This is a genomic window from Mariniflexile aquimaris, from assembly GCF_042676825.1.
In the GTDB taxonomy this organism is placed as follows: Bacteria; Bacteroidota; Bacteroidia; order Flavobacteriales; family Flavobacteriaceae; genus Mariniflexile; species Mariniflexile aquimaris.
On sequence record NZ_JBHTIB010000002.1, the window covers coordinates 461,373 to 692,058 of the forward strand.

General features: G+C 34.1%; 208 protein-coding genes, 2 tRNA genes and 2 pseudogenes (2 of these 212 only partly in view). 75 read left to right on the forward strand and 137 right to left on the reverse strand.

The genetic code is table 11. The annotated features are described in order from the left end of the window. The 6 genes from ACFQ0I_RS02100 to uvrC all read right to left on the reverse strand — a co-directional run. Nucleotides 1-337, reverse strand: partial view of a tryptophan 2,3-dioxygenase family protein gene (locus ACFQ0I_RS02100; protein ID WP_379938914.1) — the start only. The gene continues 581 nt to the left of window position 1, outside the view; only the first 337 of its 918 coding nucleotides appear in the window; it begins with the start codon at nucleotides 335-337; the stop codon falls past the left edge of the window. A 7-nt stretch (nucleotides 338-344) separates the two neighbouring features. Next, complete coding sequence (locus ACFQ0I_RS02105) at nucleotides 345-1,127, reverse strand: DUF3108 domain-containing protein (RefSeq protein ID WP_379938915.1); 783 nt, start codon at nucleotides 1,125-1,127, stop codon at nucleotides 345-347. Between the two features lie 204 nt (nucleotides 1,128-1,331). Further along, on the reverse strand, nucleotides 1,332-2,489 hold the full coding sequence (gene hppD, locus ACFQ0I_RS02110; RefSeq protein ID WP_379938917.1) for a 4-hydroxyphenylpyruvate dioxygenase: 1,158 nt from the start codon (nucleotides 2,487-2,489) through the stop codon (nucleotides 1,332-1,334). Between the two features lie 122 nt (nucleotides 2,490-2,611). Further along, complete coding sequence (locus ACFQ0I_RS02115) at nucleotides 2,612-3,799, reverse strand: homogentisate 1,2-dioxygenase (protein WP_379938919.1); 1,188 nt, start codon at nucleotides 3,797-3,799, stop codon at nucleotides 2,612-2,614. A 229-nt stretch (nucleotides 3,800-4,028) separates the two neighbouring features. Continuing rightward, complete coding sequence (locus ACFQ0I_RS02120) at nucleotides 4,029-6,260, reverse strand: patatin-like phospholipase family protein (RefSeq protein ID WP_379938920.1); 2,232 nt, start codon at nucleotides 6,258-6,260, stop codon at nucleotides 4,029-4,031. Between the two features lie 85 nt (nucleotides 6,261-6,345). Continuing rightward, the gene (gene uvrC, locus ACFQ0I_RS02125; protein ID WP_379938922.1) at nucleotides 6,346-8,139 is read right to left on the reverse strand and encodes an excinuclease ABC subunit UvrC; all 1,794 of its coding nucleotides are present in this window, start codon (nucleotides 8,137-8,139) and stop codon (nucleotides 6,346-6,348) included. Nucleotides 8,140-8,255: 116 nt separating this feature from the next. Between uvrC and ACFQ0I_RS02130 the strand changes: the two genes are divergently transcribed. The 4 genes from ACFQ0I_RS02130 to ACFQ0I_RS02145 are packed head-to-tail and all read left to right on the forward strand — an operon-like array spanning nucleotide 8,256 to nucleotide 11,111. Next, nucleotides 8,256-8,681: an ATP-dependent zinc protease family protein gene (locus ACFQ0I_RS02130; RefSeq protein ID WP_379938924.1), complete on the forward strand. Its 426-nt coding sequence runs from the start codon at nucleotides 8,256-8,258 to the stop codon at nucleotides 8,679-8,681. Beyond that, nucleotides 8,678-9,571, forward strand: coding sequence for a 30S ribosomal protein S6--L-glutamate ligase (rimK, locus tag ACFQ0I_RS02135; protein ID WP_379938926.1), 894 nt, complete (start codon nucleotides 8,678-8,680; stop codon nucleotides 9,569-9,571). Before ACFQ0I_RS02130 ends, rimK begins: the two co-directional genes overlap by 4 nt. Then, nucleotides 9,568-10,542 carry a succinylglutamate desuccinylase/aspartoacylase family protein gene (locus tag ACFQ0I_RS02140; protein ID WP_379938927.1) on the forward strand — a complete coding sequence of 325 codons (975 nt, stop codon included), beginning with the start codon at nucleotides 9,568-9,570 and terminating at the stop codon, nucleotides 10,540-10,542. The genes rimK and ACFQ0I_RS02140 overlap by 4 nt, the downstream gene beginning before the upstream one ends. Nucleotides 10,543-10,547: 5 nt before the next feature. After that, nucleotides 10,548-11,111, forward strand: coding sequence for a 5-formyltetrahydrofolate cyclo-ligase (locus tag ACFQ0I_RS02145; RefSeq protein WP_379938929.1), 564 nt, complete (start codon nucleotides 10,548-10,550; stop codon nucleotides 11,109-11,111). Here ACFQ0I_RS02145 and ACFQ0I_RS02150 read toward each other — a convergent pair. The 11 genes from ACFQ0I_RS02150 to panC form a co-directional block, all read right to left on the reverse strand. After that, nucleotides 11,108-12,994, reverse strand: a complete 1,887-nt coding sequence (locus tag ACFQ0I_RS02150; RefSeq protein ID WP_379938931.1) for a hypothetical protein — start codon at nucleotides 12,992-12,994, stop codon at nucleotides 11,108-11,110. The two genes, ACFQ0I_RS02145 and ACFQ0I_RS02150, sit on opposite strands and share 4 nt — an antisense overlap. A 209-nt stretch (nucleotides 12,995-13,203) precedes the next feature. After that, the gene (locus tag ACFQ0I_RS02155) at nucleotides 13,204-15,171 is read right to left on the reverse strand and encodes a hypothetical protein (RefSeq protein ID WP_379938932.1); all 1,968 of its coding nucleotides are present in this window, start codon (nucleotides 15,169-15,171) and stop codon (nucleotides 13,204-13,206) included. 112 nt (nucleotides 15,172-15,283) lie between these two features. Then, on the reverse strand, nucleotides 15,284-15,904 hold the full coding sequence (locus ACFQ0I_RS02160; protein WP_379938934.1) for a lipoprotein signal peptidase: 621 nt from the start codon (nucleotides 15,902-15,904) through the stop codon (nucleotides 15,284-15,286). A gap of 120 nt (nucleotides 15,905-16,024) precedes the next feature. After that, nucleotides 16,025-16,405 (reverse strand): TraR/DksA family transcriptional regulator, encoded by a 381-nt coding sequence (locus tag ACFQ0I_RS02165; protein ID WP_379938936.1) that lies wholly within the window; start codon nucleotides 16,403-16,405, stop codon nucleotides 16,025-16,027. 4 nt (nucleotides 16,406-16,409) lie between these two features. Next, entirely contained in the window at nucleotides 16,410-19,808 is a 3,399-nt protein-coding gene (gene ileS, locus ACFQ0I_RS02170) for an isoleucine--tRNA ligase (protein WP_379938938.1), read from the reverse strand. 129 nt (nucleotides 19,809-19,937) lie between these two features. Next, the gene (locus ACFQ0I_RS02175) at nucleotides 19,938-24,221 is read right to left on the reverse strand and encodes a LamG-like jellyroll fold domain-containing protein (protein WP_379938940.1); all 4,284 of its coding nucleotides are present in this window, start codon (nucleotides 24,219-24,221) and stop codon (nucleotides 19,938-19,940) included. A gap of 460 nt (nucleotides 24,222-24,681) precedes the next feature. Next, a complete protein-coding gene (gene radA / locus ACFQ0I_RS02180) occupies nucleotides 24,682-26,040 on the reverse strand; it encodes a DNA repair protein RadA (protein ID WP_379938942.1) in 1,359 nt (452 codons plus the stop codon). After that, the gene (locus tag ACFQ0I_RS02185) at nucleotides 26,040-27,188 is read right to left on the reverse strand and encodes an alpha/beta hydrolase (protein ID WP_379938944.1); all 1,149 of its coding nucleotides are present in this window, start codon (nucleotides 27,186-27,188) and stop codon (nucleotides 26,040-26,042) included. Before ACFQ0I_RS02185 ends, radA begins: the two co-directional genes overlap by 1 nt. Nucleotides 27,189-27,262: 74 nt before the next feature. Beyond that, nucleotides 27,263-28,231 (reverse strand): lysylphosphatidylglycerol synthase transmembrane domain-containing protein, encoded by a 969-nt coding sequence (locus tag ACFQ0I_RS02190; protein ID WP_379938946.1) that lies wholly within the window; start codon nucleotides 28,229-28,231, stop codon nucleotides 27,263-27,265. A 4-nt stretch (nucleotides 28,232-28,235) separates the two neighbouring features. Then, on the reverse strand, nucleotides 28,236-28,586 hold the full coding sequence (gene panD / locus ACFQ0I_RS02195; protein WP_379938948.1) for an aspartate 1-decarboxylase: 351 nt from the start codon (nucleotides 28,584-28,586) through the stop codon (nucleotides 28,236-28,238). Nucleotides 28,587-28,599: 13 nt separating this feature from the next. Beyond that, a complete protein-coding gene (gene panC, locus ACFQ0I_RS02200) occupies nucleotides 28,600-29,451 on the reverse strand; it encodes a pantoate--beta-alanine ligase (RefSeq protein ID WP_379938949.1) in 852 nt (283 codons plus the stop codon). Nucleotides 29,452-29,645: 194 nt separating this feature from the next. On the opposite strand from panC, the gene ACFQ0I_RS02205 reads away from it, so the two are divergent. From ACFQ0I_RS02205 to ACFQ0I_RS02235, 7 genes are all read left to right on the forward strand, one after another. Then, on the forward strand, nucleotides 29,646-30,455 hold the full coding sequence (locus ACFQ0I_RS02205; protein WP_379938951.1) for a glycogen/starch synthase: 810 nt from the start codon (nucleotides 29,646-29,648) through the stop codon (nucleotides 30,453-30,455). A gap of 24 nt (nucleotides 30,456-30,479) precedes the next feature. Then, on the forward strand, nucleotides 30,480-32,177 hold the full coding sequence (locus ACFQ0I_RS02210; RefSeq protein WP_379938953.1) for a DUF4270 domain-containing protein: 1,698 nt from the start codon (nucleotides 30,480-30,482) through the stop codon (nucleotides 32,175-32,177). A gap of 170 nt (nucleotides 32,178-32,347) precedes the next feature. Continuing rightward, nucleotides 32,348-34,195 carry a glutamine--fructose-6-phosphate transaminase (isomerizing) gene (gene glmS, locus ACFQ0I_RS02215; protein ID WP_379938954.1) on the forward strand — a complete coding sequence of 616 codons (1,848 nt, stop codon included), beginning with the start codon at nucleotides 32,348-32,350 and terminating at the stop codon, nucleotides 34,193-34,195. Nucleotides 34,196-34,416: 221 nt separating this feature from the next. Further along, a complete protein-coding gene (locus ACFQ0I_RS02220) occupies nucleotides 34,417-37,167 on the forward strand; it encodes a TonB-dependent receptor (RefSeq protein ID WP_379938956.1) in 2,751 nt (916 codons plus the stop codon). A 1-nt stretch (nucleotide 37,168) separates the two neighbouring features. Beyond that, nucleotides 37,169-38,827: a G-D-S-L family lipolytic protein gene (locus ACFQ0I_RS02225; RefSeq protein WP_379938958.1), complete on the forward strand. Its 1,659-nt coding sequence runs from the start codon at nucleotides 37,169-37,171 to the stop codon at nucleotides 38,825-38,827. Between the two features lie 163 nt (nucleotides 38,828-38,990). After that, entirely contained in the window at nucleotides 38,991-40,499 is a 1,509-nt protein-coding gene (gene atpD, locus ACFQ0I_RS02230) for a F0F1 ATP synthase subunit beta (RefSeq protein ID WP_379938960.1), read from the forward strand. An 86-nt stretch (nucleotides 40,500-40,585) separates the two neighbouring features. Continuing rightward, nucleotides 40,586-40,864 carry a F0F1 ATP synthase subunit epsilon gene (locus ACFQ0I_RS02235; protein WP_379938961.1) on the forward strand — a complete coding sequence of 93 codons (279 nt, stop codon included), beginning with the start codon at nucleotides 40,586-40,588 and terminating at the stop codon, nucleotides 40,862-40,864. A 53-nt stretch (nucleotides 40,865-40,917) separates the two neighbouring features. Here ACFQ0I_RS02235 and ACFQ0I_RS02240 read toward each other — a convergent pair whose 3' ends face one another. Then, nucleotides 40,918-41,700: an XRE family transcriptional regulator gene (locus ACFQ0I_RS02240; RefSeq protein WP_379938963.1), complete on the reverse strand. Its 783-nt coding sequence runs from the start codon at nucleotides 41,698-41,700 to the stop codon at nucleotides 40,918-40,920. 66 nt (nucleotides 41,701-41,766) lie between these two features. On the opposite strand from ACFQ0I_RS02240, the gene ACFQ0I_RS02245 reads away from it, so the two are divergent. Continuing rightward, nucleotides 41,767-44,739 (forward strand): DNA polymerase III subunit alpha, encoded by a 2,973-nt coding sequence (locus tag ACFQ0I_RS02245; RefSeq protein ID WP_379939940.1) that lies wholly within the window; start codon nucleotides 41,767-41,769, stop codon nucleotides 44,737-44,739. Beyond that, nucleotides 44,739-45,956, forward strand: coding sequence for a DNA polymerase IV (gene dinB / locus ACFQ0I_RS02250; RefSeq protein ID WP_379938965.1), 1,218 nt, complete (start codon nucleotides 44,739-44,741; stop codon nucleotides 45,954-45,956). The genes ACFQ0I_RS02245 and dinB overlap by 1 nt, the downstream gene beginning before the upstream one ends. 32 nt (nucleotides 45,957-45,988) lie before the next feature. Here dinB and ACFQ0I_RS02255 read toward each other — a convergent pair whose 3' ends face one another. The 3 genes from ACFQ0I_RS02255 to ACFQ0I_RS02265 are packed head-to-tail and all read right to left on the reverse strand — an operon-like array spanning nucleotide 45,989 to nucleotide 48,232. After that, nucleotides 45,989-46,438 (reverse strand): DUF3157 family protein, encoded by a 450-nt coding sequence (locus tag ACFQ0I_RS02255; protein WP_379938967.1) that lies wholly within the window; start codon nucleotides 46,436-46,438, stop codon nucleotides 45,989-45,991. 48 nt (nucleotides 46,439-46,486) lie between these two features. Next, nucleotides 46,487-46,693 (reverse strand): helix-turn-helix domain-containing protein, encoded by a 207-nt coding sequence (locus ACFQ0I_RS02260; protein WP_379938969.1) that lies wholly within the window; start codon nucleotides 46,691-46,693, stop codon nucleotides 46,487-46,489. A 45-nt stretch (nucleotides 46,694-46,738) separates the two neighbouring features. Continuing rightward, nucleotides 46,739-48,232: an aminotransferase-like domain-containing protein gene (locus ACFQ0I_RS02265; protein WP_379938971.1), complete on the reverse strand. Its 1,494-nt coding sequence runs from the start codon at nucleotides 48,230-48,232 to the stop codon at nucleotides 46,739-46,741. 79 nt (nucleotides 48,233-48,311) lie between these two features. Here ACFQ0I_RS02265 and ACFQ0I_RS02270 point away from each other — a divergent pair, with 79 nt between their 5' ends. From ACFQ0I_RS02270 to ACFQ0I_RS02280, 3 genes are all read left to right on the forward strand, one after another. Then, nucleotides 48,312-50,129 carry a TonB-dependent receptor plug domain-containing protein gene (locus ACFQ0I_RS02270; protein WP_379938973.1) on the forward strand — a complete coding sequence of 606 codons (1,818 nt, stop codon included), beginning with the start codon at nucleotides 48,312-48,314 and terminating at the stop codon, nucleotides 50,127-50,129. A gap of 70 nt (nucleotides 50,130-50,199) precedes the next feature. Beyond that, entirely contained in the window at nucleotides 50,200-51,060 is an 861-nt protein-coding gene (locus ACFQ0I_RS02275) for a cupin-like domain-containing protein (RefSeq protein ID WP_379938975.1), read from the forward strand. Nucleotides 51,061-51,122: 62 nt separating this feature from the next. Next, on the forward strand, nucleotides 51,123-51,620 hold the full coding sequence (locus ACFQ0I_RS02280; protein WP_379938976.1) for a DUF6646 family protein: 498 nt from the start codon (nucleotides 51,123-51,125) through the stop codon (nucleotides 51,618-51,620). Nucleotides 51,621-54,098: 2,478 nt separating this feature from the next. On the opposite strand, the gene ACFQ0I_RS02285 is transcribed toward ACFQ0I_RS02280, so the two are convergent. After that, nucleotides 54,099-54,575 carry a regulatory protein RecX gene (locus ACFQ0I_RS02285; protein WP_379938978.1) on the reverse strand — a complete coding sequence of 159 codons (477 nt, stop codon included), beginning with the start codon at nucleotides 54,573-54,575 and terminating at the stop codon, nucleotides 54,099-54,101. A 107-nt stretch (nucleotides 54,576-54,682) separates the two neighbouring features. On the opposite strand from ACFQ0I_RS02285, the gene ACFQ0I_RS02290 reads away from it, so the two are divergent. Next, nucleotides 54,683-57,052: a hypothetical protein gene (locus tag ACFQ0I_RS02290; protein WP_379938980.1), complete on the forward strand. Its 2,370-nt coding sequence runs from the start codon at nucleotides 54,683-54,685 to the stop codon at nucleotides 57,050-57,052. Nucleotides 57,053-59,003: 1,951 nt separating this feature from the next. On the opposite strand, the gene ACFQ0I_RS02295 is transcribed toward ACFQ0I_RS02290, so the two are convergent. The 3 genes from ACFQ0I_RS02295 to porZ are packed head-to-tail and all read right to left on the reverse strand — an operon-like array spanning nucleotide 59,004 to nucleotide 64,471. Further along, nucleotides 59,004-61,415 carry a TonB-dependent receptor plug domain-containing protein gene (locus ACFQ0I_RS02295; RefSeq protein ID WP_379938981.1) on the reverse strand — a complete coding sequence of 804 codons (2,412 nt, stop codon included), beginning with the start codon at nucleotides 61,413-61,415 and terminating at the stop codon, nucleotides 59,004-59,006. A 3-nt stretch (nucleotides 61,416-61,418) separates the two neighbouring features. After that, the gene (recO, locus tag ACFQ0I_RS02300) at nucleotides 61,419-62,138 is read right to left on the reverse strand and encodes a DNA repair protein RecO (RefSeq protein WP_379938983.1); all 720 of its coding nucleotides are present in this window, start codon (nucleotides 62,136-62,138) and stop codon (nucleotides 61,419-61,421) included. Further along, on the reverse strand, nucleotides 62,138-64,471 hold the full coding sequence (porZ, locus tag ACFQ0I_RS02305; protein WP_379938984.1) for a type IX secretion system anionic LPS delivery protein PorZ: 2,334 nt from the start codon (nucleotides 64,469-64,471) through the stop codon (nucleotides 62,138-62,140). Before porZ ends, recO begins: the two co-directional genes overlap by 1 nt. Nucleotides 64,472-65,285: 814 nt before the next feature. Between porZ and ACFQ0I_RS02310 the strand changes: the two genes are divergently transcribed. The 5 genes from ACFQ0I_RS02310 to ACFQ0I_RS02330 all read left to right on the forward strand — a co-directional run bounded on the left by ACFQ0I_RS02310 (nucleotide 65,286) and on the right by ACFQ0I_RS02330 (nucleotide 68,633). Continuing rightward, nucleotides 65,286-65,966, forward strand: coding sequence for a hypothetical protein (locus ACFQ0I_RS02310; RefSeq protein ID WP_379938985.1), 681 nt, complete (start codon nucleotides 65,286-65,288; stop codon nucleotides 65,964-65,966). Beyond that, entirely contained in the window at nucleotides 65,923-67,344 is a 1,422-nt protein-coding gene (locus ACFQ0I_RS02315; protein ID WP_379938987.1) for an FAD-dependent oxidoreductase, read from the forward strand. Before ACFQ0I_RS02310 ends, ACFQ0I_RS02315 begins: the two co-directional genes overlap by 44 nt. 58 nt (nucleotides 67,345-67,402) lie before the next feature. Beyond that, a complete protein-coding gene (locus ACFQ0I_RS02320; protein WP_379938989.1) occupies nucleotides 67,403-67,789 on the forward strand; it encodes a transposase in 387 nt (128 codons plus the stop codon). 158 nt (nucleotides 67,790-67,947) lie between these two features. Further along, nucleotides 67,948-68,397, forward strand: coding sequence for a DDE-type integrase/transposase/recombinase (locus tag ACFQ0I_RS02325; protein ID WP_379938991.1), 450 nt, complete (start codon nucleotides 67,948-67,950; stop codon nucleotides 68,395-68,397). Further along, nucleotides 68,394-68,633: an integrase core domain-containing protein gene (locus ACFQ0I_RS02330; protein WP_379938992.1), complete on the forward strand. Its 240-nt coding sequence runs from the start codon at nucleotides 68,394-68,396 to the stop codon at nucleotides 68,631-68,633. Before ACFQ0I_RS02325 ends, ACFQ0I_RS02330 begins: the two co-directional genes overlap by 4 nt. Before the next feature lie 110 nt (nucleotides 68,634-68,743). Here ACFQ0I_RS02330 and gdhA (ACFQ0I_RS02335) read toward each other — a convergent pair whose 3' ends face one another. The 3 genes from gdhA (ACFQ0I_RS02335) to gdhA (ACFQ0I_RS02345) form a co-directional block, all read right to left on the reverse strand. Continuing rightward, complete coding sequence (gene gdhA, locus ACFQ0I_RS02335) at nucleotides 68,744-70,081, reverse strand: NADP-specific glutamate dehydrogenase (protein ID WP_379938993.1); 1,338 nt, start codon at nucleotides 70,079-70,081, stop codon at nucleotides 68,744-68,746. 178 nt (nucleotides 70,082-70,259) lie between these two features. Then, on the reverse strand, nucleotides 70,260-73,292 hold the full coding sequence (locus tag ACFQ0I_RS02340; protein WP_379938994.1) for a PEP/pyruvate-binding domain-containing protein: 3,033 nt from the start codon (nucleotides 73,290-73,292) through the stop codon (nucleotides 70,260-70,262). Between the two features lie 122 nt (nucleotides 73,293-73,414). Next, nucleotides 73,415-74,758 (reverse strand): NADP-specific glutamate dehydrogenase, encoded by a 1,344-nt coding sequence (gdhA, locus tag ACFQ0I_RS02345; RefSeq protein ID WP_379938995.1) that lies wholly within the window; start codon nucleotides 74,756-74,758, stop codon nucleotides 73,415-73,417. Between the two features lie 268 nt (nucleotides 74,759-75,026). On the opposite strand from gdhA (ACFQ0I_RS02345), the gene ACFQ0I_RS02350 reads away from it, so the two are divergent. Further along, complete coding sequence (locus tag ACFQ0I_RS02350; protein WP_379938996.1) at nucleotides 75,027-75,830, forward strand: THC0290_0291 family protein; 804 nt, start codon at nucleotides 75,027-75,029, stop codon at nucleotides 75,828-75,830. 78 nt (nucleotides 75,831-75,908) lie between these two features. Then, complete coding sequence (locus tag ACFQ0I_RS02355) at nucleotides 75,909-76,631, forward strand: DUF3298 and DUF4163 domain-containing protein (protein ID WP_379938998.1); 723 nt, start codon at nucleotides 75,909-75,911, stop codon at nucleotides 76,629-76,631. Here the strand turns inward: ACFQ0I_RS02355 and ACFQ0I_RS02360 are convergent. Further along, the gene (locus ACFQ0I_RS02360) at nucleotides 76,608-77,072 is read right to left on the reverse strand and encodes a DinB family protein (protein WP_379939000.1); all 465 of its coding nucleotides are present in this window, start codon (nucleotides 77,070-77,072) and stop codon (nucleotides 76,608-76,610) included. The two genes, ACFQ0I_RS02355 and ACFQ0I_RS02360, sit on opposite strands and share 24 nt — an antisense overlap. Before the next feature lie 105 nt (nucleotides 77,073-77,177). Here ACFQ0I_RS02360 and ACFQ0I_RS02365 point away from each other — a divergent pair, with 105 nt between their 5' ends. After that, nucleotides 77,178-77,531, forward strand: coding sequence for an arsenate reductase family protein (locus tag ACFQ0I_RS02365; RefSeq protein WP_379939002.1), 354 nt, complete (start codon nucleotides 77,178-77,180; stop codon nucleotides 77,529-77,531). Between the two features lie 109 nt (nucleotides 77,532-77,640). Here the strand turns inward: ACFQ0I_RS02365 and ACFQ0I_RS02370 are convergent. From ACFQ0I_RS02370 to ACFQ0I_RS02390, 5 genes are all read right to left on the reverse strand, one after another. Further along, nucleotides 77,641-77,712: transfer RNA gene (locus ACFQ0I_RS02370), tRNA-Arg, on the reverse strand. 52 nt (nucleotides 77,713-77,764) lie between these two features. Continuing rightward, a tRNA-Asn gene (locus ACFQ0I_RS02375) sits at nucleotides 77,765-77,838 on the reverse strand. Nucleotides 77,839-77,841: 3 nt separating this feature from the next. Continuing rightward, the gene (locus ACFQ0I_RS02380; RefSeq protein ID WP_379939004.1) at nucleotides 77,842-78,126 is read right to left on the reverse strand and encodes a GIY-YIG nuclease family protein; all 285 of its coding nucleotides are present in this window, start codon (nucleotides 78,124-78,126) and stop codon (nucleotides 77,842-77,844) included. Nucleotides 78,127-78,274: 148 nt separating this feature from the next. Then, the gene (rseP, locus tag ACFQ0I_RS02385) at nucleotides 78,275-79,606 is read right to left on the reverse strand and encodes an RIP metalloprotease RseP (RefSeq protein ID WP_379939006.1); all 1,332 of its coding nucleotides are present in this window, start codon (nucleotides 79,604-79,606) and stop codon (nucleotides 78,275-78,277) included. A 71-nt stretch (nucleotides 79,607-79,677) separates the two neighbouring features. Beyond that, nucleotides 79,678-81,615, reverse strand: a complete 1,938-nt coding sequence (locus ACFQ0I_RS02390) for a M1 family aminopeptidase (RefSeq protein ID WP_379939007.1) — start codon at nucleotides 81,613-81,615, stop codon at nucleotides 79,678-79,680. A gap of 119 nt (nucleotides 81,616-81,734) precedes the next feature. On the opposite strand from ACFQ0I_RS02390, the gene ACFQ0I_RS02395 reads away from it, so the two are divergent. The 4 genes from ACFQ0I_RS02395 to ACFQ0I_RS02410 all read left to right on the forward strand — a co-directional run bounded on the left by ACFQ0I_RS02395 (nucleotide 81,735) and on the right by ACFQ0I_RS02410 (nucleotide 85,142). Continuing rightward, entirely contained in the window at nucleotides 81,735-82,403 is a 669-nt protein-coding gene (locus tag ACFQ0I_RS02395) for an SCO family protein (RefSeq protein WP_379939009.1), read from the forward strand. A 212-nt stretch (nucleotides 82,404-82,615) separates the two neighbouring features. Beyond that, the gene (locus ACFQ0I_RS02400) at nucleotides 82,616-82,846 is read left to right on the forward strand and encodes a FeoA family protein (RefSeq protein ID WP_379939011.1); all 231 of its coding nucleotides are present in this window, start codon (nucleotides 82,616-82,618) and stop codon (nucleotides 82,844-82,846) included. Then, nucleotides 82,843-84,942 (forward strand): ferrous iron transport protein B, encoded by a 2,100-nt coding sequence (gene feoB, locus ACFQ0I_RS02405; RefSeq protein WP_379939013.1) that lies wholly within the window; start codon nucleotides 82,843-82,845, stop codon nucleotides 84,940-84,942. The genes ACFQ0I_RS02400 and feoB (ACFQ0I_RS02405) overlap by 4 nt, the downstream gene beginning before the upstream one ends. 62 nt (nucleotides 84,943-85,004) lie before the next feature. Continuing rightward, nucleotides 85,005-85,142 (forward strand): FeoB-associated Cys-rich membrane protein, encoded by a 138-nt coding sequence (locus ACFQ0I_RS02410; protein WP_379939016.1) that lies wholly within the window; start codon nucleotides 85,005-85,007, stop codon nucleotides 85,140-85,142. Here the strand turns inward: ACFQ0I_RS02410 and ACFQ0I_RS02415 are convergent. From ACFQ0I_RS02415 to ACFQ0I_RS02430, 4 genes and pseudogenes are all read right to left on the reverse strand, one after another. Beyond that, complete coding sequence (locus ACFQ0I_RS02415) at nucleotides 85,139-85,900, reverse strand: transporter (protein WP_379939017.1); 762 nt, start codon at nucleotides 85,898-85,900, stop codon at nucleotides 85,139-85,141. The two genes, ACFQ0I_RS02410 and ACFQ0I_RS02415, sit on opposite strands and share 4 nt — an antisense overlap. Nucleotides 85,901-85,904: 4 nt before the next feature. Further along, nucleotides 85,905-88,094 (reverse strand): annotated as a pseudogene (gene feoB / locus ACFQ0I_RS02420) (ferrous iron transport protein B). Nucleotides 88,095-88,097: 3 nt separating this feature from the next. Then, complete coding sequence (locus tag ACFQ0I_RS02425) at nucleotides 88,098-89,120, reverse strand: metal-dependent transcriptional regulator (RefSeq protein WP_379939018.1); 1,023 nt, start codon at nucleotides 89,118-89,120, stop codon at nucleotides 88,098-88,100. Nucleotides 89,121-89,122: 2 nt separating this feature from the next. Next, nucleotides 89,123-89,776, reverse strand: a complete 654-nt coding sequence (locus tag ACFQ0I_RS02430; RefSeq protein WP_379939020.1) for a metal-dependent transcriptional regulator — start codon at nucleotides 89,774-89,776, stop codon at nucleotides 89,123-89,125. A 157-nt stretch (nucleotides 89,777-89,933) separates the two neighbouring features. Here ACFQ0I_RS02430 and ACFQ0I_RS02435 point away from each other — a divergent pair, with 157 nt between their 5' ends. Further along, nucleotides 89,934-92,186, forward strand: a complete 2,253-nt coding sequence (locus ACFQ0I_RS02435; RefSeq protein WP_379939021.1) for a TonB-dependent receptor — start codon at nucleotides 89,934-89,936, stop codon at nucleotides 92,184-92,186. A gap of 53 nt (nucleotides 92,187-92,239) precedes the next feature. Next, nucleotides 92,240-92,599 (forward strand): YraN family protein, encoded by a 360-nt coding sequence (locus tag ACFQ0I_RS02440; RefSeq protein WP_379939022.1) that lies wholly within the window; start codon nucleotides 92,240-92,242, stop codon nucleotides 92,597-92,599. A 72-nt stretch (nucleotides 92,600-92,671) separates the two neighbouring features. Here ACFQ0I_RS02440 and ACFQ0I_RS02445 read toward each other — a convergent pair whose 3' ends face one another. Then, entirely contained in the window at nucleotides 92,672-94,003 is a 1,332-nt protein-coding gene (locus tag ACFQ0I_RS02445; protein ID WP_379939023.1) for a TlpA family protein disulfide reductase, read from the reverse strand. A 91-nt stretch (nucleotides 94,004-94,094) separates the two neighbouring features. Beyond that, nucleotides 94,095-97,484 carry a transcription-repair coupling factor gene (gene mfd / locus ACFQ0I_RS02450; protein WP_379939025.1) on the reverse strand — a complete coding sequence of 1,130 codons (3,390 nt, stop codon included), beginning with the start codon at nucleotides 97,482-97,484 and terminating at the stop codon, nucleotides 94,095-94,097. A gap of 286 nt (nucleotides 97,485-97,770) precedes the next feature. Here mfd and ACFQ0I_RS02455 point away from each other — a divergent pair, with 286 nt between their 5' ends. The 3 genes from ACFQ0I_RS02455 to ACFQ0I_RS02465 all read left to right on the forward strand — a co-directional run bounded on the left by ACFQ0I_RS02455 (nucleotide 97,771) and on the right by ACFQ0I_RS02465 (nucleotide 99,278). Next, entirely contained in the window at nucleotides 97,771-98,202 is a 432-nt protein-coding gene (locus ACFQ0I_RS02455) for a tellurite resistance TerB family protein (RefSeq protein ID WP_379939027.1), read from the forward strand. Between the two features lie 127 nt (nucleotides 98,203-98,329). Further along, complete coding sequence (locus ACFQ0I_RS02460) at nucleotides 98,330-98,674, forward strand: hypothetical protein (RefSeq protein WP_379939029.1); 345 nt, start codon at nucleotides 98,330-98,332, stop codon at nucleotides 98,672-98,674. A gap of 103 nt (nucleotides 98,675-98,777) precedes the next feature. Continuing rightward, a complete protein-coding gene (locus tag ACFQ0I_RS02465; protein WP_379939031.1) occupies nucleotides 98,778-99,278 on the forward strand; it encodes a hypothetical protein in 501 nt (166 codons plus the stop codon). Nucleotides 99,279-99,292: 14 nt separating this feature from the next. Here ACFQ0I_RS02465 and ACFQ0I_RS02470 read toward each other — a convergent pair whose 3' ends face one another. The 7 genes from ACFQ0I_RS02470 to metG all read right to left on the reverse strand — a co-directional run bounded on the left by ACFQ0I_RS02470 (nucleotide 99,293) and on the right by metG (nucleotide 106,901). Further along, on the reverse strand, nucleotides 99,293-100,204 hold the full coding sequence (locus tag ACFQ0I_RS02470) for a DMT family transporter (RefSeq protein WP_379939033.1): 912 nt from the start codon (nucleotides 100,202-100,204) through the stop codon (nucleotides 99,293-99,295). 33 nt (nucleotides 100,205-100,237) lie between these two features. Next, nucleotides 100,238-102,361, reverse strand: coding sequence for a Tex family protein (locus tag ACFQ0I_RS02475; protein ID WP_379939035.1), 2,124 nt, complete (start codon nucleotides 102,359-102,361; stop codon nucleotides 100,238-100,240). Between the two features lie 64 nt (nucleotides 102,362-102,425). Continuing rightward, nucleotides 102,426-102,587, reverse strand: a complete 162-nt coding sequence (locus ACFQ0I_RS02480) for a hypothetical protein (protein ID WP_379939037.1) — start codon at nucleotides 102,585-102,587, stop codon at nucleotides 102,426-102,428. A 74-nt stretch (nucleotides 102,588-102,661) separates the two neighbouring features. Further along, nucleotides 102,662-103,180, reverse strand: a complete 519-nt coding sequence (locus ACFQ0I_RS02485; protein WP_379939038.1) for a ferritin — start codon at nucleotides 103,178-103,180, stop codon at nucleotides 102,662-102,664. Between the two features lie 235 nt (nucleotides 103,181-103,415). Next, nucleotides 103,416-104,120 (reverse strand): OmpA family protein, encoded by a 705-nt coding sequence (locus tag ACFQ0I_RS02490; protein ID WP_379939039.1) that lies wholly within the window; start codon nucleotides 104,118-104,120, stop codon nucleotides 103,416-103,418. Between the two features lie 11 nt (nucleotides 104,121-104,131). Then, nucleotides 104,132-104,560: a lipocalin family protein gene (locus ACFQ0I_RS02495; RefSeq protein WP_379939942.1), complete on the reverse strand. Its 429-nt coding sequence runs from the start codon at nucleotides 104,558-104,560 to the stop codon at nucleotides 104,132-104,134. A gap of 274 nt (nucleotides 104,561-104,834) precedes the next feature. Next, nucleotides 104,835-106,901, reverse strand: a complete 2,067-nt coding sequence (gene metG, locus ACFQ0I_RS02500; RefSeq protein ID WP_379939041.1) for a methionine--tRNA ligase — start codon at nucleotides 106,899-106,901, stop codon at nucleotides 104,835-104,837. Nucleotides 106,902-107,044: 143 nt separating this feature from the next. On the opposite strand from metG, the gene ACFQ0I_RS02505 reads away from it, so the two are divergent. Both ACFQ0I_RS02505 and ACFQ0I_RS02510 read left to right on the forward strand, forming a co-directional pair. Further along, the gene (locus ACFQ0I_RS02505; RefSeq protein WP_379939042.1) at nucleotides 107,045-108,076 is read left to right on the forward strand and encodes a S66 peptidase family protein; all 1,032 of its coding nucleotides are present in this window, start codon (nucleotides 107,045-107,047) and stop codon (nucleotides 108,074-108,076) included. 3 nt (nucleotides 108,077-108,079) lie between these two features. After that, nucleotides 108,080-108,622 carry a hypothetical protein gene (locus ACFQ0I_RS02510; protein ID WP_379939044.1) on the forward strand — a complete coding sequence of 181 codons (543 nt, stop codon included), beginning with the start codon at nucleotides 108,080-108,082 and terminating at the stop codon, nucleotides 108,620-108,622. Nucleotides 108,623-108,646: 24 nt separating this feature from the next. Here the strand turns inward: ACFQ0I_RS02510 and ACFQ0I_RS02515 are convergent, their stop codons facing one another. After that, entirely contained in the window at nucleotides 108,647-110,053 is a 1,407-nt protein-coding gene (locus ACFQ0I_RS02515) for a DUF4403 family protein (protein WP_379939045.1), read from the reverse strand. A 255-nt stretch (nucleotides 110,054-110,308) separates the two neighbouring features. Here ACFQ0I_RS02515 and ACFQ0I_RS02520 point away from each other — a divergent pair, with 255 nt between their 5' ends. Further along, complete coding sequence (locus ACFQ0I_RS02520; RefSeq protein WP_379939046.1) at nucleotides 110,309-110,548, forward strand: hypothetical protein; 240 nt, start codon at nucleotides 110,309-110,311, stop codon at nucleotides 110,546-110,548. Between the two features lie 58 nt (nucleotides 110,549-110,606). Here ACFQ0I_RS02520 and ACFQ0I_RS02525 read toward each other — a convergent pair whose 3' ends face one another. Then, nucleotides 110,607-111,059 (reverse strand): DUF1569 domain-containing protein, encoded by a 453-nt coding sequence (locus tag ACFQ0I_RS02525; RefSeq protein ID WP_379939048.1) that lies wholly within the window; start codon nucleotides 111,057-111,059, stop codon nucleotides 110,607-110,609. A 35-nt stretch (nucleotides 111,060-111,094) separates the two neighbouring features. Then, complete coding sequence (locus tag ACFQ0I_RS02530; protein WP_379939050.1) at nucleotides 111,095-111,829, reverse strand: TerB family tellurite resistance protein; 735 nt, start codon at nucleotides 111,827-111,829, stop codon at nucleotides 111,095-111,097. A 202-nt stretch (nucleotides 111,830-112,031) separates the two neighbouring features. Here ACFQ0I_RS02530 and ACFQ0I_RS02535 point away from each other — a divergent pair, with 202 nt between their 5' ends. The 4 genes from ACFQ0I_RS02535 to ACFQ0I_RS02550 all read left to right on the forward strand — a co-directional run bounded on the left by ACFQ0I_RS02535 (nucleotide 112,032) and on the right by ACFQ0I_RS02550 (nucleotide 114,964). Then, entirely contained in the window at nucleotides 112,032-112,442 is a 411-nt protein-coding gene (locus ACFQ0I_RS02535; RefSeq protein ID WP_379939051.1) for a BrxA/BrxB family bacilliredoxin, read from the forward strand. Nucleotides 112,443-112,518: 76 nt separating this feature from the next. Further along, the gene (locus tag ACFQ0I_RS02540; RefSeq protein ID WP_379939052.1) at nucleotides 112,519-113,256 is read left to right on the forward strand and encodes a lysophospholipid acyltransferase family protein; all 738 of its coding nucleotides are present in this window, start codon (nucleotides 112,519-112,521) and stop codon (nucleotides 113,254-113,256) included. Between the two features lie 10 nt (nucleotides 113,257-113,266). Then, the gene (locus ACFQ0I_RS02545; RefSeq protein ID WP_379939053.1) at nucleotides 113,267-114,256 is read left to right on the forward strand and encodes an acyl-ACP desaturase; all 990 of its coding nucleotides are present in this window, start codon (nucleotides 113,267-113,269) and stop codon (nucleotides 114,254-114,256) included. A gap of 54 nt (nucleotides 114,257-114,310) precedes the next feature. Continuing rightward, the gene (locus tag ACFQ0I_RS02550; protein ID WP_379939055.1) at nucleotides 114,311-114,964 is read left to right on the forward strand and encodes an HD domain-containing protein; all 654 of its coding nucleotides are present in this window, start codon (nucleotides 114,311-114,313) and stop codon (nucleotides 114,962-114,964) included. A 74-nt stretch (nucleotides 114,965-115,038) separates the two neighbouring features. Here the strand turns inward: ACFQ0I_RS02550 and ACFQ0I_RS02555 are convergent, their stop codons facing one another. Next, nucleotides 115,039-115,911 carry an AraC family transcriptional regulator gene (locus ACFQ0I_RS02555; protein ID WP_379939057.1) on the reverse strand — a complete coding sequence of 291 codons (873 nt, stop codon included), beginning with the start codon at nucleotides 115,909-115,911 and terminating at the stop codon, nucleotides 115,039-115,041. A gap of 203 nt (nucleotides 115,912-116,114) precedes the next feature. Here ACFQ0I_RS02555 and ACFQ0I_RS02560 point away from each other — a divergent pair, with 203 nt between their 5' ends. The 4 genes from ACFQ0I_RS02560 to ACFQ0I_RS02575 all read left to right on the forward strand — a co-directional run bounded on the left by ACFQ0I_RS02560 (nucleotide 116,115) and on the right by ACFQ0I_RS02575 (nucleotide 119,775). Continuing rightward, nucleotides 116,115-116,711 carry a hypothetical protein gene (locus tag ACFQ0I_RS02560; protein ID WP_379939058.1) on the forward strand — a complete coding sequence of 199 codons (597 nt, stop codon included), beginning with the start codon at nucleotides 116,115-116,117 and terminating at the stop codon, nucleotides 116,709-116,711. A 486-nt stretch (nucleotides 116,712-117,197) separates the two neighbouring features. Next, nucleotides 117,198-117,812 (forward strand): hypothetical protein, encoded by a 615-nt coding sequence (locus tag ACFQ0I_RS02565; RefSeq protein ID WP_379939060.1) that lies wholly within the window; start codon nucleotides 117,198-117,200, stop codon nucleotides 117,810-117,812. 441 nt (nucleotides 117,813-118,253) lie between these two features. Beyond that, nucleotides 118,254-118,850 carry a hypothetical protein gene (locus tag ACFQ0I_RS02570; protein WP_379939061.1) on the forward strand — a complete coding sequence of 199 codons (597 nt, stop codon included), beginning with the start codon at nucleotides 118,254-118,256 and terminating at the stop codon, nucleotides 118,848-118,850. Nucleotides 118,851-119,166: 316 nt separating this feature from the next. After that, nucleotides 119,167-119,775, forward strand: coding sequence for a hypothetical protein (locus ACFQ0I_RS02575; RefSeq protein WP_379939064.1), 609 nt, complete (start codon nucleotides 119,167-119,169; stop codon nucleotides 119,773-119,775). 66 nt (nucleotides 119,776-119,841) lie between these two features. Here ACFQ0I_RS02575 and ACFQ0I_RS02580 read toward each other — a convergent pair whose 3' ends face one another. From ACFQ0I_RS02580 to ACFQ0I_RS02610, 7 genes are all read right to left on the reverse strand, one after another. Continuing rightward, entirely contained in the window at nucleotides 119,842-120,624 is a 783-nt protein-coding gene (locus ACFQ0I_RS02580) for an enoyl-CoA hydratase/isomerase family protein (RefSeq protein ID WP_379939944.1), read from the reverse strand. Nucleotides 120,625-120,659: 35 nt separating this feature from the next. Then, complete coding sequence (locus tag ACFQ0I_RS02585) at nucleotides 120,660-122,117, reverse strand: sensor histidine kinase (protein WP_379939066.1); 1,458 nt, start codon at nucleotides 122,115-122,117, stop codon at nucleotides 120,660-120,662. A 244-nt stretch (nucleotides 122,118-122,361) separates the two neighbouring features. Next, a complete protein-coding gene (locus tag ACFQ0I_RS02590) occupies nucleotides 122,362-122,910 on the reverse strand; it encodes a CopD family protein (RefSeq protein WP_379939068.1) in 549 nt (182 codons plus the stop codon). A 2-nt stretch (nucleotides 122,911-122,912) separates the two neighbouring features. Next, on the reverse strand, nucleotides 122,913-124,271 hold the full coding sequence (locus tag ACFQ0I_RS02595) for an MATE family efflux transporter (protein WP_379939070.1): 1,359 nt from the start codon (nucleotides 124,269-124,271) through the stop codon (nucleotides 122,913-122,915). Beyond that, the gene (gene hemH / locus ACFQ0I_RS02600) at nucleotides 124,271-125,305 is read right to left on the reverse strand and encodes a ferrochelatase (RefSeq protein WP_379939071.1); all 1,035 of its coding nucleotides are present in this window, start codon (nucleotides 125,303-125,305) and stop codon (nucleotides 124,271-124,273) included. The genes ACFQ0I_RS02595 and hemH overlap by 1 nt, the downstream gene beginning before the upstream one ends. A 91-nt stretch (nucleotides 125,306-125,396) precedes the next feature. Next, nucleotides 125,397-125,561, reverse strand: coding sequence for a hypothetical protein (locus ACFQ0I_RS02605; RefSeq protein WP_379939073.1), 165 nt, complete (start codon nucleotides 125,559-125,561; stop codon nucleotides 125,397-125,399). Nucleotides 125,562-125,596: 35 nt separating this feature from the next. Next, nucleotides 125,597-126,499, reverse strand: coding sequence for an AraC family transcriptional regulator (locus ACFQ0I_RS02610; RefSeq protein ID WP_379939075.1), 903 nt, complete (start codon nucleotides 126,497-126,499; stop codon nucleotides 125,597-125,599). 185 nt (nucleotides 126,500-126,684) lie between these two features. On the opposite strand from ACFQ0I_RS02610, the gene hemA reads away from it, so the two are divergent. From hemA to ACFQ0I_RS02680, 14 genes and pseudogenes are all read left to right on the forward strand, one after another. After that, on the forward strand, nucleotides 126,685-127,944 hold the full coding sequence (hemA, locus tag ACFQ0I_RS02615; RefSeq protein WP_379939077.1) for a glutamyl-tRNA reductase: 1,260 nt from the start codon (nucleotides 126,685-126,687) through the stop codon (nucleotides 127,942-127,944). After that, on the forward strand, nucleotides 127,937-129,514 hold the full coding sequence (hemC, locus tag ACFQ0I_RS02620) for a hydroxymethylbilane synthase (protein ID WP_379939079.1): 1,578 nt from the start codon (nucleotides 127,937-127,939) through the stop codon (nucleotides 129,512-129,514). The genes hemA and hemC overlap by 8 nt, the downstream gene beginning before the upstream one ends. A 112-nt stretch (nucleotides 129,515-129,626) precedes the next feature. Then, nucleotides 129,627-131,369, forward strand: coding sequence for a TrkH family potassium uptake protein (locus ACFQ0I_RS02625; protein WP_379939081.1), 1,743 nt, complete (start codon nucleotides 129,627-129,629; stop codon nucleotides 131,367-131,369). 105 nt (nucleotides 131,370-131,474) lie between these two features. Then, the gene (locus ACFQ0I_RS02630; protein ID WP_379939083.1) at nucleotides 131,475-132,191 is read left to right on the forward strand and encodes a potassium channel family protein; all 717 of its coding nucleotides are present in this window, start codon (nucleotides 131,475-131,477) and stop codon (nucleotides 132,189-132,191) included. Nucleotide 132,192: 1 nt separating this feature from the next. Then, nucleotides 132,193-133,221 (forward strand): uroporphyrinogen decarboxylase, encoded by a 1,029-nt coding sequence (gene hemE / locus ACFQ0I_RS02635; protein WP_379939085.1) that lies wholly within the window; start codon nucleotides 132,193-132,195, stop codon nucleotides 133,219-133,221. Between the two features lie 126 nt (nucleotides 133,222-133,347). Then, on the forward strand, nucleotides 133,348-134,097 hold the full coding sequence (locus ACFQ0I_RS02640; RefSeq protein ID WP_379939087.1) for an EI24 domain-containing protein: 750 nt from the start codon (nucleotides 133,348-133,350) through the stop codon (nucleotides 134,095-134,097). 143 nt (nucleotides 134,098-134,240) lie between these two features. Then, nucleotides 134,241-134,591, forward strand: a pseudogene (locus ACFQ0I_RS02645) (transposase); the annotation flags it as partial. A 333-nt stretch (nucleotides 134,592-134,924) separates the two neighbouring features. Beyond that, nucleotides 134,925-135,827, forward strand: coding sequence for an oxygen-dependent coproporphyrinogen oxidase (gene hemF, locus ACFQ0I_RS02650; protein ID WP_379939946.1), 903 nt, complete (start codon nucleotides 134,925-134,927; stop codon nucleotides 135,825-135,827). A gap of 45 nt (nucleotides 135,828-135,872) precedes the next feature. Next, entirely contained in the window at nucleotides 135,873-136,265 is a 393-nt protein-coding gene (locus ACFQ0I_RS02655; RefSeq protein WP_379939089.1) for a YchJ family protein, read from the forward strand. An 8-nt stretch (nucleotides 136,266-136,273) separates the two neighbouring features. After that, complete coding sequence (gene hemB, locus ACFQ0I_RS02660) at nucleotides 136,274-137,263, forward strand: porphobilinogen synthase (protein WP_379939091.1); 990 nt, start codon at nucleotides 136,274-136,276, stop codon at nucleotides 137,261-137,263. 25 nt (nucleotides 137,264-137,288) lie between these two features. After that, complete coding sequence (locus ACFQ0I_RS02665) at nucleotides 137,289-138,380, forward strand: CNNM domain-containing protein (protein ID WP_379939093.1); 1,092 nt, start codon at nucleotides 137,289-137,291, stop codon at nucleotides 138,378-138,380. Further along, nucleotides 138,381-138,911, forward strand: coding sequence for a methylated-DNA--[protein]-cysteine S-methyltransferase (locus ACFQ0I_RS02670; protein ID WP_379939095.1), 531 nt, complete (start codon nucleotides 138,381-138,383; stop codon nucleotides 138,909-138,911). It begins immediately after the preceding gene. A gap of 65 nt (nucleotides 138,912-138,976) precedes the next feature. Next, nucleotides 138,977-140,128: a serine hydrolase domain-containing protein gene (locus tag ACFQ0I_RS02675; RefSeq protein WP_379939097.1), complete on the forward strand. Its 1,152-nt coding sequence runs from the start codon at nucleotides 138,977-138,979 to the stop codon at nucleotides 140,126-140,128. Beyond that, a complete protein-coding gene (locus ACFQ0I_RS02680) occupies nucleotides 140,125-140,838 on the forward strand; it encodes a 3'-5' exonuclease (RefSeq protein WP_379939099.1) in 714 nt (237 codons plus the stop codon). Before ACFQ0I_RS02675 ends, ACFQ0I_RS02680 begins: the two co-directional genes overlap by 4 nt. 52 nt (nucleotides 140,839-140,890) lie before the next feature. Here the strand turns inward: ACFQ0I_RS02680 and ACFQ0I_RS02685 are convergent, their stop codons facing one another. The 4 genes from ACFQ0I_RS02685 to ACFQ0I_RS02700 are packed head-to-tail and all read right to left on the reverse strand — an operon-like array spanning nucleotide 140,891 to nucleotide 145,330. Beyond that, nucleotides 140,891-143,344, reverse strand: coding sequence for an outer membrane beta-barrel protein (locus ACFQ0I_RS02685; RefSeq protein WP_379939101.1), 2,454 nt, complete (start codon nucleotides 143,342-143,344; stop codon nucleotides 140,891-140,893). A 37-nt stretch (nucleotides 143,345-143,381) separates the two neighbouring features. Further along, nucleotides 143,382-143,735 carry a hypothetical protein gene (locus ACFQ0I_RS02690; RefSeq protein WP_379939103.1) on the reverse strand — a complete coding sequence of 118 codons (354 nt, stop codon included), beginning with the start codon at nucleotides 143,733-143,735 and terminating at the stop codon, nucleotides 143,382-143,384. 6 nt (nucleotides 143,736-143,741) lie between these two features. Next, on the reverse strand, nucleotides 143,742-144,332 hold the full coding sequence (locus ACFQ0I_RS02695) for a hypothetical protein (RefSeq protein WP_379939105.1): 591 nt from the start codon (nucleotides 144,330-144,332) through the stop codon (nucleotides 143,742-143,744). A 5-nt stretch (nucleotides 144,333-144,337) separates the two neighbouring features. Further along, nucleotides 144,338-145,330 carry a hypothetical protein gene (locus ACFQ0I_RS02700; RefSeq protein WP_379939107.1) on the reverse strand — a complete coding sequence of 331 codons (993 nt, stop codon included), beginning with the start codon at nucleotides 145,328-145,330 and terminating at the stop codon, nucleotides 144,338-144,340. Between the two features lie 146 nt (nucleotides 145,331-145,476). Here ACFQ0I_RS02700 and ACFQ0I_RS02705 point away from each other — a divergent pair, with 146 nt between their 5' ends. Together ACFQ0I_RS02705 and ACFQ0I_RS02710 are read left to right on the forward strand one after the other, a co-directional pair. Continuing rightward, nucleotides 145,477-146,466, forward strand: coding sequence for an OmpA family protein (locus ACFQ0I_RS02705; protein WP_379939109.1), 990 nt, complete (start codon nucleotides 145,477-145,479; stop codon nucleotides 146,464-146,466). A gap of 93 nt (nucleotides 146,467-146,559) precedes the next feature. After that, nucleotides 146,560-148,251, forward strand: a complete 1,692-nt coding sequence (locus tag ACFQ0I_RS02710; protein WP_379939111.1) for an ABC transporter ATP-binding protein — start codon at nucleotides 146,560-146,562, stop codon at nucleotides 148,249-148,251. A 303-nt stretch (nucleotides 148,252-148,554) separates the two neighbouring features. Here the strand turns inward: ACFQ0I_RS02710 and ACFQ0I_RS02715 are convergent, their stop codons facing one another. The 21 genes from ACFQ0I_RS02715 to trhO all read right to left on the reverse strand — a co-directional run bounded on the left by ACFQ0I_RS02715 (nucleotide 148,555) and on the right by trhO (nucleotide 166,332). Beyond that, nucleotides 148,555-149,208, reverse strand: coding sequence for a 3-oxoacid CoA-transferase subunit B (locus tag ACFQ0I_RS02715; RefSeq protein WP_379939113.1), 654 nt, complete (start codon nucleotides 149,206-149,208; stop codon nucleotides 148,555-148,557). A gap of 39 nt (nucleotides 149,209-149,247) precedes the next feature. Next, nucleotides 149,248-149,601: a four helix bundle protein gene (locus ACFQ0I_RS02720; RefSeq protein ID WP_379939115.1), complete on the reverse strand. Its 354-nt coding sequence runs from the start codon at nucleotides 149,599-149,601 to the stop codon at nucleotides 149,248-149,250. Between the two features lie 27 nt (nucleotides 149,602-149,628). Further along, the gene (locus tag ACFQ0I_RS02725; RefSeq protein ID WP_379939117.1) at nucleotides 149,629-150,330 is read right to left on the reverse strand and encodes a CoA transferase subunit A; all 702 of its coding nucleotides are present in this window, start codon (nucleotides 150,328-150,330) and stop codon (nucleotides 149,629-149,631) included. 230 nt (nucleotides 150,331-150,560) lie between these two features. Continuing rightward, nucleotides 150,561-150,752, reverse strand: coding sequence for a hypothetical protein (locus ACFQ0I_RS02730; RefSeq protein ID WP_379939119.1), 192 nt, complete (start codon nucleotides 150,750-150,752; stop codon nucleotides 150,561-150,563). Nucleotides 150,753-150,856: 104 nt separating this feature from the next. Next, nucleotides 150,857-151,417, reverse strand: a complete 561-nt coding sequence (locus ACFQ0I_RS02735) for a hypothetical protein (RefSeq protein ID WP_379939120.1) — start codon at nucleotides 151,415-151,417, stop codon at nucleotides 150,857-150,859. 521 nt (nucleotides 151,418-151,938) lie between these two features. Continuing rightward, nucleotides 151,939-152,148, reverse strand: coding sequence for a hypothetical protein (locus ACFQ0I_RS02740; protein WP_379939122.1), 210 nt, complete (start codon nucleotides 152,146-152,148; stop codon nucleotides 151,939-151,941). 75 nt (nucleotides 152,149-152,223) lie between these two features. Continuing rightward, nucleotides 152,224-152,727 (reverse strand): hypothetical protein, encoded by a 504-nt coding sequence (locus tag ACFQ0I_RS02745; RefSeq protein WP_379939124.1) that lies wholly within the window; start codon nucleotides 152,725-152,727, stop codon nucleotides 152,224-152,226. Further along, nucleotides 152,696-152,926 carry a hypothetical protein gene (locus ACFQ0I_RS02750; protein ID WP_379939126.1) on the reverse strand — a complete coding sequence of 77 codons (231 nt, stop codon included), beginning with the start codon at nucleotides 152,924-152,926 and terminating at the stop codon, nucleotides 152,696-152,698. Before ACFQ0I_RS02750 ends, ACFQ0I_RS02745 begins: the two co-directional genes overlap by 32 nt. Before the next feature lie 87 nt (nucleotides 152,927-153,013). Continuing rightward, entirely contained in the window at nucleotides 153,014-153,490 is a 477-nt protein-coding gene (locus ACFQ0I_RS02755) for a hypothetical protein (RefSeq protein ID WP_379939127.1), read from the reverse strand. A 71-nt stretch (nucleotides 153,491-153,561) separates the two neighbouring features. Then, nucleotides 153,562-154,251: a hypothetical protein gene (locus ACFQ0I_RS02760; protein ID WP_379939129.1), complete on the reverse strand. Its 690-nt coding sequence runs from the start codon at nucleotides 154,249-154,251 to the stop codon at nucleotides 153,562-153,564. Further along, on the reverse strand, nucleotides 154,226-155,110 hold the full coding sequence (locus tag ACFQ0I_RS02765) for a hypothetical protein (protein WP_379939131.1): 885 nt from the start codon (nucleotides 155,108-155,110) through the stop codon (nucleotides 154,226-154,228). Before ACFQ0I_RS02765 ends, ACFQ0I_RS02760 begins: the two co-directional genes overlap by 26 nt. Before the next feature lie 109 nt (nucleotides 155,111-155,219). Then, nucleotides 155,220-155,633 (reverse strand): hypothetical protein, encoded by a 414-nt coding sequence (locus ACFQ0I_RS02770; RefSeq protein WP_379939133.1) that lies wholly within the window; start codon nucleotides 155,631-155,633, stop codon nucleotides 155,220-155,222. After that, the gene (locus ACFQ0I_RS02775) at nucleotides 155,611-156,714 is read right to left on the reverse strand and encodes a hypothetical protein (RefSeq protein WP_379939134.1); all 1,104 of its coding nucleotides are present in this window, start codon (nucleotides 156,712-156,714) and stop codon (nucleotides 155,611-155,613) included. The genes ACFQ0I_RS02770 and ACFQ0I_RS02775 overlap by 23 nt, the downstream gene beginning before the upstream one ends. Nucleotides 156,715-156,838: 124 nt before the next feature. Beyond that, on the reverse strand, nucleotides 156,839-157,399 hold the full coding sequence (locus ACFQ0I_RS02780) for a hypothetical protein (protein ID WP_379939135.1): 561 nt from the start codon (nucleotides 157,397-157,399) through the stop codon (nucleotides 156,839-156,841). Then, nucleotides 157,400-158,932 carry a hypothetical protein gene (locus ACFQ0I_RS02785; protein ID WP_379939137.1) on the reverse strand — a complete coding sequence of 511 codons (1,533 nt, stop codon included), beginning with the start codon at nucleotides 158,930-158,932 and terminating at the stop codon, nucleotides 157,400-157,402. A 510-nt stretch (nucleotides 158,933-159,442) separates the two neighbouring features. After that, nucleotides 159,443-161,779, reverse strand: a complete 2,337-nt coding sequence (locus tag ACFQ0I_RS02790; RefSeq protein ID WP_379939139.1) for a penicillin-binding protein 1A — start codon at nucleotides 161,777-161,779, stop codon at nucleotides 159,443-159,445. A 32-nt stretch (nucleotides 161,780-161,811) separates the two neighbouring features. Then, nucleotides 161,812-162,306: a gliding motility lipoprotein GldH gene (locus tag ACFQ0I_RS02795; protein ID WP_379939140.1), complete on the reverse strand. Its 495-nt coding sequence runs from the start codon at nucleotides 162,304-162,306 to the stop codon at nucleotides 161,812-161,814. Then, entirely contained in the window at nucleotides 162,293-163,555 is a 1,263-nt protein-coding gene (locus ACFQ0I_RS02800) for a PSP1 domain-containing protein (RefSeq protein WP_379939141.1), read from the reverse strand. The genes ACFQ0I_RS02795 and ACFQ0I_RS02800 overlap by 14 nt, the downstream gene beginning before the upstream one ends. Nucleotides 163,556-163,779: 224 nt before the next feature. Beyond that, a complete protein-coding gene (locus tag ACFQ0I_RS02805) occupies nucleotides 163,780-164,010 on the reverse strand; it encodes a ferredoxin (RefSeq protein ID WP_379939142.1) in 231 nt (76 codons plus the stop codon). Beyond that, nucleotides 164,010-165,254 (reverse strand): peptidase U32 family protein, encoded by a 1,245-nt coding sequence (locus ACFQ0I_RS02810; protein WP_379939143.1) that lies wholly within the window; start codon nucleotides 165,252-165,254, stop codon nucleotides 164,010-164,012. The genes ACFQ0I_RS02805 and ACFQ0I_RS02810 overlap by 1 nt, the downstream gene beginning before the upstream one ends. A gap of 4 nt (nucleotides 165,255-165,258) precedes the next feature. Then, on the reverse strand, nucleotides 165,259-166,332 hold the full coding sequence (gene trhO / locus ACFQ0I_RS02815; RefSeq protein ID WP_379939145.1) for an oxygen-dependent tRNA uridine(34) hydroxylase TrhO: 1,074 nt from the start codon (nucleotides 166,330-166,332) through the stop codon (nucleotides 165,259-165,261). 354 nt (nucleotides 166,333-166,686) lie between these two features. Here trhO and recA point away from each other — a divergent pair, with 354 nt between their 5' ends. From recA to ACFQ0I_RS02835, 4 genes are all read left to right on the forward strand, one after another. Continuing rightward, complete coding sequence (gene recA / locus ACFQ0I_RS02820) at nucleotides 166,687-167,703, forward strand: recombinase RecA (protein WP_379939146.1); 1,017 nt, start codon at nucleotides 166,687-166,689, stop codon at nucleotides 167,701-167,703. A 110-nt stretch (nucleotides 167,704-167,813) separates the two neighbouring features. Continuing rightward, nucleotides 167,814-168,218, forward strand: a complete 405-nt coding sequence (locus tag ACFQ0I_RS02825; RefSeq protein ID WP_379939148.1) for a hypothetical protein — start codon at nucleotides 167,814-167,816, stop codon at nucleotides 168,216-168,218. Between the two features lie 29 nt (nucleotides 168,219-168,247). After that, nucleotides 168,248-168,790 carry an RNA polymerase sigma factor gene (locus ACFQ0I_RS02830; RefSeq protein ID WP_379939150.1) on the forward strand — a complete coding sequence of 181 codons (543 nt, stop codon included), beginning with the start codon at nucleotides 168,248-168,250 and terminating at the stop codon, nucleotides 168,788-168,790. Beyond that, nucleotides 168,790-170,271 carry a hypothetical protein gene (locus tag ACFQ0I_RS02835; protein ID WP_379939152.1) on the forward strand — a complete coding sequence of 494 codons (1,482 nt, stop codon included), beginning with the start codon at nucleotides 168,790-168,792 and terminating at the stop codon, nucleotides 170,269-170,271. Before ACFQ0I_RS02830 ends, ACFQ0I_RS02835 begins: the two co-directional genes overlap by 1 nt. Before the next feature lie 85 nt (nucleotides 170,272-170,356). Here ACFQ0I_RS02835 and ACFQ0I_RS02840 read toward each other — a convergent pair whose 3' ends face one another. Then, nucleotides 170,357-171,094: a lysophospholipid acyltransferase family protein gene (locus ACFQ0I_RS02840; protein ID WP_379939154.1), complete on the reverse strand. Its 738-nt coding sequence runs from the start codon at nucleotides 171,092-171,094 to the stop codon at nucleotides 170,357-170,359. A gap of 103 nt (nucleotides 171,095-171,197) precedes the next feature. Here ACFQ0I_RS02840 and trpS point away from each other — a divergent pair, with 103 nt between their 5' ends. Continuing rightward, nucleotides 171,198-172,166, forward strand: a complete 969-nt coding sequence (trpS, locus tag ACFQ0I_RS02845) for a tryptophan--tRNA ligase (RefSeq protein ID WP_379939156.1) — start codon at nucleotides 171,198-171,200, stop codon at nucleotides 172,164-172,166. A gap of 106 nt (nucleotides 172,167-172,272) precedes the next feature. Here the strand turns inward: trpS and dprA are convergent, their stop codons facing one another. Continuing rightward, a complete protein-coding gene (gene dprA / locus ACFQ0I_RS02850; protein ID WP_379939157.1) occupies nucleotides 172,273-173,376 on the reverse strand; it encodes a DNA-processing protein DprA in 1,104 nt (367 codons plus the stop codon). 104 nt (nucleotides 173,377-173,480) lie between these two features. On the opposite strand from dprA, the gene ACFQ0I_RS02855 reads away from it, so the two are divergent. Further along, complete coding sequence (locus ACFQ0I_RS02855; protein ID WP_379939158.1) at nucleotides 173,481-174,431, forward strand: HU domain-containing protein; 951 nt, start codon at nucleotides 173,481-173,483, stop codon at nucleotides 174,429-174,431. 93 nt (nucleotides 174,432-174,524) lie between these two features. On the opposite strand, the gene ACFQ0I_RS02860 is transcribed toward ACFQ0I_RS02855, so the two are convergent. Beyond that, the gene (locus ACFQ0I_RS02860; RefSeq protein WP_379939160.1) at nucleotides 174,525-175,361 is read right to left on the reverse strand and encodes a CPBP family intramembrane glutamic endopeptidase; all 837 of its coding nucleotides are present in this window, start codon (nucleotides 175,359-175,361) and stop codon (nucleotides 174,525-174,527) included. A gap of 232 nt (nucleotides 175,362-175,593) precedes the next feature. Here ACFQ0I_RS02860 and ACFQ0I_RS02865 point away from each other — a divergent pair, with 232 nt between their 5' ends. Then, complete coding sequence (locus tag ACFQ0I_RS02865) at nucleotides 175,594-176,103, forward strand: acyl-CoA thioesterase (protein ID WP_379939162.1); 510 nt, start codon at nucleotides 175,594-175,596, stop codon at nucleotides 176,101-176,103. Nucleotides 176,104-176,156: 53 nt separating this feature from the next. Beyond that, on the forward strand, nucleotides 176,157-176,369 hold the full coding sequence (locus ACFQ0I_RS02870; RefSeq protein WP_379939164.1) for a DUF6515 family protein: 213 nt from the start codon (nucleotides 176,157-176,159) through the stop codon (nucleotides 176,367-176,369). Between the two features lie 119 nt (nucleotides 176,370-176,488). On the opposite strand, the gene ACFQ0I_RS02875 is transcribed toward ACFQ0I_RS02870, so the two are convergent. The 24 genes from ACFQ0I_RS02875 to ACFQ0I_RS02990 all read right to left on the reverse strand — a co-directional run bounded on the left by ACFQ0I_RS02875 (nucleotide 176,489) and on the right by ACFQ0I_RS02990 (nucleotide 197,531). Next, nucleotides 176,489-177,724: a murein hydrolase activator EnvC family protein gene (locus ACFQ0I_RS02875; protein WP_379939165.1), complete on the reverse strand. Its 1,236-nt coding sequence runs from the start codon at nucleotides 177,722-177,724 to the stop codon at nucleotides 176,489-176,491. After that, the gene (locus ACFQ0I_RS02880) at nucleotides 177,724-178,491 is read right to left on the reverse strand and encodes a DUF4292 domain-containing protein (RefSeq protein WP_379939167.1); all 768 of its coding nucleotides are present in this window, start codon (nucleotides 178,489-178,491) and stop codon (nucleotides 177,724-177,726) included. Before ACFQ0I_RS02880 ends, ACFQ0I_RS02875 begins: the two co-directional genes overlap by 1 nt. Next, nucleotides 178,491-179,852, reverse strand: a complete 1,362-nt coding sequence (locus ACFQ0I_RS02885) for a tetratricopeptide repeat protein (protein WP_379939169.1) — start codon at nucleotides 179,850-179,852, stop codon at nucleotides 178,491-178,493. Before ACFQ0I_RS02885 ends, ACFQ0I_RS02880 begins: the two co-directional genes overlap by 1 nt. Before the next feature lie 229 nt (nucleotides 179,853-180,081). Further along, nucleotides 180,082-181,101, reverse strand: coding sequence for a sugar phosphate nucleotidyltransferase (locus ACFQ0I_RS02890; protein WP_379939170.1), 1,020 nt, complete (start codon nucleotides 181,099-181,101; stop codon nucleotides 180,082-180,084). A gap of 47 nt (nucleotides 181,102-181,148) precedes the next feature. Continuing rightward, nucleotides 181,149-181,463, reverse strand: a complete 315-nt coding sequence (locus ACFQ0I_RS02895) for a GIY-YIG nuclease family protein (RefSeq protein ID WP_379939172.1) — start codon at nucleotides 181,461-181,463, stop codon at nucleotides 181,149-181,151. A 37-nt stretch (nucleotides 181,464-181,500) separates the two neighbouring features. Beyond that, a complete protein-coding gene (gene dut / locus ACFQ0I_RS02900) occupies nucleotides 181,501-181,935 on the reverse strand; it encodes a dUTP diphosphatase (protein ID WP_379939173.1) in 435 nt (144 codons plus the stop codon). Between the two features lies 1 nt (nucleotide 181,936). Continuing rightward, nucleotides 181,937-183,397 (reverse strand): lipopolysaccharide biosynthesis protein, encoded by a 1,461-nt coding sequence (locus ACFQ0I_RS02905; protein WP_379939175.1) that lies wholly within the window; start codon nucleotides 183,395-183,397, stop codon nucleotides 181,937-181,939. Nucleotides 183,398-183,455: 58 nt separating this feature from the next. Next, nucleotides 183,456-183,962, reverse strand: coding sequence for a hypothetical protein (locus ACFQ0I_RS02910; RefSeq protein WP_379939176.1), 507 nt, complete (start codon nucleotides 183,960-183,962; stop codon nucleotides 183,456-183,458). Nucleotides 183,963-184,309: 347 nt separating this feature from the next. Next, nucleotides 184,310-185,170 carry an ATP synthase F1 subunit gamma gene (atpG, locus tag ACFQ0I_RS02915; protein ID WP_379939178.1) on the reverse strand — a complete coding sequence of 287 codons (861 nt, stop codon included), beginning with the start codon at nucleotides 185,168-185,170 and terminating at the stop codon, nucleotides 184,310-184,312. A gap of 29 nt (nucleotides 185,171-185,199) precedes the next feature. Next, nucleotides 185,200-185,544, reverse strand: a complete 345-nt coding sequence (locus ACFQ0I_RS02920) for a four helix bundle protein (RefSeq protein WP_379939180.1) — start codon at nucleotides 185,542-185,544, stop codon at nucleotides 185,200-185,202. Between the two features lie 52 nt (nucleotides 185,545-185,596). Continuing rightward, entirely contained in the window at nucleotides 185,597-187,177 is a 1,581-nt protein-coding gene (gene atpA / locus ACFQ0I_RS02925; protein WP_379939182.1) for a F0F1 ATP synthase subunit alpha, read from the reverse strand. A 42-nt stretch (nucleotides 187,178-187,219) separates the two neighbouring features. Then, complete coding sequence (gene atpH / locus ACFQ0I_RS02930) at nucleotides 187,220-187,756, reverse strand: ATP synthase F1 subunit delta (RefSeq protein WP_379939183.1); 537 nt, start codon at nucleotides 187,754-187,756, stop codon at nucleotides 187,220-187,222. Between the two features lie 6 nt (nucleotides 187,757-187,762). Then, nucleotides 187,763-188,263, reverse strand: a complete 501-nt coding sequence (locus ACFQ0I_RS02935; protein ID WP_379939185.1) for a F0F1 ATP synthase subunit B — start codon at nucleotides 188,261-188,263, stop codon at nucleotides 187,763-187,765. 76 nt (nucleotides 188,264-188,339) lie between these two features. Beyond that, complete coding sequence (gene atpE, locus ACFQ0I_RS02940; RefSeq protein ID WP_164974874.1) at nucleotides 188,340-188,531, reverse strand: ATP synthase F0 subunit C; 192 nt, start codon at nucleotides 188,529-188,531, stop codon at nucleotides 188,340-188,342. Between the two features lie 87 nt (nucleotides 188,532-188,618). Further along, nucleotides 188,619-189,737 carry a F0F1 ATP synthase subunit A gene (atpB, locus tag ACFQ0I_RS02945; protein ID WP_379939187.1) on the reverse strand — a complete coding sequence of 373 codons (1,119 nt, stop codon included), beginning with the start codon at nucleotides 189,735-189,737 and terminating at the stop codon, nucleotides 188,619-188,621. Nucleotides 189,738-189,938: 201 nt separating this feature from the next. Then, nucleotides 189,939-190,325, reverse strand: coding sequence for a hypothetical protein (locus tag ACFQ0I_RS02950; RefSeq protein WP_379939188.1), 387 nt, complete (start codon nucleotides 190,323-190,325; stop codon nucleotides 189,939-189,941). A gap of 2 nt (nucleotides 190,326-190,327) precedes the next feature. Beyond that, nucleotides 190,328-190,555 carry an AtpZ/AtpI family protein gene (locus tag ACFQ0I_RS02955; RefSeq protein WP_379939190.1) on the reverse strand — a complete coding sequence of 76 codons (228 nt, stop codon included), beginning with the start codon at nucleotides 190,553-190,555 and terminating at the stop codon, nucleotides 190,328-190,330. After that, complete coding sequence (locus ACFQ0I_RS02960) at nucleotides 190,515-190,937, reverse strand: bactofilin family protein (RefSeq protein WP_379939192.1); 423 nt, start codon at nucleotides 190,935-190,937, stop codon at nucleotides 190,515-190,517. Before ACFQ0I_RS02960 ends, ACFQ0I_RS02955 begins: the two co-directional genes overlap by 41 nt. 12 nt (nucleotides 190,938-190,949) lie before the next feature. Then, on the reverse strand, nucleotides 190,950-193,538 hold the full coding sequence (gene porW / locus ACFQ0I_RS02965) for a type IX secretion system periplasmic lipoprotein PorW/SprE (RefSeq protein ID WP_379939194.1): 2,589 nt from the start codon (nucleotides 193,536-193,538) through the stop codon (nucleotides 190,950-190,952). 284 nt (nucleotides 193,539-193,822) lie between these two features. After that, entirely contained in the window at nucleotides 193,823-194,530 is a 708-nt protein-coding gene (locus ACFQ0I_RS02970; protein WP_379939195.1) for an ABC transporter ATP-binding protein, read from the reverse strand. Between the two features lie 10 nt (nucleotides 194,531-194,540). Further along, complete coding sequence (locus tag ACFQ0I_RS02975; RefSeq protein ID WP_379939197.1) at nucleotides 194,541-196,019, reverse strand: DUF5687 family protein; 1,479 nt, start codon at nucleotides 196,017-196,019, stop codon at nucleotides 194,541-194,543. A 9-nt stretch (nucleotides 196,020-196,028) separates the two neighbouring features. After that, the gene (locus ACFQ0I_RS02980; RefSeq protein WP_379939199.1) at nucleotides 196,029-196,433 is read right to left on the reverse strand and encodes a DUF2059 domain-containing protein; all 405 of its coding nucleotides are present in this window, start codon (nucleotides 196,431-196,433) and stop codon (nucleotides 196,029-196,031) included. Between the two features lie 55 nt (nucleotides 196,434-196,488). After that, nucleotides 196,489-197,193 carry a hypothetical protein gene (locus tag ACFQ0I_RS02985; RefSeq protein WP_379939201.1) on the reverse strand — a complete coding sequence of 235 codons (705 nt, stop codon included), beginning with the start codon at nucleotides 197,191-197,193 and terminating at the stop codon, nucleotides 196,489-196,491. Then, nucleotides 197,193-197,531 (reverse strand): PadR family transcriptional regulator, encoded by a 339-nt coding sequence (locus tag ACFQ0I_RS02990; protein WP_379939203.1) that lies wholly within the window; start codon nucleotides 197,529-197,531, stop codon nucleotides 197,193-197,195. The genes ACFQ0I_RS02985 and ACFQ0I_RS02990 overlap by 1 nt, the downstream gene beginning before the upstream one ends. Before the next feature lie 113 nt (nucleotides 197,532-197,644). Here ACFQ0I_RS02990 and ACFQ0I_RS02995 point away from each other — a divergent pair, with 113 nt between their 5' ends. Then, a complete protein-coding gene (locus ACFQ0I_RS02995; RefSeq protein ID WP_379939205.1) occupies nucleotides 197,645-198,700 on the forward strand; it encodes a 2Fe-2S iron-sulfur cluster-binding protein in 1,056 nt (351 codons plus the stop codon). A 158-nt stretch (nucleotides 198,701-198,858) separates the two neighbouring features. Here the strand turns inward: ACFQ0I_RS02995 and ACFQ0I_RS03000 are convergent, their stop codons facing one another. Both ACFQ0I_RS03000 and ACFQ0I_RS03005 read right to left on the reverse strand, forming a co-directional pair. Continuing rightward, complete coding sequence (locus ACFQ0I_RS03000; RefSeq protein ID WP_379939206.1) at nucleotides 198,859-199,878, reverse strand: glycosyltransferase family 9 protein; 1,020 nt, start codon at nucleotides 199,876-199,878, stop codon at nucleotides 198,859-198,861. Between the two features lie 31 nt (nucleotides 199,879-199,909). Beyond that, entirely contained in the window at nucleotides 199,910-200,515 is a 606-nt protein-coding gene (locus tag ACFQ0I_RS03005; RefSeq protein ID WP_379939208.1) for a DUF4254 domain-containing protein, read from the reverse strand. A 125-nt stretch (nucleotides 200,516-200,640) separates the two neighbouring features. Between ACFQ0I_RS03005 and upp the strand changes: the two genes are divergently transcribed. Continuing rightward, nucleotides 200,641-201,300: a uracil phosphoribosyltransferase gene (upp, locus tag ACFQ0I_RS03010; RefSeq protein ID WP_379939209.1), complete on the forward strand. Its 660-nt coding sequence runs from the start codon at nucleotides 200,641-200,643 to the stop codon at nucleotides 201,298-201,300. Here upp and ACFQ0I_RS03015 read toward each other — a convergent pair. Next, the gene (locus ACFQ0I_RS03015) at nucleotides 201,289-202,212 is read right to left on the reverse strand and encodes a DUF6427 family protein (RefSeq protein WP_379939211.1); all 924 of its coding nucleotides are present in this window, start codon (nucleotides 202,210-202,212) and stop codon (nucleotides 201,289-201,291) included. The genes upp and ACFQ0I_RS03015 overlap by 12 nt on opposite strands. A gap of 115 nt (nucleotides 202,213-202,327) precedes the next feature. On the opposite strand from ACFQ0I_RS03015, the gene ACFQ0I_RS03020 reads away from it, so the two are divergent. After that, a complete protein-coding gene (locus tag ACFQ0I_RS03020) occupies nucleotides 202,328-202,555 on the forward strand; it encodes a DUF6341 family protein (protein WP_379939213.1) in 228 nt (75 codons plus the stop codon). Here ACFQ0I_RS03020 and purD read toward each other — a convergent pair. Next, nucleotides 202,550-203,821: a phosphoribosylamine--glycine ligase gene (gene purD / locus ACFQ0I_RS03025; protein ID WP_379939215.1), complete on the reverse strand. Its 1,272-nt coding sequence runs from the start codon at nucleotides 203,819-203,821 to the stop codon at nucleotides 202,550-202,552. The two genes, ACFQ0I_RS03020 and purD, sit on opposite strands and share 6 nt — an antisense overlap. A gap of 100 nt (nucleotides 203,822-203,921) precedes the next feature. Between purD and ACFQ0I_RS03030 the strand changes: the two genes are divergently transcribed. Next, entirely contained in the window at nucleotides 203,922-205,283 is a 1,362-nt protein-coding gene (locus ACFQ0I_RS03030) for a phenylacetate--CoA ligase family protein (RefSeq protein ID WP_379939216.1), read from the forward strand. Here the strand turns inward: ACFQ0I_RS03030 and ACFQ0I_RS03035 are convergent. The 7 genes from ACFQ0I_RS03035 to ACFQ0I_RS03065 are packed head-to-tail and all read right to left on the reverse strand — an operon-like array spanning nucleotide 205,276 to nucleotide 212,639. Beyond that, nucleotides 205,276-206,046 carry a glycosyltransferase family 2 protein gene (locus ACFQ0I_RS03035; RefSeq protein ID WP_379939217.1) on the reverse strand — a complete coding sequence of 257 codons (771 nt, stop codon included), beginning with the start codon at nucleotides 206,044-206,046 and terminating at the stop codon, nucleotides 205,276-205,278. The two genes, ACFQ0I_RS03030 and ACFQ0I_RS03035, sit on opposite strands and share 8 nt — an antisense overlap. Before the next feature lie 9 nt (nucleotides 206,047-206,055). Next, nucleotides 206,056-207,408, reverse strand: coding sequence for an undecaprenyl-phosphate glucose phosphotransferase (locus ACFQ0I_RS03040; RefSeq protein ID WP_379939218.1), 1,353 nt, complete (start codon nucleotides 207,406-207,408; stop codon nucleotides 206,056-206,058). 1 nt (nucleotide 207,409) lies between these two features. After that, complete coding sequence (locus ACFQ0I_RS03045) at nucleotides 207,410-208,396, reverse strand: UDP-glucuronic acid decarboxylase family protein (RefSeq protein ID WP_379939220.1); 987 nt, start codon at nucleotides 208,394-208,396, stop codon at nucleotides 207,410-207,412. Next, nucleotides 208,393-209,706, reverse strand: a complete 1,314-nt coding sequence (locus ACFQ0I_RS03050; protein ID WP_379939222.1) for a UDP-glucose dehydrogenase family protein — start codon at nucleotides 209,704-209,706, stop codon at nucleotides 208,393-208,395. The genes ACFQ0I_RS03045 and ACFQ0I_RS03050 overlap by 4 nt, the downstream gene beginning before the upstream one ends. A 3-nt stretch (nucleotides 209,707-209,709) precedes the next feature. Continuing rightward, complete coding sequence (locus tag ACFQ0I_RS03055; protein WP_379939224.1) at nucleotides 209,710-210,609, reverse strand: GDP-mannose 4,6-dehydratase; 900 nt, start codon at nucleotides 210,607-210,609, stop codon at nucleotides 209,710-209,712. Then, nucleotides 210,593-211,627, reverse strand: a complete 1,035-nt coding sequence (gmd, locus tag ACFQ0I_RS03060) for a GDP-mannose 4,6-dehydratase (protein WP_379939225.1) — start codon at nucleotides 211,625-211,627, stop codon at nucleotides 210,593-210,595. The genes ACFQ0I_RS03055 and gmd overlap by 17 nt, the downstream gene beginning before the upstream one ends. A 16-nt stretch (nucleotides 211,628-211,643) precedes the next feature. Beyond that, entirely contained in the window at nucleotides 211,644-212,639 is a 996-nt protein-coding gene (locus ACFQ0I_RS03065; RefSeq protein WP_379939226.1) for an NAD-dependent epimerase/dehydratase family protein, read from the reverse strand. 46 nt (nucleotides 212,640-212,685) lie between these two features. Here ACFQ0I_RS03065 and ACFQ0I_RS03070 point away from each other — a divergent pair, with 46 nt between their 5' ends. Beyond that, the gene (locus ACFQ0I_RS03070; protein WP_379939227.1) at nucleotides 212,686-213,762 is read left to right on the forward strand and encodes a glycosyltransferase; all 1,077 of its coding nucleotides are present in this window, start codon (nucleotides 212,686-212,688) and stop codon (nucleotides 213,760-213,762) included. Here the strand turns inward: ACFQ0I_RS03070 and ACFQ0I_RS03075 are convergent. From ACFQ0I_RS03075 to ACFQ0I_RS03135, 13 genes are all read right to left on the reverse strand, one after another. Beyond that, nucleotides 213,743-215,020: an O-antigen ligase family protein gene (locus ACFQ0I_RS03075; protein ID WP_379939229.1), complete on the reverse strand. Its 1,278-nt coding sequence runs from the start codon at nucleotides 215,018-215,020 to the stop codon at nucleotides 213,743-213,745. The genes ACFQ0I_RS03070 and ACFQ0I_RS03075 overlap by 20 nt on opposite strands. Then, nucleotides 214,995-216,056, reverse strand: coding sequence for a hypothetical protein (locus ACFQ0I_RS03080; RefSeq protein WP_379939230.1), 1,062 nt, complete (start codon nucleotides 216,054-216,056; stop codon nucleotides 214,995-214,997). The genes ACFQ0I_RS03075 and ACFQ0I_RS03080 overlap by 26 nt, the downstream gene beginning before the upstream one ends. Nucleotides 216,057-216,088: 32 nt before the next feature. After that, nucleotides 216,089-217,138 (reverse strand): glycosyltransferase family 4 protein, encoded by a 1,050-nt coding sequence (locus ACFQ0I_RS03085; protein WP_379939232.1) that lies wholly within the window; start codon nucleotides 217,136-217,138, stop codon nucleotides 216,089-216,091. 15 nt (nucleotides 217,139-217,153) lie between these two features. Continuing rightward, a complete protein-coding gene (locus ACFQ0I_RS03090; RefSeq protein WP_379939948.1) occupies nucleotides 217,154-218,359 on the reverse strand; it encodes an MATE family efflux transporter in 1,206 nt (401 codons plus the stop codon). Between the two features lie 103 nt (nucleotides 218,360-218,462). Beyond that, a complete protein-coding gene (gene rfbD / locus ACFQ0I_RS03095) occupies nucleotides 218,463-219,290 on the reverse strand; it encodes a dTDP-4-dehydrorhamnose reductase (protein WP_379939233.1) in 828 nt (275 codons plus the stop codon). Nucleotides 219,291-219,297: 7 nt separating this feature from the next. Next, entirely contained in the window at nucleotides 219,298-219,843 is a 546-nt protein-coding gene (rfbC, locus tag ACFQ0I_RS03100) for a dTDP-4-dehydrorhamnose 3,5-epimerase (protein ID WP_379939235.1), read from the reverse strand. A gap of 1 nt (nucleotide 219,844) precedes the next feature. Beyond that, nucleotides 219,845-220,702, reverse strand: a complete 858-nt coding sequence (gene rfbA, locus ACFQ0I_RS03105) for a glucose-1-phosphate thymidylyltransferase RfbA (protein ID WP_379939237.1) — start codon at nucleotides 220,700-220,702, stop codon at nucleotides 219,845-219,847. Nucleotides 220,703-220,748: 46 nt separating this feature from the next. Then, entirely contained in the window at nucleotides 220,749-221,102 is a 354-nt protein-coding gene (locus ACFQ0I_RS03110) for a four helix bundle protein (RefSeq protein WP_379939239.1), read from the reverse strand. A gap of 49 nt (nucleotides 221,103-221,151) precedes the next feature. After that, nucleotides 221,152-222,195 (reverse strand): dTDP-glucose 4,6-dehydratase, encoded by a 1,044-nt coding sequence (rfbB, locus tag ACFQ0I_RS03115; RefSeq protein WP_379939241.1) that lies wholly within the window; start codon nucleotides 222,193-222,195, stop codon nucleotides 221,152-221,154. After that, entirely contained in the window at nucleotides 222,192-223,244 is a 1,053-nt protein-coding gene (locus ACFQ0I_RS03120) for a hypothetical protein (protein ID WP_379939243.1), read from the reverse strand. The genes rfbB and ACFQ0I_RS03120 overlap by 4 nt, the downstream gene beginning before the upstream one ends. A gap of 13 nt (nucleotides 223,245-223,257) precedes the next feature. After that, nucleotides 223,258-224,946: a DUF6909 family protein gene (locus ACFQ0I_RS03125; protein ID WP_379939245.1), complete on the reverse strand. Its 1,689-nt coding sequence runs from the start codon at nucleotides 224,944-224,946 to the stop codon at nucleotides 223,258-223,260. Between the two features lie 46 nt (nucleotides 224,947-224,992). After that, entirely contained in the window at nucleotides 224,993-226,477 is a 1,485-nt protein-coding gene (locus tag ACFQ0I_RS03130; RefSeq protein ID WP_379939247.1) for a GH3 auxin-responsive promoter family protein, read from the reverse strand. After that, entirely contained in the window at nucleotides 226,477-227,346 is an 870-nt protein-coding gene (locus ACFQ0I_RS03135; protein ID WP_379939249.1) for a M23 family metallopeptidase, read from the reverse strand. Before ACFQ0I_RS03135 ends, ACFQ0I_RS03130 begins: the two co-directional genes overlap by 1 nt. Nucleotides 227,347-227,464: 118 nt before the next feature. Between ACFQ0I_RS03135 and tatA the strand changes: the two genes are divergently transcribed. After that, a complete protein-coding gene (gene tatA, locus ACFQ0I_RS03140; protein WP_379939251.1) occupies nucleotides 227,465-227,650 on the forward strand; it encodes a twin-arginine translocase TatA/TatE family subunit in 186 nt (61 codons plus the stop codon). 71 nt (nucleotides 227,651-227,721) lie between these two features. Here the strand turns inward: tatA and ACFQ0I_RS03145 are convergent, their stop codons facing one another. The 3 genes from ACFQ0I_RS03145 to ACFQ0I_RS03155 form a co-directional block, all read right to left on the reverse strand. After that, nucleotides 227,722-228,726: a DUF4837 family protein gene (locus ACFQ0I_RS03145; RefSeq protein WP_379939253.1), complete on the reverse strand. Its 1,005-nt coding sequence runs from the start codon at nucleotides 228,724-228,726 to the stop codon at nucleotides 227,722-227,724. 23 nt (nucleotides 228,727-228,749) lie between these two features. After that, entirely contained in the window at nucleotides 228,750-230,282 is a 1,533-nt protein-coding gene (locus ACFQ0I_RS03150) for a lytic transglycosylase domain-containing protein (RefSeq protein ID WP_379939255.1), read from the reverse strand. 231 nt (nucleotides 230,283-230,513) lie between these two features. Next, a protein-coding gene (locus tag ACFQ0I_RS03155) for a phosphoglycerate kinase (protein ID WP_379939257.1) crosses the window boundary here: on the reverse strand, nucleotides 230,514-230,686 show its final stretch. The gene runs 1,015 nt beyond the window's last position; the window shows 173 of its 1,188 coding nt (coding positions 1,016-1,188); its start codon lies off the right edge, out of view — the gene reads right to left on this strand; its stop codon occupies nucleotides 230,514-230,516.

The following is a 230,686-nucleotide window of genomic DNA, read 5'->3' on the forward strand; positions in this document are numbered from 1 at the left end:
TGATGCTAAATGACGAGGTTAACATATCGAAATACCTGCTAATACGCATTAATTTATTAGTAAATAATTCGGTTGTTAAGGCATCACTTTTTGCTACCTGTTCTATTTCAACAAGTATCATTTTAAACAACAATTCGTTAATTTGATGGTACATAATAAACACCATCTCGTCTGGAAACACCGTGCGTTGAATTTGAAGATTTAACAACGCGTCTGTTTGAATATAATCCCAATAATTTATGGGTTTGCTATGCAATAATCCTTCTAAATAATCCTCTACATCTTGGTTTATTGCCTCGTATTTTTCTTTAAGCTGATCGGATATTTTAGATTTCAATGTTTATTTAATTAGGAACAACGATACTAAAAGGATACTTTAACCCTTTAAAAGCCTCTAAATCGGCACGTAAAGAACCTACTCTTAAATCGGCTTTGATACGCAAAGGTACTTTATTTTTGTCTTTTGATACCCAAAGCGTTAAACTTTCTTCCTCTTTAAAAACACGTCCGGACATTACAGAAGGCCTGAATTTTAAAGCTTCAACATTGCCAAAATCGGTATCAATAGTTTCTACACCTATGTATTTTAATTTAAAACCATAGTTTTCTTCATCAAAAAACATATTGGTTTTAAATTCGTCGCCTATTTTAAGTTTATCAATATCTATAGAGTTTCTTAAATAGTAATACGTAGATACCATATCTTGAATATCTATTGGTACGCTAAACTCCTTTTTAACATTGTGCTTTTTGTCGTTTACAAAAGCTTTGTTGACCTTATGGTCGAAATTAATTTCGATATCTTTGGTGTAGCCGCCTTCATCTATTTTTCTAATAAATTTATAAGGAACCAAAGAATTTTTATCGAAATAACTTTCATATTGATCTTTTACTTTAAAAAACCATTTGATCATACCGGAGGTCCATCCTTTGCCAACTACGTGATATACTTCTTTATTATTCAATTTGGTTTCACTAACCGATAGTGTTGCATTTCCTGCTTTTAAGAAACCACTATAACTCATTTTGAATTTAATCCATTCACCACTATTAAAAGACGATTCGCTTTGCGCAAACGACCTTTGTATGCCAACTATTATGAGTGCTATAAGTAGTATTTTTTTCATTGCGTATTGGGTAAAAGAAACGTAATTTTTTTAAACTTACATTACTGTTATAAGTTTGATTTTACAATTACTGTTCCAAAAATATAAAAATAACTTTTACCGTTTGGTATAATACGAAGCGTGTAACGATTATTTGTTACATATTACAAATAATCCTTTTATAAAAAAAATTGATAGCACTTATGCAAAGCGTTAAGCATGTGCTTAAAGCGTGCCTCTATTGGCTTGTTCGCGCTCGATAGATTCGAATAGCGCTTTGAAATTTCCGGCTCCGAAACCTCGTGCTCCCATACGCTGAATAATTTCGAAAAACAAAGTAGGTCGGTCTTCTACTGGTTTTGTGAATATTTGCAACAAATAGCCTTCTTCGTCGGCATCAATCATGATACCCAAGCTTTTCAGTGTTTCAATATTTTCGCGTAATTCGTGATTATGCTGATGCAATCTTTCGGGAACTGCTTTATAATACGCTTCGGGTGGTGTCGATAAAAACTCGACGCCTCTTGATTTTAATTGACTTACCGCCGTAATAATATCATCTGTAGCCACGGCAATGTGTTGTACGCCTGCGCCTTCGTAAAAATCGAGATATTCTTCTATTTGAGATCGTTTTCTACCCTTTGCAGGTTCGTTTATAGGGAATTTGATGCGTCCGTTTCCATTGCTCATTACTTTACTCATTAATGCCGAATATTCGGTGTGGATTTGTTTATCGTCGAACGACAAAAAGTTTTCAAAACCCATAACATCTTCATACCATTTTACCCAGGTATTCATTTGTCCCCAGCCCACGTTACCTACCATATGGTCTATAAATTTTAAACCAACTGGTTTTGGATTATAATTGGATTCCCATTTTCGATAACCAGGTAAAAAGGTTCCTTTATAATTTTTACGTTCTACAAATATGTGAACGGTTTCGCCATAGGTGTAAATTCCTGAACGAACTACTTCGCCATGTTCGTCTTTTTCAACCACAGGTACCATGTATGATTTAGCACCTCTGCTGGTGGTTTCTTCATAGGCCTTTTTAGCGTCCTCTACCCAAAGCGCTATGACTTTTACACCATCGCCATGTTTTACCAAGTGCTCATTTATTATTGATTTGCTGTTTAGTGGCGTTGTTAATACTAAGCAGATTTTATCTTGCTTTAACACATAGCTAACCGAATCTTTCGAACCTGTTTCTAAGCCTTTATAAGCATGCGATTGAAATCCGAAAGCGGTTTTATAAAAATGTGCTGCTTGTTTGGCATTGCCCACATAAAATTCTACATAGTCTGTTCCTAAAAGTGGTAAAAAATCTTGAGCACCTTTAAATATTTTTTCTAAACCGTAGTTTACTGATTTTATGTCTTTCATAAAAAGCCCCTCTTAATCTCCCCAAGGGGAGAAACTCAAATCGGGTATTTGAGTATTTATTGATACTTTTTTTATTTAATTAAATTGCATTTATTATCTATCAAAACTTAAATTATGAGTAATCAGTTCCCCTCCTTTGGAGGGGTTAGGGGAGGCTTTAACCACGATTTATAATAATCTTCGTCTGCTATTTTCATGCCTTCTTCGGTAACCATTAATGGCTTAAAGGTATCGACCATGACTGCGAGTTCATCGGTTTTTGTTTTACCGATACTTCTTTCTGTTGCTCCTGGGTGTGGCCCATGCGGAATTCCTGCGGGATGTAAGGAAATATGACCTGCTTCTACATCGTTTCTACTCATAAAATCGCCATCTACGTAATACAAAACCTCATCGCTGTCTATATTGCTATGGTTGTATGGCGCAGGAATAGAAAGCGGATGGTAATCGTATAATCGAGGTACAAAACTACACACCACAAAGGCGTCGGTTTCGAAAGTTTGATGCACTGGTGGTGGTTGATGAATACGCCCTGTTATTGGTTCAAAATCGTGAATTGAAAATGCATACGGGTAGTTGTATCCATCGTAGCCCACCACATCAAACGGATGCGATGCATACACCATCTCTATAATATCGTCTTGTTTTTTTACTTTAATTAAAAAATCGCCACTTTGGTTAAAGGTTTCTAACTCCTGAGGTTTGCGAATATCGCGCTCGCAATAAGGTGCATGTTCTAAAAGTTGCCCGAACCAATTTCGGTAGCGTTTGGGTGTATAAATAGGTCGGCGCGATTCGACAATAAATAAGCGATTATCTTCGGTATCGAAGTCCATTTTATAAATAATACCCCGGGGAACTAATAAATAATCGCCATATTTAAACTCCAGATTCCCCAACATGGTGCGCAACTTTCCGGAGCCTTTATGAATAAAAATAAGCTCGTCGGCATCGGTGTTTTTATAAAAATAATCGTGCGTAGATTGCTGTGGTGCCGCCAAAATAATAGCACAATCTTTATTTATAAGTACTGTTTTCCTACTAGCCAAATAATCTTGTTCTGGTTTTATTTGAAAACCTCTTAAAAGATATGACTGAATATTATTAGCCTTGGCTATTTTAGGCGCGACGCTGTATTGTTTTTTTATTTCTTTAACTTGTGTTGGTCGCTGTTCGTGATAGCTATTGGTGTACATGCCATCGAACCCAATGGTGCCAAATAACTGTTCGGAATACAAACTGCCATCTGGTTTTCTAAACTGGGTATGACGTTTATTTGGAATATTTCCTAATGTGTGATAAAAAGGCATACTTTAAAGAATTTAAAAGTTAACCCTTAGACTGCGCTTAGGGTGACAATGAACTAAAAATCAATTATATAAAGATACAATAAAGTATTCTCATTCAGGATTTCTCTTGATGAGGAAGTGTAGAAATACTAATAAATCTTGCCAAAAATGTTGCATATGCTACCAAATATAGTGATTTAAAGTCAACTTTTATTATGATATCTAGCCGTATGAAATTCTGATAACGACATTAAAACCAGAAGCCTACATTAAAGTACCAAATGCCTTGCCTTTGCTCTGGTGAGTAACTATATTTTACTTGAATGGGACCAATAAAAGAATCTAAACCATACCCGATGGCATAACCTCTGTAATCTGGAAGTGTTAACCATTCGCCTGTTTCAAAAATATCGTCTTCTATATTAGCCCAATTACCTTCCAGTAGGATGTGCTGTTTTCTTAAAAACTCATAATCAACACTAGCAAAAGCTTTTACGTAACTATTTCCCGTAAGTGAGATGAAATCGTAGCCTAAAAAAGGAATGAAATTATTTATTAAATTATTACCAAATCCGCCAAGGGCAAAATCTAAGGGTCTCGTGTTTTTATCGCCTAATTTAAACCCTCCGCTTGTTTGTAGGTTAAACGCCAATTTATTTGATACGCTAAACGCATAGCCCATATCGGCCTTTGCTATTGAGAAATTTTTAAATTCGGCGTTAAAATCCGAAGCATATAAATACATGTGTAAATCGCCATTAAAATACACACCTCTTTTAGGAAAGTACTTATTATCGTAGGTGTCTAATTTTAAACCGCCAAAAACACTTAGATAATCGGTTTTTTCAAATACAAATTCATTGGATTGGTTATTTGATGCCAAAGTTTCTGTTTTTATTTCTAAACGTTTATGTTCTGCTCCCATACTAAAAGCAAAGTATTTTTTGATTAAGGTTTGCAAATAGATTTGATTGGTTTGATCTTCTAACTCGGCATCGACTTTGTTTAAACCAGTTCCCTCAATTTCTACATCATTTAAAATTAACTGTGCATTTATGTTTTTATTAAATTGATGGTATCGCGATTTTAATCCGATACTCCAATAAAACCCCTTATCTATATAATATTCAAAATTGTAACGCACATGATCTCCTAAAACGATATCTAACGAGGTAACATCATTATCAAACAACCAACTTTTTTTTGTTATGTTTAAAAGAGCCGCACTTTTGTATAAATCATCATAATGAATTCCAAGCTTTAAAAATGTGCTGATTGCTGTTTCTTTAACTTTTGTATTCAGTATAAAACCATCATTATCTTCATCTCTTTTTAATTCGTATTCAAAGGAATCAAAGTTATTGGTAGCTACTAAATTATTTATGCCTTTATTAAAAGCTTCATAACTAATTTTTTGTCCGTTTTTTATTTTGAGTTTTCCCAACACATATGCACGTGTATATTTTTCAATACCCGTTACAACAACGTTATTTATGGTTATGCTATCTCGCGTTGTTATTTTAAATTTTGGAGGTGTTTGAATCGTTTCTCTTTTAGGCAACTCTCTTAAAAAATCCATTTTAGAATATGCCGCTTGCCTGCCATTTTGGATAATTTTAGCGCCTTCGTTAAATGAAACAACATTATAATCTTTAATATCTGGTTTAATATAAATATCGGTTTTTTTAACCTTAAGTTTCATATCGTTAATTGTGCGGAAATTATTAATTTGAGACAAAACATCTAGTGCTGATGTTAAATCTTCGCGCAGCGACAACGGGTCTTGAACATCTACACCAATAATAACATCCATCCCCTTTGATCTTAACTCGTCTACCGGATAATTATTTACCACGCCACCATCAATTAAAATTTGGTCGTCTATAGTAACGGGCTGAAACAATGATGGCAGTGCGCCACTAGCTAAAATAGACTGGGTTAAATTACCCTTATCCAGTATCACTTGGGCACCTGTTTCAACATTTGTAGCAATGCAAAAAAACGGAACAGGCAATTTACTAAAGTCCTTAATTTCATTAACATGCAGCGTTAATCTTGAAAACAAACTAAAGGTATTCTGGCCTCTCGAAAGGGCCGATGGCAATTTTATTTTAAATTTTTCGAACGGTAAGGTTATGGCATATTTTTCAGAATTAGAGCGTTCATAAAATGCTTTGGAAGCTCTCGGCAGCTCGTCGTTAATAAGGTTATCAAAATCAATTTCATGGAAAATTGAGTCTAACTCTTTCCCTGAATAGCCAGAAGCATAAAGTGCTCCAATAATAGCACCCATACTAGTACCAGCTACATAATCGATTTTTACGTCTAAACTGTCTATAACTTTTAAAACCCCAATGTGGGCTAAACCTTTAGCGCCACCACCACTTAAAACCAGACCTACCTTAACATCTTGCTTTGTTGTTTCTTGAGAAAACATCTCGAAACAAACAATAAAAAGAATACATGTTAAAAAATATTTCATTTATTAATTCTAATCATTTTTATAGTCAAATAGAACATTTTAATCTTCATTCTCATTTTCAATTAAAATTCGAATTATGAATGTTTTATTTGTTATGGTAGTAATTATATATTTTTTCGGCTCTCGAAACTCCAACAATAGGCTCTAACTCGTCTAACTTCGCATTTGCAACGCGTTTAGCAGATTTAAAATGTTTTAAAAGTTCAACTACGGTTTTTTCTCCAATACCTGTAATGGTTTCCAATTCTGTATTTAAGGCGCTTTTACTTCGTTTGTTTCTGTGGTGTTCTATACCAAATCGGTGTGCTTCGTTTCGCAATTGCTGAATAACCTTAAGCGTTTCACTTTTTTTATCTAAATATAGTGGAATTGGGTCGTTTGGATAAAATAATTCTTCTAAACGCTTCGCAATTCCGATGATTGCTATTTTTCCTCTTAGCCCTAACGCATCGAGACTTTTTAGTGCCGACGATAATTGCCCCTTTCCACCATCAATAATAATGAGGTGCGGCAATGGTTGCTGTTCGTCTAACAGGCGTTTGTAACGTCGATACACTACTTCTTCCATCGATGCGAAATCATCTGGTCCTTCTACCGTTTTTATATTAAAATGGCGATAGTCTTTTTTACTGGGCTTTCCGTTTTTAAAAACCACACAAGCCGCCACGGGGTTGGTGCCCTGAATGTTCGAATTATCGAAACACTCTATATGCCGAGGTTCTTCATGCAAACGTAAATCGGCTTTCATCTGCGCCATAATTCTATTGGCATGACGATCGGGATCTACAATTTTATCTTGCTTGAAACGTTCCATGCGGTAATACTTTGCGTTTCTGAGTGATAAATCTAAAATATGTTTTTTGTCGCCCAATTGCGGAATCGTCACTTTAATATTTTCGCCTATTTCGACCTTAAAAGGTACATAAATTTCTTTTGATTTTGAATGGAAACGTTGACGAATTTCGGTAATAGCCAACTCTAATAACTCAACATCGGTTTCGTCTAATTTTTTCTTTATTTCTAAAGTGTGCGAACGTATTATTGAACCATAAGAAAGCTGTAAAAAATTGACATAACCATAGCTTTCATCGCTCATTATTGAAAACACATCTACATTGCTAATTTTAGGATTTACAATGGTAGATTTTGCCTGATAATTTTCAAGAACTTCTATTTTTTCCTTTATCTGTTGCGCTTCTTCAAAGTGCATGTCTTCCGCCAATTGTTTCATTTGGCTTTTAAACTGCGATAACGAATCTTTAAAATTTCCTTTTAAAATTTCTTTAATGGCCTTGATGCTTTCGTTGTATTCTGCTTCGGTTTCATAGCCTTCGCAAGCGCCTTTACAATTTCCTAAATGGTATTCTAAGCACACTTTATATTTCCCCGATTCAATTTTACTTTCAGATAAATCGTAATTGCAATTGCGCAACGAATACAAGCCTTTTATTAAATCTAGCAAGGTATGAACGGTTTTCATGCTGGTATAGGGTCCAAAATACTCAGAACCATCTTTAAAAACCCTGCGTGTAGAAAATACTCTTGGGAAGCGTTCGTTTTTCACACAAATCCATGGATACGATTTGTCGTCTTTAAGCATCACGTTATACTTAGGCTGATACTTTTTTATAAGATTGTTTTCTAATAATAGAGCATCTGTTTCTGTATCAACAACAATGTGCTTTATTGTTGCAATTTTTTTTACCAGCACACGTGTTTTTCCGTTATCGTGTGTTTTTGTAAAATACGAACTTACTCGTTTCTTTAAATTTTTTGCTTTTCCGACGTAAATTATGGTGCCTTCACTGTCGTAATACTGGTATACTCCTGGTTGGTTTGGTAAGGTTTGTAATTGTATTTCTAAAGCAGGTGTATTCATGTATTCAAAGGTAATTATTTTAATTTTTTAATAATTAGTTAGCGTTGTATAAATCTGTTAAACTTTTGAAGCTAAATAACTATTTGCTACCTTGCGCCACATTTTAAACCCATAAAATGAATAAAAGAGTAATTGGTAGAGTAGATAAAATAGATTTTCCTAAACTAGGATTATTTCATATCGATGTTAAAATTGATACGGGCGCTTATACCTCTACCATACATTATTCTGAAATTATTGAAGAAAATAATACCTTAAGATGTGTTTTTAACAGTGACGAACATCAAAATTTTGGGAAGACAGAGATTACCTTTAATGAGTATTCGCGAACCACAGTTAAAAGCAGCAACGGCCTAAAAGAAAACCGTTATAAAATAAAATCTGAAGTTATATTTTTTGGAAAAACTTATAAGATTAACCTAACTTTAAGCACAAGAGACGATATGAAATTCCCTGTTTTAATTGGCAGGCAGTTTTTAAAACGAAAATTTATAGTAGATGTAGATTTAGAAAATGTTTCTCATAATTCAAAATCCTTATGAACATAGTTATATTATCAAGAAACTCTAATCTATATTCAACCGACCGACTAGTTGAAGAAGGCGAAAAACGCGGTCATAAAGTAGAGGTTATAGATCCTTTAAAGTGCGACATCATTATCGAAAGAGAAAAACCTACTATTTACTATAAAGACAGGTATTTAGATTATGTAGATGCCGTGATTCCTAGAATTGGTGCCTCCATCACTTTTTATGGTTGTGCAGTGGTTCGTCAGTTCGAAATGATGAATGTATTTACCATTGCAACTTCCGATGCTATTCAACGTTCTAGAGATAAATTGAGAAGTTTACAACGCTTAAGTAAAGCAGGTATTGGTATGCCTAAAACGGTTTTTACCAATTATTCCCGCGATGTTGAAGAAGTGATAGAACATGTTGGTGGTGTACCCGTAATAATCAAATTATTGGAAGGCACTCAAGGATTAGGCGTCGTGTTAGCCGAAACAAAAAATGCCGCCGAATCGGTTTTAGAAGCATTTAACGGTTTAGAAGCTCGTGTAATAGTACAAGAATTTATTAAAGAAGCCAAAGGTGCCGATATTCGTGCTTTGGTGGTTGATGGGCAAGTTATTGGTGCTATGAAACGCCAAGGAAAAGAAGGTGAATTTCGTTCTAATTTACACCGTGGCGGATCTGCTAATATTATAAAGTTAACAGACTCCGAATTGCGATTGGCAACCAATGCAGCTCGTGTGCTTAAATTACCTGTTTGTGGTGTAGATATGTTGCAATCGGCCCGCGGACCTTTACTTTTAGAAGTGAATTCTACCCCAGGTTTAGAAGGTATTGAGGAAGCTACTGGTAAAAATATTGCTAAAAGCATTATCACCTATATAGAAAAAAGTAGACGCGGTTTAATTCCAACAAAATGACCTCAATCTCCAATAACATTTTAACCATTTTAAACACAAAAATATATCCTGGAGAATCTAAGGAGATAGATTTTGATGTGGCTAACCTACATACGTCCTCACCAATAAATGTTCCTATTATTATTGAACGTGCTAAAAAACCAGGGCCCATCGTTTTGTTTACTGCGGGTATTCATGGCGACGAAGTTAATGGCGTTGAAATAGTACGACAATTAATTGCCAGCGGCATTAACAAACCAAAAATTGGCACCGTTATTTGTATTCCGGTAATAAACATCTTTGGTTTTATCAATTTAAAACGCGAATTCCCCGATGGCAGAGATTTAAATCGTGTGTTTCCAGGAAGTGTTGATGGCTCTTTGGCAAGTAGAGTGGCTCATAAATTAATTCATGATATTGTACCTTGCGTAGACTGTGTGATCGATTTTCACACGGGTGGTTCGGGCAGATACAACGCGCCACAAATACGTATTTCTAAAGAAAACAGACACTTAAACGAGTTAGCCAAAGCATTCGCAGCACCTTTCGTATTGTACTCAAAAAACTTAAATAAATCGTTTAGAAATAGCTGCTATAAATTGGGCAAGCCCATGTTGCTTTTTGAAGGTGGCAAATCGTTTCATATAGACGAAAACATCACCAACCATGGCATAAATGGCGCCAAACGTATTTTGAAACATTTAGGAATGTTGAATGTGAAATTTACGGCTTCCAAACCAAAAAAAGACACCGTTTTTATAAATGAAAGTCGTTGGCAAAGGGCCAGCATTTCAGGTATGTTTAGAGCCACCATCGCCATAAGCAGTCACGTTAAAAAAGGAGAAGTTTTAGGCAATATTACCGACCCATACGGCAAATTAAACCATGAAGTAAAAGCATCCAATTCGGGCTATATAATTAATGTAAACGAATCGCCCATTGTGTATCAAGGCGACGCTTTATTTCACATTACGACAAAACTTAAACGCTAGATAAAATGCTTAAAGCCGAATTACGAAAAAAATACAAAGCACTTCGTAAAGCATTATCAACTAATCATATTGATGATTTAAGTATGTCCATCGCTAATCAGCTATTAAAATTGCCTATTTGGGACTTATCTTTTTACCATATTTTTTTAGCTATTGAAGAACAAAAAGAAGTTAATACCGATTATATTTTGAACATACTTTCTGGAAAAGACAAACACATTGTAATTTCGAAAAGTGATTTTGAGACGCGTAATATGATGCATTTTCTTCTAACGGATAGTACCATCATTAAAAAAAATGAATACAACATTCCGGAACCTATTGATGGTATAGAAATTTTAAATGATAAGATTGAAGTGGTTTTTATTCCCCTATTAGCTTTTGATAAAAAAGGACATCGGGTGGGTTATGGCAAAGGTTTTTACGATAAATTATTATCAGAATGCAAACCAGAAACTATTAAAATAGGATTGTCTTTTTTTGAAGCAGAAACTGAAATTACCAATGTTTTTGAAAGTGATGTTAGGTTGGATTATTGCGTGACGCCAAAATCAATTTATAGATTTTAATTTTCACAGTTTTCACAAAACGTATCACTCAAATAATCATCATCTAATAATTGAAAAGTTACACCTCCCTTTTCAATAGCATTGAACAACTTACAAAAACGTTCTTTATTAATATTAATCGCATTAAGCATAATAGTTCTGTAATTTTCATCTTGAGTTAAGTTCTTATCAACTAATGTTAAATTTAAATAATAGAACAATAAATCTTCATCAATATCAATACTCTTCGCTTTGTTTTCAAGCAGTTTTACCGATAAAGCTGTATTGGCATAATAACTGAAAAATTGTGCTAAACTTAAATAATCATAATCTGAAAGTGGGAAATTTTTATACTTGGAATTGATAAAATCTACCGATTCATCTTTGTTGGCATAATCTCTTTGTCTCATTAAATTTTCAGCTTTTATTATATGAAAATTAACCAACATTCTATCAATTAACGATGCATCAATTTTATAGTTTTTTAACGCATTAATTTGGTTTTTAAGCTTCGTTTCATCATCGTTAATTGCTTTATGCCTCCAAAGTTTTATTTTAACAGCTGCTAAATTATATTTTACTTCACCATCGTTAGGCACTAATTTTTCTAGTTCAAGTAATTCACTATAAACAATTAAAGACTGCCTAATATCTTGCATGTATCTAAATGCAGAATTTTTATTAAATACTTTTACAAATTTGGATTGCTTAGGTATTTCCATTTTTCTTAAAAATTCTGGTTCTATTTCTTTCCCTTTGATTTTTTCGAAAATGGAATTTTGAATTTCTAAAGCTTTCTTTATATTTTGCTGACTTATTGCCGAATTAAAAATAGTCACCAATTCATCTGGTAGCATGTTTTTATAATTATCTTTCTTTTCAAGTTCCAATTCTAAAATAGCTTTTCTGTGGTTTTTTAAAATTGGTTCTAGTTCGCTAGATAGTTCGGTATCTAATTTCGATTTAATTTCCTTTTTTGTTAAGATTTTTAAATTTTCGTAGGTTGTTCCTTTTATATCATTTAAAAATTCAACCCAATTTTCAGAAGAAGACACTTCGGTTATAATAGTTGGTTTTTGAAAACTTTGTAATGCCGCAACAATACTATTAGCGCGTTGTTTTTGTAGTTCGAGGTTTCTTTCAACACTTCCTTCAATAGAAGAATATGCTTTAATTTTAATAGTTTTTATATTAAAATCTGTTAATCGTAAAGAATCATAAATGGGCTTAATATCTTGTTGTGAATATTCCGATTTATTTTTTTTAAATGGAATTTTAAACTTCAATGTTTTGTACTTTACAACAAACCCTTCTTCGGCAATTGGTTTTACTTTTTTAGGGTTATAAGTTAAAGAGTCTAGATACATTCCCATGTCTAATAAATCCCATGGATAAGATTCTAAATGATATATACTATTATATCTGCATAAATTATTGTTTACTAAAAATAATATATTGAACTCTAGCTCTTTATTTGTTAATGCATTAGGAATTCTACCAACGTGTACACGAAACATATTTCCTCCAACAGGTTTCAACCCACTTTTTAAACTAGTTGTGAAAACAGGTTTAAGTAATTCGCCTTTTATTTGTGGATTACCAATACGTATTTCTAAACAACCATAAATGTCTTTTGAAACAATATCAATAGCAATTCCATCGGTTGGGTTCTTAAAAAGCTGGTTAAACCACGCTTTATCGTTTACCTGAAAATATAAGTTGTCATTTTCTCTAACAACCGAAAACCGCACTTCCTTAGGTTTTTGATTAAAAGTTTGGGTACATTGTTGGCAAACTATATCTCTATCGCTTTGCGGAAAAACAATGTTGTGTTTATTTTGACTTGTAAGTGTATTAAAACTGAATATTAAAAAAGCTACTAGCGTGAAGAAACTATATTTCATTTTCGGATATTTACTTATTTCCAATGTCCATATGCTATCGCCTTTATCTTGATTGGTGTGTACTTTTGTAAAAACCGATACTTAAAGGAGATTTCATCGAATGTATTTTATATTTACAAATTAAAATTTCAATTTATGAAAATAAACTTACAAAATATGTTTTAAATTAAAAATTAATTCTTAGGAAACGCCTTGACACTAAATACTATTTATTTAATAATCTCAACAAACAAATCGGCAACATCACTTATACGATAGCTATAATACCCAGTTCTAGGAAATCCTGAAGACAGACTTACAATATTTCCGGAATCATCTTCAGCTACATACAAAGGATAGCCATTTGTTGTAAGTTTAGTCAACCCTTGGTTGCTAACATCATAAACAATAAGCTCCTTTTTAAAATGATTATAATTGCCACTTGTGCCAACATCATTATTAGTTCCAAAAATCTTAGTTCCTAATTTATTAAAATTCAATGATATTATTGGATTAGCATAACTAGCAACAGCTGAATAATTTACTGACGAATAAATTGTGTTTCTGTTTTTATTTAAAATTAGTTTGCCGGTATAATTTACGCCAATATCACTGTTGTATTTAGCATACAACGGCATCTGCTTAATACCATTGTTTGTTATTTGTCCTTCAGTATTAATTGTATATTGAATGGCTCTACCTTCATTATTATGGCTTAATAAAATAGTATTTGTATCAATTTTTGTTATCTCATAGTTAAAGCTTCCTTGGTGGTCTGGAAAGTGTAATTTTTCATCTATTTTTAAAAATTCACTTCCATTTCTTTTATAAGTTTTAACGTAATCACCATCAGCAATCACCCAAATATTACTACTTAAATAAGCGAAACTATTCACTAAAGAATAACTAGATTTTAGCGCATACTTATATATCAAATTAGCAGCATCGTAAACCCACAAATCGCTACCCTGAACAAAAATAAGCTCTTTCCCATTTTCTGAAGTAATCAGTTTCATTTCTGTATCTGTAGAACTAGTAGGTAACTTAAAGGCTTCAGCGATTATTTTTTTATTTAAATAATCATACTTTACAAGTCTCATTTCATTTTTAATAGACTTTCCATAAGAGAAAAACGAATGACTCTGTGCATCAAAACTTAAAAACCTAAAATTATTAAAATCTAATAAATCATCCCTTGTAAAACCGATTTGAACCATGTTTTTATTCATGTCTAACGGACTACTATTCCCAAATATATTATGCACATAAATGGAGTAAACCGGATTATTGACATATGGCGGATTATAATCTGTAAAGCTTGTAATATTAATATCATCAATAATTTTCACGGTTTCAACGTTATAACTAGAGCTTGTATTTTGGTCTTGTACTCTTATTTCGTAATGTGAAAAATAATATCCTGAATACTTTTCCCAAAAAAATGTTATTGAATTATTTGTATAACTAGAATTTACGATGGCTACATTTTTTGGAATGATAAATTCGGTAGCTACATATTTTGGATCACTCTCACCTAACAATCCTTTATCAGTATAAATTTTCAAGAAGTAACAAAAGCTTCCTGCTACGGGCGGATTTTCATCAATAAAACTAGTTGTACTTACATTCTCAATAGTTTTTATCAATTCTGCTGTGTTAATAGAACACCCATCGTTACTTCTATATATTTCATATTTTAAGAATGAATTATAGCCGTTATACTGGTTCCATTTAAATTCTATTTGGTTAGTAAACATCGGTTCTTCTACCCTATAAAAAGTTGACGTGTAAATGTCAATTTCATTTGGAGGAAGATATCTATAAGCTGTAAAGGTATATGCCTCTTTAACATTGTCTCCATCAAAATCAATGGTTGCAGTAAAAACAAAATTATTTGCACTTATGCTATTAATAGTGATTATTTCTGAAGCCGAATTATCTGAATTATATAAGGTAATGATGCCATTATTTAATTCCCATTTTAATTTATTTAGCGTAGGCGCACAGGTAAAAGATTCTTGATACAGAAACTCTTCATAGTCTTGATTTTCGTTGTAAATAAAAAAATCGCGCCCACATTGCTCTATATTTGGCGTTACATTTCTAGATATTCCTTTGTGTTCCACTTTATAAATAGACCAAGCTCCGTACAAATTCTCCTTTTTGGCATCTTTCATAACGCTTTTGTTGGAGTCCATATCATCAGTACTACAAGCAGAAAGAAAAACAGAAATCAAACAAATAAATAATGCTAGGGTTTTATTATTTCTATACATAAAAACATCACATTAAATTAAGTTAAAATTAAAATTACGTTTTAGGAAACGCCTTCTTATTAAACACAATAAGCATAATAAACCCTGTGCTTATGGCCATATCGGCAATATTAAAAACAGGCTCAAAAAAGTTAAAACGCTTGCCGGCATTTATTGGAAACCAGGTTGGCAAATCTATTGAAAACAACGGAAAATATAGCATATCTACCACCCTACCGTGTAACAGCGAATCGTAGCCACCTCCTTCTGGAAGAAATGTTGCTACTTGATTAAAACTATCATCAAACAAAACGCCATAAAAAACAGAGTCGATAATATTACCCATAGCGCCTGCAAATATAAAGGCGATCGCTAAAATTAATATTTTTGAGGCACCCTTTTTTGTAGCATCATACAGCCAATAGCCAATGCCGAAAACAGCTAACACGCGAAACAATGTAAGTGCTACTTTTGCTTGTCTTTCGGAAACAAAAGATATAAAATCACTAATTTTTGTACCCCAAGCCATACCATCGTTTTCAATAAAATAGATTTGAAACCAATTAAATACCACAATGTGTTCCTGCAGTTTAAAATGCGTCTTTATATAAATTTTACTTATTTGATCGATAAGTAAAATAATAATGATGATGGCTATAGATTTTTTTATGGACATTTACTATCGTTTTGTTAATGCACTTAGACAGTGCTGAGTGCGATACGCCGTGAAATAAAAAACGCCTCAATCCCGATAGTCTTCGGGCGAGACGTTTCAAATATATAATTTATAACAATATTATTGCATGTTTTTTGCTTCAATACTTAAGGTTGCATGAGGCACTAATTTTAATCGCTCTTTTGCAATTAATTTTCCTGTAACTCTACAAACACCGTAGGTTTTGTTTTCAATTCTAATTAAAGCATTTTTTAAATCGCGAATAAATTTTTCTTGTCTTATTGCTAAGGCAGAGTTAGATTCTTTGCTCATAACTTCACTACCTTCATCGAAAGCTTTAAATGTAGGCGAGGTATCTTCTGTACCATTACTATGGTCGTTCATATACGCGCTTTTAATTAACTCTAAATCGTGTTGCGCTTTAACTATCTTCTCTTGAATTAAAGTCTTAAATTCTGCTAAATCCTTATCAGAATATCTTATGTTTAAATCTAAACTCATAATTTCAATGTTTTTGAATAAATAATTTGGTATTTACATCATCAAATGCAATCTCTATACCATTTTCTAGTTTGTCAATTATTTCAAGCCCTTCTGTGAGCGTTTCTGCTTTAATATACGAAATATTTGTGTGAATTGCCGTATCAATTTGCAAATTACTCTGTAATTTAACATCTATTCGATCAGTGACCTCAAATCCCGAATCTTTGCGCAAATTTTGAATACGATTTACAAGTTCTCTGGCTATGCCTTCACTTCGTAAATTGTCGGTTATTGTAACATCTAAAGCAACTGTTAAATTACCTTCATTAGCTACCAACCAACCTTCAATATCCTGTGATGTAATTTCTACATCATCGAGTGCTAAAGTTATATTTTTTCCGTTAACTACAATATCTAAAACGCCATTTTGTTCTATTTTGTTAATATCTTCTGCTGTAAAGTTAATTACTTCACTAGCAATGGCTTTCATGTCCTTCCCAAAGCGCGGTCCTAAGGTCTTAAAATTAGGTTTTATCTGTTTTACTAAAATATCTGAAGCTTCTTCTAAAAGTTCAATCTCTTTTACATTTACTTCATGTTTTATTAAATCTGAAACCGCTAAAATTTCCTCTTTTTGCTGTTTGCTTGTAACAGGAATCATGATTTTTTGAAGTGGCTGACGCACTTTTATTTTCTCTTTCGCTCGTAACGATAATACTAAAGACGAAATGGTTTGTGCTGCTTCCATTTTGCGTTCTAAACTCTTGTCTACAACAGACGCGTCATATTGTGGAAATTCTGCTAAATGCACACTTTCAAAAGCTTCTTTTTTAGTTGCGACATTTAAATCTAAATACAATCTATCCATAAAAAACGGAGCGATTGGTGCGCCTAACTTTGCAATGGTTACCATACAAGTGTAAAGTGTTTGGTAGGCCGAAATTTTATCTTGTTCGTATTCGCCTTTCCAGAAACGTCTTCTGCATAAACGCACATACCAGTTACTTAGGTAATCTTGAGTAAAATCTGAAATGGCACGTGCCGCTTTTGTAGGCTCATAATCAGCATAAAACGCATCTACTTTTTGTATTAATGTGTTTAATTCTGAAAGGATCCATCTATCAATTTCAGGTCGTTTACTTATCTCAATTTCGGCTTCACTATAAGTAAAACTATCTAAATTAGCATACAGCTGAAAGAACGAATAGGTATTATAAAGTGTACCGAAGAATTTACGTTTTACTTCTTCAACACCATCTAAATCGAACTTTAAATTATCCCAAGGGTTTGCGTTGCTTATCATGTACCAACGTGTGGCATCGGCACCATAAGTTGATAACGTTTCGAACGGATCGATAGCATTTCCTAAACGTTTAGACATTTTTTGTCCGTTTTTATCCAACACCAATCCGTTAGACACGACGTTTTTATACGCAACCGAATCGAATACCATAGTTGCAATAGCATGCAGTGTATAGAACCACCCACGGGTTTGGTCTACGCCTTCGGCAATAAAATCGGCTGGATACGAAGTTCCATTATCTATTAACTCTTTATTTTCAAACGGGTAATGCCACTGTGCATACGGCATGGAACCAGAATCGAACCACACATCAATTAAATCACTTTCGCGGAACATTTTCTTTCCGGAAGGTGACACTAAAACCACCTCATCAACAATATTTTTATGCAAGTCGATTTTAGCGTAGTTTTCTTCGGAATTGTTTCCAACTTCGAAATCTTCAAAAATAGCTTTTGAAAGTACGCCTGCTGAAACAGCTTTTTCCATTTCAGATTTTAATTCTTCAACCGAACCGATACAGATTTCCTCTTTACCATCTTCGGTTCTCCAAATTGGTAATGGAATGCCCCAGTAACGAGACCGCGATAAATTCCAATCGTTGGCATTTGCTAACCAGTTACCAAAACGACCTGTACCTGTTGCTTTCGGCTTCCAGTTAATGGTTTCGTTCAGTTCGAACATACGCTCTTTAATATCGGTGACTTTAATAAACCAAGAATCTAACGGATAGTACAGAATTGGTTTATCGGTTCTCCAACAGTTTGGGTAACTGTGTTTATATTTTTCAACCTTAAAGGCTTTATTTTCTTCTTTTAATTTGATGGCAATCTCTACATCTACCGAACGCTCAGGAGCTTCGCCTTCGTTATAGTATTCATTCTTCACATATTTACCAGCATATTCACCCATTTCTGGACGGAACTTCCCTTGTAAATCTACCAAAGGAACAAGATTTCCGTTTTCATCTTTTACTAACATAGGTGGTACTTCGGGAGTTGCTTGTTTTGCAACCGTGGCATCGTCTGCTCCAAACGTAGGTGCGGTGTGTACAATACCTGTACCATCTTCGGTAGTAACGAAATCTCCAGAAATTACTCTAAACGCATTTTCTGGATTATCGTTTGGAAGTGTATAAGGCAATAATTGTTCGTAGGTAATGCCTACTAAATCTTTCCCAATAAATTGCTTTATTATGAAGAATGGAATTTTTTTATCATCCGATTTATATGCATACAATTCCGCTTTATCTTTAACTTCATTGAACTTCCCTGCAAACTGATAGCTAACTAATTTTTTAGCTAAAACCACTTTAATCGGTCGATACGTGTATTGGTTGTAAGTTTCAACTAAAACATATTCAATTTTAGGCCCCACGGTTAAGGCTGTGTTACTTGGCAAGGTCCAAGGAGTAGTTGTCCAAGCTAAAAAATGAATATCACCTTCATTCTGTAAAAAATCTGGTAACGATTCTGGTTTTGCTTTAAACTGAGCAACCACGGTAGTATCAGTAACATCCTGATAAGTTCCTGGTTGGTTTAACTCGTGTGAACTTAAACCTGTTCCGGCTTTTGGCGAATAGGGCTGAATGGTATACCCTTTGTACAGTAAATTTTTGTTGTAGATTTCTTTTAACAACCACCAAACACTTTCCATGTATTTTGGTTCGTAGGTAATGTAAGGGTCGTTCATGTCCACCCAATACCCCATTTTTTGTGTTAGATCGTTCCAAACATCGGTGTAACGCATTACAGCTTTACGACAGGCTGCATTATAATCTTCCACCGAAATAGTTTTTCCAATATCTTCTTTGGTAATACCTAATTCTTTTTCAACACCCAATTCAATTGGTAAACCATGCGTATCCCAACCTGCTTTACGCTTTACTTGGTAACCTTTCATGGTTTTATAACGCGGGAAAATATCTTTTATAGCACGTGCTAAAACGTGATGAACACCAGGTAATCCGTTTGCAGAAGGAGGTCCTTCAAAAAACACAAACGATTCGTGATTCTCTCTAGTAGATACACTTTTTTCAAAAATTTCGTTTTCTTGCCAATAGTTTAGAATTTCTTCTGCAACTTTTGGTAAGTCAAGGCCTTTATATTCAGGGAATTTCATGCTCTTTATATCAAATTTCTTTTCGAGGTGCGAAATTAAGGATTTATCCTTAAATGATTAATTTTTAATGATAAAAAAAGCCAAAACTATTATTTTGGCTTTTTCCACTAATTAAATTAATATTAAAAATTAATTAACAATAAACTTTTTAGTGATTACCTGTCCTGTTTCCGTTTTAAACCACGCTACGTAAGTACCTGTGGCTACGTTTGATATTTTTATGCCATTGCTTAACGTTTCTTGTGAGACATTGCTTAGCTCCGTAATGGTTTGCCCGCGCATGTTTACAATAGCTAATTTCGCTATGGCTGTATTTAGTTTTTTAGCATACAAGGTATTGGATGAATTTTGAAAGTAAATATAGTTTTCTGAAGCCAATGCTTCTTCAACACCTAAACTCTTTTGTTGAGACTGAAAAACCATTTCGAACCTACTGTTAAACTTTCCGGCTGCGGATGTAAACCTGTATGACGTATTTTGTCTTAAATCAAAATATGTGCCTGTAACATTATCTCTTAAATAAACTTCCTGACTGGAATCTAAATTCTCAAACTCCGTAGCTTTAATTTCAAAAGTATTGTTGCCTGAAGATTTAAAGTTTAATGGAATAACCTTATCTGAAGTTATCGCGCTGTATGCTTGTATATTCATATTTTCACCATTTAAACTCAGATTAAAATCGTTGTTATTGGATTCGCTGCAAGCAGCATCATACCCATAATCGTATCCATCGGTTGTATAATCGCTAAAGCCTAAAAGTACTTCTCTACGTGTTTGCGTACCTACCACCGAGTTAAACTCTAATCGAATTTTTTGCATCGTACTGGTTTGCGACGCATCCGTAGTACTATCAGTACTTTTTGATTTTGTGTTAGTCGATTTGAAAAATACAGAGCCAGAAGTATAAGTACCATCGGCATCAGACTCTTTTATAAATACGCGCTGGCTATTCTTAAATTTTACAGTGCCTGTTGCTACAATTTCAGCAATAAACCCTTGTCCTACTGGTAAGTATTTTGAAGGTACCAACGTACCTTCAGAACCATTTGTTGTTGCGCCACTTATTCCAACAAACTGTGAAGCTCTTACGCCTCCCAATTTATTTACTTGGGCATAACCACCTTTATAATCATCTAAATAATGCGAATCGCCTGCCCATTGTTGCCATAATTGCAAGGTTCCTCCTATAATACCTACGTTATCATCAATAAACTTTTCTACATCTAAAGCCGATGGGTATGGATTACCTAATAAATACTCGGTTTTAGATACATTAGCTACCGAGCCATTTCCGCCTTTATCTATAACATCTACTAAAATAGTACCGTTATTGGGCTTGCCTTCAAATATATACTGCTGTTCTAACCCTGCATTTCCTGTACCTTTTTGGGTATAGCCTACACCAGGTGTAAATCCTGCGGTGGGACTTAACAAAGCCCAATCCCAATAGGTTACGCCATTTTTATACGTATACAACCAATAAGTACTTATTTTACCAACTTGATTGTATGCCGAAGTAAATGACATATCAAACCCTGATTGGTCTTTTAGCATATTTAACTTGAAAGCTGAATTATTTGGATTATTTGCCGATGTATTATTATCTATTAAACTTGTGGCACCTTTTATGCCAACTGGAGACGACCAATAATTATATCGATATACATTGCTGGTTCCTTCTTGACGTCTTAAAAGTTTACCCGTAGCCGAAGTTACTAAATCGCTGGTACTGGTTTGTACCAATTGCGAATCACCCATTAAATCTAAAGTACCATTTAACGCTAAATAATAACTGTTTTGTATTTCATTATCGCCGGTTACTGTTAGGGTTTTGCCTTCATCTATAATTAAACCTTTTGTTTTTAGTGATTGACTAATTGTAATATCATGAGATATTTTAATAATACTATGTTCTCTATTATTACTCGCGTCTGTTAAATCCCAAACATCACCGCACTTCCATGTAGCTGCGGTATTCCAATTACCATTACTAGCTGTAAGATAAGGCATTGGTGCTGTTTCTTCTTGGGAGGTTGTAACATTAAAAACAGAAGCATGATTCCCATTTCCTGAATAATCTTTAACTTTATTATCGCTGGTAAACTCAGTACCCATTCTGTAATATAATTTTAGATTACTCCAAGACAAAACAGCCTTGGTATCACTATCTGTAATATCTTTTGGAATGATGGTTCCTCGAACATTACCATTGTTATTCTCAATCTCTTGGTAGATTATTTGTTGTAACTGCGAATCGGTTAATGCCGTGTTAAACACACGAACTTCATCTATATCACCTTTAAAATATTGTTTATTTGTTACATTACTCGACAAACGTCCAATTTCAAAAGTTCCTAATGATGAACTTGTATTCTCTATTACCCGACCAGTATTTCCAACAGCGTAAGAACTTACCAATTCTCCATTTACATATAATTTAATAAGTCCGGTTGCACTCGTATAAACCCCTGCAATATGATACCACTTGTTTAATTCGATATTATCACCACTCGCAGATTTTTCAACATTTCCAGCACTTTTTATTGTAAACGTTGGCTTTTTTCCATTTCTTAACCATAATTTACATCCAGAATCTTCCCCAGCAATAACCATATCTGAAGAATTCCCTGTATCAGATTTAATCCAAGCCATTATAGTAACATTATTTAATCCATTTAAAATAGATGGTCTGGATAAATAGTCATTTACGCCATCAAAATCTACCATAGGAACGGGTGGTGCATTGAAAATAGCATCTCTAAAATCTACATCGCCACCAGTACTGACATCGCTGTCGGTATCTGGTAACAAACTTGGATTATTTATAGAACCATTAACATCGGTATATCCAGTAGTTGTATCTATATTATCGTCTAAACCATCATTATCAGCATCAAGACCTGAAAGTGTTAATCCTGCCTCAACAGTATCATTTCCGCCTTCGTTATCCGAATCTAAATCTAAATAATCAGGATTATCTGTACCATCCGTATTTACTGGATTTAATCCTGCAGCGTAGTTAGTATCAACACCAAATGAATTTACAGTCCCCGAAGGTGCTATATAACCTATAGTTGTTTGTGCTTCTACGTTATCAGGAATGCCATCACCATCACTATCTAAATCTAAATAATTTGGAACACCATCACTATCATAATCGCTAAAATTAAAAACTTGTATTTCTGCTATATTTAAATAGTTCGTTATATTATTTCCAGACTTTTGTATTCTAATATATCTTCCCTTTTTTTCAATAGCTGTGTCTAAAGAAACGACATTATTAGTAACTCCAAATTGATGTATAAATTCTGCATTTGCTTGCGCTGCCGCTAAATTATAATTGGAAGGAAATGGTGTAGATGAAACCATTAAAAAAACGTTTTGTAGCCTATCTGAACAACAATCCGTTCTATTCCAAACTACAATATTATCAATGTTCTTTAAACTTTGTAAATCTATATCTATCCAATCATATTGAGATGAGCCAAGAGTATGCGCAACAGAATTAGAATTAAAATATGATCCATCTGTATTATTATCATTTATTCGAGTCATTACCCCGCCCCAACCAACAGAACTTGACGTAACAGTACCCAATAACGCAACATTGTTAGTTCCCGATATATTTTCAACTGTATCTAAAATACCATCGTTGTCATCATCCAAATCAACAGAATCCAATATTCCATCACCATCGGTATCTTTACCTGGAACAGCATTTAAACAACCCCAAATGTAATTGTAATTTGTAGAAGAAAAATTCCAGCTTAAATTATCAGTTCCAGCTGAAGCTATTTTATAAGAGCTATATAATCTATCAGCGCCATTTGCATTTAATTTATTAAATAAAACGGTTTGCCCAGTCCCCACAGTAGCGGTTTTATCATCTAATGATAAAAAGTCCAAACCAAAACTATTGGCATCACAACTAATCGTTTTTGATACATTTCCTGAATTTCCACTTTCCTTTTGTATGGATGAAAAAATATTGCTTTGATTTACGTTACTAAAACTAGTAACTGCTAAAGTAATATCGGCGTTTTTGCTTGTGTTAATTGATAAAACATTGGTTCCAGAAGAAGGATTTACCAAAGTATAAATGGCTAAGGTTACTTGTCCTCTTTTTGTAGTCTCAACCTCGGTTAAAGCAACACCTCCATAAGTTAAAGTGTTTATTTTATTCAAATTTTCATTTATCAATAAAGACACGACCACTACGGAATTTGACAATCCTGTAGATACTGTATGATTAAAAGCTAAATTTTTTGAATTTTTAACACTGCCTGTTGCAGTATTATCAACGGCTATTTGGGCTTTAGCATTATTGTAACATAAACCAACTACAATAACAAATAAATAAGGCAAATACCTTTTAAGAAAAGCAGTCTCAACTTTTTTAAAATTTGTTTCCATTGAACGTAATGATTTTATCATAAACATGTTATTCATTTCAATTAATTTGTACTGAAATAACTTATGTTTAAAAAGCATTACCGCCTTTTTGTGGAAACGTAATTAAAAAATAGTTTATAGCTATTCTGATTGATTACGAATACCAACTTAAATTATACTTTAGTAAAATGGATTAAGAATTGTGAGAGACTTTGTTAGTAATAATGCATGATTAAGGGCTACACTTATATATAACAACACAATATTAGCACAATCTTCGCATATGAACTAATAAAATTGTGATTTTTTTCGATGAAACGTAATATATATCGGATGAGTCGCTAATGTAAAAAGATGAAATACACAAAAAATCGATATAAAAATCTTAATTTATGTACGTTATTTCCCATATTAAATGTCGTTTAACCTATTCATTTACAACAATATAGTTTTCAGGGTATTAAAAAAAGAGGTGTTTTGATTAAACCAACATTGTCACCAAATCTTCAATCTTAGAAATCAATTGAATTTTAATGGCTGTTTTTTTGAGTGATATCTTATTGTATTTAGACACATATATAGTTGAAAACCCTAATTTTTCGGCTTCTAAAATACGTTGTTCTACCCGCTGAACAGGGCGAATTTCTCCAGACAAGCCAACTTCGGCCGCAAAACAAATATCTTTTTGTAACGCGACGTCTTCATTCGATGATAAAATGGAAGCCACCACAGCCAAATCGATGGCAGGATCATCTACGTTAATACCTCCCGTAATATTTAAAAAAACATCTTTGGCTCCTAATCGGAAACCCGCCCGTTTTTCTAAAACGGCTAAAAGCATATTTAATCGTTTCGCATTAAAACCAGTGGCGCTACGCTGTGGTGTACCATAAACAGCGGTACTAACTAAAGCTTGCACCTCAATCATTAAAGGTCGCATCCCTTCTAAAGTAGCTGCAATGGCATTGCCCGATAATTCTTCATCTTTTTTGGATATTAAAATCTCTGAAGGATTAGACACTTCCCGCAAACCAGATCCTTGCATTTCATAAATACCTAGTTCGTTTGTAGAACCAAATCGGTTTTTATGTGCTCTTAAAATTCTAAATACATGATTTCTATCGCCTTCAAATTGCAGCACGGTATCGACCATATGCTCTAATATTTTGGGTCCGGCAATGTTACCGTCTTTAGTAATATGCCCAATTAATAGCACAGGAGTGGCAGTTTCTTTGGCAAATTTTATTAGCTCGGTTGTACATTCTTTTATTTGGGAAATACTTCCAGAAGACGACTCAATATAATCGCTGTGAAGCGTTTGAATAGAATCTATAATTACAATGTCGGGTTCTAAAGCTTCAATTTGTTTGAAAATGTTCTGCGTTTTGGTCTCAGTAAGGATATAACAATTGTTATTATTAGGATTGATGCGTTCTGCTCGCATCTTTATTTGTTTTTGGCTTTCTTCGCCAGAAACGTATAAGGTTTTATAAGGTAATTTTAGCGATATTTGAAGCAGCAAGGTGCTTTTTCCTATACCTGGTTCACCACCCAAAAGCGTTAAAGACCCTGGCACAATACCACCGCCCAAAACACGATTAAATTCACCATCCATGGTATCTAATCGTGCTTCATTAGACATATCAATATCTTTTATTCTTAAAGGTACTGCTGCTTTTTTTACTTTAGATGTTGGTGATTTCCAATCGCTCTTTTCTGGCGTTTGAATAACTTCTTCAACAATGGTATTCCATTCTTTACAAGCATTGCATTGCCCCTGCCATTTCGCAAATTGCGAACCGCAGTTCTGGCAAAAAAAAGTGGTTTTTACTTTAGCCATTAGTATCCAAAATCTGCTTTAATGGCATCTGCTTTTTCTAGCATTAAATCTTTGGTAATACCTCCAATTTCATCTAACGAAAATGCCGTTTGATAAGCGCGCATCGCTTTTTTAGATTCGCCTGCTTCTTCGTAAAATCTTGCTAAATAATAATTACCAAGGAGTGTTTTTGGATATACATCGCGGGCTATTTTACCAAGTGCTTCGTAATATTCGAATTTTTTAGTTTTTTCTATCGCTGCCGAAATAGCGTTAAAGTCATTAATAAGTATTTGTTTTTTGATGCCAAACAATTCATTAATGGTTTTGTATTTTTCTTCTAGATACGTAACTGGCGAGGTTTCTAATTTTAGCAAGACATTTTTATACTCCTCTTTACTTATAGGTTGATACACTTTAAAGATTGCTTCGATGGCATTAGGTATGGCATGTGTTGGCACAGAATAATGCGTAGGTTTCTCGAAGTTATTAAATGTATAAAACAGGTTTTTATTATCTAACGCCGAAATATCTTCATTTAAGGCGTCCGTCATTTGTTTTATTGAAGACGAATCGTGATTTGTGTTGGCTAAATAATAAAAAGTTTTAGAAGGTATTTTGCGCAATACTTCAGGAATATAGTTTATCATTTTAGGAGCTAAATCGGGACTAATTGCTATATAGGCCTTAAATATGGGTTGTGGTTTTAGTAAAAAGTAATTAATAAAATTAGCGGTATCACCATGCCCAACCGCTATTTTAAAATTAGCGGTTTTATACTTTTTTTCGATATACGGAATCAATTCCATACCTATAAACTCAAAAAAATTAGCGCCTTTATCAATTGGTAATGAGTTTTGTTCTGAATAGATACAATCATCATAACGTTTTTCAAACTGATTAATGCCCACTACAATGGCTCCGGGCATATCTTCCCAATAGGTATAATAATCAACATTTCCTGCAACCGCTTCAAACAAATAATCGCCATCTAACACAATAAATAACGGATAAACTTTATCGCTGTTAGCATCATATCCTCTAGGCAATTGAATTTTTATTTCTCTGGTTTCTCTTAGTTTAGAAGATTCCATCGTTTCATACTTAACCTGTGCATTGGAATAAGTTATTGAACAACATACTACTAAAACGAAAAATAGGTGCTTCATCTGTTTATGGTTTGAGATTTAATCCTGCCAAGATAAACAAATAAGTGTAAGTTTAAAAAGCAATAAAAAGGTATTTAGTTTTCTTTCAGGCCTTTTTTTCTGTTATAAATGGGTAAATAAATTAAAGATAATCCGCCACAAATAATAATCATAAGTGTTTGTGATGCCCACATAATCCATCCAAAAGCATAACTAGGATCTTTGGCAATTCCGAAAATTGAAAACGCTGCAAACACTGCAATCGGGTAGGAACCTATACCGCCATTAGTAGCGGCAATACTAAAACTTGCCGAAATAAACCCAATCAAAATAGCCCCCGTAGAAATCCCTTCTAAGTCTTGAATAGCCAATGAAGTGACATAAAACATAAGAATGTACATGCCCCAAATAAACAGCGTATGAAATATAAATGCCCATTTGTTCTTCATTTTAAAAATACTTAGAGCACCTTCTAACAAACCTTTTATAAATTTTTTAATTTTTAATGCGAATGGCGACGTACTTCTTTTAATATACCTTGTTAAAATTAAGACAAACAAACCCAATGCAACTACGGCAAGCATCATTTTTAAGGGTTGAAATTTTTCAATAAAAAACCCATAAATAAAGTCGAATTGCAAAAAAAGCGTGAGAGTTATTATGCCAATCATCACCAATACATCGGCAATGCGTTCAGAGACGATGGTGCCAATACCTTTTTCGAACGGGACATCTTCGTAATTTGTAAGTATGGATGCTCTGGCTACTTCGCCAGCTCTTGGAATGGTGTAATTAATAAGATAGGTGGCAAAAACGGCCATAACACTATTGCCAAAGCGTATGTTATAACCCATAGGTTCTAACTGAAATCGCCAGCGATAGGCTCTGGACAAATGACTTAAAAGCCCAAGAAACACCCCAAATAACACCCATAATTTATCGGCATTATGCCAATGCTCGATTATTACAGGTAGTGGAACATCTTGTAAAGAATACCAGACTAAAAAAACCCCCAATATTAAAGGCAGTGTAATTTTTAGTATGGTCTTTAGTTTTTGATTCAAAAAGTTACTTTAATAAGTTGGTAGCTTCATCTGGAAACACTAACGAAGGTTTAAAAACTTTTGCTTCTTCAATATCCATAAAAGCATAGGTAATTAAAATTAAAGTATCACCAACAGAAACTTTGCGTGCTGCGGCGCCATTAAGAGTTATTTCTCCAGAATTTCTAGGACCTGGAATCACATAGGTTTCTAAACGTTCACCATTGTCGTTATTAACAATTTGAACTTTTTCGCCTTGAATAATATTAGCGGCATCCATTAAATCTTCATCAATAGTAATACTCCCGATATAGTTAAGTTCTGCACCGGTACATTTTACTCTGTGAATTTTAGATTTTACTACTTGTATTTGCATTTGGCAAAGATAATTAATTTAGAGCGATATTATCGATAAGTCTAATATCATCAGCATACACTGCTATAAATGCCCTGTATTTAGTATTATTAGTTTTTCGTTTTACTGTTTTTAAGGTCGATTCTTCAGCTATTATAAAATATTCCAGCCTCAATAAATCATGTGCTTCAAACTGTTTTTCAACCCATTGCGATACTTTAGCAGCACTTTTTGTGCCAAAATGCAATTTGGCAGTTTTTAATGTTTTATAAATAAAAGGAGCAGCATTTTTATACGCTGATTTTAGTCGCGTATTTCTGGAACTCATTGCTAAACCAGATGCTTCTCTGTGTATTGGACAACCTATAATATTTAAAGGCATATTGTATTTTTCAACCAGCTTTTTTATGATTTGTAACTGCTGAAAATCTTTTTCTCCAAAATAGGCATTATCTGGTTTTATAATTTCGAATAAGCGTTTTACTATGGTACCAACCCCATCAAAATGCCCTTGGCGGAATTTCCCTTCCATTTCAAACTCCAATCCGTCGAATTCAAATTTTTCAGAAACAGTATTTCCTTCATATACATCATCAATCGTGGGTGCATAAACTAAAATATCGGTCTCGCTTATGGTTTTTAATAATTCTATATCCTGCTCGAAGGTTCTGGGGTATTTTACTAAATCGTCTGCATTATCAAATTGCGTAGGATTTACAAAGATGCTTACTGCTACTTTGTCATTATTCGCTAAGGCTTGCTTTACTAAAGCCAGATGCCCATCGTGCAAAGCTCCCATGGTAGGCACCAAGCCTAAAGTTAACTTTTCTGCCTTTAAAGCGTCTATTGCCTGTGTAATTTGATGTTTTTCAGAAAATATTTTCACGATTTATTATAAAATTAACGGGTGCAAACTTAAGATTTTACAACCAATCTGCATAAAATTTTGTACTTTTGCGTGTTTTTTATTTTGAAACTCCAAAAAGAAAGACACAAATGAAACGGTTTTTGACATTTCTTTTTACTTAGAAAGATCTCATTTACGTTTTATATGGCCATTAAAGCATTAAATAAAAACACATGAAAGATAAGAGGATATTATACGTATCATCTGAAGTAGTGCCCTATTTACCAGAAACTGAAATTTCTTCAATGTCGTTTGAAGCACCTCGTTTAGTAAACCAACAAGGTGGTCAAATTCGAATTTTCATGCCTCGGTACGGTAATATAAATGAACGACGACACCAATTGCATGAAGTTATAAGGCTTTCTGGGATTAATTTAGTTATAAATGATTTAGATATGCCGCTCATTATAAAAGTGGCTTCTATTCCTAAAGAACGCATTCAAGTTTATTTTATTGATAACGACGAATACTTTAAAAGAAAAGCAACTTTAACCGACGAAGACGGGAAATTATTTAGCGATAATGACGAGCGTGCTATTTTCTTTGCCAAAGGTGTTATTGAAACTGTAAAAAAATTAAATTGGTCGCCAGATATTATTCACGTTCACGGTTGGCTTGCAGCCTTATTACCTATTTACCTTAAAGAATACTACAAAGACGAGCCTTTATTTAGCGAAAGTAAAATAGTAACTTCTATTTACGATCAAAGTTTTAACACTACCTTAAATAAAGATATGCTTAATAAGGTTAAATTTGACAACATTAATGAAGATGCTGTTAAAATTCTTGAAGAACCTTCGTATGTTAATCTAATGAAAATTGCTATAGACTATTCCGATGCCCTGATTATAGGTTCTGAAAGCATTCCAAGCGATTTAGAAAACTACTTAAAAACATCAAAAAAACCAGTATTAGACTACAAAAGTAGAGATGAATTTGGTGAAGCTTACACAACATTTTTTAACAATAGCGTTTTAAGCTAAACAAGTTATTCATTTAATTATTATATGAGAAAGACCATAAAAGCCCTTAAATTTTCTTTTGTTTTATTAGGATTCGTTACGTTTTTTTTAGCCTGCGACAAAGATTTTACTATTCTTGAAAGTGATGTTCTTGGTAAAGAAAATTCCAATTTTTTTACCGATAAAGAAACCCTTCAAATATTAGCACATAATAAACAATTAAGTGCGCTTCAAATTAACGGCTTAAGCTCAAGTCTGTTAGGTGCTTACAAAGATCCTGCATACGGGTTAACTACTGCAAGTATCATAACGCAGCTAACCCCATCAACATTATCTCCAGATTTTGGCGATAACACAGTAATAGATTCTGTGGTTTTAAGCATTCCATATTATTATCGTGCTATTACAGATTCTACCTATACAATAAAAGACTCGCTGTACGGAAGTTCTCCCATAAAACTTTCCATTTATAAGAATAACTACTTTTTAAGAGATTTCGATCCGAGTTCAACCATCGGACAAACTCAACCTTATTACTCGAAAGCGGATGGCTCTGTTAATACAACAGATAATTTTGCATTGAACGGAACAACAGTAATTAATTTTGACGACCAAAAAAGCGACTTAATTTATTCAACACCATCCTTTACACCGAGTGATAAAAGAATAAAATTATATACGTTTGATACTGACAACAGTATTAAAGAAACCACCTATTTAACGCCGGCATTCAGAACAAAACTCGATACAAATTTTTGGAAACAAACTATTATCGATAAAGAAGGTGATATCGTATTAAGCAATGTTAATAATTTCAACAATTACTTTAGAGGACTCTACTTCAAGGCTGAAGCCATTGGCGGTGAAGGCAACATGATTTTATTAAACTTAGCTTCATCCAGTGCCAACATTACGATTCATTATTCAAAAGACTCTACAGTAGAAAATGAAAGAGTACAGGGTACCTACGTTTTAAGGTTTACTGGTAATATTTTAAACACCTTTATCAATAATTATAATTCAGATTATAAGCTCGCATTACAAAATATTAACACCACTGCTGGAGACGAAAAGCTCTATTTAAAAGGGGCTGAAGGCTCTTTAGCTGTTGTAGATTTATTTAGTGGCGTTAAAGAATATACGGTAAATAATGTAACCACAAGCATTTCTGCATTAGAGTACTTTAAAAAAACCTACCGTAAAACAGACGCTAACGGAAATTATGTAACAGATGCAAGCACTGGCGATTTTATTTTAAAACGCTTAATTAATGATGCGCAACTAACGGTTTATGAAGATGAAACTATCAATACTGGTGGCGATACCGAGTATCATAAATACGATAGACTCTATGCTTACGACATAAAAAACAATACAAGTATTATAGATTATTTTGTAGATCCAACATCAAATACAGCAACGCCTTACTTTTCTAGATATTCGCATTTGGGACTTAGACAAACTAATGAAGACACAGGATTATCAAAATATAAAATTAGATTAACACAGCATTTAATTAACATCTTAGTGAAAGATTCTACGAATACTAAAATAGGGTTAACGCTTTCTACAAATGTTAATGGTACAGCAAATGCTAAAATATTAAATAGCAGCGACGAGGTAACAGGAGTTCCTGCAAATTCCATAATTACAACTAGAGGTTCAAGGGTTTACGGAACAAATGTTAATGTTCCTGAAAATAAAAGACTTAAATTAGAAATATTTTATACCGAACCAAAATAAAACTTTAACCTAAAAATCTTAGTTTTTTGGTTAATTCACGTGCTTCTTTTTTAAATAAATGGAATTTCATCGTGTAAAATAATGACTTTATATAATAATTATCTGTCATTGGTATTTATTTTACATATTTGTTCTTGCTTAAATTAAAACCAAATCAAAATAGTAAAATTATGTGTGGAATTGTAGGATATATAGGAACAAGAGATGCTTACCCCATTATTATTGAAGGCCTTAAAAGATTGGAATACAGAGGGTACGATAGTGCCGGAATTGCTATATTTGACGGAACAGACCTTAAAGTTTGTAAAACCAAAGGTAAAGTTTCCGATTTAGAAGCTCGCGCAGAAAACGAAATAACTAAATTTGGCAACCTAGGTATTGGGCATACGCGTTGGGCAACTCATGGTGTTCCAAACGATGTTAACTCACATCCACATCTTTCAAATTCGGGCGACTTAGTTATTATTCATAATGGCATTATTGAAAATTATGAATCCCTAAAAAAAGAATTAATGGCAAGGGGTTATACCTTTAAATCGGATACCGACACCGAAGTCTTAATTAATTTAATTGAGGACGTTAAAAAGCAGGAAAACGTAAAACTAGGAAAGGCAGTACAAATAGCGCTTAATCAAGTTCATGGAGCCTACGCCATTGCCGTTTTCGATAAGAATAAACCAGAAGAAGTTGTAGTGGCTCGTTTAGGAAGTCCGTTAGCAGTAGGTGTTGGCGAAGATGAATTTTTCATTGCAAGTGATGCCTCACCGTTTTTAGAATATACCAAAAACGCTATTTATCTTGAAGATGAAGAAATGGCGATTATTCGCTTTCACAAAGAAATTAAAGTTAGAAAAATAAAAGACGATTCGATTGTAGACCCGTATGTACAAGAACTTCAAATGAATTTGGAGCAAATTGAAAAAGGGGGTTACGATCATTTTATGCTTAAAGAAATTCATGAGCAACCTAAAGCCATAACAGATACGTATAGAGGGCGTCTTTTAAGAAATGAAGCCATTATTAAAATGGCTGGTGTTGAAGATAATATGAAAAAATTCCTCAACGCTAATCGTATTATAATCGTGGCTTGTGGTACCTCTTGGCATGCAGGATTAGTTGCTGAATACATATTTGAAGACTTAGCCAGAATACCTGTAGAAGTAGAATATGCTTCAGAATTTAGATATAGAAATCCAGTCATCACCGAAAATGATATTGTTATTGCTATTTCACAATCTGGCGAAACAGCCGATACCTTAGCCGCTATTAAATTAGCAAAATCTAAAGGTGCCTTTGTTTTTGGTGTGTGTAATGTAGTAGGCTCATCTATTGCTAGAGAAGCCGATGCTGGAGCGTATACCCACGCCGGACCAGAAATTGGTGTAGCATCAACAAAAGCTTTCACGACGCAAATAACCATTTTAACTTTAATCGCCCTGCGATTAGCTAGAGCTAAAGGAACCATTAGCAGTTCAGATTTCAGACATTATTTATTGGAATTAGAAATGATTCCAGGAAAAGTGGAAAAAGCATTACAAGCTGATGCGCATATTAAAATGATTGCAGACATATACAAAGATTCCAGAAATTGTTTGTATTTAGGAAGAGGTTATAATTTCCCTGTGGCATTAGAAGGCGCACTAAAATTAAAGGAGATTTCTTATATACATGCTGAAGGCTATCCAGCTGCGGAAATGAAACATGGCCCCATCGCATTAATCGATGAGAATATGCCGATTGTTGTTATTGCTACAAAAAAAGGGCATTATGACAAGGTTGTAAGTAACATTCAGGAAATAAAAGCCAGAAAAGGTAAAATTATTGCTATTGTTACCGAAGGAGATGAACAGGTAAGAGAACTTGCAGATCATGTTATTGAAGTTCCAGAAACTATGGAAGCTCTATCTCCATTAATCACAACAATACCTCTTCAATTACTATCATACCACATTGCCGTTTTATTAGGAAAAAATGTGGACCAGCCACGAAACTTGGCAAAATCGGTAACCGTAGAGTAGCACTCACAACTTCGGTTGTTAATCATATATTAAACGTCACAATTGAAATTTCAATTGTGACGTTTTCTTATTATTAGCACTTTTTTTTAGTAATAACTCAATTTTTTACGTGCTTTTTTATTAAATTGTACTATGAATGCATACTTTTTTTACATAATTGTTGCTAAGTAATGCGTAATATCTTTATATTGCTTCGCTAAACTTTAACTAAATATTACTAAATGAAAACAATTCTCCCATTTTTACTGCTATTTTTTTGTAGTATTACTTACTCACAAACAAAAATTTCAGGCTCAGTAGTTGATGACAACGGTCAACCTATCCCAGGAGCAAACATTATTGTAGTTGGAACATCAACAGGAACAGTAACCGATTTTGATGGTCGTTTTTCACTTTCAGTAAATCAAAGCCCTCCTTTTAGCGTGCAAGCTAGTAGCATCGGATTTGAAACTGTAATTTCTAAAGTCACTACAAATAATCAAACCTTGAATTTCGTTCTTATTGAAGGAACATCCTTAGACGAGGTGGTTATTTCGGCGTCCAGAACACCTGAGCGTATTTTCGAATCGCCGGTAACTGTAGAGCGTATTGGTCTTAAAGAAATTAAAAACACCACTTCTGTCGATTTTTACGATGGCTTAGAAAACCTCAAAGGTGTAGATGTAAACACCAACAGTTTAACTTTTAAATCTGTAAACACACGTGGGTTTGCCACCTTTGCAAACAACCGTTTTATGCAGTTGGTAGACGGCATGGATAACTCCACCCCTGCATTAAACTTTCCTATTGGAAATTTGGTTGGGATGATTGAAACCGATGTGCAAAGCGTCGAATTACTACCAGGTGCTTCATCGGCTTTATATGGTGCCAATGCTTTTAATGGAATTTTATTCATGCAAAGTAAAAACCCATTCGATCATGCTGGAATAAGTGCTTATTACAAGCAAGGTATTACCTCACAAAAAGCGGCTGGCGACAATACGTATACCGACTTCGGGATACGAGCAGCGCATAAGTTTAGTAATAAGTTTGCAGCTAAAGTAAACTTTGGATATTTGAAAGGTACAGATTGGGCAGCAAATAGTACCGTAGATAAAAATATGGAAGGCGGAACCAGAGCTACAAATGTTAACTATAATGGTGTTAACGTATATGGCGATATTGTTTTTACCAATATTAGAGCAGCTTCTGGCGGATTAGGTGTTGTACCAAATGTTAATGTAAGTAGAACAGGTTATAACGAAAGTGAACTTACAGATTATAACGCAGAAAGTATTAAGGCCGATTGGGGATTGTACTACAGACCGTTCGAAGATGATTTTGAAATATCATATGTTGGTAAGGCGGGTACAGGTTCTACTATTTACCAAGGAACTAACCGATACCATATTGACGGATTCTTTCAAGAACAACACAAACTCGAATTAAAAAATAAAAACTTCTTTTTAAGAGGCTATGTAGTTAACGATAAAGCTGGAAAATCCTATGATATGGAAGCTACAGCTATTCAAATTAACAGAGCTTGGAAAAGTGACACACAATGGTTTGGAGACTATATTAACACTTATGTAGGTGCAACATTTGGCGGGGCTACCGATACTCAAGCTCACGCGGCGGCAAGAGCTGCAGCAGATAATGGTCGTTTTGAACCTGGTAGCCCAGAGTTTATTGCAGCCTACAACAAAAGTATCAACGACCCTAATTTAATAACTGGCTCTAAATTTCAGGATGCATCAACCTACTATCATGCCGATGGAAATTATAATTTTAGCCATTTAACTGATGTCGCCGAAATTCAAATTGGTGGCTCGTATAGAAAATATAGTTTAAATTCTTCAGGTACAATTTATACTGATAAAGACGGTCCGATAGATTATTCAGAATATGGTGTTTATACTCAAATTCAAAAGAATTTAGAGCTAAGTGATGCCTTAGATTTAAAACTAACAGGTTCTATTCGCTACGATAAGTCTGAGTTTTTTGATGGTTTCTTTTCACCAAGAATTTCAGCGGGTTTAACAGTTAACAGAAACCATAATATTAGAGCATCGGTTCAAACAGGATTTAGAAACCCAACTACTCAAGATTTATTTATAGGCTTAGATACAGGTGCTTATGTGTTAGTAGGTTCGGCACCCGATAATTTAGATCGCTTTTCTAGAACTTATAATATTAGTGCTGCAGGTCAGTTAGCTGGACAACCAGCAACAATAGACCAAACAGGTCGCGCAGGATATACCAATTCTTATACCGCAACTTCGGCACTAGCAGCCGCGGCTACTAATAATGCTTCGCTTTTACAAATTGCAAACCCTAGCATTATAAAACCAGAACAAATAAGTACCGCCGAGGTTGGTTATAGAGGTAAATTTAAAAACTTGGTAGTCGATTTTAGTGCTTACTATAACATGTATAAAGATTTCATTTCTCAAGGACGTGTTATTTCTCCGTTCTATGGTACTGTTGGAGATAATTCTACATCATTTGATGCGATAAAAAACAGAGATTATCAAATCTATGGAACATACACAAACGCCGAGGCCGATGTTAATTCTTATGGTGCTTCTATTGGTTTGTCCACAAAACTATTTGGTGATTTCGATTTAAGCGGAAGTTATACCTATGCTAAGCTTGATTTCGACCAAGAAAAATATCCTAGTTTTGTAACTAATTTTAATACCCCAGAACACAAATTTAAAGCGTCGTTTGGTAACACTGAATTGTTTAAAAACTTCGGATTTAATGTGTCTTACAGATTTAGCGACGACTACTTCTGGGAAGCTACCTTTGGTGATGGCGTAGTAGAAGAATACCACGTGGTGGATGCTCAAATTAACTTGCTTGTACCTAGTATGAAATCTACGTTTAAAGCAGGAGCAACAAATCTAACTGGTAAAGAATATACCACCGCTTTTGGTACTGGATTTATAGGATCTATGTATTATGTTTCTTGGACAATTAATAACTTATAAAATGAAAACTAAAATAATGAATACAAAATATATAGGGCTGTTATTAATCTTTTTAGGATTTACAGCATGTAATACTATTGATGATATTGATAGAATGGATCCTGTAATGGATTTACCTGCATTAACATCAGGTTCGGCCGACTTTACTAAATATGTAGCTGTTGGTGCATCATTTACTGCGGGATTTACAGACAATGCATTATTTATAAAGGGACAGGAAAATTCATTTCCCAATATTATGGCGAAAGAATTCACTAAAATAGGCGGCGGTACTTTTACTCAACCTTTAATGAGCGATAATATTGGTGGATTTTTATCTGGTGGTGTACAATCTACTTCTTATTTACCAAGATTGTATTTTAATGGAACGGGGCCAGCTTTATTACCGGCAACCTCTACAACAAATCAATCTACAGTATTATCAAACGCGCCTTTTAATAATATGGGCGTTCCTGGAGCAAAAAGTTTTCATTTAACAATTGCTGGCTATGGTGCTTTAAACCCATATTTCGGAAGAATGGCTAAAACTCCTGCTTCTAGCATGTTAGGAGATGCCACATCGCAAAGCCCAACATTTTTTACGTTATCAGAAATTGGAGGCAACGATGTACTTGCTTATGCCACAGGTGGTGGGGTTGGTGTAGATCAAACTGGTAATTTTAATCCGGCGTTGTATGGTCAATCAGATATTACAGACCCAACGGTGTTTGGGCAAGCATTCACTGCTATTGTAAATGGTTTAACAGCAAACGGAGCGAAAGGTGCCGTTGGAACTGTACCTTATATTACGAGATTACCCTACTTTACTACAGTTCCTTTTAAACCTTTAAGTCCTACGAATCCAAGTTTTGGCCCATTAATCCCAACGTTGAATGGTGTTTTTGGTCAGCTTAATCAAGTGTACACGTATTTACAATCGGTAGGCGCTATAAATAATGCGACTCAACGTTCCATAACATTCTCAACTACAGCAGCTAGTGCAGTAGTGATAAAAGACGAAACTTTAACAGACATTTCTGGTCAAATAGCAGGCGTTTTAGCGGCCAGTCCTTCATTTGATGCCTTATTACAAAGTTTTGGTCTGCCAACAGATGCCACAACAAAAGCAACTGTAGCCGGATTATTTGGTTCATTTTACGGGCAAACCAGACAAGCAACCGCTACAGATTTACTAGTGTTACCGAGTAGCTCGATTATTGGAACGGTTAATACCACCACTTACAGCAATTTAATATCGGCGGGTCTATCTCCAGCATTAGCAGGACAATTTTCTGTAGAAGGCGTTACCAATCCTTTAGCCGATAAATGGGTGTTGCTACCAAGCGAGCAATTAGCTGTAAAAAATGCCGTAGACGCTTATAACATAACAATCAATAATGTTGCTGCTGCAAAAGGATTGGCTGTGGTAGATTTTAGCGCCATATTAGAAACTGGTGCTACTACAGGTATCGTTACCAATCCGTATATATTAACAACAAAATTGGTTACTGGTGGCTTAGTGAGTTTAGATGGCGTACATTTAACTTCTAGAGGTTATGCGGTAATGGCAAATAAATTTTTAGAGGCTATAGATATTGCATATGGCTCCAATTTTGTAGCCTCGGGCAACGTAGCTTCTGCTGGTAATTATCCAACAAATTATTCACCCGCACTTAGATAATCATAAAATATTTTGAGTATAAAACACCTTCAAAACGAAGGTGTTTTTTTACAACAAAAAACACAAAAACAACTTTCATTTTAAATTAAAAAATATATCTTTGCACGCGAAAACTAAATTTGTTTTCACATATTTAAGTCGCATAATATTAAACATATAAGTAATGTCTAAAGTTACAGGTAAAGTTGCACAAATAGTAGGTCCGGTTATCGATGTTCAATTCGAAGCTGGGGCAGAGCTTCCAAGAATTTACGATTCATTAGAAATTAAAAGACCTGATGGTTCTTTATTAGTATTAGAAGTACAATCTCACATTGGTGAAAATTCTGTGCGTACTATTGCTATGGATTCTTCAGATGGTTTAAGTAGAGGCACTGTAGTTACAGCTACTGGGGCTCCTATTCAAATGCCAATTGGCGATGATGTTTACGGACGTTTATTTAATGTGATTGGTGATGCTATTGATGGTCTTGGAGATTTACCTAAAGCTGGAAATGCTGGGTTACCAATTCACCGTCAAGCTCCTAAATTCGAAGATTTATCAACTTCTACCGAAGTTTTATTTACAGGTATTAAAGTAATCGACCTTATTGAGCCTTATGCAAAAGGTGGTAAAATTGGATTATTTGGTGGTGCTGGAGTAGGTAAAACAGTATTAATTCAGGAGTTGATTAACAATATAGCAAAAGGTCACGGTGGTTTATCAGTATTTGCTGGTGTAGGTGAAAGAACTCGTGAAGGAAATGACCTTTTAAGAGAGATGTTAGAGTCTGGAATTATCCGTTATGGTGATGATTTTATGCATTCTATGGAAGAAGGCGGATGGGATTTATCTAAAGTTGATAAAGCTAAAATGAAAGAATCGAAAGCGACTTTCGTATTCGGACAAATGAATGAGCCACCTGGAGCACGTGCACGTGTGGCCTTATCTGGTTTAACGATTGCTGAATATTTCCGTGATGGTGCTGGTGAAGGACAAGGGAAAGATGTACTTTTCTTCGTAGATAACATTTTCCGTTTTACACAAGCTGGTTCAGAGGTATCTGCATTATTAGGTCGTATGCCTTCTGCGGTAGGTTACCAACCAACCTTAGCAACAGAGATGGGTGCGATGCAAGAGCGTATTACTTCAACAAAAAGAGGTTCTATCACATCTGTACAAGCGGTTTACGTACCTGCGGATGACTTAACAGACCCTGCGCCTGCAACAACGTTTGCCCACTTAGATGCTACTACGGTATTATCTCGTAAAATTGCTGAGCTAGGTATTTATCCTGCGGTAGACCCGTTAGATTCTACGTCTAGAATTTTAACTGCTGATATTTTAGGAAAAGAGCATTACGATTGTGCACAACGTGTAAAACAATTATTGCAACGTTACAAAGAATTACAAGATATTATTGCTATTCTTGGTATGGAAGAATTATCGGAAGAAGATAAATTAGCGGTAGGACGTGCTAGACGTGTTCAACGTTTCTTATCACAACCTTTCCACGTAGCTGAGCAGTTTACTGGTATTCCTGGTGTATTAGTTGATATTAAAGAGACTATTAAAGGATTTAATATGATTATGGATGGCGAATTAGATCGCTTACCAGAAGCAGCATTTAACCTTAAAGGTACCATTGAAGAAGCTATTGAAGCTGGAGAAAAAATGCTTTCTGAAGCCTAAACAAATTATGAATTATGAATGTAGAATTATGGATGCTTTCCTAATTTAATTCTGAATTCTTAATTCCAAATTCTTAATTGAAACATATGTACTTAGAAATTGTATCACCTGAAGCAACCTTATTTAGCGGAGAAGTAACCAGTGTTAATGTTCCTGGTGTTAATGGAGGTTTTGAGATGTTAAATAATCACGCCCCTATTGTTGCGTTATTAAAAGAAGGTTTTATAAAAATTTCAGGGAATATAGAATTGAACGAAGAGGTTCAAGATAAATTTACGAAAGGTGACAAAAATACCACCTTATTAAAAATTAATTCTGGAACGCTTGAAATGAAAGACAATAAAATTATTGTTTTAGCAGATTAAATTTAATTTTACAATATATTAAAAACGCGAAGCAAATGCTTCGCGTTTTTTATTTAAACCCCATTGTTTTCGAGCCCTTTAATAGATTTTAATTCTACATTAAGCTGCTGAAACATGGTTACAATACTGCTTAACTTCAGTTCGTTTTCGCTATACTCTTGCGTATTAATACAACAGGTAAACTCCCATAGCTCAATAATCGCATCGATATTAACATCGTAAGGGTTATAAAATTTATTATCTGAATGTAATTCTAAACAGTTTTTTTCTTCTATTTTATTATACACACGTTTGTAAACTAATCCGTCTTCTTTGGTTAAAACGATATAAGTTCTGCCATTCTTCACATCTTTAATATCGTCCACAAACTTAGCTACTACAAACGAGCCATCTTTTACAGGAAGCATAGAATCGCCACTTATAGGAAATGCTCTGTGCGTTCCGGTAGGTAAAAATGGCAATTTAATTTTTTGTAATTGCTCAATATACTCAGGATCTGAATACCCTTGAAGGTAGCCCGCAGTCGCTTTTACAGGGATAATTTCTATTAAATCTTCGTTGGCTTCATTCACCGTAATAGGAAACAACACGCGCTTATTCCCTACTTCAATAAACGACGTATCGTTTGCCAATCGCAAATCGTTCTTCACCAAAATATCTATCGGAATATTAAAGTAGTTAGACAGTTCTATTAATCGGTCTATAGGCGGTTCAGAACGCCCTTCTTCATACGATCCCACCATAGAACGCGTCCAACTTAATTCTTCAGCAAAACGCTCCTGAGAAAACTGTTTCAAGGTGCGCAAATGCTTAATGTTTGTTTGGATATGTTTCATTTTAACATTATTTACTACAAATATAAGCAACAAAAACTACATATAGTAGCTAATTTTGTTAATCCTATGTATTTAAATTGTCACACATATTATAGTTTACGCTATGGCACTATAAAGCCAGAACAACTGCTTGCCATTACCTCAAAAAACGGCATTCAAACATTGGCGTTAACTGATATTAATAACACCTCGGCATGTTTAGATTTTGTGCGACTTTCTGAAAACTATGATATAAAACCAGTCTTGGGAGTCGATTTTAGAAATGGCGCGCAGCAACAATTCATTTTACTCGCCAAAAATAATAACGGGTTTCAAAACATCAACCAGTATCTCTCCACCTTTTTACATGACAGCCATTTAAAGATTCCTGAAAAAGCGCCTCAGCTAGAAGATACTTTTGTGATTTATCCGTATAAAAACCAACCTGATGATGCACTTAAAGACAACGAATTTTTAGGCATAAAACCGCAAGACCTCAACAAACTTAAATTTTCTAAATGGAACCATTTTAGAAGTAAATTGGTGGTACTGCAAACCGTTTCTTTTGAAAACAAAAAAGGTTTTAATACCCACCGCTTATTACGCGCCATCGACAATAACACCTTGCTAAGTAAGCTCCCCAAAACCGAACAAGGCAAAGAAACCGATGTCATGTTGCCTTATAACGAGTTGTGTGAAACCTATCAGGAGTTCCCTGAACTTTTAGAAAACACTAAATCTATTTTAAACGATTGCCAAATAGCCTTCGATTTTTCGCAAGAAATACCAAACAATCAAAAATCGTATACCAATAGCGAAACAGAAGACTACGACTTATTAAAAAAACTAACTTATAAAGGCTTAAGTTATCGCTACGAAAATCCCGACGAGGTTATTTACAACCGCATAGAAAAAGAGCTGGCCATCATTAAAGAAAAGGGCTTTGTATCCTACTTTCTTATTAACTGGCGCATTATAGAATATGCCCGCAGCAAAAATTATTTTTATGTAGGCAGGGGTAGTGGCGCCAATAGTATTGTTGCCTATTTATTGCGCATTACAGATGTAGACCCTATTGAATTAGACCTTTATTTTGAACGGTTTATTAATCTGTACCGTAAAAATCCGCCAGATTTCGATATTGATTTTTCATGGACCGATCGTGATGATATTACCGAATTCATTTTTAAAACTTTTAAAAACACAGCGCTTTTAACCGTTTACAACACCTTTAAATTTAAGGCTTCGGTACGGGAATTAGGCAAAGTTTTTGGCTTACCTAAAGCAGAAATGGATATGCTTACCAGAGGAAAATATCAAATAAATCAGCTCGACAACCTATCGCAACTGGTTATTAAATACAGCAAATACATTCAAGGGTTTCCAAACTATTTGGGCATTCATTCCAGTGGTATTATCATTTCAGAAAAACCCATTCATTATTATACGGCTACGTTTTTGCCTCCAAAAAACTTTCCAACCACGCAATTTGATATGGTTGTTGCCGAAGACATCGGACTCTATAAATTCGATATTTTAAGTCAGCGTGGACTCGGAAAAATTAAAGATGCCGTGGAAATCGTAAAGTATAATCACCCCGAAAAAGAGCCTATCGATATTCATGATATCAAGCGATTTAAGCAAGATGAAAACATAAAACACATCCTGAGAAATGCACAAGCCATTGGTTGTTTTTATGTAGAATCTCCCGCTATGCGTATGCTGCTTAAAAAACTACAGGTTGATAATTATTTGGGCTTGGTTGCTGCCAGTTCTATCATTCGTCCTGGGGTTGCAAAATCGGGGATGATGCGCGAATATATTCTGCGTTATCGTTTTCCCGAACGCCGAAAAGATGCGCATCCCGTGTTACTAAGCATCATGCCCGAAACCTATGGCGTTATGGTGTATCAAGAAGATGTTATTAAAGTGGCGCATTATTTTGGTGGTTTATCTCTGGCGGAAGCCGATAAATTACGCCGAGGCATGTCGGGGAAGTTTCGCTCGCGTGAAGAATTTTTGCAGGTAAAGCAACTCTTTTTCGACAATTGCAAACAAAAAGGAGAACCTGAAGCTTTAACCGAAGATGTGTGGCGGCAAATAGAAAGTTTTGCTGGTTATGCCTTTGCCAAAGGACATTCGGCATCGTATGCGGTTGAAAGTTATCAAAGTCTATTTTTAAAGACCTATTACCCTTTGGAATACATGGTGGCTACCATTAATAATTTTGGCGGATTTTACCGCACCGAACTCTATGTGCACGAAGCCAGAATGCATGGAGCGACTATAGAAGCACCTTGTATAAATACCAGTTTTAATGAAGCCTATATAAAAGGAACCACCATTTATTTGGGTTTTATGTTTCTGAATGCTTTAGAAGCAAAAACGGTTAAAAAACTACTTATAGAGCGCCAAAACCATGGCATTTTTAAAAGTTTAGACAATTTTATAGACCGCGTGCCTATTTCCATAGAACAACTATCTATTTTAATAAAAGCAAATGCGTTTCGGTTTACAGCCGTTAATAAACGGGAATTACTGTGGGAAGCGCATTTAAAAATTAATAAAGTCTCTTTTGAAGAGCATATCATCACCTTGTTTAAAACCGAAAGAATTAATTATAAAACACCCAAACTGCCCAGTACTTTTTTAGAGAACGCCTTTGATGACATTGAATTACTCGATTTTCCGCTTTGCAATCCGTTTGAATTATTGCAAAACCCGTCAAAACACCCACTAAAAGCAACCCAACTTCCAGACTATGTGGGCAAAATTGTGAGTATTGAAGGTTACTTGATTACCACCAAAAACACGGTAACAAAAAACCAGCAAATGATGCATTTCGGGACCTTTATAGACCGCGAAGGCTATTTTATAGATACCGTTCATTTTCCACCCGTAGCCAGTAAATTCCCTTTTAGAGGCCGCGGTGTGTATGCCATAACAGGTAAAGTGTTAGAAGAATTTGATTGCATCAATATTGAAGTGGTTTCCATGTACAAACTTGCCGTTATTGAAGACCCGAGATATGCTGATACTCCTAAAACCATTGCTGTATAATGTTAGATAATCGCTCTATTGTTCATATGGATTTAGATACGTTTTTTGTGTCTTGCGAACGCCTGCTCGATAATCGGTTAATTGGCAAACCCGTGCTTATTGGCGGTACGTCCGACAGAGGCGTGGTGGCGTCCTGCAGCTACGAAGCCCGTAAGTTTGGTGTGCATTCTGCAATGCCCATGCGTATGGCAAAAATGCTGTGTCCGGAAGCGATTGTGCTACGTGGTAATTCGGGTGTTTACACCAATTTTTCAAAAGATGTTACCGATGTTATTAAAGAAAGTGTGCCTGTTTACGAAAAATCATCTATCGACGAGTTTTACATCGACCTTACGGGAATGGACAAGTTTTTTGGCTGCCATAAACTAGCTTCAGAATTGCGCCAACGCATCATCAAAGAAACCGGATTACCCATTTCGTTTGGTTTGTCAATTAATAAAACGGTTTCAAAAATTGCGACTGGTGAAGCGAAACCTAATAATGAAATTCGCATTGTATCGGGCACCGAAAAACCATTTTTAGCACCGCTATCAGTTCGTAAAATCCCGATGGTTGGCGAAGTTACTTATAAATCCTTATGCGATTTGGGTGTAAAACGCATTCAAACCGTACAAGAAATGCCCATGGAACTCATGCACCGCGTTCTTGGAAAAAACGGTTTAAGTATCTGGAAAAAAGCGAATGGTATAGACAACAGTCCTGTAATGCAATACCACGAACGCAAATCCATCTCAACCGAACGCACATTTAATAAAGACACTACCGATGTTGTAAAACTTAAAGGCATCATTATTGCGATGGCAGAAAATTTAGCGTACCAGTTACGCCGCGGCAACAAGTTAACCGCCTGTATTATTTTTAAAATCAGATATTCCGATTTTCAAACCTACACCCAACAACAAAGCATTCCGTATAGCGCTATGGACCATAATATTATTCCGGTGGTTTTAGACCTCTTTAAAAAACTTTACAACAGGCGGTTGTTGGTAAGACTTATTGGGGTGAAATTTAGCCATTTAGTAGAAGGTGGCCATCAGATTAATTTGTTTGATGATAACGAGCGTTATTTAAACTTAAGTACAGCCATCGATAAAATGCGGGAACGCTTTGGCGACAGAGCTGTAATGAATGCAGCTGGTATGGAAGCAAAAAGTATTAGCAGATGGAATCCGTTTACAGGCGAACCACCACCACTTTTAGCAAACAGACGGCAGTAAATTAATTTGGCAATGGTTTTAAACGGGCTGATTTAGAAAAACTTGCCGCTTTTAATAATTGTAAATCCATTGCGCTTATAAGATACCTTAGTGCCATTCGCACAAAAATGATAGATTCCTGATGCCTTTTTCTCTGAAAACGATAAAAGCAACACTTGTTCTTCGGTACATTCATGGTCTTTAGCAACCTTCCGCTTTATGTCGCTAATCGTTGCGCGCCCTTTTTTTAACTGCGATTGTATTTTATTATTTAATGCTGGCTCTTTATAATCTTTTTCAACGATGCATTTGTCTTTTTCCTTTAACACTGCAAGGTCAATTTTTGTAGAATCCACTAAGGTTTTATCGCTATCAATATATTCCCAAGAATGGTCTTCTTTTAACAAAACGCGTCTGCCGTCATTCGTTTTTAAAACATGAATATTTTGCGCGAAACTCATAAAGGACACAAAAAACAACAGAATTAATAATGACTTTTTCATAGTAAACAAGGTTTTATCTAATTCCAAAAATACACTTTTCCGTGCAAACTAATCTTCAACAAATTCTAAAATATCCGCTGGTTGACAGTCTAAGGCTTTACAAATAGCTTCTAAAGTTGAAAACCGAATCGCCTTGGCTTTACCTGATTTTAATATCGATAAATTGGCTTCGGTAATGCCAATAATTTCAGCCAATTCTTTACTTTTCATGTCACGCTTAGCGAGCATTACATCTAAGTTTACGATTATAGACATACTTATATGGTTAATTCGTATTCTTATTTTAATAGCAAACCTTCTTTATTCCAACACTAAATCGTACGCCAATTTCAATTTCTTCACCACACTTTCTATCTCTTCTTCATTTAAATGTCCGAATCCAAAACGAATACAACACATGTTTTTATCCTGATACAGAATTGTTTTAGGCAGAAACAAATCGTTTGCCTCAGCTTGTTCTGCTAACTTCACCAAGGCTATTTTGGGCTCGAAGCGTAACCACAAGGCTAAACCGCCCGGAGGTTTTTCCCAGATTACAGTGTCTTTAAAATGGTCTGTTAAGCATTTACACAAATAATCGCGGCGCTCTTTATAAATGAGGATGTTCTTTTTAATGAGTCGATGCATCTCCCCTTCATAAATAAGTTCCGATAGCATTTGCTCCTGAATTAAATCGCCTTGCCTATCGAGAATTTGTAAATAGTTTTTCGCTTCCGAAATTAAATTTTTTGGCGCCACAACAAAGCCCGTTTGAAAGCTAGGAAATAACGATTGCCCCAGTTTTCCTAAATAAATAATCATGCCATGCGCATCAGACGTCGCCATAGGCAACATGGCAGACCCATCGAATTGAAAATCGTAATCGTAATCGTCTTCAATAATTGCAAACTGATAGTCTTTTGCAAGCTGCATCAATTTTAAACGACGCTCTGCACTCAGGGTTTTAGTAGTTGGGTAATGTCTGTGCGCACAAACATACACACAACGAATGGTATGCTTTGTAAAATGCCTTTTAATATAGTCTACATCTATGCCATGCTCGTCTATTGGAATGGTTTTAATAACCGCACCTACCTGCTGAAACGCCATATTCGCGGCGTAGTTGCTTAAATTTCCAACAAGAACCACATCGTTTGGACGTAACAAAATTTGCGATACAATGTACAGACTCATTTCTGTACTTCGGGTACTCATTAAATTATGTGGTTTAATATGGAACCCCCGTGTGGCATTTAAGTAGTTAGATAATTGTATTTCGAATGCCGAATGCGATGACACCCCTGTTTGATTCCATTTTGAAACCAAGGTTTTACGCTTCATAGAAGCACTATACCACCTCGAAAACTGGTGTGTAGGATGCAAGCGTAAATCGGGCTGCCCATCATTAATAATGTATTTTTTTTGAGTTATTTCATTAGTTGAAGCTAAATGAAAGGATGGCTGAAAGGGAAATCCTGTGGTTTTAGAATAGTCGTATACCTGGTCTATGCGATATGATGTGGCTTTAATAGTCGCCGTTTTTTGTTCGGGCACCAATACATACGTGCCTTTATTGGGAATAATTTCAACCCACCCTTGCGACGCCAGTTCATCGTAAATAGCAACCGCCGTATTTCTATGAATGTTTAACAACTCACTAAAACTGCGTGTTCCCGGTAACGCGGTGCCTTCTGTTAAATAACTTCGCTGTATGGCATTAATAATTTGATGTGCCACCTGAATATAAACAGCCGTAGAACCTGTTCGTTCAAAATGAATTAACTGCTTTAATAAGATACTAACCGGACTATTCATTATTTTAAAACTGGACTATTTTACTCGTCCAGAAAGTTACGAATTTTGCAACTTTAAAAAACGAATCCATTTATTATTTATGAAACATATAATTTTATTCGCCGTATTAGTTTTTTCTCTAGCAGTAAATGCCCAAAATAAACTACAAGATACAACTGCTCTTAGTGAAGTTATTATCTCTTCAACACGTATTAATTTACCGTTCCCGGAAAATTCAAGAACCATTTCCATTATATCGGCTGTAGAAATTAAAAATAGTGCAGCCACCAATCTTGTAGAATTGTTACAACAAGAAGCTGGTGTAGATATTCGCCGACGCGGAACTGCCGGAATGCAAGCCGATTTATACATTCGTGGTGGTAGTTTCGACCAAACTTTGGTACTTATTGATGGTATAAAAATGGACGATGCACAAACCGGACATCACACCATGAATGCCGCTTTACCGCTGGAAGTTATTGAGCGTATTGAAATTATTAAAGGTCCTGCAGCACGTGTTTTTGGTCAAAATGCGTTTACCGGAGCCATCAATATTGTTACTAAAAAAAATACAGACGATGCCGTTTCTGCCAATTTAGAAGCAGGATCGTTTCATCAATTAAACGCGTCGGTTACTGTGGGTGCAGATTTAGAAAATTCATCACACATTATCCACGCTAGCCGAAACACTTCAGAAGGCTATCGCTATAACACCGATTACGATAATCAGAATTACTTTGTAAAAAGCACCTTCAATAAAAAAGCAAAACCTATTGAAATGATTAGCTCGTTTTCTGAACGTAAATTTGGTGCCAATGGTTTTTACGCAAACCCTTCGGCCGTTAACCAATACGAAGAAACTCAAAACAGTTTAATTAGTTTCTCAACCCAATTCGCCACCGAAAAACTAAGCATTAAACCACGTGTATATTGGAAACGCAACCAGGATATGTACTTGTACATTCGTAACAATCCGCCAGCTTACAGAAACCTTCATATTACCGATAAAATGGGTGCCGAAGTAAATGCGTCGTACAACTCAAGCCTTGGTGTTACCGGTTTTGGTGTCGATATCTCTAAAATTTACATGCGTAGTAATAATTTAGGCGATCGCAACCGTTTTATGACCAACCTGTTTTTAGAACACTTATTTAAACTGGCCGATAACAAACTGGATATTACACCAGGAGTTGCTGTTACTTATTTTTCAGATTTTAAATTTCATGCCTTTCCGGGTATTGATATAGGCTACCGTTTAACCGACAATTTAAAAGCCTACGGAAATATGGGGTATACCTACAGAATACCAACCTATACTGATTTGTATTATAACGACCCATCTACTGCTGGCGATCCTAATTTAGATCCAGAAGAAGCCTTTTCGCAAGAAGTAGGTATTAAATACTTTTCACCAAAATTCACTACAACATTAGCTGTTTTTAACAGAGATGCCAGCAAACTTATCGACTTTGTAAAAGCAAACGAAGCAGATAAATGGCAAGCCACCAACATTAGAGATTTAAATACTAAAGGCGTTGAGTTTAACAGCAGCTACGGGTTTAAAATTAATGGCTTCAATCAGCAATTAGCATTAGGGTACACGTTTTTAGAAGACGAAGTAAAAAGCCTTAACGTAAACTTTTCGCGTTACGCTATTAATTCGTTAAAACAGCAAGTAACCAGTCGTTTTAGTACGCAGTTATTTAAGAACATCCGCCAGAACATTGTTTACAAATACGCCGAAAGAACCAATGGCGAAAGCTACAATGTTTGGGATGCCTCGGTTATTGTTAGTGTAAGCCAATTTGAATTTACAGCTACCGCCAACAATATTTTTAGTGCAGAATATACCGAAACCAATTTAGTGCCTATGCCAAAAAGCAATGTGCTATTCGGGTTGCGCTATAATTTTAACTAAGTAATAGCATCAACTCTAAACTAAAATTTAGTTACATTTGTGTATTAAAAACACGCTAAATTTTTAACCGTTGATGTTGAATCTGCAAGACATTCCTCGTGTAAAAACTATAAGTAAAGAGGACTTTTTAAAACACTATTTTAAACCTCAAAAACCAGTGGTTATTGAGAAGTTTATTGAAGATTGGCCCGCCTACACAAAATGGAATTTAGAGTACATGAAAACTGTAGGCGGCGATTTAACCGTACCACTTTACGACGACAGACCGGTAGATTATAAAGATGGTTTTAACGAACCACATGCCAAAATGAAACTGGCCGATTATGTAGATTTATTAAAACGCGAACCTACCAGATACCGTATTTTTTTATGGAATGCCATAAAAGAAATTCCGCAGCTACAAAACGATTTTAAGTTTCCCGATTTCGGTTTACGCCTCATGAAAGGCATCCCAATGCTGTTTTTTGGCGGACGCGATTCTTACACCTTTATGCATTACGATCTGGATTTGGCAAACATTTTTCATTTTCATTTTGAAGGCAAAAAACAAATTATTTTGTTCGACCAGAAACAAAATAAATACCTGTATAAAGTACCGCACTCGCTAATAACCCGCGAAGACATCGATTTTGCAAACCCAGATTTCGAAAAATGGCCCATGCTAAAACACGCTAACGGTTATAAAACCGAACTTAATCATGGCGAAGTGTTGTATATGCCCGAAGGTTACTGGCACTACATGCGTTATATTACCCCAGGCTTTTCTATGAGTTTACGCGCTATTGCCAGAAATCCTAAAAATTTCGGTCAGGCGTTGTACAATTTTTTTATTATGCGCCATTTCGATAATGCCATGCGACGCCTTAAAGGACAAGAGTGGATAGATTGGAAAAACCGTCAAGCCGTTATCAGAACCCATAAACACGCCTAAAAAAGTCATTTTTTACAAAACTTGTAATATCTTTACCGCGATAAATTAAAAACTCAAATCAAATGAAAAAATTGATATTCTTAGTAACCATGCTAAGCACAGTATTAGTAAATGCACAAGCATTTCAAGGCAATGGCGATAACAAGTTTCAAGTAGGTACCAGTTTACAAAAAAATGCCACAGGTATTAATGTAACTTACGATTTTGGTATTGGCGAAAACATGTCTGTAGGTATCTCTGGAGCCTATGCTTTAGGCCTAAACAACGATATAGACCTTGGAGTAGATACTACCGACCGTTTAGATGTTAAAGCACGCTTTAGCGCCAATCTTGGAAATGTTATCAACGTAGACGATAACTTTGATGTGTATCCAGGTTTAAACTTAAGCCTTAAAAACTTTGGTGGCCATTTAGGAATGCGCTATTTTTTCTCTGAAGGCTTTGGTCTTTATACCGAATTTAACGTGCCTTTAGCAAAATACAATACCGATGTTTTAGATGCTGGCGAAGAATTATTCAATCAGTTTACTGTAAACCTTGGTGTTTCTTTCAATTTATAAAAACACGATTATATAACCTTAAAAGCGGAAATACCTAATGGTGTTTCCGCTTTTTTTTTTGCGCTGCATGTTTTAATCCTAGCCCGAAGCATGAAACAGACAATTCCCTCCTCGAGGAGGGTTAGGGAGGTGTATTTTAAACAAGTAAACCCGTTTAACTTGATTGACTTTCTTTAATAAACTGTTTTTGAATCCCCATGAAAACACACCCCTAGAATCCCCTCAAGGGGATATTTGTTTCTAACTAATCGCATGATTGAAACTAAAAATAAAAAACTCACCCGAAAACATGAACCAGACGATTCCCTCCTCGAGGAGGGCAAGGGAGGTGTAAATAACGCTAGCAACCCCGTTTAACTTTATTGGCTTTCTTTATGATTCTTCTTGTGAATACACCCCTATAATCCCCTCAAGGGGATATTTGTTTCCAACTAATCGCATGATTGAAACTAAAAATTAAAAACTCACCCCAAAATATGAAACAGACAATTCCCTCCTCGAGGAGGGCAAGGGAGGTGTATTTTAAACAAGTAAACCCGTTTAAATTATTGACTTTCTTTAATAAACTGTTTTTACTTCCTATTGAAAATACACCCCTATAGAGCTACGCTCGCTATCTTCAACGAAAATACATTTTCATTTCGATAATCCTCAAGGGGATATTTGTTTCTAACTAATCGCATGATTGAAACTAAAAATTAAAACTCACCCCAAATCATGAAGCACACAATTCCCTCCTCGAGGAGGGCCAGGGAGGTGTAAATAACGCTAGCAACCCCGTTTAACTTTATTGGCTTTCTAAAATGTTTTTTTATTCCTCTTAAAAACACACCCCTATAATCCCCTCAAGGGGATATTTGTTTCTAACTAATCGCATGATTGAAACTAAAAATTAAAATTCACCCCAAAATATGAAGCAGACAATTCCCTCCTCGAGGAGGGCAAGGGAGGTGTATTTTAAACAAGTAAACCCGTTTAACTTTATTGACTTTCTTTAATAAACTGTTTTTACTTCCTTTTGAGAATACACCCCTATAGAGCTACGCTCGCTATCTTCAACGAAAATACATTTTCATTTCGATAATCCTCAAGGGGATATTTGTTTCTAACTAATCGCATGATTGAAACTATAAATTAATATTCACCCCAAAATATGAAGCAGACAATTCCCTCCTCGAGTAGGGTTAGGGAGGTGTATAGCGCTAGCAACCCCGTTTAACTTATTGACTTTCTTTAATAAACTGTTTTTACTTCCTTTTGAGAATACACCCCTATAGAGCTACGCTCGCTATCTTCAACGAAAATACATTTTCATTTCGATAATCCTCAAGGGGATATTTGTTTCTAATTATTCGCATGATCGAAACTAAAAATTAAAAATCATCCCAAAACATGAAGCCGACGATTCCCTCCTCGAGGAGGGCCAGGGAGGTGTATTTTACGCTAGCAACCTCGTTTAACTTATTGACTTTCTTTAATTAACTGTTTTTACTTCCTCCTGAAAATACACCCCTATAGAGCTACGCTCGCTATCTTCAACGAAAATACATTTTCATTTCGATAATCCTCAAGGGGATATTTATAACGAACTAATCGCATGATTGAAACTATAAATTAAAATTCATCCCAAAAACATGAAACAGACGATTCCCTCCTCGAGGAGGGCCAGGGAGGTGTATTTTAAACAAGTAACCCCTTTTAATTTTATTGACTTTCTTTAATAAACTGTTTTTGCTTCCTTTTGAGAATACACCCCTATAGAGCTACGCTCGCTATCTTCAACGAAAATACATTTTCATTTCGATAATCCTCAAGGGGATATTTGTTTCTAATTATTCGCATGATCGAAACTAAAAATTAAAAATCATCCCAAAATATGAAGCAGACAATTCCCTCCTCGAGGAGGGCAAGGGAGGTGTATAATACGCTAGCAACCCCGTTTAACTTTATTGAATTTCTTAATAAACTGTTTTTGATTCTTCTTGTGAATACACCCCTATAGAGCTACGCTCGCTATCTTCAACGAAAATACATTTTCATTTCGATAATCCTCAAGGGGATATTTGTTTATAACTAATCGCATGATTGAAACTAAAAATTAAAATTCACCCCAAATCATGAAGCAGACAATTCCCTCCTCGAGGAGGGCCAGGGAGGTGTAAATAACGCTAGCAACCCGTTCAACTTTATTGACTTTCTTTAATAAACTGTTTTTGCTTCCTCTTGAAAACACACCCCTATAATCCCCTCAAGGGGATATTTGTTTCTAACTAATCGCATGATCGAAACTAAAAATTACAAAACATCCCAAAAACATGAAGCACACAATTCCCTCCTCGAGGAGGGCAAGGGAGGTGTACTTCCGTTTTATTATTTCTGAATTTTTTAGGCGTTCCCTTGCAGGTCGGGTTTTCCGTTACAATCTTTTGCAAAGGCAAAAGGATTTTCACTGCAACCCCTAACGCACTAAACCAGAGGCTATTTTATAAGCTCATTGGCCTTGTCGTACACCAAATGCGATTCCCATCCGCGGTACAAAAAGTAGTCTACAAACTTCTTTTTTTTCTTGTATTTATTGGGTTCTTTAATAGAATTTGCCCTTTTTTCGGCTAAATCATTAAAAACGCCGATATACTCCTCGTCCGAAATTACAGCAAGCGCCTGATTTATATTAACTTTGCTAATGTCCTTTTGCCTTAATTCAAAAGTCAATCGGCCACGGCCCCAAGCCTTTATTTTGAACTTACCACTTACAAATGTTTTGGCAAAACGTTCTTCGTTTAGAAAGTTATGCTGTAACAGGTGTACAACTATTACATCTATGGCTTCAGGTATCATGTGCATACTTGTAAGTTTCTGCACAACTTCTTTATGGCAACGTTCTTGGTACGCACAATAATGCTCTAGTTTTTTAGTAGCTTCTTGTACGGTGTATGTTTTTTTGGTTTGCTGCATAGTTTTCCAAAAATAACAATAGAAACAGTAATTAGTTATAAAAAAATATAAAAAACCAAATCTGCAATACCAAGCTTAAACTAGGTATCGCATAAAACCTATAGATTATGAAAAAAACTACGCTTATAAAATCGCTGCCCTTTTTTATAGCGCTTTTTTGCGCTGTAAATATTGGGTTTGGGCAAATTGTTGCTTGGGAATTTGCTACCAAGCTTGGAAATGAAGCAACTGTGAATGCTACAACGCTTGCCCCGAATTTAAATCCTTCTATTTTAAGTAGAGGGACTGGAATAGACCCAAGAGGTCTAGGCGACTCATTTTCTTCTGATGATTTTAATACTGCCGGTAATACTCAAGCAAACGCCATTTTATTTAACGACTATTTAGAGTTTCAAGTGTCGGCTTCTACTGGCTACCAAGTTTCCTTAAGTACCCTAGATGCCTCTTTTAGAAGGTCAAGCACTGGTCCAGACAAATTTATATGGCGTTATAGTACTAATGGAATAACTTTTACTGATATAGGTGGTATAATTTCATATAATACAGTTGCGGGTAATGGTACACCTCAAACACAAATCAATTTATCCGCTATATCAGCTTTACAAAATGTACTATCAGGAACAATAATAACATTTAGACTATATGGGTGGGGTGCTACTGCTGCTAATGGAACTTTTGCTTTAAGAAACACTTCAGGCAATGACCTAAGTATTGGTGGAACAGTTACAGCAGCACCTGCATGCCCAACAACCGTAACATGGAATGGTACATGGTCTGGAACACCTACAGCAAGCACTGCAGTAATTATTGATGCACCCTACGACACAGGTTTTGGAGGTGCTCAAACTAGTTTTAATGCCTGTAGTTTAACTGTTAATAGTTTATTAACCGTAGCCAATAACACATACGTTGAAGTACAAAATGATGTTAGTGTGTCTGGCGAAATTTATGTAGATACCCAAGGGGCATTTGTACAAAGAGGCAATGTTGGCACGTTTACTTTAACAGGTTCTGGAAAAGCATCGGTACAAAAACAAACACCGCAAAAAGCAAAATGGTATTATTATACGTATTGGAGTTCGCCTGTTGTTGGAACAACCATTGGAACCGTGTTCCCCGACGTAGACGGCGACAGACGTTTTTGGTTTAACGCTAACAATTATTTAGACCAACATACCGTAGGCACCACCAATGGAATACCAGATGATATCGATGATGATAATAACGACTGGCAATATGCTTTAGCTAGTGAAGTTATGGCTGCTGGAAAAGGATATGCAGTAACAGAAGCTCGTTTACATATGCCCAATGCAACTGGATCAGCAAACTTTTCGGGGGCATTCAATACAAGAAATGTTACCACAGGTATCTCTTACAATCCATTAAACACCTTGTATAGTTGGAATTTTATTGGAAACCCATACCCAAGCGCGATAGATTTTCATGCCTTTTATTTAGCCAATTCTACCATTGTAGAAGGTCTAGCTTATTTTTGGTCTCAAGCATCTCCTCCGCTTAGTACAAACCCTGGAAACCAACAACTAAACTTTAACTTAAATGATTATGCTATATATTCATTTGGTTTAAGTGCCGGAACAAAAGGAGGTGGACCAGATACACCTACAAGATATATCCCTACAGGTCAGGGCTTTTTTATCCCAAGTAAAGCAACTGGAACAGTCACTTTTACCAACGATATGCGTATGGCTAATACAACAAGCAATTCTCTGTTTTTTAAAAATACTGAAGCAAAAAGTAAAGCAGCTGCACTTGCCAACGCTAATAAATTATGGCTTAATTTAACCTCAGATAATGGTGTGTTTGGTCAAATATTAATGGGATATGTTGATGGCGCAACAAACGGTTTAGATGGCTTAACTTATGATGCTCCAAAAGTTCCGTCGGAAGTTCCAGCTTCTTTATATTGGCTAATTGAAGAATCCAACAATAAATTTACTATCCAAGGTAAAGCTGCCAACAGCATAAACGAAGATGAAACCATTCAACTTGGTTTTAAAACCACTATCAATGTGGCTACTTTATATACCTTATCTATCGCGCAGTTACAAGGCGACTTTTTAACAAACAATCCGGTGTATTTAAGAGATAATTTGCTTAACAAAGTACACGACTTATCGGTTAGCGATTATACCTTTAGCAGCGAGGTTGGTGAGTTTAATAAGCGTTTCGAAATTGTATTTACCAACAAAACCTTGGCAGACACTGGTTTTACTACAGATGCTAACAGCGTTAAAATAACAAGTCTAGATAATAACAGCGTAAGTTTTAAAGCCAGCAACAATTTAAACATTAGCCAGGTATCTATTTTAGATATGTTAGGCAGAACCTTATATTCCTTTAAAGGTAATAGCAACGAAGAAACTTATAAGCTTTCTAATTTAAACCAAAATGTGTTTATTGCTAAAATAACGCTTTCTAATGGTGCGGTTGTTACTAAAAAAGCGGTACTTAAATAATAAACTAAGCGACTAACTATATGTGCCGCCACTAAATACTTTTTTGTATTAGTGGCGGTTTTTTTTATGGGGTTGCTTTATAACACCTCCCTAGCCCTTCTCAAGGAGGGAATACTCCGCATCAAGTTAGGTTGTGGTGAGGAATGATTATGTTCGCTTGTTGCTTACTTTAATTATAATGAGATTGCTTCAGTCATGCTTCCTTTGCAATGACGGTTTTTTTTATAGGTTGCTTTATAACACCTCCCTAGCCCTCCTCAAGGAGGGAATCTTCGCATCGTGTTTGGTATTGGTGAAGAATGATGGTATTTGACTCATGTATACTTTAGATATAATGAGATTGCTTTAGTCATGCTTCCTTCGCAATGACGGTAAAATAAACATTAATAATACTCGTCTTTACGAGGAGGCACGACGACGTAATCTTTCTAATCGAATCGTCATTACGAGAAGGTACGACGACGCAGTCTCATCAATTTAATTTCTACTTATTCTTAGACAACAATAAGCAGATTGCTTCGTGCCGCACAATGACGGTTCAAAAATTGAATTTGCTTAAAAACACCTCCCTTGCCCTCCTCGAGGAGGGAATACTCCGCATCAAGTTAGGTTGTGGTGAAGAATGATGGTGTTCGCTTGTTGTTTACTTTATATGTGGTGAGGTTGCTTCAGTCATGCTTCCTTTGCAATGACGGTAAAATAAACATTAATAATTCTCGTCATTACGAGGAGGCACGACGAAGTAATCCTTCTAATCGAATCGTCATTACGAGGAGGTACGACGACGTAATCTATTCAATTTGAATTCTACTTATTCTTAGGTAGCAATAAGCAGATTGCTTCGTGCCTCGCAATGACGGTTTAAAAATTGAAATTGTTAAAAACACCTCCCTTGCCCTCCTCGAGGAGGGAATACTCCGCATCAAGTTAGGTTGTGGCGAGGAATGATTATGTTCGCTTGTTGTTTACTTTATATATGGTTAGATTGCTTCAGTTATGCTTCCTTCGCAATGACGGTACTTTTGGGATGATTGTTTTGCATACGCCCGTAGGTATTAAAAACGTAAACTCTTGTTTTTTAAAACGATACCATAAACGACCAATTGTTTTTTGTATTAATTACCCATCTAAAACAGATTTTAAATTACTTACAAAACGCTGAAAACCCAGCAACGACGCGGCTTTCGTGAATTTTCCCACGTTATAAATTTTTGTGTAGTTCATCAAAAATAAACACCATTAATCCAATTTATTTGAGCTAACCGACCTTACCTCGTATATTTGCTAAGTAGCTGATAGTCAGATTGTTGAAATGTTAAAATCCTCGATAAACTGTAAAACACTGCAAAAAACATGGATAAACAGAAAAACCATGTAAAAAACATCGATTAAAGCATATTAATTAATACATAATCCTATGAAAAACATTACACAAAAGATTAAAGCATTTATCAAAGACATTAAAGAGCACGCTATTGCTGCATCTTACGCCATTCATCGATAAATTAAAGCCATTTAATTTAAAACGACATCCCTAACAATTTTAACACTACTAATTAAAACCCTTACATCATGAAAATAATTACACTTATTAAGAAACTAATACTAAAAATCAGATTGTTTATCAGAGATATTAAAGAGCATGCGGTTGCTGCTGCTTATGCTATTCACAGATAACAGTTTAATTTAGAAACATTGACCCTAAACAATTTAAAGTCTACTCATTAAAACCATACTACAATGAAAAAAATATTACTTAAAATCAGATTATTTATTAGAGACATTAAAGAGCATGCTGTTGCTGCAGCATACGCGATTCATAGATAATAACATACCACGAGGACTATTTCTTGGTTATAGCAGGTTCTGCTGCACCTTAAGCAGTAAAACGCAACACCATTGCGTCTATATAGTAAAGCGACTTCTATTAAAGTGGTCGCTTTTTTTATGGCTATAAACTATATTTTAAAGACAAAATAAAATTTCTACCCGCCGCTGCAATACCAGACGAATAGGTTTTATAACGCTGGTCTGTTATATTTTCTAAACTGGCGGTAATGATTGTAGAGTCGCTTATTTGATACTGTGTTCTGAAGTTAAGCGTGTACCAGGATGGACTATAAGGGTTTCCATTGGCATCTTTTGCGTAGATATAACCCTTTTCTATTTCTGTTGGCGCTAATTGATAATACGACAGCTCGTTGTTGTAGTTTGCAAACAAATCAAACTTTACCTTGTTATTGCTGTACACCAAATGTGTATTTCCAAAATTGGGTGCTGCATGTCGCACCGGAACTTCAACGGCACCTTCTTCTTCGGTACCACCGATAACACTGTACTGCGAGGTTAGTTGTAAGTGTTTAGTAAATTCCATTTTTAAACCCACTTCAAAGCCGTAAATCCATGCTTTCGAAGCATTTTGTATGGCTTGTACAGTGCTTAATTCGCCATCGTACATGATTTCGGTTTCGCCATTTAGCGTAAAATCGCGTCGCACTAAAGCATTATCTAAATAGGTGTAATAGGTACTCATATCTAAAACCAGCTTCGTGTTAAAGTCGAGTTTTAAACCCAACTCGCCACCATAAGCGTATTCTGGTTTTAAATTGTTATTGGGCACCACTACCGCCCCCGGAGCGGAATCGAAAACCTTTCCTATATCATCGATATTAGGCGCTCTAAACGCCGATGAGGCATTTAATTTCCATTGTAAAATGCTATTTGGCGACCAACGAATTCCCGCAGTTCCGGTCAGGGCGCCAGACTCGTTATGCGCGGTATCGAATGGTAAATTTAAATACTGGTTGTTTTCGGTGAAATCGGCATTAGAAATTACATAATTATAGCGTAACCCCGATTGAAACACAAATTTAGCATTGGGTTTGTACTTGATGCTAGAATACACTGCTGCCGATTGCCAACTTGATCCGTTAGGATACCGCGACACCGTTGGAATGATAGTATTGGTGCTAATATCTTCTTCTTCGCCATAAGACATCACCTTGTTATAAATATATTCTACCCCATAAAAGAAGGCCGAATTAAGGCTTAATTTTTTTTCGAAATCTAAGTTAAACGAATAGGCATCGACAGCCTCATCGCGCAGGTTTCTAATACTGGCATTAAAATCGCGATCGCGTCGGCTTTCCTGAAAATTCTGGTAAGCAACGGTGGCTTTTATTTTATCGTATAAATTAGAATTGCTACTTAATTTTGTGACTTGTAAATTAGACATGAACCAATTTTGTGGTCCGTAGTTCCACTCTGCCGAACGTAACACCCCTTTTTTATAACGAATAAGGCGGTCGTATCTGGAAAAATCGGAGGTAGTGGTATAGAACAAGCCTAAATCGAAACTGAGTGTTTCAGAAGGCTCGTAATGGGCTTTTTGCATTACATTTAGCTGGTTATAACCGGTAACTTTTTGTACGCGTGGGTCGTTATTTTCAATAATAACATCGCCCGTGCTGGTTACTAATGCAAATTCTGGACGTAAATACTCGGTTGGACCGTGGCTTCCCATGCGTAAATCGCCAAAATCTGAATAACTTACATTGGTTAAAAACGCCCATTTTTTATAGCCCAGATTAAAATCGAAATGACTAGTTTTTTCATCGCTTGCCGTGGCATATCTTACGATGGTATTCGCTTTAAACAACAGCGAATCGGTATTCGATACTCTAGGAATTTGGGTATAAAAACTCATAACCCCACCAATAGCATCGCTTCCGTAAATAATGGATCCGGCACCTAAGGTTACTTCGGTATTTTGAATAGACAGTGGGTCTATAGAAATAACATTCTGCAAATTACCGCCTCTAAAAATGGCGTTGTTCATTCTAACACCATCTACCGATATGAGTAATCTGTTGGTTGAAAATCCGCGAATCATGGGGCTTCCGCCACCTAACTGACTTTTTTGAATATAAACCTGCCCAGAACTTTCCAGTAAATCGGCGCTGGTTTGCGGGTTTACAAACTGAATGCTTTCAGACCCGATACTTATTATTTTTTGAGGGATATCGCGCTTACTTTGCTCGAATTTAGATGCCGAAATAACAATTTCTTCTAAACCCTGTGTATTCGATTCTAAATACACCCGGTTTGAACCTGCCAGTTTCTGCTTGGTAATTTGCTTTAAAACATGCGATAAATGCTTTAAATAAATAATTTCTGTGTCGGTAAATTTACTTAAAGAGGCTTCCCCTAAAAAGTTGGTGATTTCAGATTTCGATTTATCGACATTATAAATGGCAACGCCAAATAGGGGTTCTTTGGTAACACTGTTAAGCACTTTAATATTTTGAGCCTGTAATAAAACCGAGGTAACAAAAAAGAAAGTAAAAATGTAAAAACCCTTCATGTTTTAATTAAAAACTTGATTAAATATTTGCAGCGATTTTGGGGGCTTAAAACTTCCCAAATGTAATTCAAAATACAGCAATATCATATTTAAAAACGATTGTCTTTGTTTTGAATTTATTTTAACTGTTGGAAGGGCATCAAATGTTGTGCCTAACAACTGCTTTAAGAGGATTAAATTTTCGCCCGAAATGCTGTATTTATGCTGCTGATGACTTTCAAATTTACCTTCGAGTAAATTAAAATAGTTAAACGCTATGTGATTTGTATCTGGATAAAATCCTAAATATTTAGACAGGTTTAGCAGAAATAGTAAATGAAAATTAGAATATTCTGACTGCTCATCTAACCATAAAAGCGTGGTTTCTATAAAGCTGAACAGTGTTTCGTTTTGTTCTTCCTCTTTTAGCGTGCTAGCCAACACTTCGGATAAAAACATAACAATAGCGCTTTTTAATACGTGCGAATGAAGCGTTTTATAAGTATGCTGAAGCTTTGTTTCTTTGATTGTATGTAACGATCGGTTGCTTTTATAATCGATAATTAATTGCAATTGTGATAGCAATTGAAAATAGGCGACTTTGGTATTTGATTTTTTACTTTTTAAAACCCCGCGAAGCAGAAAGCTAACCACACCCAATTGTTGTGTATAACAGCGCACAATTAAATCGTTGTCGTTGTATTTTAATTTGGAGAGAACAATGGCATTTGTTGTGATTAACATTATCTAACCACCATTAATTTTAACACTTTAGTTTCGTAGGTATCTAAATCGGATAACATTATTAAATACACTCCTGAAGCTACTACTTTATTGGCTAAATTTTTACCGTTCCAGTACACGGTACCACCATCGACTTCTAAATTATAGCCGTTGTATCTCAAATTGGTTTTAGACTGGGCTTCGGCCACTAAATTACCTTCAATATCGGTTATTTTAATATTTACATTTTCTGAAACGCCTTTAATCTTTACCTTTTGATCTATCATACTGAAGTTTGGTCTTACCGGATTTGGATATACAAACGCACTGGCCAATGTTTCGGACGTACTTGAACTACCCGAACGGAAAGACACCAATCCTTTACTGGTGGCAATGTAAATAATACCGTTAGTATTATCTATAGCGACCTCGCGAATACTATTGGAAGGTAATGGCGAATTGTCTTTTGTAAAGTGGTAAATCGTATTTTGACCGTCTGATGATAAATAAAACAATCCCGAATCGCCTGTTCCTATCCATTTATTATTAGCGCCATCCACTTTAATATCTGTTATATATTGCTCATACAACAACTCTTTAGCAATGCCATCTTCTAAAATAATAATTTCATCAACCGATACGTCATCATCAAAAAAACTGGACGTATTATATAGCACGCGCAGCCCACTATAAGTACCAATCCATAGTTGGCTTTTTGTATCTAAAGCCAAAGCCGATACAAACGACGTAGGCATATTTTCAGCTTCTGTATATATTTGTTTCACTTTCGGACTTCCATTATTCTCATTAAAACCGATTAATCCATATTTGAAACTTCCAGCTAGCCATTTTGTTTGATCGCTTCCAATTACAATATCGCCATAACCAGGATTTCCGGAAGCTTCAATTAAGGCATACGATTTCCATTGATTGCTTGAAGGATTATACGATTTTAATGCTTTCTCAACGAAACCAGACGCTGTCCATAAAAGTCCATTAGAATCAAAAGCCGATGGGCCTACCCTAACATCAACATAGTTTGGGTCGTTAGATAAAATCAAAGATTCTAATCCGCTATTAGTTTCATTATACAATTTTGTAGGAATGTCATCATTAACTTCTAATAAACCACTGAAAAAAGAGCTAATAAATACTTGCTTACTATTTGAAGGATTTATAGAAATAGCATTCAAACATTTTGCATCAAAAACCTCACCATAAGGTGTATTTACCCATGTTTTATTCTTAAAATGACTAATCCCTCTGCTATTAAGCGGATAGGGATTATAGAATACCGAATGCTCCCCAAAAGTTACCCACAACCCATTTGGCTCCACCTGAAGAGAGAATGGGGTATTTAACAAGGGACCGTCGGGGTGAATTTCTTCAAAAACGATTGGGCTTAAAATGGGGGTTTTTAAAATTCCGAAATCTGTTGTACCTATATAAATATTTGTAGCATCGGTAGTAGCTGTTGTATAGGTTGTATTAAACTCTGAACTTAGAGCCACTTGTGTGGTTAACGTAAAATCGCTTGTATAAACAAATACATTGCTTGCGGTGGTTACCATTAATTGACCTGCGACATTTCTAACATCATAAGGTATTGTGCTGTATTGAAATAAGGGGGTTAAAACATCGTTGGTGATTCTGAAAATCTGTCGGTTGGTATTAACGCTATATAAATTATTTTCAACCGTTTCAATAGCCTTAAAATCTCCAGTTGTAATGGTTTGCCAAGTATTATAATCTATAAGATTCCGACTCGATACTTGCGCTTTTAATATGCCATTTCCGCCATAACAAGCAGCATAAATATAATCGCCAAAAACAGTGGTTTGATTTACCGCAATCTGGCTTCCACCAGCACCAATAAAATAGGTGTCTCCAAACTCTAAGCGTTCTAAATTATAAACCGAAATTCCATAATTTGTGGCGATATATATTTTATTGCCATAACCATAAAAATGATTTATTTTTTTGTTGCTTGACGGAATGGTTACTTTATCTAAAATACCTACAACCGTTAGAATGGTATCGTTATTATCAAATACAATTTCTATTAGTCCGTTTTCGTAACCAATTACTAATAATTGATAGACGTCGCTGTAATAAATGGTTGAAATGGTTTCTCCAGACAGTCCATTAACCGTATTAAGTTCTTTTATCTCATTCGTCGCAATATCTATTGTAAAAATGGCATTTTCAGAAGCCGCATAAATTTTATTCGTGCCCTGAGCCACTTGCTTAATATTGTAATAAGAAAAATGTCCAGTCCACAGTGCCGAAAAATCTTGAGCCATGGCAGAGAGCGGCAATAAACAAATTAAAAATACGATGAGTTTTTTAAACATTCGAGTTCTTTTCAGTGTTCAAATATATTTATAACTAACGACAAATGTTTGAAATTATTTATTTAATGATTTAAGTAAAACCTAAAACATATTTCTTAATCAATGGTAATTCAATTACTTTTGTTCTCTAACTTTTAAGAATCATTTGAAATATTCCCTGTTCTTTTATATTAAAAAGCATCAATTAGTCTTAACTATAATCGTTTTACATTGTTTGTTTTTTACCGCAAAAATAGTTCTTGGAAATTTTTTTCTTGATGATTCATTTGAATACTATCATTTAGCCACAAACATAAAAGATAGCTTTGAGTTTTACTCGGCAAATATTCAATCGACTATCCAATTAGAAAATTACACAAAACGGCCTCCAGTTTATGGGCTTTTTATTCTAGTATTTTCATTTTTATTAAATTCAAATATCAGTGTTTTAATTTTCCAAAACATCTTGTCTATCGCGAGTGTTTTTATTTGCTTCAGAATTTTTGAAAATTATTATAAAAACATAAACCAAAATATTTTAATCGTTTTCATTACCTGCTCAATAAGCCAGTTTATTTATGCTAATTATTTAATGAGCGAAATGTTATTTCAGTTTTTAATTGTGCTTTTATGCTACTTTTTTCATCAAATAGTTACTAAGAAAACAATATATCAACTCGTTTATTTTCAGATTATAATCATCCTTCTTTTTTTAACTAAACCAATTTTTTATCTATTTATAGTGCCTAATATATTTCTATGTGTCTGGTTCACTAAACATATTAAAAAAGCGTATTTATTTTCTTTAATCCCCATTCTTGTTTGTGTTTTATATATGAATTGGAACCAGTCAAGAACTGGTAGTTATGACTTTTCAAGTATTCAAAATATAAACTTGAAAAATTACAACTTATATTATTTCAATTTAAACAAATATGGTGAAGCTTATGCCAAAAAAGTAGATGCAAAAATATCAGTCCTTGCCAACGCTAAAAGCACCTTTGCAGAAAGACAAAATGAGATTAATAAGCAATCTATTGGCTATATAAAAAAGGACTGGTTTAGTTATTCTTTAATGCACATAAAAGGGAGTTTTAGAATGTTTTTAGATCCTGGCAGATTTGATTTGTACAATTTTTTTGTATTTAAAAATAATACTGAGGTTGGGTTTTTGCACCATTTAAACAAAAATGGCGTTTTTGGAGCATATGAATATTTTAAAAAACAACCATTTCTAATTCTTTTGGTAATACCTATCATACTATTGTTTAATATTTTGAAGTTAATTGGATTCGCAAGGTTTTGGTTGTATAATTACAAATCAACTCCTGTGGTGTTTTGGTTTATGCTATTTATTATTATTTACATCACTGCTTTAACGGGATTAATTGGCTCGTCAAGATTTTTAGTACCTATATTGCCTATATATATATTATTTGCAACAATAGGCTTGTCAAAAAACAAAAAAACAAATGAAAAAAGTTATAGTTATTGGTGCTGGTCCAGCGGGACTTAGTTGTGCATATGAACTAAGCAAAAAAGGGGTTGAAGTTACAGTTTTTGAGGCCAGCAATAGCGTTGGCGGTATGGCCAGGAGCTTTGACTTATGGGGACAAAGAGTTGATTTAGGTCCACATCGTTTTTTTTCAAAACAAAAAGAAATTAATACTTTTTTTAAAGAATTAATAAAAGATGATTATACTTTAGTAGACAGGCAAACACGTATATTTTATAATGGCAAATACTTTCATTATCCATTAAAATTTGGAAATGTTTTACAAAATTTGTCTTTAATTACGATATTTAAAATTCTTTGGGATTATTTAATACAAACTATTAATCCTATAAAAAATCCTAAAAACTTAGAAGAATGGATAAGCAACCGTTTTGGCAAAAAGCTTTATACAATTTTTTTTAAGCATTATAGTGAAAAACTATGGGGCGTACCATGCACTCAAATTGATGCGGACTGGGCTGCACAAAGAATTAAAACATTATCTTTAACACAGGCTGTAATTTCTGCCATATTTAAGAATAATGGTAAAAAACATAAAACTTTAGTAGATCAGTTTGCATATCCGCACAATGGCTCGGGAACCTTGTATGAACGTGCAGCTAACTCTATTGAAAATAACAAAGGAAGTGTTCGATTTAATACACCAATAAAAAGAGTATTACTTAATCCGGATAACAACAAAGTTTATGGGGTTGAATTATATGATGGCTCAATAGTTGAAGCAGATTTTGTGGTTTCAACAATGCCTTTAACAACATTAATTAAAGGCTTTAATAATACGCCTGCAAGTGTAAAAACCGCGATTAATTTACTTTATTTTAGGAATACTATTTTAGTTTATTTTGAAGTGGAAGAAAAAGAATTATTTCAAGATAATTGGCTTTATATTCATTCCCCTGATGTTAAATTAGGGCGCATTACTAACTTTAGAAATTGGTGCCCTACATTAAACAAAGGAAAAGAAACTACGATACTAGCTTTAGAATATTGGTGCTTTAAGGAAGACCCTATGTGGTCACAAAATGATGGTGAACTTATAACTTTAGCAAAAAGTGAATTATTAAACATTAAACTTTCTAAAAAAGAAATTAACATTATTAATTCTAAAGTAATTAGAGTACCTAAATGTTATCCCGTCTACGAAACGGGGTATCAAGAAAATTTAAATGTTATTATAGATTATTTAAAAAGCATTGAAAATTTATTACCTATTGGACGATATGGTTCTTTTAAATATAACAATCAGGACCATTCCATTTTTATGGGACTTATGGCTGCTGAAAAAATAACGGGAAATAGTTCGATTGACTTATGGGATATAAATACGGATACCGAGTATCAAGAAGAAGGTAAAATTAAAGATGTACTGGTATATTAGCTTTAATTACAGTTAAAATGTCTCGTCCTGAAATAGCGTTACACAAAAACTCAGTGTAATGAAAACAAATTATGTAAAACGGACACAAAAAGACTACTCATTAAGTTTAAAACTCCAAATAGTCCAAGCTTTAGAACAAGGAGTATTATCCAGCACTCAAGCGCAGCGACAGTATGGTATTCAGGCGAGAAGTACCATTGTGAATTGGCTTAGAAAATATGGTACATTTGATTGGGAAAACCAAACACCATCTCATATGCCAAAAACACCAGAACAAAAGCTTTTAGAGCTAGAACAAGAAGTTCGTTTGTTAAAGAAGCAAAAGGCCTTTTTAGAGAAACAGGTAGAACAATCGGATAAGAAAGTAGTCTTATTCGATATGATGATTGATTTGGCAGAGAAAGAATATAATATTCCTATTAGAAAAAACTCCAAACCCGAGTAATCGATTTATCAAAAGAGCAATACGGTCAAAGTGTTAGTTCTTCCTGTGCATTACTTGGGGTAAGCAGACAGGTATATTATCGTTCAATTAGAAACGTAAAAAGGCGCCAAAACATAGCAGAGTGTGTTATTGGTTTAGTCAATCACATTCGAATTAAGATGCCAAAAATAGGTACAAGGAAATTGTATTACTTGCTCCAGGATTCTTTAAAAGGATTGGGTGTTGGTAGAGATAGATTATTTGCAATATTAAAAGCAAACCATATGCTGATTAAACCTAAACGAAGTTATCATATAACAACAAACTCACATCATAGATTTAGTAAGTATAGGAATCTTATTGAAAATTTAGACATTGAAAGACCAGAGCAAGTTTGGGTTGCAGATATTACTTATGTGGGCAATAGACAAAATCCAATGTACTTATCACTGATAACAGATGCGTTTTCGAAACAAATTATTGGGTACAATGTATCCAACACCCTTGAAACAACAGCAAGTATTAAAGCTTTAAAAAGAGCTATTAAGAACCGTAAATATCCAAATGAAAACTTATTCATCATTCAGATAGAGGCTTGCAATATTGCTCTAATGAATATCAACGATTGATTAACAGCAAAAAGATACAATGCAGTATGACCGAATCCTATGACCCCTATCAGAACGCGGTAGCCGAACGTGTCAATGGGATACTAAAACAAGAGTTTTTAATGAATACTAAAAATATAGACATTAAAACAATGAAAGCCTTAATCAAACAAAGCATAGAAATATACAATCATTACAGACCCCATTGGTCTTGTAATATGTTTACTCCAAACCAAATGCATAAGCAAAAAAAATGAAAATCAAAACTTATAAAAACAAAAATCTCCAAGAGTTGCAACTCTTGGAGATTTAAAACTATCTTTAAATAAACCTGTAAGGTTATTTAGGATTAGTCAAATTATAATTGTTATACTACTCCTTGATCTAACATGGTGTCTGCAACTTTTATAAATCCAGCAATGTTAGCACCTTTTACATAGTTTATATGCCCATCGTCTTGCATGCCATATTTAATACACGCTGAATGTATTGAAGACATCATTCGGTGCAATTTAGCGTCAACTTCTTCGGCTGTCCAGTTTAATTTCATGGCATTTTGTGACATTTCCAATCCAGAAACACCAACACCTCCAGCATTCACAGCTTTACCTGGTCCAAAAGGAACTTTTGCATTATGAAAAACTTCGACCGCTTCTGGAGTACAACCCATATTTGAAACTTCAGCAACATATTTAACACCATTAGCAATTAATGTAGCGGCATCTTCACCATCTAATTCATTTTGCGTAGCACATGGCATTGCGATATCACATTTTACTTCCCAAGGTTTCTTATCTGCAACAAATATTGCTTCAGGAAACTCATCGGCATATGGCGCAACAATATCATTATTGGAAGCTCTAAGCGCTAACATATATTCAATTTTATCGGCATCCAATCCTTTTTCATCATAGATATATCCATCAGGACCCGAAATGGTAACTACTTTACCACCCAATTCTGTCACTTTTAAAGCAACACCCCAAGCCACATTTCCAAACCCCGAAACGGCTACTATTTTATTTTTAAAAGAATCATTATTAGTTGCCAACATTTCATGAGTAAAATAGGTTGCTCCATATCCAGTGGCTTCTGGCCTTACCAAACTACCTCCCCAATTAAGACCTTTACCGGTTAAAACCCCTGTGTTTTCGAATTGAAGTTTTTTATACATCCCGTATAAATAACCAATTTCTCTACCGCCAGTACCTATGTCGCCCGCAGGTACATCTGTATTAGGGCCAATAATGCGCCATAATTCTAACATAAAAGCTTGACAGAAACGCATAATTTCGGCATCGGATTTTCCTTTTGGATTAAAATCCGACCCTCCTTTGGCGCCTCCTAAAGCCAATGTTGTAAGGGCATTTTTAAAAGTTTGCTCGAATCCTAAAAATTTAAGAATGCTTAAATTCACACTAGGATGTAATCGAATCCCTCCCTTGTAAGGCCCAATGGCATTGTTAAACTGTATTCTGTAGCCTAGATTTACATGAACTTGACCTTCGTCGTCTAACCAGGTAACCCTAAAAGTTAACACACGATCTGGCTCCACCAACCGTTCAATTATTTTAGCGGCTTCATATTGTGGGTTTTCATTATAAATAGATTCGATAGATTCCAATACTTCACGAACCGCTTGCAAGTATTCTTTTTCCCCCGGATGCTTTGTTTCAAGATTTGTTAAAATGTTTTTTACATTCATAATAGTTAAATATAAAAGTGTTAAAAATATACAACAAAAATACCGCTATTTAATTCAATATTATTTGATTTTTGAGGCTATTTTTTATGAATTTAATAAAATATTCTTTTAAAAATAACTCTATGATTAACTTTGAACAAAAAGTGACTACAAACCATTGATTCTTACATTTTTGCCATTACATAAACCCTTCGGGAGGGAAATCATTTATTGAATTTTCTAAAGATTCTAAATGGTTATTTATTTTAAACCCCGCTTTATAAATTGCAGCCTTATTACTTTTCCCTTCAATGATAATAGTTAATGGTTCTTTAAAACAAACATGTCTTAGATATTCGTCTTCATAACAAGCTTCTTGTTTGTTTAAATAATCTAAATCTAAAAAACCATCGTCCATAAATGGATTAATCGTGAAATAGCCCACTTTAAAAGAAGTTAGGTTTTGGAAGAAATGCGTGCCCTGACTAGGGTCTATTCTAAAATCATTTAAACCTGCTTCTACAATTATTTTCGCAGCAGAAATTTGAGGCCAAATTACAGGAATCCCCAACCAAGGATCACTTGATCCCCAGCGCCCTGGCCCGACTAAAATGTATTCCTGATCTTGATCTGAAAACTTTTTATTTATTTTTTCGACAGCGGCGGCAATTTCTCTGGTGTTAGCAGGATTGAATGTTTCCGGTTTTACATAAACAAAATTTCTTATATGATCGTATGTACCGTTTCCTAAAGCAGATTTCGAATAAATAATGGTGTCTGCCATATCGAAATTTTCCGGCAATTCATTTTTTGAATCAATACCTTCTACAATAGGTCTTATTTGTAAAAAACTAAATATTCTGGGTTGTCCTTTTGGAACATCTAGGTTAACGGCAAACTCTATTTCAATGGGATTTTGCATTTCACGTTGCCCGATGCGCAATAAATCCTGTAAAATTTCGGGCAATGGAAATGAATTATACTTTAAAACATTATCAAAAGTCACCACACGTAACCCATCATGTAAAACACCTGGTCTGATAATATTATTTTGTAAATCGTACGTGGAAGCAACAAATTTTAAAGAAGGGTGGTTTTTCGCCGCCCGCATGGTAATCTTCTTTTTATTGATGGCCTCACTGGTTGAAACCTTATAACTTTTAGGATCTAGATCTAAACCATAAAAATACTTTTGGGTATCTCGTAACGTTGAATCTGGAGTTGATAATTGCAAAACTTTTTTTGGATGACTTGGAGAAAAACGCAAGCTGCGTCCGCCACCAACAATAATTTCCCCTAAACCTAAAGCAATATTAGCGATACCCTCATTTGGTTTTTCGTTTCCTATTGGATAGAAATTAATAGAGCGGGCAACCCCAGATATATTTGGATAATAAACATCGCCATATTGTTTCCCTGTTAATTCCTGAAGAATAACCGCCATTTTATCTTCTTCAATAGTATGCGAAGTTGCTTTTAAATACACTTTACTTCCTTGAAAAAAAGCAGATGCCATAACCGATTTAATGGCATTGGACACCATTTCTAACATTTCATTGTTGTTAGTATTTGGAATCATGTAGGTTGCAAACACACCCGCAAAAGGCTGAAAATGGGAATCCTCTAAAACACTAGAAGAACGCACGGCGATGGGTCTTTTAACAACATTTAAAAATGCTTGAACATCTTCTAGCACCCATTGAGGCAAGGGTTTTGAAATAAATTTATTTAAAACTTCTTCGTCGTTATCTGATTTGGCAACAAATCTAATTAAATCATGTTGTTCTATAAATTCATCAAAAACCTCGGTACTAATAACAACCGTACGTGGTATTGAAATATTTACATTGTCGTATTTTCTAAAAAGTTTATGACGTTTTAAAAATGAATCAATAAATGCTAGTCCGCGTCCTTTTCCGCCAAGTGAACCTTCACCTATTCGTGCAAAACCTAAATATTCATCATACTTTTCTTTGTCAAATTTTACAATAACCCCTCGCGACTGGTAAATTCTATATACACTTATGGCGTCTATCAAGAATCGTCTAATTTGCTCAACATCTTCAAAATCGTCATACTCAACATTACTGAATAGATTGGCTAAAGGAAATAAGGCTCTCGATTTTAACCACTTAGAATATTCACTTCGTTTGGAGTGGTAGGCAATAGATTCTTTAGAAACCGTTTTTATGGTTTTTTGGAATTCGCTCAAATTTTTAGCAACCCCTAAAACCTTCATTTGCTCGGGATCCCAGAATTCAAAATCACCAAACGAAAAATACTTGTTAATATAGTTTTTTAAATCGGTACCTAAGGTTTCTGAATGTTTATATAAAAATTTAGCCTTTAAGTTAGTGGCTATTATTTCGTTATCACTATCGGAAGATTGAATTAAAAAAGGCATATAGCGGTGCGAACTTCTCACATATTTTAAAAATTCGAAACCAGCATTGGGGTCTCGTTTACCATCTTTAAAATAATTAACATCTGAAATGACACCTAAAAAATTGTCTTTGTATTTTTCAAAAAGCGCTAAACCTTCTTCGTAAGTCGTTGCCAATAATATTTTTGGGCGCCCGCGCATAACCATCATACTTCTATGTTCATTAAGGCCTTCGGACATAAAAGCATGTGTTTGTTTTAAGATAATCTTATACATTATGGGCAAATACCTTGAATAGAATTTTAATGAATCTTCTACCATTAAAATCGCTTTTACACCAATTTGATTGATATCTCTGTCGGCATTCATCCGGTCTTCGGTTAATTTGATAATTGCCAAGAAAATATCAACATTCCCATTCCAATGAAAAACAAAGTCAATAATACCTTTATTCCCTTTTTGTAATTTATGCCTTAATTCTGAAGAGTAAAAACTTAAAGCGGCAATTGGAACCTCTGGAAAAGCTTCCTTAATCTCTTTAGAAGTTTCGAAAGCATTAAAGTTTCCAACATCTAACCAGGTAATGACCAAATCGACTTTGATTTCGCGCATTAATTTTATAGCCCTTTTTGCAGAAATAGCATGCACAAAATTTGGAGGATACCTTAAATTTAAATCTGTATATTCATTAAAAATGCGCTCATCTATCCTACCGTCTTCTTCTAACATATAATAATCATAGTTAGAACAAACTATTAGAATTTTATTAATTCTATTTTGCATTAATTCATTAAATGCAACTTCTTCAAATTCGTAGTTTCTTAAATCTGGTAAGGGATTTCTAATCATTTTTTCTAACCATTATTTCTATTGCAAGATAAATGTTTTGCAGCTTTTTTCACAATAATAACCTAAAGCAAAAAGGGCTGCTTTGTAGCAACCCTTTTAATTATATTAAGACTTCTATTATCTTAAACAACGCCTTGGGCTAACATGGCGTCTGCAACTTTAACAAACCCTGCTATATTAGCGCCTTTTACATAGTCGATATAACCATCTTCACTTTTACCGTATTTTATACAAGAATCGTGAATATTAGACATGATTTCTTTTAGTTTTTTATCTACTTCTTCGCGTGTCCAGTTAAAACGCAAGGAATTTTGTGTCATTTCTAAACCAGACGTTGCGACACCACCCGCGTTAGATGCTTTACCTGGTGCATATAATATTCTCGCTTTTTGAAATGTATGCACTGCGTGTATGGTAGATGGCATATTGGCGCCTTCGCTTACGCAAATACAGCCATTTTTTAATAACATTTTTGCATCATCGTCGTTCAGTTCGTTTTGAGTAGCACAAGGCATGGCTATATCGCAAGCTACATCCCATGGTGTTTTACCTTTTACAAACTTAGCATTTGGATACGATTCTAAGTACTCACTAATACGCGCTCTTTTTACGTTTTTAAGCTCCATAATCAACGCTAATTTGGTTGCATCAATTCCATCGGCATCATGGATATATCCTGAAGAATCAGACATCGTTAATACTTTGGCACCTAATTGTATGCATTTTTCAACAGCATATTGCGCCACATTTCCAGATCCGGAAACAACTACCTTTTTACCCTTTAAATTTTGCCCTCTAGTTTCCAACATTTTTTCAGCAAAATAAACAGTTCCGTAACCTGTTGCTTCGGGTCTTATTAACGAACCACCCCATGATAAGCCTTTACCAGTTAAAACCCCAGTAAATTCATTGTTTAGTTTTTTATACATCCCAAAAAGGAATCCTACTTCTCTAGCACCAACTCCAATATCGCCCGCAGGCACATCGGTATTCGGGCCAATATGTCTAAATAGTTCACTCATAAATGCATGACAGAAACGCATAATTTCGCCGTCGCTCTTTCCTTTTGGATCGAAATCACTTCCACCTTTACCTCCACCCATTGGCAAGGTTGTTAAGCTATTTTTAAACACTTGCTCGAATGCTAAAAACTTTAAAATACTCATATTCACAGTAGGGTGAAAACGCAATCCACCCTTATAAGGACCGATAGCAGAATTCATTTGAATTCTATAACCTCTGTTGACTTGTATTTCGCCCGAATCATCAATCCAACAAACTCTAAATGTTATAACACGCTCTGGCTCCACCATTCTTAACAGAATATTTTTACCATAATAAATATCGTGCTCAACAATGTAAGGAATTACAGTTTCTGCAACCTCCTCTACGGCTTGTAAAAATTCTGGTTCGTTTCCATTACGCACTTTTACAAGTTCCAAAAAAGCTTCAATAGTACTTTTCATATGTTAGTATTTAATTTTTTAAATAAATTTTGTTTTTTTGATTAAATTAGAGCTTCGCTAAGCGCTATATTCATTCTTAAATTATATCATTTTTATTAAATATACAATTTTAGACTACAAAGATACGTTATCTTTAAAAAATACAGTGTTTTTTTTTGAATTTCGCAATAAATAATTTTTGTAAAATTTCGGCGTTTATATAAAGATTTGATTCTAATTTCTCTTTTTATATATTTGTCTTATAATGCCTCAAAAAATAAACCTTAGTATGCCTAACTTGAAACATTTAGCTTTTGCTTTTTTCTTGTTTGTAATAACACATTCTGTGTATTCTCAGTTTGGTTTCTCGAATGAATTAGGTATAATTGCTGGCCCGGTGCAATTTCGATCTGACTTTGGAAGTAGAACGGATTCTGACACTAACAAGGGCAACATGGGTGTTGGTATTGGGATTATTCAATACGTGAACTTTTCTTATCGGAAAAATTATTCATATAGATTTAAAGAGACTTTTTTTATTGAACATTTTAAAGTTCGAAATGAAATTTCTTGGAACAGAACAGAATTAAATCATTTTGGAAGATGGGTAGACCCCAGCAAAACTTCTGAAGATGCTAAACGTTTAAGAGGCCATACTGGGGTGGCAAAAAATATTGATATCGGGACGCAATTAGAGTTTTACCCTTATAGCATCAGAGGCTTTGAATCTTTTACTCCTTTAATTTCGCCTTTTGCTAGCGTAGGGGTGCATTACACATTTTATAGTCCCGAAGTAAGTACTACCTATCAAAATTCTAATGCCGCTGCTATTGGCGACGTAAATGATGCCAGTAATTTTTACTCCTTATGGGATCCAGGATCTGTTGATGCCTCTTCGGGAGGTGCGTTTTCTTTAGTTTCTAGCGTTGGGATTCGTTATAAAGTAGGCAAACTATCCGATTTAATGCTAGACTTAAGATGGCAGTATTATTTTAAAGACACTATAGACGGACTCGACCACCAATTAGACTCTAACAAGTACAACGATTGGTTATTGTGGCTAAACGTAGGCTATATATTTTATTTAGATTAGATTTCCGCACAAAATCAATATTTTATTCGGTGTTTTCAAAAGCAATAATTACCTTTATTAAAGGTTAATATTTTACGCATGGTTATTAAAAAACAATTTTTATTCGTTTTATCGCTTTTTATCTTATTCGCTTGTAACGAAGATCCAAAAACAGCATTTACTGAAATAAACATTACTACCGATACCAATACTTTAGTTGAAGCAAATATACCCAGTGCTGTGGGCGGTACATTAATTACAAATGGTATAAATGCTGAAATAAATACCGTAGTGATGGCTGCTTTGCAAGTTGGAGATGCCGATAGTTTGACTACAAAATCCATAGAAGAAAGTATTAATTTATTTAACGATGAATACAAAGCGTTTAATAAAGATTTCCCAGACAGCACCCTCCCATGGGAAGCGCAAATTGATGGCGAAATTTTATACGAATCGCCAAAAATTATAACTGTTGCTATTACATCGTATGTTAATACTGGTGGCGCTCATGGCAATACCAAAATCACCTTTTTAAATTTTGATGCACAGACAGGAAAGCGGCTTCGTAATACCGAATTATTAAAAGATGTTGAAGGCTTTAACAAAATTGCAAAAGCGTATTTAAAAGACGCCCTTAAGGAAGAGGAAGTTCTTTTTGATGCCGATTCTTTTCAACTGCCAGAAAATATCGGATATACTATGGAAGGACTTGTGCTGCTTTATAACACCTACGAAATTGCTTCGTACGCCACAGGCCTTATAGAATTTACTATTCCTTATGAAAAAGCAAACAATTATTTAGTCTTTAATAGCTCTAAGTAAGGCCAAAACATAGCCAAAATGAAGGCCTTCATGAAACAACACAAAATTAAAGGCGTCGTCTATTGAGCTTAACGTATTACCGGTTGTTGTAACGGTATAAGGCGTAAAGTTTTTAAATACATTTTTTGCGTAATCCACCTTTGTTTTATCAATCGTGGTAAAAAGCAAATCTTTTAGTTCGTTTACGTCTTCTTGAGTTACATCACCTTCAGGTTTTGACCCCCTTTTATATTTATCAACCAACGCATCACTTACTAACATTGGTAACCCCGACAATTTATAGACCAGTATCTGTTGAATAACTACAATATGACCAATATTCCAAATTATGTTGTTATTAAATCCTTTAGGAATTTTATTTAAATCCTGTAAAGAACAACTTTCTATGAAGTTATTAAACGCTTTTCGCGTATTTGGCAACACCTCTAATGTAAAATGCATATCTTTTTTTTGATAAATATAGTTTTTCTATTAAAAAATGCTTTTGTTTTTCTATTAAAATGAATTAGATTTCCTTCCTAAAGGGAATGATAACACCTAACTATTATGAAAAAAGTATATTATTTAAAAACCTGTAGCACCTGTATTCGTATTTTAAAAGAATTGAACTTACCATCAGATTATATTTTACAGGATATTAAAACCGAAGCCATAACAGTAAAACAGTTGGAAGAAATGAAAGCACTTGCAGGGAGCTATGAAGCGCTTTTTAGCAAACGTTCTAAACTTTACAAGGAAATGGATTTAAAAAACCAAAAACTTGAAGAGCGCGATTATAAACACTATATATTGGAGCATTATACGTTTTTAAGCAGACCTGTAATTATTGTTGATGACCAAATTTTTATTGGGAATTCAAAAAATACCGTTGAAGCTGTTAAAAACGTTTTAAAGAACTAGTGACTTCGCCAAGACCCCTTCGACTCCGCTCAGGGTAAACTTCTCGTCTTTTTAACGATTTAGATAAAAATTTTAACTAGCTATTTATATTAGGAAGTGCAAAAGTTAGTGACTCCATCAGGATTCGAACCTGAATCTAAAGTTTAGGAAACTTTTGTTCTATCCCTTGAACTATGGAGCCTAAAACTAAAAAAGACCTACATGTAAATGTAAGTCTTTTTCTTGTTAACTTGCTCCCCCTCTTGGGCTCGAACCAAGGACCCTTTGATTAACAGTCAAATGCTCTAACCAACTGAGCTAAGGAGGAGTGTTATCCATATTTATTTTTAAGCTTTTCTGTTATTTCAGGATACTTCTTAAGATTCTGAATATACGTTTTGCTTTTCATTTTTTTTATATGCGCTTCTATTTTTCTTGCTTGCTCCCTATGAATACATGTAATTAAATGATACAATATCCAATCTGAAGTTATCTTTGTGTAAGCAGAATCATAAAAACCAGAATTATGTTGTTTTATTCTATTTTCGATATCAACACTTTCTCCAACATAATATTGGTTTAATGTTTCCGAAAAAAGTATGTAAACATAATTCACACTTTATTATTTTTAAGAACGTATTTCTCTTTTGCTCTAACCTCCCGATAGCTATCGGGATGAGCTAAGGAGGAGTGTTATCTTTTCGCCTAAGCGAGCGCAAATATATATATCTTTTTAATTACTGCAAACATTTTTTAAAAAAAATTTAATTAAAAATTGCTTTAAAGATATCGTTACCATTTGCGAACAAAACCAAGGCTATTAGTATAAAGAATCCAACCATTTGTGCATACTCCATAAACTTGTCTCCAGGTTTTCTTCCTGATACTATTTCGTATAGTAAAAACATTACATGTCCGCCATCTAAAGCAGGTATAGGCAACAGGTTTAAAACAGCCAACATAATAGATAAAAAGGCTGTTAAATACCAAAAGGCATGCCAGTTCCAAGTTGCAGGAAACATGTTTCCTATAGCCGCAAAACCACCAATTTGCGCTGCGCCTTTTTTGGTAAAAATATATTGAAACTGAGCTAAATAATCTTTTACTTCCCAATATCCCTGGCTTATTCCTCCCGTGATACTTTCAGCGATTGAATATTCTCTATTGCTTATTTTAATATAATCTTTATCGGTTGCTTTTACAGCTATGCCTATCGTTTTATCTTCATTTTGAGTAATACTTAAGTTTTTTACTTCATTATTACGCTCAACTTCTACGTTTAGTGCACTATTACCGTTGTTTTTAATCTGATACGCTAAATCGGTATAATAGGTTATTGGTTCTCCATTAACTGCGATAATCTTGTCTCCGGCTAACAATCCAGATATGTCTGCTGGCGAATCTTTTACTACAGAATCTAATTGAAATGGGTAGCGATGCGCTAACGCAGGAATATCGCCGGCTTCAAAAAGTTTTTTCCCAATGTCTTCGGGTAAGTTAATATCTTCTATAGACCCATCAGGATGTTCTACTTTAACATTATCTACCTTTCTAAACATTAAATATTTATTAATATCGATTGTAAGCTCTTCAAAAGGCTCTCCATTTACCGATATCACTTTATCTCCTTGTTGAAAACCATAAGCTTCTAATGTTTTTGAAACTCCAAAACCATATTTAATATCGTCTTTCGTGGTATAATTTGTACCCCAAACAAACAACATCATCATAAATAAAACGAATGCTAAAATAAAATTAACCGTTACGCCACCAAGCATAATGATTAAGCGTTGCCATGCTGGTTTAGAACGAAATTCCCAAGGCTGTGGCGGTAATGCCATTTGCTCGGTATCCATACTTTCGTCTATCATTCCAGATATTTTAACATAGCCCCCTAAAGGCAACCAACCAATACCGTACACTGTATCGCCAATTTTCTTTTTAAATAATGAAAATTTTACATCAAAAAATAAATAGAATTTTTCTACCCGCGTTTTAAATAGTTTTGCAGGGATAAAATGTCCCAACTCGTGTAGAACTACTAAAATGGAAAGACTCAATAGTAATTGAGTCGCTTTTATAAAAAATACAGTCATGTATTAAATTTTTTTTTAATCGGACAAAAGTAAGCTTTTAACACCATTTAGAAAACTAATGCGTATTTTACTTAGTTTTTTAACACAGTTTTATTAATTACACCTTCATTTGTGTACAATTGCACAAAAAGTATACCAGTAGAAAACGCCTCTATATTAACAACGGGAGACCAGTTAGAATGATACAAAAGTTGCCCTAGCGCATTAAATATTGTAATTTCTGAAACCTCTAAAGCATCTGGTTTTAAAATATTTAACTCGCTAAACGTGGGGTTTGGGAAAATTTTAAACGCATTATTGTTTACGAAACTATTAGCACTTAGCACCACGTTATTGTTTTTGGAAATTATATCTGATTCCGGATCAAATTGAACAGATGCCACCGTAAAATTAACGGTGTTTGCAAAAACCTCGTTATTAGTTGTATTGTTAAGTGTAATATCTAATCTTTCCCCTAAAGTGCCTATAAGACGAATTGGAATAGGCACTTCAAAATATGAAACCGAGGCGTCGCTCTGCGTTTGACTTACTTGTATGTTAACCTGATTAGCAGAAGGTTGATTCCATGAAATCGTATAACTTGGATAGCCTTGATTATATAACCAATCACTAAAGAATTCAGTTAAACTTTCGCCACTTGCAGCTTCCATAATAGGAATAAAATCTGCTGTTTTTGCGTATCCGTATGCAAGATTTACATCGGTTAAATAATTTTTTACGCCTTTATAGAAATTAACATCACCTAATTTTTTTCGGAGCATATGCAATACCATAGCACCTTTGTTATAGCTTAAGCGCCCGTTAAAAATTCTATTTACGCTAGTTGTATCTACATCCGATAAATAAACAGCGCCATTAGTGGCCGAGGTAATCGAGGTATTAAGATTTTGTTTCCAAGTTGTAAAAGCTGAATTTCCATCCAAATGTTCTACCACCAACCCAGATAAATAGGTTGCAAAACCCTCATTAAGCCAAATATCCTTCCAACTGCCACAGGTAACCTTATTTCCAAACCATTGATGCGCCAATTCGTGTGCTATTAAATATCGGTCGAAATTCCCCATAAAAGACACCGTTGTATGCTCCATACCACCGCCCCATCCAAATTGTGCATGTCCGTATTTTTCGTTGGCAAACGGATATTCTTCAAATAAATTAGCAAATAGATTCATAATATCTACTGTAATGGGTGTACTATTTTGTGCTGAACTTAAATTTTCTGGATAGACATAATTCACGATATCGAAAGGCTTGCTGTTATTGGCTACCGTATGCGAATACACGCTGTAGTTTGTAACGGCAATGGCAATTAAATAGGCCGGAATTGGATAGCGATGTTTAAAATGTGTGGTTTTGTTACTACCATTTACTACCTGCGATTGTTCTAAACCATTAGATACCGCAATATATTCTTCGCTCGAAGGGTTAAATCTTGGTGTGGTTATAAACACATCTATAGAATCTATTTTATCGTTCAAGTCTTGTTTACATGGCCACCAACCTTTGGCGCCATAAGGCTCAGAAAGCGTCCAAATTACAGGATTTCCATTATGTTGACTCTGCTCGAAAGAACCAAAACCAGAACTTACCGGATTACCAGAATAAGTAATAGTAAGAGAATCTATTACACCCGTATTTTGGGTTACGGGCAAGGTAACAACCAATTCGTCGTTGGTGTTTTGTGAAAAAGCCAGTGAAGTTCCGCGTTGGGTAACTTGAGAAACCGTCATATTACTGGCTAAGTCGAACGTAACTTGATTTAAATTTTCTTTAGCATTTAAATACGTGGTAACCTCACCCGATATGTATGCCACCGAAGGATCGACGGTAAATTCTAATCGATGGTATTTAATATCGTAATTTCCGGTGTTTACATTCGCCTTTTGAAGCATTTTTTTTAAGGCTGCTTTAGCTTCGGTTTTTTGAATTTGGTTGAACAATTTAATATAATCTTGCCCAAAAAAACTCCAAGTAAACAAACAGAACGTTGCTATAAATACGGGTTTCATTCTTTTAAACATTCCCTTTTCTAATTTTAGTCTAATTTTAATAGTTAAAAATACCCATTTAATACCGATGTGTCGTATTTTTGCTTGAATTCTTACAATAAAGCCTTAAATACTAACAAATGCTTTCGTTTTTTAAAGATTACAAACGCTTCGCAATCGTTTTTTTAATTATCTCTATTATAATTGTTACCATTATTTACAATACGCTAAACGTATATCAGCCATTGCCCATTTACCAACCGGCAATGGTAAATGAAGAGTTGGTAGATAGCACCATTCAATACCAAAGAAAATATCATAAAATAGCCGATTTTTCGCTTATTAATCAAAACGGAAAAACCATTACCCAAAACGATTATAAAGGAAAAATTTATGTAGCCGATTTCTTTTTTACGACCTGCTTAACTATTTGCCCGATTATGACGAACCATATGGCCGAAATTCAAAAAGAACTCATTAATGATAACGAAGTCTTGTTGCTTTCGCACTCGGTAACTCCTGAAATTGACTCAGTAGCGCAGCTTAAAAAATATGCTTTAGAAAAAGGTGTGATTGATGCCAAATGGAATTTAGTAACCGGTGATAAAAAGCAGATTTACGAATTGGCTAGAAAAAGTTATTTAGCGGTGAAGGATGATGGCGATGGCGGACCTTTTGATATGATTCATACCGAAAATTTTATGCTGATTGATAAAAAACGACAAATTAGAGGGTTTTACGATGGTACTAATGCGGAAGACATTGAGCGCTTACTTGATGATATTAAAATTTTGAAGCAAGAGAAATAATTACCGACTGTTTGTTGTTTAGTAGCGCACCGCGTTAGGGATTGAGCAATTGTTGGAGCTCTTCGCAGAAAGCGACTTGCGAAAGCCCGACCCTTGGGTAACGCCCAAAAAACTATTTTTAGACGCTTTTTTTTTAAAACTTTAAACTCTAAACTTTTAAACTTTTAAACTTTTACCTTACTTTTGCTTCTTTAAAATCAATCTAAATAAGTGTGCCATATACATTAGCAGATTTAAAGCGAGGAGAACGCGCCATAATACAGGATGTTTCGTCTATTAACATACCATTAAAACTACTTGAAATGGGATGTTTACCCGGCAATTCTGTAGAACTTGTTCAATTGGCTCCTTTTCAAGACCCCATGTATTTAAATATTAACGGTACACATTTGGCCATTAGAAAAGAAACCGCTATTCATATTTTAATAGACAAGATTGTATGAGTAAGCAAATAAATGTGGCCTTAATTGGGAACCCAAATACTGGAAAAACCTCTGTTTTTAATGCGCTTACTGGTTTAAACCAACAAGTTGGAAATTACCCAGGTATTACAGTTGAAAAAAAGGAAGGTATTTGCAAATTACCTCGTGGTGTGAAGGCGCATATTATAGATTTACCTGGAACCTATAGTTTAAACGCCTCGTCGCTTGATGAAAATGTGGTTATCGAGTTGCTTTTAAACAGAAATGATAAAGATTTCCCTGATATTGCTGTTGTTGTAAGTGATGTTGAAAATTTGAAGCGAAATTTGCTGCTTTTCACACAAATTAAGGATTTAGAAATTCCGACTATTTTGGTGATTAATATGGCCGATAGAATGAGCTACAAAGGCATTTCGTTAGATATCGACTATTTAGAACAACAACTTCAAACTAAAATTGCCTTAGTTAGCACTCGAAAAAAGGAAGGCATAGATACCTTAAAACAGCTTATTTCTAACTATAAAGATATTTCGGTATCGCCTTGTATTGACCCCAGCGACATTGATAAAGAATACTTTGACAGTTTAAGAAAAGCGTTTCCGAACCAACTTTTATACAAGCTTTGGCTGGTTATTACGCAGGATGTTAATTTTGGGAAAACCGATAGAAAAGAAATTGATGCCGTTGCTAATTTTAAAACGAAAAGCAAAGCCGATTTAAAACGACTGCAGCAAAAAGAAACTATAAAACGCTATCAGTTTATTAATGATGTTCTTAAAAAAGGGCAGACTATTGATGCGACACAGGCCAAAGATTTGCGCAGCAGATTAGACCGGGTTTTAACCCATAAAATATGGGGTTATTTTATTTTCTTTGTAATTCTGTTAACTATTTTTCAAGCGATTTACGATTGGTCGAGCGTACCAATGGATTTTATTGATAATGCATTTGCATTGTTAAGTGAATGGACTAAAAATCAATTACCTTCTGGAGCGTTTACAGATTTATTAGCTGAAGGTATTATTCCCGGGCTTGGTGGTATCGTTATTTTTATACCGCAAATCGCCTTTTTATTTTTATTTATTTCTGTTCTGGAAGAAAGTGGCTATATGAGTCGCGTTGTTTTTTTAATGGATAAGATTATGCGACAATTCGGGTTAAGTGGTAAAAGTGTAGTGCCGTTAATTTCTGGTACTGCCTGCGCTATTCCTGCTATTATGGCAACCCGAAACATTGAAAGCTGGAAAGAGCGCTTAATAACCATTTTAGTAACACCATTTACGACTTGTTCTGCGCGACTTCCGGTTTATTTAATAATCATCTCATTAATTATTCCAGAAGGGCGTTTTCTTGGATTGGGATATCAGGCATTAACACTCATGTTTTTATACCTTTTAGGCTTCGCCACAGCCGTGGTATCGGCCTATATTTTGAATAAAATTTTAAAAATAAAAAGCAAATCTTTCTTTGTGGTTGAAATGCCCAATTATAAGCTTCCGCTGTTTAAAAATGTGATGATTACGGTTCTTGAAAAAACAAAATCGTTTGTATTTGGAGCTGGAAAAATTATACTTGCCATCTCTATCGTGCTATGGTTTTTAGCCTCTCATGGTCCGGGAGAGCAATTTAATAACGCCGAAAGTATTGTAAAAGCGCAGTATGAAACGGAGCATTTATCGCAAGAAGACTTACAGCAAAAAATAGCTTCGCATAAATTAGAGCATTCGTTTATAGGCATAACAGGACGCTCCATTGAACCCGCTATTAGACCTTTGGGTTACGATTGGAAAATTGGTATCGCCATTGTTAGTAGTTTCGCGGCCAGAGAAGTATTTGTTGGTACTTTAGCCACTATTTATAGTGTGGGGAATGACGACGAAGCCACTATAAAAAACCGTATGGCGGCAGAGGTTAATCCGATTCTAGGAGGACCATTATTTACATTTGCATCAGGCATTTCGTTACTTTTATTCTATGCCTTTGCCATGCAGTGTATGAGTACGTTAGCGATTGTTAAAAAAGAAACAAATAGCTGGAAATGGCCTATTTTACAGTTAGTTATAATGAGTAGTTTCGCATATATTGTAGCGTTATTAGCGTTTCAATTTTTGAAATAACATATTCCTGAGAAATAAGGAATTTGTTGAAATGAAACTAAAGTAACTTCGACAAAACAACTATGAATACCATTATTCAAAATATTTTAGCGTTTACCGCTGTTGGATTCGCTATATTTTTTTTAATTAGGAAATTTATTTGGAAAAAACCTAGTTCAAAAAAATCGTGTGGTGGCGATGATGGATGCGGTTGTCATTAATTGGCTTTAGCCTTTGCTATATTTATACTGCACCCAACGGACAAGTAATTTATAGTGTGATTAATGCCTGTTCCAAAAGAAAAATCTAACTGCACATTGTCCTTTAACAAATAAGCAATTCCGGCATCAAAATTTGCTTCTAAGCTATTAATATCCACAAAGCTTCCAAAAGGTTCTATATAAATTCCGAGCTTATCGGTAACTGAAATTCCTAAGGCAACAGAATAGGTTAAATCGCCGTTTCCTTCACCAAAATAATCATACCCCAAGTTATACCCTAGTCCTAATGCATCATTTATTTCATGTGAAATAGATAGCTTATTTATGGTGCCAAATGAATCATTTGTTAAACCCATTGAACCTGTTGGAAGTATAAGATGCGATACAAAGGCAATCTCGGTATTTATATCTTCCTTTTTGAATAATTGCACTTTGGTTCCTATTTCTAAATCGCTAATCCCGTTTATTTTTTGTGACGAATTTTGGTCTTTTAAACTTTCAAACTGACTCAGCACTCGCAATTCGACACCATTTGTTATACCATATCTAAACAAGGTTGTTGGGGCAAGAAGTTGGCGCTCTGAAGTAAAATCATCTTCAGTAAATCCAATTAAAATACCGGTTTCAATTTGTAAGCTTCCTTTTTCGATGGTGGACGAACTTTCGGTTTGGTCGGGTCTGTCGGTTATTATACTTTGAGAACATACCGCATAGCTCGTTAAACCCAGTATGAGTGCTAAATAATTTACTTTATTCATTCAATTAAAATAAAATTCGCCAGAATTGGGCAACTAAAAAGGTTACAATAAATCCTAAAATTACTGGCATTACAGATGCCAAAAGCGTCCACTTCACACTTTTGGTTTCCTTATAAATAGTATAAATCGTGGTGCTACAGGGGTTGTGCAACAAACTAAAAAGCATGAGGTTAACGGCCGTTAGCAGCGTCCAACCTCCGGCTCTTAAAATATCGCCCGTGGCATTTGCGGATTCCAGTTCGAACATTACACCAGCTCCAGAGCCACCCGCAATACCGGTAACTAATACGGTTAGCATTAAAATGGTTGGAATTACAATTTCGTTAGCAGGTATAGCAACAATATACGCCAATAAAATAACGCCGTTTAAGCCTAACAAAAACCCAAAACCGTCAAAAGCATTTATTGCCCATAAAGCTATACTTTGGTCGCCAATATAAACGTTTGAAATTAGCCAAATAACAGCCCCTGCCGGAGCAGCAAATACAATGGCGCGCCATAAAACAATAAGGGTTCTGTCTATTAATGATGTATAAATGGTTTTCCAAAAACGTGGCGGACGATACGGCGGTAATTCTAAATTAAAAGTAGAGACCTCCCCTTTTAACACGGTTTTGCTTAGTACCCAAGACACCAAAAACATAAAAACCATACCTAAAACCGCGATACCAATCACCGCTAGTAACGATGCTACGCTAGAAAATGCTGGTGGCACTACCGCCCCAATAAAAATAGTTGCAATTAATATTTGAGTTGGCCAGCGCCCGTTACAAAGCGAAAAGTTATTAGTAATAATTGCTATTAATCGTTCCCGCGGACTGTCGATTATTCTGGTTGCTACAACACCTGCTGCATTACAACCAAAGCCCATACTCATGGTTAAAGCTTGTTTGCCATGTGCTCCCGATTTTTTAAATAAGCTATCTAAATTAAAGGCGACACGTGGCAGATATCCAAAATCTTCCAATAAGGTGAATAAAGGGAAAAATATCGCCATGGGCGGAAGCATTACTGCTATTACCCACGCTACAGCTAAATACACCCCATCTATTAAAAAGCCATCTAACCACCAAGGCATGTTAAGACTAGCTGCAAAAGTTTTTAATGCTGGGTGAATAGTATCTAGCAACAATTCCGCTAACAACCCAGACGGATAATTAGCCCCAATAATTGTGAGCCACAACACCGTTGCTAAAATTAAAAACATGATAGGAAACCCAAAGGTTTTACTTGTAACTATTTTATCGATTTGTCTATCTAACCGGAAGCGTTTTTTAGTACTATCTACCTGTACTGTGTCACTCACAATTTGTGCAGCATCGGCATAAATACCTTCCGTTAAATTATCATGAAAATCGTCTCCTATTTGCCAGCGCAATTCGTTCGATAATTCTAAAATATGTTCAATATTTTTATTCGCCATAATATTTTAAACTAGTTCACCTGTTCTTAAGGCATTAATAATTCGCGTATCGCCTTCTAATAATCTAAAGGCAATCCATCTACTGTTGGGTACGTTTGGAAATTCCTTTTCAATTTCTGCCGCTAGTGTTTTCACCGCATTTTCAATATTACTCGGCACATTTTTAATTCTATGAGGCTTGCAAACAATATGGCCATTTGCAATTTCGCTGATGGTATGAATGAGATCTGGAATGCCTTCATTAAATCTGGCACTTGTAGGTACCACCGGAATTCCTAAATCGCGTGCTAAGGTTCTTTCATCAATGCTTATGTGATTGCGTTTCGCTTCATCCATTAAATTCAAACACAAGACTGCTTTATCGGTTATTTCAAGAATTTGAAGCACCAAATTCAGGTTGCGTTCTAAACGGTTTGCATCGGCAACAATAACCGTTACATCTGGTTTTCCAAAAAGGATAAAATCGCGTGCTGCCTCTTCATCCTCGGAAGTTGAAAGCAACGAATAGGTACCAGGTAAATCTACTAACTTGAATTTTTTCTTGTTGTATTCAAAACCCCCTTCGGCTCTGGTTACTGTTTTTCCGGGCCAATTACCCGTATGTTGACGTAAACCCGTTAATGCATTAAAAACCGTACTTTTTCCGGTATTAGGATTACCAGCTAAAGCAACCACAAAATCTACATTACTTGTATTTATTCCCAATTTTTTTAAGCCATCGGCATTAAATTGAGGACAGGTTTCGCAAGCACTTTTTACCTTTGCATCCATGATTTAATCTTTTTTAATAAGAATTTTTGCTGCCTGATCTTTTCTTAAAGCGATAGAGGTTCCTTTAATTAAGTAAGCATTAGGTTCTCCTAGCGGATTCGTTAAATCGATTTTAATATCGGCACCTTTTACGAATCCTAAATCTAATAATCGCCTTCTGCTTTCACCTCTGCTTTCTCTCGATATTCCAATAATTTTTGCCGATTCTTCTTCTTTTAAACTTGACAATCGCGCCACATTATCTTCAATCACCACTTCTTTTTCAATAGGTGCCACTGTTAAATTTGAAGCTACAATAGGTGCCAATCTAAATTCTTCGCCTTCGGATAGAAAAACGATTCTTGTTGAATTATTTTCAATCACCTTAATTAGCGAACCAATGTGAATGTTTTCGGCTAAAATCTGTTTATAAATAATTTCGGGTTCGTCTTCAATATGTGTAATTCTTCCGACCGAATTTACTGGCAACAAAGGCAATTCAACACCGCTAACTTGTGCCATCTTCCCTGTATTTGTCGGGATGGGATCGCCATGTGGATCGAATTTGGGATTTCCTAAACGTGTAGCCAAAATATTGGTTTCATCATGGCTAAGTTTATGCTCCATCATTTCTGCTCTATCATGCCATTCTTCTTTTTTAAATCCTGTTTTATCTGCTAAATACCGTTCCCAAAGACGGTGAATACGAACAATTCTTAAAGCATATTCTCTTCCAGATTCGGTTAATTTTAACACATCCGAATCAAAATAAATTAAATTATTGATGGTCATGGTTTTTATAACCTCAACAATCTGATTGTTGTTATATTTCAGCACTTGCAACAGTGTTTTGGTATCGACCTTATTGCCTGCATTTTCAAAATGATAAAGCTGTTTTAAAATATCTTCTGTAACAATCTTTTCGTTGCCTTTAAAATTGTTTTTTATAATCCAAAACCATCCTTTTACAGGTCTAAAAAGCACAAACAAAACGCCGGCTATTATAAAAAATAGAATAAGTGCATGTATAGGATTATAAGTATTCATAACTATTGACTTAAGTATAAATTTTTAGCAACTTCTTTCGAAATAATAATTTGTTTTGTTTTGGTTTCGATGGTGACAGAATCATCAAAGGGTTCAAAATCCACAACTTTAATCGTATCTCCCAATGCCATGCTGTTTTTGTTTAAATATTTTAAAAATACTTCAGAAGAATCCTTTACATGCGCCAACACACCTTCATTTCCAGATTGCATTTCTAGGATGCTTATACTTTTTCTTAGGGCATAGTTACCATTTCTGTCGGGAATGGGGTCTCCATGCGGGTCGTGTGCAGGAAAGCCTAAAAAAGCATCGAGTTCGTCCACTAATTTTAAAGATTTAATATGCTCTAATTGCTCTGCTACATCGTGTACCTCATCCCATGAAAAATTAAGCTTTTCAACTAAAAACACTTCCCATAGCCTGTGCTTTCTAATAACCGATGCCGCCGTTAGTCGTCCCGCGTCTGTTAGACTAACCCCTTGATATTTCACATAATTCACAAGGTTTTTATCGGCCAATTTTTTAACCATATCGGTAACCGAAGAAGCCTTAGACTCTATTTTTTCGGCAATCGCATTCGTACTCACCGCCTGGGTTCCTTGTTTACCTAAGTGGTAAATGGCCTTCAAATAATTTTCTTCAGATAATGTAGTCATACTTTAACTTTAGGCTACAAATATAATTATTTTTACATACATGTAAATATTTTTTTAGTCTTATCTAAAAATAAAAAATATCAAAAACATGATTTTTATCATTATTTAGACTTAATAAAAATAAGAGATTTGGTAAAAAATTTAAATATTAAACCAAATGAAACACTTATTTGTCCTCTTTTTACTCGTTACTAACAGCATCAACGCCAATAACACTTTTAATATTTCGGGTAAAATAACCACTAATAACGAATCCCTTCCCTTTGTTAATATATATTTAAAAGGCACTTCTAAAGGTGCTGTTAGTCAAGAAGATGGTAGTTTTGTAATAGACAATGTTCAAGAAGGTAATTATACCCTTATTGTATCCTTTACTGGTTTTAAAACGGTACAAAAACTTATAACCATTAAGGGAGACAACGTTAAAATCAATATTAATTTAGAAGAAGTTGAATTATTAGACGAAGTCGTAATAACCGGAACTCTTAAACCTGTAAGCAGACTTGAAAGTCCTGTTCCCGTAGAAGTGTATTCCCCAACATTCCTTAAAAAAAATCCGGCACCAAATATTTTTGAATCTTTACAAGCAGTAAATGGCGTGCGACCACAAATAAATTGCAGCGTTTGTAATACAGGCGATATACATATAAACGGCTTAGAAGGACCGTATACCCTCGTGTTAATAGATGGTATGCCTATAGTAAGCGGACTTTCTACAGTTTATGGGCTTTCTGGTATACCAAGTTCCTTAATAGAACAAGTAGAAATTGTAAAAGGTCCTGCGTCCTCTCTATATGGAAGTGAAGCTGTTGGCGGATTAATTAACGTTATTACCAAACTCCCAGAAAATGCACCCCTAGTTTTTGCAGATAGCTATACAACAGATTGGGAAGAATTTAATCTTGATTTAGGTTTTAAAACAAAAGTTGGCAAAAAAGCCAGCATGCTTTTGGGGGCCAATTATTTTAATTATTCGAACCCAATCGATGCGAACAACGATAATTTTACAGATGTTACACTACAAGACCGTATCTCTGTTTTTCAAAAATGGGATTTTCAAAGACAAAACAATCGTGTTTTTTCATTGGCGGGCCGCTTTTTCTACGAAGACCGATGGGGAGGCGAAATGCAATGGACACCAGAACATAGGCTAAGTAGCGACATCTATGGCGAGAGTATTTACACCACACGTTATGAACTAATTGGAAAATATCAATTACCTATTGATGAAAAAATGACTTTTCAGTTCTCATATTCAGATCACGATCAAAACTCGGCGTATGCTAACACCTTGTATTTAGCTAAGCAACGCATTGGTTTTGGCCAATTAACATGGGATATTTCAGACCACAACCACGATTGGTTAGTCGGCGTTTCTGGACGCTACAATTATTATGATGATAATACCCCAGTAACACAAACAGAAGACGAAATAGTTATTCCTTCATTGTTTGTGCAAGACGAAATAAAACTAAACGAAAAACATAAAATTTTACTTGGCGCCCGATACGATTACGATAAACGCCATGGTAATATTTTCACGCCTAGGTTGGCCTATAAATTTAAACCATCGGAACATGATATTCTTAGGCTTAACGCGGGTACAGGCTTTAGGGTAGTAAATCTGTTTACCGAAGAACACGCGGCATTAAACGGTGCGAGAGAGGTTGTCATTGAAGAAGAATTAAGACCGGAACGTTCGTATAATGTGAATTTAAATTACCTTAAAAAGTTCTATACCAAAAGCGGAAAAATAATAGGTATCGATGCGTCCGCTTGGTATACCACTTTTAGTAATGCCATATTACCGGATTACGACACCAACCCCAACCAAGTTATTTATGACAACTTAGATGGTCACGCATCCAGTTTGGGCTTGAGTATAAACATGGATGCTGTTATCTCCAGCAATTTTAAAGCCTTAGCTGGCTTTACCATTCAGGAAGTAACGCAAACAGAAAACGGCATTAAACAACAGCAAATTTTAACCGAGAAATACTCTGGAACCTGGTCGCTTTCCTATAAAAATTTTAATCATAATTTCTTAATAGACTATACGGGTAATGTTTATGGACCAATGCGATTACCACTTTTAGGTGATTTAGATCCGAGATCACCTGAATCGCCGGTATGGAGCATTCAAAACATACAATTTACTTTTGATGGCTTAAAGAATTTTGAAATTTATGGCGGTGTAAAAAACCTTTTAGATTGGACACCTAATAGAGGAAATCCATTTATAATAGCAAGAGCGAACGACCCTTTTGATAAAGACGTTGTTTTTGATGCCAACGGAAATGCCACACAAACAGCTAATAATCCCTATGCCCTAACCTTCGACACGGGTTATATATATGCCCCCAATCAAGGCCGACGATTGTTTTTTGGACTGCGATATACGTTAAAATAAAGAACCACTTTCATTATTTTAATTAATATATTTAGTCTCAAATTTAATGTTGAATGGCTAAACACAACGAATTAGGAAAGAAGGGAGAACAACTCGCAGTTAATTTTCTATTGGAAAATAGCTATGACATTATTGAACGCAATTACCGATTTGACAAAGCCGAAGTAGATATTATTGCCCAAAAAGACAACATTTTAGCCATTATTGAAGTAAAAACGCGCTCGACCATAGAATTTGGTAACCCACAGGATTTTGTGAAACCTGGGCAAATTCAACGACTGGTAAAAGCTGTTGATGAATACGTAAACACTAATGGTTTAGATGTTGAAGTACGTTTTGATATTATTGCCATTGTAAAAAATGGAAAAAACTATGAAATAGAGCATTTAAAGGACGCGTTTTATCATTTCTGAAATTGTAATTCTGAACTAGTTTCAGAATCTCATTATTGATAGATTTATGATGCAAAACAACTTCAGTAAGACTTATTGCATACTAAAAAAGTACTTTAAAGCATCTAAATCTAACGGTTTATCAACAATTTGCTTTTCTCTATTCAACACAAAATAAGTGGGTGTTTCGGTTACCCCGTATGCATCGCCAATTTTATTATCCCACTTACCTAGCCCTAGCACATGAATAAACTCTGGAAAGCTTTTTATTTTTTCTTTCCAAGCCTTTGCATCGTCTTCTAAGGCCACGGCAATAACTTTTATCTTATTCTTTTTGTTCGATTTTATAAGTTTTTGCAACTGTGGAATTTCATCGGAACAATGCGAACAACTAGTACTCCAAAAAACAATAATATAGTTTTCAAACCCATTGAGCTCGCTTAATTTTTTGCTAATAGTCTTATTATCTTTTTCAATGGTTACAGAAAAATCTGGAGCTTTACTTCCTATTGATATGTTTTTAAATAACGTTAAGGCATCAACAAGTTCTTTGTCGTTTAACGATTTAGCTATATCAATTAAATAATTATTAGAAATATAATTAGCAACTTCTTCATACTCTAAATCGACCATTTGTTGCCACAAGCTAAACAATAATATCCGCTTTACTTTTGCCGGAACTGTTTTCATCGCATTACAAAACACATTAATATTATGCTTATAATTTGCTATGTCGCTTTTAGATCCAGAAGTCATTCCAAACACATAATTATTCATGCGTTCCTCTAAAAAACTGGAGCTTTGAAGTGTCACATTATTAAAATCGATATTATCGAAATAATGTATTTTTAAATTTTTGACATAGGTGTGCGAATCCTCATACTTTTTGGGAATGTATGGTTTATTTGCTTTTATAAACTGAAGCGCAATGGTTTTCTCTGCTAGTTTTTCGTATTTAGCCTGTGTTTCACGCTGTATTTTAAAAATGTTAAGTAATGCGAGCGTGTCTTTTTTATGTTCTCTAAAATAATTACTAATACTTTGAGTAACGGCCGACATACTTTTTGAATACGATGCGAGTAACTTATTTTCTGTTGAAGATTTAAACGTAACTCCTGTTTCAGAATTAAAGGTTAGCGAAATATCTTCTTTGCCATTATAAATAACATCAAAATTATAGTCTTCTTGTGGTACAGCGTAAACAATTCTATAAATACCACTAGCGGCGTCTGCCCCTAATTGAATTTGAAAGCTGCCGTCTTTTTGTACTTCGGCATTTGTTATATAATCGGATACTGTGGGCGTTACTTTATATAATAATACCACCTTATAATTACTCGCTGGCGTAAACACTCCCGAAATGGTATGTTGTGCCAAAAGTAAATTTGGTAATAATAGTATTAAAGCAACAATTCTAGATAACATAGTCTTTATTTTTTTTAAAATTTTAAAGCTTTAAAGGTACAGAGTTTCAAATATTTAGACTTAAAGTGTTTATGTTTTTTTAACACAATAATTACTCCACAATGGGTTGTAACACTTTTAATGCTTGCTTAACAGATTTAACATGTTCAAAAGTTAATAAAAGTCTCAAGCCGTTTCGGGTTTGTTTCTCTTTCATTTTACATGCATTCGGGTTAGATTGGATAAACTGCAGCACTTTTGTAAAATTCTTGCTTTGGTAAAAACTACTTTGCTGATCGTTTACAAAATAACCTATAAGCTTGCCTTGTTTCATTACAATTTTTTCAAATCCAGCTTTTGTGGCCATCCATTTTATTTGCACACTATTTAATAAATCGCTCACTTGCTTAGGCAATTCGCCAAAACGGTCTATCAATTCCGATTCGAATTTCTGTAATTCAGATTCCGTTTTTAATTCATTAAGTTTGGTATATAAACTTAAACGTTCTGCGATGTTATTCACATAATCATCTGGAAACAGCAATTCAAAATCTGAATCTATCGTTACGTCTTTTACGTAAACCTTATCTTCTTCTTTTTCGTTATACAAGTCTTTAAACTCATTTTCTTTGAGTTCTTCAATCGCCTCGTTTAATATTTTCTGATAGGTTTCGAAACCAATTTCGTTTATAAATCCGCTTTGTTCGCCACCTAGTAAATCGCCTGCGCCACGAATTTCCAGATCTTTCATGGCAATATTAAAGCCACTGCCTAAATCTGTAAATTGCTCTAATGCGGTAATACGTTTTCGGGCATCATCAGTCATTGCCGAATATTCTGGAGTAATAAAATAACAAAACGCTTTTTTATTGCTTCGTCCTACACGACCACGCATTTGGTGTAAATCGCTTAATCCGAAATTATTGGCATTATTTATAAAAATGGTGTTTGCATTAGGCACATCGAGTCCGCTTTCAACAATAGTAGTACTTACTAAAACATCGAACGCACCATTTATAAACGCCAACATCAGTTCTTCCAGCTTCTTTCCATCCATTTGCCCATGACCGATACCAATTTTAGCATCTGGCACCAATCGCTGAATTAAGCCAGCTACTTCTTTGATATTTTCTATGCGATTATGAATAAAGAATATTTGTCCGCCACGTTCAATTTCGTAGCTAATTGCATCGCGAATGGCTTCTTCGGTAAATCGAATAACATGACTTTCAATTGGATATCTGTTTGGTGGTGGCGTGGTTATAACCGATAAGTCGCGAGCCGCCATTAAACTAAACTGAAGCGTTCGTGGTATAGGCGTTGCCGTTAGTGTTAGCACATCGACATTATCCTTTAAAGTTTTTAATTTTTCTTTGACTGCCACTCCAAATTTTTGCTCTTCATCAACAATAAGCAATCCTAAGTCTTTAAATTCTACATTTTTATTTACCAGTTGATGGGTGCCAATTATAATATCGACCCTGCCATTTTTTAGACCTTCGAGCGTGTCGCGTTTTTCTTTGGCAGTTCTAAAACGGTTTACATAATCGACGGTTACAGGAAAATCTTTTAAGCGTTCTTTAAAAGTTCTGGAATGTTGATACGCCAAAATGGTAGTGGGCACCAAAACGGCCACTTGCTTGCCATTATCAACCGCTTTAAACGCAGCACGAATAGCTACTTCTGTTTTTCCAAAACCTACATCGCCACAAACCAATCTATCCATAGGGCGCTCGCTTTCCATATCGGCTTTAATATCGGCGGTGGCAGTGCTTTGGTCGGGCGTGTCTTCGTATATAAAAGATGCTTCCAACTCGTGTTGCATATAGCTATCTGGATTGTATTGATAGCCTTTTTCTGTTTTTCGCTTTGCGTAAAGCTTAATCAGGTTGAAGGCAATATGCTTAACCCTTGATTTTGTTTTCTCTTTAAGCGTTTTCCAAGCGTTACTACCAAGTTTATAGATTTTTGGCGGCTTTCCGTCTTTACCATTAAACTTGGTGATTTTATGTAAGGAATGAATACTTAAATACAGCACATCGCGTTCGCCATAAACCAGTTTTATAGCCTCTTGTTTTTTGCCTTCGACATCTATTTTTTGAAGTCCGCCAAAACGCCCGATACCATGATCGATGTGGGTAACATAATCGCCAATATCTAAATTGGTTAATTCTTTTAAGGTTATGGCTTGTTTTTTAGCATAGCCATTTTTAACATGAAACTTGTGGTAACGTTCAAAAATTTGATGATCGGTGTAACAAACAAGTTGATTATCGTGATCTACAAACCCTTGATGTAAGGACAATACAATAGTTTTATATGGTTTTACATCGAGATGCGAATCGTCAAAAATATCATGAAAACGTTTTGCTTGTTGCTCGCTTACACAGGCAATATAATTGCTATAGCCTTTATCGTAATTGGCGTTTAAATCTTCAATTAGTAAATCGAATTGTTTATTAAACGATGGTTGGGGTGTGGTATTAAAAACAACCTCTGCTTTTGATGATGGCTGCTTCGTTTCGGTCGTAGTGCGGTTTGTAAAATATGTTGAAGTCCCGAATTCAATAATCGAAAAATCGAGTAGTTGCTTTTTTAAGACCGTTGAATTACAAAAAAGCTCATGTGGTTCGGCATGTTTAATATCTGAAGACAAGGTTTTGAAAGCGTCTTCAGCTTTACTATAAAAATCGTCTATTCGAGAGAAGAATAAATCGGTGTTTTTAAAACAAATCACTGTTTTTTGAGCCATGTATTGCATAAAACTTTGCCTGCTTTCCTGCAATAATTTATTGGCTACATTAGGAATGATGTTTATTTTTTTAATCTGCTCGATAGAGAGTTGAGTTTCTACATCAAAGGTTCGGATACTATCAACCTCATCGCCAAAAAACTCTAATCTATAAGGTTCGTCGTTGGAAAATGAAAACACATCCACAATACCACCTCGCACTGAAAACTCACCTGGTTCTGTAACAAAATCTACCCGTTTAAACTGGTATTCGAACAACACTTCATTTACAAAATCGATGGATAGTTTATCGTTAACTGCAACTTTAAGCGTATGTCGTTCTAACTCCTTTCTGGTTACCACTTGCTCGAACAAGGCATCTGGATAGGTAACAATAATGGCCGGTTTTTTTCTGGAATTAATCCTATTTAAAACTTCGGCACGCAACAACACATTGGCGTTATCGGTTTCTTCAATCTGGTAGGGTCTGCGATAACTCCCCGGATAAAACAAAACATCTTTATCGCCACAAAGTTGTTCTAAATCGTTTAAATAAAATGCGGCCTCTTCTTTGTCGTTAAAAACAAGTAAAAAAGGCAATTCATTTTGGTTAAAAAGACTGGAAATTACAAAGGAAAACGACGACCCAACTAAGCCTTTTATATGTATTCTACTTTGGGTCCCGATAGCTATCGGGAGGGCAATAGCACTCTGCAGATTTTGTAATTGCAAAGTCTGTGTATAGGATTGAGAAAGCATGGTTTTACTCACCTAATAATAGGGTTTAAAAGATGCAAAGATACATTTTGAATGTGTTTATTTATAAAAAATATGATTAGAATTTAAGCAATTTTTAGTAACTTTAATAGCATGAGCAATTGAGCGGCTTAAAATACACTTTAAATACACAAAATCCTTTTGCTTTTTTTGCGAAAGACGTAACTAAAAGTGAGACTGCTCCCAAGCCGCGAGAATGCTCGAAAAATTTAACTTTACAATGGCTTTGTTTTAAAAGAACAAAAAAATATGTAGGTTTGTACCACAAAATTAAAAATATATGTCGTTTTCAGATTTATTTGATAGTGGATTTAAAAGGCGTAATGAAGACCATTTTGCTGCAATTGTACGTGTAGCCATGGATGATGGTGTTATTACCCCTGAAGAAAAAGCGTTTTTAGACAGACTTGCACGTAATTTAGAAGTTAACGAGCATGACTATAAAAAAATATTAAAAGAATATAAATCGCATCCTATAAATCCGCCTTTATCTTACGATTTACGCTTAGAACGTTTGTACGATTTAGCCCGAATGGTTTATGTAGACAATATTAAAGACGAGCATGAAATTGTATTACTAGGAAAAATTGGCGTTGGCCTTGGTTTTCATCCAGAAAACGTAAAATATATTGTAGATAAAGCTTTAACGCTAGTAAAGAATGGTGTTGATTTAGACACCTTTATTACCGAAATAAAAAATATGAATAGATAAATTAACTTCGATTTTATTCACAAAAAACGCGAACAGCTTTGTTCGCGTTTTTTTTTGACGACACTAAAAAATTATGTTTTTTGTAACAAAATATATTATACTTTTACACTTTCAAATTTACTGCTAAATGCTAAAAATTAACGCGTTACTTTTAACGGTTACCTTAAGTTTCTTCTCTTTATTTCTTAATAAAACGGAGAGCAACTTATCATTTAAAGCAGTTAACCACTCGCATGACATTAAAATTGACCATTCAATTAATGCATGTGCCATTTCTGCGAGTAACACGATTGTAGAGTTTTTCAATTTCGATAAACTTAAAAAACAAAGTCAAACCAATTATTTAGAATCGTTTAAACCTTCAAACAAGGTACTTGTTAAAAACAATACTTGTTATTTAAAAGATTGCGATTTCTTTAATCTAAATTTAACTATTCGGGAAATAGTCTTTCCGTTTCATTCTTTCTTGTAACACCTTATTTTTTAATCTAATATAAAATAAAACTCAATCATAATACATGATACTATGAGGGTTTTAGCAATTCTATACAAATTAATTAAAAAATATAAACAAGATGAAAATTTCAATTGTACTCGTTTCAACCCTATTAATAATAAGTGTGTTTCTTCCATTTTTTATATTCATATTCAATGGTACAAAAAACACATCAAGCACAAAAAAAAGAATAACTTCTTTAATAAAAGATAACGGCATTATTTACAGTCTAACAGAGTTTTGGCGTAAAAATTTTATCGGCCTTAGCAACGATAATAAAATACTAACCATTGCAACTGTAAAAGATTCTGAAGTTACTTTTAACAATATAAACCTAGAAGAATTGAAAATATGCAATGTAATAAAAAACTATAATAAAGATAAAGATGGCATTGTAAGATTAAAAAGCTTGGGTTTAGAGCTTATTTTTAAGTTTCCTAGCAACAAAAATTTAATGATTCCGTTTTTTAATATCGATGACGATCTTATTGAAGACTTTGAAATACAACGTATTGAAAAATGGCATAAATTGATAACCGATGCTATTGTAAAAAGTCCATCAGTAAAGCTTGCTTCTTAAATAGTGCAAAAGCCTTATTCTCGAGTTATGAATAAGGCTTTTGATTTTCTTTTTTTAAGCCAATTTTTTGCAAGTATTTGATTGTTATAAAAGGTTATACGAATACCCCATAACAAAATAAAACCACCAATACACATTTGAATTGTAATCGTTTCATCTAGTAGTAACCAGGCTAACACTGAAGCTAAAACACCTTGCCCCAGCAAACTTACCGACACTCTTGTGGCTCTCATATGCTGCGTTGCGTAACTTATAAGCAACCACGCTAATAGCTGACAAATAACGGCCTGTGCGAGTAGCACCAACCAAGCGTCTGTAGAAAATCCAAAAAAAGCTTCGTTTAGCGCAAAATTTAGAACTCCCAAATACACCGAAGAAGCTCCTAAACTTATTAGCATAAACGTAGTGACGTTAATATAATTAAGAATATGTTTGCTTAGCAGCATATACACGGCATAAAGCATTCCAGAAAGTACTGCGAAATTAAAAGCTAAATCAAAGTCTAAGTTTTTAAACATGGAAAAGCCAACAAGCAGTACCATACCAAAAACTGCTACTGTAGTGCCAATCCAGAAATTTGTTTTTGGCTTATCCTTTAAAAAAAACAACGATATAAACCCCACCCAAACTGGCGACAAATTAGTTAATAAAGATGCCTGGGTTGCTGTAGATTCTTGTATAGCAATATTCCACACAGCCACATCACTACCAAATATAACACCGCATAAGGCAGCCAATAAACCAATTTTTACACTAGGCAGTGCAAATTGTTTTTTAAATAAAACATAGGGTAATAACAGCAAAAAAGAGAACAACATTCGGTAAAACGCAGAGATAAGTCCCGAGGTTAAACTCAATTTCACCAAAATAGGAAATATGGAAATACATATTACCCCAACAAAGAGTGCTAAACGCGGCTTTTTCATAAACAAACGGGTGTTGCTTAAATTTACTGATTCTTATTTATGTAATTTTAGCTGAATACGCTTTCGCGGAATATCAACCTCTAAAACCTTAACAACGATTTGCTGATGCAAACTTACATGTGCATTAACATCGCTTACAAAACTATCTGATAAATTTGAAACATGAATTAGTCCGCTTTCTTTTATACCTATATCAACAAAACATCCAAAATTGGTAATATTGTTTACAATTCCTGGTAGCAATTGGCCTTCCTTTAAATCGTTTATAGTTTTTATGTTTTGATTGAAGGTAAACACTTTTGCCTGCTCGCGTATATCTAAACCAGGTTTTTCGAGCTCCTTAATAATATCTTGAAGCGTTGGTAAGCCAATAGCATTTGTGCAATATTTTTTTAAATCTATTTTTTTAATTAAATCTGCATTCCCAATTAAATCGGTAACCTTCTTTCCTAAATCTTTAGCCATTTTTTCTACAATAGCATAACTTTCTGGATGTACCGCCGAATCGTCCAGTGGGTTTTTCGGGTCTTTAATTCGTAAAAAAGCAGCTCCTTGCTCAAAAGCTTTATTACCTAATCTGGGTACTTTTTTAATATCGTTTCGCGACGTAAAGGCGCCATTTTCATTGCGATATTCAAAAATATTTTCGGCTAATTTTGGACCAATACCAGACACATAACTTAACAAACTTTTACTAGCGGTATTAATATTTACACCAACCGCATTTACACAGTTTTCAACAACAGCATCTAACGATTTTTGAAGGTTATTTTGGTCTACATCATGCTGATACTGCCCCACCCCAATAGATTTGGCATCTATTTTTACCAATTCTGCCAACGGATCCTGAAGTCTTCTTCCAATAGAAATTGAGCCCCGAACGGTGACATCGTAATTAGGAAACTCTTCGCGTGCAATTTTAGATGCCGAATAAATACTGGCTCCTGCTTCGCTAACCACAAATACCTGTACGTCGTTTTTAAAATGAATTTTTCGAATAAGCGCTTCCGTTTCGCGTGAAGCGGTTCCGTTTCCAATAGCTATCGCTTCAATTTGATATGCCTCAGATAACGAACTTATCTTTTTCATGGCACCAATACTATCGCTTTTAGGTGGATGCGGATAGATGGTTTCATTATATAGCAAACTGCCTTGCGCATCTAAACACACTATTTTACACCCTGTTCGGAACCCTGGATCGATTGCCAGTACTCGCTTTTCACCCAAAGGGGAACCTAACAATAACTGTTTTAAATTTTTCGCGAATACCGAAATAGCTGCTTCATCGGCTTTCACTTTAGCATTTTGTAATGCTTCATTACTTAACGATGGGAACAACAACCTTTTGTAAGCATCTTTGATGGCTATCTGTATTTGTTCTGCACAATCGTTGTTAGAACGAATAATTCTATCTTCAATTTTAGCTAAGGCTTTTTCGTCGTCTATTTCTATTTTCACCTTGATAAACCCTTCGCTTTCGGCTCTTAAAATTGCCAACAATCGGTGTGATGGGATACGATTTAAAGATTCTTCCCAATCAAAATAATCTCTGAATTTTTGAGCGTTTTCTTCAGATTCTTTTGCCTTTACCACATTGGTGGAAATCATAGCAAATCGCTCTAATTGATGGCGAATGTTATTTCGAATATCGGTACGCTCGTTAATCCATTCGGCAATAATATGTCTGGCACCTTCTAAAGCTTCTTCAACTGAAGATAGGTCTCCTTTTACATACTTAAACGCTAAAGATTCCACATCATTAGCATTTTGACTCATAATAATCTTAGCCAAAGGTTCTAAACCGTTTTTCCTTGCGGTTTCGGCTTTTGTTTTCCGACTTTTCTTAAAAGGTAGGTATAAATCTTCGAGCGTTATTAAATCTTGCGAAGCTTCAACTTTTTGTTTTAATTCTGAAGTTAAGACGCCTTGGTCTTCGAGCGCTTTTAAAATCGTAGTTTTTCGTTTTTCTAGGGCTTCAAATTCGTCTTTAAATTTTACAATGTCGCTAATTTGAACTTCATCTAAATTTCCTGTGAGTTCTTTGCGATAGCGAGATATAAACGGTACTGTACAATCATCATTTAATAATTGAACCGTGTTTTTAATTGAACTTTCTGGAAGTTGTGTGCGGGAGCTTATATAATGTAAAAGTTGCATATATTTTTTTAAAATCAACGCAATTTAGAAAACTATCTAAAGCTAAAATAGATTTTAAGAAAACTTATGCAACTTTTTTAAATAAATCTAAACATGGACATTTAGAACAGCGTTTGCTCTCGCCCTTTTTATATTTTTTGCAACAACTATCTTTTACATTATCTGCAATAATACCTGCTTTTTGTAATTTTTTAATTGCTTTTTTCTGCTTTTTCTTTTTGCCCAAAACAAATACAACTTATTGTTACTTAAGCAAAAGTAGTTTATTTTTAATTAATCTAAATAAGATTTATGTTAAAATTATTGAGGATTGTTGGCCGCAGCAGTACTTACAGTAAGTTGCTGAATGTCTCTATCGAATAAGTAAAGACCGCCTTTATCGTCGCCAATTAGATTAATTTTATCAAGAATAGTTCTTGCTACTGCTTCTTCTTCGATTTGCTCTGCTACATACCATTGTAAAAAGTTATGTGTTGCATAGTCTCTCTCCTGCAATGCAGCATGTACTAAATCGTTGATACTTTCAGATACAAATACTTCATGTTTTAAAAGCATTTCAAACATCTCTTTAAACGAATTAAATGTTACGTTTGGTGCTTTTAATTCCGATACATGCGCATGCCCGCCACGTTCGTTAACAAACTTAACTAGTTTTAACATGTGTTCGCGCTCTTCGTCTGACTGATCGTACATAAAACCTGCAACGCCTTCTAAACCTTTTACTTCTGCCCAACATGCCATGGCTAAATAAATTTGAGAAGACTCTGCTTCAATTCTAATTTGACCGTTAAGGGCCTTTTCTATAACTTTTGATAACATAATATTGACTTTTTGTAAAGTTACAGATTCTTTTAAAACAAGTATAAAATTTATGACGATAAATATGCCTACTTATGTTAATTTTTTGACAAAATAAGTATGTGACATGGCAGCGTTAAACATGCCTCTTAAAAATGAGCCATAGATTTAATCTTTTTAAAAGTAATTACAAACAAAAAATCTCGTTTTCCATTTAATAGAAAACGAGATTTTGTATGTTTTAAATTAATAAAAATTAATTTCCTGCTTGTTTTTTAGCGTCTTCAATCATCTTTTCGTTAGGCAAAATAGCAATGTTTACACGACGGTTTTTTGCACGCCCTTCGGCAGTAGCATTGTCATGAACAGGTTGCGATTCGCCAAACCAATTGGTTGTTAAACGCCCGCTACTAATGCCGTTTGCAGTTAAGTAATTTGTTACTGCATACGCTCTGTTTTTAGAAAGCGTCATATTATATTCATCTGAGCCTTGGCTATCGGTATGTCCAACCACTAACAAATTCGTGTCTGGATATTCTTTAAACACAGCAATTAATTTTTTTAATGTTGCTTGTGATGCCGCATTAATGTCAAATTTATTGGTTGCAAAATACACACCGCTGGTTTCATCGAAAGTAACAACAATACCATCGTCTACACGCTCTACTTGTGCTCCTGGGATTTCTTGTTCTATTTTTTGCGCTTGTTTATCCATTTTGTTGCCGATAAGCACTCCTGCGCCTCCACCAACAACACCGCCAATAACAGCACCTAATTCGCCATTACCACCTTTGCCTACGTTATTACCAATAATGGCTCCTAAAATAGCGCCGCCAGTTGCACCAATAACAGCTCCTTTTTGTTTATTGTTTGCATTTTGAATGGCTTTACAGTTTGTTAAACTTATAGCTACCAAAAGTGTGAATAGTAAAATGCCAGTTTTCTTTATAATTGTTTTCATTAGTATTTTTATTATTTATTAAAATTCATTGTTATTGTAAAAGGTTTTCCATCAACAGAAACCGTTTGTTGCCATTGCATGTAAGTGTCAGATAATGATGTTAAACTCAATCTAAATCCTTGATTGGTTTCAGATTTATGTTTTTCGTCTGTTGGCTTCAATAAAAAATCATAAAGCCCTGTCGCTGCATCTACTTCTTGAATGGTAAACACAAAACTTCTTAAACCTGTTGAGCAACTAGAATCGTTTATATTATAACTTCCTGTATTGTTGTTAGGAACAAACTGCCAAGTGCTACCTTCAAAACAATCTTTGTTTGTATCGTTTAACAAGGTTACATTATATTTTCCGGGTTGACTGTAAGTTATAGTACTTAACGTCCAGTCGCCCTTTATAACCTTTTTGGAAACTCGAACAGTTTTAGAAGTGCCACAGCTCATGAAGCCTATGGTTAATAATAGTAAAATGATTTTTTTCATAATTAGTGTTTTTTTAAGTTGCAAATATGCAACGAACTGGGAATTTTTTTGTAAAAATAATGTTAATAATATTACATAAGATATATACGTAAACATTGTAAAGGTAGACGTTTGTTTCATCTATTTTACATTAGTTTTAAAAGATTTTAGATCCTAATCTGTAAGAAGGAACTAGTTTCGAAAAACTAAGCTACAAACAGCAGTAAATTGTTTCAATATGTTTGCAATCAATCACCTAGCTTATTTGCAAGCCATTCGCAACATTTTTGTCATCTGGATTAACGAATACCAATTTACCTTCAGCAGTTTCGGTCATTAAAATCATACCCTGACTTTCTACACCTCTAAGTGCTCTTGGTGCTAGATTAACTAAAACCGTAACACGCTTGCCAACCACTTCTTCTGGCGTAAAACTCTCGGCAATTCCAGAAACAATAGTGCGTACATCGATGCCTGTATCTACCTTTAAAACCAATAATTTTTTAGCTTTTGGCATTTTCTCTGCTTCTAAAATGGTTCCCACGCGAATATCCAATTTGGTAAAATCATCGAATGTAATCGTCTCTTTTTGTGGCTCAACCACTTTTTTAGAGGCTTCGTTGGCTTTTTTACTTGCAATTAATTTATCTAATTGAAATTGAATGGTTTCATCTTCAATTTTTGAGAATAATAATTCTGCTTCACCAATTTGATGTCCTGAAGGGATTAAAATTTCTTTAGTTGAAATATCGTTCCAAGACATCGCGATTGTGCCCGACGTAACATTTAGCATAGATTTTAGTTTCGCAGAAGTAAAGGGTAAAAATGGCTCGCTTAAAGTGGCCAAAGCCGAAGCTATTTGTAGGGCAACGTACATGATAGTTTGTGTACGGGCTTCGTCGTATTTAAACACTTTCCAAGGCTCTTCATCGGCTAGATACTTGTTTCCAAGTCTTGCCAGATTCATTAATTCCTGTTGTGCTTCTCTAAAACGGTATCTTTCAATCGAGCTAGAAATGACGTCTGGATAGGCTTTAACAGCTGCCAAGGTTTCTTGGTCTACTTCCGAAAATTCGTTAGGCACTGGAACGATTCCGTTATAATATTTGTGCGTTAAAACGATGACTCTATTAATGAAATTTCCAAAAATAGCCACCAATTCGTTGTTATTTCGTGCTTGAAAATCTTTCCAAGTAAAATCGTTATCCTTAGTTTCTGGCGCATTGGCTGTTAATGCATAACGCAACACATCTTGCTGACCAGGGAATTCTTTTAAATAGTCTGGCAACCACACGGCCCAGTTTTTTGAGGTTGATAATTTATTGCCTTCTAAATTTAAAAACTCGTTGGCTGGTACATTATCTGGTAAAATATAAGATCCTTCGGCTTTTAACATCGCAGGGAAAATAATGCAATGAAATACAATATTGTCTTTCCCTATAAAATGCACTAATTTGGTGTCTTTATCTTTCCAGTAAAGTTCCCAATCTTTTCCAACACGTTGTGCCCATTCTTTAGTGGACGAAATATAGCCAATAGGTGCATCAAACCAAACGTAAAGCACTTTGCCTTCGGCACCTTCAACAGGCACAGGAATACCCCAATCTAAATCGCGGGTAACGGCACGCGGACGTAACCCATCATCTATCCACGATTTTACTTGTCCGTATACATTCGGTTTCCAGTCCTTTTTATGGCCTTCTAAAATCCATTTGCGCAAAAATGCTTCATGCTTATCTAAAGGTAAAAACCAGTGTTTTGTTTGTTTTAATGTGGGTACATTACCTGTTAATGCCGATTTCGGATTAATTAAATCGGTCGCATTTAAACTACTGCCACAACTTTCGCACTGGTCGCCATAAGCTTCCTCGTTTCCACATTTTGGGCAGGTTCCAGTAACAAATCGATCTGCTAAAAACTGATTTGCCTTTTCGTCGTATAATTGCTCGGTAGTTTCTTCAATAAAATCGCCTTTATCATACAGCGTTTTAAAGAATTCTGAAGCCGTTTCATGATGAATCTTTGCTGAAGTTCTCGAATAATTATCAAACGAAATCCCAAATTCTTCGAAGGATTTTTTAATAATAGCATGATATTTATCTACCACATCTTGAGGCGACACACCTTCATTCTTAGCTTTTATAGTAATTGGCACCCCATGTTCGTCGCTTCCACCAATAAAAACCACATCGTTTCCTGTTAAACGTAAATAACGCGCATAGATATCTGCAGGCACGTAAACTCCGGCTAAATGCCCAATATGAATAGGTCCGTTGGTATAAGGCAATGCCGATGTTATGGTATATCTTTTTGGTGTGTTCATCTTTTTCGAAAAGTAATGTCTGGTCGAGCGCAGTCGAGACCTAATTAAAAACCTCTCGACTGCGCTCGAGGGGACAAAAATATAATAGTATTCTTTATTTGCCGCCACAAAAGTACACATTTTGAAAGGGATTTAGAAAAAAAATGTACATTTACATTATGTCTAAAATCGCATTAACATCGCTATTACTTTGTGTTGTTTTTTTTATGGGAATAACAAGTACAACAGCACAAAATATCATAGTAAATAAACCTAACAAATTGATACAACCACCTTATTTAAAAGCGGGCGACACAGTTGCCATTGTTGCACCGGCAGGTATTTTAAAACACCGAACCGACGAAATTGAAAAAGCAAAAAAACTTCTAGAAAGCTGGGGCCTAAATACGATTGTTGGAAACCATGTTTTTAACCAGAATAATCATTTTGCCGGAACAGACAGTGAGCGTAAAGAAGATTTACAAAACGCCATGGACGACCCAAAAATTAGTGCCATTTGGAGCGCCAGAGGTGGTTATGGAACGGTTAGAATTCTAGACAAATTAAATTACACCAAATTTAAGAAGCACCCGAAGTGGATTATTGGTTATTCTGATATTACGGCATTACACAATCAAGTGAATTTGGAAGGGTTTGAAAGTTTGCACGCCATGATGTGTACCAGCTTACAAGATGACAATATATCTATAAAGGAAACCATTTCTACTTTTAAAGATGCGCTTTTTGGTAAGCCATTGGCATATACGTTATCAGGATCTAAAAATAACAGAACAGGAACTGCTTCTGGGCAATTGGTTGGAGGTAATTTAACAATTTTACACACCATGCTAGGTTCTAAAACAAGTTTAAATACTTCTGGGAAAATTCTTTTTATTGAAGAAATTGGTGAATACGAATACCATATTGACCGCATGTTGCAAAGCTTAAAACGTGCTGGTTATTTTGATAATTGTAAAGGGGTTATTGTTGGCGATATATCGAAGGTTAGAAGAAATACTACGGCTTGGGGAACATCGGTAGAGCAATTAATTGTAGACGCGCTTTCTGAATACAATTTCCCGATCGCCTTTAATATGCCAGCAGGACATGAAAAAGATAATAGAGCTATGATTTTTGGGAGAACTATTGATTTAGTAGTTGAAAAAGAAAAATCAATAATAACATTTAAAAATTAGCACATGAATCAACTAATAAAATCGCTTTTAATTGTTTTACTTTTATCTAATTGTGCTACAAACCGTTATGAACTTAATGACCAAAATAAAGTTGATAAATATTTCTTAATTAATAAGATTAACGAGTCTAAGACAAAAGGTGAAATTTCATCAAAAAAACCTATTATCGTTGTAGATGGAAAGCCCTTCCGATATAATTTTGAATTAAAAGAAAACAAGCTAGAATTATCAAAATCTGATATTAAAAAAATAGATATCTTAAAAAAAGAAGTTGGGATACGTATTTATGGTGATTTTGCTGAAGGCGGCGTTATAGTAATATCAACAGAAATTGAAAGTAATAACACTACTTCTAAAAATTCTGATATAGCTAATAAAAATATTTTGTTTTTAGTTGATGGAGAGGAAGTAACTGAAGAAACAATTAAATCAATAGATCCGAATGACATAGAAAGTGTTGACGTGATTAAAAATGAAGCCGCCAAAAAGTTGTATTCAGATAAGAATTATGATGGTATTATTCATGTGAAAATGAAAAAGAACTAATCATTTATTTTAATTGATAAACTATTATTTCAAACCATCAACAGTAACACTTATTTCGCCGTTAATTTTTAAAAATGCCAAAATAGCGTTGTTGGTTAACTGTATTCGTTCAAACTCTATATCTTCCATTTTTCCATTCACAAACACCCCAGAAATTGGCGAATAGTTGTTTAAATAATTTAACATGGTTTGCTTGCCTTCATCTAAATTAGGCTGAATAGAGTATCGGCAACTTTCTTGTATTTTTTTTAATATCAAGCCTTTTGCTAACCAGTTTGCTGTTCTAATTAACTGACTTTTGGTATCTAACACATAATCTAAATCTTCAAAATAGATTTCTTTAGTAGCGCTATCATATAATGGCACGCCTTGTAAATAAATAGTACCATTTACAGTGCCAACTACATCTAACGCTATCACCATTTTAGCATCTTTATGCCAGAGGTCCACTTTTTTAACGGTTACTTTTTTAGACCCCGACCCAAACTCCTGTCCAGAGAAATTTTTCGTTATAATTTTTGAAGCGTCATCGTATTTCGATATCGCGATAATGTTAGAAGTAACACGGTTTGGCATTTTCGAAACAGGTTTTAATACGATGTTTTTAGCATCAAATTTAGATGCTGGTTCTTGCCCGATTATGGTTTCCATATTACATTTCATACCCATATTTAGCAGTACGGTATCGTCTTTTAGTTTCGCATCGGTACTATAAATTTCTACAGGCACAATGCGTAACCAACTTTCATAATCATCGTTCATTTTAAACGGCGTGGTCAACTTTTCGATAGCTTCTAAAACATTCGGTTTAAAATCCATAGACGATTCGATGGCCTCATCAATAATGGACTCAATTTCTTTTCTAAAAATTTTAATTGCTGGATTTACAAGATAGGTTACGGGGAGGTTTTTACCATAAACCACTAGCGACGGACTTTCTTTCCACTCTAAATTTTTTAATGTAGTTTTAGATTTTAATTTCCAATTAGATAAACCCACCACGCTTGTTAATGTTACCACGCCATTTAAGTAAAACTCATTGGTTTTGTATAAATCTACACCCATCGCATTGGTTCCAACACGATATTTAATCACTGCCTTTAAGGGAAGTATGGTTTCTATTTTTCCATTAGCTGCTTTGTCGTTACGAATCGTAATGGCGGCTTGTTTCCAGATTCTAAGTTCAATATTATCGTCTTCAATATTCTTGTCTTCGTAAATAAGTCCTTTTAAAATAGCATTCGTTTGGTTTTCGATATCCTTTAATTTAATACTAACAGGCACATTAATAAAAGAAGGCTCAATATCGTACACCAAAGGTCCAGCCTCTTCTGCTTCGGGTTTTTGCGTCATTAAACTTTGCTTAGAACCACAAGCGCTGAAAACTACCAGACATATCAAGACTATAAAAAATGAAACTCTCTTAAGCATTTTAATGATTTTAGGTGGTAAATGTAATTAAAGAATCGTATTTATTTTTAAAATAGGTTTCTATTATTTTTACGTAATAAAACATCAGATTTGAATTACAAAAACCTCGCGTATCCCGCGATAGTAGTACTTAGTTTTATAGAAAACACTTGTTACAACGAGTATTAATCGTCTCTCATCTATTATTTTTAAGTTATACTTATTGATGCTCTAAATTGCACCTAATTATAATTAATAACTTAAAAACATACCCCAATGAAGAAAAAATTACAATTATTAGCTGCAGCACTTATGATTTTATTATCCATTAATGTGAATGCAGACACCATTATTAATTCAGAATTATCCCTTTACAACCCAGATGTACGTAAATGCTTAATGGAAGCTGCAAAAAACGAAGGATGGGAATTAAAATCAATTTATACGAACTCTGAAGACAAACTTGTGTTCGTGTTTTCGAAAGGTAACAATGATAAAATCTATATAAGCAAGTAATTATTAGTCCTAAAAAATTTAAAAGCCAACCGCTTTTATAGCGGTTGGCTTTTTTTTATTATACTCCAAACTGAGATAAATGATGGTCTAAATGTTTGTAAAACATAGCATTCCACTCTGTTTTGGTAAGTTTCCCGAAGGAATGCGATTCGCGATTATCAAAATAAGTTTCACCCAATTCAATGGTCTTTAAAATATAATTGATAAGCCTTACTTTTTCTAATTCGAAATTTTTCTCGTCGGTAATTACAAATTCCGGAGCGGTTCTACTATTTCGTTTATAAGGTTTATTTCCAACAACAATAGGTTTTACAAATAGTTTTAGCATCCATTTTTTAAACCCACTTGGTTTTGGATGTTTATCTTCTAAGGCCATTTCGTAAGCCACATTACAATGCGCCAACATTTGATCGACGCTCATTTTACCCCATAAAGGTGTTGCATCGGGTTTAATATTGTTTATGCGTTGAATTACGGTATTGGCTTCGTTTAGGTCGAATATGTTTATCATGATATTACAATTTTTCTGTTACTCAATAAAATAATTTAAAACCCGCGCTCCTTTTGTATTTGTTCGTAAGCTTCTTGTACCTGCTTAAACTTTTCTTCGGCACCTTTTTGATGTTCTTTTCCTAAGTGAATAACCTTATCGGGGTGGTATTTCTTTGCCATGGTGCGGTAAGCTTTTTTAATTTCATCAACACTGGCCGTTTTATCAATTTCTAATATTTTATACGCACTATCGGCGGTTTTATAAAACATGGCTTTTATGCTTTCGTAGTCGTTATGACTAATGCCCAAATACCCAGCAATGGTATGAATATGAGATTCTTCTTTATCTGTAACACTTCCATCGGCAATAGCGATTCCAAATAAAAAATGAATAAGCTGTAAGCGCGACGCATGTTGCATCATTTGTTTAATCTGCAAACATACTTGTCTGGTTGATATATTTTGTTGTTTATTAATTTCTTTAAATAACCGAAACGCATGATTTGCGCGCTCTTTTCCATACATGTTTACAAACTGGTTCCGCACAAAATCGAGTTCTCGCTGGTCTTGATTCCCATCGGCTTTTATAACAATAGAGGCAAGAATTAATAAACTCACTTCAAAATCGCCCGGTTGTGTTTGCGAACCTTGTTGTGGGTATTCTTCATAAACTACGCGCCCATTAGACATTCCATCGATTACGCTACCTAAAGCCAACCCTAATATTGCACCAATAGGTCCGCCAAACGACCAACCCAACGCTGCTCCAATCCATTTTGAAAAATTCATGTAAGTAAATATGTTGTTTGCCGTCAAACCTACATATAATTTAATTCTTTTAAAAGAAGAAAGTACATTTAAGTAGCTACTTTAAGCGTAATTTTTTAATAAATCGTCTTAAGTAACTATTCGTTTATAGAATGCATTAGTAATTTATACCACAATTGGTATCTTTGCATTCTAAAATTGTTAATTATAAAAATTTAAAAATATGTATCCACCAGAATTAGTAAAACCAATGCGTGAAGATTTAACCAAGGTTGGTTTCGAAGAATTACATACGGCAGAGGCTGTAGATGCTGCTTTAGCAAAAGAAGGTACTACACTTGTGGTTGTTAATTCGGTTTGCGGATGTGCTGCAGCGAATGCACGACCTGGCGCAAGAATGAGTTTGCAAAATGCAAAAAAACCAGACCAGATTGTAACGGTTTTTGCAGGTGTAGATAGAGAAGCCGTAGAAGCTGCTCGCGGTTATATGGTACCATTTCCTCCAAGTTCACCAAGTATGGCCTTGTTTAAAGATGGCGAATTAGTGCATATGCTCGAGCGTCACCATATTGAAGGCAGACCAGCAGAATTAATTGCAGAAAACCTAAAAGATGCTTTCAACGAGTATTGTTAATTTATTTTTTTAAATAAAAAAAAGGTAATTATAAAATTAAACCGCGATATTATCGTGGTTTTTTTATTTTTGGAGCATGCAAAAACTATTGGCCTACCCGTTAACCGTTATTCATTTACTTTGCTTTTTTTTAGCATTGGTAATTTTTCATCCCATTCAATGGGTCTGTTTTAATCTGTTTGGATATCAAGCACATAAAAAAAGTGTGGATATGCTGCAATGGACTTTAATGCGTTGCGGAAATATTTTAGGTACGCGATATACGTTTACAAATCCGCACAACATAGACACTAACCAACCATTAATAATTGTTGCCAACCACCAAAGTTTACACGATATATACCCAATTACATGGTATATGCGCAAGCATCATCCTAAATTTATTAGCAAAATAGAATTAGGACGAGGTATCCCGAGTGTTTCATACAATTTACGTCATGGCGGCGCTGCATTAATTGACAGGAAAAATCCGAGACAATCGCTACCCGCATTAATGAAATTTGGAGAATATATCGAAGCAAACAAACGTGCCGCGGTTATTTTTCCAGAAGGTACGCGAAGTAAAAACGGAGAACCAAAACCTTTTCAAACCAAAGGATTGGAAGTTTTATTTAAAAAAATTCCATCGGCTGTAATTGTGCCAATTTCAATAAACAACTCCTGGAAAATGTATAAATACGGCAAATTCCCTATGGGAATTGGAGCACATATTACATTTACTGTGCATGAGCCCATAAAATTGTCTACCTTTACAGAAAGAGATGCACTTATAAATAGCATAGAAACAACAATAAAAAGCCATATAAACCCTTAAAATATTAGTTATGTCCTTGAAAAATGTAAGATTAGAAGTGATGCAGTTTTTGGAAAAAGACGTAGACGCACTTATGGATAAATATTTAATTCCCGTAGAAAAAATATGGCAACCTACAGATTTTTTACCAAATTCTGAAGGCGACAATTTTTTTGAAGAAGTACGAGAAATTAGAGAACTCTCAAAAGAACTACCTTATGATTTTTGGGTGGTTTTAGTAGGAGATATGATTACTGAAGAAGCCTTACCAACCTACGAATCGTGGTTAATGGATGTGGAAGGTGTTGGGCAGGTAGAACGCAATGGCTGGTCTAGATGGATGCGCCAATGGACCTCTGAAGAAAACCGCCATGGAGATGTTTTAAATAAATACCTATATCTCTCGGGTCGCGTAAACATGCGCGAAATAGAAATAACAACCCAGCATTTAATTGCCGATGGTTTTGATATTGGAACCGATCGCGATCCGTACAAAAATTTTGTTTATACCAGTTTTCAAGAATTAGCAACCTACATTTCGCATAACCGTGTTGCTAAAATTGCTTCACAAAACGGTAATAAGCAATTGGGTAAAATGTGTAAAATTATTTCTGGTGATGAAATGCGACACCATCATGCGTATTCTGAATTTGTAGAACGTATTTTTAAGGTAGACCCAAGCCAAATGATGATGGCTTTTCATGACATGATGAAACGTAAAATTACGATGCCAGCACATTTTTTAAGAGAATCTGGCAACAAAATTAGTACCGCATTCGAAGAATTTTCTAATACAGCACAACGTATAGGTGTTTACACATCAACCGATTACGTTGATATTTTAGATAAATTAAACAAGCGCTGGGAAATTGATAAAATTACCAATCTAACCGACGAAGCAGAAAAGGCAAGAGATTATTTAATGAAACTGCCTGAGCGCATGTATCGTTTAGCAGATAGAATAAAAATTCCTGAAAACTCATTTCAGTTTAAATGGGTTGAACCAGCAGTTGCTAAATAAATTCAATATTAAATTCCTTTCAAAACCGAAAGGAATTTTTATTTTTAACCCATTATGACTTTAGAAAAAATAATAAGCAATACCATCGCTTTTGTTAAAGCAGAATTGGCAAATGCCGAAGGTGGACACGATTGGTTTCACACGTTAAGAGTGTATAATAATTCTTTACTCATTGCTAAGAAGGAAAACGTCGATGTGTTTGTGGTGCAATTAGGCGCCTTACTACATGATATTGCCGATAGTAAATTCCATGGTGGCGATGAAACTGTTGGTCCTAAAAAAGCAAGGGAATTTTTATTTAAACAAAATGTTGATTCGAAGGTAATAGAACATGTCATACAGATTATTGAAAACATTTCTTTTAAAGGCGGTAATGAGGCGCAAAAATTTCAGTCTCCGGAATTGGACGTTATTCAAGACGCCGATAGATTAGATGCTATTGGTGCCATAGGTATTGCCCGCACATTTAATTATGGTGGCTTTAAAAACAGACCCCTATATAATCCAGATATTAAACCAAACCTTAATATGACTAAGGAGGAATATAAGACCTCTAAGGCGCCAACCATTAATCATTTCTACGAAAAATTGCTTCTTTTAAAAGATAGAATGAACACTAAAACAGGTAAAAAAATTGCTTTAGAGCGGCATCGTTTCATGGAAGACTTTTTAGATCAGTTTTATGCAGAATGGCGTGGGGAAAAATAAAAGCATACCTATTTAATCTATTAGTAAACATACCTATTACTAATAGACTAAATTCTTTATGGAATTAAAACTAATTACTGAATAATTAATTTTATTTCTTTTCTGTACTGCGATGCGCTTTTACCCGTTATTTCGTTAAACTGCTTATTAAAATGAGAGAAATTATTAAATCCGCATTCAAAACAAACATCAGCAATGCTCATTTGACTTTCGTTTAACAGTTTGGTAGCATGTACTACTCTATACTCATTAACAAGCTCTGTAAATGTTTTTCCGGTGGCTTTCTTAAAATATCTACAAAACGCAGGCACGGTCATACTTACAACATCGGCTATTTCATCGAGCGCAATATGGTTTTGGAAATTTTTATTCACGTATTTAAAAATAACGTCAATTTTAGCACTGTCTTGTGGTTCCGTTTCAAAAGCAAAACCATCGGCATTTAACAAACTATAATCGTCTGTGGTTGCTAAAAAATTTAATATTTCTAAAAACTTCAATACACGCTTTAAACCATCATGCTCTAATAACTTTTCAATTTTCGGACCAATTTTTTGTTTCGTTTCAATTTTAAAACGAATTCCTTTTTTGGCTCTTTCAAACAACGAAACGATGTTTGCCATTTCTGGAACGTTTAAAAAATCGTCTCCTAAAAAGTTAGATTTAAACTGTACCGTTGTTTCTGTTCCGTTAGCTGTTAACCTATCGGTAAAACCATTATGTGGTAAGTTAGATCCAATAAGTATTAATTGACTATTATTAAAATAGGATAAATGGTTTCCTATGTGTGTTTTTCCTTGCCCTTTGTTTATATATATAAGTTCTAGCTCTGGATGAAAATGCCAATAAGCGCCGTTCTTATCTACCGTATCTACATGTTGTTTAACTAATATAGAACTTCCGAAACTCGGGGTAAGTTTCCTAAAAGTTGGTTTTTTATTAATCATAACAAATTTATTTAAAACAAAATTACTCGATAATATTATGCAAACATAGCTTTTTTTAACCTGATTCTATGCTATATTAACATTAAGACATCTTAACAATAAATTAACAGTTAATATAGCATATAAACTGGTCAAATTTGATGTTTTCTAAACTTCCCTTCTGCTATACCTTTGCATCGTAGAACGTTACAAAAAACCAAATCATGAAAAACGTTATTAAACCAATAAAAAAAGGTATCCTATTAGCAACCGTATTTGCTAGTATGATAGTTAGTGCAAACGAAATTTCAACTCGAATAGTATCTATAGACGCCAAAGCAACCGCATTCACATTAAACAATGTAAAAGTAGGTAATTTATTAACTATTAAAGATAATGACGGTGTTGTATTATATGAAGAGTTAATTAGAATATCTGGAACTTATAGAAAAGGTTTTGACTTAAGCGCCTTACCTAATGGAGCATACTTTTTTGAAGTAGAAAAAGATTTCGAAATTAAAATTATTCCGTTTACTGTTGATACTAACAATGTAGTATTGAACAAAGCTATGGAAACAACAAAATTTAAACCGGTAATTAATCAAAAAAGCAACCTTGTTTTTATAAGTCAATTAACTCCGGAACTAGAAGCTGTTAAAATAAAAATTTATTCTACCACGAATAACGAGAATGTGTTATTACATTCTGAAAAAATTGAAGGTTCTCAAAAAGTTGAGCGCGTTTACAAATTAGAAAAAGGAAATTATACAATCGTTATAAACTCTGATAACAAAGAGTATACAAAATTCATTAATAATTAGTTTAATGTCTTATTTAGTTTAGTTGGTAAAGTGAGCTGTGGTGGCTCACTTTTTTTTTGCCTTAGATTTAATAAATTGTTTATACCATTTCTAAATCCAGCAAAAATTAAAACTCTAAACACTTCCTTTTCTTTTTACTCCAAACCACCAACTTATATTTTTCTGATACTTTGTTGTAAGTCGCGGTTAATCAAAAACCTCCAGAGACTATTCTTCAAGATTGATAATTGATGCTTAAGTTAAAAGGAACACAAATAAAAAAATCAAAACTTCCTGAAGTAATTTTTCAATTTATAATTAATCACACCCTATATTTAAAACAAGACGTTATTACCCCAATTAACCCAAATATATAGCATATTAACCCACTATATATCCAAGCAAAAAATAACAGTTAAAATAGCACACAAATCAGCCAATATCAATGTTTTACAAACAACAAAGCCTACCTATCTTTGTCTTATAAAACGTTAAAAAAACCAAATCATGAAAAACGTAATTAAAAACTCAAAAAAAGGAATCTTAATGGTATCGATGTTTGCTACTATGTTAAGTTTCGCCAATGAAGAAGTTCCATTTTACTCAATTAAAAATGAAGCTAATCGAACTGCACTTACCTTAAACAATGTAAAGGAAGGAAATCTATTAACCATTAAAGATAACAATGGTATTGTACTATATAAAGAACTTATTCAGAAATCAGGATCTTACACAAAAGGGTTTGATTTAACCGCTTTACCAAATGGAAGCTATATTTTTGAATTAGATAAAGATGTAGAAATAAATACCATTCCATTTAATGTGGTATCGAATGATGTTTTATTTAACAAAGCCCTTGAGAAAACAATTTACAAACCTTTCACAAAAATAAAAGGAGATGTTGCTTTCTTAACAAGACTATCGTTAAATGAAGAACCACTAAAAGTTGATATCTACTTTAACAACTCAGAAGAATCAACCACCGAACTTATTTACTCTGAAACCATTACTAACACCGTGAACATTAATAGAGTATTTAAACTAACTGGTTTACACAGTGGCGCGTATAAATTTGTTTATAATACCGACGGCAGAGTATTTACAAAAGAAATCCATAACTAATTTTAATAATCTGTTTTTATTAAAAAAGAGTGAACTACTAGTTCACTCTTTTTGTTTTATATTGAGTCTATTCAAACTGGATCAACCCCAAAACTATAATTTACGTTATACCTTTATTACGTAACAACACTAGTCTCAATACAACATTCAATCCTTTATTTATATCACAATAGTCTTAGAATTTAAATATAAGCGCTTGCCACTTATTTTGAAATAAATCCGTCAATAAAACATCCAACAATCCCAGATAATATTTAAAAATACCAGGTGCCATTTTGCGAAATTACACCCAATTATCCTAAATATATGCTAAATTATCCTAACCTAGAATCAGCGGAAAAGTACGTGTTAATATAGCATATATATTCGTCAATATGACTGTTTTATACACTTTAAAGCTACCATATCTTTGCAGTGTAAAACATTACAAAAAAGAAAATCATGAAAAACGTAATAAAAACAATAAAAAAATCTATCCTATTAGCAACTGTGTTTGCAAGTATGGTAGTTAGTGCAAACGAAATTTCTACTAGAATAGTTAATATAGATGCTAAAGCAACTTCATTCACATTAAACAATGTAAAAGAAGGGAATTTATTAACTATAAAAGACACTGAAGGTGTTGTACTATACAAAGAATTAATTAAAATCTCTGGAACTTATAAAAAAGGGTTCGATTTAAGTGAATTACCAAACGGCGATTACTTTTTTGAAGTAGAAAAAGATTTTGAAATTAAAACAATTCCATTTAAAGTTAACACGAACAATGTAGTTTTTAACAAAGTAATGGAGAAAACTACTTTCAAACCGGTAATTAATCATAAAAGCAACTTAGTTTTTATCAATAAATTAACTCCGGAACTAGAAGCTGTTAAAATCAAAATTTATTCTAACACTGGTAACGAACAATCACTTTTACATTCTGAAACCATTGAAGGTTCTCAAAAAGTAGAACGTGTTTATAAATTAGAAAAAGGAAATTATACAATCGTTATAAACTCTGATAACAAAGAGTATACAAAATTCATTAATAATTAGTTTAATGTCTTATTTAGTTTAGTTGGTAAAGTGAGCTGTGGTGGCTCACTTTTTTTTTGCCCTATTTTTAATCCACTAAATACTCGTAGTTTTTGAAATAGATGAGAGCGCGTAATTACACTAAACAAAACAACTATAAATTACAAGCTTTTATTACAACTATACATAATTAACCTACATATATTCTATTTTAATTTAACACAATGTTGATGTAAATTTAATAGTTAAAATAGCACATAAATTAGTCAATATCAATGTTTTACAAACTACCATGCTACTATATCTTTGTATTGTAAAACGTTAAAAAAACCAAATCATGAAAAACGTAATTAAAAACTCGAAAAAAGGAATCTTAATGGTAACTATGTTTGCTACCTTGTTAAGTTTCGCCAATGAAGCACCATTTTATTCAATTAAAAATGATGCTAACCGAACTGCACTTACCTTAAACAATGTAAAGGAAGGAAATCTACTGTTCATTAAAGATAACAACGGAATTGTACTATATAAAGAACTCATCCAGAAATCTGGAATTTACACGAAAGGATTCGATTTAACAGCACTTCCAAATGGTAGTTATATTTTTGAACTAGACAAAGATTTAGAGATTGAAACCATTCCGTTTGTAGTTCAATCTAACGAAGTTACTTTTAAAAAAGAATTAGAAAAAACCATTTTTAAACCCTTTACAAGAGTTGTAGGTAATCTTGCTTTTTTATCAAAACTTTCGTTAAATAACGAACCGCTAAAAGTTGAAATATTCTTTAACAGCTCAGACTCTAACGCTACAGAACTTATTTACTCTGAAACGATTACAAACACCGTAAACATTAATAGAGTTTACAAGCTAACGGGATTGTCTAATGGTGATTATAAAATTGTATATAACACTGAAGGACGCGTTTTTACAAAAGAAATTAAATAACTAATTTTAACAATCTATTCTCTTAAAAAGGGTGAACAAGCTAGTTCACCCTTTTTTTATTTCGTTCTATTTCCCAGGAAAATTAGCCTTGCGTTTTTGTAAAAAAGCCGTGGTACCTTCGGTAAAATCTTCGGTACCAAAACAATTTCCAAATTCTTGAATTTCAACATCAAACCCATTAACACCATCTTTATAATTCGCATTAATGGCTTTAATAGCACCAGCGATCGCCACAAGCGAATTATTAGATATTTTAGTCGCTATTTTTTCGCAATACGGCAATAATTCATCTAAGGGCAACACATGATTTACCAAGCCGTAATTTAATGCCTGATTTGCATCAATCATACTCGCGGTCATAATTAATTCCATGGCGCGTCCTTTCCCGATAAGTTGCGGCAAGCGTTGTGTACCACCATATCCCGGAATTACGCCAAGAGACACTTCTGGAAGTCCCATTTTGGAATTTTCACTAGCTATTCGGAAGTGGCAAGCCATAGCCAATTCTAACCCACCACCCAGCGCAAAGCCATTGACTGCCGCAATTACGGGCTTCGATAAATTTTCAACATAATTGAACAATATATCTTGCCCCTTTGCCGCTAAAACTGAACCTTCTTTTTCATTAAAATCGGCAAATTCACTTATATCGGCACCAGCCACAAAGGCTTTTTCACCACTTCCTGTTAATATGATAACCTTTGTGTCATCATCTTCTTCTTCATCTTTAAAAGCTTCGTGTAACTCTTCAATTGTTTCCCTATTTAATGCATTTAATTTATTAGGGCGATTAATAGTTATGGTAGTAACACCATTATTTTCTTCAACTAAAATATTGTTGTAACTCATAGTAGTATGTTTTAATCTGTTTTCTTTAATACTCATTACCGCTTAGGAAGCGTTACAGTAAAGACAGTACCTTGATCTTTTAATGATTTAAAAGTAATAGTGCCGTTATAGGTTTCTACAATGTTTTTAACCATGGCCAACCCTAGCCCCATGCCACTGGTTTTGGTTGTGAATTTAGGTTCGAAAACTTTATCCATATTTTCGTCTAATACCCCCGAACCGTTATCTGCTACTGTTATTATAACATTTCCATTATCTGTAGACACATTGATAGTAATTTTTGGCGTTCGGTTTTCTGGCATCGCCTGAATGGCGTTTTTCACCAAATTAGTAACCACACGTATTAACTGCGTTCGGTCTAGTTTTGCTATAATTTCTTCAGATTCTGACGTGAATTCAATATAATCTTCATTAAATATTTCGAGCGCCAATTTAACAACATACACCACATTTAGTGTTTCATTTTGTTGCGCAGGCATTTTAGCAAAATTGGAAAACGCCGAGGCTATAGAACTCATGGTATCTATTTGCTGAATTAATGTTTTGCTGTATTCGTCTACTTTAGAATGAATATTTTCGTCGTCGGGATTAAATTTACGTTGAAAATTTTGAACCGTTAATCGCATGGGTGTTAACGGATTCTTTATTTCGTGCGCCACTTGTTTTGCCATTTCTCGCCATGCCTGCTCGCGTTCACTTCTGGCTAATTGTACAGCGCTTTCCTCCAGTTCGTCAATCATGCTATTATACGAGGTTACCAGAGTGGAAATTTCCTCGCTGGTGTCGTCTACTTCAATTTTTTCATTGCGCTTTTCTAAACGCGTTGTATTAATTTTATCACTTATGGCTTTTAAGGATTTTGTAATGTATTTAGATAATAAAAATGCAATAACAATTGCCATCAACAATACAAACATAAAAGCAAAAGCAATTCTTTTTAAGAATTCTAAAAGTTCTTTTTCCAGAAAATCGTCTTTTTCTAAATAGGGAATATTTAAAATGGCTAAATCCTTAGATTTTTGATCTAACAGATAGGTGTAAGACGATTGAAAGGTTTCGCCATTTTTTAAACGCTTATCTACGAACCGATGTGAAGCGGTATTAGATAGCGCATTTAATATTTCGGGATTGATGCATTGATCGATATCGTTATTTTGCAGACCTGCGGTAGAAGATATTAATAATGCACCTTCTAAATCGTATAGATTTATTTGAAGTTTATGTATATCGGCAATATTATAAACTTCGTCTTTAAATATTAACGGAATGTTTTCGGTTTTTACTTCCCAGGTGTTTTGTCTGCCGTTTAAAACCCGCCTGAGGTGCGTTTGAATATTTTCTTCTTTACGCTCTAAACGCTCCTTATGATAGTCTTCACTTTGCTCTTTATACTGGTAAATGGCAACGGCCGAAATAAGTACAGAAGCCAGTAGAACCAACATTATCATGGCTAAAAAAATGCGGGTACGTAAAGAGAGTTTTTTTAGTTTCATCGGGTAAAATAATGCATTAAATATAGCAATAATTGAACCAAAGCCTTTAATTTAATTTGCAAAGTTGAAGATGGCCGATGGATTGCGTTAGGGATAGAAGCGATATCCTTTTTAAAACTTTAAACCACGCGATTTAATGACAAACTTAAAATTAATAATTTGCCTTGTACTACGTTATCACCGAGATGTTTTAAAAAGATTTAGCGGATAGCCCGACCGCATGTGCGGTAACGCCCAAACCTATTTAAGCATCGGGATTTTTTGCTCTTATATTTTTATAAACTTTAAACCCGAGCATAATTAATACTCCTAGAACCAGCATCCCAACAATACCCCAAACCCAATTAATGGCGCTTTTTAAAATTACCAAAAACACAACCGCAAAAAGTATAAACGTAGCGCCTTCATTCCAAATGCGCATAAAACTGGATGTTTTCTTTACTACGTCGTTTTGCAACTGTTTGTAATACTGGTGGGTTTTTAAATGGTACACATATAAGATTAATACAAACGTTAGTTTTACATGCATCCATGGTTGTTGTAACCAAAATGGATTTATAATAAGTAACCAAATGGCAAAAATGGTAGATAAAATGGCCGATGGCCAAGTAATAATATACCAGAGTCGCTTAGCCATTAGCTTTAATTGCTTGCCTAATATTTCTTTATCGGGGGATGGCTTATGAAATGCCTCAATTTGATAAACAAATAATCGTGGAATGTAAAATAACCCAGCGAACCAAGTAATGACAAAAATGAGGTGAAACGATTTAATATAGCTGTAATATTCCATAGTTACATGGTTTGATTAGGTACTAATAAAGTGGATCTTACTTCTTTATTTAAAAAATAAGCGGTTACCAGCGTTGAAAGCACATCGGAAATTGGAAACGATATCCACACCCCTAATTCACCATAAAATTTTGGCAAAATTAAAATGAGAGGAATGAAGAAAAAACCTTGTCGTGTTAATGTTAATAACAATGCTGGTATTGCTTTGCCAATGGACTGAAAATAGGCCGCTCCAATAAGTTGAACCGCTATAATGGGTGTTGCAGCAAACACCCAGCGCATATCGTTTGGTGTTTGTTCGATAACTCTCAAATCGGTTGTAAACATGCGTGTAATAGCTTCTGGAAACAACATTAAAAGTATAAAAATTACGGTGGATAGAATTGCCGCATATTTTATGGCAATGTTTATTGATTGCCTTACCCTTTCGTAATTTTGAGCGCCGTAATTAAATCCTGCTATGGGTAGGAAGCCTTGCGTGACACCTAATACGGGAAACATGGCGAACATGAGCATTCTACCTACTATGGCATATGCCGTTACCGAAGTTTCACCACCCAAATCGAATAAAATATTATTCATAAACAAATAGGTAATGCTCACTACCGCTTGTCTGGCGAGTGTTACAAAACCTAATGATCCAATCTCTGAAACTATGGATGTTTTTAATATAAAATGCGACCAATCAATTTTTAATTCGGAATGCTTCGACAAGAAAAACCACCATATATAAATAAAACATAAGATGTAAGATAACGAAGTTGCCCATGCAGCACCTTCCATTCCAAAATCTAATACATTAATAAAAATATAATCTAAAAGTAAATTACTTACCGATGGAATCATCATGGCATACATGGCGAATTTTGGCTTGCCCTCTGCTCTTATTACGGTATTTCCCATCATACTAAGCGCTAAAAAAGGCACGCCATATAATACTATGGTATAATATATTTTGGCAGGATTAAAAATAGCTCCTTTCCCACCAAAGGACACTATAATACTATCGCTATAAATTAACCCAACAACAACTAAAGTAACAGTAAATAATAACGTAAGAGATATTTGGTTGCCAAACGTTTTAAGGGCTTTCGCCTTAGTTTCTGCGCCTAATGCCCTCGATATAATTGAGGAACCACCAATACCAATCGCCATTCCCAAAGCAGCAATAAAAAATGATACCGGTAAAACCACATTTATAGCAGCGATAGCGGTTGAGCCTATCCAATGACCCACAAAAATAGTGTCGACTAAAATATTAAGCGACATTACCAAAATCCCTATAGACGCCGGTACTGCCTGTTTAATCAAAATTTTCCCTATAGGTTGCGACCCTAAATCTTGTGAGGAAATTTTTGCCATTACACTCCTACTTTTTCAGGGATTGCCCAGGCGTTTATCCATTTTGCAAGTAATGACACCCACTCAGCATCATCATTTAGGCATGGTATTGTTGTAAAATCTTTACCGCCCATTTCATGAAATATTTCTTGGCCTTCCATGGCAATTTCTTCTAAAGTTTCTAAACAATCGCTCACAAATGCCGGCGTAACAATGGCCATGTTTTTTATGCCTTGTTTCCCTAAACGCTCAATGGTTCGGTCTGTATATGGTTGTAACCAAGGGTCGAAACCTAGTCGAGATTGAAATGATGTAGAATAGGTTCCTTCCTTAAACTGAAGTTTTTCTGCGACCAAACGTGTCACTTCTAAGCATTGGTGCCTGTAGCAAAACTCATGCGCTTTACTTGGGGTTTTACAACAACTACCATTTATTTTGCAATGCGATTTTGTCACATCACTTTTTCTAATATGTCGTTCTGGAACTCCATGATAAGAGAATAATAAATGCTCGTAATTTTTACCTTCTAAATGCTTTTTAATTGAATTGGATAGCACTTCGATATAATCGGGCTTATTATAAAATGCAGGAACAGATTCTATTTTTAGTTTTGGAAAATACTCTTGACGAAGTTCTTCTGCTAGCACCGTAATTGTTTCGGTTGTTGCCATAGCAAACTGTGGATATAACGGAAATAACAAGACCTCATCAACGCCTTTATCTACTAATTCTTGAAGGCCTTTTTTAATGGTCATACTACCATATCGCATCGCCAAAGCCACGGGAAAATCTACCTGTTTTTGTACTTTCTTTTGAAGTCGTTCGGAAAGCACGATTAACGGCGATCCTTCTTCCCACCAAATTTTTTTATATGCTGCAGCCGACTGTTTTGGGCGTGTTTTTAATATTATACCCTTAACTAGTGCTGTTCTGGCAATAAACGGTATATCGATAACGCGCTCGTCCATTAAAAACTCGCCTAAATATTTCTTTACGTCTTTTGGAGTAGGACTATCTGGCGAACCGAGATTAACGAGTAAAATTCCTTTTTTCATTAATAATTTTTCTTTTTACGAATATAATTACATTAAATATTTTTAATGCGAAATTTGTGTTTCTTTTTGCATTGAAAGGCAATTGAAGATACTATTCAGCCTTTTTATTTTCAATTTTTTGTTGATGGTATAATTTAGGACGTGCTTCATTATAGTCGCAATCTTGAAAAATACCACAGGATACCGAAGGACGTACTAACGATTTGGAAGTTGCATTTTTAGATAATGCTTCAATTTCTGGCGTTAAATATTTCATAGTAATAATTTTTTCTGTTTTAAAACCAATCAACTCTAAATTAAAGACATAATATATTTTTTTGGTGTGGTCCCATACTTCTTTTTAAAGGCCGCTATAAAATGACTTGATGTGCTGTAACCCACTTTTAAACCTACTTCATTCACGTTATTTTCGCCCGATTCTAATAACTTTCTAGCGAGTTCCATCTTATAATCGAATAAAAAACTAAAAACGGAGTCTCCATAAATTTGTTTAAACCCTTCTTTTAGCTTTTTAAGGCTTAAGCCTATTTCATCTGCAAGCTCCTGTAAACTAGGTGGTTCTGCCATTCGAGCCACAATAATATCTTTAGCTTTTCTAATTTTTATAACGTTGGTTTCATCTACTAAAAACGGACATTGTTCAATATCGGCATCTTCACTTCTATTAAAATATAAACTTAAAAGTTCGTACGCCTTTCCTTTAAAATATAAATCTTTTATAGAATGATTCAAGTTAAAATTAATCAATTGATTCAGTACAATGGCCATCGATGGTGTTATGTCGCCATCTTTGTAATATTTTTTATCCTTGTTATCCTCATTTAAAAAAGAGATATAATCTGCTTCTTGCGAAAACAACCCATGAAATTTTTTAATGGAAATTAAGATGGAAACCATCCACGAATGTGGCCCTACCCGAAGATTAATAGGTAAATCTTGCTGCGGATTGTACAACAACAACGAGTTCTCTTCTCGAATATCTAGCAAATAGCGCCCTTCGTTAAAAACAAATTTGCTCGAACCTTTTAAGCAAAAATGAAATTGAATGTAATCGCTATGTATGTCTTTTATAAGACTTTGCGTTTCATTTTCGTCGTTTTTATAGGTTAGCACCAAAAATCCATCCTCTACTTTTGTTTCTTCAAATGAACTTTGAGCGACATTTTTTATGTTTCCTAATTCGCTATTTTGCATGTTTATTTAAATTGATTCTAAATTAAGCAGCCGAAAGCGCTTGATTTTAAAGCAAAAATATGACATTTATCATATTTATCATTAAAAACCACTTAAAAAACCACAAACGACACTAAAAGTTCTTTTGGCGTTACTTTTTTAGACGACATCCACATACATTTGTTTGATAATTTTTGAAAAACAAAATGCAACAATATAACATCTCAAAAAGCAGTTCTTTTTACGCTATTGGGCTAAGCTATAAAAAAGCCGACGCCGACATAAGAGGACATTTTAGTTTAGATGATAATGCGAGAATAGCTTTATTACAACAAGCCAAAGCTAATGAAATTGAGAGTTTACTTGTTACTTCAACTTGCAATAGAACAGAAATTTACGGTTTTGCACAACACCCATTTCAACTTATTCAATTATTATGCGAGAATACCAGAGGTACCGTTGAAGAATTTCAGAAGGTAGCTTACATTTATAAAAACAACGATGCCATCGCGCATATGTTTCGCGTAGGTTCTGGTTTAGACAGTCAGATTCTTGGAGATTTCGAAATTATAAGTCAGCTTAAAACCAGTGCGCGCATTTCTAAAAAACACGGTTTATTAAACCATTTTAGCGAGCGCTTGGTAAATGCCGTGATACAAGCAAGTAAACGTATTAAAACAGAAACAGACATATCAACCGGGGCAACTTCCGTTTCATTTGCATCTGTTCAGTATATTTTAAACACTGTACAAGATATTACCAATAAAAATATCTTACTTTTTGGAACTGGAAAAATAGGTAGAAACACCTGTGAAAACCTAGTAAAACACACCAAAAACAATCATATTACCTTAATTAACAGAACTAAAACCAAAGCAGAACAAATTGCTGGAAAATTTAATCTGGTAGTTAAAGAATATGCCAATCTGCAGGAAGAGATTAATGAAGCCGATATTTTAATTGTGGCTACTGGTGCACAACGTCCAACTATCGATAAGCACATTATACAAACCCATAAACCACTTTTAATTCTTGATTTATCCATTCCGAAAAACGTAAATGATAATGTTCAAGAATTATCAAACGTTCATTTAGTTCATTTAGATCATCTTTCATCTATTACCGATGAAACTCTCGAAAAAAGAAAAACGCATATTCCTTTAGCCGAAATTATCATTGAAGAAGTAAAAGGCGAATTTAATGATTGGCTAGAAACCAGGAAATTTGCCCCAACCATTAAAGCTTTAAAAAATAAGCTGCACGATTTTGCTGTTGCCGAATTAGAAACGCAACGTAAAAAAAATGCCGATTTTAACGAAGCTCAGGCCGAATTAATTAGCAATAATATCATTCAAAAAATAACTAATCATTTTGCACATCATTTAAAAGATGATGGCATTTCTACCGATGAAAGTCTGGAACTAATAAAAAAAGTATTTCAGCTAGAACCAACCACGCATGTCTAAAATTATAAGAATTGGTACCCGCGATAGCGAATTAGCGCTATGGCAAGCCAAAATAGTACAAAGTCAACTCGAAACATTAGGTTATAAAACACAATTAGTGCCTGTAAAATCTACAGGCGATATTGTTTTAGACAAACCCTTATACGAATTAGGAATAACAGGCATATTTACGCGCACTTTAGATATTGCCATGTTAAACCATGATATTGATATTGCGGTACATTCGCTAAAAGATGTTCCAACAGTATTACCAAAAGGAATTGTACAAGCGGCCGTTTTAAAACGTGGCAATGTTAACGATACTTTGGTTTTTAAAAATAATGAAGAATTTTTAGGCTCTAAAAACGCAGTCATTGCGACCGGAAGTTTGCGCAGACGTGCGCAATGGTTAAACCGATTCCCGACGCATACCATTGTAGATTTACGAGGCAATGTGAATTCCCGTTTGCAGAAACTTGCCGATAACGAAGACTGGAATGGTGCTATTTTTGCCGCTGCCGGTATTGGTAGAATTGGAATTAGACCCGAAGAGGCTATTAATTTAGATTGGATGATTCCCGCTCCTGCCCAAGGCGCTATTATGATTACTGCTTTAGCTGAAGACGAAGAGGTACTTAATGCCTGCAAAGAATTAAACCACGAAGAAACCGAAATCTGTACCACGATTGAGCGTACGTTTTTAAATAAACTAGAAGGTGGTTGTACAGCACCCATAGGCGCACTTGCCTACATAAAAAATGAAGAGGTTAATTTTAAAGGCGTATTATTAAGCGTTGACGGCTCTAAAAGAATTGATGTTACACGGGTTAAAAAACTTGGTGAGCACCATGATATTGCCGATTTCTGCGCCAATTTTGTGATTGAGCGCGGAGGCAAACGCTTAATGGATAGTATAAAACAATCCAATAAAAAAACCAATGTTTATTCTACCAAATCGTTTACCGAAGACCAGCGATTGTTATTTCATGAAAAAGTAGTTGTTGAAAGTGCCGATTTTATAAAAATAAGTTTAAATAGAATTCATCCTCGTTTCTTTAAAAATGAAATTCAAAACGTCGTAATTACGAGTAAAAATGCTGTAGAATCGTTAATTACAAATTATTCTGCGGTAGAACTTCAATTTAAAAATATTTACTGCGTTGGCCGTCGTACCAAGCGACTCGTAGAAACTAAAATTGGCAAAGTAAAACATGCTGAAAACAATGCTAAAAAACTGGCGGAATATCTGGTAGAATTTATGGAAGGTAGCGAGGTTACTTATTTCTGTAGTGATTTAAGGCTAGACGATTTACCAAGCATTTTAGAAAAAAACAATATAAAGGTTACCGAAATAGAAGCTTATCAAACAAAATATGACGGTATAAAAGTAGCTGATTCGGTTGAAAGCGTGATGTTTTACAGTCCTTCTACCGTTGAAAGTTTCGTTCAAAAAAACAAAGCTGAAATTATTGCATTTTGTATTGGTGAAACTACCGCTCAAGAAGCTAAAAAACACTTTAAGGATGTTAGGGTTGCTAAAGTTCCAACAGTTGAAAGTGTTATTGAGTTAGTGAATGAGCATTATATTTAAACCTGATATCTACATACATTAAAATATTTTCTATAATTTTAGTTAAAAATAGTTAGTGACTTCATTTTGCAAAAAACAACTCATAATCCTATAAATTGAATAATTTATTATAATGAAAAGAGAATCTTTGCTCAACTATGTGTATCGCTTTTTTGATATCATTGTGCTTTCATTTATAGTATTCGATTTTGGTTACGATTTTGCAGAAAATTTCACCACGCCTCATGTTGCTGGTTTACTTATACTTTCCGTTTTATTATTGATTTTCAATGTGTTTAAATATTTTATATATAAACACAAAAACACTAAAAAAGTAGCCTTAGTTAACATTGTAATTATTTCTGCGCTACTAATTATTTCCATCATTATTTCTATTTCTCATTTTGGCTACGACTATCATTACATATTACAAAAAATTAAACCCATTCTTGAGGGCGGATTAATTCTGTATTTCCTTTTAAGGTTATTAGTTTTAGTAAGACATATTTACGATGTTTACTTTAACCCTGCTATTGTTTTTGTAGGCAGCTTTTTAATTTTGGCCTTGGCAGGTGCATTTTTACTCATGTTTCCTAGCGCAACACCTAACGGAATAAGTTTTGTGAATGCCTTATTCACCTCTACAAGCGCTGTATGCGTTACAGGTTTAGCGGTGGTAGACACAAGCAACGACTTTACATTGGTTGGGCAATCTATCATTTTAGTACTTGTGCAGCTGGGTGGTATTGGCATATTAACATTTACATCGTTCTTTGCCTTTTTCTTTCGAGGAAGCTCCTCGTTTAAAGAAGGCTTAAACACCAAAGATTTTCTGGCACATGAAGGTTTAAAAGACGTTTTTAGAGTCGCCTTAAATGTGGTGGTATTTACACTAGCTGTCGAAATTATTGGAGCCATTTTTATCTATTTTACAATTACCAATAATTTATCTATAGATAACAAAATATTTTTCTCGGTTTTCCACTCGATTTCGGCATTTTGTAATGCAGGATTTTCAATATTTTCAGCTGGTCTGTTCGATAATAGCATTCGCTTTAATTATATTTTCCAATGGATTATAATGATTCTAGTGGTTTTTGGTGGTCTTGGGCATCATATTATATTCAATTTTTACAAATACTTAAAAACATATGTTTTAGAATTCTTCAAACAAAAAAGAATTCATAAACGGGTTCCAATAGTAACGCTAAACTCAAAAATAGTAATCTACACAACCATAATTTTGCTTTTTGCTGGATGGATTTTCCTATTCATTTCAGAATACAACAATACCTTACTAGACCATAAAACCTTATTTGGAAAGCTCACCAATGCCGCCTTTGGCTCTGTTACCCCCAGAACCGCAGGATTTAATGTGATAGACTACTCGCAAATGACGGTTCCATCGTTACTTTTTGTTATTTTTTTAATGTGGGTTGGGGCATCGCCAGCATCAACCGGTGGTGGTATAAAAACCAGTACCTTTGCATTGGCAACTTTAAATATTTATACGATTGCACGAGGAAAAAGCAGAATAGAAATATTTGGAAGACGATTTTCGGCAGAATCAACATCGCGGGCGTTTGCTATTTTAAGCATTTCATTAATTGTTATTGGCATAGCAATTATGGCATTATTAATTTTTGAACCCAAAGATACGCCGTTGCTAAGTGTTGTTTTTGAGTGTTTTTCGGCTTTCAGTACTGTTGGTTTAAGCTTAAATTTTACGCCTACACTCACTGAAGCTAGTAAATATGTGCTCATTGCCGTAATGTTTATAGGAAGAATTGGGATGCTGAATTTAATGATTGGCTTAATGCGACAAATAAACCATCAGTTCTATGAACTGCCAAAAGAAAATATTTTGATTAACTAATTAATCACCATAAAATTGAAACAAGAATGTCTTAAATTTTGTCTCGCAACGAAACTGATTTATGAATATTTCAACCGACCATTAAAAAACAATAAATAGAAACAGATGAAAATAATTGTTTTCGGCCTTGGGAATTTCGGTATGTCTTTATCATTAAGTCTTACTGAAACTGGCAATGAAGTTATAGCTATTGATAAACAAATGGACAAAATTAATCTTGTGAAAGATAAAATTTCGCATGCCATTTGTATGGACTCAACTAACGAACTTGCTTACGAAGCAGTTCCTTTAAAAGATGCCGATAAAGTTATAGTGGCTATTGGTGAAAATGAAGGTGCTGCCATAATTACAACCGCTATTATTAAAAAATTATGTAATGCAAAAATTATAAGCAGGGCGTTATCGCCAATACATGACACCGTTTTAGAAGCTATGGGAATTCATAGCATTGTACACCCAGAACAAGATTCGGCCGACCGCCTTACCAAACAAATAAACTTTAAATCTACTTTAGAAAACTATCAGCTAGATCATAATTATACCATTTCGGAAGTTAGAGCTAAAAAAGATTTTTTTGGAAAAACATTACAAGAATTAGATTCCATCGATACATACCGTTTAACATTAATCACCATTATTCGTAATATTGAAAAAAAGAATTTAATGGGTAAAAAAACCATAATAAAAGAAACCATTGGTCGTACTTCCCCAGACACAGTCGTTTTAGACGGCGATATTTTAGTTGTTTTCGGTAATAATAAAGATATCGAAAAATATTGCATGGGCGAAGAAGAGTACGATTTAAGAAATAAAAATTTATAAAATGATTAAAAACGATTTATTTTTAAGAGCATTAAAAGGAGAAACAGTTAATCGTCCACCAGTTTGGATGATGCGTCAAGCAGGTCGCTACCTACCTGAATTTATAGCATTAAGAGATCAGTACGATTTTTTTACACGCTGCCAAACTCCAGAAATAGCCAGCGAAATTACCGTTCAGCCAATAAGACGTTACGGAATGGATGCCGCTATTTTATTCAGCGATATTTTGGTAATACCACAAGCCATGAATATCGAGGTGCAAATGAAACCAAATTTTGGTCCCTATTTACCAAACCCAATTCGCACTTCTAAAGATGTAGAAAATGTGATTGTGCCAGATGTTACCGTTGCGCTAGACTACGTTTATCAGGCCATAAAAGCCACTAAAGAATTATTAAACGATGAAATTCCGCTAATAGGTTTTGCAGGGTCGCCATGGACTATTTTGTGCTATTGCGTACAAGGTCAAGGCAGTAAAACCTTCGATAAAGCCAAAGAATTCTGTTTTACAAACCCCGTGGCAGCACACCTGTTATTGCAAAAAATTACCGATACCACTATTGCTTATCTAAAAGAAAAAGTAAAAGCAGGCTGTAACGCCGTTCAGATTTTCGATTCTTGGGGAGGCATGTTATCGCCAACCGATTATCAAGAATTTTCATGGCAATATATCAATCAAATTATCGAAGCCTTAAAAGACGATGCGCCTGTTATTGCGTTTGGTAAAGGCTGCTGGTTCGCACTTGGCGATATGGCAAAAAGTAATGCCTCGGCTTTGGGTATAGACTGGACATGTTCTGCTCGAAATGCACGTTATTTAACGGGCGGAAACATAACACTTCAAGGTAATTTCGATCCTGCTCGATTGTTATCACCTCCGGCCGAAATCAAGAAGATGGTAACCCAAATGATAAACGAATTTGGCAAAGATAAATACATTGTTAACCTAGGTCATGGTATTTTACCTAACATTCCTTTAGACAATGCCAAAGCCTTTGTAGATGCAGTAAAAGAGTATTCCCCTCTTTAATTCTCCCCCTAGGGGAGAAAACTGTTTCGGGTATCATGACAATCTAAAAGTTTAAAACTTTAAAGAAATATTAATTTAACCTAAAAACAAATCCCCTCTCCTTTGGAGAGGGCTAGTGAGAGGATTATGATTAAAAACATAGCCTTAGGAATCCAAGCATATTTTGGTGCTTTTAATTTAATTTCAAAATTAAAACTCTGGAAATATTTCGCTGTACCCATGCTTATAAGTTTTGTAATCGCCATCGTAATTGGTGTATCGGCTTATGTGCTTTCAGATAATATTGGTTTTTACATTTCGAAACTTTGGGTTTGGGAATGGGGAAAAGAAACCTTTACTACCATTGGTAACATACTTGGCGGCTTGTTTATTGTTCTTCTTGGTCTTATTCTTTACAAACACATCATTATGGCACTTTCAGCGCCATTTATGAGTCCGGTAAGCGAGAAGATCGAAATTCATTTGGTTGGCGAATCACGTTCACAAAGAATCACTTCTTTTACCGATCAACTTTTGCGAGGCATCAGAATAAATGTTAGAAATTTAGGCATGGAATTAGTACTAACCATTCCTATTTTACTTCTAGGATTTATCCCTATAATCGGTATATTTTCAACAGTTATACTTTTTTTAGTTCAAGCCTATTATGCTGGATTTGGGAATATGGATTATACTCTAGAGCGTCATTATAAATACAACGAAAGCATACAATTTGTGCGTAACCACCGCGGATTAGCAATTGGCAACGGCATCATATTCATGTTGTTTTTATTAATTCCGGTAATTGGTGCTATCTTGGTGTTACCACTTTCTACTACGGCGGCCTCTATTAATACAGTTAAAGCGATACAATTAAAACAGGTTAATGAAAGATAAATTTTTTAAATACATCCACGAACTTCAAGATACTATCACTTAAAATACGGCAGCCACAACAAGAATCATAAAACTATTAAGACCGCTTTATATACAACCTGCAAGGTCTCAAAGACCTTGTAGGTTTAAACTAAAAACAAAAAATGAAACTAGAAATACTTGAAACTGGGTATTATTATCACATCTACAACAGAGGGATTGATAGTCAGCCTATTTTCAAGAATGATGAAAACAAACAATATTTCCTTCAGCTAATTGAAAAATATTTATCAAACAAGGTTGATATTTTCGCTTTTTGTCTCATGGATAATCATTATCATTTGGCTGTACGCATCAATTGTAGTCAAGATCTAGCAACAAAAGCATTTTCAAATTTATTCAATGCATATGCCAAAGCATTTAATAAAAGATTCAACAGAACTGGTAGCTTATTTGAAAAACATTTTAAAAGAATTCGACTTAAAGATGAAAGTTATTTAAAGAATCTCATCGTTTATATTCATACCAATCCTTCGAATCACAAAATATTCGAGTTTGAAAATTACCCGTTTTCATCTTATTCGAAAATATTAAACGGCGAAAAATCTATTTCTCCTTTGAAAAACAATGAATCCTTAATATTGTTTGAAGACATAGAAAACTTTAAATTTGTTCATCAAAAAGTCAATGCTAAAGCAATCGAACAGCAAGGTCTCAAAGATTTTTTAAGTTTAAATAACTCAGACCGACAAGGTTCTAAAAACCTTGCAGGTCTAGAAAATACAAATACTACCGAGCCCTACCTGCAAGGTCTCAAAGAGCTTGTAGATTTAAAAGAACCATCCACAATGAAAGATAAATTTTTTAAATACATCCACGAACTTCAAGATACTATCACTTCAAAATTAGAAGCTGTAGATGGAAAAGCACAATTTAAAGAAGACATTTGGGAACGACCAGAAGGCGGTGGTGGTCGCACCCGCGTTATTGAAAATGGCGATGTATTTGAAAAAGGTGGCGTAAATATTTCTGGCGTTCACGGCAAATTACCAGACAGTATGCAAAAATACTTTGGCGTTGAGGATGCCGACTTTTTTGCCTGCGGACTAAGTTTGGTACTTCACCCTAAAAGCCCAATGGTTCCAACCGTTCATGCTAACTGGCGCTATTTTGAAATGTATGATGCAAACGGAACTATTGTAGACCAGTGGTTTGGTGGCGGACAAGATTTAACGCCCTATTACCTCTTTGAAGAAGATGCTATTCATTTTCATACAGTTTGCAAAACCGCTTGCGATAAGCATAACAGCGAATTTTACCAAACCTACAAGAAACGCTGCGACGAATATTTCTACAATGCGCACCGCAACGAAGGCCGAGGCATTGGCGGTCTGTTTTTCGATTACTGTAAAGCCACCGAAACCATGACAATGCAAAACTGGTATAATTTCGTAACCGAAGTAGGTAATAGCTTTCTGGAAGGCTACGTCCCTATTGTTGAAAAACGCAAAAATTTACCATTTTCAAAAGCACAAAGAGACTGGCAAGAAATTCGACGTGGGCGTTACGTAGAATTCAATTTAGTACACGATAAAGGCACTTTGTTCGGGTTAAAAACCAACGGGCGCATAGAGAGTATTTTAATGAGTTTACCACCACACGTGCAATGGGTTTACGACCATCAACCCGAACCAGGAAGTGAAGAAGAAAAATTGATAGAAGTATTAAAAAAACCTGTAGATTGGGTCTAAAAAAAACTCCTGCGAGGTTTCAAAAACCTTGTAGGTATAAAAATAATGAATTTGAATTGTTACTGCGGAAATACAAACCCTTATTCAGAATGTTGCGAAAAAATTCATCACGACATTCATTTAGCTATAACTGCAGAACAATTAATGCGTTCCAGATATAGTGCATTTGTAAAAGCAGATGGCGATTATTTAATGCAAAGTCATCATAGTTCAACACGACCCATTAAAGAAAAAAAGTCTATAGTCGCATGGGCTAAATCGGTACAATGGATTAAACTTGAAGTTTTAGAAACTTCAAAAGGAAAACCAACAGACACCGAGGGCACAGTAACATTTAATGCGTATTTTTACGAAAACGGAAACGTAGAAGTGATTCACGAAAAATCGGCTTTTATAAAAGAGAATAATCATTGGACCTATTTAGGGTTAAGTAAATAAAAAATAAAATGTACCCACTAAGAAGAAACAGACGATTAAGAACCAACGAAGCTATAAGAAGTTTAGTTAGAGAAACCATTATTACTCCAAACGACTTTTTAGTACCGCTTTTTGTGGTGGAAGGAAAAGGGATTAAAGACGAAATAGCGTCTATGCCAAATTACTTTCGCTATAGCTTAGATTTACTTGAAAATGAAGTAAAAGAACTTTGGAAGTTGGGCTTAAAATCGGTGTTACTGTTTGTAAAAGTACCAGATAATTTAAAAGACAATAAAGGCAAGGAAGCGTTAAACCCAAACGGATTGATGCAACGCGCCATTAAAACCGTAAAAAACGCGTGCCCAGATATGTTAGTTATGACCGATGTGGCACTCGACCCATACTCTATTTACGGACACGACGGTATTATTGAAAATGGGATGATAGTCAACGATAGCACCGGAAATTTTCTTGCTGAAATGAGCGTGTCGCATGCCAAAGCAGGTGCTAATTTTGTGGCACCAAGCGATATGATGGATGGCCGTATATTAACCATTCGCGAAGCTTTAGAAGACGAAGGGTTTATCAATACCGGCATCATGAGTTATTCGGCCAAATATGCCTCGGCGTTTTACGGGCCATTTCGTGATGCCCTAGAATCTGCACCCGTAGATATGGTTGATATTCCTAAAGACAAAAAAACCTATCAAATGGATTGTGCTAACCGTTTAGAAGCCATTAGAGAAACCGAAATGGATATTGACGAAGGCGCCGATATTGTTATGGTAAAACCAGGACTTTCTTATCTTGATATTCTAAGAGACATTAAAAATGAGGTTCATGTTCCTGTGGCTGTATACCAAGTTTCTGGCGAATATGCTATGATAAAAGCTGCTGCCGAAAAAGGATGGTTAAATCACGATCAAATAATGATGGAAACCACTACAGCTTTTAAACGTGCTGGAGCCGATTTAATTGCTAGCTATTTTGCTAAAGATATTGTGAAATTGATTTCGTAAATTCGCTTTAACTAAAATCATATTAATGAGTGCATTATTTATTTGGGCAACAGTATCTATTTTCTTTTCTTTTTTATGCTCTGTTATTGAAGCAGTTTTACTTAGCATTACGCCTACATTTATAAAAATTAAAAAACAAGAAGGAAAAATTTATGCCTTAAACTTAGAACGTTTAAAAAAGAATGTAGACGAGCCTTTAATTGCCATCCTAACACTTAACACCATTGCCCACACCGTTGGTGCGATGATGGTGGGTATAGAAGCCGAAAAATTACCATTCAAAATAGAGATTTTCGGCATTAACACAGTCGGTGTTATTTCGGCAATCATGACCTTTTTAATTTTAGTGGCTTCAGAAATCATACCAAAAACCATTGGTGCCGTTTATTGGGAAAAACTGGCAAATTTCACTTCCGTATCTTTATCGGTATTAATTTTTCCATTAAAATATACTGGTGTTTTATGGTTACTTCAATTAACCACAAAACTCATTGGAGGCAAAGGACATGGCAGTATTCTAAACCGTGAAAGCTTTATAGTAATGACAGATATGGCTCATGAAGAAGGCGTTTTTCAAGAAAATGAAAGCAAAATCATAAAGAATTTACTAACGTTTAAAGACATTTTTGCTAAAGATGTAATGACACCTCGAACGGTGATGCAAATTGAAAATCAAACCACTACTGTCGAAGATTTTTTTAATCGGAACATGAATCTTAGGTTTTCTAGAATTCCAATTTATTCAGATACACAAGACAATATTATAGGTTTAGTACTTAAAGACGAAATCTATAAAGAAATGGCGTTAGATAATGGCTCAAAAATGTTATCAGAATTAAAGCGTAACATTATTATTGTAGACAGGAATTTACCCATTCCAAAATTATTCGAACAATTAGTGGAAACAAGAAACCACATGGCTTTAGTGGTCGATAAATACGGCTCTGTAAGTGGCTTGGTTACCATGGAAGATGTTATTGAAACTTTGTTAGGTTTAGAAATTATGGATGAAAGTGATAACGTTTCAGACCTTCAATTATCGGCCAGAAAAAGTTGGGAAGCACGTGCAAAAAAATTAGGCATTTTAGACGACGACACCGACAATCAGGAAAAATAAATGGAAACCTGCATCATCAAATCGCCTTTAGGTTTTACCAAAATAGTTGGTGATGAAGATGGTGTTGCTTCGGTAATTGTGCTAAATAAAATAGAACTCTCAGAAGGAGAATCAAATAGTTTGTCTTTCCCGCGAACGTGGGAATCTGAAGAAAAAATTACAGATATCATCCCCGATGTATTAGAAGATTGCGTTATTCAGCTTAACGAATATTTTGAAGGCACTCGCACACAATTCGACCTTAAATTAAATCCTGAAGGTACCGATTTTCAAAAGAAAGTGTGGAAACAGCTGGAACAAATTCCTTATGGAAAAACCATTTCCTATTTAGAGTTATCAAAACAATTGGGCGATGTAAAAGCAATTCGTGCGGTTGCCAATGCCAATGGTAAAAATCCGCTGTGGATAATCGTTCCGTGTCACAGAGTTATAGGAACCGATGGTAGTTTAACTGGCTATGCTGGTGGTTTACACAGAAAACAGTGGCTCTTGGAACATGAAAGTCCGTTTAAGCAAACCTCACTCTTTTAGTTTGTTTGCAAATAGTTAAAATATATCAAATTTTTCCTATATTTAATTCAACTAAACGCACACAAATGAAATTCTTAAAAAAGCTCCTTAAATGGATCGTTATTATTTTCGGTTTAATCATTATTGCTCTTTATGTTACAGATACCGATTACTTAATTAAAGCTGTAAGAACCATTTATCTTAAAGGCTATTCTACGGCTTATTTAGACGATTATAAAGAATTCGATAACCAAGAAGTAAAAAATGGAACACCTCAACCATGGCCACATCACAAAGATTACAATTCGGTTACAGAAACTACCGCGCTAAATACCATCAATACATCAAACGGCACTATTGCCTATGTAATTATTAAAAACGATAGTATTTGGTTCGAAAACTACTACGGTGGTTATGATGAAAACTCTAAAACCAATTCGTTCTCTATGGCGAAAAGTTATGTTTCGGGTTTGATGTTTAAAGCTATTGAAGAAGGTTATATTAAAAGTTTAGACCAACCCGTTAGCGATTTTTTACCAAGCTTTAATACGGGACTGGCGGCTAAAATGACTGTGGGCGATTTATCGAGTATGTGCTCTGGAACCACCTGGGATGAAAAATATTATTCGCCATTATCTATTGTGACGCGTGCCTATTTTGATGACGATTTAGAAAAAGTAATGCTGGGTTTAAAAGTTGAAGAAGAGCCAGGACAAACATTTAAATATTCTAGTGGCGATACCCAAATGCTTGCCATGGTAATAGAAAAAGCAACTGGTAAAAAACTATACAAATACCTAGAAGAAAGCTTCTGGAAACCTTTAGGCTGTGAAAATGAAACCTTATGGCAAGTAGATAGCGAAGGTCACGATTTAGTAAAAGCCTATTGCTGTATTGCCAGTAATGCCAAAGATTTTGCGCGTTTTGGAAAACTTTACAAAGACCACGGAAAATGGAATGGCAAACAAATTATTGACTCGGCTTTTGTAGCAAAATCGATTACACCCCGATTTAAAGAAAGTCCGCAATACGGATACGGTTGGTGGTTAAAAGAGCATAACGGGAGACAGTTTTTTATGATGCGTGGTCATTTAGGGCAATATGTAATTGTTGATCCGAATGAGAATATCATCATTGTGCGCTTAGGACATTCAAAAGGAAATAACAAAGAAGTAGGTTCCTTCACACAAGACATTTCTGTTTATATTGATGAAGCCTACAAAATGCTTGGAAAATGATTTCGAAATTAAACCTCGAAAATATTCTTTTTTTAGATATTGAAACTGTACCAGAGGTTCAGCATTTTTCTGATTTGGATGAAACCAAACAAGCCTTATGGGAACACAAATCGAAATACCAAAGAAAGGACGACGAAAGCGCAGAAGAGTTTTATGAACGTGCAGGTATTTGGGCCGAATTTGGAAAAATAGTATGTATTTCTGTTGGGTATTTTACGTTTCGAGGGGATATTAGAAACTTTAGAGTCACCTCTTTTTATGGCGAAGAAGTTAAAATTCTGAAAGATTTTAAAAACTTATTGATTTCTCATTTTAGTGAAAATAAACATTTGCTTTGTGCGCACAATGGAAAAGAATTCGACTTTCCATACATTGCCCGACGCATGATTATTAACAATATTGAATTACCTTATAAGTTAAACCTTTTCGGAAAAAAACCTTGGGAAGTTCCACATTTAGATACTTTAGAATTGTGGAAATTTGGCGATTATAAAACATATACTTCTTTAAAATTACTCACCAATGTTTTAGGGATTCCGTCGCCAAAAGATGATATTGACGGTAGCGAAGTATATCGGGTTTATTATGAAGACAATGAAATAGACCGCATTATTATTTACTGCGAAAAAGACACCATTGCCGTGGCGCAAATATTTTTAAGATTGCGTGGTGACGAGCTTTTAACCGACGACGAAATTATTCATATATAAAAAAAACAGCTTGAGTATACCCAAGCTGTTTTTCGTTTTAGTTTTGCTTTTTTTATAAATTGAATTTATACCCTACAGCAATCTGATTATAATCAAAGAAATTACGCGTAGTAAAATCTACAAACAATTTCCCATTTAATAGATTTGTATCAGCTCCTATAATTAGGTTTGCATTAACTTTCGCATTCCCTTCTATATTTATAAATCCTATACCAGCACCAGCATAAGGTTTAACAACCGAATTGTTGATGTTAAATGGTAAAATTCCATTGCCGGAAAGTCCGAAAGAAACCGGATTTGATACAGCAAAAAATACTTCGGGAACAAATAATATTTTAGAGGTTTCATTTCCAAAATAAACTCGAACCCCACCTACTGGCATCGTATCGTTTCCAAACATAATACCTGCAAAGGCCGAAACATCGCGATAAGTAAGTTTAGATACATCACGTATAGCATCATCTTCACGAAGATTTCCTGTGGATAACGAATCAGCATTTTTCTCCATCTCTAGTAATTCGCCTTTCGCTTCAATTGGCGCTATAATAACATTATCCGCTTTGTTTTCAGATGGTAATTTTTCAATTTTCTCGGTATTACTTTCAATTTTTCTATCCAACTCATCTAATTTATTTAAAATTAGTTGAGACATGTTATCACTAGGATATCTTTCTACTGAAGGTTGTACTTCACCAGCCTTTAAATTGTATTTTAAAGTGTTAGTGTTAGTTTGCAAAATCATTTTTTCTAAATCTTCAACACGCTGTCTTAAAAATTGAATTTGCTCATCTTTCTTATCTTGCGGTTGATATTTTAAATCTGTTGGTGCCGATTGATTATATTCCACCTGATTTAAGATGCGTTGTATTAACATTTCAAATTCTAAGGGCGTCATTTGCACCAAAGGTTCCTGTTCTACTACTTGTTGTTTTTTAACTACCGCAACCGGACCTAAGTTATCGGCTCCTGCAATTTTCTTTTCCGCTTCTACTTGCTTCACAACGGCAACCTGCTTCTCAGCAACTACCTGTTTTTCTGTAGCTTGTTTATTAGATTCCACAGATTTTTTAGTCGCTGCAACCTGTACTGCTTCAACTTCTTTAAGTGCTTCGGTGGTTGCTTTTTTGTCTTCTAAAATTTCAACCGCTTTCTCGATATCATTATTGGCTTTCGCCTCTTTTAAATCGGTCTCTAAACGTGCAATTTTGGTCTTATATTCAGCTTTAAGATTCGAAATTTTAGCATCGTTAGCCAGCTGTTGCTCGTAAAGCACGGTATTTAAATTTTCGTTATAAACATTTCTAGGAGATTCTGCCTTTTTACCTAATACCATTTTCAATCCGAAATCATACATCATATGAGTTTGAATTTGATCTGGTGTTTGAAGATCTTCTTCGTTGGTGTTTGATGTTAATAAAGCTTTAATACTGCCATAGGCCATAACGCCTTTAACTAACGGCACATTTAAACCTACACCGCCCGATGCAAAATAACTTCCGCTAACCACATTGCCGTTTTTGCCTAAATAATCGCTAGAGGTGTTTAAATAACCACCACCTAAGGATATAAATGGCACCACGCCGTTTGGCTGATTTAATCGTGCTCTAAACTCACCGCCATACATATTCAGATCCTCAAAATCGGTAGAGATTTCCTCGTTTTTTGTAGCCTGATAATAAAATCCTCTTACCCCGATATAATCGGTAAAGTCGAAACCAAGATAACCACCCAACATCCACGCATCTCTAAAATTAGAGTTGTCGTCGAATTTTATGTTAGCCAAACCTGGTTCTAAGACCAAGCGAATACCGCTAAATCCACTAGAAAAACTTTTTAAATATGCTCTATCCAGTTCTGTCAAGGTACCCGGTTCACGTCCGCCTAAGTAAAATTGTAACGACGCCATAGCAGACCAGTTACTTAATTGCTCATCTGTAAAATCTGCATCGGTAACACTAAACGTCGTTTTATCGACATCGGTAAGTAAACGCGACCCCGCATTAAAATTATATACGGTGTTTTTAGCTTCTATGGCAAAAACGGTGCGTTTTCCAATATTAAATTTAGCCCCTAAACCAACCGAAGCAAATATTTGCTCATGCTTATCCTGAGATTCTAACTGAATATTTTGAACCCCAGAACCTAAAGTAAAATAGGGATTCAACATGCTTTTAGTCCCGAAATTCGCTTTAAATTCACCACCAATTCTTGTTAATTTCACATCTCGTGAGGTGAACAAATCGCTTGAATAATTGGCTAAACCAAAATCTGAAAAATCGGTTTTTAAATCTAAGGCCTGCATATAAGTGGCACGCAACTCAATGTATTCTCCAAAGCCAAAACCAACTTTTCCTCCTAATAACAAACCATCTTCTAATCCAGCATAATCATCCCAAAATGTATACTCTAATGCAGGTGAAAAAGTTACACTGATGTCTTTTACTTGCGCCGAAACTTTTAGACAAGCAAGTAAAAGAACCAAAATCATTATTTTTAATTTTTTCATTTGTAACCATATTAAATTATCTTAAAATACTTGTAATTCACTTTTTGTCAACTACATCGCTTTTTGGTTTCACCTCCGCTTGTGTACTTGCTTGTGTACTGGCAGATTTAAGCTTATTTTGAAGTGCGTTTATAACCGTGTCTTTTTCCAAACCTAAAATGGTATTTTGAAGTTCTGAAATTTTTACTTCCCTTTTAAGATCTTTCATTCCGTCCAGAACCGCAAAAGCTATTAATGCCAGCAACCCTATAACTTGTAAAAGAATTAATGGAGGCATATTAAACACGCCAAACCCTAAATCAATGTTAATGGAAGACGAAAACAAATTCCAATTTAGAATTAATAAAAAGACATTAATCGCTAAATAAATGTATACAATAATGTATCTCATGTCGTTTTATTTTTCTAGTTTCTTTAATTCCTTTTCAACGCCTATTAATAGCTTTTCGTTGGCCTTATATTCTAATACCAAATTGCTTACCGCTTTAGTATTTAAAAAAGTTCTATGTAACGATTCGTTTTTTAAATAATGCTGAAGGGTAATTTCTCCAAATTTTGAAGTTAAATTAGCTTGAGCGTCTTCAATTCTATTCTTTTCCTTAAGTAAAGATTGTTTATCTGTAAATTGATGAATCTTCTCATTGGCTTCCTCAACCAATTCTGAGCCCGCTACGTATGCTTTAGCAGTAGTTTCTTTAACTTTCTCTGTTACAAAAGTTGCGCCTTCAGCTACATTTTCGGTAACATCTTCTAATTTTTCTGCAACATTTTCTAGCAACGTTTTAAAGAATCCCTTTTTTTGTTTGGGTGTTTCTACAATTTTTTCAACGGGTTTACTAGCTGTTTTTTTCTTTGCGGCTGTCGCTTTTGATGCCGTTTTTTTGGCAGCAGTTGCTTTAGTTGAAGCTTTTTTAGTAGCCGTTTTTTTGGTAGTCGCAGGTTTTTTAACTTCTGCTTTATTTTCTATAGGTGTTTTAGTTGTTGCCATTTTTCTTATTTTTTAATGTTTTTAGTTTTTCTTCTTTTTCCAACAAAATAAAAGAATACCATAATTGCTCCTAGTACCAGTACTACAATTAAAGCAAACGATGTTTTTCCTGATTTTTCTCCTGTGTCTGAACTCTCAGCTGCTTCTGCACCATCACCATTGTTTAAATCTACCGCTGGGGTGTTTAAATTAGATAGTTTGGATGCTAATAATTTATAATCTGTATCTAAATTTGAAGCTTCATTTAACAGCATGTTTAAATTTTCATTCACTTTAGCTAATTGTGCTTCTAATCTATTTTTTTCATCAGCATTGTATTCGCTTAAAATAAGTTGCGTGTCATAATTGTTTCTGATTTTTTTACTCAATTCATCTCTTTGACCAGTGATTCTAATCATTTGCTCTTCGGCATCAGCCACATTTCTATTAATGTTTTTAACAACATCATTTTGAATTAGCATACTAGAATTAATTCCGCTTAAAAGAGAATCAACTACTTTAAATGCAGCTGGTGGTGCGCCTTTATCGTAAAGCGCTTTCTTTTGCTCTAAGTAAACCCCTTTTTCTTCATTTAAAATGTCAATCTTTTTAGTAGCTAAAGCCACTTCTTTCTTTTGTAATGCTATTTGTTCCTGCAAATTTTCTTTTTGACCTTTTAACTGATCTAATTTACTGTTTACGCCTGCGATACCAGGATTTAATTTTTTGTCGTTTATTGCTTTAACCGACGTTTCTAACTGGGTTAATAGCGCTTGTAACGAGTCTCTTTGCTTAGAAACCATATTAACAAGTTTTGTTTTACTGTCTTTTTCTGCTCCTAGCAAGTTTAATTTCGAGCTAAAGAAATTAATGGAATCTTTGCTTTTTTCGGCAGTTACTAAATTAGTGCTGGTTTGCGTTGCTTCGTTTGTGAACGATTGATCTGCTTTTTTATCTCCGGAAGTACAACTTACAATTGATAGTAGGAGAATGCTTAATGTAATTAGTTTTGTTTTCATATAATGGATAATTAATTGTTTAATAGCTTACTCTATATATTTGGACTGAAACTTTTAAAAAAAGTCACACATCATAAAAAAAGTGACTAAATTTAATTTCCTAAGTCTTAAGTATATAGTCTCTTAATTAATTAAACCATAAGACCGTGTATAAGCATTTATTATTTATAATTGGCCTGTCTTCGATGGCGATTAGTGCGCAAAACGATTCTATAACCAAAAGTGTTATACGACTCTCTGAAAACGACTTAAATTCTATTATTGTTAGAATTGTAGAAGCAAAACAAAAAAAATTGAGTTTACAAAATACTATTGCAAGCCAACAAGCAATAAAAGACTCGGTGACTTTAAATTTGGGTGTTACATCTTTAAACAGAGAAATAGATAGTTTAGAAACGGTGCTTAAAACACTAAATTCTAAAAACAAAATAACGTCGGCTCCTGCCAATAATAATGTGTATTTAAAACAGAATTTGGATGTTTTACAATATAAAATTGACGACATGAAAAAACTTTTAGACAAGCAGGAAAAACAAAAGGCTTCTAAAATTACTTCTAGCGTAAAACCCACGGTTAAAACTGTACCCATAGCTATTTCAAACGACAAAGATCATGAGGCCTATAAACAAATGCTTCAGGCGCAATTAGATTCTTTATATAAACAATTAAGCAAAACTCAAACCGCAGCACCACAAACCGATGTGTATTTAGAAAATTTAAACCGTATTAAAGAAAAACTTAATGCCTTACAAAAGGAACTCGACTTAAGCAAAACAGCAACATCAAATTACTTGTTACTTTTAAAAAAATATGGTTCCTTTAAAACACAACTTTATTTTGAAAACAACGCGACCACCATTGCAGAGAATCAAAGTGATAGCCTAAATGATTTAGTGTCCATTTTAAAAGAACACGATAATATTGATGTGCTATTAAAAGGATTTGCAAGTAAAAAAGGCAGCGCTATTTACAATCAAAATTTATCGATGCGACGTGCAGAATCTGTTAAACAGGTTTTAATATCGAAAGGCGTTCATCCAACAAGAATTTTATCGATGTATTATGGCATAGACTATAAAGCAAACACAGAGCAAGAAGCCAGAAGAGTAGATATCACCTTAGTGGTAAGGAAATAAATTTAGGCTCACTGACAGGTTTCCTACGGTTTTTTTTCAAATTAAAATAAAATTAGAGTATTTTTTAAATTGAGAAAGTCGTTATATTTACTCATGCCAAATAACAAAATACTTCAAATAGAAAATTTATCTATCAGTTTCTTTTCTCAGAAAGTAGAAACTGCCGTTATACGTAACATTACCTATCATTTAAATCAAAATGAAATATTAGGTATTGTAGGCGAATCGGGTTCTGGTAAATCTGTGTCTTCGCTCGCTATTTTAGGCTTACTTCCAAAGAAAATTTCTAAAATTACCTCGGGCAACATCGTTTATAACCAAACCGATTTAACAAGGCTTTCATCAAAAGCATTTCAACAAATACGCGGCAAAAAAATAGCGATGATTTTTCAAGAACCTATGAGTTCTTTAAATCCGTCTATGACCTGCGGAAAACAAGTTCAAGAAATTCTATTACAACATACACAGTTATCTAAACAAGCAGCCAAGGCAGAAACCATTTTGCTTTTTGAAAAAGTAAAACTTCCCGATCCAGAGCGTGTTTATAATGCCTATCCTCACGAAATTTCTGGTGGCCAAAAGCAACGGGTTATGATTGCTATGGCTATTAGCTGTAAACCCGATATTTTAATTGCCGACGAACCTACAACTGCGCTGGACGTGACAGTTCAAAAAAACATCATTCAACTGTTAAAAGATTTACAAGTTGAAACCCAGATGAGTGTTATTTTTATTACCCACGATTTGTCGTTAATATCAGAAATAGCCGACCGTGTTTTAGTTATGTACAAAGGGGAAATTGTTGAACAAGGCAAGGTTTCAACCATTTTTAAAACGCCCGAGCATGTTTATACCAAGGCGCTTATTAATTCGAGACCCTCTTTAAACACGCGACTAAAAACACTTCCAACCATTAATGATTATTTAAATAATATCACGAAAAGCGATATTATAACCCCAGAAGCGCGCCAAGAAAAACACAAAATACTTTACAGCAAACCACCTTTATTAGAAGTTATAAATGTTGAAAAGGAGTATATTTCAAAATCTAGCTGGTTTACAAAACCGCAATCTTTTAAAGCGGTAAACAATGTAAGTTTTAAATTATATGAAGGAGAAACTTTAGGGTTGGTAGGCGAATCGGGGTGCGGAAAATCCACTTTAGGAAACGCCATCCTTCAACTAGACAAAGCCACAGCAGGACAAATATTGTATAATGGTGTTGATATTACCAAGCTTTCTAATACAGAGATTAAAAAACTTCGGAAGGAGATTCAAATTATTTTTCAAGACCCATACTCTTCATTAAACCCTAGAATTCCTGTGGGCGAAGCTATTATGGAACCGATGATAGTTCATAAACTATATAAAAATGATGAAGAGCGCAAAGAAAAAACCATCGAAATTTTAAACAAAGTAGGACTCTCTGAAGATTACTTTAACCGTTATCCGCATGAGTTTTCTGGAGGACAGCGGCAACGTATAGGAATTGCCAGAACTATTGCTTTACAACCTAAACTTATAGTTTGCGACGAATCGGTTTCGGCATTAGATATTTCGGTTCAGGCGCAGGTTTTAAACCTTTTGAATACACTTAAAGAAACTTTTGGATTTACTTATATTTTTATATCGCACGATTTAGCCGTGGTAAAATATATGAGTGATCAATTGCTGGTAATGAATAAAGGAAAAATAGAAGAATTGGACGATGCGGATATAATATACGCATCGCCCAAAACAGTCTATACTAAAAAACTTATTGATGCTATCCCCAAAGGATTATAGCATAAATAACTTCTTCGTTAAATAAAGTAAACTTTTAATAAATCTTAAATTCGCTTTAAGCGTTTCTTTAAATTTACTCTCGGTAAATGTAGGTTGTTCAGGTAGATTTGTTGCAAAATTCATAAGCGTAAAGTTTATGGTAGATTTGGGGAAATCTATTTATTTTGTTTGGTTTCTTTGGGTAGTACTAAGATGCTAATTATTTTCAATATACCGACCAAAAAACATAAAAAATCGTTAAAATACATCTAATTTTAACATTTAAATTATTATGTAATATTTTTCGACAATGTTTAATTGTTCTTAGATACTCATTTCTGGAATATCGCCTTCAATAATTAAAGTGCCTTCCGTTGCGTTTTTAACATCTTCTACCGAAACGCCTGGAGCCCGTTCTAATAATTTAAATCCTTTATCGGTTACTTCTAGAACTGCCAGATTGGTTACTATCTTTTTTACGCATCCAACACCCGTTAAAGGCAGTGTACAGCGTTTAAGTAATTTAGATTCTCCAGCCTTATTGGTATGCATCATGGCTACAATAATGTTTTCGGCACTGGCTACTAAATCCATCGCGCCACCCATACCTTTAACCATGCGTCCTGGTATTTTCCAATTGGCAATGTCGCCGTTTTCTGCCACTTCCATGGCTCCTAAGATTGTTAAATCTATATGCTTTCCTCTAATCATAGAAAAACTCATGGCCGAATCAAAAAAACTCGCACCTGGTAGGGTTGTAATCGTTTGTTTGCCAGCATTAATAACATCGGCATCTTCTTCGCCTTCAAATGGAAAAGGTCCCATGCCCAAAACACCATTCTCACTTTGAAATTCTACTTCAATATCATTCCGCACATAATTGGCCACTAATGTGGGTATGCCTATGCCTAAATTCACATAATAGCCATCTTTTACTTCCTTTGCTATGCGCTTAGCGATTCCTACTTTGTCTAACATATTGTAATTTTTTAATGAGATGATTTGAAAATTAGCTAATTATGGCTTTTTACTAGTTGAGATTATTTTAGATACTATGAGAATGACAGATTTTAAATCATTTAATAATTTTTCATCAGGGTTTGGATAGTGTTCGGATGCTTTACAAAGTTTTAACCAATACTCCAATTCATCTGCTTCTTTGGCAGCAATTTTAAATTTATGAATAAAATCTCTTTTACTTTCAGCATTTTGAGCTTCTCGAATATTAGCGCCAATCGATGTTCCGCTTCTAAATATTTGAGAGGCCATTTCAAACCGATTTCCAGCTCTAATTTTTTCAGAAAATGAAACGACGTCCAGTGCCAGTTCAAATGTCAACCTAACTATTAAATTATCCGAATCATTTCGCATTTTCAAATCGCATAATTATAAAATTGACTAATTTCTAGCTCTTACCGTTCGTTGCTCAATACGTTTTTCATAATGCGCACCTTGAAAAATGCGCTGTACAAATATTCCTGGAATATGAATTTGATTTGGGTCTAAATCACCTAACGGCACTAATTCTTCAACCTCAGCTACCGTAATCTTAGCGGCACCACACATGTTAGGGTTAAAGTTTCGCGCGGTTCCTTTAAAAATTAAATTACCTGCGGCATCACCTTTCCAAGCCTTAACAAATGCGAAATCTGCTTTAAAGGCATGTTCTAGAACATACATTTTACCATCAAACTCACGGGTTTCTTTTCCTTCGGCCACCTCGGTACCAAATCCTGCTGGTGTATAGAACGCTGGAAAACCCGCTTGTGCAGCTCTACAACGTTCGGCTAAGGTGCCTTGAGGAATTAACTCCACATCTAACTCGCCTGTTAGCATCTGGCGCTCAAATTCGTCGTTTTCGCCCACATAAGACGAAATCATTTTTTTTATTTGATGCTTTTGTAACAGTAATCCCAACCCAAAATCATCTACGCCCGCATTGTTTGAGATACAGGTTAACCCTCTTACCCCAGATTTTACTAATTGTGCTATCGCATTTTCGGGAATACCACTTAAACCAAAACCACCGAGCATGAGTGTCATATTATCTTTTACGCCCATTAAAGCTTCTTCAACATTCGCTAATTTTTTATTAATCATTACGCTAATTTTTAGTTTCCTAAAAATACAAAATAAAAAAGCCATTCTAAAATGAATGGCTTTACTATTTTCTATACTTATGACTTTTAAAAATTTAAATCATCGGGGGTTTTTCCTGAATTCTCACCATTTACATAATTGCCATCGCCTTTAGAACAGTCTACGTTAATAGAAACGTTTTATAACTATGGCGTTTCCTTATTTCTTAATAATCTTATGAGACAATCTTCTTATACAATTTCATTCTTTTTTTCAATAAGAGAACCCGATGAGCCAACAGTGTAAACGTACAGGTTACTTCTTCCTACAACCTGAGTTGATTGCTTACTCAAATTAATTGTAAATTGTACCCTCACTGTTGGATTTGTTCCAAAATCTATTGTACCGCAATTGCTTATGGGAGTGCCGTTAATATATTGCATGTTTGTAATTGAAACATTCACTTGCCCGTAGGTTATTTTACACAATAACATAAGGCCGATTAATATTATTTTTTTCATGATTTTCTGAATATTTAAAAATTATTTTATTTTTCTAAATGTATCTGAAAACCTAAACCTATTTGAAGATTATTGTAAGTTGAACTATCAGAATTATTTGGTATCAACTTTGAAGAATTATAATCAAGCGATATTTCTAGGCCAACACTGCTATTGAAAAATATTACAGAGCCAGCTTTTAAACCATAACCTTGATATCGTGATTTGTTATTACCTGATTTCGTTTCTTCAAAGTTGTAATTTACTTCTGAAAAAAGATTTATTTGCTTATCTTCTCTTAAAAAATAATATCTAGCGTAAGGCCCTATACCGTAGCCAAAACTATTATCAAAACCTTTAGGTTTGGTGTAACCAATAGTCAAACTTGCACCAGCAACAAATTTATTGGCTAAAAAGTAACCAATATTTGGGGATAGACTAATACCTAACCCTTTGTTTGAAATTTCATTGTCATTGCTTTTGTATTTACTTTCATAAGAAGAAAAATTTCCAGTCCCCCCCACCATCCAATTGCCTTCAGTTATTTGGGCATTAGTGGTTAAGGTTGTTACAAATACAATTAAGAAAAATAAGGTTAATGTTTTCATGCTGTTAATAATAATTTTGTTAATAAATGATACAGTACATTGGGTTTGGTTTTTAAGCACAAGGGTACAAGGTGACTTTTAGGGTTTTTTAAAACCAATGCAGTTACTTTGGGTTTACTGTATATTCAATAACACCTGTGTTTTTTGGTCTATACAGTCTAAATTGAAAAGGTCTATACTAATTTTGGTCTATTATAAATACAGGTAGTCTAAATCTGTATCTTTTCACTATTATTTATTACTTAGGGAGCCAATAAAAAACGAGCGCTCGTTAAAAATGTACACTTTAATTTACTTTAAACATCATTTTGTATAGACCGTAACAAAACTTTGTTTAAAGTAATACAAACTTAAAAAAAAATAAAATAGGAAAAAGCAACTTTTTTTATAAAAATTTTCGCAAGTTATCGAAAAATTAAACAAACGCTGTGGGTTACCCGTAAAAATTAATTTTCAGGTAAGGATTTAGTAATTTACAAGAATAGAATTCTTTAAAAATTTAAATCATCGGGAATAAAAATTTAAATCATCGGGAATACTTCCAGAATTTTCGCCTGTAACGTAATTGCCATCGCCTTACCAGTAAGCTCATTAATTATTTTATCATCTACCACACACGTATTCAATTCATAATCAAACACATATCCATCACCGCACGCCTCGTTTGGGTTTACACCAATAACACCTGTTACATCTGCACAGGTAGTAGTGTTTGTGCTTTTTGATGCCATTGAACCATCTTAATTAATCCTTTGATTAAGCTCTTACCTGCTATTTTTTATATACCATGTTGTAGTTTGAATTAGTTAATATGCACTAATTGTTACTCCTACTTTGTATAATTCATAATTTTCATTTTCAATTTCATTTAAAAAATAAATATCTTTAAAATCGCAGGGTTGCTTAGCTATTTTTTTCCAACTATTTTTTAAAATCCAGTTGTAATCCACCAAATTTAATTTTTTGATTTCATATTTTGATAATAATTTTTTTTCTTTTGAAATTATTTCAAAAGTTAATTTTGAAACTTTTAAATTAAGATTATCTCTTCCGCTTGCTGGGTCAAAATAATACTCTCCTTTATCTTTAGCTTCTTTTACCTTTTTTTGATGGTATTCATATTCTTCTCTATTATAAATAGTAATATACTCTCTATTATTTTCAAAATTACCAGCGATATAATAGTCTTTATCATCATATTTACATATAAAAAAGGCATTATTTTTTTTTTGTGAAAAAGATAAAATAGATTGAAAAATAAAAAATATTATTAAAAATTTATTCGCATTCATTGTTTTTTGATTTTTCATAATTTACAATTACGTTTATAATTCTGTTCTTTTCCTTGTTTGCATATACTGGGTCGGCATATTGAGTTTCCCAAGCTTTTGTTTCAAGTAAACCATTCCAAGCCATATCTGTATAAAATTGGTCTGAATGGGTTTCACCTATAGACTTAGCATATTCTTTCATACCATATTCTAATGCTTCTCTATAATATTTTGCCATATAATTATGGTCTGGGTTATTTGGGTCTTCATTATAGGCATCAAAGAGTGAAGGGAAATTAGCCCGAGAACCATCAGGAAGTTTCCATTAGTTATTAATATATGTCAAACCACTAGTTGTTTTTATTTTTCTGTAAATGTCAGCATGTATAGCTTCATGTAAAATGGTGCGAGCTACAGCTAATGAAGGTCTGTTATTTACCTGTTCTGTGTTTAAAGTAATAGTAATATTATATGAATCGCCATAATATGTTTTCGCATGCACTAAATTACTATTTGTGTCATAATCATCTTGTCTTAAATTTGATTTTTGATTTATAATTAAATTTACAGGGGTTTTACCTTTAAATTTCTCTACAGTTTTTACTAATAATGAATTGCTTTCTAATTTGCCGTAAACACAATCTGCCTTACCAGTAAGATTGTTAATAATTTGGCAATCCACCACACACGTATTCAATTCATAATCAAATACATATCCATCACCGCACGCCTCGTTTGGGTTTACACCAATAACACCTGTTACATCTGCACAGGTAGTAGTGTTTGTGGGTTTTGATGCCATAGAACCATCTTAATTAAACCTTTAATTCAGCTCTTAATTGCTATTTTTTTATACCGTGTTGTGGTTGGTATTTATTCATCTAACTTCTTCCAAGTTGTCTGCGAACCATTTTTATTTTTAACCACAAAATATTTAGGTCTTTTTTTATTTATAACCAAAGTGTCTATCTGGTTTAGTATTGGCAGTCCGCTACCATCTTTTTGCAGAAAAACAGAAATAGAATAGTTGTAATTTTTGTCTATACTAAACTCATATTGTCTAAAGCCAAGATTAGAGATTTTAAACTGTAAATTAGTCCTATCTCTTTTTAATTTAAACACAGCTATCCCTTTTTCGTTTGCAGCAACACCACTATAACCATATTTGGACAAGCTGTCTTTATATATTATATTTACAGCAGGTAGTGGTGTGCTATCAAAATCGAAGAATTTAAAATTTACGTTAATAGAATCTTTACTATTTGTCCATATTTTTGAGGTATGATATCCTAAATTTAAAGGTTCTGATTTATTGTAATTTAAAATTAATTTATTACCTATAATACTGTATTCTCCCTTACCATATCCTTCTGTGCCCATATCTCCACCATACCTATGAATGAATATGCTATCATTTTTAAAGTTTAAACATTCTCCATAATCCTTAATTGCATAATCTATACAGAAAGTGCCATTAAGATTAGTCTGAGCATATAAATTGTTACAAAGTGTCAAAACCAAAATATATATAAATACATTAATTACATTTTGTGCCTTTTGCATTAGATTTTCCATCTTGTTCATTTATTACTATGTTTTTTATTTTATCTCTATCTGATTGATTTGGAACTAAAGTCTTAAAAGATTCTGTTTCTACTAAATTTCCATTAGAATCTTTATAATTAAGACCAGCAAATGCCATACTTCTATAATATTCCCAATCAAACATAGGTTCTTTATTAGAATCTAATAAGTTATTACCATTTGAGTCTTTAACATAAATACCTCCTGTACCATATTGTCCATCCCAATTTGCAAGTGAAATTGCCATAGCATCAACATACTGTCCCATATAATCATGATGAAACTCATTGGAGTTAATATCTGTAATTCCATTATCTTTAGCATATTTATCCATCGCGTCTTTAAAACTCCAATCGTTTAATGCAATAAAGTTGGAATATTTTACATTTAAATAGGCATGAACCATTTCATGAATAATGGTTCTTGCAATTGAAAGTTGAGTCGCGCCTCTTAAATATGAGTCACTTAAAGTAGTGTACCCTCCAGTTGTACTTGCGTTTTTCCCTTCATCAAGAGTATTGTTATTTTGAATAGTAAAATTAAAAGTATCGGAATCATTGAACAACTTTAATATAGATTCTGCAAAGGTTAGTTGCACACCATTTGGTGTGTTCATGACCTTGTTCAAGATGTCCTTTTTGAGCATTTCAGTATCAAGCTGTGTAAAAATGGAATTAGCACAAGGGTTGGTAAGATTGTTAATTATTTTATCATCTACCACACACGTATTCAATTCATAATCAAATACATATCCATCGCCGCACGCCTCGTTTGGGTTTACACCAATAACACCTGTTACATCTGCACAGGTAGTAGTGTTTGTGGTTTTTGATGCCATTACTTCGGTTTACATAAAGACTGTTAATTTATTCTAAGATTGAATCTTTATTTTTTTTTTAGAAAACTTCTGTGAGTCCTTATCTGTATATTTTGTTGTGTATCTCATTTTAATAATCTATCCACCAGACTCGTGTTCTTATAAATTTACAATTACTTTTCTTTTCTAATACATATATGAAATCAAAAATTTGATTGTATGATTCAATTACTTTTATTTTTTTTACTTTATTTCCTGCTTTAATAATTGAATCATGAATTTGTTTTCCTTTAATCCAAAGTTCCTCTACCGTAGTAAATTTAGCTGTATCAATTTCCTTAAAATTTACTGTATCAATTGTATTATATTTATTTATATTAAAAAGGTTGTTATCTATTTTAAAATATTTAATGTTTCCGATTGTTATTATACTGTCTTTATCTTTGTCGAATAAAAGATATTCTTTTCTTTGACCAAAAACCACAGTTGTAATAATAAATAACACTAAAGGTAAAATTATCTTACTCACATTCTTTGCTCCCATTTGCCTTTTCATCTGTTATAATTTGTAAAACTTTTTGTTGTTCAGCTATCATTAATTTTTGCCATGCTTGTGTATATATTAGCGCATGACTATTATTTGCATCCTCTATTTCAGAAAGACCCTCCCACGCTAGAGCATTATAATATTCGTCTGTATGTTGTCCATTATCAAATTGTTTTAATCCAGCGGCTATAGTTTCTCTATAGTAGGCAGCCATTTGTTCATGATCCCAATTTTTGCCATATGTTCTCATGAATTCATATACACCTGGAAAATCACTTTGACTGACGGTTCCTCCATTGCGATAAGCAAACTCCCATAGTCTTGCATGAATGCCTTCGTGTATTATAGTTCTAGCTACAGTTAAAGAGGTGTTTATATTTTCCGCCCGATTTTGATTTATATTAATGACAAAAGTATTTGGTATACCACTTTGTAAAGGGGTGGCAGTTGATGCATTTGTTTTATCTCCCAACGTGGTAGACATTTGAAAAATTAAATTGAATTGAGAAGGTTTGTCCCTGTCTTGGAAATTCTCTAAAATCCAATTGATGTTATTGTTGTTGTCAACCATTTTAGTATAAACACATTCTGCTTTTCCTGTAAGACCTGAAGCATCAATTTTATCATCTACCACACACGTATTCAATTCATAATCAAATACATATCCATCACCGCACGCCTCGTTTGGGTTTACACCAATAACACCTGTTACCTCTGCACAGGTAGAAGTGTTTGTGGTTTTTGAATCCATTTCTTCCATATTTCCTTCATAAGACCCTCCATTAGTACCACAGTTAATATAAATATACCAAGTTGGCGTTTGGCTTCCACCAGGTATATGCCCCGCAGACATAGTATATGTGCAACTACTTATATCATTTAACCCTACAACAGGTGGATACACGCTACCATAAGGGTTTCCTGTTAAGGTGTCATCAAATGGGTTTGCAACGCCCGTAGAACCACCACCTCCAGATGGGCCGCCACTAAATACTGTTGTACTACATGGCTCTCCTAAGGCATTATAAGAACCCTCTTGTGTTTTGCTAAATACTTGAGTACTGTTTATGGCATTCATAAAACTTTGGAAACTATAATTTTCGATGGTGCAACTAAATTTAAAATAATTTATTGATTACTTTCTTTGATTTTTGAATCTGTATTTTAAAATTAAAGGTTCTTTAAACATAATCTTAGTATGACTAGTTATATTCTATAATATAAGGATTTACATGGTGTATTATTATATTATCTTTTTCCTTATCAACGATATAGAATTCTATCTTTTTTATTTGACCATTATGAACGTCTGGAATTAATTGAATAACGGAATCTATTGAAATAAAATTTAAATCTTTAACTTTCGATTTTTTAATTTTCTTTTTATTTAGAACCTTAAATCCAACCAAAAAATTAGTATCAATAGAAATGCTATAATCTTTAATTCCATTATTAACTTTTATGGTTTTTTGAGGATATTTATAATAAAGATTAATTATGCTATCAAACTGAAATTTTTGTTTTTGGTTAAGTTTTAATAATTCAGTAATGTCAACATTGACTTTTTTTGGATTAAAATTTTTAGGAAACATGTCAGAATATACTTCCCAATTTATAATCCTTTCCATATCAATTTTGTTATCGAATAAAACATATACTTTATCGCTAAAAAACATATTTTTAAACGTTGTTAAATTCAAAATTGTCAATATAATTCCACTAAATATGACCAAAAAGAATATTTTTTTAAAAACTAATTTCATTTAATTACAATTTAATCCTCTATTCCTAACTTGTTGTATTGTTTCTAATATTTGATTTTTCTCTGATATCGATAGAAATTGATGTAAACCTTCCCATGCTAAATTTTCATAAAACAAATTATTCTCTTTATTGTTGTCAAAATGTTTAAGAGCATTTGCAATAGCAGGAATATAATATTCCCTCATAATTGCATGAGTAACATTATTAGAACCTGTTCTTTTTTTCATATATTCTCCAAACAAAGTCACAAAAGAATCATGAGCATTTATATACTGATTTCGAAGAAGCGCATGTATAGATTCATGTAAAATGGTAGTAGCAATTTCAAGTGGTGACCTATTATTTATTTGATTATTATTTAAGGTAATAATGTAATTACTACCAATTTTTTCGAATTTACCCAACAACATCTCTCCTTTTTCATTAACAAGATTATCTTCAGATTTATATATTAAATTATTATTAAAAGGATTACCAGTTCCAAAAAAAAGAAAAGTATCTGTAATAAGATTGTGATTAGTAATAGCAGATCTGATAAGTTTATCATAGACACAATCCGCCTTACCAGTAAGCTCATTAATTATTTTATCATCTACCACACACGTATTCAATTCATAATCAAACACATATCCATCGCCGCACGCCTCGTTTGGGTTTACACCAATAACACCTGTTACATCTGCACAGGTAGTAGTGTTTGTGGTTTTTGAATCCATTTCTTCCATATTTCCTTCATAAGACCCTCCATTAGTACCACAGTTAATATAAATATACCAAGTTGGCGTTTGGCTTCCACCAGGTATATGCCCCGCAGACATAGTATAAGTGCAACTACTTATATCATTTAAACCTACAACAGGTGGATACACGCTACCATAAGGGTTTCCTGTTAAGGTATCATCAAATGGGTTTGCAACGCCCGTAGAACCACCACCACCTGATGGGCTACCACTAAATACTGTTGTACTACATGGCTCTCCTAATGCATTATAAGAACCTTCTTGTGTTTTGCTAAATACTTGAGTACTGTTTATGGCATTCATAAAACTTTGATAACTATAATTTTCTATGGTGCCATTAAATTTAGAAAAATTTATTTGATTTCCATTTGTTATGGCTTCTAGGTTTTTTACACTGTATTTTAATATAAATGGTTCTTTTGCTTTCTTGCCACTTTGTACTAAAATTAAATTGTAAAACACACTTGAGGGATCGTTTATAAATTTAAACCTAACAGAATAGGTGGTGTTATTAAGTGTATCTACTATTTTTAGAATTTTATTCCAATCGATACTTATGGTGTTTGCAGATTTGGATAGTTTTGAGTTTTCAAAACCATTGAAGGTACTTACCGTACTTAAAACGTTTGCTGGTATACTTTGCAAACTTATGTATTCTTGACTTTTTATTAATGTTGGTTGCTTTTCCGTTATAGCAGGAGTAAACTGCTCGTTACTACAGTTATAAATGAAAGCCATGGCTGTAAAGATGTATATCCAATTCTTTAGTGCTTGTATAATTTTATGTTTCATAAATTGTCTTGTAATTAAAATTGATAGTTTTTTTTATAATCCTTTTAATTCCTTTTGTGCTTTGCCTTTTAAAAAATAATAACAATACACAGCCAACCTAATACGTTTAAAAAAACATATTACGTTGCCAAGGTTGTACGGCATATTAATTACATACCCGTTTTTTTGGTCTACGCAGTCTATGTAAAAAAAAATGTTGGTCTATGGAGTTGGTCTATAAAAATACAGAGAGTCTATGTCTGTATATTACTCTATTATATTACTACTTAGGAGGTAAATAAAAACGAGCGCTCGTTAAAAATGTACACTTTAATTTAGTTTAAACATCATTTTGTATAGACCGTAACAAAACTTTGTTTAAAGTAATACAAACTTTAAAAAAAAATAGGAAAAAGCAACTTTTTTTATAAAAATTTTCGCAAGTTATCGAAAAATTAAACAAACGCTGTGGGTTACCCGGAAAAATAAATTTTCAGGTAAGGATTTAGTAATTTACAAGAATAGAATTCTTTAAAAATTTAAATCATCGGGGGTTTTTCCTGAATTCTCACCATTTACATAATTGCCATCGCCTTTAGAACAGTCTACGTTAATAGAAAGGTTCTTTGGTGGTTCGAAATTGGCTGTTGAGACATCTAAGGTTTTGTCCTCATAACAACTTTTCATAAAAACACCCCAAATAGGTAATGCCATAGATGCACCTTGGCCATATAAAATCGATCTAAAATGCACAGACCTGTCTTCGGCTCCAACCCAAACACCAGTTACTAAATTAGGCACCATGCCCATAAACCAACCATCACTTTGATTCTGTGTGGTTCCTGTTTTTCCTGCAATTGGGTTTGTAAATCCGTAAGGATATCCTGTTATGATATCTTTATAAAACTGATCTGGTGGTCCGGTTCTTCGCAAACGGGCTCCAGATCCATATTGAGTAACCCCTTCTAACAGTTTTACCGTAACATAGGCCGTTTCTTCACCTAAAACATCGCGTGTTTCTGGTTTGAACTGATATAAAACTGTACCGTTTTTATCTTCGATAGTAGTAACCATAACGGGTTTGGTATAAACCCCTTTATTGGCGAATGCCGCATAGGCGCCTACCATTTCGTAAACGCTTAAATCTGGCGTTCCTAAAGCGATTGATGGTACTGCAGGGATATTAGACTCTACGCCTAATTTTTTAACTAAATCTATTACTGGTTGCGGACCTACTTTATCCATTAATCTTGCTGTAATGGTGTTAACTGAATTTGCCAACGCATCTTTTAATGTTCTTGTGCCACCGTAATCGCCTCCAGAGTTTTTAGGACACCAATCTTCGGGATTTCCATATTTATTTGCCTCGATACAAAAAGGTGTGTCGGGAAATACATCGCATGGCGAATAATGCAATTGATCTATAGCTGCCGAATATACAAACGGTTTAAATGTGGAACCTACCTGACGTTTCCCTTGCTTGACCATATCGTATTGAAAGTGGCGGTAATTAATACCACCAACCCATGCTTTTACATGGCCTGTTTGAGGCTCCATTGCCATCATTCCGGTACGCAAAAATGTTTTATAGTAGCGTATAGAATCAATTGGTTTCATTATGGTATCTATCTCGGTAGCTTTTCCATTTCTCCAAGCAAATATGGACATTGGGATAGCTTTATAAAACGAGGCCTCAATTTCTTTGTTCGATTTCCCTAAATCGTATTTAAGTTTTCTCCAACGCTCCGATTGCTTCATGGCGTTTTTTAACAAGGTATTAATCTCTTCTGTAGATAAATCTAAAAAAGGAGCTGTACTATTTCTTTTAGGCGTATTCTGTTTAAAAAATTCGGCCTGTAAGCGTGCCATGTGTTCTTGTACCGCATTTTCTGCATACAACTGCATTCTAGAATCTATGGTGGTGTAGACTTTAAGTCCGTCGTTATACAAATTCCATTTCGTACCATCTGGTTTCGGATTGTTTTTTATCCAATCTTTCATAAAACCATCTAAGTAAGTTCTAAAATACGTTGCAATACCTTCGCGATGCGATTCGGGACTATAATTTAAATCTAATTCTGTTTTTTGAAGTGAATCTTTTACCTCTTCGGTTATATAGTCGTACTTTTCCATTTGCGCCAATACCACATTGCGTCTGTTTTTAGAACCAACGGGGTTTTTATTAGGTCGCGGATTGTATAAAGATGAATTTTTAAACATCCCGACTAACAAAGCAGATTCTTTTAAAGCTAAATCTTTAGGTTCTTTACCAAAATAAATTCTGGAAGCACTACGAATACCATCGGCATTATTTCCAAAATCGTAAATATTACAGTACTGCGCTATAATTTCTTCTTTGGTGTACTGACGCTCTAAACGGATAGCGATTATCCATTCTTTTATTTTCTGCGTCATTCTACCTATTTTGTTTTTAGACCCTTCGCCATGAAACAATTGTTTAGCCAATTGTTGCGAAATGGTACTTGCGCCACCGCCGCCGCCTAACTTTACAATAGCTCTTAAGGTTCCGAAAGCATCAATACCAGAATGTTCGTGAAAACGGGCATCTTCTGTTGCCAATAAAGCATCAATTAAATTTTGAGGTAGTTCCTCGTAACTTACCGGGGTTCTATTATCATTTAAATAAAATTTACCTAAAGTTTTTCCGTCTGAAGAAATGATCTCGGTAGCCAAATTGGTTTTAGGATTTTCTAATACGGTGTGATCTGGCATTTCACCAAAAACCCCCCAAGAGGCTAATAAAAATAACAATATTACAAATAGAATACCTCCTACGAATGTTATCCAAAACCAACGAACATATTTCGAAAAGTCTTGCGTTACCTTTGCTTGTTTTTTTGCGGCCATAGCTTAACTGGCTTATTTTTAAAATTAATGTTTTATTGTTTTACAGGTTTTTCAATTCTAAAACCTACATCTGTAATGCCTTCTAAATTCTCTACTCCTTTTACTTTGCCATTTTCGCGCATGGCGTGTTGTATTTTAACCACATACTCCCCTTTTTCTTTAAAAACAACATTTTCTTTATACCACAATTTATTCTCTTTGGTATCGGTAACTCCGGTACCTAGAAGCTTGCCTGTTGGGTCTGCCATTTTATACTCTAAAGTATCTTTAATTCTTTTTCCGTGCGGAAAATCCATTTCTACTATTAAAAACAAGTTGTTATATTTATAAGCATTGGTGTTTCTTAAATTAACGAACAAATTATACGCATTTGTAGAGTCTGGAGGTTTAATTTTAAAGCTCACAATAGAATCTTTATTCCAACTATTTGGAACCGGCTTGTAAACATCGTACACGCGATTTGGGTCGCAGGATGTAAACACAAAAAATAGCATTATTAAAAATAATGGCGCACTATTTCTGAGCATTCTTAGTATTTTGAGGTTTGTTTCTGTTCTTCTTTTTTCTATTGCCACTTTTTTTAGGGGCTTGGTTTTGGTTGGTATTGGTATTGTCTGGCGCGGTGTTTTTAGCTCCTTGATTATTCTTATTACGCCTATTGTTTTTACGTTTTTTATTTGGTTTTGGACTATCGAAACGTGTTAAACTATCTTGACCTACTACGTTTTCAAACTCCTTTTTCGGGTCTTCAATAACTTCTAACGCGTATTCTTCTAAGCTAACAACTTTCTGATTTTTTTTGTTTAGCCCTATTATCTCGTTGGCTTGATCGGTTGTAATTCTGTGCCAATTAGCCCATTCGCCTTCGTAAGCATACCATAGATGTCCTTTAAAAATATCCGTTTTTTGACAAACGGCTGTACCTTTTTCGGTTACTAATTTAACATCTGTTTTTGGGAAACTTTTTAAAGCATCTAAATAACTATCTAATTCGTAGTTTAAACAGCATTTTAACTTACCACATTGTCCCGCCAATTTTTGAGGATTGAGCGATAACTGCTGGTAGCGCGCTGCCGAGGTACTTACCGAACGAAAATCTGTTAACCAGGTAGAACAACACAATTCGCGTCCGCAAGATCCAATACCGCCAAGTCTGGAGGCTTCTTGACGAAATCCTACTTGTTTCATTTCGATACGGGTTCTAAACTCGCGTGCAAATACTTTTATAAGTTCTCTAAAATCAACTCGTTCTTCGGCAGTGTAATAAAAAGTTGCTTTACTGGCATCGCCCTGAAATTCAATATCAGAAATTTTCATTTGCAACTTTAAATCGATGGCAAATTGACGCGCGCGCACTTTCATAGGCTCCTCTTTGTCGCGGGCATCACTCCAAATATCAATATCTTTCTGACTTGCTTTTCGGTAAATTTTTAGAATTTCATCGGGAGTTTCAGAAATATTTTTGCGTTTCATTTGAACACGCACCAATTCCCCCGTAAGGGTAACCATACCAATATCATGACCAGATTGTGCCTGTGTTGCCACTACATCGCCAATACTTAATGTTAAATTTTCGGTATTGTGATAGTATTCTTTTCTACCATTTTTAAAACGGACTTCAACCCAATTAAACGGTTTTTCGCCATTAGGAAGTGACATGTTGGCTAACCAATCGAATACCGTTAGTTTATTACAACTATCGGTACCACAAGTGCCGTTATTTTTACATCCTTTAGGTTGACCGTCTTTACCAGTTGAACAACTGTTACAAGCCATAAGTTTTTATATATTGAATTCGTTAATAATTAAATTATTACGAATGGAGGTTCATAAATATTTTTAAGAATCCCGCTTTCGCGAGAATCACAATTTGAGAGGTTATGTGAAATAAAATTTCAAAAAAACTTCTCGAGGTAAAGATAAGATTATTATGCTTACTTTAAAATAGATGCTGAATTATCATTAAATCTATTCTATAATTGCGATTCTTTAATCTTATTTTATACTAATTTAACAGAAATTATTTTTACCGGACATGCTTTTGAAGCGTTTTCGCAGGCCTCTAAAATCTCGTGTTCGTTTGATTTTAAGGTAAAAAAACCCTTTTTGTCTTTGGAATGAAGCAAAACCGATTTTCCATCTTTTTTAGACATTTGAAATTGCTTTGGTGCTAATTCTACACAATAATTACACCCAATACATTTATTGCGTTGCAAGGTGATTACTACCATTAAGCCTCCACTTTATTTTCTACAATTTTATACAACTTGTCTGATGGTCTAATTCTGAAACCTAACGGAATGGTTACTAAATCGCCCTTAGTACCTTTGCTTAGTTTTTGGTCGTTTACCATCATGTCGCTCACTTCAATTTCTTTAGCACCTGTGGTTGGGCCTGTTATTAAAATGGTGTCGCCAATAGTAATATCGAAGGCTTCAATTTTAAACTCACCTATCTGTGGTTTTGGAAAAAAGTGGGTGCCTTTACCAATATACACTTTCTTTTGGGTGGCATGAGATCCGGAACCATTACTCCACTCGCCTAATTTCTGACCCAAATAATAGCCATTCCAGAAACCACGATTGTAGACTTTTTCGAGTTCTTGCATCCAAGAAATCACTTTTTCTTTATCGTAAGTGTTGTTTTCTAAACTATCAATGGCCGCACGATAACACGAAATAACTTTGGCAACATATTCGGGAGCTCTTCCTCGACCTTCAATTTTTAAAACAGTTATGCCTGCATCAACAACTTGATCTAAAATATCGATGGTGCATAAATCTTTAGGAGACATGATGTATTCGTTATCAAGCTCCATTTCAAAACCAGTTTCCTGTTCGATAACCGTATATTTCTTTCTGCAATTTTGTTTACAAGCACCGCGGTTTGCCGATGAATTATAGGCATGTAAACTCATATAACATTTACCAGAAACTGCCATACACAAAGCCCCATGACCAAAAATTTCGATTTCAATCAATTTCCCCGATGGGCCTTTTATTTGATCTTTTTCAATTTGCTCGGTTATCTTTTTTACTTGTCTCAAACTTAACTCCCTGCTCAACACCATAGTATCGGCAAATAGGGCGTAAAACTTAACCGTTTCTATATTGGTGATGTTTATTTGCGTAGAAATATGCACTTCCATACCAACCTCACGCGCTGCCATAATTACGGCCTGATCCATAGCAATAACCGCAGTGATATCGGCTTCTTTAGCTTTATTGATTAAGGTTTTTACGATTGATAAATCGTGGTCGTAAATAATGGTGTTAAGTGTTAAATAGGTTCTAACATTTTTAGCTTTACAACGTTGTGATATTTCGGGTAAATCTTCTAACGTAAAATTTATGGAAGCACGAGCACGCATATTTAGTTGCTCGACTCCAAAATAAACAGAATCGGCGCCATTATCTAGAGCTGCTTGCAAAGATTCGAAATTCCCTGCCGGAGCCATTAATTCAATTTTCTGCATAATCTTAATGTTGTTGTTTTTGAAAATGATCAAAAATATTTCTTAAATCTTTTTTATGGGTAAGGTGTTCTGCACGTCCTTTTTTAAAAATGTCGTTACTATTACCTTGTCCTTTTCTCAGTTCCTTTTGTTCCTCGTAGGGCAATCTGTTAATTTCCATGCAGGTTGTAGAGCAGCAATTTTCCATGGCTTCTTTACATTTCGGGCACTGAATAAATAACAAATGGCAGGCCTGATTAGCACAGTTGGTATGCACGTCGAATGGTTCGCCACATTGGTGACAACTGGCAATGATATCGTCGCTTATTTTTTCGGCTCTACGTTCATCGAACACAAAGTTTTTACCTAAAAATTTATTTTCTAAATGTTGCTCGTTTACCTGTCTGGTGTACTCAATAATGCCACCTTCCAGCTGAAATACATTTTTAAACCCTTTATGTTTAAAATACGCACTCGCTTTTTCGCAACGAATGCCGCCGGTGCAATACATTACCAAATTTTTATCTTCTTTGTGGTCTTTTAAATCGGCTTCAATAATATCTAAAGATTCTCTAAAAGTATCAACATCGGGTGTTACGGCATTTTTAAAATGACCTATTTCACTTTCGTAATGGTTACGCATATCAACCAAAACGGTGTTTTCATCTTCAATAAATTGATTGAATTCTTCCGCTTTTAAATGAATTCCTTTGTTGGTTACATCAAAAGTATCATCGTTTAATCCATCGGCTACAATTTTGTCGCGTACTTTTATTTTCAGCTTTAAAAACGATTTATTATCCTGTTCCACAGCAATATTTAATCGAATATCTTTTAAAAAATCGATGCTGTCTAAATGGGTTTTAAATTCGTTAAAACGGTCGGCTGGTAACGAAAGTTGGGCGTTAATGCCTTCGTGAGCCACATAAATTCTACCTAAAACGTCTAACGCGTTCCAGGTAAGAAACAGGTGGTCTCTTAAAATTTGTGGATTGCCAATTTTGGCATATTGATAAAAAGAAAGTGTTAATCGACTTTTTCCTGCTTGGTCGATTAAATCTGCTCTTTCTTTCGCACTTAATTTATTGTACAGTTGCATGCTATACTAATGTTTTAAGGTTAAAGAATATTTTAAGCGGCAAAAGTACAATTTTTAAAAAAACTGAAGCATCTAAACACAAAAAAAGCACCTATTGTATAATAAGTGCTTTAAAAGAATAGTTTGAGTTAGTCTGCAATAAACGCATTCTTAAGATAATGTCATCCGATTATAACAGGTATCATCAGATGTACTTCGCCATCATCATTTTAATGAAAATAGCGTATTTCATAGCAATATCTTCCCACTACTACAAGGTAGATGCAAAATGTTCATAAAGGTTGCGTTATAAAATTGTAAGATGACAAAAGTTATAGTATTTTAGCATCCATTACTTCAGAAAAAAAATTAAAAATGAGCAGCGATAAAGAAGCAAAATTAAAAGCACTAAAACTAACATTAGATAAATTAGACAAAGCATACGGAAAAGGTACCGTAATGAAAATGAGCGACCAAGCGGTTGTTGATGTAGATGCGATTTCTTCGGGTTCGCTTGGATTAGACATCGCTTTAGGCGTTGGCGGGTATCCTCGTGGACGTGTTATTGAAATTTATGGTCCAGAATCTTCTGGTAAAACCACACTAACCTTACATGCTATTGCTGAAGCGCAAAAAGCTGGCGGCATTGCAGCGTTTATTGATGCAGAACATGCTTTTGATAGATTTTATGCTGAAAAATTAGGTGTAGATTTAGAAAATTTAATCATCTCGCAACCAGATAATGGGGAACAAGCATTAGAAATTACCGATAACTTAATTCGCTCGGGCGCTATTGATATTGTGGTAATCGATTCTGTAGCAGCCCTAACACCAAAAAGCGAAATTGAAGGCGAAATGGGCGACTCTAAAATGGGTTTACATGCACGTTTAATGTCTCAGGCTTTAAGAAAACTTACAGGTTCTATTAGTAAAACAAATTGTACTGTAATTTTTATTAACCAGTTACGCGAAAAAATTGGTGTTATGTTCGGTAACCCGGAAACTACAACAGGTGGTAACGCATTAAAATTTTATGCTTCGGTTAGATTAGACATTCGTCGTTCTACGCAAATAAAAGAAACCGACGGCAGTGTTTCGGGTAATAAAACCCGTGTAAAAGTGGTTAAAAACAAAGTAGCGCCACCTTTTAAAACAGCCGAATTTGATATTATGTACGGTGAAGGTATTAGTAAGGTGGGTGAAATTTTAGACATCGCTGTTGAAAACGAAATCGTTAAAAAAAGCGGCTCCTGGTTTAGTTATGAAGAAACTAAATTAGGCCAAGGACGCGACGCCGTAAAAGCACTTATAAAAGACAATCCAGAACTTATGGATGAACTAGAAGCCAAGGTTAGAAAAATAGCCAAAGCCGCTTCTGCAGGCGAAGAATAAATTTAAAAAATCCCGATAAATCGGGATTTTTTTATTTTAATACGCAACCATTTAAGCACTTACGCATCTTGTTTATAACAAACATGTAATTAATATTAAATTTAGTTGTTATGAAAAAGTTACTTGCCCTAAGTTTAGCTTTAATTTTATGCTTTTCTTGTAGCTCAGATTATGATGATTATAGCTTTGAAATTTTACCAGTGGAGAGCGTCGATATTCCTGACGAATTTACATTAGGAGAAACCTACCCTATTACCATTACCTATTCACGACCATCTACTTGCCATTATTTACACAATTTATATTATGCAAAAAACCTAAATGAGCGTACGGTTGCCCCAATAACCATTGTTTACGAAAATGATAATTGCAAAACTTTGGATAATGTTTTAGAAGAAACTACTTTTAACTTTATGGTTACAGGCAATGGCTCGTATATTTTTAAGTTTTGGCAGGGAGAAGATGCTAATGGAGACGATCAATACTTAATTATTGAAGTACCTGTAACAGAATAAGTTTAAGTGTTAATTAATACGTGTTTAATTTGAGTTTAAATCAACTCATAGAAAATTGTAAAATTAATGATACTAAAGCGCAAAGTGAATTGTACAAACTCTTTTCGAGTAAGTTGTTCTCTGTGTGTTTAAAGTATTCGCGTAACTATGCCGAAGCGGAAGATAATTTGCAAGACGCTTTTTTAACAATTTTTAAAAAAATAGATCAATATAAAAATAAAGGATCGTTTGAAGGTTGGTTAAAGCGCGTTACTATAAACACCGTGTTACAACAATACCGAAACCAAAAGGTTTTTGATATTGTAAACGAAAATAATATTGAAGAAGTTGACATAGAAGCTGAGGAAGATGCATTATCAATCGATTATCTATTAAAAATAATTCAGGAGTTGCCAGATAGATACCGATTGGTTTTTAACCTGTATGTGCTAGATGGCTATTCGCATAAAGATATTGCAGAAATGCTGGATATTAACATTGGTACTTCAAAATCTAATTTAGCACGTGCCAGACAGATTTTGAAACAAACCATAGTACAATATCAACAAAATGAAAATTTACAATCCTTATAATGGGAGATAAAAAACATATAGACAGGATATTTCAAGAGCGCTTCAAAGATTTTGAAGCAGCTCCTAGCGATGCTGTTTGGGAAAACATTGAAGCAGAACTTAACAAAGACAAGAAAAAACGTCGTGTAATTCCGCTTTGGTGGCGCTACGCAGGTGTAGCAGCCGTATTATTACTTATGCTTACCATAGGTGGTGTTTATTTTAACAAATCGAATGAAACGCATCCTATTAATGTTGTTGACACCGAAGAGCATCAAACCCGAAGTTCTAAGGAATCAAACGACATAAAAATAGCGGTTGAAAACAATAATTCAACAGAAACTAACACGGATAAATCTAATAGTACAGAAGCATCATCAACTAATTCAACTCATTCTGCTGAAACTTCAATCGCCGGAAGTGCTTCAGCAACTAATAAAAATGATAGTGAAAACAATTCAAATCGCGCTTCAAATAAAAAATCAAACACGGCAAACAGTCTAAGCAACCTAAAAAACAATAATGCCTTAGCTTCCAATTCCGAAGAAAAAAACACATCAAATAATAATGGGATAGCTTCCAATAATCCGAAGCAAGCACAAGACGCTATTCAAAATAAAAAACCATCGAATGCTTCCGAAAAAACCCAAGTAATACTAAATAACGCTTCAAAAGAAACTAAGGCTATCGCGGAAGTTAAAAAAGAAACCCCCAATAAAAACCTGCTCACCATTGAAGAAGCTTTAGATAAATCTGAAGAAAAAATAGCAGACGAAAAAAGCAGCAACAAATGGCGAATTGCCCCAAATGCGGCACCGGTTTATTTTAATACTTTGGGCGAAGGCTCTTCTATAGATGCACAGTTTAGCAACAATTCTAAAACGGGAGAATTTAACATGAGTTATGGTATTAATGCCAGTTACGCAGTTAACGATAAACTTAAAGTGCGCTCTGGTATTAATAAAGTAAATTTAGGGTATAATACCAATAATGTTATTGTATATCAATCGGCTGGTGTAAGCGCAAGCACCAAAGCCTTAAGAAATATCGATGCCAGTTCCAGTACTTTGGCGTCTGACAATATTTCGATAATTAGTGGCGAAAATTTTAATGCTGCCCCTAGCAGTTTCGAAACCATGAATACCTCTATTAATCAGGCTTTTGGTTACATAGAAATTCCTTTAGAAATAGAATATGCTCTAGTAAGTAAAAAAATTGGTGTTAATGTAATTGGTGGTTTTAGTTCGTTCTTTTTAAATGAAAATAAAATATATTCTGAAGCCGAAGGCGGTTCAAAAACCTATTTAGGTGAAGCCAATAATATTAATAATGTTAGCTACAGTGCAAATTTTGGTTTGGGCTTAAACTATCAGGTTTCTAAGAAAATAGACTTGAATATAGAGCCGATGTTTAAATATCAAATTAACACATTTAACAATACATCTGGCGATTTTAAACCCTATTTTATAGGCGTTTATACCGGATTTGCTATAAAATTCTAGGTTTTTGGTTAGACTTGGATGTTGATTTCCATTACCTTCGGAAATCAATTTCAATGAAAAACGGTTCTCCCCAGAGCCGTTTTTTTTATGTATTGTAAGTGCGTAATTGTTTAAGAATTATCTCCTTTGATGCCTTATTTAAAGCCTTAGTATCTTTAATAGTTAATCCTTCAGTAGATATAAATTTATGAATCTTTACCCGCATGATTCCCGGACCGCCACTAAAAAAAGTATACGACAGTCGTTTTTTATTATCCCCAAAGGTAATGGGCACAATGGGTATTTGATGATTAATTGCTAACCTGAAAGCGCCATCTTTAAAATCGTCTAATTCAATATGCTCTTCTGGCACGCCCCCTTCAGGAAAAATACAAATACTCAACCCCGATTTTAAACGTTTTTGCGCTCTTAAAAAAACGGCTTGTCTGCTTTTAGCTGAATTTCTATCCACCAAAATACAGGTGCGTTTATAAAAGAATCCGAATAACGGAATGTTAGCCAATTCCTTCTTTCCAACAAATACAAACGGGTTTTTAACCGAAACCAACATGAGCATAATATCTGCCATAGAGGTGTGGTTGGCAATAAACATATAACTTTTAGTATTTTCGGGGGTTTGTTCGCGTTCAATTTTCCAACGAAAACCCATACCCAATAAAATAAATTTAGCCCAAAGACGGGCAATTTTAAAAAAGTAAGGATACCAGGATTCCTTAGAAATGGAAATTAATAATATTGGAAACAGTATGAGTATTGGCAATCCTACAAGAATATAGAACCAAATGCGATACAAAATCCAGAAAGGATATTTAAAAAACTTCATCGAGACCAAAAATACATAATTGTATTGAGCAATTCTATTAAAAAAATTACCTTTGCGCTTTCGTTAAACTCTTAAACAGATACCTGCTTTCGCAGGTAATATTATGGCAAGAATACTTACAGGCATACAAAGTACAGGAACACCACATTTAGGAAACATATTAGGCGCATTAATGCCTGCAATAAAAATGGCGAACGACCCTAAAAACGATTCGTTTTTATTTATCGCCAATTTGCACACCTTAACCCTTATTAAAGATGCTGAAACGCTAAGGCAGAATACCTATTCTGTAGCGGCTGCTTGGTTGGCTTTCGGGTTGGATATTGAAAAAACGGTGTTTTACAGACAGAGTGATATTCCGCAGGTAACCGAATTGTCTTGGTATTTAAGCTGTTTCTTTCCATATCAACGTTTAACATTAGCGCATAGTTTTAAAGATAAAGCTGACAGATTAGAAGATGTTAATGCAGGTTTATTTACCTACCCAATGCTTATGGCTGCCGATATTTTAATGTATGATGCCGAAATAATTCCGGTAGGAAAAGACCAGTTGCAACATATTGAAATGACGCGCGATGTAGCCTCTCGTTTTCATGCGAAAATGGGCGATGTTTTTGTGTTGCCAGAAGGCAAAGTAGAAGAAAACATTATGCTTATTCCTGGAACCGATGGCGAAAAAATGAGTAAAAGTCGCGATAATACCATCAATCTGTTTTTAGATGATAAAAAGTTGCGTAAGCAAATCATGTCTATTGAAACCGATAGCACACCACTTGAAGACCCAAAAGATTGGAGTACTTGTAACTGCTTTGCTATTTATAGTTTATTGGCATCAGAATCTCAAATTGACACCATGAAAGCCAATTACGAAAACGGCAATTATGGTTACGGACACGCAAAACAAGCGTTGTTTGAATTAATTGTTGAAAAATTTGCAACCCAACGCGAGCGTTACAATTATTATATGAACAACCTTGAAGAAGTTGATAAAGCTTTAGCATTAGGTGCCGAAAAAGCTAAATTGGTAGCCGATGAGGTTTTAAAGCGAGTTAGAGAAAAAGTTGGCTATTAATTCCTGCGAAAGCAGGAATCTCGTAAAACTGACGATAAAACATCAATCGCATTAGTTCATCCTTAATTTAAGATTCGAATACAAGATTACTGCTTTCGCAGGAATTTTAGATGATTTCAAATAATTTCCCTGGCAACGGTCGTACCACGCCTTTTAATTCCATATTTAACAACACACTGGCTATTTTAAAAATAGGCAGATTACAATTTATGGCAATCGTGTCTAATTGTTGTGTATCGTTTTCTTTTAGGTAGTTATAAATTGTTTTTTCAGTGTCATCCAATTCAACAAACAACTGCTTTTGAATGACTGGTTTTTTATCATCTTCGAGTTTCCAATTTAAAATATAAGGCACATCTAAAGCGGTAGTTAGCATATGTGCCTTTTGGTGTTTTATTAAATTATTGCAACCTATACTTTGCGAATCGGTGGTTCTCCCCGGAACCGCAAATACATCGCGGTTGTACGAATTAGCGATATCGGCAGTTACTAAACTTCCGCCCTTTTCGGCAGATTCTATAACTATGGTTGCTTCACTTAAACCAGCAATAACCCGGTTGCGCTTTAAAAAATTGTTTTTATCAAATTTATCGCTACTCCAAAAATCGGTGAAAAAGCCCCCATTTTTTTCCATATCTACCATGTACTTTTTATGAACGGCAGGATAAATTTGATTGAGTCCGTGTGCTAAACATGCTACGGTTTGCAAATTATGTTTTAAAGCTGCTTTATGCGCCGTAATATCGGTACCATAAGCAAACCCAGAAACAATAACTGGATTAAAAACGGCTAGTTTTTCAATCAGATCTTCACAAAAAGCGATGCCACTGCTGGTAATCTTTCTAGTACCAACAATACTAATAATACGTTGCTTTTTTAAATTGACGTTTCCCGACTGAAATAACACTATGGGGCCATCAATACAATGCTTTAGTTTTTCAGGATAATGCTCGTCTTCAAAATAAAAAACCTTGATGTCGTTTTCTTTTATAAAGCCCAGTTCTTTTTCGGCTTCAACTAAATGCTGGGTGCCGTTTAGTTCTCCTAAAATAACGCTTCCAATGCCATCAATTTTTAATAGATTTTGCTTCTTTTCTTTTAACACCGCTTCGGCAGAACCGCAGTGTGCAATCAGTTTTTTAGCAGTAATATCGCCTATATTTGGCACGTGTTGTAGTGCTAAAGTATAAAGCAAATCGTGTTCGGTCATTGTATACATTTGATTTAGAAGCTGCAAGAAAAGAATTTTTACACTGTTAATAAATACTTCTACCTAAATTTTATCTACAAGTTTAATTTTTTAACTTTGTTATTATGCAATTAGAAACCTACATCAGCGATTTACTCTATAGATATGAGTGTGTTACCATTCCCGAATTTGGTGCATTTTTAACACAACGTGCGTCTGCAACTATTGAAGATGGCACTAATACATTTTATCCACCAAAAAAAACGGTGTCGTTTAACGAGCAAATTCAAAAAAATGATGGCTTGTTGGCGCATTACATTGCCGATGTGGAAAAAATACCGTTTGAAGTTGCTAACGAAAAAATTGCAAAACGTGTAAATACCATAAAATCGTATTTAACACAAGGTGAAACGGTTACGTTTAAAAATATTGGAGATATTGTTTTTAACTCTGAAGGCAATATTTTATTCGAACCTAATTATCAGCTCAATTATTTAACAGATTCGTTTGGTTTAACACAATTTGTGTCGCCAGCAGTTTCGCGTGAAGTTTACAAACAAAACGTTGAAGCTATTGAAAAGGTAATTCCGCTTACCATTACACCAGAAAAACGCAAATCTAGACCGTATTTAAAATATGCTGCTGTTGGGTTAATAGCCTTATCCTTGGGTGGTTTAGTATCGTCTAAATACTATATCGACCAAATTGAGCAACACAATCAAATAGCTCGAAAAGTAGCCACGCAACAACTGGATGCCAAAATACAACAAGCTACTTTTAATTTAAATACCTTGCCCGCTATTACCCTAAATGTAACGAAGCAATCTGGTAATTACCATGTGGTAGCTGGTGCTTTTAGAGTAGAAGATAATTGTGCTCAAATTATTGAAGAATTAAAAGCCAAAGGATTTAATGCCAGAAGTATTGGGGTTAACAAATACGGTTTAAACGAAGTGGTTTACGGTAGTTACGAAACTGGCGAAGAAGCTTTAACCGTTTTACGTGAGGTTAGAAAAACCCAGAACGAAGACGCTTGGTTGCTGGTTAAAGATTTGGATCTTGTTGTTGCTGAATAACAACACTACTACACAACTTAAATTCTAAATTTATTTTACTTGAACAAATGTTCAGGCGTATCGTTTTGATATAAATTCAAAATGTAAAAGGCATTAAATCTGAATTTTTTTAGGCTTTATGCGCTCGTAATAAACAAAAACAGAAGCTATTAATAACACTTGTGCTGCTATTGAAAATATGGAGCCTTCAAATCCAAAATCGCCCCCGTTTAGCATGTTTTTATCGGTTATTTTAAATTCTATTAACGAATAAAATTGCTGACCGCTTACATTAAATCCGAATAAGGTTTGAAAAAAATTCCAGCTAAAATGTAAGGCTATTGGAAACCATAAATTCTTAGTGTAGATATAGGTGGCTCCCAATAGAATTCCAGCTAGAAACAGATTTAAATAACTAAACCAATCCATATTGGGGTTAAATCCGTGGGCAACTGCAAACAATACAGACGATGCTATAATTGCCACATAATTGTTAAAAGAACCCATAAAATTGCGTAAAATATAACCTCTAAAAAGTGCCTCTTCGGTAAAGGCCACAAATATATATACTAAAATGGCCAATGTTATATCTATAACACTGACATTAAATTTTATAAACTGAACTTGATTAAGGCTTATCAAGATGAGTAATCCGGCTCCCATAATGACTAAACCCAATATTACACCAAGGTTTATATCTTTAATTCTATTTTTTATTTGAAAACCCAGGTTAACGAATTTTTCTTCATCAACATACTTCATAAAAAACCAGAGTAAAGCAAAAGTGCCAAAAAAGGTAAAAAAAGCAACTATTACATGTTGCTGAGACGTTTTTACGGCTTCTACATTACTATAATCTACACCTGCTATTAATACTCCTACAAGTTGGAAAATACCAACTACCAAAAAATAAGGGAAAATTAATAGTAATATTCGTTGCCAGCCTCTCATGTTACACTTATTATTTTGAAGTAGTTATTATGAATCTATAACCCAAATATGAAAAATTATTATCAAATTACACGACTGTTAGCGTAGTTTTTTAGCTTATTTCTTACTTTTTATTCAATCTTGCTGTGGGTTTTCCGTAACAATTCAAATTTCATTAAAAACAAGTATTACAAATCTTTACCTAAGAACTTAAAAATCGTTTTACCTTTGTAACATAACTAAAGCTCAAGCAATGCAAGCAAAAACACCCGAACAATCTAAAACAATACTTACCGATATGGTTTTACCTGGTGAAACCAACCCCTTAAACAACCTGTTTGGAGGCGAATTATTAGCGCGTATGGATCGAGCTGCAAGTATTGCTGCTCGTCGTCATTGCAGGCATATTGTGGTTACAGCTTCGGTAAATCATGTGGCTTTTAGTAAAGCGGTACCATTAGGAAGTGTGGTAACGGTAGAGGCTAAAGTGTCTCGTGCCTTTAAAACATCGATGGAAGTGTTTATAGATGTATGGATTGAAGACCGCGTTTCTGGAGAGCGTTCGAAAGCCAATGAAGGCATTTATACTTTTGTGGCTGTTGATGATACAGGAAAACCGGTATTGGTTCCTGAAGTACTACCAGAAACCGATTTAGAAAAACAGCGCTTTGATGCGGCCTTACGCCGTAAACAATTAAGTTTATTATTGTCAGGAAAAATGAAACCTCACGATGCTACTGAACTTAAAGCTTTTTTCGAATAATTAAACCATTTCTTATTTTTAGGGTCTTATTTATAAAATTAAATCTTAATGCTATGAGATCAATTATTCTATTTTTCGCATTTATATTGATGCTAGGAACCACATCGTGTGCTACACGCGTTGTAACAAGACCCGCAACAGTAACAGTTATTAAAACTGCTCCTGCTAATTACAAAATTGTAAAAGTTAGAGGCAAACGCTATTATTTTTGGAATGGAAATCATTACCGAAAAACAAGACGCGGCTTTGTTTTAGTACGCATATAACACCGTTAAATCTTAGGTTTATTTAACTAGAAACTTAACCTACCAATTGGTAGGCAGATTACTTTGTTTCTTGCAATATTTTTAAATTGAGATTCCTGCTTTCGCAGGAATTTTACATTTTACATTTTAAATACCCAAGACGCTGGATTTTCTGTTGCTGTTCCTTTAGATATTGAAAAACTAAGTATGGTTTCTCCGTTAGATGGATTGGTAAACACCTCGCCAATTACTTGTTTGGTACTTACTTTGTCGCCTTCTTTCACGTAAACTTCAGATAAGTTTTTGTAAATGGTTAAATAGTCGCCATGACGTACCATAACTATTGGGTTTACATTTTTCATTTTAAGTACCGAGCTTACTTCGCCATCGAAAACCGCACGTACTTTAGCGTCTTTTTCGGTGGCAATACGCACACCGTTACTTTTTATAGTTAACGATTTATCAATGGGGTGCGGTTGCGTTCCGTAACCAAGAGTAACATAGCCCTTTTCTACCGGCCAAGGTAGCTTCCCTCTATTTGCTACAAAGTTTGCGGCTAATACTTTTTCTTCGGCTGTTAAGGCAAAGTTTGATGCGGTTGCAACATTTGTATTTCCTGCTTTTTTATTAGATTTTGCAATAGCTTCTTTAATAATGCGGTCTATTTCAGCATCTATTCTGTCTGCCTCCTGTTGTTTTTGTTTTATTTGTGCTGCATAAACCGATAAGTTCCTTTTTATAGACTTCATTAATTCCTCATGCTGTTTGCGCTCCGACTCTAAAGATTTTTGAACCTCTTTATTTTCGGCTATCAGCTTACGCTTTGTTTCCTGCTGCTTAATTAAATCTAAATTGATGGCTTGTAACTCCGCCGTTTTTTCTTTTATGGTTTCACCTTGTTGCTTTTGGTGGTCTGTATATTGCTTCATATACTGCAAACGCTTGTAAGCTTGCTTAAAATCGTCTGCAGAAAGCAAAAACATAATCCTGCTTTGTTGATTTTTACTCTTATAAGACTTCACCATCATTTCGGCGTAATCTGCCTTTAAAACCTTTAATTCGCTTCTTAAACTGGAAATTCTTTTTTGGTTGTTGTTAATATCGCGCGAAATTAAATTGGCTTGCTGATTGGTTACTTTAATTAAATTATCTAACACACGAATTTTGTGATTGAAATCTTGAATTAAGGATAATTGCGATTTTTCTTTAGATTTGTTTTCGAGTCGCAACTGATTAATTTTTTGAATTTCCAAACGAAGCTCCTGCCTACGCGCTTCTAATTCTTCCTGTTTGTTGCTTTGAGAAAATATTAGCGTACTACAAAGTAAAAAACTAAGCAGTAATAAGAATTTATATGTGTGTTTTTGCTGTAACATTAAAGTTTAATTTCTTTAAAACCTGAGGGTATTTTATACGGAAAATTTAAATTTTCGTTTAACGTAACGTTTTTAAATTCTAATTCGATATTGGTTTCTTTAGTAGCTTCAACAGCTATAATTTTTATGTGTTCTGGTAGCCTTTGATTATCGACTACCTGATACGATTTATAATCAATTTGTAAATGCCTTGCCTCTTTAGGTTGCGATATTTGTTGCGATTTTACTTTAAATTGAACCGGGTCTAGTAAAAAGAAAATTTCGAATAATTCGCGTTGCTTTTTGGGTTGCACTACATACACGTTTTCATTTACCGAAACATCGTAGTTATTAGCGTTTAATTCAAAAATAGACTCGCCTATTAATAAATTCTGAACTTTTTGAAAATCTAATTCGGTTCCCAGAATATTGCTTAAATAGTTGTAATCGCCTTCAAAATAGGTGTTATCCAACTTGTTATAAAAACTCACTTTTTCTGGAGTCACCATCGCTTTAACTACCGAAAATGTGGCGCTAATCCAAATAATCTCATCTTTCTTTGCTCGAAAATTAACCGAATACGATTGCTCGTTTCCATCTTGATTATAGGTTATTTTAAGTCTAGATTGAAGTGTTTTAAAAACGGGGGTTTCTTTAGAATTTTCTTTTAAAAGTTGTTTCGCAGTCAACTTTAAATTGGATTCACCGCCAGCAATTGATTTTGAAGATTTACATTGAAACACCAAAACCGCCAACAAGGATATAATGATGTACTTAAGTTTGTTCATTAATTTGGGGTTTCTAATTGTTTTATTTTATCGCTAAACGTTTTTACCTTGGCCGTATTGTTTAATGCTGTATATGCGCTTTTTAATTGATTGTAAAAATCCATTTCCATCTTTGTGTCTTCGATTATATAATCTAAGCCAGCTTCTAAAACTTCAATAGCTTTTTTTGGTTCATTTAATTGGTTAAGCGCTACCCCGTGTAATAAATAAAATAAAGGTTGCGCCGGATACTTTTGCAGCACTTCACTACACTTTTTATCAGCCAAATTAAATTTTTGCAAATCTATGTAAAGTAATAATACGTTGCGCAATACATTAAAATTATCTGCATCAATTTTTAAGGCGGCCTCAAAATACTCTAAAGCCTTAGCCTTATTGTTTTTAACTAGGTAATATTGCCCTAATTCAATAAGTGTTTTACTGTTATTACTATCGCCCACCATGGCCGTGGCTTCTACCAAATCTGCCTCATATTCTGGGTGATTGCCCACAAACTGAACAAAATCAGTCAGCACCTTTAGTTTCGCTTCTGGTTTTATTTCGTTGCTTTTAACCACAATTTTCATGCTCTCAATGGCTTTTTCAGCATTGTTATCGTCTAAATAAAACTTGTACAAGGCTAAATGAACAATTTGAGAATTCGGGTTAATTTTTAGCAATTCCTTAGCTGTTTCAAACGCTTTATCCTTTTCGTTGTTTTCGCTGTAACGAAAAATTAGCTGTAAGTAGTTCGATTCTTTGTCGGGGTTATTTTCTACACGCGCCTCCAGATTTTTTATTTGGTCTTTTTTGCGTCCTGTGGCTTCGTAAATCTGATTCCGCATAATATCACGTCTCACCGAAATTCCAAACTCGGCATCTAATAGATCTAATATTTTTAAAGCTTCGTTATAATCTTTAGTTTTTACATACAATCCTGCCAAATCTTCTTTGTAATCCGGATGGTATTTTACTAATTGCTTAACGGTTTTAATGGCCTTGTCTATGTCATTTTGCCCTATATAATATCCATAAAGTTCATCTAAAAACCACTCGTTATCCGGATCCTTACTCACCGCCTTTTTTAGCGCATCTTCTGCGGCTCCAAAATTTTTAAGCAGCATGTAATTCTTTCCTAACTCAAAATATAATACCGCAACCGAATTATCTATGGCAATACATTTTAAAAGGGCGTCCACAGAGCGGTCGTAGTTTTCAATGCTCTTTTGTTTTATAGCTTCGTAAAAAAGTTCCTGAAATTTGTCTTCAACATCGCCTAAATCGTCATCTGGCTTTTTATTAAAATCTACTTGGGCATAATGTATCTGCGGAACCAAAAGCATCCCGATTAATACAAATAATATGTAGATTTTATGTTTCATTAATACGTTTTTGTATCTAATTCTTTTTGGCGTTACCACAAGGGTCGGGCTTTTCGCTATATCTTTTTAAAACGTCATTGCACAAAGGCACGACAAAGCAATCTGTTAATTTTTTGCACTAATAAACTATTTTACCTTCCCCGTTTTAAAAAGGATGCCGCTGCAATCCCTAACGCATCATCAACTTACATTTCGATTGAACAAAATTTATTCAATATTTGTTATAGTGTTATTCTAAAACCGAATAATCGCCAATACTTACCCGCGTAAATTTCGCATCAAAATTTACATGGTTTCCAATCATAGCTTCCTCTAAATTAGCATTTTTGATGGTTGTATGCGTTTGTATTAAGCTATTTTTAACGATTGAATTATCAATAACACAATTATTACCAATAGACACATTTGGTCCAATGGTACTATTTTTAAGCGCTACATTTTCGCCAATAAAACAAGGTTCAATTATTTTAGAATCTGTTAGTTGTACCGATGATGCCACCATTTGTTCGTCGCCATCAGCTTTTAAAAACCCTAACATTCTGGTATTCGTTTCTACCGTTATGGCTTTGTTACCGCAATCCATCCACTCATCTACCGTGCCAGTTTTAAACACTTTACCGTCGGCCATCATACGTTTAATACCATCATTAATTTGGTATTCTCCTCCATTGGTAACGTTTTCATCTAAAATTTGTTGCAGCTTTTCTTTTAAAACCGCAACATCTTTAAAATAATAAATACCAATAACGGCTTGGTCGCTAACAAAATCTTTTGGTTTTTCAACGAGTTCCACAATTTCTTGTTTCTCATTTAATTTCACCACACCGTAAGCCTCTGGATTATCTACTTGTTTCGTCCAAATAACGCTGTCTGCAGTTGGATCTAAGTCGAATTCGGCTCTAATCAAAGTATCCGCATAAGCAATTACCGCCGGACCAGATAAAGATGGTTTGGCGCACATAATAGCATGACCTGTACCTAAAGGTAAATCCTGGCGGTAAATAGATGCTTTAGCGCCTAAATCGGTTGCTAGCTTTTCTAAACTTTCCACCACCTCGTCACCAAAAAAAGCAGGATCGCCCAAAACAAAAGCAATTTCGTCTATAGGTTGCTTTAAAACTTTAGCAATATCTTTTACCAAACGGTGAACAATAGGTTGCCCCGCTACAGGAATTAATGGTTTTGGTACTGTTAAACTATGCGGACGCAGACGAGACCCTCGACCTGCCATTGGTACTATTATTTTCATAGGAATGCCTGCGAAAGCAGGTATCTTTAAAGGTTATACTTATAATTTTATTTTCTTAATTTATTTAAATTTAAATTCCAATTTACGCTTAAATCAGACCAACTGGGATTCATCTCTTGAATGAGTTCAATTTTCCAATCTCTTTTCCATTTCTTAAATTGTTTTTCTCGCAATACCGCCTTATTTCCGTTCTCAAATTCTTCAAAATAAACAAGACTACCACAATTATATTTTGCGGTAAACGATTTAGGATATACCTTAAATTTATGTTCTTTTACGCGCTCATCAATATTGTCTGTAACACCAATATATAAAACACCATTTGGCTTATTTGTCATGATATCTACATACCAGTGTTTCATTCATTTTGGTTATGAGATTCCTGCCTTCGCGGGAATATTATTTTATTCCCGTACTCCCAAAACCACCTTCGCCTCGAGACGTTTCAGATAACTCAATAGAATCAATCCATTCCGCGCGTTCGTGCTTAGAAATCACTAATTGGGCAATACGCTCGCCATCTTTAATAATAAAATTATCGTGCGATATGTTTACTAAAATAACGCCTATTTCACCTCTGTAATCGGCATCTACCGTTCCTGGCGCATTTAAAACCGTAATACCATTTTTTGCTGCCAATCCACTACGCGGACGTACTTGTGCTTCGTAGCCAATCGGCAATTCGATAAACATACCTGTTTTTACAATGGTTCGTTCTAAAGGTTTTAAAACTACTGGAGATTCTAAATTAGCGCGTAAATCCATTCCCGCCGAAGCTATTGTTTCGTAATGAGGTAATGGATGCTTGGATTTATTAATGATTTTAATTTGCATGTTATATTTTTATAAATTGTTTTAACTGATTTTTTTCTAACATAAAAACTAAGATTAAATAGCATAATAATAATCCTAATCCTATATAAAAATAATCTCGATATACATAAAACGAAATTACCGAAAATGCTGACGACACCAATAAATACAAACTCATTTTTTTTAAATTGTAAGGTATTGGGTAATACTTCTGTCCGTAATAATACGAGGCTACCATCATACTGGCATAAGCAACTAAAGTGGCTATTGCCGAACCTCGATAGTCTATTATTGGAATCAACCAAAAGTTAAGTCCTAATGTTAATAGCGCTCCAAAAACGGAAATGTAGGCTCCAAATTTAGTTCTGTCAGTAATTTTATACCAAACCGATAAATTGTGATAAATACCTAGGCAAAAATTGGCGATTAAAATAAATGGAACTACCCACATAGCTTCCCAATAAGCTTCACTTCTAACAATAAATGGTTTTAATACATCGGCAAATACCACCACAGCTAACACCATAATAGAACCCGTTGCTACAAAAAACTCTAAAATTCGAGCGTAATTTTTCTGTGGGTTTTCGGTTTTTGCATGACTAAAAAAATATGGTTCAATCCCTAGCCTGTAAGCCGTAGCAAACAGGGTCATGAATACGGCGATTTTATAACATGCCGAATACATCCCAACCTTAGTTTCGGCAATATCGGGTGGCAACAAATAATCTAAAAGTATTCTATCGAATGTTTCATTAATAGAAAAAGCAATACCCGCAATAAGCACAGGAATGGCATAACACATCATTCTTTTAAACAAATTGGAATCAAATGTGTATTTTATTCTAAAATAAAAATGAAGCATTAGCACCAAGGTAACTGCACTTGCAACCAAGTTGGAAATAAATATGTAATTAATTTCAAAATTTGGAAGGTAAATAAAGTCAAATAACGTGCTACCGGTTGCCCATTTTTTGAGGTACAATAAAAAGAAAATATTCAATCCTAAATTAATAGCCACATTTAGAATCTTTACTATGGCGTAGGTTATAGATTTCCCATTTGCCCGTAACCAAGAAAAAGGTATAATTACTAAGGCATCTAATAATAAAATCCAGATGACTAGCGATATGTATTCTGCTTTAATATCTATGAGAGATGCAATCTGGTTTTTAAGTACAAAAGCCAAAATAAAAAAACCAAAGGAGGAAACAATTAAGGCAATGGTAGATGTGCCTATAACTTTATTCTGGTCGTCTTCTTTGTTAAAAAACCTGAAAAATGCTGTTTCCATTCCATAGGCTAAAATCACGTTAAAGATTACGAACCAAGAAAAAATAATGGATACTTTACCATACTCTGCCACCGACGATAAAACGCCTTGTGTGGTATATAATGGCACCAACAAAAAGCTTAACATACGGGGAAGTACCGTGGCTAATCCATATATAAAAGTTTGTTTAAATAAAGTTTTGAGTCCGCTCAAGAAATGGAAATTAAATTGGCTAAAAATACGTTTTTAGCCAATGCAAACCAAAGATAAATTAGGGCTTCTTAGAATCTGAATCTATATACAGCATATCATCCTTTTTGAGGATTTTGTCTATTTTAAAATATTTAACCTTGTTTCCTATTTTGTAACTCACAACACATTGATCTGTTTGCAACTGGAACTGAGCTGTATTGGCGCGTTTTGGTACCTTATTGCCATATTCTGCTCTTGGGTCGCTGCTCATTATAATATCTTCCTTTTGAATGGATTCTTGTTTAATATGACCAATAAAAACCGAATTGTTTTTAAATTCTAACTTTGCTTGCTTCCCTAGAAATTGAACACTGTCTAAAATAATGTTTTTAGGGTTTGAAATAACTGGAATAACAATAACAATTCCTGATTCGCCACCTTCAACTTTGTCCGTCCAATGTTGATAGTAAACGGCTCCTAAAGTAACCGGTGCTTTCGTTTCTAGTTTTGTAACTCCACATTGAGAAAATGTCGCCATAATAAATAACATGCATGTTAAAAAAAGGATGTTTTTAAATACTTTCATCGGTCAAAAATTGAATATTATAAAGATACTATTTCAAAATTAGTGCCATAAAAAAGCCTCACTAAAAAGTGAGGCTTGATGTTATATAAACCCTTCGACTGCGCTCAGGGAGACAATTAATGGAAGATAATTAATTATTTAAAGCTTCCGCATTTTTAAATATTTGACTTCGCAAAAGCTCCGTCTAATTATTCAAAGCTTCCGCATTTTTAAAAATTTGACTTCGCAAAAGCTCCGTCTAATTATTCAAAGCTTCCGCTAATTTTAAATATTTGACTTCGCAAAAGCTCCGTCTAATTATTTAAAGCTTCCGTATTTTTAAATATTTGACTTCGCAAAAGCTCCGTCTAATTATTTAAAGCTTCCGCTCCACCAACAATTTCAAGGATTTCGTTAGTAATAGCTGCTTGACGTGCTTTGTTATACGTTAATTTAAGCTGATCTCTTAGCTCTGTGGCGTTATCGGTTGCTTTATGCATTGCTGTCATACGTGCACCGTGTTCGCTAGCGAAAGAGTCTCTAATGCCTTTATACAATTGTGTTTTTAAGGACTTAGGAATTAATTGCTCTATGATTTCAACTTTCGTAGGTTCGAAAATATAATCCGATGTGTTAGCTACACTGCCTTCAACAGGAACAATAGGTAAAAACTGTTCGGTCATTACTTCTTGAGTCGCGGCATTTTTAAATTTGTTATAAACGATTTCAATTTTATCGAACTCGCCGGCAACAAACTTAGCCATTAACATTTCGGCAATTTCAGCAACATTTTCAAACGTCAAATCATCAAATACAGAACTTTTGTTCGCAATAACCAATTTCTTTTTAGAAAAAGCATCATTCGCTTTTTTTCCGATAGCTACAATTGATACATTTTTGCCAGCGTAAACATCGCTAATTAAATGCTGTGTTTGCTTGATGATGTTTGAATTAAAAGCTCCACATAACCCTCTATTAGAAGTAATAGGAACTATTAATACATTTTTTATTTCGCGTTGCGTAGAAAATTTACTTCCAGAATCTTCATCTAAAGTTGCACTTAAACTTTGTAAAAGTTCGGTTAACTTATCTGCATAAGGACGCATTGCAGTAATGGCGTCTTGAGCCTTTTTTAACTTTGCAGCAGACACCATTTTCATGGCGCTGGTAATCTGCATCGTAGAAGATACCGATGTTATTCTATTACGTATTTCTTTTAAATTTGCCATTTTTCAAATTATGGATTATGAATTATGAATTATGAATTTTTGATAATTGAAACTAAAAGTCTAATCAAAATTTCGCAATCTTCTCTTAATTTCGAAGGAACTTCATGAATGCTTGTTTCTTCTATAACGTCCAACCAAAAGGATGTTTCGTCTGCTTCTTTAAGAGCAATTCCTAATTTATTTTTAAAATCTTTTGTACTAACTCCTCTTTGTGATTCTCTCACATTAGCACCTATACTAGTGCCAGATTTCAGCAATTGATTTGCCATTTCAAAAAAACGCTTTTCTTTAAGCTTTTCAGCATAATTAACGATGTCGCAAGCAAAATAAAAACTTTTATCGACTATTGCATTTCCACGCTCCTTGTAACTCATAATTCTGAAACCTGAATCCTTCAATCCATAATTCTGAATTCAGAATTCAGAATTAATTTCTGTATTTCCCTGATAAATCTTTTGCTACAGCTGTTAAAGTATCTGTAATTTCGTCTGTTAATTTTCCCGCTTTTAATTCTGCCAAAACATTTGCATGTTTAGCTTTCAAGAATTCAATAAAATCACCTTCAAATTCTTTAACTTTTTCAACAGGAACATCTCTTAATAAGTTTTTAGTTCCTGCATAAATAATTGCAATTTGATCTTCAACTTTAAATGGATCGTTTTGAGCTTGTTTTAAAATCTCAACGTTACGTTTCCCTTTATTAATTACATTTAAAGTAACCGCATCTAAATCTGATCCAAATTTAGCAAATGCTTCTAACTCACGATATTGCGCTTGGTCTAATTTTAAAGTACCAGCTACTTTTTTCATGGATTTAATCTGTGCATTACCACCCACACGCGATACCGAAATACCTACGTTAATTGCAGGACGTACACCCGAGTTAAATAAATCTCCATCTAAGAATATTTGTCCGTCTGTAATAGAAATTACGTTTGTTGGAATATATGCTGATACGTCTCCTGCTTGCGTTTCAATAATAGGCAACGCTGTTAAAGAACCACCACCTTTTACCATTGGTTTTAATGACTCAGGTAAATCGTTCATGTTTTTTGCAATATCATCATCGTTGATAATTTTTGCAGCACGCTCTAATAAACGAGAGTGTAAGTAGAAAACGTCTCCAGGATACGCCTCACGTCCTGGTGGACGACGTAATAATAAAGACACCTCACGATACGCTACCGCTTGTTTAGATAAATCGTCATAAATAATTAATGCTGGACGACCAGAATCTCTAAAATACTCTCCAATTGCAGCACCTGCCATTGGCGCATATACTTGCATTGGTGCAGGATCTGATGCGTTTGCAGCAACAATTGTGGTATAAGCTAACGCGCCTCTGTCTTCTAATGTTTTAGCGATATTTGCTACAGTAGAAGCTTTTTGACCAATAGCTACATATATACAATATACAGGTTGACCTGCATCGTAAAATTCTTTTTGATTTAAGATGGTATCGATACAAACTGTTGTTTTACCAGTTTGACGGTCACCAATAACCAACTCACGTTGTCCACGACCTACAGGAATCATAGCGTCGATAGACTTAATGCCTGTTTGTAATGGCTCGGTAACTGGCTCACGGAAAATAACTCCAGGTGCTTTACGCTCTAAAGGCATTTCGTAAGTTTTACCAGCAATAGGTCCTTTACCGTCAATTGGATTTCCTAAAGTATCAACAACACGTCCAACAATACCTTCTCCTACTTTAATAGAAGCGATACGACTAGTACGTTTTACTGTAGAACCTTCTTTAACTCCTTCAGAAACCCCTAACAATACGATACCTACGTTATCTTCTTCAAGATTAAGTACAATACCTTCTAATCCGCCTTCAAATTCAACTAACTCACCATATTGTGCGTTAGCCAATCCGTAAGCACGTACAATACCATCACCTACAGTTAATACAGTTCCAACTTCGTCTAATGAAGCACTCGCTTCGAAACCTGATAGTTGTTGCTTTAAGATTGCTGATATTTCAGCTGGTTTTACTTCTGCCATCTTTATTAATTTTTAATTCAAAATTCAGAATTCTGAATTATTTTAGTTTATTGTAAATTCTCTTTTTAATTTATTTAATTGATTTGATATACTCGCATTGTACTGAATATCGCCTACTCTTAAAATGAAACCTCCTAAGATGCTTTCATCTACAATACTTTCAACTTCAATATCTTTTCCAGTTAATTCTTTCGCTTTTGCTAAAACCTTTTGTTTTAATGCTTCGGTTAATGGAATAGCTGTTGTTACTGTAGCTAATTCAATACCTTTTGACTGATCAAATAACTGATTGTATTTTACCGCTACATCGCCTAAAATAGCAATTCTATTGTTGGCTATTAATGTATCGATTAAACTTACGGTTGTTTTGTCTGATTTTTTAAAGACCTCTAATAAAATAGATTTCTTAATTGCAGAACTTACTACAGGACTTTGAAGCGCATCGTTTAAATCTTTGCTTTCTGCAATGGTATTCGCAATTAATTTCATATCAGCATTAACCGCATCTGCCGATTTACGATCTGATGCTAAACTTAATACCGCCTTGGCGTATCGTATTGCTGCTCTTGCTCCTGCCATTCTTTATTAGTTTAATTTAGCTTCACCTAACATAGACTCAACCAATTTTATTTGTTTGTCTTTGTTCGATAATTCTTCACGTACTACTTTTTCTGCTATTTGTAAAGACAAACCTGCTACCTGACTTTTCAGTTCTGCCATAGCTGCTTTCTTCTCACCTTCTATGGCCTCTTGTGCCTGAGCAATCATTTTGTTGGCTTGCGCTTGTGCTTCACTTTTAGCATCTTCTATCATTTTATTTTTGATATCTCTTGCTTCTTTAAGCATGTCTTCACGCTCTGCTCTAGCTTCTTTTAATAACTTTTGGTTATCTGCCTGAAGATTTTGCATTTCTAATTTTGCTTTTTCAGCAGAATCTAAAGCATCTTTTATCCCATCTTCTCTTTCCTCTACAGCATCAAGAATTGGTTTCCAAGCAAACTTTTTTAATAAAAGCACTAAGCCAATAAACAATACTAATTGCCATACGAATAATCCTAAAGAAAATTGTTCAATTAATTTTTCCATCTATTTGTCTTGTTAAACTCGTTAATTTTTAATTTAAAAAACAGCTATAACCAACCGTTATAGCTGTTTTTGGTTTTTAAGCTGCAAATAAAGCAGCAAATCCAATACCTTCAATAAGTGCAGCTGCAATAAGCATAGCTGTTTGGATTTTTCCTGAGGCTTCTGGTTGGCGAGCTATAGCTTCCATAGCTGAACCACCAATTTTTCCGATACCTAAACCAGCACCGATAACGATTAAACCAGCTCCTACAATGTTTGGAATTGTCATAATATATATATTAAAAATTAAACACTCAATTTATTAATGCACCAATGCGCCGTCTGGCTACTTGCATAAAATGTCCACCGGACATTTTTAATGATGCTCGTCCCCGTGGTGATGCTCTTCTACAGCCGATCCAAAGTACAATGCCGATAACATTGTAAAGATATATGCTTGTAAAGCCGCCACTAAAAGCTCTAACAAGGCTAGCACGAATGCTAAACCAAATGATAATGAGCTTCCTAACCAGTTTTTAAATATAAACATTAAACCTATTATACTCATTAATACAATGTGTCCTGCAGTGATATTTGCATACAAACGAATTAATAATGAAAACGGCTTAATAAATGTTCCTAATAATTCTATTGGCGCCAAAATAATTTTCATTGGCCATGGCACACCAGGCATCCAGAAAATATGTCCCCAATAGTTTTTGTTAGCTGTAAATGTTGTTATTAAATAGGTTAATAACGCCAATGCTAATGTTACAGCAATATTGTTTGTTACGTTAACCCCAAGCGGTGTTAAGCCTAATAAGTTGATGATCCATATAAAGAAAAACACAGTTAACAAGAAACTCATGTAACGTTTATAGTGTTTTTTTCCAATGTTTGGAATAGCGATATCGTCGCGAATGTATAATACGATTGGCTCTAATAAACGCCCCATACCTTTTGGTAAAGCACCTTTTTGGTAAGATTTAGCCATTCTTCCAAACATGAAGAACAATAACAAACCTACCATAAAAATAGTAAAGACGTTTTTAGTTATTGAAAAATCTAAAGGCTTGAAATTGGTAGCATGATGATGCTCATCGAGATGAATCGTGCCTTCTGCATTCGTTTTATAAATTTTACCGTGATATGATTTGTAGTAATTTCCATTAACCTCAGCAACCGATTCTCCATGGTGAAGTTTTGATGATGAAAACACTTGTAATCCGTTGTCCCATAAAATTACTGGCAGCGGAAATTCAATGTATTTATGCTCGCCCGCATCCGTTTCATATGAAAACAATCCGAAATCGTGAGAATCTAATAAGTGATGATTTATGTATTCTTTTATTTCTTCCTTTATACCTTGCTTTCCTTCTGTTTCAGGAGCAATTTCTTCTAAATGCATCTTTTCCTGCTCATTTTGAGCAAAAGAAACAAAACTTGTTGAAAACAGTAATAAAGTAATTAATTTTAAAGATATTAGTCTACGCATATCACTCTAAATATAGTGGCTTAAAAATCCGTGCAAAGGTATATTTTTATCTTAAAAACAAAAACTATTTTGTTTTTTATTTAGTATAAAACTGCTAATCACTTTACAATAGTAACAAAATCGCTGGAAATACTTTTTTATCACAGTTTAAATTTACCAGATTAATTCTGTTTTTTTATCTAGTAAACTCATCTTCAACCACTATTCTAATTTATTTAACCAATTGCTTAAACTAACAGTTTCTAATATTAAACCAATAACATAGGGCACAAAAAAAGAAGCAAATTCGGGTCTTGTTATGGTATTATCTAACTTATAAAACGGGTAAAAAACAATAAAAAAAACGGCAAATTTTAAAAAGCTTCCAATTAAAAATAAAAAACCTAATTGCCCTTTATATTTTTCTCTAAAAAAGTACAATGCCCCAAATACAACGATGATTAAGGCAAGATTTACAACATAAGAAAGCACGATTCTATTTTCGAATAACGGAAGATTTAAGAGATTTAAAACCAGTAAATGAACACCGAAAACAATGGCTAAACCAACAACAGCTTTTATTGTAAATTTATAAAAAGGATTGCGCATTACTATTTAATTCGATTTACTTGTTTAATTACGGAATAAAGTGAAATGGCCACACCCATAAGCGTCATAATTATAATATAAAGTTTATTACCATCGTTAAATTTAGAATCTAAAAATTTACCTAGCAACACAAACAAATAGATAGTTACGCCCATTTGAATTGCGATGCCAATTAAAACAGCGGCATTTTTAAGCTGATTTTTCGGTTCCTGCTTTTGGTTGTTGCTCACCTTTTGTGTTTTCTTTTATTGAGCCTTTCATGGTGCATTTTACATTAAAAGTAGCATCTGGATCGACCGATAATTTACCAACAATAACTTCGCCTTCAATATGTGCAGAAGGTTTTAAAGTTAAAGTACCCGATAAAGCTAATTTACCAGAAAATTTGCCTTCAAAATAAGCGTCGGTTCCTTGCAAAGTTCCTTTTATAAAGCCGCTACTTCCTACTACAATTTTTCCTGTAGATTTGATATTCCCTTCAATTACACCATCTATTCTAAAATCGCCAGCACTCGTTAAATCACCTACTATTTTAGTGTCTTGAGAAATAACGTTTTGGCTTGAATTCCCTTCAATTATTGTTTGCTTGTTTTTTTTGTTTTCAGAAAACATATTGCTATTAATTTAATTAGTATTTATACTTAAATAGGCATCCAAATTTTTATGAATTTGAATGATTTGATAATTTGTAGACGATACGGTGAAGTATGGCTCTTTAATTTTTTTCTTATCTTCTTTAGTTACTATTTGATCGAATGTTTTAGCAACCTGAGCATTTTTTAACCCGTGAACAATAACGAAAGTTGTGGTTGGATTATACACATCTACCGAAGCATTTAAGGTGTAATATTTTACGTTTTTTAACACCTCGTCTAAGGTCTTTTTAAAAGTTGAAACCTGATCTGGTTTTGGGTTTTGAAATTTAAAAACAACTTTGTAATTGTCGCTGATACCTTCTACGTTGTCGATAAAATCTTTGTTGGCTAGCTTCGGAATAACATTAGCCTCTAATTCTTGAGCCTGTTTTCCTTCCTCGGTATTGGCATAGGTAATTGCGATGTAATTAATAGCCTTACTGTAAGCGTCGTAGCCATGTAAACGGCCTGTAGCGGTTGCTTTTAATAGCTCTAATTTTGGTACAATGGGTTCGCTATCAAAGGTATTTATATATTCTTCGCATTTTGAAATGACTTCTGCATATTCCTGGTTTTCAAACTTTCTGTACAGGGCTTCGTATAAACTGTCCGGACTGTTTTCATCTTTTGCCGAGGCTTCATCTGGATTGTTTAAAATAGTAGCATATCTAGATTCAGGATAGTTAGAAATAATATCAGTCTTTGCAATGGCTGCTTCACCTTCTTCTCCCAGAATCTCATAAATTTTATACAAATTATATTTTGATGGAAGTACTAAACGCTCTTCTGGATTGCTTTTAAGTAAATTTTGAAACTTATGTTTTGCTAATTCGAATTCTTTAAATTTCTCTTTATAAATAAGCCCGAGTTGGTAATATGCATAATTTCTTTCTTTAGAAATACTATCAATGACTTTGGGCTCTGACGGAATTTTAGATATATAAAATTGCGGATCGAACCGCTCGTCTTCGCTAGCCGTTGCCAAAATATTCGTAATTACACCTCCTGAAACATCGATTGATTTCGTTTTACTAGACCATCTCCAATCGTCTTCTAACATTCTGTCACCCCAAATTTTTGCAAATTCATTTTTCCCGTAAGCCACGGTTGTAGGGTTGTAAAAATAAAATGTGGTAGTTGCTTGTCCGGGAAACCCACCGCGTGGCGCTGTATTTGTTCCAGGATTTCCGCCAGGGGTTGTGTTGGTTGTTACTAATCCAGCCGATTTACGTTCGGCAGCTTCGGCTTTTAACTTATCTTTTTCAGCTTTTGCTTTTAAGGTTTCAATAAAACTTTCAAAATAGCCAATTCTATCGGCATCTGGCAGATTCACTAAATATAAAAGGCTATCGTTTACCTTAGCTATCTCTTCATAATAAATAACATCTTCCAGATTATCACGTTTCCGCTTTATAGTACGATATGGTTTCGAGTTTAGAACTAAATTAGTCATCGTGCTATCGTAATATTTACCAGCTTCTCTGTATATGGATTTATTAAAATTCATATCACCAAGCGTCTCGTAATTTTTGGCTCTTAATATTTTATCGGGAGAATTGGTTCTTAACGATTTATTAAAATACGTTACGGCTAAAGAATCTAAATTGCAGTGTAAATAATAGGCGCCTTTTTGGTGATAAATCTTATCTAAAAATGGGCGGTTTTCCCTGTTTTCTTCAAGTTCTGTAAGCAACTCTAACAACTCGTATTTATTACTCTTGCTGTAATCGAAATTTTTAATTTTTTCGATATGCGCACTAATCATGTAAATTCGTGGTATTTTACGATTAAGCTCAATTACTTTTTCAAATGCATAATTGGCACTGTCTTTTTTACCTAATTCGTTATATAACTGGCCTTGAATAAATCGGTAACGTCCGCGTTCGTCTTCTTTTTTGGTGGCATTAGAGGCGATTTCTAATTGTGTTATGGCGCTATCTATCGATTTGGTGTTTAAATAGGCCTGGGCTAACATAGATGTAGCATCTGCTAAATCTTGCGATTCTAACTTTTCCTGCCTTAATAAGCGCTTTAAATTCTTAATAGCAAGCTCGTCGTTATCTAATCGAATATTGGTTTTTTCGCGCCAAATCTTAGCCTGATTAATTTTATCGCTCGCAGGATATTTGTAAAGAATGTAGTTAAACGCTTCGAGAGCCGGTACAAAACGCTGATCGAAATACCTTGCTTTTCCTAAAAGCAAATATGCCTCATCCATTTGCGGGTTTTTTTCTTTCCCTTCAATAGACATGCTGTGCTTTTGAATCGCTTTTACCGCCTTTTCTTCTGCTCTACTAAAATTTTCGTTTTTAGATTGCCCGGGCAGCATGATCTCTTCGGTAATTTGCATACGCTCAATGGGTAAAACATCCCAATAATTATCGAAATAATTATCTATAAGCGATTTCCGCCCATCTTCTAAAGCGTTATACCCATTATAAAGTGCATTAAACTCAGCTGTTACCGCATGAAAATTACGGCTTAGAAATTTGTCCTTTTTTCTAGAACAACTCACTAATACTAAAATAAAACACGCAATAACAAGGGTGGCTTTAAACGATATTTTCAATGCTGGCATTTTTAGTCTAAATAAATAACTATAAACTCGGGCTTATATTATGTAAGCAGGTAAAAATAAGCATCTTTTTTGATTAACGTGTAAAATGAAACGACTTTTGAACTAAAAGACACATCCTTAAACCACAAGAAGCATAAACTCACAAAACATTATAATAAAATTAGGGCGTTCCCGCAAAGCGGTCGGGCTTTACATTACAAGTCCGCGCTCCCCCGAACCTTCGGGGTCGCTGTGGGCTTTTCATTGCAATCCCTAACGCGACTGCCCAAAACCTTGGCCAAAATTTAAAGTACTTCCACGCCCGAAAAATGAGCTTCTAATTCCTTTAAAGTTGCGGCATTGGTTTCTAAATCTTTTATAATCTCGCCTTTTTCAAGCACCACAATACGTTCGCAAACATCGGTAACATGCATTAAATCGTGACTAGAAATTAATACCGTAACGCCTTGTTTTTCTGCCAAATCTTTAATAATGCCTTTTAAACGTATTTGAGTTGTTGGGTCTAAATTTGCAAAAGGTTCGTCTAAAATAATCACTTCAGGATTCCCAATTAAAGCGGCTACAATGCCCACTTTCTTTTGGTTTCCTTTGCTTAAATCGCGTAAATATTTTTTCTGTTTTAATATTTCGCCATGAAAAAAGTCTTCAAATTGTGCTAAAAGATTATCCACATCGGCTTTATTCTGATTTCGCAATTCGCCAATAAAATAAAAGTATTCTTCGGCAGTTAAATAACCAATTAAAAAACTTTCATCTATAAAAGCAGAGGTAAACGGTTTCCAGTCTTCACTTTCGTTAACCTGAATGCCGTTAGTTATTATATGCCCGGTTGTGGGTTGAATTAAATCTAAAAGTAAACTAAAATACGTGGTTTTACCAGCGCCATTATTGCCTACCAAACCAAAACTTTGGCCTTTAGGAATTTCTAAAGCGTCTATATGTAAAACTACATTATTACTATATTTTTTTGATAAGTTCGATGTTGTTATCATGTTCTTTTTGTTAGTTGTCTTGATTGAACGCATCAATCATTTTATATTTAGATTGTAAATATTTTGCTGTGATTACTTCCATGAGTTTTTGATGAAAAACAATACCTAATACGCCTAATAAAGCTAAAATTAAGCAAGATAATTCAAACCCCACCAAGAAATAAAACAACGCAAAGATACCCATGGGTAGTATTAGTAACGGAATTCCAATAAGCCATTGTACCGCGCCCGTTCCTTGGTAATTAAATGCTGCTTTCTGGCTTAAATCTATCTTTTTTCTATTAAAAGAACCGCCATACAAAATAACATGCGTGTTTACACCAATATTATAAATAGCGGCTGCAAAATGTGCTAATAGAATTTTCCAACCAAAAAACACGTAAGGAATGCCTAAAACAAACAAAACAGCAACACTTAAAGCCATTAACGTGAATTTAGATTTTAGGTATTGTTCGTACTTAATATTTTGGCTCATTAATAATTTATAATAGCCGCTATCCCAGGCAGGAATAAATTGCCCAAAATTGATTAAAAAAATACCTGTAGAAAACACCCCGATAAACATAAAAAACCAAGGTATGTTTTGATACGTAGGTTGCGGATAAAAAAACAAGCCATATAACAAGCCCATTACCACCATCCAAACAGACGACTTGGTGCGTTTATTACGCCAAATTAATTTTAAATCGAGCTGCATAAACATGGCGATGTCTCCAAAATTCTTGGTCCAATTTAAATTAGAGGTGTTTATTTCGGCTACTTTTTCTTTTAACCCGCTATCTAAAAACAGTTTGCTTCTTAAAATTTTAAAGTTTACTACATAAAGTCCAAATAAAATTAAGAGGGGAACAACAATCAATACCGGTGTATTATAAATTGCCTCGAACCCATTGGACACAATGCTTGTAAACGAAATAATTTCAAAATAATTAAGCGCAAATAAGCCACCAGCAACACTTAGAATAGGCAAAAACGACAGTTCGATGTTGCTTGAATAACTTTCAATAATAAAATTTAAAAAATGGATGATTAAGATGACCAAAACAAGTGCCAGCATCCATGTTACTACTGCGGCTACTGGGTAAGCTTTTACAATTAGCGTAATGCCAAATGGTATAAACGCAAAAAGTGGTAAAAAGTTAAAAAATGAGGTGGTCGATTTTCCTAAAACAAAGTTTACAATGCGACTTCGTTTTATGGGTAATATTAATAAGGGTTTTACAGCCATTACCGGTAGTTTCTGAAAGAAAAATCGAAACACCAAATCGGCAATAATCCAATAAAACAACGCATTATTTACAATATGCAATGGGTCTTGCTCAGGAAATACCTTTTTTAGTCCGGGATATAAAACGAGTCCTAGCCCCAAGAAAATTACTATAAAATAAAGTGCTAAAAAACCCATCAGAATTTTTATAGCGATGCTTTTGCCAAAACTAGCCGACCTGTAAAAAGATTTCCATTCTAAGCTTAAAAACTGTTTAATCATAGTTTGTTTTTAGTTGTGTTTTTGAGCTATCTGGCTAACTTCCATTCCCCAGGCTTGTCCAAAACTCATTGCTTTTTGTGTAAGACCCAGTTGTTTTTCAGCAAGTTTTTTGCCTAAACTGGTATTATAAAAAGCCACCAATTCTTTAATTTCACTTTGAGTAAACTCTTCCATATATAAACCAGCAATTTTATCATATAATCCTGTTAAGGTGCCATTTGCTTCCTCTCGGTAGGCGGCCTTTTTAGCTTCTGGCACATTAAATCCTATTTGATCGATGGCGCTTTCAAAAGCTTTAACAGCGCCCGTTAATTTTATAAATTCGATGGTTTGTGATTTAAATTCGGTGCTTTCTTGTGCTTGAGTTTGTGTAATCGCGAAAACAAAGAGGCATACAAGTAAGATTTTTTTCATTTTTAATGGTTTTAATTATTAGTGTTTTTTGTTAGTATGAATACAATTGAAAATGTTACGCATTAAATGTAAGAAAATATTCTGGATGTTCTTTTGCTAATTTCTGTCTGAGTTTTGGAGATACGACTTTAATTGAGATATAAATCAATAAAACGTATAACACAACACAAAAAGAAAAAATAAACTGAGAGGTTACAGACCATTCTGCCTTAGAATTTGAGATTATGGGAAAGTAAATGCCAATATTGAAAAGGTGAATGAATCCACCCATTTGTCCATATATATTTTCAAACAGCCACTTTTTGCCAGTTTCCTTAAAACTCTTTTTTATTCTTAAGTTTTCTTTGGTTGCATAAAAAATCACATAACCAAAAACAATAAAAACAAGTGGTATCACAAAATAGTCTTTATGTTCAAATAGTTGCATTAACTTAAATACAACCCAAACACTAAATGAGGTTATAATGATTTTAGGCAATTTAAAATATTCCTTTAAGTACTTTAAAACCTCTTTTATGTAATGTTTGCTTAAGGCATTTGTTTTTTGCTCTACAATCTCCGAGAAACCAAATACGCCAAATTTTTTAAACTCTTTTGTTAAAGCCTCATCAAAGGTTATGTTCGGGTTTTCTTGCCACTGGTCTTCAATGCCATTTGCCAGATGGTCTACCAACTCTGTTTGTACATCATACCATTCAACAAAATGCTTTCTGGTAAATACATAAAGGGTTTCTATTTGCACTTCATCTAGCTTTTTCATTACTCAAATCGATATTTAGGGTTTACCAAAGCTCTCATGTTTTTAATATAGCTTTCTAATTCTGCCAACTTACTCACCGTTTCTTTAGTTCCTTGCTCTGTTAGCTTGTAATATTTGCGCACTCTATTGTCTACTTTTAAAACTTCCACATCTAATAATCCTTCCGCCTCGAGTTTGTGTAAGGAAGGATACAAGGCCCCTTCTGTAATGGTTAGTTCGCCTTTAGTAAGCTCTTTTACCTTTTGGGTAATCTCATACCCATACATTTTATCGTGCTCATTTAAAAGCTTTAAAATAATCGTGGTTAAACTCCCTTTATATAAATTTGAATTGCTCATTACTCTCTAAATATATACATAATATTCTTATGCATAACTAAATTATGTAATTATTTTTTAAGAATTATATCCTAAAATCTAATGGCTTCATTATTTTTGTCAAAAACTTACACATGTCAACATTCCATAAACTCTCAATTAAAAATATAAAAAAAGAAGCGAATAACGCCATAAGCATTGCCTTTAACGTACCCGAAAATTTAAAAGACACCTATGCTTTTATCGCCGGACAATACGTAACCATAAAAGCGAATCTTAATGGAAAAGAAGTGCGTCGCGATTATTCTTTATGCGAATCGCCTAAAAGCGGTGAACTTAAAATAGCTATAAAAGCGGTTCAAGATGGTGCGTTTTCATCGTATGCAAACTACAAATTACGCGTTGGCGATGTGTTAGAAGTTGCACCTCCAAAAGGTCATTTTATTTTTGAACCCAACGATTCTAAAACTAAAAATATCGCAGCTTTTGCCGCCGGAAGTGGTATTACACCTATTTTAAGTATTATAAAATGTGCGTTAGAAGAAGAAATTTACAGCAAAGTTATTTTGGTTTATGGAAATAAATCGACGGAAGACACCATGTTTTTAGCGGAGCTTCTTGAGCTTCAGCACGAACATAAAGACCGATTTTCTATTCAGTTTGTCTTTAGTCAACAAGATAAAGACGATTCCATTTTTGGTAGAATTGAAAAAAGCACTGTTAATTATGTGATGCTAAACAAGCATAAACATATTGAAGTGGATGCTTTTTACCTATGCGGACCAGAAGCCATGATTCATGTTGTAAAAGATGTTTTAACAGATAATGGTATTGATAACGAGCGCATTCATTACGAACTATTTAAGGCTGCAAAACCAGCAGATCTTGAAGAAGTTGTTAATTTAAAAGGCAAAACGCAAGCAACCATTACGGTTGATGACGAAACAACCACTATTGAAATGTCTCAATCGCAATCCATTTTAGAGGCTGCTTTAGACGAAGACATTGATGCACCTTATTCTTGTCAAGGTGGTATTTGTTGTAGCTGTATAGCCCGCTTAAAAGAAGGCGAAGTAACGATGCGACAAAACAATGTTTTAACCGAAAAAGAAGTTGCTTCGGGATTAATTCTTACGTGTCAATCACATCCAACTACGCCAAATATTGTGGTGGATTATGATGATGTTTAAATGTCATTCCTACAAAGGCAGGAATCTTATAAATCGAATATAAATTACTATCATAGATTTTTAATATTCGATTTTTTAGAACGCTAGGCTTTTAGATTTTTCAATTAAGTTGCATCACTTTAAAGAGGATTCCGGCATGCGCAGGAATGACAAACTTTTCAAATAATTGCCTTAATTTTTTCAATAATAGTTTCTGGTTCAATACTTCTTGAAGCTTCTTTATAGCTTTCTGGGTATTTGTTTCCAAAAACAGAGGTTGGAATATTGGGAAATCTATTTCTATCAGACAACAGTGCATTAGTTGCGGGTTGGTTAAATGGTGCAAAACCAGCAAATGGATGTGTAACACCCCAAATGGTCACGGTCTTTATGCCAAACATGGCTGCTAAATGCGCATTTCCAGAATCCATAGACAGCATAATATCTAAATTAGATATCACATCCAGCTCTTCGTTAAACGATAGCTTTCCGGCTACATTTACAACATTTTCATAATCACTTTCGAAGCTGTTCAAAACATCGATTTCCTTTGCTCCACCGCCAAATAAGAGAATGTTATAATCTTTAGAAAGCGTTTCAATAACCTGCTTCATTAAATCTAAAGGATACATTTTTCCTTGGTGCGCTGCAAAAGGTGCTATTCCAATTAATTTGTTCGAATTATTTGGTAATAAGGCCTTCACAGTATTAGGTAAGCTGGCTTTCTCAGGAAATGTTGGATGCGATAAATCTAATTTAAAACCTAAGGCTTCGAATACATCAGCATAGCGTTGATGCGTTGTTTTTAGTTGCTGAAAATTTTTACCAGAAACTAAAGCCTTTTTTTCGGCTCTGCCTTTATCAATTTGAACCACTTTTTTTCCGAAGAAAAAGACCTTTAAAATTTTACTTCGCAGTACATTATGCAAATCGGCCACCGCTTCAATTCCCAAACTTTTTAATTCATTTGAAAGTTTAAAAAGTCCAGAAATACCACCGTGTTTTCCTTTCACATCGGCAATAAACACCGACACGTTATTTAAATCTCTAAAAAAGCATTTAAACGTTGCTCTTGTTAATACTGTTATTTTAACTTCGGGAAATTGTTCTGTAAAAGCTCTTAAAACCGGAACCGTCATAGCAACATCGCCCATCGCAGACAGTCGGATAACAAGTATATGCTTTGGTGGGTTAGACATAGCGTGATGCGATTCCTGGCAGTGCAGAAACTTATTTCTGACCTCTTAAAACAGGATTTAATTCATCGTCATTGTACATTTTCATTTGCTTATACACTTTCATGTATTTATCGCCTTTTTCAATGTCGCTCAACAACGTATCAATCGCGGTAGATAAATCTACTCGTTGCTCTAATAAAATGTCTAATTTTTTCTGGCAAGCGGCACGATGTTCATCGGTAGCATCCACACGTGTTGCTTCTTCATTCATATGATAAATTTTCAAGGCCAAAATTGATAATCTATCTACACCCCAAGCAGGACTTTCGGTATTAATCGTTGCATTCGTCTTTGGCGTAACGTGCTTGTATGTATCTAAAAAATAACTATCAATATACTCCACCATATCCGTTCTATCTTGGTTAGAAGCATCAATTTGTCTCTTCAAGGTTAAAGCTGCAACTGGATCTATTTTAGGGTCGCGAATAATATCCTCATAATGCCATTGCACGGTATCAATCCAACATTTTCTATATAATAAATGCTCCAGTAAATCATTTTCAGAGTATTTATTTTTAAACGGTTGATCGACCGTATTTTTTATATGATATTCCTTAATAACCTCTTGAAAAATAGCGTTTGCTTTTGTTGTAAACATGATGTGTATATTTTAAAGTGCAAAATTACATAAATTATATAAGATTCTTGATGAAAACATGCCAGGTAAACCCATATATCGATGTAATTATTTAACTTTACTCGTCGAAAATCAATGTAAAAGTTATGCAGATTCATAATATATCTCAACAAAATTCCATTTTAAACAATTTTATTTCAGAAATAAGAAGTGTTACCATTCAAAAAGATAGCATGCGCTTTAGAAGAAATATAGAACGTATTGGTGAGATTTTAGGCTATGAAATGAGCAAAACATTGCATTACCAAGCATCATCCATTGAAACCCCATTAGGAATAAGCCCCATTAATTTAATTAACGACGACATTGTTTTATGCTCCATTTTAAGAGCTGGAGTACCATTGCACAATGGGTTGCTTAATTATTTTGATAAAGCCGAAAACGCTTTTATTTCGGCGTACAGGCACCATTTACACAATCCGGAGAGTTTTGAAATTATTGTTGAATATTTAGCCTGTCCAAATTTAGATAATAAAACCCTTATTTTGGCCGACCCTATGCTAGCTACAGGGCAATCGATGGTAGCCACTTTTGAAGCTTTAAAACCTTTTGGCACTCCCAAAGAAATACATTTAGTGAGTATTATTGGCGCCAAAGAAGGCGTAGATTATGTTAGTGCTCATTTTAATGCGTCCACACATTTATGGATCGCTGCGATAGATGAAAAATTAAACGAAAAAGGCTATATTATTCCAGGACTTGGTGATGCCGGTGATTTAGCTTTTGGTGAAAAACTACAACGATAATAGCAAAAACGGCACTAGTACCAGTATCCACAGAAATACTTCTTTAAACCATTTTTCTGGTATTATTTCTATATAGTTTGCTATAATAATAGAAAGAGGCGCAAATAAAAATAAGAATTCACTGCCTTTTTTTACTGGTGCTAAAAGCATCACAACAAAAGCTATTATAGCCGCAATAATGATAATCTTAAAAGAAGCCCGAGAGGCTTTTTTCTTCTTTTTAATATCCTGCAAATAAAAGATTGAAGACCAAATTCCAAAAGATATAAGAACCGTAATAGCTACCAAATAGCGTGTTGAATTATAAACACTAAAATCGTAGTTTACTACTGGTGTGCCTTTAAAAATGGCAAAATAATCGTTGTAAACTAATATAGAGATGCTTACGGCTATCACAAATACAGTGGAAACCCCTAAAAATGGAATGAGCCAATGCTTTAAATTATTATCGGTATATAAAACCAAACTAAGAATTATAACAACAAAAAATAGAATGGCCCAAAAATAGAATAACGATGCCACTGCAATCCATAAAGCCGCATCAAAAAGCTTGTTTTTTATACTTTTTTGTGATCTTAAACTTATTATCCTCCTTAAGCCTAATAACACGAAAAAATTTGATAACAGAATATTCGAATTAAGTGTTGTCTCTACTATCATCAATAAAAAAAAACTAAACAGCAGCGTTTCGTAGTTATTCTTTTTGGTTAAACTGTTTTTGGTGATAATAAAATTGAACACTATTAAAGTAACAAGACAAATGCCGAAAATAGTGAGTTGCTTAAAAACATACGCAGAAGTAATAGGATAACTTACTGTTCCAACTCTAGCCACAAGAAAAGCTAGAATAGTAACTATAAAAACAATGATAAAATTTATTGGTTTAGATTTATTAAAAATGCTTGTTATCATTAACTGTTTTTGTATTTTTGCTTCGTAAATATACTAACTATACTAGTGATTTGATAAAAAAAATCGATAATCATTACGGATTTAGTATCTCAATTTAAAACACTAAAATTAAATTATGAAAGATTTTTTTTACGCCATACAAGATTTATTTGTAGATTATCTTTTTGCGCCTTTTGATGCATTAAAAGAATTAGAGCTTACAAATTGGTTTGCTGCCAATACAATTTCTTGGATATTTTTAATTATTGGTTTTGCTGCCTTTGTATATTGGATGAAACAACTTAAAATATTTAATGATAACAACGAAGAAGATAAAAGTATTTCTTCGCATTCATTTTTATAAATCGAATCCAATATCTTTACGATAATACATCTTATCAAAATGTAGTTTTTCTATGCTTTGGTAAGATTTTTTTATGGCCTCTTGGTAGGTATTCCCATAAGAAGTTATCGCCATAACACGTCCGCCAGAAGTCACCACTTTACCATCTTTTAACTGCGCACCTGCGTGGAAAGGTATAGAATCCTGAATAGCATCAATACCTGTTATTTCCTTTCCTTTTTCGTAATCTTCAGGGTAACCACCAGACACTAACATAATGGTTGTTGCAGCGCGTTCATCAATTTCGATAGTAATTTTATCTAAAGTTCCATTTGCCATAGCTTGAAGAATTTCAACAAAATCGTTTTTCAATCTTGGTAAAACAACTTCCGTTTCTGGATCGCCCATACGCACATTGTATTCAATAACTTTTGGGTCGTTCCCAACTTTAATCAATCCTATAAACACAAAACCAACATATGGTAAGTTATCCTTTTTAAACCCATTAATCGTCGGTTTTACAATGCGATCTTCAATCTTAGCAAGAAATTCATCGGTTGCAAATGGCACTGGAGATACGGCACCCATACCGCCGGTATTTAAACCGGTATCGCCTTCACCAATACGTTTGTAATCTTTTGCGGTTGGCAATATTTTGTAGTTTTTTCCATCGGTAAGTACAAAACAGCTTAACTCTATTCCGTCTAAAAACTCTTCAATAACCACTTTGGTACTTGCTTGACCAAATTTCGCATCAACAAGCATGCTTTTTAATTCGGCTTTAGCTTCATCTAAATCATTCAGAATAACAACACCTTTACCTGCCGCTAATCCGTCTGCTTTTAAAACATATGGTGGCTTTAGTGTTTCTAAAAATGCATAGCCTTTTTCTACCGTTTCTTTAGTAAAACTCTCGTAAGCTGCTGTTGGAATGTTATGACGGTATAAAAATTCTTTAGCGAATTCCTTACTGCCTTCCAATTCTGCAGCCACTTTTTGCGGTCCAATAACCGAGATATGTTTTATGGTATCATCATTCAAAAAATAATCGTGAACGCCATTTACCAATGGATCTTCTGGACCAACCACAACCATATCAATTCGCTCTTTTAAAACCAGTTCTTTAATCGCTTCAAAATCATTCACACCAATATTTACATTAGTCGCTACATTAGCAGTCCCAGAGTTTCCAGGCGCTACAAATAAGTTTTTGCATAACGGACTTTGAGCAATTTTCCAAGCGAAAGTATGTTCTCTTCCACCAGAACCAAGAATTAAAATGTTCATTGTATTGTTTTTTTAAATTCCCATTTTTATGAGAATGACAAATTAATGTTTTTTAATGCAGAGCATTAAAACTGATTTTTCGAGTACAAAAATAAAATTAATGACACGAATTCAAGAATATTTTTTATTTACTTTACAAAAATTATGTGTTCGTTTGAATTTGTTCAATATATCTTTAAAAATTAATGGCTTTTCTATAAAAAAGGCTAAAACTGTATTGGAAAGCATTCAGAAGAAAAATGATTCTGAATTAAGTGCCAATATTGAAGCTAAAAAACAAGACATAGTTGCCTATCATTTAACGCACAACCCTTTCTATAAAACCTTTGCAAAAGGAGCTAATCCGAAAGATTGGAATAGTATTCCGGTTATGACAAAACGCTATTTACAACAACCTTTAATCCATCGTCTTTCTGATGGATTTACTGCAAAGAATGTTTATATAAATAAAACCTCTGGTTCTTCTGGCGACCCCTTTATTTTTGCCAAAGATAAATTCTGCCATGCACTAACTTGGGCGGGTTTTATAGATAGATATAGTTGGTTTCATTTAGATTTTAACACGTCCAAACAAGCCCGGTTTTATGGTATTCCATTAAACAAAATGGCCTATTACAAAGAGCGTCTCAAAGATTTTTTAAGTAATCGTTATCGGTGTTCGGTGTTCGACTTAAGCGATACTCAACTGGAAAAGAACCTCAACAAGTTTAAAACTACAAAGTTTGAATATATTAATGGTTATACAAGTTCCATTGTTCAATTTGCTAAGTATTTACAACGGAACAACATTGTTTTAAATACTATTTGTCCGACTTTAAAAGCATGCATCGTGACTTCTGAAATGCTTTTTGAAGAAGATAAAATACTTTTAGAAACACAATTTGGTATTCCGGTTATAAACGAATATGGTGCTGCGGAATTGGGGTTGATAGCCTTCCAAAACACAAAAAACGAATGGATTGTAAACACCGAAGATTTATATGTTGAAATTTTAGATGATAACAACCATATTTTACCTTATGGTGAAGAAGGTCGCGTGGTTATTACATCACTTTACAACAAAGCGCATCCGTTTATTCGATACGATTTAGGCGATATTGGAAAACTTTCAAAAGCAAGTACACTAGGTAAACCTATATTGGAAAGCTTAGTTGGCAGAACAAACGATATTGTCCAGTTACCTAGCGGAAAAAAAGCAGCAGGTTTAACGTTTTACTACGTTACAAAAACCGTGATTGAAGATGATGGTAATGTTAAAGAATTTATTATTGAACAGCTAAAACTTGATATGTTTAAGATTAGTTATGCAAGCAATCATGAATTATCTGAAGAAAAAATAATTCATATTAAAAATGCTATTACCAAATATTTAGAGTCGAATTTAACGGTTCTTTTTGAAAGAAAAGCTTCTTTAGAGCGCTCTGCGAGAGGCAAATTAAAACAGTTTAGGTCTTTTATGTAGAAACTATTTGCTTTGATTTTACAAAGAAATGCTCATTTAAAAAAATCAGCATATATCCGATTGATTTTAAAGTTGAAAATCCCAATCCTTTTTTATAAACCCAGTAGTTGTGCTTTAATAGGTTAATTTTGTTGGAAGACATAGAATCTTTTCTAACCCGATAATACGCCAAAGATTCTGCAATACCTTTAGCTGGTTTTCTGGACTTTTTTATAGCAGACAACCAAAGTAACCAGTCTTGACGTTTCCGTAAATTTGGAGCCGTTATTTTACCTAAATTTTTAGCGTTATAGATTCCCGTTAAATTACCAATGTAGTTGCTTTTTAAATATTTTTGATAGGTAAGATCTGGCAATGCTATTATTAATTTATTAAGAGGCTTTCCTGATTCATTTATTTGCTCGTAGCTGCTAAAACAGACATCGCAATTATTGCTTTGCATAAACGCTATCTGCGTTTCGAGCTTATTCGGTTTCCATAAATCATCCGCATCTAAAAAAGCTATATAGTCGCCCTGTGCGGATTCAATACCTCTGTTTCTTGACAATGCTGCCCCTTGATTTAATGCGTTCTTAAAAAGCTTTATTTTACTGTTTTCAATGATAAATTTATTAGCAAGCTCTAGTGTTCTATCCGTAGAACCATCGTCTATTAGCAATAATTCCCAATTTTGGTACGTTTGATTTACAACGCTGTTTATAGTTTCTGAAATAAATGCTTCAGAATTAAACATGGGTGTTATTATAGAAACTAATGGTTTCAAATTAAAAAATTAATACGCTTTTTCTTCGCCTTTTACTGCATTAATAAAGGTTTGAACGATAATTTTTAAATCTAACCATAACGACCAGTTTTCAATATAAAAGATGTCGAACTTCACACGATTAATAATGTCTTTATCCTTTTCCACTTCGCCTCTATAGCCACTTACTTGAGCGAGCCCCGTGATGCCTGGTTTTACAAAATGACGCACCATAAATTTATCTATTCTTTGAGCGTACATATTGGTATGGCTCACCATATGTGGTCTAGGACCCACGACCGACATGTCTCCAAAAAGAACATTAAAAAACTGTGGGAATTCGTCGATACTCGTTTGACGAAGAATCGCTCCAACTTTTGTGATCCTTAGATCTCCTTTGGTAGCTTGATGTAAATGGGCCTCTTTATTTGGAGTCATCGATCTAAATTTATAGCAATCAAATTCTTGATAATTAAATCCGTTTCTCGATTGTTTAAAAAACACGGGGCCTTTAGACTCTAGTTTAATTAAAATTGCTAAAATTGGGGTTAACCAAGACAACACAAAAATAATTATAAACAAAGCAAAAAGAATATCGAATAGCCGTTTAAGAAATTTGTTGGCTGTATCCTGCAGTGGAATAGCCCTTAAAGATAAAATAGGAATATAATCGTAATACTCATATTTTAGTTTTTTAGAATAAATATCCTTATTATCAGGAATAAATTTAAGTTCTCTTAAATTATTATCAGCAAAATCGATTAAACTGTTTATTTGTTTATTTGATAACTCTGATACAGAAAAATAAATTTCATCTATGTTATGTTCTATTACATAATCGAAACACTTTTCTAATGAAAAACCTTCGTCATTAACGCTAAACTGTTTTTCAAAATTATAACCAAAATCTAACCTTGTTTGAAATGTTTTTACTAACTGCCTTGTTTTCTCATTATTCCCAATAACTATAACATTTCTAATGTTGCCTTTTAGAACTGATCTATATTTTTTTAATAAAAATGTAGTAAAAAATTTAAAAAAGCAAATAATTATAAATGTAAATATTAAATAATTACCTAATGCTAACCTGCTGATTATAGGTTGTTTAAAAAACCCAATAAATGCGTATAATATAATAGCAAAAAATATCATTTGCCTAAATAGCAATGGGATGATTTGAGTTAGTCGTGTATGTCTTTGAATTTCATAAAAATGATTTTTTACTGCGATAATTATCCAAGCAACCGATATGTAAATGCAAAAAATGTATGGGTTATTCAAATTTATTTCAAACAAAAAAATAGCCATATTAATAATGACCAAATCAATAAAAGCGAATAAAGGCTTTATTAAACCCGAGTATCTTCCTTGTTTGTAATTCAATTTATTTTTTTATGTGCTTTGTAAAATCTTTGTGTTCGCTTTTGTAAAGTTCTTCATCGGTTAAACTTTTAAAATAATCGTAGGTTATTTTCATCCCTTCTGCACGGTTCACTTTTGGCTCCCAACCTAGTAATTTCTTGGCCAAAGTTATGTCTGGTTGACGTTGCATAGGGTCGTTTACTGGCAAATCTTTATAAATAACTTTTTGAGTAGTACCGGTTAACTTTATAATCTCTTCAGCAAAATCTTTAATTGTTATTTCATGTGGATTTCCAATATTTACTGGCTCTACATAATCGCTTAACAATAGTCTATAAATTCCTTCAATCTGATCATCTACATAACAAAATGAACGTGTTTGCGACCCATCTCCAAAAACCGTTAAGTCTTCACCTCTAAGTGCTTGCCCCATAAACGCTGGAATAACACGACCATCATTAAGGCGCATTCTCGGTCCGTAAGTATTAAATATACGAACTATACGCGTTTCTACACCGTGAAACCTATGATATGCCATGGTTATGGATTCTTGGAAACGTTTCGCTTCATCATAAACGCCACGAGGCCCAATGGTATTTACATTACCATAATAGTCTTCGGTTTGTGGATGTACTAAAGGATCTCCATAAACCTCGGAAGTAGAAGCAATAAGCATTCTAGCATTTTTATCTTTTGCTAACCCTAATAAGTTATGTGTTCCTAAAGAACCTACTTTTAAAGTCTGAATTGGAATTTTTAAATAGTCTATAGGGCTTGCAGGTGATGCAAAATGTAATATGTAATCTAAGTCTCCATCTATCTTTACAAATTCGGACACATCGTGATTAATAAATTCAAAATTCTCATTGTTTGATAAATGAGCAATATTTTTTTTATCACCAGTAATAAAATTATCCATCCCGATAACTTTATATCCTTCTTTAAGAAACCGATCACACAAATGTGATCCTAAAAATCCTGCGGCGCCAGTAATTAATACTTTTTTCATTGTTTTATTGTTTTTCTTCCTATTGAACTATAATAAAATCCTTCTTTCTCTATTTCTTCGAGATCATACAAATTACGTCCATCAAAAATAACTGGTTGCTTTAAATTAGATTTTAATTTTTCGAAATCCGGCGTTCTAAAAAGACTCCATTCTGTACAAATAATTAAAGCATCGGCATTTATTGTTGCTTCAACTTTGTTTAATGCATATGATATTTTATCTCCAAATTTTCTTTTTACGTTTGGCATGGCTTCTGGATCAAAAACCTGCACATTCGCACCTTTACTTAATAATGATTCAATTATATATAAAGCCGGTGCTTCTCGAATATCATCTGTTTCGGGTTTAAATGCCAAGCCCCAAATCGCAAAAGTTTTACCAGATATATCATTATTAAAATAAGATTCAATTCGTGGAATCAATATTTTCTTTTGAATATCGTTTACTTTTATTACCGCATTTAATATGTCAAAATCATAACCAGAATCTTTGCCCGATTTGTACAATGCTTTTACGTCTTTTGGGAAACACGAACCGCCGTAGCCAATCCCAGGAAATAAAAATCGCTTTCCTATTCTAGAATCGGTTCCCATACCTGCTCTTACTTTATCGACATCAGCACCTACTTTTTCACAAAAATTAGCGATTTCGTTCATAAACGTAATTTTTGTTGCCAAAAATGAATTCGCGGCGTATTTAGTAAGTTCGGCAGATTTTTCGTCCATAATTATAACTGGATTCCCGGATCTAACAAACGGCTTATACAGTTTTTCCATCAACTCAATTGCCTTTTCAGAACTGGATCCAATAACGATACGCTCAGGTTTTAAAAAATCGTCTACAGCAAAACCTTCTCTCAAAAACTCTGGGTTTGACACAACATCGAATTCTACATCTGTCTCACTAGAAATTGCTTTTGTTACTCGTTCGGCTGTTCCAACAGGCACTGTACTTTTATCGACAATGACTTTATATTTTTTTAGCAACTTCCCTATGTCTGAAGCACATCCTAAGACATACGATAAATCTGCAGAACCATCCTCATCTTCGGGAGTTGGAAGCGCCAGAAATATAATATCTCCATGCTCGATCCCCTCTTCTAACAACGTAGAAAAACGCAATCTATTTGCCTTTATATTTCTGTGAAATAGGACATCTAAATGAGGTTCATAAATAGGCACTTCGCCTTTTTGCATTTTTTCAACCTTACTCTTGTCAATGTCGATGCACAATACCTCATTTCCTGTTTCTGCTAAACAAGTGCCTGTTACTAACCCAACATAACCTGTTCCTATTACTGATATTTTCATATGTTACTTTTCTTTTAGCATTTCTTCTAAAGTGCGCTCAATTCCATAATCTTCTGTAAAATCACCTATCATTCCATGTAATTTATCAACAGATCCTTTTAAAATCTTTACTTCGTTTTTTCTAACAAACTCCGGATTAACTTTTACTTGTATTCTGTAACCTGCAATTAGACTTATTTTATCTAATATATTATTAATACTCAATTCGTTTCCTGTACAAACGTTTACAACTTCCGATTTATAATCAGAAAATAATAACTCGATGTAACATTTAATCACATAATCAACATTATTAAATTCTCTGAATACATCGATATTTCCAAGTTCAATTATATCCTTTTTTTGCTTATAATGGGATATTATTTTTGGAATTAAAAAATGGCCTTCTTGCCCCAATCCCGTATAATTAAAAGGTCTTGTTATAATTATATTTTGGTTAATAAAATATGATTTAAGCATGTTTTCCATTACCAGTTTACTATTTCCATAATGATTTACTGGCGCGGGACACATTTGCTCGTTTAGTTCCCCCTCTATATTTCCATAAATGGCAGCACTACTAGCAATGAGAATCTTTTTTGGTTTATAATCTAATCTTTCTATAGCATTGATTAAATTAATTGTCCCGAAAATATTCACATTGTACATGTTTTGTTGATTTTTGGAAGCTACAAAAGATATTGCTGCCAGATGTACAACATATGTTGGTTTTATTTGGTTTAGAATTTCAAATAACTGATTTTCATCTAAAATATCGCAACAAAAATGGTTTTTATTTAAAGAATTCCCTAAAACCGTACCAAAAACATTGTAATTGTTTTTAACTAAATAAGCTTCTAAATGCTTACCTGTAAAACCATTGATGCCAGTGATGAAAATCTTTTCTTTAGAATGTAGCTCCATTTTTATTTCTTTCAATGTCTTTTTTAACCATCATGTCACACAGTTCTTTAAGTGTTGTTTTTGGCTTCCAATTTAAAATGTTATTAGCTTTTGTGGCATCTCCAATTAACAAATCGACTTCTGCTGGACGATAAAACTTAGGGTTTACCTTAATTAGCGTCTTACCTGTTTTAGTATTAATTCCAATTTCGTTTTCTTCTTTTCCTTTCCATTCAATATCTACATTGATTGCTTGAAATGCTAAAGACACAAAATCTCTTACAGTTTGTGTTTTGTTTGTAGCCAAAACAAAAGTTCCGGGTTCATCTATTTGGAGCATTCTGTACATGCCATCTACATATTCTTTAGCATATCCCCAATCTCTTTTGGCATCCATATTACCAAGTTCTAAAACATCTTGTTTACCGAGACTAAATTTGGCTACTGCATCAGTTATTTTTCTAGTAACAAATTCTTTTCCTCGCAAGGGCGATTCGTGATTAAATAATATACCACTAGTAGCAAATATTCCATAAGATTCTTGATAATTTAGTGTTGCCCAATGTGCAAATACTTTTGCTACACCATATGGGCTTCTAGGATGAAAAGGTGTTTCTTCATTTTGAGGAATAGCATGAACTTTTCCAAACATTTCGGATGTTGACGCTTGGTAAAATTTTATTTTAGGATTTATGGTTCGAATGGCTTCTAATAAATTCAGCGCGCCAACGCCTGTTATTTGTGCTGTTGCTAAAGGTTGTGTAAATGATACCCCCACAAAACTTTGAGCAGCTAAGTTATAAATTTCATTAGGCTCTATTTCAGAAATAATTCTATAGGCACTTGATAAATCAATTAAATCGTATTCTAATAATGTTAAATTGGGGTGTTGATCTATTCCCAATTCTTCAATTCTCCAGAAATTGGTAGAACTTGTTCTTCTATAGGTGCCGTATACTTGATATCCTTTATCTAACAATAGTTGTGCTAAATAGGCAGCATCTTGGCCTGTAATGCCCGTTATAATTGCTTTTTTCATTTTGTTTTTTAAAAAATTATTGAAAATCTTCATTTTTAACACTTCTCCAATGTTTTAAAGCTTTTTTAAAATCATATTTGAAATTAAAATCATTATCAATTAAATATTGGGGCCTAATATTAGTTGGAAATCCTGCTTTTTTTACTCTTACAGGATGTATGTCCGACTTTTTGCCCATCAGCCTAGAACCTTTTTCAACAAAAAAAGCTATGAATGCCAACGTTTTGACCGAAAGCGTTATAGTTGGTTTATTATAACCTAATTCTTCCTTAATGATTTTAACCATATCTTTTAAGGGAACTACAGGATTTTCTGCATAGTTGTAAATAATGAGTCTATCCATTTTTTGAATTGTAAACAGCATGCTTTCCACTAAGCCATATACATACCCATATCCTTTTATAATATTACCCCCATTAGGTAAAATAAATGTCCCTTTTTGTAGGGCTTTTATCATACGATAAACATTTCCAGGGTCTTTAGGTCCAAATATAACACTGGGACGAACAATTATTAATCTTCTGCTTTTGTCCTCTGCCAACCATTCTTGATGTATTTTTTCTGCGAACCCTTTAGAAATTCCATATGCCGTTTCGGGATATAGTGGAGAGTTTTCTGTTCTAATATCCAAAGATCTTCCATAGGGCGCTATACTGCTGGTAAAAAAAAGATTTTTAATTCCTGAGTTTCTTGCAAATTCATTGATATTTTCAGCACCACGTACATTAGTGTCAAAATATTCTTGGTAGGCATGCCCAGGCTCTCTGTGGATGGCTGCAAAATTGAATATCCAAGACTTTTCTTTGTCAAATTCTAAATCTAAACTTTGGATTTTGTTTCTCACATCGGTTTGAAAAAACGAAATTTTAGCCTCTTGTATTTGTTCATCAAAATTAAGTAAAGGTTTAATATCGAAAACTATATATTTATCGAACATGGATTTATCAAGACACATTTCAATCAAAAACCTCGCTATATAGCCCGAGCCACCAAAAATAATTGCACTTTTCATATTAATTAACCATCTTTGGACAAAAATAGGATAATTTTTATATTATATGAAAAAAACAAAGGTTCTTCATGTTTCAGAGACTTTCGTGGCTGGAGTATATACTTACATAAAAGGGGTTTGCAATTTTTCAAATCAATTTGAAGACATTGAAACATTTGTCATATTTAGTGATAAAAGAGAGTACTCAAACCGTAATGAATTTGATAAAGATTTTCCTTCTAAAGTTAATCTCATAGAAATAGATTTAAATAAAGAGATTTCTCCTACAGAAGATTTTAAAGGTGTGCGGAGGATTTATAAGGAAATAAAAAAAATCAAACCTGATGTAATTCACCTCCACTCATCTAAATCTAGCATTCTTGGTAGAATAGCATCGATTGCCCACCCCCAGGCCAGAATTTATTACACCCCCCATGGTTACGCTTTCATTCGAGAAGATATTTCAAGTTTAAAAAAGAACGTTTTTAAATTTATTGAAAAAGGAATAGTAAAAATTTTTCATGGAGTAACTATTGCCTGCGGCGATATGGAATATGAAATTGCCAAACAATTCAGCCATGCTGAACTGGTACGTAACGGAGTAGATGTGCCCCAAATAAAAAAGTATTATAAACCACATGAAAATTTAAGATTAAAAGTTGGCATTGTTGGTAGAATTACTGAAGCTAGAAATCCTGTTTTTTTTAATCAAATAGCTCTAAAATTTCCAGATTTTGATTTCGTTTGGATAGGAGATGGGACTTTAAGGGATAAAATTACAGCTGGTAATATTAAAATTACAGGATGGTTAACTAGTAATGAAGATGTTTACAGGGAACTTAATAAAATTGATGTTTATTTGCAAACTTCTTTATGGGAAGGCTTACCAATGGCAATATTAGAAGCTATGGCATTAAAAATACCTGTTATTGCCACTAATGTAATTGGTAACAAGGATATTGTGGTGCAAGATGAAACGGGTTTTCTTTTTGAAAAAATTGAAGAACTGGATGCGTATTTTTCTATTTTAAAAATTAAGGAAAATAGAACTAGAATGGGTGAACAAGGCTTAAAGCGCTGCGAAAATTCATTTGATACTAATAAAAACTTGTATAAATTAATTTCTATTTATCGGAATCAGTGAATTTATTCCAATAACAAACAAATAATGAACTCCATAATCCGCTAAAAACAATTCCGTCAAACCTTATCAAAAAATCATCAACAAAATTGGTTAAGAAAAAAATAAGGAAAAAAATAATTATAATTGAATTTTTAGTGGTAAAACCTAAGTATCCTAAAGTAAACATATATAAAAATGACACCAATAATCCTAGTATTCCAAATTTTATAGTAAAATCTAGATATTGATTATGTACGGGATATCTATACTTAAATAAAAATTTTTGATTTGTTTTTTCATAATAATCAAATAAAACTTGTTTACCGTTTGATGATCCTACCCCAAATAATAGATGTTTTTTTGATAACTCTAAAGCTGATTTCCATATAGATAAACGCGTAACTAATGAATTTGAAACTTTCGCTTCTGGATTTTCAAGAGAATCTAAATCCCCTATCTTATCAATATGGGCCAATGTAACTACAGCATATTTTTCTTTCATATAAGGGTTTTTTTGTATATAAAAATACATAATCCCCGCGGAAATAAAAGCACAAGTAATAAACAATAAAATAACTTTTTGAATATTATATCTCTTCATAATATCATATATAAAAATAACCACTACACCTAATATAACATTCAACAGAGCTAACCTCGTATTAACAAATAACACGAAAAAGAAACTTAGTAGAACGAAAAAAATATTTAAAAAAACAGCCTTTTTGTTTTTTAATGCTTCAAATACAAACCAAAAACTGCAACATGTAATGAATGCCAAATGCATATTTAAAGCCGGACCATGCATTCCAAAACTGTTAGCGAACTCATAGCCTACCTCCCATAATTCCATTCCTTTAAGATATACATCGAAAAATTTTGGCGAAATAACCATAAAACGAATGAATAAGAACAAAACCAATAATACCGATACATATACGTAAGTACGTAGTACCATCTGAAAATTTATTCTATCCTTGTTTCCTATGATACAAATGGGTAATAACAATAACGATACAGTTTTTTCTGCCGATTTAAGGCCCGCAATTAAAGAATCATTATTCCAAAAAAATAAAAGTTCAAGCAAAAAAGGAGATGCTATGCATAAAACTAAAATTGAAGTTTTTTTTGTAAAATAGAGCTTTTTATAAAAGAGTGTGCAAAACAGTACAAATATTATCATTATCGAAGTGCAAAAAACTCTGAAAAAAAGAGTGGAAGCAATTAATATAATAAATAGGTTCAGTATTTCATTAAATTTTTTTTCTGAAAGAATCATAATATAATGCGAAATAAATTAAAGGAAAAACGCCCATTTTATGACGAATAGCTGAACCTAAATCGGGCTCAAAAATTCCTTGTGATATAAAAAAGGAAAAAAGAATGTAAAATATCCATAAATCATAATTGTTTTTGATCCCTTTAGCCAAGCATTTATCATAGCGTATAAATAAAATTATAAACAATAATAATTGCCAAAATACAAATACAATTATTTGGGGTGACATTATGTGTTTTAAACCGTTTACGGGCAAGTTAACAGATATAAAGCCATATACGATCCCAAAAGATTCTCCATACCAAGTATCTGTAGGAATAGGGGATATAATTGCGGAATTTGTTGCATCCCGTCCTGCCCTAAATTCATTTATAAATTCTCTTGTTTCGTATGATAAAAATGTTCCTTTTATAATACCATAACTTAAAGACATTATAATAGCTATAAAAAGGCCATAAAAAAAAGTAACTAGTCTTTTATTCTTAAAGTTAACCCGAGACACCGCATAAAAAACAACACTAATAACAGCAACCAATATGTAATATTGCCTAAAGAAATATCCAAAAAAAAGTAATAGACCAAGAATATAAACCACGGTCTTTTTGGAAAATTGCTCTCTTTTTTTTATGATAAATATGATTAACGCCATATATAAAAAGGTAATGAACTCTTTACTTGGCATCGATATAAATATGGCAGTCATTATAAAAGCAAGATATACCAATATATTTTTTATGGTTAACTTATTAAAAGTATCAGGAACCCCTATTTTGTATAATAAAGTTACAATTATTAGGTATTGTAAAACACCTATCAAAGAAAAATGCCAATATTTTAAACCTGTTACGTTATAGAACCAAATGGTAAAAGGGAAGCTTCCTTTTAAACCAATTTCATTATACGGGTCGTTGATTATATTTACAGTATCATAAAAAAATCTCTCAGGTAATATGTAAAAGCCAATTGCTGAAACAATGACACCAAATAATGCCACTAAATAAAATGCTAAAACAGATTTTTTAATGTTAAGAACCATTATTAATATTAACGCTAAATAAATAAATTAAGTTAACTTAGTAGAATGTGTTCTATTTGTTTAGCTATTACCGACCAAGAAAGATCATTCTTTTTTTCTGTCAACTTATTCTTTATGTTATTATACTTCTCTGGGTTTTTGAAAACTTCCTTTATTGTTAAAGCTAAATCTTCTTTATTTGGTTCGCACCAAAAACTTTCATCTTCTGCTAGCTGTTCTGAAAACCCTCCCACCTTAGTGCAAATCATCGGAAGTTCTGCATAAACACCTAAAGTTATAACTGCTGATTGGGTTGCCTCTGTATAGGGCAAAATCAAAACATTTGCCCAGCTTAATAATGCTCCTATTTCCTCTTCGCTTAAATATTTGTCCTTAATTTCAATTTTCTCATGCTTCAAGTAGTCTATAGTATATAAGCTTTTCCCTGCTATAATTAATCTATCGAATTCATTAGGTATATCAAAAACACTATCCATAAGCATTTCCACTCCTTTATATTTATCAATTCTTCCTAAAAAAAGTAGGTTCTTAGAATCTCTATTTCTTTTTTTTATATTAATAAAATCATTTTCAATAATGGGCAAAGGGACTATGTGACTCGGTTTGATAATTTTATATCTTTCTTCTACCAGTCTTTTGACATATTGTGTTAAATAAATTAAACAATTTGAATGACGCATTCTATAATTTGTAAGAAATTGCATAATAAAATTTCTCTCACCTGTATGCAAAACACCATCATGAACCGTAAAAACAACTTTTCTTCCTAATAACTTAAACAAAAGAATGAATGGGATATCCCAAAGATGTTGGTAGGGCAAATAGAGTATATCATAATTTTTATATAATTGAGGTATAAGACTTAAAAACTTTATTGGAAAAAACAATAATGTGTTTAGAATAAATGATTTTTTGTCTTTATAAGTACTAATCTCAATAGCATTCTTAACCTTGTTTTTTAAAATTCTATCTCTAGATATGATAACGTCATAATCAATATCTTTAAAATTAGAAATCATTTTTTCTGCATAAATATGCAGTATTCCTGTTCTACCTAAAGATAATACCAATGTTTTTTTCATTTTAACTTTAGTTTACTACCTAATAAAAATTTTAACCTTATCCTTTTTGTAAATTATTAAACATGAAATAAAATTCCAAAGAAACAAACTAACACTAAATGCAATTGCAGCTCCTGTCATGCCATATTTTGGAATTAATAATCTATTTAATAAAAAATTAATAAGCACAGAGAATAAAAGAATATTTTGAAATATTTTTTGCTTTCCTGTCATATTCAAGTATACTCCTACGGACCCGAATAAAGTACAAATACCTTGTGTAAAAATCATGATTAATAATGCAGTATTGGATGCAATATAATTATTGCCAAATAGTGCCAAAATTTCTTTAGAAAAAACCAAAATGAATAACACTAAAGGTAATGAAAGAATAAAAATAAGCCTAGAACTGTGTTTTAGCAGAGAATTCAATTCTTCTATTTTTTGGCTGTTAAATAATTCGGATATTTTAGAAGAAACGTTAATATTGATAGTATTGATAATAATTGACAAGATCATCATTAGTTTTACTGCAACACTGTAATAAGCTACTGTAGCATCATTCTTGAATTTTTTCAAAAACATAATATCAAAACTCATTAGCAAGAAAATAGCCATACTACTAATTGCAATAGGATAAGATCTTGAAATTACTTCTCGTAAAAGTATAGTTTCTGAAACCAAATCGTTATTTATTTTTTTAAAAATAAGATAAACTATGAATGTTGATAAAACGCCAGTGAATATAAATCCATATAAAAAAAATGACAACAAAAGATCTTCTCTATCTAAAATCAATAACATGATAGCTCCTAAAAGGGTTGGTAAATATTTTATGATATTCCTAAAAATTTCTGATAAAACTAGAAAATTTATTGCTCTAAAAACCTCTGTATTTAACAAAGTTAAGCAATAAAAAAACAACACAAATATGCCTTTTAATAATAGGTTGTAAACATTATTATCGTTAAAATAATTATTGAGGAAATCTTTGTCAATCAACAAGAAAGCAAAGTAAATGATAAATGATAACGATAGTATAATTTTTATCATTTTCCAGTATATAAGTTTTATCTCCTCCAGTGACTTATAGCTACGTAATCTGCCTGCAAAGTATAATATCGACTGATCGGTCCCCAAAAGTGTAAAACTCCCTATGACCAATAAAAATGATCTTATAAAATCATATTGTCCTACTATTTTGGCAGGGTAATTATTTGTTAAAAAAAAGTAAGCCCAAATAGAATAAAAACACCTAAAACTCTAAAAACAATTGTTTTAAAACTGTCTAAAACTAATTGAATTTGGAATATTTTTTTTAATCCTTGTTTCAAGTTTTGTTAAATTAAATTTTTAAAACCGAGTTTTTCGGTCGCTTTGCAAAAGTACGATAGTTATTAATTTTTACAAGATTTGTGTTAGCTAATAAATTGTTTTCGCTTAAAATCTGTTCTGCAAAATCGTACCATGTCATTGCTTTGCCATCACAGAAATGATAGATTCCAAACTTATTATTTTTATTTATAATTATTTGATATAAAAACCGAGCTAAATTAACCGTATTAGTTGGGCAGCCAATTTGTTCATCAGTTATAAAAAGTTCTTTTTCAACTTTAGCTTTAGCGAGTATAGATTTGTAAAAATTTTGGCCGTATTTTTTACTATACAGCCATGAGGTTCGGATAATAAAGTGTTTTTTTATAACGCTTTGAATGTACGATTCCCCTAATAGTTTGGATTTCCCATATTCGTTTATTGGGTTTGGTATGTCGCTTACCAAATAGGGTTCGCTTTTTTCTCCATCAAAAACATAATCCGTTGAAATATGTATTAATATTGTCTGGGTTTCTTTGCATACCTTAGCTAAGTATTTTACTCCTTCTGCGTTTACATTATAAGCTATCTCTGGTGTTTTTTCAGCTTGTTCTACATTAGTATATGCTGCGCAATTTATACAATAATCAAACTTATTTGCTTTAAAATACAAAAGGAGTTCGCCTTCATTTGTTATGTCTAAATTTTCCTTTGAAACAAAAGTGAACTCTAAATTAGCTTCATTTTTTGAATATAATTCTTCTATGGTTTTACCTAATTGACCACTAGCTCCTGTTACCAGTATGGTTACCGGTTGTTGGTTGTTGGTTGTTTGGGTCTTGTAAACTTTATTTTTCATGAAAAAATTAAAAATCTAGTTCTCTAAACTGCGGAAGTTTTAAATCTTTTTCTGAAATAATGAGCTGGTCTTCTGGAAAATCCCAATCTATATTTAAGGTTTTATCGTTAAAAATGATACCAGATTCAGATTCTTTATTATAAAAATTATCGCATTTATATGAAAATATACTTTTGTTTTCTAAGACCAAAAATCCATGAGCAAATCCTCGTGGGATATAGAGTTGCTTACGGTTTTTGTCGTCTAATATTATTGAAAAATGTTGTCCGAAAGTGGGCGATTTTTTTCTAATATCGACACAAACATCTAACACTTTACCTTTAATAACTTGCACTAATTTGGCTTGAGCGTATTCTCCTGTTTGAAAATGCAGCCCTCTTAACACATTTTTAGCGGACATAGACTGATTATCTTGTAAAAAATTAACGTTGATTCCAGTTTCTTGCTCAAAAACATTCTTATTAAAACTTTCGAAAAAATAACCTCTTTCGTCTTGAAAAATTTTGGGAGTAATTACAAAGCAGCCTTTTAAATGTGTTTCTTCAATTTTCATATTAATTTATTTGTTGAAGATATTCACCATAACCACTTTTTAATAAGAGTTCAGCCAATTTAAGTAGTTGATTTCTGTTTATATATCCCATATTAAATGCCGTTTCCTCTATACATCCAATTTTTTGTCCTTGTCGCTCTTCGATTACCTGAACAAATTGAGATGCCTGCATTAATGACGTAAATGTACCGGTATCTAACCAAGCTGTACCTTTATCTAAAATTTGAACTTTTAATTTGCCCAGCTTTAAATATGCCTTATTTACATCGGTTATTTCTAATTCGCCTCTATTACTAGGCTGTATGCTTTTTGCAATAGAAATCACAGAATTATCATAAAAATATATACCTGGAACAGCATAGTTTGATTTTGGTTTTTCTGGCTTTTCTTCTATAGAAATAGCATTGTTATCTTTATCAAATTCTACAACACCATAACGTTGCGGGTCTTGAACATGGTAAGCAAAAATAACACCACCATCTGGGTCAATTTTACACCTTAAGGTTTCATCTAAGCCTGAGCCATAAAATATATTATCACCTAAAATAAGAGCGACACTATCGTTTCCAATAAAGGATTCTCCTATTAAAAATGCTTCAGCTAATCCTTTGGGTTCTTCTTGAACAGCATATTCAAAAATACAACCGTAATCATTACCACTTCCTAATAGTTCTTTAAATCTTGGTGTATCTTTTGAAGTTGAGATAATGAGTATTTCCCTAATTCCAGCCGACATTAAAGTTGTTAGTGGATAATAGATCATGGGTTTATCATAAATAGGCATAAGTTGCTTACTTACTACTTTTGTAAGTGGATGTAATCGTGTACCAGAACCTCCTGCTAATATGATTCCTTTCATTTTCTTTTGTTAAAAGGTTATGTGGTTATACAGTTATGAGATTTGTTTACTTTAAACTTTTTATAAGGTTTGAGAGCATGTTTCTAATAAAATATATGCTCTTGTTTATTTCTTCTATATTGTCAACATAATTAAGTCTTTGAGAAATCTCCAACTGTGTTTCCACTTCTGACAGTGATCCCAAAGCTATATATAAAAATCGTGTAAACTCATTTTCTCCTTTCCTTCCAGCACCTTCAGCTATATTTGAAGGGATCGAAACAGCTGCTCTTCGAATTTGAGCAGTAAGTCCATAAACCTCATGCTTGGGGAAACCTTCTGAAACCTTGTAAATCTTAGTAACAAAAGTCATAGACTCCTGCCACACTTTTAAATCTTTATGAGATTTGATTTTATCCATTTAACATATTAACCATATAACTTTTATAACTTTATAACTTTATAACCACCTAGCTATATTGTTTTTCGTAATATAATTGATAGTCTCCAGAAGTCACATTTTGTAACCAATCGTCATTGTCTAAATACCAATCAATCGTTTTATTTAAGCCTTCCTCAAAAGTTACCGATGGTTTCCAGCCTAATTCCTTGTTTATTTTTGATGCATCAATAGCATACCTTAAATCGTGCCCTGGGCGGTCTTTTACATAAGTTATTAACTTCTCCGAAGATCCTTTTGGCCTTTTTAGCTTCTCATCCATTTGCAGACATAGTAATTTAACCAAATCGATATTTTTCCATTCGTTAAAGCCTCCAATATTATAGGTTTCGTGGTTTTCACCTTTATGAAACACCAAATCGATGGCAACGGCATGATCTTTTACGTACAACCAATCTCTGGTATAATTTCCATCGCCATACACAGGCAAAGGTTTATTATGAATTATGTTATTTATAAAAAGCGGAATTAATTTTTCTGGAAACTGATTTTGCCCATAATTGTTCGAACAATTGGTTATAACATATGGCATTCCATAAGTTTGGCCATAAGCTCGCACGAAATGATCTGAGCTTGCTTTGGATGCTGAATATGGTGAGTTAGGATCATAAGCCATTGTTTCTGTAAACAAACCCGTTTGCCCTAATGTTCCATAAACCTCGTCGGTACTAATATGATAAAACAATTTGTTTTCAAAATTATCTTTCCAAGTATTCTTAAAAGCATTTAAAAGAATCATGGTTCCAATAACGTTTGTTTTAACAAAAGCTAGTGGATCTTTTATCGATCTATCTACATGAGATTCCGCAGCTAGGTGGATTACACTATCAAATTTGTGCGCTTCGAATAATTCGTTTATAAATACCTCGTTGGTTATATCTCCTTTAATAAAGGTGTAATTTGGCTTGTTTTCGACGTCTTTTAGGTTTTCCAAATTACCTGCGTACGTAAGTAGGTCTAAGTTAAAAATATGGTAGTTTGAATACTTTTCAACAAACAATTTTACCACATGAGACCCAATAAAACCTGCACCGCCAGTAATTAAAACTTTCATGCCCGATTATTATAATTTTTAAGATACGTGTTAATTGATAGTAATGAGAAAAAAATCAACAACGATCCTATTAAAATAGATGGAACAAGGAATTTATAACTCTTTAAAACCCCCCTTTCTTGAACCCCCCTGTTCGGGAAATCTGAAATTACATTTAAAATACTAGATTTATTAGCCCGTTCTTCATTCAGTCTTACTAAACTTGCTTTTAACTCTTCCATTTTATTTATTAATGAAAGTTCTTTATTTTCTTTTACTCCATTTTCACCAAGACTAATATTAGTGCCTTGCATTTCTTTATCAGCCTCCTTTAGCATCACCTTTTTATACAACAATTGTAATGAGTCTATTTCGACGATTTGTTTTTTATAAAGACTGTCTTGAAGCTGGATGTTGATATCGCTAATGTTTTTTTGAAGGTTAAAATACTGGTTTTTGGATATCGAGTTGATGATTGATGGTTGAATCTTTTTTGCTATATTATTGTTTGTCGCTACAACAGACACAGTATGAAAACGCGCATCAAAAGAATTGAAATTCTCAAGATATGCTTTCATATTTATCGTTTTCTGAGTAGTTGTATCTAAACTGCGTATAAATTCATCAAATAATTTTACCTTTTGGTTCTCGTCTGAGTATGATTCCACCTCAAAAGATTTAATAGAAAGCGCCTCTTTTTTAGTAATATTTAAGGCTTCGGCTAAAGCAGAAGTGTCTTTAGCTTTTGCCAATTCATCATAAAAATTTATATTATTGTATAACTGCTGAACACTTTGGAAGTTTGGTTCTAAAACCATGGTAGAAATATATTTAGTTTCTTTAATCATGTCTAAATAAACTCCAATTGCCAAACCAATTACGCCTGCAATGGCAAATTTTATAAAGTGTTTCTGAATAAAAAGTAAAAAACTTATTATTAAACTAAATATACCTTTAAAAATACTCCCAATAAAATTGAAAAATCTGCTAAAAGCATTTCCTATTAATTTAAATAACTGACCTAAATCGACTTCTTCAGATGCTTGTGGTTGTGGCAATTCTTTACTCATTTTTATTGTGTGATTAGTTAAATATTTGTTCTATGATTTTTCTGGTAATTAAATAGGTTGGTTTTACACCTGTGGTTCCCAGACCTCCTGATGCTAAAGTGGCTCCGGTTTCTAAAGGGTTATCACTAGCGTAATACGCATATCTTACTTTGACATTAGGGCTAATACTTCCTCTTACTTTCGAGGCCGCTTGAATGGCCTTTTGATAATGGGCTCCTTCCATTTCTAACCCGATAACACTCCATGTGGAATTAAAAAAGAACTTTAAAATGTCTTTATTTTGTAACGAGGTTCCTAAAACGGTAATCATAGCACCTTCATACACATCAATGCCTTGACCTTCTAAATCTGCTTTTGAAAGTTCATTTTTAAAAGGATAATTATCTGCTGTACCTTCAAAAATATGAGCAGAAGGAATCATGATATCGCCTTTTCCACCTTCTAAAATTCCTGCTTTCCCCATTATTGATACAGAATCCACATTTAAAAGAATTTTTTTTCCTTTGGCTTTGTAGGGTTTTAACAACTCATCAATAGTTTCATAGGCTTGCTCACCAAAAGCATAATCCATAACAACTATTACCGGCTTTTCAGATTTTAACTTAGACTCATTAATCTGAATATCTAATTTTGAAACATCTAATTTACAAGTATCAAAAATTTGAACATCGATTTTAGTTCCGGAGCTGTCCTCAATATATATCATCCCGCTCTGTAACGCTTCTTTGGTTACTTTATTTCGTAAATCGTTATTCTCCTTCTTACTTAGCGACTCGTAAACACTATAAATATCTTTTTTTAATGTGTCTGTTTTTAAGGCTGATGGCGCATAAAGTGTATTCATAACACTATGCATGTTTGCGCTTATAATATGAATTGGTCTTTCTAATAAATTGTTTTTAAATAGAACATCTTTTATTTGATCTGCCCAAATTTCGCCATGTATATGATGCCCTAAACGCTCTCTTAAAACCGGACTAAATGTAACCGTACGTTTATTGTTATTAACCTGTTCTTCTATAGCTAATTTTCCTAACCAATACACAAGGTGAAGTAATCGTTCTGGTTGCGATGGAATTGCAAAATCTGAATAAACCGTTCTTAATTCGTTAAATGTACGTCCCAAAATATTAGCTGTATGTGTAATCGCAATTTCACGTTCTGTTTGTGTAAGCTTTCCTTTGGTTAATACAGCTGCTTCAAGCTTTTTCCAATCTCTGGTTGTCGACCCGCTTTCATCAATTAAAACACGATTACTAATTTTATGTGATTCTATAAAAAGAAAGGTAATATGTGTTAATATATCGTAGATTTCCGAACGTCCGCGAGTAATCTCGATATTCATTTGTTCCTCATCAATTCTATAGCAATTTCTACGTCTTTTTTCCGGAATTATCGCTTTAAAATGAGAGTTAGAATAGCCTTCGTCACTGGTTAAATTAATAAATGTACATTCTTCAATTCCAATAGGAAGTCTATCAATTACATATAGCAAGCCCTCTAATTCTGCCTTTTCTTCTCCAATAGAGCCATAAATTTCGGGTCTTAAAAGCAATAAAGATTGCCGAAGTGTTTCGCCAGAAATACCCATTGGTTTATAAAACCCTCTATTGAACAAGTGACGCATGGTAATATACATTCGTTCGATAGCATTCGAACTTTCTTGAGCACGTGTTCTTTCGTGATATTTTTTATTACTCATATTCAAATTTATATCGCCAAATATACTATTATTTGAGTTAATTCGCTTACGAAAATTCTTCAACAATTTTTCTATCGTTCGAAAGTCTCGGGAGCTTGTTTTGTCCTCCCAGCTTCCCAATAGATTTCATGTATTCTTGAAATCCACCAGTTTTTACCTTAGTAATTTTAAGTGGCTGCAAAACTTTACCCTGTATTAAATCGAAATAATAACTGTTTTGCTTTTGAAGTGAATCGTCAATTTTTTTAGCCAATTCTAAAAGGTTTTCTGGTTCGTTTTCGAATTCGATAAACCACTCATGATACGGTAATCCTATGGATGGATTAATTTGCGGCGCTACGGTAAATTCTGTTACTCTTACGTTCGAATTTAAAGTAGCTTCTTGCATTGCCTGCTCCACTTCTTTACCAATAACATGCTCGCCAAATGCCGAAATGAAATGCTTTATTCTGCCAGAAACTATCACACGATACGGACTAGTAGACGTGAATTGTACAGTATCGCCAATATTGTAGGCCCAAAGCCCTGCGTTTGTTGAAATAATCATTACGTAATTAACCCCAACCTCAACATCTTTAATAGTAATACGTTTTGGGTTCTCATTAAAAAATTCGTCTGCTTTAATAAACTCGTAAAAAATACCTGAATTTAGCTGAAGCAGCATGCCTTTTTCATGCTGTTTATCTTGATATGCAAAAAAACCTTCGCTGGCTGGATACAGCTCGATACTATCTACTTTTCTACCTATTAAATTTTCGAATTTGGCTCGGTAAGGTTCGTAATTAACACCTCCAAAAATAAACAGGTTGAAATTTTTAAAAATATCTCCTACTTTTTTGCCTGTCTTTTGTTGCAACTTTTCGAAATACATCTGTACCCACGACGGTATTCCAGAAATAATCGTCATGTTCTGCGGAAGCGTTTCTTCTACAATCGCATCAACCTTAGTTTCCCAGTCGTCTATACAATTCGTTTCCCAAGAAGGCAATCTGTTTTTTTGAAGATATTTTGGTACATAATGCGCTACAATGCCCGAAAGTCTCCCTAACTGTATGCCGTTTTGCTCTTTGAGAATAGGGCTTCCCTGAAGAAAAATCATTTTACCATCAACAAATTTGGTGTTTCCCGTTTCGTGTATGTACATTAAAATAGCATTTCTGGCCGACTGCACATGAAATGGCATACTTTCTTTAGTGATTGGAATGTATTTAGACCCTGATGTGGTACCCGAGGTTTTAGCAAAATAAATAGGCTTTCCTTTCCAAAGTACATCTTCTTCGCCTGCAACGACACGTTCTACGTAAGGCTTTAAATCTTCATAATCTCTAACAGGAACCCGTTTAACAAAATCTTTATGACTATTTATACTAATAAAATCATGGTCTTTACCAAATTGGGTTTGGGTTGCTTCTGAAATTAATTCTTGAAAGACTTTTTCTTGGGTTTCAAGCGGATTTTTTGCCCATTTCTGGATATTTTTATACACACGTTTCGCAAATGGTCTTGCTAAAGCCGATTTTATTGAAATCATTATTTAAAATCTATAAAATTAGTTGGGTTTATGGGATATCCATCATTCCAAAGTTCGAAATGTAAATGTGGTCCGGACGATAATTCTCCTGTATTTCCGGACGTTGCAATCACTTCTCCAGCCTTTACCAAAGCACCTTGCGATTTGGTTAATGTAGCGTTATGCTTATAAACCGATATTAAACCATAACTATGCTCGAGTATAATTACATACCCTGTACTTACCGTCCATTCAGCAAAAATAACTACCCCATCGGCGGTTGCTTTAATTGGGGTATCTTTTGGAACTACAATATCAACTGCATAATGTTTTTCCTTTACGTTGTAAGGTTCGCTAATGGTCCCCTTTACAGGCGGAAATAACACAAAGTTTGAAGCTGATGTCGCCGATTCAAATAGGTTATATTTATCTTCTTTGTTTACTTTTTCTCGTAATTGTATATCTTCAGGTGAAGGTCTTAAGTCTACTTCACTTGCCTCTAACTTCACCGCCTTAATTATAGAATCTTTATCAAAATCTAAACTAGATACTTCGCCTTGAAGCACCTTTTTTATTGATGCATAATAGCGCTCATTCATTACTATAACTTGCTGTAACGAATCGGTCTTGTAATTTAACTCGGTTGCTTTCTTTTTGAGTGCGGTAGACGAATACCCTGGAATATACTCTCGTAACGAGGTGAAAGCTATTAAAATAGTGGTTCCTGCAATTAAAAAAATGGCCGATAAAGAGCCTAATACAAAAACATTTAGCCTATTTAATCGTATAGAAATACGTTCTTCAAAAGTGTCTTCGTTAAGAATCACTAATCGATACTTATCGAGTAGTTTTTTTCGTATTTTTTTCTGTTGGCCTTTTTTATCGCTCATATATCAGACAAAATTAAACAAAATAATTGCATGTAGAGTTAGGTACATGCTAAAGTTACAACTAAAACGATTTTATTAAACTTTAATTATTAACTTTGCATCATTAAATTAAATAATTATGATTTCACTAGGTATATTTTTCGGAGCTATTGGCCCAATGCAAATAGTGCTAATTGTTGTAGTTGTTTTATTATTATTTGGAGGTAAAAAAATTCCAGAATTAATGAGAGGATTAGGCAGTGGTATTAAAGAATTTAAGGATGCTAGTAGAGAAGATGACAAAAAGGACGATAAAAAAGATTAAATCCTCCATTGTATATAAACAAAAAGACCAACTTTTACGAGTTGGTCTTTTTGTTTATAGGTAATTCCTAACTACTTTATTTTAACTGTTTTAATGATAGCCTCTAATTCTAGCATGTAATCGCGCTTTTCTACAGAAGGGGCAAATGCAAAACCTTCAACAATTACCCATCGTTTGTTTATTTTATCGTCGATAGCGTAATTTATAAATGGCCCACCCATAAAATCAGCCTTTAAATCCCAAATACCTTTAGATTCTAACGTTGGCTTATTGTCTAAAATTGTTTCACGAAGAAATGGCGCATAGGCATCTTCTGTGATCATGTAAGATTCAATTTTTTTACCATCCGCTGTCATCTCGCCATCTTGACGCCCTTTGATATAAACTTTACCAATAGAATCTCTTAGCTTAACTATTTGACTTATCAGACTATCGTTTCGCTTAATGGCGTTATAAGGCACATCAAAAATCATTAAATTGGTAGTTCCTGTGGTAATATCTTTTCGAATCCAGAAAAAATTATCAGACTCTATGGCAATTTTATATGCTGACGGAAACTGAATGGTTAAATTTAATTTATTTTCGATTGATTTATATTTATGAGGCGACTTATTCATTTGTCGCTGTCTTTCTGCAAGTTCCTCATTTCTAAAAATGTCTACAATTTTTGATGCATTTTCGTTTATTCCATCAATAATTTCTTGCTTAGATTTCCCTGAAATTACAACTACCTTTTGTGGTTGCGCATACACATTTTCTAAAATTGTTATTCCAGAATTATTGCTTTCTTCAATTTTTAAGATCGTTCTGTTTTTAGTAACAAAACCCGAGAAAACAGATGGAGGAATTTGATTAATAGTAAATAAAGGCTCGTCTTGTGGCAATCCGTAAATTGGAGCCGCTAGCACACCTCTAATTGCTTCGCCAACGCTTCCATCCCACCATTCGTTATCAATAACCACGGATACATGATTAATATTACCTGATGAATCTAATAATATCTCCTTATTAGATACTTTATCTTTACACGATGCTAGCAGAATGAGTGTAAAGATTAAAAAAAGATTTTTTTGCATAATTTAAGTTAGGTTTAAGGAAACTAGCCTTTAGAAATTTTAAGTTTCATTCCCGGTTTTAGTTTTGTACCACTAATACCGTTCCAATCTTTAATATTTTGAACAGAAACTCCAGGAAATTTTTGTGCGATGGTCCACAATGAGTCGCCACTCTTTACGGTATATGTTGTTGTGCTACCAGCAGTAGACTTTGAAGAAGCTGTTTTACTGCTAGTTACCGAAGATGATGAAGCGTTTCGTGGATAAATGGTGAGACGCTGACCGATTCTTAAATTATTGCTTCGTAAACCATTCCATTGTTTTATTTGACTGACTCTTACTGCATATTTTCTAGCGATTAGTCCTAAAAAATCGCCCGACTTCACGCGATATGTTATTTTAGTATCGGCTTCGAAGAACTGAGGCATTGGTTTTTCGCGCTTGTCAAACTCTTCTTTAGCAAAGGCATAAATTTGTTCTTCGTTGGTTACAAAATCGCCAATAACCGTTCTTGGTAATCGCAGTACGTAATTTTCGCCTTTTATAAAAGGAACCACATCAAGTTTATAAGAAGGATTTAAAAACTGAAGTTCTTCAATTTCTACCCCAGTAACTTCAGAAACCTGATCGAGGGTAATCATCTGTTTAACGCGAATAGTGTCTGTTTCAAAGAGTGCAACCTCGGGTTTAGGTTTTGTAAAACCATGTTCTTCGGCATATTCAAAAATATACATGGTTGCTAAAAACGCTGGTAAATAACCCGCTGTTTCACGTGGTAAATGGTTTCTAATATTCCAATAGTTCTGGTAACCTCCAGAGCGACGAATGGCTTTTGTTACATTTCCAGGTCCGGAATTATAGGCTGCTAGGGCTAAATCCCAATCGCCAAAAATTTCGTAAAGTTTAGATAAATATTTCGCCGCAGCTTCGGTAGATTTAATGGGATCGCTACGTTCGTCTACATAACTGCTCACATTTAAGCCATACATTTTACCTGTTGCATACATAAACTGCCATAATCCGGTTGCTCCAACCCTCGATTTTGCTCTTGGTTTTAATGCAGATTCTACAATAGCTAAATATTTTATTTCAAGAGGAAGATCGTAATTATCTAGTTCACGTTCAAACATTGGAAAGTAAAAACCGCTTAAATGAATCAGTTTTTGCAAAGAGCCTCGTCTATGTTTTAAATATGATTTTATTACACTTTCTAAGCCTGGGTTGTACTCTACGTTAAATGGCGTTTTGGCGCTTAAATCGGATAATCTGGATTTTAATAACTCTGTAGATAATTCGGGATAATCAACCTCTTCGTAGGTAAGCTCGGTAATGGAATTATAAATAGTATCGTAAAGTGAATTACTGTATAATTCTTCTAACCATTTTTCGTCGAAATCTGCCGCAAAAACATTATCATCTACCCGTTCTACTAAAAGACTATCTTTTTGATTTTGAATGGTTTTTGCCGTTTGCTGTTTGCCGTCAATACGTGATTCGGTTTTAGTGCTTTTAGGCGATTGCCCAATGCACCATGAAAAATTTAAAAAAACAAGTATTGTAAAAATTCTAAAAGCCATAAAATCAATTCGTTTGGTTACTCAACGATATTCTGGCTAAAATCGTATTTTTTACGCTAAAATAAAAACTTTATTTCCTTTTTGTAAGTTTTTACTTATTATAAAAACGATAAATGCTCCTATTTGTCGGTTTTTTTAATTTTTATTTAACAAAAAAAAGCCGCAAATACACAAAGCTTAAAAAGGCATTCGTGTATTTGTGGCTTATAAAATATAAACCAAAAACTGGTTTTATTCTAAAATTGCAGCAATTCCTGGTAATACAATACCTTCTAAACTTTCAAGCATTGCTCCACCACCAGTACTTACATAACTTACTTTATCTTCGAAACCAAATTGCTTAACAGCAGCAACAGAATCGCCTCCTCCAACTAATGAGAAAGTTCCATTTTTAGTAGCTTCAG

Excerpts from the sequence above, each read along its gene's own strand:
- ACFQ0I_RS02105 (WP_379938915.1), bottom strand. The coding sequence starts at position 1,127 with ATGAAAAAAATACTACTTATAGCACTCATAATAGTTGGCATACAAAGG.
- hppD (WP_379938917.1), bottom strand. The coding sequence starts at position 2,489 with ATGAAAGACATAAAATCAGTAAACTACGGTTTAGAAAAAATATTTAAA.
- ACFQ0I_RS02115 (WP_379938919.1), bottom strand. The coding sequence starts at position 3,799 with ATGCCTTTTTATCACACATTAGGAAATATTCCAAATAAACGTCATACC.
- ACFQ0I_RS02120 (WP_379938920.1), bottom strand. The coding sequence starts at position 6,260 with ATGAAATATTTTTTAACATGTATTCTTTTTATTGTTTGTTTCGAGATG.
- uvrC (WP_379938922.1), bottom strand. The coding sequence starts at position 8,139 with ATGAATACACCTGCTTTAGAAATACAATTACAAACCTTACCAAACCAA.
- ACFQ0I_RS02130 (WP_379938924.1), top strand. The coding sequence starts at position 8,256 with ATGAATAAAAGAGTAATTGGTAGAGTAGATAAAATAGATTTTCCTAAA.
- rimK (WP_379938926.1), top strand. The coding sequence starts at position 8,678 with ATGAACATAGTTATATTATCAAGAAACTCTAATCTATATTCAACCGAC.
- ACFQ0I_RS02140 (WP_379938927.1), top strand. The coding sequence starts at position 9,568 with ATGACCTCAATCTCCAATAACATTTTAACCATTTTAAACACAAAAATA.
- ACFQ0I_RS02145 (WP_379938929.1), top strand. The coding sequence starts at position 10,548 with ATGCTTAAAGCCGAATTACGAAAAAAATACAAAGCACTTCGTAAAGCA.
- ACFQ0I_RS02150 (WP_379938931.1), bottom strand. The coding sequence starts at position 12,994 with ATGAAATATAGTTTCTTCACGCTAGTAGCTTTTTTAATATTCAGTTTT.
- ACFQ0I_RS02155 (WP_379938932.1), bottom strand. The coding sequence starts at position 15,171 with ATGGACTCCAACAAAAGCGTTATGAAAGATGCCAAAAAGGAGAATTTG.
- ACFQ0I_RS02160 (WP_379938934.1), bottom strand. The coding sequence starts at position 15,904 with ATGTCCATAAAAAAATCTATAGCCATCATCATTATTATTTTACTTATC.
- ACFQ0I_RS02165 (WP_379938936.1), bottom strand. The coding sequence starts at position 16,405 with ATGAGTTTAGATTTAAACATAAGATATTCTGATAAGGATTTAGCAGAA.
- ileS (WP_379938938.1), bottom strand. The coding sequence starts at position 19,808 with ATGAAATTCCCTGAATATAAAGGCCTTGACTTACCAAAAGTTGCAGAA.
- ACFQ0I_RS02175 (WP_379938940.1), bottom strand. The coding sequence starts at position 24,221 with ATGGAAACAAATTTTAAAAAAGTTGAGACTGCTTTTCTTAAAAGGTAT.
- radA (WP_379938942.1), bottom strand. The coding sequence starts at position 26,040 with ATGGCTAAAGTAAAAACCACTTTTTTTTGCCAGAACTGCGGTTCGCAA.
- ACFQ0I_RS02185 (WP_379938944.1), bottom strand. The coding sequence starts at position 27,188 with ATGAAGCACCTATTTTTCGTTTTAGTAGTATGTTGTTCAATAACTTAT.
- panD (WP_379938948.1), bottom strand. The coding sequence starts at position 28,586 with ATGCAAATACAAGTAGTAAAATCTAAAATTCACAGAGTAAAATGTACC.
- ACFQ0I_RS02205 (WP_379938951.1), top strand. The coding sequence starts at position 29,646 with ATGAAAGATAAGAGGATATTATACGTATCATCTGAAGTAGTGCCCTAT.
- ACFQ0I_RS02210 (WP_379938953.1), top strand. The coding sequence starts at position 30,480 with ATGAGAAAGACCATAAAAGCCCTTAAATTTTCTTTTGTTTTATTAGGA.
- glmS (WP_379938954.1), top strand. The coding sequence starts at position 32,348 with ATGTGTGGAATTGTAGGATATATAGGAACAAGAGATGCTTACCCCATT.
- ACFQ0I_RS02220 (WP_379938956.1), top strand. The coding sequence starts at position 34,417 with ATGAAAACAATTCTCCCATTTTTACTGCTATTTTTTTGTAGTATTACT.
- ACFQ0I_RS02225 (WP_379938958.1), top strand. The coding sequence starts at position 37,169 with ATGAAAACTAAAATAATGAATACAAAATATATAGGGCTGTTATTAATC.
- atpD (WP_379938960.1), top strand. The coding sequence starts at position 38,991 with ATGTCTAAAGTTACAGGTAAAGTTGCACAAATAGTAGGTCCGGTTATC.
- ACFQ0I_RS02235 (WP_379938961.1), top strand. The coding sequence starts at position 40,586 with ATGTACTTAGAAATTGTATCACCTGAAGCAACCTTATTTAGCGGAGAA.
- ACFQ0I_RS02240 (WP_379938963.1), bottom strand. The coding sequence starts at position 41,700 with ATGAAACATATCCAAACAAACATTAAGCATTTGCGCACCTTGAAACAG.
- ACFQ0I_RS02245 (WP_379939940.1), top strand. The coding sequence starts at position 41,767 with ATGTATTTAAATTGTCACACATATTATAGTTTACGCTATGGCACTATA.
- dinB (WP_379938965.1), top strand. The coding sequence starts at position 44,739 with ATGTTAGATAATCGCTCTATTGTTCATATGGATTTAGATACGTTTTTT.
- ACFQ0I_RS02255 (WP_379938967.1), bottom strand. The coding sequence starts at position 46,438 with ATGAAAAAGTCATTATTAATTCTGTTGTTTTTTGTGTCCTTTATGAGT.
- ACFQ0I_RS02260 (WP_379938969.1), bottom strand. The coding sequence starts at position 46,693 with ATGTCTATAATCGTAAACTTAGATGTAATGCTCGCTAAGCGTGACATG.
- ACFQ0I_RS02265 (WP_379938971.1), bottom strand. The coding sequence starts at position 48,232 with ATGAATAGTCCGGTTAGTATCTTATTAAAGCAGTTAATTCATTTTGAA.
- ACFQ0I_RS02270 (WP_379938973.1), top strand. The coding sequence starts at position 48,312 with ATGAAACATATAATTTTATTCGCCGTATTAGTTTTTTCTCTAGCAGTA.
- ACFQ0I_RS02280 (WP_379938976.1), top strand. The coding sequence starts at position 51,123 with ATGAAAAAATTGATATTCTTAGTAACCATGCTAAGCACAGTATTAGTA.
- ACFQ0I_RS02285 (WP_379938978.1), bottom strand. The coding sequence starts at position 54,575 with ATGCAGCAAACCAAAAAAACATACACCGTACAAGAAGCTACTAAAAAA.
- ACFQ0I_RS02290 (WP_379938980.1), top strand. The coding sequence starts at position 54,683 with ATGAAAAAAACTACGCTTATAAAATCGCTGCCCTTTTTTATAGCGCTT.
- ACFQ0I_RS02295 (WP_379938981.1), bottom strand. The coding sequence starts at position 61,415 with ATGAAGGGTTTTTACATTTTTACTTTCTTTTTTGTTACCTCGGTTTTA.
- recO (WP_379938983.1), bottom strand. The coding sequence starts at position 62,138 with ATGTTAATCACAACAAATGCCATTGTTCTCTCCAAATTAAAATACAAC.
- porZ (WP_379938984.1), bottom strand. The coding sequence starts at position 64,471 with ATGTTTAAAAAACTCATCGTATTTTTAATTTGTTTATTGCCGCTCTCT.
- ACFQ0I_RS02310 (WP_379938985.1), top strand. The coding sequence starts at position 65,286 with ATGAATTGGAACCAGTCAAGAACTGGTAGTTATGACTTTTCAAGTATT.
- ACFQ0I_RS02315 (WP_379938987.1), top strand. The coding sequence starts at position 65,923 with ATGAAAAAAGTTATAGTTATTGGTGCTGGTCCAGCGGGACTTAGTTGT.
- ACFQ0I_RS02320 (WP_379938989.1), top strand. The coding sequence starts at position 67,403 with ATGAAAACAAATTATGTAAAACGGACACAAAAAGACTACTCATTAAGT.
- ACFQ0I_RS02325 (WP_379938991.1), top strand. The coding sequence starts at position 67,948 with ATGCCAAAAATAGGTACAAGGAAATTGTATTACTTGCTCCAGGATTCT.
- gdhA (WP_379938993.1), bottom strand. The coding sequence starts at position 70,081 with ATGAATGTAAAAAACATTTTAACAAATCTTGAAACAAAGCATCCGGGG.
- ACFQ0I_RS02340 (WP_379938994.1), bottom strand. The coding sequence starts at position 73,292 with ATGATTAGAAATCCCTTACCAGATTTAAGAAACTACGAATTTGAAGAA.
- gdhA (WP_379938995.1), bottom strand. The coding sequence starts at position 74,758 with ATGAAAAGTACTATTGAAGCTTTTTTGGAACTTGTAAAAGTGCGTAAT.
- ACFQ0I_RS02350 (WP_379938996.1), top strand. The coding sequence starts at position 75,027 with ATGCCTAACTTGAAACATTTAGCTTTTGCTTTTTTCTTGTTTGTAATA.
- ACFQ0I_RS02355 (WP_379938998.1), top strand. The coding sequence starts at position 75,909 with ATGGTTATTAAAAAACAATTTTTATTCGTTTTATCGCTTTTTATCTTA.
- ACFQ0I_RS02360 (WP_379939000.1), bottom strand. The coding sequence starts at position 77,072 with ATGCATTTTACATTAGAGGTGTTGCCAAATACGCGAAAAGCGTTTAAT.
- ACFQ0I_RS02365 (WP_379939002.1), top strand. The coding sequence starts at position 77,178 with ATGAAAAAAGTATATTATTTAAAAACCTGTAGCACCTGTATTCGTATT.
- rseP (WP_379939006.1), bottom strand. The coding sequence starts at position 79,606 with ATGACTGTATTTTTTATAAAAGCGACTCAATTACTATTGAGTCTTTCC.
- ACFQ0I_RS02390 (WP_379939007.1), bottom strand. The coding sequence starts at position 81,615 with ATGAAACCCGTATTTATAGCAACGTTCTGTTTGTTTACTTGGAGTTTT.
- ACFQ0I_RS02395 (WP_379939009.1), top strand. The coding sequence starts at position 81,735 with ATGCTTTCGTTTTTTAAAGATTACAAACGCTTCGCAATCGTTTTTTTA.
- feoB (WP_379939013.1), top strand. The coding sequence starts at position 82,843 with ATGAGTAAGCAAATAAATGTGGCCTTAATTGGGAACCCAAATACTGGA.
- ACFQ0I_RS02410 (WP_379939016.1), top strand. The coding sequence starts at position 85,005 with ATGAATACCATTATTCAAAATATTTTAGCGTTTACCGCTGTTGGATTC.
- ACFQ0I_RS02415 (WP_379939017.1), bottom strand. The coding sequence starts at position 85,900 with ATGAATAAAGTAAATTATTTAGCACTCATACTGGGTTTAACGAGCTAT.
- ACFQ0I_RS02425 (WP_379939018.1), bottom strand. The coding sequence starts at position 89,120 with ATGAATACTTATAATCCTATACATGCACTTATTCTATTTTTTATAATA.
- ACFQ0I_RS02430 (WP_379939020.1), bottom strand. The coding sequence starts at position 89,776 with ATGACTACATTATCTGAAGAAAATTATTTGAAGGCCATTTACCACTTA.
- ACFQ0I_RS02435 (WP_379939021.1), top strand. The coding sequence starts at position 89,934 with ATGAAACACTTATTTGTCCTCTTTTTACTCGTTACTAACAGCATCAAC.
- ACFQ0I_RS02440 (WP_379939022.1), top strand. The coding sequence starts at position 92,240 with ATGGCTAAACACAACGAATTAGGAAAGAAGGGAGAACAACTCGCAGTT.
- ACFQ0I_RS02445 (WP_379939023.1), bottom strand. The coding sequence starts at position 94,003 with ATGTTATCTAGAATTGTTGCTTTAATACTATTATTACCAAATTTACTT.
- ACFQ0I_RS02455 (WP_379939027.1), top strand. The coding sequence starts at position 97,771 with ATGTCGTTTTCAGATTTATTTGATAGTGGATTTAAAAGGCGTAATGAA.
- ACFQ0I_RS02460 (WP_379939029.1), top strand. The coding sequence starts at position 98,330 with ATGCTAAAAATTAACGCGTTACTTTTAACGGTTACCTTAAGTTTCTTC.
- ACFQ0I_RS02465 (WP_379939031.1), top strand. The coding sequence starts at position 98,778 with ATGAAAATTTCAATTGTACTCGTTTCAACCCTATTAATAATAAGTGTG.
- ACFQ0I_RS02470 (WP_379939033.1), bottom strand. The coding sequence starts at position 100,204 with ATGAAAAAGCCGCGTTTAGCACTCTTTGTTGGGGTAATATGTATTTCC.
- ACFQ0I_RS02475 (WP_379939035.1), bottom strand. The coding sequence starts at position 102,361 with ATGCAACTTTTACATTATATAAGCTCCCGCACACAACTTCCAGAAAGT.
- ACFQ0I_RS02485 (WP_379939038.1), bottom strand. The coding sequence starts at position 103,180 with ATGTTATCAAAAGTTATAGAAAAGGCCCTTAACGGTCAAATTAGAATT.
- ACFQ0I_RS02490 (WP_379939039.1), bottom strand. The coding sequence starts at position 104,120 with ATGAAAACAATTATAAAGAAAACTGGCATTTTACTATTCACACTTTTG.
- ACFQ0I_RS02495 (WP_379939942.1), bottom strand. The coding sequence starts at position 104,560 with ATGAGCTGTGGCACTTCTAAAACTGTTCGAGTTTCCAAAAAGGTTATA.
- metG (WP_379939041.1), bottom strand. The coding sequence starts at position 106,901 with ATGAACACACCAAAAAGATATACCATAACATCGGCATTGCCTTATACC.
- ACFQ0I_RS02505 (WP_379939042.1), top strand. The coding sequence starts at position 107,045 with ATGTACATTTACATTATGTCTAAAATCGCATTAACATCGCTATTACTT.
- ACFQ0I_RS02510 (WP_379939044.1), top strand. The coding sequence starts at position 108,080 with ATGAATCAACTAATAAAATCGCTTTTAATTGTTTTACTTTTATCTAAT.
- ACFQ0I_RS02515 (WP_379939045.1), bottom strand. The coding sequence starts at position 110,053 with ATGCTTAAGAGAGTTTCATTTTTTATAGTCTTGATATGTCTGGTAGTT.
- ACFQ0I_RS02520 (WP_379939046.1), top strand. The coding sequence starts at position 110,309 with ATGAAGAAAAAATTACAATTATTAGCTGCAGCACTTATGATTTTATTA.
- ACFQ0I_RS02525 (WP_379939048.1), bottom strand. The coding sequence starts at position 111,059 with ATGATAAACATATTCGACCTAAACGAAGCCAATACCGTAATTCAACGC.
- ACFQ0I_RS02530 (WP_379939050.1), bottom strand. The coding sequence starts at position 111,829 with ATGAATTTTTCAAAATGGATTGGAGCAGCGTTGGGTTGGTCGTTTGGC.
- ACFQ0I_RS02535 (WP_379939051.1), top strand. The coding sequence starts at position 112,032 with ATGTATCCACCAGAATTAGTAAAACCAATGCGTGAAGATTTAACCAAG.
- ACFQ0I_RS02540 (WP_379939052.1), top strand. The coding sequence starts at position 112,519 with ATGCAAAAACTATTGGCCTACCCGTTAACCGTTATTCATTTACTTTGC.
- ACFQ0I_RS02545 (WP_379939053.1), top strand. The coding sequence starts at position 113,267 with ATGTCCTTGAAAAATGTAAGATTAGAAGTGATGCAGTTTTTGGAAAAA.
- ACFQ0I_RS02550 (WP_379939055.1), top strand. The coding sequence starts at position 114,311 with ATGACTTTAGAAAAAATAATAAGCAATACCATCGCTTTTGTTAAAGCA.
- ACFQ0I_RS02555 (WP_379939057.1), bottom strand. The coding sequence starts at position 115,911 with ATGATTAATAAAAAACCAACTTTTAGGAAACTTACCCCGAGTTTCGGA.
- ACFQ0I_RS02560 (WP_379939058.1), top strand. The coding sequence starts at position 116,115 with ATGAAAAACGTTATTAAACCAATAAAAAAAGGTATCCTATTAGCAACC.
- ACFQ0I_RS02565 (WP_379939060.1), top strand. The coding sequence starts at position 117,198 with ATGAAAAACGTAATTAAAAACTCAAAAAAAGGAATCTTAATGGTATCG.
- ACFQ0I_RS02570 (WP_379939061.1), top strand. The coding sequence starts at position 118,254 with ATGAAAAACGTAATAAAAACAATAAAAAAATCTATCCTATTAGCAACT.
- ACFQ0I_RS02575 (WP_379939064.1), top strand. The coding sequence starts at position 119,167 with ATGAAAAACGTAATTAAAAACTCGAAAAAAGGAATCTTAATGGTAACT.
- ACFQ0I_RS02580 (WP_379939944.1), bottom strand. The coding sequence starts at position 120,624 with ATGAGTTACAACAATATTTTAGTTGAAGAAAATAATGGTGTTACTACC.
- ACFQ0I_RS02585 (WP_379939066.1), bottom strand. The coding sequence starts at position 122,117 with ATGAAACTAAAAAAACTCTCTTTACGTACCCGCATTTTTTTAGCCATG.
- ACFQ0I_RS02590 (WP_379939068.1), bottom strand. The coding sequence starts at position 122,910 with ATGGAATATTACAGCTATATTAAATCGTTTCACCTCATTTTTGTCATT.
- ACFQ0I_RS02595 (WP_379939070.1), bottom strand. The coding sequence starts at position 124,271 with ATGGCAAAAATTTCCTCACAAGATTTAGGGTCGCAACCTATAGGGAAA.
- hemH (WP_379939071.1), bottom strand. The coding sequence starts at position 125,305 with ATGAAAAAAGGAATTTTACTCGTTAATCTCGGTTCGCCAGATAGTCCT.
- ACFQ0I_RS02605 (WP_379939073.1), bottom strand. The coding sequence starts at position 125,561 with ATGAAATATTTAACGCCAGAAATTGAAGCATTATCTAAAAATGCAACT.
- ACFQ0I_RS02610 (WP_379939075.1), bottom strand. The coding sequence starts at position 126,499 with ATGCAAAATAGCGAATTAGGAAACATAAAAAATGTCGCTCAAAGTTCA.
- hemA (WP_379939077.1), top strand. The coding sequence starts at position 126,685 with ATGCAACAATATAACATCTCAAAAAGCAGTTCTTTTTACGCTATTGGG.
- hemC (WP_379939079.1), top strand. The coding sequence starts at position 127,937 with ATGTCTAAAATTATAAGAATTGGTACCCGCGATAGCGAATTAGCGCTA.
- ACFQ0I_RS02625 (WP_379939081.1), top strand. The coding sequence starts at position 129,627 with ATGAAAAGAGAATCTTTGCTCAACTATGTGTATCGCTTTTTTGATATC.
- ACFQ0I_RS02630 (WP_379939083.1), top strand. The coding sequence starts at position 131,475 with ATGAAAATAATTGTTTTCGGCCTTGGGAATTTCGGTATGTCTTTATCA.
- hemE (WP_379939085.1), top strand. The coding sequence starts at position 132,193 with ATGATTAAAAACGATTTATTTTTAAGAGCATTAAAAGGAGAAACAGTT.
- ACFQ0I_RS02640 (WP_379939087.1), top strand. The coding sequence starts at position 133,348 with ATGATTAAAAACATAGCCTTAGGAATCCAAGCATATTTTGGTGCTTTT.
- hemF (WP_379939946.1), top strand. The coding sequence starts at position 134,925 with ATGAAAGATAAATTTTTTAAATACATCCACGAACTTCAAGATACTATC.
- ACFQ0I_RS02655 (WP_379939089.1), top strand. The coding sequence starts at position 135,873 with ATGAATTTGAATTGTTACTGCGGAAATACAAACCCTTATTCAGAATGT.
- hemB (WP_379939091.1), top strand. The coding sequence starts at position 136,274 with ATGTACCCACTAAGAAGAAACAGACGATTAAGAACCAACGAAGCTATA.
- ACFQ0I_RS02665 (WP_379939093.1), top strand. The coding sequence starts at position 137,289 with ATGAGTGCATTATTTATTTGGGCAACAGTATCTATTTTCTTTTCTTTT.
- ACFQ0I_RS02670 (WP_379939095.1), top strand. The coding sequence starts at position 138,381 with ATGGAAACCTGCATCATCAAATCGCCTTTAGGTTTTACCAAAATAGTT.
- ACFQ0I_RS02675 (WP_379939097.1), top strand. The coding sequence starts at position 138,977 with ATGAAATTCTTAAAAAAGCTCCTTAAATGGATCGTTATTATTTTCGGT.
- ACFQ0I_RS02680 (WP_379939099.1), top strand. The coding sequence starts at position 140,125 with ATGATTTCGAAATTAAACCTCGAAAATATTCTTTTTTTAGATATTGAA.
- ACFQ0I_RS02685 (WP_379939101.1), bottom strand. The coding sequence starts at position 143,344 with ATGAAAAAATTAAAAATAATGATTTTGGTTCTTTTACTTGCTTGTCTA.
- ACFQ0I_RS02690 (WP_379939103.1), bottom strand. The coding sequence starts at position 143,735 with ATGAGATACATTATTGTATACATTTATTTAGCGATTAATGTCTTTTTA.
- ACFQ0I_RS02695 (WP_379939105.1), bottom strand. The coding sequence starts at position 144,332 with ATGGCAACAACTAAAACACCTATAGAAAATAAAGCAGAAGTTAAAAAA.
- ACFQ0I_RS02700 (WP_379939107.1), bottom strand. The coding sequence starts at position 145,330 with ATGAAAACAAAACTAATTACATTAAGCATTCTCCTACTATCAATTGTA.
- ACFQ0I_RS02710 (WP_379939111.1), top strand. The coding sequence starts at position 146,560 with ATGCCAAATAACAAAATACTTCAAATAGAAAATTTATCTATCAGTTTC.
- ACFQ0I_RS02715 (WP_379939113.1), bottom strand. The coding sequence starts at position 149,208 with ATGTTAGACAAAGTAGGAATCGCTAAGCGCATAGCAAAGGAAGTAAAA.
- ACFQ0I_RS02720 (WP_379939115.1), bottom strand. The coding sequence starts at position 149,601 with ATGCGAAATGATTCGGATAATTTAATAGTTAGGTTGACATTTGAACTG.
- ACFQ0I_RS02725 (WP_379939117.1), bottom strand. The coding sequence starts at position 150,330 with ATGATTAATAAAAAATTAGCGAATGTTGAAGAAGCTTTAATGGGCGTA.
- ACFQ0I_RS02730 (WP_379939119.1), bottom strand. The coding sequence starts at position 150,752 with ATGCAATATATTAACGGCACTCCCATAAGCAATTGCGGTACAATAGAT.
- ACFQ0I_RS02735 (WP_379939120.1), bottom strand. The coding sequence starts at position 151,417 with ATGAAAACATTAACCTTATTTTTCTTAATTGTATTTGTAACAACCTTA.
- ACFQ0I_RS02740 (WP_379939122.1), bottom strand. The coding sequence starts at position 152,148 with ATGGCATCAAAAAGCACAAACACTACTACCTGTGCAGATGTAACAGGT.
- ACFQ0I_RS02745 (WP_379939124.1), bottom strand. The coding sequence starts at position 152,727 with ATGAAAAATCAAAAAACAATGAATGCGAATAAATTTTTAATAATATTT.
- ACFQ0I_RS02750 (WP_379939126.1), bottom strand. The coding sequence starts at position 152,926 with ATGGCAAAATATTATAGAGAAGCATTAGAATATGGTATGAAAGAATAT.
- ACFQ0I_RS02755 (WP_379939127.1), bottom strand. The coding sequence starts at position 153,490 with ATGGCATCAAAACCCACAAACACTACTACCTGTGCAGATGTAACAGGT.
- ACFQ0I_RS02760 (WP_379939129.1), bottom strand. The coding sequence starts at position 154,251 with ATGCAAAAGGCACAAAATGTAATTAATGTATTTATATATATTTTGGTT.
- ACFQ0I_RS02765 (WP_379939131.1), bottom strand. The coding sequence starts at position 155,110 with ATGGCATCAAAAACCACAAACACTACTACCTGTGCAGATGTAACAGGT.
- ACFQ0I_RS02770 (WP_379939133.1), bottom strand. The coding sequence starts at position 155,633 with ATGGGAGCAAAGAATGTGAGTAAGATAATTTTACCTTTAGTGTTATTT.
- ACFQ0I_RS02775 (WP_379939134.1), bottom strand. The coding sequence starts at position 156,714 with ATGAATGCCATAAACAGTACTCAAGTATTTAGCAAAACACAAGAGGGT.
- ACFQ0I_RS02780 (WP_379939135.1), bottom strand. The coding sequence starts at position 157,399 with ATGAAATTAGTTTTTAAAAAAATATTCTTTTTGGTCATATTTAGTGGA.
- ACFQ0I_RS02785 (WP_379939137.1), bottom strand. The coding sequence starts at position 158,932 with ATGAAACATAAAATTATACAAGCACTAAAGAATTGGATATACATCTTT.
- ACFQ0I_RS02790 (WP_379939139.1), bottom strand. The coding sequence starts at position 161,779 with ATGGCCGCAAAAAAACAAGCAAAGGTAACGCAAGACTTTTCGAAATAT.
- ACFQ0I_RS02795 (WP_379939140.1), bottom strand. The coding sequence starts at position 162,306 with ATGCTCAGAAATAGTGCGCCATTATTTTTAATAATGCTATTTTTTGTG.
- ACFQ0I_RS02800 (WP_379939141.1), bottom strand. The coding sequence starts at position 163,555 with ATGGCTTGTAACAGTTGTTCAACTGGTAAAGACGGTCAACCTAAAGGA.
- ACFQ0I_RS02805 (WP_379939142.1), bottom strand. The coding sequence starts at position 164,010 with ATGGTAGTAATCACCTTGCAACGCAATAAATGTATTGGGTGTAATTAT.
- ACFQ0I_RS02810 (WP_379939143.1), bottom strand. The coding sequence starts at position 165,254 with ATGCAGAAAATTGAATTAATGGCTCCGGCAGGGAATTTCGAATCTTTG.
- trhO (WP_379939145.1), bottom strand. The coding sequence starts at position 166,332 with ATGCAACTGTACAATAAATTAAGTGCGAAAGAAAGAGCAGATTTAATC.
- recA (WP_379939146.1), top strand. The coding sequence starts at position 166,687 with ATGAGCAGCGATAAAGAAGCAAAATTAAAAGCACTAAAACTAACATTA.
- ACFQ0I_RS02825 (WP_379939148.1), top strand. The coding sequence starts at position 167,814 with ATGAAAAAGTTACTTGCCCTAAGTTTAGCTTTAATTTTATGCTTTTCT.
- ACFQ0I_RS02835 (WP_379939152.1), top strand. The coding sequence starts at position 168,790 with ATGGGAGATAAAAAACATATAGACAGGATATTTCAAGAGCGCTTCAAA.
- ACFQ0I_RS02840 (WP_379939154.1), bottom strand. The coding sequence starts at position 171,094 with ATGAAGTTTTTTAAATATCCTTTCTGGATTTTGTATCGCATTTGGTTC.
- trpS (WP_379939156.1), top strand. The coding sequence starts at position 171,198 with ATGGCAAGAATACTTACAGGCATACAAAGTACAGGAACACCACATTTA.
- dprA (WP_379939157.1), bottom strand. The coding sequence starts at position 173,376 with ATGACCGAACACGATTTGCTTTATACTTTAGCACTACAACACGTGCCA.
- ACFQ0I_RS02855 (WP_379939158.1), top strand. The coding sequence starts at position 173,481 with ATGCAATTAGAAACCTACATCAGCGATTTACTCTATAGATATGAGTGT.
- ACFQ0I_RS02860 (WP_379939160.1), bottom strand. The coding sequence starts at position 175,361 with ATGAGAGGCTGGCAACGAATATTACTATTAATTTTCCCTTATTTTTTG.
- ACFQ0I_RS02865 (WP_379939162.1), top strand. The coding sequence starts at position 175,594 with ATGCAAGCAAAAACACCCGAACAATCTAAAACAATACTTACCGATATG.
- ACFQ0I_RS02870 (WP_379939164.1), top strand. The coding sequence starts at position 176,157 with ATGAGATCAATTATTCTATTTTTCGCATTTATATTGATGCTAGGAACC.
- ACFQ0I_RS02875 (WP_379939165.1), bottom strand. The coding sequence starts at position 177,724 with ATGTTACAGCAAAAACACACATATAAATTCTTATTACTGCTTAGTTTT.
- ACFQ0I_RS02880 (WP_379939167.1), bottom strand. The coding sequence starts at position 178,491 with ATGAACAAACTTAAGTACATCATTATATCCTTGTTGGCGGTTTTGGTG.
- ACFQ0I_RS02885 (WP_379939169.1), bottom strand. The coding sequence starts at position 179,852 with ATGAAACATAAAATCTACATATTATTTGTATTAATCGGGATGCTTTTG.
- ACFQ0I_RS02890 (WP_379939170.1), bottom strand. The coding sequence starts at position 181,101 with ATGAAAATAATAGTACCAATGGCAGGTCGAGGGTCTCGTCTGCGTCCG.
- ACFQ0I_RS02895 (WP_379939172.1), bottom strand. The coding sequence starts at position 181,463 with ATGAAACACTGGTATGTAGATATCATGACAAATAAGCCAAATGGTGTT.
- dut (WP_379939173.1), bottom strand. The coding sequence starts at position 181,935 with ATGCAAATTAAAATCATTAATAAATCCAAGCATCCATTACCTCATTAC.
- ACFQ0I_RS02910 (WP_379939176.1), bottom strand. The coding sequence starts at position 183,962 with ATGAAAGTATTTAAAAACATCCTTTTTTTAACATGCATGTTATTTATT.
- atpG (WP_379939178.1), bottom strand. The coding sequence starts at position 185,170 with ATGGCAAATTTAAAAGAAATACGTAATAGAATAACATCGGTATCTTCT.
- ACFQ0I_RS02920 (WP_379939180.1), bottom strand. The coding sequence starts at position 185,544 with ATGAGTTACAAGGAGCGTGGAAATGCAATAGTCGATAAAAGTTTTTAT.
- atpA (WP_379939182.1), bottom strand. The coding sequence starts at position 187,177 with ATGGCAGAAGTAAAACCAGCTGAAATATCAGCAATCTTAAAGCAACAA.
- atpH (WP_379939183.1), bottom strand. The coding sequence starts at position 187,756 with ATGGCAGGAGCAAGAGCAGCAATACGATACGCCAAGGCGGTATTAAGT.
- ACFQ0I_RS02935 (WP_379939185.1), bottom strand. The coding sequence starts at position 188,263 with ATGGAAAAATTAATTGAACAATTTTCTTTAGGATTATTCGTATGGCAA.
- atpE (WP_164974874.1), bottom strand. The coding sequence starts at position 188,531 with ATGACAATTCCAAACATTGTAGGAGCTGGTTTAATCGTTATCGGTGCT.
- atpB (WP_379939187.1), bottom strand. The coding sequence starts at position 189,737 with ATGCGTAGACTAATATCTTTAAAATTAATTACTTTATTACTGTTTTCA.
- ACFQ0I_RS02950 (WP_379939188.1), bottom strand. The coding sequence starts at position 190,325 with ATGCGCAATCCTTTTTATAAATTTACAATAAAAGCTGTTGTTGGTTTA.
- ACFQ0I_RS02960 (WP_379939192.1), bottom strand. The coding sequence starts at position 190,937 with ATGTTTTCTGAAAACAAAAAAAACAAGCAAACAATAATTGAAGGGAAT.
- porW (WP_379939194.1), bottom strand. The coding sequence starts at position 193,538 with ATGCCAGCATTGAAAATATCGTTTAAAGCCACCCTTGTTATTGCGTGT.
- ACFQ0I_RS02970 (WP_379939195.1), bottom strand. The coding sequence starts at position 194,530 with ATGATAACAACATCGAACTTATCAAAAAAATATAGTAATAATGTAGTT.
- ACFQ0I_RS02975 (WP_379939197.1), bottom strand. The coding sequence starts at position 196,019 with ATGATTAAACAGTTTTTAAGCTTAGAATGGAAATCTTTTTACAGGTCG.
- ACFQ0I_RS02980 (WP_379939199.1), bottom strand. The coding sequence starts at position 196,433 with ATGAAAAAAATCTTACTTGTATGCCTCTTTGTTTTCGCGATTACACAA.
- ACFQ0I_RS02985 (WP_379939201.1), bottom strand. The coding sequence starts at position 197,193 with ATGAAAAAGCTAGATGAAGTGCAAATAGAAACCCTTTATGTATTTACC.
- ACFQ0I_RS02990 (WP_379939203.1), bottom strand. The coding sequence starts at position 197,531 with ATGAGCAATTCAAATTTATATAAAGGGAGTTTAACCACGATTATTTTA.
- ACFQ0I_RS02995 (WP_379939205.1), top strand. The coding sequence starts at position 197,645 with ATGTCAACATTCCATAAACTCTCAATTAAAAATATAAAAAAAGAAGCG.
- ACFQ0I_RS03000 (WP_379939206.1), bottom strand. The coding sequence starts at position 199,878 with ATGTCTAACCCACCAAAGCATATACTTGTTATCCGACTGTCTGCGATG.
- ACFQ0I_RS03005 (WP_379939208.1), bottom strand. The coding sequence starts at position 200,515 with ATGTTTACAACAAAAGCAAACGCTATTTTTCAAGAGGTTATTAAGGAA.
- upp (WP_379939209.1), top strand. The coding sequence starts at position 200,641 with ATGCAGATTCATAATATATCTCAACAAAATTCCATTTTAAACAATTTT.
- ACFQ0I_RS03015 (WP_379939211.1), bottom strand. The coding sequence starts at position 202,212 with ATGATAACAAGCATTTTTAATAAATCTAAACCAATAAATTTTATCATT.
- ACFQ0I_RS03020 (WP_379939213.1), top strand. The coding sequence starts at position 202,328 with ATGAAAGATTTTTTTTACGCCATACAAGATTTATTTGTAGATTATCTT.
- purD (WP_379939215.1), bottom strand. The coding sequence starts at position 203,821 with ATGAACATTTTAATTCTTGGTTCTGGTGGAAGAGAACATACTTTCGCT.
- ACFQ0I_RS03030 (WP_379939216.1), top strand. The coding sequence starts at position 203,922 with ATGACACGAATTCAAGAATATTTTTTATTTACTTTACAAAAATTATGT.
- ACFQ0I_RS03045 (WP_379939220.1), bottom strand. The coding sequence starts at position 208,396 with ATGAAAAAAGTATTAATTACTGGCGCCGCAGGATTTTTAGGATCACAT.
- ACFQ0I_RS03050 (WP_379939222.1), bottom strand. The coding sequence starts at position 209,706 with ATGAAAATATCAGTAATAGGAACAGGTTATGTTGGGTTAGTAACAGGC.
- ACFQ0I_RS03055 (WP_379939224.1), bottom strand. The coding sequence starts at position 210,609 with ATGGAGCTACATTCTAAAGAAAAGATTTTCATCACTGGCATCAATGGT.
- gmd (WP_379939225.1), bottom strand. The coding sequence starts at position 211,627 with ATGAAAAAAGCAATTATAACGGGCATTACAGGCCAAGATGCTGCCTAT.
- ACFQ0I_RS03065 (WP_379939226.1), bottom strand. The coding sequence starts at position 212,639 with ATGAAAAGTGCAATTATTTTTGGTGGCTCGGGCTATATAGCGAGGTTT.
- ACFQ0I_RS03070 (WP_379939227.1), top strand. The coding sequence starts at position 212,686 with ATGAAAAAAACAAAGGTTCTTCATGTTTCAGAGACTTTCGTGGCTGGA.
- ACFQ0I_RS03075 (WP_379939229.1), bottom strand. The coding sequence starts at position 215,020 with ATGATTCTTTCAGAAAAAAAATTTAATGAAATACTGAACCTATTTATT.
- ACFQ0I_RS03080 (WP_379939230.1), bottom strand. The coding sequence starts at position 216,056 with ATGGTTCTTAACATTAAAAAATCTGTTTTAGCATTTTATTTAGTGGCA.
- ACFQ0I_RS03085 (WP_379939232.1), bottom strand. The coding sequence starts at position 217,138 with ATGAAAAAAACATTGGTATTATCTTTAGGTAGAACAGGAATACTGCAT.
- rfbD (WP_379939233.1), bottom strand. The coding sequence starts at position 219,290 with ATGAAAAATAAAGTTTACAAGACCCAAACAACCAACAACCAACAACCG.
- rfbC (WP_379939235.1), bottom strand. The coding sequence starts at position 219,843 with ATGAAAATTGAAGAAACACATTTAAAAGGCTGCTTTGTAATTACTCCC.
- rfbA (WP_379939237.1), bottom strand. The coding sequence starts at position 220,702 with ATGAAAGGAATCATATTAGCAGGAGGTTCTGGTACACGATTACATCCA.
- ACFQ0I_RS03110 (WP_379939239.1), bottom strand. The coding sequence starts at position 221,102 with ATGGATAAAATCAAATCTCATAAAGATTTAAAAGTGTGGCAGGAGTCT.
- rfbB (WP_379939241.1), bottom strand. The coding sequence starts at position 222,195 with ATGAAAGTTTTAATTACTGGCGGTGCAGGTTTTATTGGGTCTCATGTG.
- ACFQ0I_RS03120 (WP_379939243.1), bottom strand. The coding sequence starts at position 223,244 with ATGAGTAAAGAATTGCCACAACCACAAGCATCTGAAGAAGTCGATTTA.
- ACFQ0I_RS03125 (WP_379939245.1), bottom strand. The coding sequence starts at position 224,946 with ATGAGTAATAAAAAATATCACGAAAGAACACGTGCTCAAGAAAGTTCG.
- ACFQ0I_RS03130 (WP_379939247.1), bottom strand. The coding sequence starts at position 226,477 with ATGATTTCAATAAAATCGGCTTTAGCAAGACCATTTGCGAAACGTGTG.
- ACFQ0I_RS03135 (WP_379939249.1), bottom strand. The coding sequence starts at position 227,346 with ATGAGCGATAAAAAAGGCCAACAGAAAAAAATACGAAAAAAACTACTC.
- tatA (WP_379939251.1), top strand. The coding sequence starts at position 227,465 with ATGATTTCACTAGGTATATTTTTCGGAGCTATTGGCCCAATGCAAATA.
- ACFQ0I_RS03145 (WP_379939253.1), bottom strand. The coding sequence starts at position 228,726 with ATGCAAAAAAATCTTTTTTTAATCTTTACACTCATTCTGCTAGCATCG.
- ACFQ0I_RS03150 (WP_379939255.1), bottom strand. The coding sequence starts at position 230,282 with ATGGCTTTTAGAATTTTTACAATACTTGTTTTTTTAAATTTTTCATGG.